The 169,703-nt window shown below is 32.1% G+C and carries 160 protein-coding genes, 1 tRNA gene, 2 pseudogenes and 1 riboswitch (1 of these 164 only partly in view); of the genes and pseudogenes, 36 read left to right on the forward strand and 127 right to left on the reverse strand.

All coding sequences use genetic code 11. The annotated features are described in order from the left end of the window. From sdaAB to MHZ36_RS05170, 3 genes are all read right to left on the reverse strand, one after another. Positions 1-637 carry the 5' portion of an L-serine ammonia-lyase, iron-sulfur-dependent subunit beta gene (gene sdaAB, locus MHZ36_RS05160; protein WP_239230049.1) on the reverse strand. The gene continues 29 nt to the left of window position 1, outside the view, so 637 of the gene's 666 nt are visible here — the first part of the coding sequence; its start codon is at positions 635-637; the stop codon falls past the left edge of the window. Between the two features lie 312 nt (positions 638-949). Beyond that, positions 950-2,614, reverse strand: a complete 1,665-nt coding sequence (gene fakA / locus MHZ36_RS05165) for a fatty acid kinase catalytic subunit FakA (protein ID WP_239230050.1) — start codon at positions 2,612-2,614, stop codon at positions 950-952. A gap of 14 nt (positions 2,615-2,628) precedes the next feature. Next, positions 2,629-3,000 carry an Asp23/Gls24 family envelope stress response protein gene (locus tag MHZ36_RS05170; RefSeq protein WP_239230051.1) on the reverse strand — a complete coding sequence of 124 codons (372 nt, stop codon included), beginning with the start codon at positions 2,998-3,000 and terminating at the stop codon, positions 2,629-2,631. 235 nt (positions 3,001-3,235) lie between these two features. On the opposite strand from MHZ36_RS05170, the gene rpmB reads away from it, so the two are divergent. After that, on the forward strand, positions 3,236-3,424 hold the full coding sequence (rpmB, locus tag MHZ36_RS05175; protein WP_002483503.1) for a 50S ribosomal protein L28: 189 nt from the start codon (positions 3,236-3,238) through the stop codon (positions 3,422-3,424). 61 nt (positions 3,425-3,485) lie between these two features. Here the strand turns inward: rpmB and MHZ36_RS05180 are convergent, their stop codons facing one another. The 16 genes from MHZ36_RS05180 to gmk all read right to left on the reverse strand — a co-directional run bounded on the left by MHZ36_RS05180 (position 3,486) and on the right by gmk (position 20,065). Then, positions 3,486-4,133, reverse strand: coding sequence for a thiamine diphosphokinase (locus MHZ36_RS05180; RefSeq protein WP_239230053.1), 648 nt, complete (start codon positions 4,131-4,133; stop codon positions 3,486-3,488). Positions 4,134-4,138: 5 nt separating this feature from the next. After that, the gene (rpe, locus tag MHZ36_RS05185) at positions 4,139-4,783 is read right to left on the reverse strand and encodes a ribulose-phosphate 3-epimerase (RefSeq protein ID WP_239230055.1); all 645 of its coding nucleotides are present in this window, start codon (positions 4,781-4,783) and stop codon (positions 4,139-4,141) included. Further along, positions 4,784-5,659, reverse strand: a complete 876-nt coding sequence (rsgA, locus tag MHZ36_RS05190; RefSeq protein ID WP_239230057.1) for a ribosome small subunit-dependent GTPase A — start codon at positions 5,657-5,659, stop codon at positions 4,784-4,786. It lies immediately after the preceding gene. 263 nt (positions 5,660-5,922) lie between these two features. Further along, complete coding sequence (gene pknB, locus MHZ36_RS05195; RefSeq protein WP_239230058.1) at positions 5,923-7,968, reverse strand: Stk1 family PASTA domain-containing Ser/Thr kinase; 2,046 nt, start codon at positions 7,966-7,968, stop codon at positions 5,923-5,925. Continuing rightward, entirely contained in the window at positions 7,965-8,708 is a 744-nt protein-coding gene (locus MHZ36_RS05200) for a Stp1/IreP family PP2C-type Ser/Thr phosphatase (RefSeq protein ID WP_239230059.1), read from the reverse strand. The genes pknB and MHZ36_RS05200 overlap by 4 nt, the downstream gene beginning before the upstream one ends. A 4-nt stretch (positions 8,709-8,712) precedes the next feature. Further along, positions 8,713-9,807, reverse strand: coding sequence for a dual-specificity RNA methyltransferase RlmN (rlmN, locus tag MHZ36_RS05205; protein WP_239230060.1), 1,095 nt, complete (start codon positions 9,805-9,807; stop codon positions 8,713-8,715). A gap of 3 nt (positions 9,808-9,810) precedes the next feature. Further along, a complete protein-coding gene (gene rsmB, locus MHZ36_RS05210; protein WP_239230061.1) occupies positions 9,811-11,124 on the reverse strand; it encodes a 16S rRNA (cytosine(967)-C(5))-methyltransferase RsmB in 1,314 nt (437 codons plus the stop codon). Continuing rightward, positions 11,121-12,053 (reverse strand): methionyl-tRNA formyltransferase, encoded by a 933-nt coding sequence (gene fmt / locus MHZ36_RS05215; protein ID WP_239230062.1) that lies wholly within the window; start codon positions 12,051-12,053, stop codon positions 11,121-11,123. Before fmt ends, rsmB begins: the two co-directional genes overlap by 4 nt. Continuing rightward, positions 12,046-12,534, reverse strand: a complete 489-nt coding sequence (locus MHZ36_RS05220; RefSeq protein ID WP_239230063.1) for a peptide deformylase — start codon at positions 12,532-12,534, stop codon at positions 12,046-12,048. Before MHZ36_RS05220 ends, fmt begins: the two co-directional genes overlap by 8 nt. A gap of 226 nt (positions 12,535-12,760) precedes the next feature. Then, positions 12,761-13,450 carry a GNAT family N-acetyltransferase gene (locus tag MHZ36_RS05225; RefSeq protein WP_239230064.1) on the reverse strand — a complete coding sequence of 230 codons (690 nt, stop codon included), beginning with the start codon at positions 13,448-13,450 and terminating at the stop codon, positions 12,761-12,763. A gap of 197 nt (positions 13,451-13,647) precedes the next feature. Then, positions 13,648-13,842, reverse strand: a complete 195-nt coding sequence (locus MHZ36_RS05230) for a helix-turn-helix domain-containing protein (RefSeq protein WP_239230065.1) — start codon at positions 13,840-13,842, stop codon at positions 13,648-13,650. Positions 13,843-14,379: 537 nt separating this feature from the next. Further along, positions 14,380-15,177, reverse strand: coding sequence for an HAD family hydrolase (locus MHZ36_RS05235; protein ID WP_239230066.1), 798 nt, complete (start codon positions 15,175-15,177; stop codon positions 14,380-14,382). Between the two features lie 199 nt (positions 15,178-15,376). Further along, entirely contained in the window at positions 15,377-17,791 is a 2,415-nt protein-coding gene (gene priA, locus MHZ36_RS05240; protein WP_239230068.1) for a primosomal protein N', read from the reverse strand. A gap of 1 nt (position 17,792) precedes the next feature. Beyond that, positions 17,793-18,995: a bifunctional phosphopantothenoylcysteine decarboxylase/phosphopantothenate--cysteine ligase CoaBC gene (coaBC, locus tag MHZ36_RS05245; RefSeq protein ID WP_239230070.1), complete on the reverse strand. Its 1,203-nt coding sequence runs from the start codon at positions 18,993-18,995 to the stop codon at positions 17,793-17,795. Positions 18,996-19,238: 243 nt separating this feature from the next. Further along, positions 19,239-19,442, reverse strand: coding sequence for a DNA-directed RNA polymerase subunit omega (gene rpoZ / locus MHZ36_RS05250; protein ID WP_239230071.1), 204 nt, complete (start codon positions 19,440-19,442; stop codon positions 19,239-19,241). Further along, positions 19,442-20,065: a guanylate kinase gene (gene gmk / locus MHZ36_RS05255; RefSeq protein WP_239230073.1), complete on the reverse strand. Its 624-nt coding sequence runs from the start codon at positions 20,063-20,065 to the stop codon at positions 19,442-19,444. The genes rpoZ and gmk overlap by 1 nt, the downstream gene beginning before the upstream one ends. Before the next feature lie 159 nt (positions 20,066-20,224). On the opposite strand from gmk, the gene MHZ36_RS05260 reads away from it, so the two are divergent. Then, positions 20,225-21,922, forward strand: a complete 1,698-nt coding sequence (locus tag MHZ36_RS05260; RefSeq protein ID WP_239230074.1) for an Rqc2 family fibronectin-binding protein — start codon at positions 20,225-20,227, stop codon at positions 21,920-21,922. A gap of 184 nt (positions 21,923-22,106) precedes the next feature. On the opposite strand, the gene MHZ36_RS05265 is transcribed toward MHZ36_RS05260, so the two are convergent. The 33 genes from MHZ36_RS05265 to bshC form a co-directional block, all read right to left on the reverse strand. Further along, positions 22,107-22,508: a VOC family protein gene (locus tag MHZ36_RS05265; protein ID WP_239230075.1), complete on the reverse strand. Its 402-nt coding sequence runs from the start codon at positions 22,506-22,508 to the stop codon at positions 22,107-22,109. Between the two features lie 90 nt (positions 22,509-22,598). Beyond that, entirely contained in the window at positions 22,599-23,453 is an 855-nt protein-coding gene (locus MHZ36_RS05270) for a YitT family protein (RefSeq protein WP_239230076.1), read from the reverse strand. Between the two features lie 805 nt (positions 23,454-24,258). Further along, the gene (locus MHZ36_RS05275) at positions 24,259-24,717 is read right to left on the reverse strand and encodes an ASCH domain-containing protein (RefSeq protein WP_239230077.1); all 459 of its coding nucleotides are present in this window, start codon (positions 24,715-24,717) and stop codon (positions 24,259-24,261) included. Positions 24,718-24,831: 114 nt separating this feature from the next. Next, positions 24,832-25,320 (reverse strand): DUF805 domain-containing protein, encoded by a 489-nt coding sequence (locus tag MHZ36_RS05280; RefSeq protein ID WP_239230078.1) that lies wholly within the window; start codon positions 25,318-25,320, stop codon positions 24,832-24,834. A 544-nt stretch (positions 25,321-25,864) separates the two neighbouring features. Beyond that, positions 25,865-26,047, reverse strand: a complete 183-nt coding sequence (locus MHZ36_RS05285; protein WP_239230079.1) for a hypothetical protein — start codon at positions 26,045-26,047, stop codon at positions 25,865-25,867. 26 nt (positions 26,048-26,073) lie between these two features. Further along, positions 26,074-26,685, reverse strand: coding sequence for an orotate phosphoribosyltransferase (gene pyrE, locus MHZ36_RS05290; RefSeq protein WP_239230080.1), 612 nt, complete (start codon positions 26,683-26,685; stop codon positions 26,074-26,076). A 2-nt stretch (positions 26,686-26,687) separates the two neighbouring features. Further along, the gene (gene pyrF / locus MHZ36_RS05295; RefSeq protein WP_239230082.1) at positions 26,688-27,380 is read right to left on the reverse strand and encodes an orotidine-5'-phosphate decarboxylase; all 693 of its coding nucleotides are present in this window, start codon (positions 27,378-27,380) and stop codon (positions 26,688-26,690) included. Between the two features lie 96 nt (positions 27,381-27,476). Then, a complete protein-coding gene (gene carB, locus MHZ36_RS05300; RefSeq protein WP_239230084.1) occupies positions 27,477-30,650 on the reverse strand; it encodes a carbamoyl-phosphate synthase large subunit in 3,174 nt (1,057 codons plus the stop codon). After that, positions 30,643-31,743, reverse strand: a complete 1,101-nt coding sequence (locus MHZ36_RS05305) for a carbamoyl phosphate synthase small subunit (protein WP_239230086.1) — start codon at positions 31,741-31,743, stop codon at positions 30,643-30,645. Before MHZ36_RS05305 ends, carB begins: the two co-directional genes overlap by 8 nt. Further along, a complete protein-coding gene (locus MHZ36_RS05310) occupies positions 31,743-33,017 on the reverse strand; it encodes a dihydroorotase (protein WP_239230088.1) in 1,275 nt (424 codons plus the stop codon). The genes MHZ36_RS05305 and MHZ36_RS05310 overlap by 1 nt, the downstream gene beginning before the upstream one ends. Further along, positions 33,001-33,915 carry an aspartate carbamoyltransferase catalytic subunit gene (locus MHZ36_RS05315; RefSeq protein WP_239230090.1) on the reverse strand — a complete coding sequence of 305 codons (915 nt, stop codon included), beginning with the start codon at positions 33,913-33,915 and terminating at the stop codon, positions 33,001-33,003. Before MHZ36_RS05315 ends, MHZ36_RS05310 begins: the two co-directional genes overlap by 17 nt. Before the next feature lie 30 nt (positions 33,916-33,945). Then, entirely contained in the window at positions 33,946-35,253 is a 1,308-nt protein-coding gene (locus MHZ36_RS05320; protein ID WP_239230265.1) for a uracil-xanthine permease family protein, read from the reverse strand. 251 nt (positions 35,254-35,504) lie between these two features. Next, positions 35,505-36,032 carry a bifunctional pyr operon transcriptional regulator/uracil phosphoribosyltransferase PyrR gene (gene pyrR, locus MHZ36_RS05325; protein ID WP_239230091.1) on the reverse strand — a complete coding sequence of 176 codons (528 nt, stop codon included), beginning with the start codon at positions 36,030-36,032 and terminating at the stop codon, positions 35,505-35,507. 553 nt (positions 36,033-36,585) lie between these two features. After that, a complete protein-coding gene (locus MHZ36_RS05330) occupies positions 36,586-37,503 on the reverse strand; it encodes an RluA family pseudouridine synthase (RefSeq protein ID WP_239230092.1) in 918 nt (305 codons plus the stop codon). 13 nt (positions 37,504-37,516) lie between these two features. Then, the gene (lspA, locus tag MHZ36_RS05335; RefSeq protein ID WP_239230093.1) at positions 37,517-37,993 is read right to left on the reverse strand and encodes a signal peptidase II; all 477 of its coding nucleotides are present in this window, start codon (positions 37,991-37,993) and stop codon (positions 37,517-37,519) included. A gap of 241 nt (positions 37,994-38,234) precedes the next feature. Beyond that, positions 38,235-38,708, reverse strand: a complete 474-nt coding sequence (locus MHZ36_RS05340; protein WP_239230094.1) for a CHAP domain-containing protein — start codon at positions 38,706-38,708, stop codon at positions 38,235-38,237. A gap of 286 nt (positions 38,709-38,994) precedes the next feature. Continuing rightward, positions 38,995-41,745 carry an isoleucine--tRNA ligase gene (gene ileS, locus MHZ36_RS05345; RefSeq protein ID WP_239230095.1) on the reverse strand — a complete coding sequence of 917 codons (2,751 nt, stop codon included), beginning with the start codon at positions 41,743-41,745 and terminating at the stop codon, positions 38,995-38,997. A gap of 240 nt (positions 41,746-41,985) precedes the next feature. Further along, on the reverse strand, positions 41,986-42,591 hold the full coding sequence (locus MHZ36_RS05350) for a DivIVA domain-containing protein (protein WP_239230096.1): 606 nt from the start codon (positions 42,589-42,591) through the stop codon (positions 41,986-41,988). 159 nt (positions 42,592-42,750) lie between these two features. Continuing rightward, positions 42,751-43,521, reverse strand: coding sequence for a YlmH family RNA-binding protein (locus tag MHZ36_RS05355; RefSeq protein ID WP_239230266.1), 771 nt, complete (start codon positions 43,519-43,521; stop codon positions 42,751-42,753). 116 nt (positions 43,522-43,637) lie between these two features. Further along, positions 43,638-43,928 carry a YggT family protein gene (locus MHZ36_RS05360; protein ID WP_239230097.1) on the reverse strand — a complete coding sequence of 97 codons (291 nt, stop codon included), beginning with the start codon at positions 43,926-43,928 and terminating at the stop codon, positions 43,638-43,640. Positions 43,929-43,940: 12 nt separating this feature from the next. After that, positions 43,941-44,537, reverse strand: coding sequence for a cell division protein SepF (locus MHZ36_RS05365; RefSeq protein ID WP_239230098.1), 597 nt, complete (start codon positions 44,535-44,537; stop codon positions 43,941-43,943). A 5-nt stretch (positions 44,538-44,542) separates the two neighbouring features. Beyond that, on the reverse strand, positions 44,543-45,217 hold the full coding sequence (locus tag MHZ36_RS05370; protein WP_239230099.1) for a YggS family pyridoxal phosphate-dependent enzyme: 675 nt from the start codon (positions 45,215-45,217) through the stop codon (positions 44,543-44,545). 13 nt (positions 45,218-45,230) lie between these two features. Further along, on the reverse strand, positions 45,231-46,022 hold the full coding sequence (gene pgeF / locus MHZ36_RS05375) for a peptidoglycan editing factor PgeF (RefSeq protein WP_239230101.1): 792 nt from the start codon (positions 46,020-46,022) through the stop codon (positions 45,231-45,233). Positions 46,023-46,243: 221 nt separating this feature from the next. Beyond that, on the reverse strand, positions 46,244-47,419 hold the full coding sequence (gene ftsZ / locus MHZ36_RS05380) for a cell division protein FtsZ (protein WP_239230103.1): 1,176 nt from the start codon (positions 47,417-47,419) through the stop codon (positions 46,244-46,246). A gap of 29 nt (positions 47,420-47,448) precedes the next feature. After that, positions 47,449-48,864, reverse strand: a complete 1,416-nt coding sequence (gene ftsA, locus MHZ36_RS05385) for a cell division protein FtsA (protein WP_239230105.1) — start codon at positions 48,862-48,864, stop codon at positions 47,449-47,451. Between the two features lie 105 nt (positions 48,865-48,969). Further along, a complete protein-coding gene (locus MHZ36_RS05390; protein ID WP_239230107.1) occupies positions 48,970-49,857 on the reverse strand; it encodes a cell division protein FtsQ/DivIB in 888 nt (295 codons plus the stop codon). A 15-nt stretch (positions 49,858-49,872) separates the two neighbouring features. Next, a complete protein-coding gene (gene murD, locus MHZ36_RS05395) occupies positions 49,873-51,222 on the reverse strand; it encodes a UDP-N-acetylmuramoyl-L-alanine--D-glutamate ligase (protein WP_239230108.1) in 1,350 nt (449 codons plus the stop codon). Between the two features lies 1 nt (position 51,223). After that, positions 51,224-52,189: a phospho-N-acetylmuramoyl-pentapeptide-transferase gene (gene mraY, locus MHZ36_RS05400; protein WP_239230109.1), complete on the reverse strand. Its 966-nt coding sequence runs from the start codon at positions 52,187-52,189 to the stop codon at positions 51,224-51,226. Between the two features lie 187 nt (positions 52,190-52,376). Further along, the gene (locus MHZ36_RS05405; RefSeq protein ID WP_239230110.1) at positions 52,377-54,674 is read right to left on the reverse strand and encodes a penicillin-binding protein; all 2,298 of its coding nucleotides are present in this window, start codon (positions 54,672-54,674) and stop codon (positions 52,377-52,379) included. Then, positions 54,655-55,047, reverse strand: coding sequence for a cell division protein FtsL (gene ftsL, locus MHZ36_RS05410; protein WP_239230111.1), 393 nt, complete (start codon positions 55,045-55,047; stop codon positions 54,655-54,657). The genes MHZ36_RS05405 and ftsL overlap by 20 nt, the downstream gene beginning before the upstream one ends. Positions 55,048-55,061: 14 nt before the next feature. Continuing rightward, complete coding sequence (gene rsmH / locus MHZ36_RS05415; RefSeq protein WP_343237200.1) at positions 55,062-55,997, reverse strand: 16S rRNA (cytosine(1402)-N(4))-methyltransferase RsmH; 936 nt, start codon at positions 55,995-55,997, stop codon at positions 55,062-55,064. 14 nt (positions 55,998-56,011) lie between these two features. Next, entirely contained in the window at positions 56,012-56,443 is a 432-nt protein-coding gene (gene mraZ, locus MHZ36_RS05420; protein ID WP_239230112.1) for a division/cell wall cluster transcriptional repressor MraZ, read from the reverse strand. Between the two features lie 149 nt (positions 56,444-56,592). Continuing rightward, complete coding sequence (gene bshC / locus MHZ36_RS05425; RefSeq protein ID WP_239230113.1) at positions 56,593-58,206, reverse strand: bacillithiol biosynthesis cysteine-adding enzyme BshC; 1,614 nt, start codon at positions 58,204-58,206, stop codon at positions 56,593-56,595. A gap of 276 nt (positions 58,207-58,482) precedes the next feature. On the opposite strand from bshC, the gene MHZ36_RS05430 reads away from it, so the two are divergent. Then, on the forward strand, positions 58,483-58,923 hold the full coding sequence (locus MHZ36_RS05430; RefSeq protein ID WP_239230114.1) for an N-acetyltransferase: 441 nt from the start codon (positions 58,483-58,485) through the stop codon (positions 58,921-58,923). A gap of 84 nt (positions 58,924-59,007) precedes the next feature. On the opposite strand, the gene MHZ36_RS05435 is transcribed toward MHZ36_RS05430, so the two are convergent. The 7 genes from MHZ36_RS05435 to MHZ36_RS05465 form a co-directional block, all read right to left on the reverse strand. After that, positions 59,008-59,691, reverse strand: coding sequence for a YjjG family noncanonical pyrimidine nucleotidase (locus MHZ36_RS05435; protein WP_239230115.1), 684 nt, complete (start codon positions 59,689-59,691; stop codon positions 59,008-59,010). Positions 59,692-59,823: 132 nt separating this feature from the next. Beyond that, complete coding sequence (locus MHZ36_RS05440) at positions 59,824-59,958, reverse strand: beta-class phenol-soluble modulin (protein WP_042738939.1); 135 nt, start codon at positions 59,956-59,958, stop codon at positions 59,824-59,826. A gap of 43 nt (positions 59,959-60,001) precedes the next feature. Further along, positions 60,002-60,136 carry a beta-class phenol-soluble modulin gene (locus MHZ36_RS05445; protein ID WP_239230117.1) on the reverse strand — a complete coding sequence of 45 codons (135 nt, stop codon included), beginning with the start codon at positions 60,134-60,136 and terminating at the stop codon, positions 60,002-60,004. A gap of 34 nt (positions 60,137-60,170) precedes the next feature. Beyond that, on the reverse strand, positions 60,171-60,305 hold the full coding sequence (locus MHZ36_RS05450; RefSeq protein ID WP_239230118.1) for a beta-class phenol-soluble modulin: 135 nt from the start codon (positions 60,303-60,305) through the stop codon (positions 60,171-60,173). A gap of 44 nt (positions 60,306-60,349) precedes the next feature. Next, positions 60,350-60,484, reverse strand: a complete 135-nt coding sequence (locus MHZ36_RS05455) for a beta-class phenol-soluble modulin (protein ID WP_239230119.1) — start codon at positions 60,482-60,484, stop codon at positions 60,350-60,352. A gap of 701 nt (positions 60,485-61,185) precedes the next feature. After that, positions 61,186-63,066, reverse strand: a complete 1,881-nt coding sequence (locus MHZ36_RS05460; protein ID WP_239230120.1) for a DUF5776 domain-containing protein — start codon at positions 63,064-63,066, stop codon at positions 61,186-61,188. 246 nt (positions 63,067-63,312) lie between these two features. After that, a complete protein-coding gene (locus MHZ36_RS05465; protein ID WP_239230121.1) occupies positions 63,313-63,483 on the reverse strand; it encodes a hypothetical protein in 171 nt (56 codons plus the stop codon). A 218-nt stretch (positions 63,484-63,701) separates the two neighbouring features. Here MHZ36_RS05465 and MHZ36_RS05470 point away from each other — a divergent pair, with 218 nt between their 5' ends. Next, positions 63,702-64,187 (forward strand): hypothetical protein, encoded by a 486-nt coding sequence (locus MHZ36_RS05470; RefSeq protein ID WP_239230122.1) that lies wholly within the window; start codon positions 63,702-63,704, stop codon positions 64,185-64,187. A 98-nt stretch (positions 64,188-64,285) separates the two neighbouring features. Here the strand turns inward: MHZ36_RS05470 and MHZ36_RS05475 are convergent, their stop codons facing one another. Further along, positions 64,286-64,786, reverse strand: a complete 501-nt coding sequence (locus tag MHZ36_RS05475) for an AAA family ATPase (RefSeq protein ID WP_239230123.1) — start codon at positions 64,784-64,786, stop codon at positions 64,286-64,288. 124 nt (positions 64,787-64,910) lie between these two features. On the opposite strand from MHZ36_RS05475, the gene MHZ36_RS05480 reads away from it, so the two are divergent. Then, positions 64,911-65,399 (forward strand): P-loop nucleotide/nucleoside kinase family protein, encoded by a 489-nt coding sequence (locus MHZ36_RS05480; protein WP_239230124.1) that lies wholly within the window; start codon positions 64,911-64,913, stop codon positions 65,397-65,399. 340 nt (positions 65,400-65,739) lie between these two features. Beyond that, positions 65,740-65,813, forward strand: a tRNA-Arg gene (locus tag MHZ36_RS05485). Between the two features lie 970 nt (positions 65,814-66,783). On the opposite strand, the gene MHZ36_RS05490 is transcribed toward MHZ36_RS05485, so the two are convergent. From MHZ36_RS05490 to zapA, 12 genes are all read right to left on the reverse strand, one after another. Continuing rightward, positions 66,784-67,293 (reverse strand): YfcE family phosphodiesterase, encoded by a 510-nt coding sequence (locus MHZ36_RS05490; protein ID WP_239230125.1) that lies wholly within the window; start codon positions 67,291-67,293, stop codon positions 66,784-66,786. A 2-nt stretch (positions 67,294-67,295) separates the two neighbouring features. After that, positions 67,296-67,874, reverse strand: a complete 579-nt coding sequence (locus MHZ36_RS05495; RefSeq protein WP_239230126.1) for an XTP/dITP diphosphatase — start codon at positions 67,872-67,874, stop codon at positions 67,296-67,298. Next, a complete protein-coding gene (gene racE, locus MHZ36_RS05500; protein ID WP_239230128.1) occupies positions 67,874-68,686 on the reverse strand; it encodes a glutamate racemase in 813 nt (270 codons plus the stop codon). The genes MHZ36_RS05495 and racE overlap by 1 nt, the downstream gene beginning before the upstream one ends. A 220-nt stretch (positions 68,687-68,906) precedes the next feature. Further along, positions 68,907-69,719 carry a succinate dehydrogenase iron-sulfur subunit gene (gene sdhB / locus MHZ36_RS05505; protein WP_239230130.1) on the reverse strand — a complete coding sequence of 271 codons (813 nt, stop codon included), beginning with the start codon at positions 69,717-69,719 and terminating at the stop codon, positions 68,907-68,909. Between the two features lie 2 nt (positions 69,720-69,721). After that, positions 69,722-71,485, reverse strand: a complete 1,764-nt coding sequence (gene sdhA, locus MHZ36_RS05510) for a succinate dehydrogenase flavoprotein subunit (RefSeq protein WP_239230132.1) — start codon at positions 71,483-71,485, stop codon at positions 69,722-69,724. A 40-nt stretch (positions 71,486-71,525) separates the two neighbouring features. Next, a complete protein-coding gene (locus tag MHZ36_RS05515; RefSeq protein ID WP_239230134.1) occupies positions 71,526-72,137 on the reverse strand; it encodes a succinate dehydrogenase cytochrome b558 subunit in 612 nt (203 codons plus the stop codon). A 340-nt stretch (positions 72,138-72,477) separates the two neighbouring features. After that, positions 72,478-74,265, reverse strand: a complete 1,788-nt coding sequence (gene uvrC, locus MHZ36_RS05520) for an excinuclease ABC subunit UvrC (RefSeq protein WP_239230136.1) — start codon at positions 74,263-74,265, stop codon at positions 72,478-72,480. 172 nt (positions 74,266-74,437) lie between these two features. Continuing rightward, the gene (trxA, locus tag MHZ36_RS05525; RefSeq protein ID WP_069824333.1) at positions 74,438-74,752 is read right to left on the reverse strand and encodes a thioredoxin; all 315 of its coding nucleotides are present in this window, start codon (positions 74,750-74,752) and stop codon (positions 74,438-74,440) included. Positions 74,753-74,833: 81 nt separating this feature from the next. Beyond that, entirely contained in the window at positions 74,834-77,182 is a 2,349-nt protein-coding gene (locus MHZ36_RS05530; RefSeq protein ID WP_239230138.1) for an endonuclease MutS2, read from the reverse strand. 9 nt (positions 77,183-77,191) lie between these two features. Then, entirely contained in the window at positions 77,192-78,904 is a 1,713-nt protein-coding gene (gene polX, locus MHZ36_RS05535; protein WP_239230140.1) for a DNA polymerase/3'-5' exonuclease PolX, read from the reverse strand. A 119-nt stretch (positions 78,905-79,023) separates the two neighbouring features. Continuing rightward, positions 79,024-79,545, reverse strand: a complete 522-nt coding sequence (locus MHZ36_RS05540; protein WP_239230142.1) for a CvpA family protein — start codon at positions 79,543-79,545, stop codon at positions 79,024-79,026. After that, entirely contained in the window at positions 79,545-79,811 is a 267-nt protein-coding gene (gene zapA, locus MHZ36_RS05545; RefSeq protein WP_239230144.1) for a cell division protein ZapA, read from the reverse strand. The genes MHZ36_RS05540 and zapA overlap by 1 nt, the downstream gene beginning before the upstream one ends. Positions 79,812-80,119: 308 nt before the next feature. On the opposite strand from zapA, the gene rnhC reads away from it, so the two are divergent. Continuing rightward, positions 80,120-81,049: a ribonuclease HIII gene (gene rnhC, locus MHZ36_RS05550; RefSeq protein ID WP_239230146.1), complete on the forward strand. Its 930-nt coding sequence runs from the start codon at positions 80,120-80,122 to the stop codon at positions 81,047-81,049. A gap of 317 nt (positions 81,050-81,366) precedes the next feature. Here rnhC and pheT read toward each other — a convergent pair whose 3' ends face one another. The 6 genes from pheT to MHZ36_RS05580 form a co-directional block, all read right to left on the reverse strand. After that, entirely contained in the window at positions 81,367-83,769 is a 2,403-nt protein-coding gene (gene pheT, locus MHZ36_RS05555) for a phenylalanine--tRNA ligase subunit beta (RefSeq protein WP_239230148.1), read from the reverse strand. Then, the gene (gene pheS, locus MHZ36_RS05560) at positions 83,769-84,827 is read right to left on the reverse strand and encodes a phenylalanine--tRNA ligase subunit alpha (protein ID WP_239230150.1); all 1,059 of its coding nucleotides are present in this window, start codon (positions 84,825-84,827) and stop codon (positions 83,769-83,771) included. The genes pheT and pheS overlap by 1 nt, the downstream gene beginning before the upstream one ends. A gap of 334 nt (positions 84,828-85,161) precedes the next feature. Beyond that, complete coding sequence (locus tag MHZ36_RS05565; RefSeq protein ID WP_239230152.1) at positions 85,162-85,902, reverse strand: TrmH family RNA methyltransferase; 741 nt, start codon at positions 85,900-85,902, stop codon at positions 85,162-85,164. A gap of 26 nt (positions 85,903-85,928) precedes the next feature. Then, positions 85,929-86,870, reverse strand: a complete 942-nt coding sequence (locus tag MHZ36_RS05570; RefSeq protein ID WP_239230154.1) for a M23 family metallopeptidase — start codon at positions 86,868-86,870, stop codon at positions 85,929-85,931. 128 nt (positions 86,871-86,998) lie between these two features. Continuing rightward, the gene (rpmF, locus tag MHZ36_RS05575; protein ID WP_001830121.1) at positions 86,999-87,172 is read right to left on the reverse strand and encodes a 50S ribosomal protein L32; all 174 of its coding nucleotides are present in this window, start codon (positions 87,170-87,172) and stop codon (positions 86,999-87,001) included. 82 nt (positions 87,173-87,254) lie between these two features. Beyond that, positions 87,255-87,800, reverse strand: coding sequence for a YceD family protein (locus tag MHZ36_RS05580; protein WP_239230156.1), 546 nt, complete (start codon positions 87,798-87,800; stop codon positions 87,255-87,257). Between the two features lie 126 nt (positions 87,801-87,926). Here MHZ36_RS05580 and MHZ36_RS05585 point away from each other — a divergent pair, with 126 nt between their 5' ends. Further along, positions 87,927-89,063 carry a nucleotidyltransferase gene (locus tag MHZ36_RS05585; RefSeq protein WP_239230158.1) on the forward strand — a complete coding sequence of 379 codons (1,137 nt, stop codon included), beginning with the start codon at positions 87,927-87,929 and terminating at the stop codon, positions 89,061-89,063. Positions 89,064-89,672: 609 nt separating this feature from the next. Here MHZ36_RS05585 and coaD read toward each other — a convergent pair. Then, positions 89,673-90,158, reverse strand: a complete 486-nt coding sequence (gene coaD, locus MHZ36_RS05590) for a pantetheine-phosphate adenylyltransferase (RefSeq protein ID WP_239230160.1) — start codon at positions 90,156-90,158, stop codon at positions 89,673-89,675. Then, the gene (rsmD, locus tag MHZ36_RS05595) at positions 90,151-90,702 is read right to left on the reverse strand and encodes a 16S rRNA (guanine(966)-N(2))-methyltransferase RsmD (RefSeq protein WP_239230162.1); all 552 of its coding nucleotides are present in this window, start codon (positions 90,700-90,702) and stop codon (positions 90,151-90,153) included. Before rsmD ends, coaD begins: the two co-directional genes overlap by 8 nt. A gap of 62 nt (positions 90,703-90,764) precedes the next feature. Here rsmD and MHZ36_RS05600 point away from each other — a divergent pair, with 62 nt between their 5' ends. Further along, on the forward strand, positions 90,765-91,154 hold the full coding sequence (locus tag MHZ36_RS05600; RefSeq protein ID WP_239230164.1) for a DUF7147 family protein: 390 nt from the start codon (positions 90,765-90,767) through the stop codon (positions 91,152-91,154). A gap of 69 nt (positions 91,155-91,223) precedes the next feature. Here the strand turns inward: MHZ36_RS05600 and MHZ36_RS05605 are convergent, their stop codons facing one another. Next, positions 91,224-91,475 carry a YlbG family protein gene (locus MHZ36_RS05605; protein WP_239230166.1) on the reverse strand — a complete coding sequence of 84 codons (252 nt, stop codon included), beginning with the start codon at positions 91,473-91,475 and terminating at the stop codon, positions 91,224-91,226. Positions 91,476-91,608: 133 nt separating this feature from the next. Here MHZ36_RS05605 and MHZ36_RS05610 point away from each other — a divergent pair, with 133 nt between their 5' ends. Then, a complete protein-coding gene (locus MHZ36_RS05610) occupies positions 91,609-92,526 on the forward strand; it encodes a glycerophosphodiester phosphodiesterase family protein (protein ID WP_239230168.1) in 918 nt (305 codons plus the stop codon). A 490-nt stretch (positions 92,527-93,016) separates the two neighbouring features. Here MHZ36_RS05610 and MHZ36_RS05615 read toward each other — a convergent pair whose 3' ends face one another. Continuing rightward, the gene (locus tag MHZ36_RS05615; RefSeq protein WP_239230170.1) at positions 93,017-93,451 is read right to left on the reverse strand and encodes a YlbF/YmcA family competence regulator; all 435 of its coding nucleotides are present in this window, start codon (positions 93,449-93,451) and stop codon (positions 93,017-93,019) included. Then, on the reverse strand, positions 93,448-94,518 hold the full coding sequence (locus tag MHZ36_RS05620; RefSeq protein ID WP_239230171.1) for a CAP domain-containing protein: 1,071 nt from the start codon (positions 94,516-94,518) through the stop codon (positions 93,448-93,450). Before MHZ36_RS05620 ends, MHZ36_RS05615 begins: the two co-directional genes overlap by 4 nt. A 145-nt stretch (positions 94,519-94,663) precedes the next feature. On the opposite strand from MHZ36_RS05620, the gene MHZ36_RS05625 reads away from it, so the two are divergent. Then, the gene (locus MHZ36_RS05625; RefSeq protein WP_239230173.1) at positions 94,664-96,922 is read left to right on the forward strand and encodes an ATP-binding cassette domain-containing protein; all 2,259 of its coding nucleotides are present in this window, start codon (positions 94,664-94,666) and stop codon (positions 96,920-96,922) included. A gap of 86 nt (positions 96,923-97,008) precedes the next feature. On the opposite strand, the gene MHZ36_RS05630 is transcribed toward MHZ36_RS05625, so the two are convergent. Then, positions 97,009-97,470 (reverse strand): DUF420 domain-containing protein, encoded by a 462-nt coding sequence (locus tag MHZ36_RS05630; RefSeq protein WP_239230175.1) that lies wholly within the window; start codon positions 97,468-97,470, stop codon positions 97,009-97,011. A 24-nt stretch (positions 97,471-97,494) separates the two neighbouring features. Next, the gene (gene cyoE / locus MHZ36_RS05635; protein ID WP_239230177.1) at positions 97,495-98,406 is read right to left on the reverse strand and encodes a heme o synthase; all 912 of its coding nucleotides are present in this window, start codon (positions 98,404-98,406) and stop codon (positions 97,495-97,497) included. Positions 98,407-98,694: 288 nt separating this feature from the next. On the opposite strand from cyoE, the gene MHZ36_RS05640 reads away from it, so the two are divergent. Continuing rightward, on the forward strand, positions 98,695-99,603 hold the full coding sequence (locus MHZ36_RS05640; RefSeq protein WP_239230178.1) for a COX15/CtaA family protein: 909 nt from the start codon (positions 98,695-98,697) through the stop codon (positions 99,601-99,603). Positions 99,604-99,871: 268 nt separating this feature from the next. On the opposite strand, the gene MHZ36_RS05645 is transcribed toward MHZ36_RS05640, so the two are convergent. From MHZ36_RS05645 to MHZ36_RS05655, 3 genes are all read right to left on the reverse strand, one after another. Then, on the reverse strand, positions 99,872-103,327 hold the full coding sequence (locus MHZ36_RS05645; RefSeq protein ID WP_239230180.1) for a pyruvate carboxylase: 3,456 nt from the start codon (positions 103,325-103,327) through the stop codon (positions 99,872-99,874). Between the two features lie 376 nt (positions 103,328-103,703). After that, complete coding sequence (ftsW, locus tag MHZ36_RS05650) at positions 103,704-104,942, reverse strand: cell division peptidoglycan polymerase FtsW (protein ID WP_239230182.1); 1,239 nt, start codon at positions 104,940-104,942, stop codon at positions 103,704-103,706. A gap of 379 nt (positions 104,943-105,321) precedes the next feature. After that, positions 105,322-105,597, reverse strand: coding sequence for an Fpa/YlaN family protein (locus MHZ36_RS05655; RefSeq protein ID WP_042738977.1), 276 nt, complete (start codon positions 105,595-105,597; stop codon positions 105,322-105,324). Positions 105,598-105,956: 359 nt separating this feature from the next. Here MHZ36_RS05655 and MHZ36_RS05660 point away from each other — a divergent pair, with 359 nt between their 5' ends. Then, on the forward strand, positions 105,957-106,439 hold the full coding sequence (locus tag MHZ36_RS05660; RefSeq protein ID WP_239230184.1) for a hypothetical protein: 483 nt from the start codon (positions 105,957-105,959) through the stop codon (positions 106,437-106,439). A 2-nt stretch (positions 106,440-106,441) separates the two neighbouring features. Further along, positions 106,442-106,624, forward strand: coding sequence for a DUF2197 domain-containing protein (locus tag MHZ36_RS05665; protein WP_239230186.1), 183 nt, complete (start codon positions 106,442-106,444; stop codon positions 106,622-106,624). 241 nt (positions 106,625-106,865) lie between these two features. Here the strand turns inward: MHZ36_RS05665 and typA are convergent, their stop codons facing one another. Further along, the gene (typA, locus tag MHZ36_RS05670; RefSeq protein ID WP_239230188.1) at positions 106,866-108,713 is read right to left on the reverse strand and encodes a translational GTPase TypA; all 1,848 of its coding nucleotides are present in this window, start codon (positions 108,711-108,713) and stop codon (positions 106,866-106,868) included. Positions 108,714-108,813: 100 nt separating this feature from the next. Here typA and MHZ36_RS05675 point away from each other — a divergent pair, with 100 nt between their 5' ends. Beyond that, positions 108,814-109,005, forward strand: a complete 192-nt coding sequence (locus MHZ36_RS05675; RefSeq protein WP_239230190.1) for a DUF5325 family protein — start codon at positions 108,814-108,816, stop codon at positions 109,003-109,005. 65 nt (positions 109,006-109,070) lie between these two features. Here the strand turns inward: MHZ36_RS05675 and MHZ36_RS05680 are convergent, their stop codons facing one another. Then, positions 109,071-109,892 carry an inositol monophosphatase family protein gene (locus tag MHZ36_RS05680; protein ID WP_239230192.1) on the reverse strand — a complete coding sequence of 274 codons (822 nt, stop codon included), beginning with the start codon at positions 109,890-109,892 and terminating at the stop codon, positions 109,071-109,073. 263 nt (positions 109,893-110,155) lie between these two features. Here MHZ36_RS05680 and MHZ36_RS05685 point away from each other — a divergent pair, with 263 nt between their 5' ends. Beyond that, the gene (locus MHZ36_RS05685; RefSeq protein ID WP_239230194.1) at positions 110,156-110,767 is read left to right on the forward strand and encodes a YktB family protein; all 612 of its coding nucleotides are present in this window, start codon (positions 110,156-110,158) and stop codon (positions 110,765-110,767) included. Between the two features lie 123 nt (positions 110,768-110,890). Here MHZ36_RS05685 and MHZ36_RS05690 read toward each other — a convergent pair whose 3' ends face one another. Then, on the reverse strand, positions 110,891-111,415 hold the full coding sequence (locus tag MHZ36_RS05690; protein WP_239230196.1) for a DUF4064 domain-containing protein: 525 nt from the start codon (positions 111,413-111,415) through the stop codon (positions 110,891-110,893). Positions 111,416-111,608: 193 nt separating this feature from the next. Here MHZ36_RS05690 and MHZ36_RS05695 point away from each other — a divergent pair, with 193 nt between their 5' ends. Further along, positions 111,609-112,949 (forward strand): Nramp family divalent metal transporter, encoded by a 1,341-nt coding sequence (locus MHZ36_RS05695; protein ID WP_239230198.1) that lies wholly within the window; start codon positions 111,609-111,611, stop codon positions 112,947-112,949. Positions 112,950-113,410: 461 nt separating this feature from the next. On the opposite strand, the gene auxB is transcribed toward MHZ36_RS05695, so the two are convergent. From auxB to MHZ36_RS05755, 12 genes are all read right to left on the reverse strand, one after another. Further along, positions 113,411-114,637 carry a lipoteichoic acid stability factor AuxB gene (gene auxB, locus MHZ36_RS05700; RefSeq protein WP_239230200.1) on the reverse strand — a complete coding sequence of 409 codons (1,227 nt, stop codon included), beginning with the start codon at positions 114,635-114,637 and terminating at the stop codon, positions 113,411-113,413. A gap of 73 nt (positions 114,638-114,710) precedes the next feature. Further along, on the reverse strand, positions 114,711-115,784 hold the full coding sequence (locus MHZ36_RS05705; protein WP_239230202.1) for an ABC transporter substrate-binding protein: 1,074 nt from the start codon (positions 115,782-115,784) through the stop codon (positions 114,711-114,713). Further along, entirely contained in the window at positions 115,781-116,593 is an 813-nt protein-coding gene (locus MHZ36_RS05710; RefSeq protein WP_239230204.1) for an ABC transporter permease, read from the reverse strand. The genes MHZ36_RS05705 and MHZ36_RS05710 overlap by 4 nt, the downstream gene beginning before the upstream one ends. Before the next feature lie 5 nt (positions 116,594-116,598). Further along, positions 116,599-117,402, reverse strand: coding sequence for an ABC transporter permease (locus tag MHZ36_RS05715; RefSeq protein WP_239230206.1), 804 nt, complete (start codon positions 117,400-117,402; stop codon positions 116,599-116,601). Then, positions 117,389-118,489, reverse strand: a complete 1,101-nt coding sequence (locus MHZ36_RS05720; protein ID WP_239230208.1) for an ABC transporter ATP-binding protein — start codon at positions 118,487-118,489, stop codon at positions 117,389-117,391. Before MHZ36_RS05720 ends, MHZ36_RS05715 begins: the two co-directional genes overlap by 14 nt. A gap of 14 nt (positions 118,490-118,503) precedes the next feature. After that, complete coding sequence (locus MHZ36_RS05725; RefSeq protein WP_239230210.1) at positions 118,504-119,043, reverse strand: helix-turn-helix domain-containing protein; 540 nt, start codon at positions 119,041-119,043, stop codon at positions 118,504-118,506. Between the two features lie 156 nt (positions 119,044-119,199). Next, positions 119,200-119,478, reverse strand: coding sequence for a UPF0223 family protein (locus tag MHZ36_RS05730; protein WP_239230211.1), 279 nt, complete (start codon positions 119,476-119,478; stop codon positions 119,200-119,202). A gap of 127 nt (positions 119,479-119,605) precedes the next feature. Then, positions 119,606-121,012 carry a dihydrolipoyl dehydrogenase gene (gene lpdA, locus MHZ36_RS05735; RefSeq protein WP_239230212.1) on the reverse strand — a complete coding sequence of 469 codons (1,407 nt, stop codon included), beginning with the start codon at positions 121,010-121,012 and terminating at the stop codon, positions 119,606-119,608. 3 nt (positions 121,013-121,015) lie between these two features. Then, positions 121,016-122,308, reverse strand: coding sequence for a dihydrolipoamide acetyltransferase family protein (locus tag MHZ36_RS05740; protein WP_239230213.1), 1,293 nt, complete (start codon positions 122,306-122,308; stop codon positions 121,016-121,018). 147 nt (positions 122,309-122,455) lie between these two features. Beyond that, positions 122,456-123,433 (reverse strand): alpha-ketoacid dehydrogenase subunit beta, encoded by a 978-nt coding sequence (locus MHZ36_RS05745; RefSeq protein ID WP_239230214.1) that lies wholly within the window; start codon positions 123,431-123,433, stop codon positions 122,456-122,458. Between the two features lie 3 nt (positions 123,434-123,436). After that, entirely contained in the window at positions 123,437-124,549 is a 1,113-nt protein-coding gene (gene pdhA / locus MHZ36_RS05750) for a pyruvate dehydrogenase (acetyl-transferring) E1 component subunit alpha (protein WP_239230215.1), read from the reverse strand. Between the two features lie 264 nt (positions 124,550-124,813). Then, entirely contained in the window at positions 124,814-125,440 is a 627-nt protein-coding gene (locus MHZ36_RS05755) for a YkyA family protein (protein ID WP_239230216.1), read from the reverse strand. Positions 125,441-125,563: 123 nt separating this feature from the next. Between MHZ36_RS05755 and def the strand changes: the two genes are divergently transcribed. After that, complete coding sequence (gene def, locus MHZ36_RS05760; RefSeq protein ID WP_239230217.1) at positions 125,564-126,115, forward strand: peptide deformylase; 552 nt, start codon at positions 125,564-125,566, stop codon at positions 126,113-126,115. A gap of 209 nt (positions 126,116-126,324) precedes the next feature. Here def and MHZ36_RS05765 read toward each other — a convergent pair whose 3' ends face one another. After that, complete coding sequence (locus tag MHZ36_RS05765) at positions 126,325-126,597, reverse strand: hypothetical protein (protein WP_239230218.1); 273 nt, start codon at positions 126,595-126,597, stop codon at positions 126,325-126,327. Between the two features lie 498 nt (positions 126,598-127,095). On the opposite strand from MHZ36_RS05765, the gene MHZ36_RS05770 reads away from it, so the two are divergent. After that, complete coding sequence (locus MHZ36_RS05770; RefSeq protein WP_239230219.1) at positions 127,096-127,311, forward strand: DNA-dependent RNA polymerase subunit epsilon; 216 nt, start codon at positions 127,096-127,098, stop codon at positions 127,309-127,311. Then, positions 127,311-129,197: a ribonuclease J1 gene (rnjA, locus tag MHZ36_RS05775; protein ID WP_239230221.1), complete on the forward strand. Its 1,887-nt coding sequence runs from the start codon at positions 127,311-127,313 to the stop codon at positions 129,195-129,197. The genes MHZ36_RS05770 and rnjA overlap by 1 nt, the downstream gene beginning before the upstream one ends. A gap of 377 nt (positions 129,198-129,574) precedes the next feature. Here the strand turns inward: rnjA and MHZ36_RS05780 are convergent, their stop codons facing one another. The 3 genes from MHZ36_RS05780 to MHZ36_RS05790 all read right to left on the reverse strand — a co-directional run bounded on the left by MHZ36_RS05780 (position 129,575) and on the right by MHZ36_RS05790 (position 132,682). Continuing rightward, positions 129,575-130,234: a potassium channel family protein gene (locus MHZ36_RS05780; protein WP_239230222.1), complete on the reverse strand. Its 660-nt coding sequence runs from the start codon at positions 130,232-130,234 to the stop codon at positions 129,575-129,577. A gap of 79 nt (positions 130,235-130,313) precedes the next feature. After that, positions 130,314-131,330, reverse strand: coding sequence for a cytochrome d ubiquinol oxidase subunit II (locus tag MHZ36_RS05785; protein WP_239230223.1), 1,017 nt, complete (start codon positions 131,328-131,330; stop codon positions 130,314-130,316). Beyond that, positions 131,330-132,682 carry a cytochrome ubiquinol oxidase subunit I gene (locus tag MHZ36_RS05790; protein WP_239230224.1) on the reverse strand — a complete coding sequence of 451 codons (1,353 nt, stop codon included), beginning with the start codon at positions 132,680-132,682 and terminating at the stop codon, positions 131,330-131,332. Before MHZ36_RS05790 ends, MHZ36_RS05785 begins: the two co-directional genes overlap by 1 nt. Before the next feature lie 198 nt (positions 132,683-132,880). On the opposite strand from MHZ36_RS05790, the gene MHZ36_RS05795 reads away from it, so the two are divergent. Further along, complete coding sequence (locus tag MHZ36_RS05795; protein ID WP_239230225.1) at positions 132,881-133,114, forward strand: glutaredoxin family protein; 234 nt, start codon at positions 132,881-132,883, stop codon at positions 133,112-133,114. Positions 133,115-133,405: 291 nt separating this feature from the next. Here the strand turns inward: MHZ36_RS05795 and ptsP are convergent, their stop codons facing one another. The 5 genes from ptsP to auxA all read right to left on the reverse strand — a co-directional run bounded on the left by ptsP (position 133,406) and on the right by auxA (position 138,833). Continuing rightward, positions 133,406-135,121 (reverse strand): phosphoenolpyruvate--protein phosphotransferase, encoded by a 1,716-nt coding sequence (gene ptsP, locus MHZ36_RS05800; RefSeq protein WP_239230226.1) that lies wholly within the window; start codon positions 135,119-135,121, stop codon positions 133,406-133,408. Position 135,122: 1 nt separating this feature from the next. Further along, positions 135,123-135,389, reverse strand: a complete 267-nt coding sequence (locus tag MHZ36_RS05805) for a phosphocarrier protein HPr (protein ID WP_239230227.1) — start codon at positions 135,387-135,389, stop codon at positions 135,123-135,125. Positions 135,390-135,553: 164 nt separating this feature from the next. Further along, positions 135,554-136,096: a DUF697 domain-containing protein gene (locus tag MHZ36_RS05810; RefSeq protein ID WP_239230228.1), complete on the reverse strand. Its 543-nt coding sequence runs from the start codon at positions 136,094-136,096 to the stop codon at positions 135,554-135,556. A gap of 58 nt (positions 136,097-136,154) precedes the next feature. Then, a complete protein-coding gene (locus MHZ36_RS05815; protein WP_239230229.1) occupies positions 136,155-137,324 on the reverse strand; it encodes a class I SAM-dependent rRNA methyltransferase in 1,170 nt (389 codons plus the stop codon). Positions 137,325-137,531: 207 nt separating this feature from the next. After that, positions 137,532-138,833: a lipoteichoic acid stability factor AuxA gene (gene auxA / locus MHZ36_RS05820; protein WP_239230230.1), complete on the reverse strand. Its 1,302-nt coding sequence runs from the start codon at positions 138,831-138,833 to the stop codon at positions 137,532-137,534. A gap of 268 nt (positions 138,834-139,101) precedes the next feature. Between auxA and graF the strand changes: the two genes are divergently transcribed. The 4 genes from graF to MHZ36_RS05840 all read left to right on the forward strand — a co-directional run bounded on the left by graF (position 139,102) and on the right by MHZ36_RS05840 (position 142,435). Then, a complete protein-coding gene (graF, locus tag MHZ36_RS05825; protein WP_239230231.1) occupies positions 139,102-139,236 on the forward strand; it encodes a glycopeptide resistance-associated protein GraF in 135 nt (44 codons plus the stop codon). Positions 139,237-139,444: 208 nt separating this feature from the next. After that, positions 139,445-139,546: riboswitch (TPP riboswitch) on the forward strand. A gap of 86 nt (positions 139,547-139,632) precedes the next feature. After that, complete coding sequence (locus MHZ36_RS05830) at positions 139,633-140,208, forward strand: ECF transporter S component (protein WP_239230233.1); 576 nt, start codon at positions 139,633-139,635, stop codon at positions 140,206-140,208. Positions 140,209-140,220: 12 nt separating this feature from the next. Next, positions 140,221-141,636: an ABC transporter ATP-binding protein gene (locus tag MHZ36_RS05835; protein ID WP_239230235.1), complete on the forward strand. Its 1,416-nt coding sequence runs from the start codon at positions 140,221-140,223 to the stop codon at positions 141,634-141,636. Beyond that, complete coding sequence (locus MHZ36_RS05840; RefSeq protein ID WP_239230237.1) at positions 141,629-142,435, forward strand: energy-coupling factor transporter transmembrane component T family protein; 807 nt, start codon at positions 141,629-141,631, stop codon at positions 142,433-142,435. Before MHZ36_RS05835 ends, MHZ36_RS05840 begins: the two co-directional genes overlap by 8 nt. 370 nt (positions 142,436-142,805) lie before the next feature. Here the strand turns inward: MHZ36_RS05840 and purD are convergent, their stop codons facing one another. From purD to purE, 11 genes are read right to left on the reverse strand one after another with little or no spacing between them, the layout of a single operon-like run. After that, positions 142,806-144,044 (reverse strand): phosphoribosylamine--glycine ligase, encoded by a 1,239-nt coding sequence (gene purD, locus MHZ36_RS05845; RefSeq protein ID WP_239230239.1) that lies wholly within the window; start codon positions 144,042-144,044, stop codon positions 142,806-142,808. Between the two features lie 21 nt (positions 144,045-144,065). Next, the gene (gene purH / locus MHZ36_RS05850; RefSeq protein ID WP_239230241.1) at positions 144,066-145,544 is read right to left on the reverse strand and encodes a bifunctional phosphoribosylaminoimidazolecarboxamide formyltransferase/IMP cyclohydrolase; all 1,479 of its coding nucleotides are present in this window, start codon (positions 145,542-145,544) and stop codon (positions 144,066-144,068) included. Positions 145,545-145,559: 15 nt separating this feature from the next. After that, complete coding sequence (gene purN / locus MHZ36_RS05855; protein ID WP_239230243.1) at positions 145,560-146,126, reverse strand: phosphoribosylglycinamide formyltransferase; 567 nt, start codon at positions 146,124-146,126, stop codon at positions 145,560-145,562. Position 146,127: 1 nt separating this feature from the next. Next, positions 146,128-147,156 (reverse strand): phosphoribosylformylglycinamidine cyclo-ligase, encoded by a 1,029-nt coding sequence (gene purM / locus MHZ36_RS05860; RefSeq protein ID WP_239230244.1) that lies wholly within the window; start codon positions 147,154-147,156, stop codon positions 146,128-146,130. Further along, complete coding sequence (gene purF, locus MHZ36_RS05865; RefSeq protein ID WP_239230245.1) at positions 147,149-148,636, reverse strand: amidophosphoribosyltransferase; 1,488 nt, start codon at positions 148,634-148,636, stop codon at positions 147,149-147,151. Before purF ends, purM begins: the two co-directional genes overlap by 8 nt. Then, positions 148,615-150,804, reverse strand: coding sequence for a phosphoribosylformylglycinamidine synthase subunit PurL (gene purL / locus MHZ36_RS05870; RefSeq protein WP_239230246.1), 2,190 nt, complete (start codon positions 150,802-150,804; stop codon positions 148,615-148,617). The genes purF and purL overlap by 22 nt, the downstream gene beginning before the upstream one ends. After that, positions 150,797-151,468 carry a phosphoribosylformylglycinamidine synthase I gene (gene purQ / locus MHZ36_RS05875; RefSeq protein ID WP_239230247.1) on the reverse strand — a complete coding sequence of 224 codons (672 nt, stop codon included), beginning with the start codon at positions 151,466-151,468 and terminating at the stop codon, positions 150,797-150,799. The genes purL and purQ overlap by 8 nt, the downstream gene beginning before the upstream one ends. Further along, a complete protein-coding gene (purS, locus tag MHZ36_RS05880) occupies positions 151,468-151,728 on the reverse strand; it encodes a phosphoribosylformylglycinamidine synthase subunit PurS (protein ID WP_042739874.1) in 261 nt (86 codons plus the stop codon). Before purS ends, purQ begins: the two co-directional genes overlap by 1 nt. A 2-nt stretch (positions 151,729-151,730) precedes the next feature. Beyond that, complete coding sequence (gene purC, locus MHZ36_RS05885; protein ID WP_239230248.1) at positions 151,731-152,432, reverse strand: phosphoribosylaminoimidazolesuccinocarboxamide synthase; 702 nt, start codon at positions 152,430-152,432, stop codon at positions 151,731-151,733. Then, entirely contained in the window at positions 152,432-153,559 is a 1,128-nt protein-coding gene (purK, locus tag MHZ36_RS05890) for a 5-(carboxyamino)imidazole ribonucleotide synthase (RefSeq protein WP_239230249.1), read from the reverse strand. Before purK ends, purC begins: the two co-directional genes overlap by 1 nt. Continuing rightward, a complete protein-coding gene (gene purE, locus MHZ36_RS05895) occupies positions 153,546-154,028 on the reverse strand; it encodes a 5-(carboxyamino)imidazole ribonucleotide mutase (protein ID WP_239230250.1) in 483 nt (160 codons plus the stop codon). The genes purK and purE overlap by 14 nt, the downstream gene beginning before the upstream one ends. A gap of 210 nt (positions 154,029-154,238) precedes the next feature. Between purE and folD the strand changes: the two genes are divergently transcribed. Further along, entirely contained in the window at positions 154,239-155,096 is an 858-nt protein-coding gene (gene folD / locus MHZ36_RS05900) for a bifunctional methylenetetrahydrofolate dehydrogenase/methenyltetrahydrofolate cyclohydrolase FolD (RefSeq protein WP_239230251.1), read from the forward strand. A gap of 86 nt (positions 155,097-155,182) precedes the next feature. Here folD and MHZ36_RS05905 read toward each other — a convergent pair. Both MHZ36_RS05905 and MHZ36_RS05910 read right to left on the reverse strand, forming a co-directional pair. Then, positions 155,183-155,473: pseudogene (locus tag MHZ36_RS05905) on the reverse strand (transposase); the annotation flags it as partial. A 517-nt stretch (positions 155,474-155,990) separates the two neighbouring features. Then, positions 155,991-157,136, reverse strand: a complete 1,146-nt coding sequence (locus MHZ36_RS05910) for a globin domain-containing protein (RefSeq protein WP_239230252.1) — start codon at positions 157,134-157,136, stop codon at positions 155,991-155,993. A gap of 241 nt (positions 157,137-157,377) precedes the next feature. Here MHZ36_RS05910 and MHZ36_RS05915 point away from each other — a divergent pair, with 241 nt between their 5' ends. The 6 genes from MHZ36_RS05915 to rihC all read left to right on the forward strand — a co-directional run bounded on the left by MHZ36_RS05915 (position 157,378) and on the right by rihC (position 162,995). Next, on the forward strand, positions 157,378-157,695 hold the full coding sequence (locus MHZ36_RS05915) for an immunoglobulin-like domain-containing protein (RefSeq protein WP_239230253.1): 318 nt from the start codon (positions 157,378-157,380) through the stop codon (positions 157,693-157,695). A 263-nt stretch (positions 157,696-157,958) separates the two neighbouring features. After that, complete coding sequence (qoxA, locus tag MHZ36_RS05920; RefSeq protein ID WP_239230255.1) at positions 157,959-159,080, forward strand: cytochrome aa3 quinol oxidase subunit II; 1,122 nt, start codon at positions 157,959-157,961, stop codon at positions 159,078-159,080. Continuing rightward, on the forward strand, positions 159,080-161,068 hold the full coding sequence (gene qoxB, locus MHZ36_RS05925) for a cytochrome aa3 quinol oxidase subunit I (RefSeq protein WP_239230257.1): 1,989 nt from the start codon (positions 159,080-159,082) through the stop codon (positions 161,066-161,068). The genes qoxA and qoxB overlap by 1 nt, the downstream gene beginning before the upstream one ends. Continuing rightward, positions 161,058-161,663 (forward strand): cytochrome aa3 quinol oxidase subunit III, encoded by a 606-nt coding sequence (gene qoxC / locus MHZ36_RS05930; protein WP_239230258.1) that lies wholly within the window; start codon positions 161,058-161,060, stop codon positions 161,661-161,663. Before qoxB ends, qoxC begins: the two co-directional genes overlap by 11 nt. Beyond that, complete coding sequence (gene qoxD / locus MHZ36_RS05935) at positions 161,660-161,950, forward strand: cytochrome aa3 quinol oxidase subunit IV (RefSeq protein ID WP_042739864.1); 291 nt, start codon at positions 161,660-161,662, stop codon at positions 161,948-161,950. Before qoxC ends, qoxD begins: the two co-directional genes overlap by 4 nt. A 133-nt stretch (positions 161,951-162,083) precedes the next feature. Continuing rightward, positions 162,084-162,995, forward strand: coding sequence for a ribonucleoside hydrolase RihC (gene rihC / locus MHZ36_RS05940; protein ID WP_239230259.1), 912 nt, complete (start codon positions 162,084-162,086; stop codon positions 162,993-162,995). Between the two features lie 143 nt (positions 162,996-163,138). On the opposite strand, the gene MHZ36_RS05945 is transcribed toward rihC, so the two are convergent. Then, positions 163,139-164,332: a serine hydrolase domain-containing protein gene (locus MHZ36_RS05945; RefSeq protein WP_239230260.1), complete on the reverse strand. Its 1,194-nt coding sequence runs from the start codon at positions 164,330-164,332 to the stop codon at positions 163,139-163,141. 20 nt (positions 164,333-164,352) lie between these two features. After that, complete coding sequence (locus tag MHZ36_RS05950; protein WP_239230261.1) at positions 164,353-166,011, reverse strand: phospho-sugar mutase; 1,659 nt, start codon at positions 166,009-166,011, stop codon at positions 164,353-164,355. 353 nt (positions 166,012-166,364) lie between these two features. On the opposite strand from MHZ36_RS05950, the gene MHZ36_RS05955 reads away from it, so the two are divergent. From MHZ36_RS05955 to MHZ36_RS05970, 4 genes and pseudogenes are all read left to right on the forward strand, one after another. Continuing rightward, a complete protein-coding gene (locus MHZ36_RS05955) occupies positions 166,365-167,687 on the forward strand; it encodes an LCP family protein (RefSeq protein WP_239230262.1) in 1,323 nt (440 codons plus the stop codon). Between the two features lie 22 nt (positions 167,688-167,709). Further along, positions 167,710-168,180 (forward strand): DUF2538 family protein, encoded by a 471-nt coding sequence (locus MHZ36_RS05960; RefSeq protein ID WP_239230263.1) that lies wholly within the window; start codon positions 167,710-167,712, stop codon positions 168,178-168,180. 65 nt (positions 168,181-168,245) lie between these two features. Then, the gene (locus MHZ36_RS05965; RefSeq protein ID WP_239230264.1) at positions 168,246-168,671 is read left to right on the forward strand and encodes a GNAT family N-acetyltransferase; all 426 of its coding nucleotides are present in this window, start codon (positions 168,246-168,248) and stop codon (positions 168,669-168,671) included. 228 nt (positions 168,672-168,899) lie between these two features. Continuing rightward, positions 168,900-169,703: pseudogene (locus MHZ36_RS05970) on the forward strand (GW dipeptide domain-containing protein); the annotation flags it as partial.

Here is a 169,703-nt window from a genome sequence, read left to right on the forward strand (position 1 = left end):
CTACACCATCGACGTTTTTGATTTTTTCTATAATTTCATCGTTGATTGCATCATCTAATTCACAAGTCATCAAGGCTTGATCCCCTTTTTCCTTCCTAGAAACTTGCATACTACCAACATTGATACTTGAATCCCCTAAAATATTCGCTACTCTACCTATTGTTCCGAATGTATCTTTATGAAATACTAGCAATGCTGGATAGTTTCCACTTATTGCAATGTTAAATCCATTAATAGCAACTACTTCAATCTTGCCTCCACCGATTGAAACGCCCTCAACAGAAATTTCTTTCACTGAATCACGCATATTAATAATTGCTGTATTAGGGTGAGATCTTTCTTCAGCCATTTCAATAAAATTAACCTTTACACCCATTTCCTCAGCCGTTTCCAAGCTTGTACGAATTCGATCATCATCTGTATCATAACCTAACAAGCCGCCAACAAGTGCAACATCTGTTCCGTGACCTCTATAAGTTTCCATAAACGAACCATACAAATAAATATCAACTTGCTTTGGCAAATAATTAAATAAATCACGTGCTACTAGTCCGATTCTGACTGCACCTGCTGTATGTGAAGAAGATGGGCCGACCATTGTAGGACCGATAATATCAAATACTGTTTTATACTTCATAAATTATACCCCACTCTTATTTTTAATATTTCTAATGTGTTACGCTTACATTTGTTAAATGTTGCTATTATTATAACAAGTTAGTATCAGTTTATAAACCTATACTGGTTACCTTCCGTATATTAAAAGAAATGTATATTATAGTGCTCAACAAAAGGATTGATTATTGCTTTTTATATTTTATACAACCAATTGTATTTCAATTTTTTTAAAGATTATAAATTAAATACACACAAAAATATACGTAATTAGATTTAACTATCTAATCACGCATATTATGACTGTACTCATTCTTAATAATTACTTATTGGCTTATTCAACAGAGAATAAATATGGATAAACTGGTTGGTCACCTTGATGTGTATCCAATTCAATATCCTCAAACGTACTTTCAATCCACGAAACTATGGCGTCTGTTTCAGATTCATTTGCTTCTGATCCAATAATCATTGTTACGATTTCACTTTCATCATTTATCATAGCGCTCAATAAACTTTGTACCGCATCGATTAACACTGAATTACTCGTGACAATTTTATCTTCAATTAAGCCCATAAACTCATCTTTCTTTATTTCAATACCGTCAATTTTAGTATCACGTACGGCATAAGTAATAGCTCCAGATGATACTACTCCAATCGTTTCATTCATTCTATCTTGATTATCTTTCAATGAATCTGATTCATCAAAATTAAACAATGCTGCTATTCCTTGTGGAATTGATTTACTTGGCACAACAATTGCTTCTGCATCTACAATATTTGTTGCTTGTTCACTGGCCATCATAATGTTCTTGTTATTTGGCAATATAATTGCGCGCTTACATTTTGACTCTTCAATCACTTTAACGATATCTTCAGTTGATGGATTCATAGTTTGACCGCCACTAATAACATGTGTTGCGCCCATTGATTTAAATAACTCAGAAATACCGTCACCCATTGATATTGTAATAACCGCTGTTTCAACTTCTGTTGGTAATGTTGGTTGAGTATTACTTGTTTCATTGTTATTTTGTTCTTTTTTCACAACTTCTCTATGTTGTTCTCGCATATTTTCGACTTTAAGCTTTATTAGTTCTCCATATTGTTGACCGTAATTAAATACATTGCCAGGTTTTTCTGTATGTACATGCACTTTTACGATTTCATCATCATTAATAACTAATAAAGAATCTCCAAATTCGCTCATATCATTTCTAAAAGTTTGTTCATCGAATTCTTTTTTTTCTTTACCAAATCGAACCATCATCTCTGTACAATAGCCGAATTCAATGTCTTCAGTATTGATTACGCCATGAAAATCATGCGCTTCATTCACAAGTGTATCCTTATCCAATTTAGGAACTTGTGAATCAATTGTTTCACCCTTTAATGCGCTTAAAAAGCCTTGATATACTAAAACTAGACCTTTACCACCACTATCGACTACACCAACTTCTTTAAGAACGGGTAATAAATTCGGTGTGTTTTCAAGTGATTTCTCAGCTTCTTCAACGATATATGTTAATAATTCAATACAATCCGTTGTTTCTTTCACTTTTTCTTGTGCCGCTGTTCCAGCGTCTCTTGCAACCGTTAAAATTGTCCCTTCAACGGGTTTCAAAATCGCTTTATATGCAGTATCAACTCCAGCTTGAAAACTTTCCGCTAATTGCTGTGCATTTATACGCTCTACTTCTTCTAGCTGTTGACTAAATCCCCTAAAAATTTGAGATAAAATTACACCTGAATTACCTCTAGCTCCCATTAATAATCCTTTAGAAAAAGTTTTACCTAATTCTCCAATATGTTGAGATAAATTATTCTCAATCGCTTCTCTACCTGATGTCATTGTTAAATTCATATTTGTTCCCGTATCGCCATCTGGCACGGGATAAACATTTAATGAATCAACTAAATCCGCATGATTTGATAAATTTTGCGCTCCTTGAATAATCATTTCAGCAAATAATTTACCATTAATTTCGCTAACCATTGTACGTTATCCTCCTAGTTTTTCACGCCGTTATTCACTCGTACACCTTGTACAAATATATTTATAGATTTTACTTTTACTTTTAATGTTTGTTCCACAGTATATTTTATTGTTGATTGTAAATTACTTGCAACCTCGGAAACTTTGGTACCGAAACTCACAATGATATACATATCGATATTAACTAAACCATTTTCTTCCTTCACGATAATTCCTTTTGCGTAATTATCGTAGCCTAAAATTTCTGCAATGCCATCTCTAACTTGTTGTCTAGAAGCCATGCCTACAATCCCATAACATTCTACTGCTTTACTGCCTACTACTGAAGCTATTACCTCATTTGAAATGTCAATACTACCATAATCATTCGTAATCTCTAATGTCATTTTTATAGGCCTCCTAGTATTTCGTTATTAAATTATAAATAAAGCGCTTCTTTTGAGAATTTCTTATATTTATCCACATTGTACAATTATAGCATAAATTGATTTTAACAAAAGCATAACCATTATAAAACAATAATTTTTTCCAATAAAAGATTGCTATATAAATTTATCTATGGTACATTATTTGAGTATGTAGTAGATACGTGTATTTATATTTATTAAAGGAGGTACTTTCATGGGCAAACAATGTTTCGTAACAGGTCGTAAAGCTTCAACTGGAAACAATCGTTCACACGCTTTAAATTCTTCTAAAAGAAGATGGAATGCTAACCTTCAAAAAGTTAGAATTCTTGTAGACGGAAAACCTAAAAAAGTTTGGGTTTCTGCACGTGCTTTAAAATCTGGTAAAGTAACTAGAGTTTAATAAATATAATGCACGAAAAGACCAATCCTTATGTGGAGGATTGGTCTTTTTTTATTTTTATTTAAATTGTACGTTTATCATTACTTCGTATCATTAATACATTGCCTTCGAATATATGGATAATGCCTTGTTCTAATACTAATTCATTAGAAATAGTTAAGGTAGTACCTTTTATTAAAACTTCATGTTCTAGCTCATATTTAAAATCCACAAGCGTTATTTCCGTGGGATATGTTACCGGTACAAATGATATATATTGCAAATCATTCCGTCGCCCAATATGATGTGTACCTTTTTCTAGATATTGAATTTCATTACACTCATCTATTAATTTTATCGAAACACCTTGTTTTAAATAATATGGTTTTTCTAATATTTGAATAGCACCCAAAAAGTGATCTAGTCTTCCACCAGTAGCACCATATATCTCTATATCTTTATAGCTATATGCAACAGCCTGTTCAATACCCAATGCTAAATCGGTGTCGTTTTTTTCGGGATTTAGCGGATTAATTGGTATCCGTTTTTCTATCAAAGCAAATTCTTCTTCATTAATAGAATCAAAATCCCCCACTGCAAATTCAGGCGTGATATTATGTTCAATTAGCACTAGCGTCCCACGATCTATACCTATCCACAATTCGTCTGCTTTACGCTTCAAAAGATCAATAGGTAAATTTCTATCTCCGCATAGTAAGTTGACTTTCATATTAATCAACCTTTCAACTGTTTTGTTACTTGTTTATAATCATCCTGTTTAAAGAAATATGAACCTGCAACCAACATCGTTGCACCATGTGCAATCACACTTTCCACCGTTTCATTATTTATGCCACCATCGACTTCAATTTCAAAATCCAAATTCATTTGTTGCTTGATTGATGATAATTGATCTAATTTTTCAATACTATCTTCAATAAAACTTTGACCACCAAAACCTGGATTAACAGTCATAACTAACACATAATCTACCATTTTAATTACTGGCTTGATGGCATCTATTGGTGTACCTGGATTTACAACAACACCAGCTTTGATATGTTGCGCTTTAATTTGTTCAATTACTCTATGGATATGTGGTGTAGCTTCTACATGTACTGATATCATATCTGCACCATGCATTGCAAAGTATTCAACATATTTCTCAGGTTCTTCAATCATTAAATGGACATCAATAGGTAAATTTGTTCCTTTTCTTACAGCATCTAAGATTGGTAAACCAATGGATATATTAGGAACAAATTGACCATCCATAACATCAAAGTGAACTCCGTCAACACCTGCGTCTTCCAAAGCATTTAATTCTTGTTGTAAATTTAAAAAATCTGTTGATAATAATGATGGATATAGTTTTACCACTTAATATCTTTCCTTTCTATTCGCTATCTCGTTATAAAGTTGGACATAATGATCATATCGAAATTGAGCTATATGTCCTTCCTCTATCGCCTTTTTCACTTGGCATTTTGGTTCCTTTAAATGGTTACAATTTCTAAATTTACACTGTTCACCTATTTCATTAATTTCTAGAAAATAGTGTTTTACTTCGTCTTTTTGAATATGATCAAAATCTAAAGCACTGAAGCCAGGTGTATCTGCAATGAAACCATTTGCTCTTTCAAATAATTCGACATGTCTTGTAGTATGTCTTCCACGATTAAGTGACTTAGAAATATGTTGCGTTTCTAAATCTAAATTTGGAAAATAACTATTTAGCAATGTTGATTTACCAACTCCTGATTGTCCACTCAATACTGCTAAACCAGGCCCCCATGCTCGAAACACATCTTGAATATCATCATCTACACCAATAAATTGTGTATTATAACCCATATCTTCATATATCGATAAATGATGCTTAATATTTTGAGAGATTGAATCTGTAGTTAAATCTTTTTTAGTCACTAAAATCCTCGGTCTTAAATGATATGAATGTGCAATTACTAAAAATCTATCTAAGAGTTGTGTTGAGAAATCTGGTTCAACCGCACTCATAACGATAATAAGATGATCAATATTACTTACTGGAGGTCGTTTTAATTCATTTTTTCTTTCGTGGACATGATGAATATAACCCTCAGTTATATTTTCCACTTCAAAATCGACAACATCACCTACTATAGGTGAAAATTTATTCTTTCTAAATAAGCCACGTGGTTTGGTATCGTAATATGAACCATCTACATCCACACGGTAAACACCACTGATTGATTTTATGATGCGACCTGTTTTCACTTAGGCACCCCTCTTTTAAATACTATTACTTTATATATTATATCAAAGCACTTTCATTTTAAATATGAATTAAGCATATTTATAGAAAATTTATAATTTGATTCAATACACATACTAAAATCTAAGTGTTACAAGATTTATATACATTCCGAAATATAAACAAACCACACTATAGCTTATACTTAACAAAAAAACACCTAGAAATGTTCAATATTATCATCAAACCTATCTAGGTGTTTTAAAAATTAATATTTACTTTTTACTTAAAAATCATATGGAATATCTTTATCTGCTACTATTTTATTATCGACACGAATTGTAAAACCTGCAGTTTTGTCTTTTTCAATAGTCATCGGTATCTTAACTGTTTTGTTATCTTTTATTTTAAAAGTTTGGGCTGCAGATGTCCCCGGATTATCCTTATCTCTTATATAAATTTTAACTTCCTGTTCCTTATCATCTTTACCTGTATATGGTATTTGATACGTTTCAGTGTAGTCTTTAGTGGCTTCATCATCTTTGTCTTCTGTCTTGTCTTTATCGTCTGACTTGTCTTTGTCATCTGACTTATCTTTATCATCTGTTTTTGGCGCCCCTGATGAAACTGTAAATGCAATTGTAGAACCTTCGTTTACTTCTTCATCTTTAGGCGATTGACTTATGACATTACCTTTTTTAATCTTTTCATTTTCTTGTTCTTCATTTAACACAACTTTAAACCCTTTATTTTCAAGCTCTGATTTTGCTGTCTTAAATGATTTTTTTTCGTAATTGTCGACATAGACTTGTTTTACACCTAATGATTCAGTTAATTTGATGCCACTGTCGTTTACTTTTACTTTTTCTCCAGGATTAACATTTTGATTTTCAATTAAGCCTTTTGCGATATTATTTTTAGTATAGCTTTTATCAATTTTAACATCATTTATCCCCAGTTTTTTCAGCTGGTTTAGCGCTTCATCTTTAGAAATACCATATAATCTTGGCATTTCAACTGTCTTAGGTCCTTTTGAAAGAACCAAATCTACTTTACTATTTTGTTCTAAACGCTCGCCTTTATCTGGGTTTGTTTTGACTATTTTGTTCTCAGGATATTGATCACTGTATGTACGTGAAATATTCCCTACTTCTAATTTATTATCTTTTAGAATTTTTTCTGCTTCTTTTTCAGTTTTACCTGATAAATCTGGTGCTTCTAAATATTTATTTCCAAACATGCCCATTGCCATAAAACCAAATAAACCGAATAACAATAACACTAATATTGCTGTATATATCACTTTTTTACGTTTAGAACGCTTTTTACCTGCTCCGGCATACATTGGTTCTTCGCTAGATTGAAATTCTTGTTGATTCACAATTGGTATTTGCATCGTTTGTTTAAAATTTTTATCTTGATCTTCTTTGGTACGATTCGCTAATTCAGATTTATCAATCGCTATTGTTTTGGTGTTGGTTTCATCAGATTGATATGTACTTTCTGATTGTCTCTCTGTAGATAAAGCCGTATCTAAATCTCTTTCCATTTCTTGAACAGATTGATAGCGATCAGCTTTATCTTTTTCTGTTGCTTTTAATACAACATTACTTAGCGCTTGTGGTATCTCTGAACGTTTTTCAGTAGCGTTAGGCATCGGTTCTTGGATATGCTTAATCGCAATACCTACTGCAGTTTCTCCAGAAAATGGCGGTTTGCCAACTAACATTTCGTAAAGTACAACACCGATGGAATAGATATCTGTACCATTGTCTGTCATTTCACCACGTGCTTGTTCAGGTGAAAGGTACTGAACAGTTCCTAATACATGATTTGTCTGAGTCATTGTTGTCTCACTCAATGCTTTCGCGATACCAAAATCCAAGATTTTTAATGTTAAATTTTCATCTACTAGAATATTTTGTGGTTTAATATCACGATGTACAATTTGTGTATCATGCGCATGTTTTATTCCATCAATAATCTGCTTAGTAAACGAAACAACTGTTTTTAAATCAAGTGGTTTATTTTGTTGAATGTATTCTGCCAATGTTGGACCTTTAATATATTCCATTACTAAGAAGAAATTATCATCATTTTCCGTCACATCAAATACATTAACAATATTGTTATGCGATAACTGACTTAAATTGTGTACCTCACGTTCAAAACGCTTGATTGTTGTTTCCTTTTCCCCAGGTGGAATTCTAATCGCTTTAATTGCAACATTACGGTCGAGTATTGAATCTGTAGCTAGATAGACAGTACTCATCCCTCCACCACCAAGCTTTTTAATCACTTTGTAGCGCTCATTTATTAAGTTGCCTATCATACTTTATCTCCTTCAATCTCAGCCAAAACAACACTAACATTATCATTAGAATCATTAGATAAAGCTAAGTTAATTAAATTCTGTCCATGTTGCTCTAAAGTACTATCTTTTAATAATTCTTCTTGAATTGCTTGATCAAATGTAAAATCTGTTAATCCATCTGAATTTAATAATAGATAATCATAGAATTTAGTTTTTTTAACAAAGACATCTGGTGTTACCAATTTATCAGTTCCCATAACTTTGGTAATAATATTGCGTTGTGGGTGATGAAATGCTTCTTCTTGCGTTATTTGTCCCATCAACACTAGATGGTTAACGAAAGAATGGTCATTTGTAATTTGCTCAATTTCTCGACTGTTTACTAAATAAGCCCTAGAGTCACCTACATTTGCCACAACAATATAGTGATCAAATACTAATGCGCAAACACATGTAGTTCCCATGCCTTTATAAGCAGGGTTTTCTACTGATTGTCGATACAAATCACGATTGATAGCTTTTAATGTCGTGCTCAACCATGATTCAGCTTGTTCCTCTTCTATTAGGTTTTCAGATTCAAAGCGGCGTTTTAATTCATCTCTAACAAATTGACTGGCAATTTCTCCGGCTAAATGTCCGCCCATGCCATCACACAATACTAATAATTGTTGGTCTGTCTGGTTATAAAAAACGCCACCTGCATCTTCATTTTTATCACGATATCTTCCCATGTCAGTAAAAAATTGTGCTTTTAGCATGTCACTACCTCGTTTCTACTTTTCGTTCCTTTGCTCTAAGTTGCCCACAAGCAGCATCAATGTCTGCACCTTGTTCACGGCGAATTGTTGCATTTATACCTAAACGTTTTAATTCTTTTTCGAATTTAAATATATCTTCCTTAGGTGTTTTAACGTAATTTCTTTCTGGAACATGGTTAACAGGAATTAAGTTTACATGACAATTTAATTTTTGAATTAAATGCGCCAATTCTCTAGCATGTTCTACCTGATCATTTACGCCTCCAAACAGACCATATTCAAATGTAATACGTCTATTTGTTTTTTCTTGATAATAGTTAATTGCTTCCATAAGTTTTTCAACATTATACGCTCTATTAATTGGCATAAGTTGCGAACGAATTTCATCCTTTGCACCATGCAAACTAACTGCAAAGTTAATTTGTATATCTTCATCAGCAAAATCATAAATACGAGGAATAATCCCTGATGTAGAGACAGTGATATGTCGTGCTCCAATATTCAAACCATTGTCGTTATTAACTATTTTAAGGAAATCCATCATTTCATCATAATTTTCAAATGGTTCACCGATACCCATAATTACAATTTGAGATACACGCTCTTCTGTTTCATCTAATGCTTTTTGAACTGTAAGTACTTGAGAAACAATTTCTCCAGCTTCTAGATTTCGTTTTAAGCCACCTAATGTAGAAGCACAAAATGTACAACCAATTCGACAACCAACTTGTGTAGTCACACAAACCGAATTTCCATATTCATGTCGCATCAATACAGTTTCAATTGTATAACCATCTTGCAATTCAAATAGAAATTTAATCGTACCATCTTTACTTTCTTGTTTTACAACAGTAGTTAAAGTCGTCATAGCAAAATTATCTTTTAAAATTTCTCTTAATTCTTTTGATAAGTTGGTCATTTCATCAATACTGTTCACGCGTTTTTCATATAACCATTCAAAAATTTGTTTCGCTCTAAACTTTTGTTGTCCGTGGTCTTGTAACCAATCTCCCATTTCATCATATCTTAATGAATAAATCGATTGCTTTTCAAAATTGGGAAGAAATTTATTCTTTTTCTTCTTTTCTGCAGTAATCATATATTAATTATCCTTTCTTTTAATCCTAGTTATGAAAAAGCCATCTGAGTTAAAGTCTTGCGGTAAAATTTGCATGGTTTTCACTTTTTCTCCAGTGATTGGGTGCTCAAATGCATCAAATTCAAAATCTTTATTTTCTTTTAAAAATGTATATATTACATTTTCATTTTCCAATTGTTCTATCGTACACGTTGAATATACGAGTGTGCCACCAGGTTTCAAGTTATTTTTTACATTATTGAGTATTTCTAATTGTATTTCTACTAATGATTTAATTGAATTTTGCGATTGTTCGTATTTAATTTCTGGCTTATGTCTTAACACACCTAAACCACTACATGGTGCATCTACTAAAATCTTATCATATACTTTATCATATTTTTCTGTAGCATCGTGTTGATATGCGGAAATGTTAGATAAACGTAATTTTCTTATATTAAAATCAATTAAATCGATTTTATGGTCATGAATATCTGTGGCTTCTACATGACCTGTTTGATTTAATGTTTCAGCAATATGACATGCTTTACCACCTGGTGCACTACATGCATCTAAAACCGTGTCACCCTCGTTTAAATCCATGATATCTGCTACAAACATTGAACTTTTATCCTGTATTGAAACAAGTCCGTCTTTAAACATACGTGATTCAATTATCGGTTTTCCACTTACATGTAAACAAGTATCAATTTCTCTATCTTGTTCTACGATGTAACCATCATCTACTAAACGTTTGATTGCATCATCAATTGTAATTCGAGTTAAGTTTACACGTACTGTTAACGTTACTTTTGTTAAAAAAGATGCAGCAATAGTTTCAGTTTTCTCTAAACCGAAATGTGTAGTCCAGTGGTCTACTAACCATTTTGGCAAACTGTATTGTAACGCAATACGTTTTTTATCATCAGTAATTTCGGTAAAGTCAGGCAATTCACTTCGCATGATATTTCTTAATATACCATTTACGACATTGCCATTATGTGGACCACCTTTATGTTTGGCAATCTCTACTGCTTCATTGATAATAGCATGTGCTGGCACTTTATCTAAATATACATATTGATAAATGCTTAACCACAATAATTGTCGAACCCATCCTTTAAGTTTTGTTTGTACAAATGGTTTTAATATATAATCTAACGTATATTTTCGCTTAATTGTGCCGTATACAAGTTCAGTTAATAATCCTTTATCTGCTCTAGATAATTCAAATTCAGATAGTACTTCGTTAATCACAATATTACTGTATGCTTTATCGTTTAAAATATCTTGCAGTGTTTCAAATGCTAAACTTCTTACATTTATTTCAGATGTCATGTTAATACCTTCCCGACTAATGATGTTTGAACACCACTTAAATAGTTAGCAGCTAGCATACGTTTTTTCCCTGATACTTGAATATCAGTTAAAGCAATCGCATCTTCTGACCCTGTAGCTACTATTATTGCTTTTTTAGTTGTTTCTATGATCATACCTGGTTCTCCTGTTTTACCTCGTTCAATGTTAGCTGCATAAATTTTTAAATTACCATCATCAAATTTAGTATAAGCAACAGGCCATGGTGATAACCCACGAATTTGATTAAATATTGTTCTGGCGGATGCCGTCCAATCTATTTTTTCATCTTCTCTACTAATATTTGAAGCAAATGTAGCTTTTTCATTATCTTGCGGGATACTTTCATTTGTACCATTTATGATTGAAGGCAAAGTATTTTTAAGTAACTCTGCACCTATGAAACTCAACTTATCATGCATTGTCCCCACATCGTCTTGCTCTTCAATTTCAATTTCACTTTGTGAAATAATATTACCCGCATCTAATTTTTTAACCATATACATAATCGTTATACCAGTAGTTGGCTCCCCATCTATAATTGCTTGGTGTATAGGTGCGCCTCCTCTATATTTAGGTAAAAGTGAAGCATGTACATTAATTGCGCCAAGTTTAGGTGATTCTAATAATGACTCTGGCAGTATTTGTCCAAATGCTGCTGTTACAATGAGATCAGCATTCAAATTAATCAAAGTCTGCAATTCTTCTGAGCCTGATAATTTTTCAGGTTGATACACTTGTATATCATGTTGTAACGCTACTTCCTTTACAGGTGGTGGCGTTAATTTACGCTTTCTACCAACCGGACGATCTGGTTGTGTCACGACTGCAATTACATTATGTTCAGCAATTAACATTTCTAAAACCTTTGTTGAAAATTCAGGTGTACCCATAAATATGATATTACTCATTATCGAAAAACGCCTCCATTTCATCTTCTGATAGTATCTTATTAGCTTTTTCAGTAAATAATTTACCTTCAAAATGATCAATCATATGAAGAATCATTCTTGCAATATCATCATATGCGGTCATTTCAACTTCATTACCATGCTTATCATTGCCTTTAATCACGATCATTTTACTTCTAGTCACTTCACCAAATATATTTGGCAAACTAACAGAGCCTTCTAATTCCGTCACCTTTTCGTTTGATTCACTAATCAATACAGGATTAATCAACTGTAGTAATCCATCCATCTCCATATCAATAATCGCTACTTGTTGCTCTATTCCAACTTGAGGTGCACAAATAGCAGAAGCTTCCAAATCATACATGGTATCCTCTAAATCTAATAACAACGTTTCTAAATGCGTATCAAATAAAGTGACTGGCGCTATCTTACTCTTTAAAATGGGGTGTTGATTACTAACAAGTTGTTTAACTGTCATCAAATCGGCTCCTTATAAAAATTCATCAAACCATTATAACTTATTTTAACTAAAAATGCATTACGCATATTCTAAACACTTTAAAATTTTACCTATCTAAATTTTAAAATTAAAACAAAAAAGAACATATATTGCTCGGTAATTCAAATGATAAACGCTCGACAGATTAATATCTGACGAGCGTTAAATCGAATTATTTATTTGTTCAATTTCAATTATGTTCTACTTAAACAGAAAGGCGTTTCAATTGATTTCCCTCTGAATCAAAATTAGTTTTAACTAACCAATCTTCAAAAATCATTTTTAAAGTTGGCCAATCTTCACTTAACATCGATAACCATACAGTATTTCGATTTCTATTTTTGTATATCACATGGTTTCTAAATGTCCCTTCATATTTAAAACCTAATCGTTGCGCCGCTTTAATCGATGGCTGATTTAACGAATCGCATTTCCATTCATATCTACGATAGCCTAAAGTTTCAAATACATACTCTGCTAATAAAAAATGCACTTCAGTTGCTATCCTGCTACGTTTTAACTTATTTGAAAAGTGAATGTGGCCTACTTCAATAGAAGCATTCTTCGGATTAATTCTTAATAATGATAAAATACCAATCGCTTCATTATTTTGCTTATCTACAACAGCAAAAAAGTATGGATCTTGTGACGCCATTTTTTGCTCTATGTAAGCTTGAAATTGTTTATAATTTTGTGGTTGTTCATCAGGTAGATATGTCCAATTTGGCAAGTCTTCTGGCATAGAAAAATGATTAAACAAATCATCGATATGCTTTGTTTCCAATTTTTCTAATTTACTATATTGGCCTGTCAAATTTTGTATGTTTGGAAACTCTGGCATATTAAAGTCACAAAGACTTTCACCAACAGGTTGATTAAACTCATTATATTTCATCGCATGCACCTTACCCTTTTATATTTAGGTTCAAGTCATATATTAGGATTAGCTGACAAATTATGGTTCATTTTTTTACAAATGAAAACTCAATAGTGAACTATAAGTATCCTTTACCTAAACACTAAAATGATTTTCCTACTTTCTTATATTTACAACTTTAAAGCGAATTAAAAAAATAGGCAATTATTTTTGTGTTATAACAAATCCTCGGTCGTAGTATTAAAGAACTCAGCTAAAACTTGTATTTCTTCATTACATAATTTATATTGCTTTGTTTCAATATCTTTAATCACTTCTGGACTTAGTTTCGTATTATATAGCGATGCTAAACGATTAGAAAGTTCCTCTATACTTAGACCAATCGCCTTTCTATTACTAAGTAAACTCATAAGCACAACCCCTAACACATATTATTTTATTGACAACCAGTTAACATATATATGTTGTTAATTTCATTTAATATCTAAAAATCACCTTAAAAAATATGAATGCATTTTATATTGTTCTCGTTAATATTTAATATAACTGTAAATTCCAATAAACGCAAACTAAAATTTGATATTTTTTTTATAAATTTTAAATAAATACGTAACAATCCTTATAAATTTACTCGGTTTTATATATTTTAAAACGCCATGCTATAAATAGCAAGGCTAAATCACATCCGAATGATTAATAAATCATATTATATGTATTTTTTGAAAAATTTATGATTCACACTTCCAATATTATACAAGCTTAATTATTTATAATATATATTACATAAAAAAATAAGACGCTACCATATAATCAAATTATTATTACATAATTTAAATACGAAGTGTCTTATATAAAAGATTGTTTGAATTAAAAACGTGCCTAACTCTCTAACTTACACAAAATTTTTAATTTGAACAGTATTTTTTATAACTGAATTTTTATAGTTCTTAGCTATTAAGTAATAACTGTAAAGTTCGAACAACACCATTCTCATTATTATTTTTGGCTATTAAATTTGCTTTTTGTTTTAATTCTGGGTATGCATTATCCATTGCTACTTTAAATTTTGCAGCACTAAATAAATCAATATCATTTAAACCATCACCAAATGCAATCGTTTCATCAACTGAGATACCAAGTTCTTTTTGTATATAATTAATTGTTGTACCTTTATTCACATTTTTCTTTGTTATATCAATCCAACTTTCTTCTGATGCAACAATATAAACGTTTTCATACATTTCAACTAATTGTTTTGCAGTCTCCTTACAGTTTTGATCAGGATCATGAACAGTAATTTTTAAAAAATCTTCACTAATTTCATCAAAAGAATCGATCAAAGTTACATGATGATATGATCCATATACAATTTTCAATTCATCTTCATCTAGATTCCTTAAAACATATGCACTTTTTTCCGTACATGCAATAATCGTTTGATTTAAATCTATTCGAGTGATATTTTTAATAATCTTTTGACCTAACGTATTTGATACAGTTGCTTTATAAAGTATTTCATTATTGTGTTTAATCTTAGTTGCACTATCACCTATGATATATAAATCTTTCGCCAAATCACCTACCAAAGCTTCAACTCTTTCACATTGTTTCCCAGTACAAAAAACGAATTCAATTCCCTTTGATAACATTTCATCTTTTAATAAGTTAAATGACGATTTATCAAATGTACCTCCATCATTTAAAAAAGTACCATCCATATCTGTTACAACAAGCTTAACATTCATAAAATCACCTCTTAAATTAAATATATACAATTTAATTATACCGGTATAATTAAAATATTAGCAATAAAAAAGGCAAATTTCCATCAAGAAACCAACTCGATTTACAAGATGAATTTTGCCCTTTTTCTGCCCTTTTTATATTTTCGTTAACTCCCAAATCCCTTACAACTACTGATAACAAAGCATTTATAACGCTAAATTACATCATCATATTAGGATTAATGTCAATCTTTAATGCCAGTTTCTCTTTTATATATTGATCATGATAGTAATCATCTAAATATTTTAATGCCTCATGTAATGCTGCTTCACTTTTATATTTTACTAAAATTTGAAATCGGTACTCATCGTTAATTCTTGATAATGCAGCTGGAGATGGCCCTAAGACAAATGCTTTATCGGATAGATGCTGTAATAAGATCTGATGAATATGCTTCGATGCTTCCATTACTTTTTTCATATCTTTATGTGAAATTGTAAAATTTATAAGGAAAAAGTACGGTGGATATTTTCCTAACTTCCTATAATTCATTTCCTTTTCAAAAAATGCATGATAATCATTGGCCTGTACATCTTTAATTGCATAATGATCTGGATTATATGTTTGAATGATAACCTGTCCTTCTTTTTCATGCCTACCAGCACGTCCTGAAACTTGTGTTAATAACTGATAAGTACGTTCACTTGCCCTAAAATCTGGCAAGTTTAACATTGTATCAGCATTCAAAACGCCTACTAATGTGATATTAGGATAATCTAATCCTTTAGCGATCATCTGCGTTCCTAACAAAATATCACCTTTACCAGACTCGAATTCTGTTAATAATTTCTCATGTGCCCCTTTTCGCGCAGTGGTGTCGACATCCATTCTAATAATACGTGCTTCATTAAAAGTATCTTGTAGTAATTCTTCAACACGTTGTGTTCCCGTACCTACTTGCCTGATATGTTCACTTTCACAACTTGGGCATATATTGGGCGCAGGTGCTTGATGACCACAATAATGACACTTTAATTGATCACTTGATTTGTGATATGTTAATGAAATATCGCAGTTCGGACATTGTGGTACGTGACCACAGTCTCTACACAACATAAAAGAAGCATAGCCTCTTCTATTTAAAAACAAGACAATCTGTTCCTTTCTATCAAGACGTAATTGAATTGCTTCCTTCAATTCATTTGAGAACATAGATCGATTACCTGCACTTAATTCTTCTCTCATATCAACGATATGTATATCTGGCATTGCTTGTTTGTTTACTCTATGTGGTAAAGAAAGCAATTGATACACACCTTTTTCTGCTCGAGCAAAGCTTTCTAAACTCGGTGTTGCACTTCCTAGAACAAGCGGACATTGATGGTACTGACTACGCCATTCTGCAATATCTCTTGCATGATATCTTGGATAATCTTCTTGTTTATATGAAGATTCATGCTCTTCATCAATAATAATCATTCCTAATGATTTAAAAGGCGCAAATACACTTGACCTAGCACCTACACTAACACTAGCCTTCCCGTCTCGAATCTTTTGCCATTCATCATAACGTTCACCTTTCGACAAGCCCGAATGTAAAACAGCAACTTCATCCCCAAATCTTCGTTTAAAACGTAACACCATCTGTGGCGTTAAGGCAATTTCAGGTACAAGCATCATTGCCTGTTTTCCTGAATTAAGCACCTTTTCTATGGTTTGTAAATAAACCTCTGTCTTCCCTGAACCAGTAACGCCATGTAACAAGAAGGTCCTCTGTTGTCTACTTTCTATTATTTCTGATATGGCATTATATGCACTTTGTTGATCATCTGTGAGTTGTTGTTTTTGATCTTGCTCAAATACATTTGTTTCAAATGGATCACGTTCTACAATCGCATCATATTTTTCGACATATCCTTTACGTACAAGTGTATCGATACTAGATTTTGAAAAAGCCATTGACTCTAAATCTTTTAATAGTATTGTATGTTGGCGTTCATCTGCTAAATAGGCATATAATTCATATTGCTTTTTTGATTTTTCTAATGTATTTAGCACCATATCTATATCTATGCCTTCTACAATACGCACTGCCCTTTGTTTTTTCTTTTTTAAACTTTGTGACAGTTCCGTATATTCATTGATGACACCCTTTTTTAAAAATGGTAATAATGCATCCAAATCTCCATTTGACTGTGCCGCTTTATATAAATACTGTCCCTCTTTATTAAATCGATGTGCTATTTCTTTTGGTAGCACATCCAATTTATCATTTTGAATGGTAAAGTACTTTGTATATTTTGCTTTTATAGCACTTGGTAACATCACTTCTAACATAGAGATACGTTTAGTCACAAAATAATTATTAAACCAATCCGTCAATTCAATTAATTCTTGTGTTAATTCGGGTTTAATATCTTGAATTTCTTTAATTTCTTTTAACTTTGATACATTGATTTCACTATCAGGTTGATCAGTAATTGCCATGATATAACCTTGAATTGTTCTAGGGCCAAATGGTACTACAACACGCATACCAATTTGAATCATTGATTGCATTCTAGAAGGCACTAAATAATCAAATGTGAAATCTACACTTTTAGAAGGAATATCAACGATTACTTTTGCTATCATGTTATTGCCACCTTGTCTCTAAACTTTCTAAAATATGCTCAGCAAGCACTACTTTTTTCTCTTTTCCTAAGCTCAAACTTTCACCGTCTTTAAAATACATTGTATAGTCATTATCATCTGAACTAAATCCAATTGTTCGGTCTCCAACATTATTTGCGATTATAACATCTGCATTTTTATGTTGTAATTTCTTTTGAGCATATGCTTCAATATTTTGTGTTTCAGCAGCAAACCCTACTAAGAATTGATGTGATTTATTATCTCCTAAATATTTTAAGATATCTGTCGTACGTTTAAAAGAAACAGATAATGTGCCATCTTGTTTTTTTAACTTATGTTCTAATGGCTCTGCAGGCGTATAATCTGATACGGCAGCAGCCTTAAAGACGATATCTTGCGTATCATAAATAGATTTAACCGCTTCAAACATTTCTTCAGCACTTTGTACTGATTTAAGTGTGACATTTTCCGGTGCCGTTAAATGTGTTGGACCAGATACTAATGTGACATTAGCTCCTCGCTTTGATAATGATTCTGCTAAAGCATAACCAATCTTTCCAGATGATCGATTTGATAAATATCTTACTGGATCTAATTCTTCAACTGTAGGACCGGCTGTAACCAATGCATGTTTGCCTTTGAAACTACTATCGATTTCTAGCGAATTATTATTATTAAAAAACATATTTAAGCGTTCGACAATTTGTAAAGGTTCTTCCATTCGACCTTTTGCAACATAACCACATGCCAAAAAACCTTCTCCGGGTTCTAAAAACTGATAACCATCTGAACGTAAAACAGACATATTATACTGTGTCCTGTTATTCTCATACATGTGTACATTCATAGCAGGAGCAACAAATTTCGGTGTTTCTGTAGCAAGTAACGTAGAAGTCACCATGTCATCTGCTATGCCGTGTGCTAATTTAGCAATTGTGTTAGCTGTTGCCGGGGCTATTACAATTGCATCTGCCCAATCACCAAGTGCAACATGTTGAATTTCTTTAGGATTTTGTTCTATAAATGTGCTTGTATAAACCGGATTTCTCCCTATTGCTTGAAAAGCTAGAGGTGTAACAAACTCTTGCGCATGATCAGTTAACATCACTCTTACATCATAATTTGCTTGAGTTAATTTACTCGTTAAGTCAATTGCTTTATATGCTGCTATGCCACCTGTAACAGCAAGTAATATTCGTTTCATTGCAATGTTCCTCCAAATTGTTTAAAAATTACTTATCCTTTATTCAAAATCAGTAATTGAATAAGCATTATATTTTTAGTTAGATTTCATTCTCATTTCATTACCACATATTATACACAATTTATAGCTTAAATAAAAAAAGCACACCTTGATGTCACTTGGTGTACTTTTCATTCTTATACATACACTAAATTTTAATTAGTTGTATAAATTATATTCAATTCATGAGTTACTTAGAAAGTATTATTTAAATGTACCATCTGGGAATATATCGCCTTTAGCGATTTCTTCCAATGCTTTACCAACTGGTTTCTCAGCACTATATTTATTTAATAATGCTGACTCTGGATGCTCATCAATTTCACGGGCACGTTTTGCAGCTGTAGTTGCAATTAAATATTTAGAATTAATTTTTGCAGTTAATTGGTTTAAAGGTGGGTGTAACATTATTTTTTTGCCTCCAATATCATTTTTCTATATTTTGCTTCAATGCGTTCTCGTTTTAGATGTTCAGCATCAACAATTGATTGAATGCGTTGCTTCGCCAATTCAACCTCATCATTAACAACAACATAATCGTATAAATTCATCATTTCTACTTCTTTACGTGCTTCTTTAACACGACTTTGAATTTTCTCATCTGATTCCGTGCCACGTCCTACTAATCGTTCACGTAAATGATCTAAACTCGGTGGAGCAAGAAAAATAAATAACGCATCTGGGAATTTTTTACGGACTTGCTTTGCGCCTTCTACTTCAATTTCTAAAAACACATCATGTCCCTCGTCCATTGTATCTTTAACGTATTGTACAGGCGTTCCATAATAATTACCTACATATTCAGCATATTCTATAAATTGATCTTCTTTAATCAAGGTTTCAAACTCCGACTTTGATTTGAAGAAGTAATCAACACCATCAACTTCTCCTTCACGCATATTTCGCGTTGTCATTGAAATAGAATATTTATAAGATGTGGATGGATCATCAAATATTTTCTTTCTAACTGTACCTTTACCTACACCAGAAGGTCCAGATAGTACTATCAATAAACCTTTCTCATTGTCCATGACTTACGACCTCTCTAAGCTATACTTCTATTATTAACACATAATACCACATAAACCAATCCGTTGTATAGCATACATTAATACAAACTTCGACCATGACCAAATCTTTGTGCCATGTTACAATATATTGAATGATTAAAATTAAGGTGGTTGATAGCAATGGCATATGATGGTTTATTTACAAGAAAAATGGTAGAATCTTTACAATTTCTTGTAGATGGTAGAATACACAAAATTAACCAACCAGAAAACGACACAATTATCATTGTCGTTCGCCAAAATAGAAAGAATCATCAACTTCTACTTTCTATACATCCAAGTTTTACACGTATGCACCTTACACATAAAAAATATGATAATCCTTTTGATCCACCTATGTTTGCACGCGTATTTCGTAAACATTTAGAAGGTGGTTTTATTAAAGCGGTTAGACAAATTGGTAATGATAGACGTGTGGAAATTGATGTCGAAAGTAAAGATGAAATCGGTGATACAATTAATAGAACTATTATTTTAGAAATTATGGGTAAACATAGTAATTTAATATTAGTTGATGAAACACATAAAATTATTGAAGGATTTAAACATTTAACTCCAAATACAAATCAATTTCGAACAGTTATGCCCGGGTTTAAATATGAAACACCTCCTACTCAAGACAAGATCAATCCTTACGAATTACAAGGTAAAGATGTTTTAAAATATATTGACTTTAATAGTGGTAAAATTGCTAGACAATTATTGAACCACTTTGAAGGATTTAGCCCTTTAATAACTAATGAAATTGTTGATCGTCGTCAATTTATGACTGCCGAAACTTTACCAGATGCATTTGATGAAGTAATTGCTGAGACTAAATTGCCTGCGACACCAGTTTTTCATAAAAATCATGAAACTGGAAAAGAAGATTTTTACTTTATGAAATTAAATCAATTTTATGATGATGTAAGTGAATATGAAACGATACATGATTTACTCGATCGTTATTATGATGCACGAGGCGAAAGAGAGCGCGTAAAACAACGTGCGAACGATTTGGTGAAATTTGTCCAGCAGCAATTGAATAAATATCATAATAAGCTTAATAAACTTTATGAGGAACAAGAAGGTACCAAAGAAAAAGAGCAACAACAGTTGTATGGTGAATTGATTACTGCTAACATCTATAGAATTAAACAAGGAGACGATACGGTTACTGCATTAAACTATTATACAGGTGAAGAGGTAACAATACCGTTAAACCCTACAAAGGCACCTGCAGTTAACGCTCAATATTACTATAAGCAGTATAATAAACTTAAAACTAGAGCACATGAACTTAAGCATCAAATTGAACTCACAAAAGAAAATATTTCCTATTTCGAAAGTATCGACCAACAATTAAGTCATATTACAGTAAATGAAATAGATGATATTCGTGATGAACTTGCTGAACAAGGATTTATGAAACAACGCAAGCAAAATAAAAAGAAAAAGAAACAAACAATTGAACTACAGACATATATCTCATCTGACGGAGATACAATTCTTGTTGGTAAAAATAATAAACAAAATGATTATTTAACAAATAAAAAAGCGACTAAAAATCATATATGGTTCCACACTAAAGACATTCCTGGTTCACATGTCGTTATTCTCAATGACAAACCTTCTGAAGAAACGATTAAAGAAGCGGCTATGTTATCTGGTTATTTCTCTAAAGCTGGTAATTCTGGACAGATTCCTGTAGATTATACAGAAATAAAGAACGTGCATAAACCATCTGGAAGTAAGCCTGGTTTCGTCACATATGATAATCAAAAAACATTATACGTTACGCCCGATTACGATCATATTCAAAGTATGAAAGTAAATTAAATTACTGATGATAGCTAAGTTGTGACAAAGACCAAAACATAAAAAGGTATGAGTGCCTTTTAAGTAATATATAAGCCCGTAAATGATACAAGAAAATCATTTACGGGCTTATTATTTTAGGTATCGAAAGCTTCATCATTTTTACGACATTTTTTAAGTTGCATAACAATTTAAATTCACAGTTTTATTCCGGTAGCGCCAATTGGAAATTCACTCCAAATTGATCTTGTACCCAGGCAAACTCTCTAAATGGTGGCATAGTTGTTTTAGGCATAAGTATTGCTCCACCACTTTTCAAACCATTAAACAAACGCTCCATTTCTATAGCACTATCAACAGTAACATAAAGTGACATTGCTGGATTCATATCTACATCCACACCATTAACATTATCTATTGCCATAAAAATCTGATCCTTTAATCTAAATATTGCATGTTGAACTTTACCTGTCGGTGCATTATCACTTTCCGTGTACTTAACAAGTGATAATATTTCAGCATCTTCAAATAAATTAATATATAAGTCAATTGCTTTTTCTGCTTGCCCATTGAACATTAGAAAAGTTGTTATTTTTGGTATTGCCATAATTTTAATGCCTCCTCATAGCTTTTAAAATAAAAGTAACTGTATATTTAGGTATAGATTGTAGTTTCACTGTGTTTTTGAATACTTGTTTTAAGATAAATTCATAAAACCATTACCTAATACATCTCTTACATCATGTATAACTAAAAATGCATTTTCATCTTCTTCATTAACAAGCTTTTTGACTCTTGTCACCTGAGATTGTGGTACTACAACATATAGCATACTTGTTTCATTTTTACCATAACCACCTTTACCATTCAATAATGTTGAACCTCTTCCAGTAAATTGATTAATTCTATCACTAATATTTTCATTTTTGGCCGATATCACAGTGACTGCCTTTTTAGGATTAAATCCTTCAATAATAAAGGAAGTCGCTCGTTCTGTTACAAATAACATAATAATCGTAAATAATACGTTTGTTAATGGTAATACAAATAAAAATGATAAAACTACCAATCCATCTAAAATAAATATACCTTGTGATGTTTTTATATCAAAATACTTATTTAACATTTTGGCAACTACTGAAGTACCGCCTATAACTCCTCCAGATGCAATAACTAATCCGATGCCTACACCAACAAGTACACCACCAAATGTAGCGTTAACCACAAAATTATGTACACCAGTATTCCAATTCTCTGTTAAATCCAGAAAAATTGATATTGCAGTATTTGATATTAATGTATATACTGCTGTTCTTAGACTTAAAAATTTCCACCCTACTAGGATTACGATAGTATTAATAATTAATGAAGAAACTGCCGGAGAAAAACCAAAGCTATATTTTAATGCTAACGAAATTCCCACCGTACCGCCATCCCCTAAATTAGACCCTAAAATAAAACAATTAACTGCTATCGCACTAATAAATGAACCAATTAGGCACACAATTATATTTTTAGTATGATCTCGTAATAATTGACTTAAAAATTTCATGTTAATCCCCCTTTAATAAAATACAATTACATAACACACTTGAATTCAACTCATCATACATTAGATTTTAAGGTAAAAATAAAGACACCCCTTGCATATGAGATGTCTTAGAATTGTAATTGTATAATTGTTGTTTATTTAGACTAAATGTATCACAAACGATATCACTATACTAGTTTATACTGATTTAACTTTTTAATTAATTTTTTGACTTTATATCAATTATAGTTAAAATAAACATAAATACAGTTGGAGGTAGGTTAAATGACATTTTATATTATTCCATTACTCATTGCAGCGTTGGTACTATTAATAGGTTACCTCATCATTAAAATTATGATCCGTTAAATATTTCTATTTTAAATTTCAAGTCCTTAGTTGTTCTATTTGAATACTTAATCGCTAAGATGCACTTATCTAATAATCCATTTTGAAGCACAGAATAACTCTATTGTTAAACTAAAGATAAAATGGTTAGATTTTTTACAAATATTAATTTCATTAATCATCGAAGTGAATGGATATAAATCATAATTCACAAAATAAGAGAGCAAATCCATATTAGATTTGCTCTCTTTTATATTAAAAATCTTACTATTTTAAACGTGCATTCTTACCTTGGGTATATGGTTTGAGCCTGTAGTAGCCCACTCACATTTCTCCCCCGAGCGCGTCATCGCGTACAAAATGACTACCAAAAGACAATATTATCCTCAATAAATATAACGTTTATTCTTTAGTCAGTGTTATTCGATGAACAATAATGATACATCGTTTCTTTCTGAAAATCTGTTTAAGCATAAAATCAACGTTTTATATCTACTACTTTAAATTCCTGACAAACTAAATCTATATCAAATGAAAAGTCTAAGTTAAATGAACTTAATTCCTTACGAAAGAATTGCTCATGTTCATCAAGCCAATATCTATAACTTAAGTCTCCTTCGCCTTCTAAAGCTGCAAATGCTTCAGTGACTTCATTCATGGGAATAATATTAATTGTTGTATACTGTATTATACATACGGGTTCACTTTGTCCATTGAGAACAATAGCATACTGCCCTTCAACAGGTAAATCTTCCTCTTCGATATCATGTATACATTTAGCCGAACAAGTTGCTCTCTTCACACCTTGGGCAACCAATTCTGCTAGTTCATTTCCCATTGTTTCTGACCCGTCTCCAAACATCCATGCTTCAGGTGGGTTACTTGATAAATTATGCTTATCACAATAACTTTCCCAATAATTTTTTATATGATCCATAATTAACCTCTTCTCATAAAAATCATTTCTTGTTTTGACCTTTCGTTTCTATGTTTTCTCCATCTTAATAATTGCATTTGATAATTCATTAGAAATTGAAATATTATTCTTCTACTAATAACTATTCTTACAACTACCGCCAGAACCATATCTATTAACTTTTACGTTACCAGGTTTTATTAATAAATATAATATGTATAATGAAACCAATCCTGCAATAACTACACCAAAAACACCTGCAATAAATGTTGATCCTAATAGTCCAAATTCTTCAAAACTAATAGTGGCAAATATAACGGCTAATACAAAAAGAATTGCTGCTGCCTTAGTAATAAACCCACCAATATAGTATAATATCGCAAAAAGCATCGAACGATTCGAATCATGTAGGCGCCTAGTCATGACTGTAAAATATGGTATAAGTGTGATAAGCGCAAATATACTACCTAAAGTACCTACAGAAAATATGCCTAAAAGAGAAGTAATTAAAAAATTAATCCAAAAAGGGTGCCAAAATTCAGAACGAGTTGACCTCCCATTAATATCTAAACCACGTTTCCAAAAATTAAAATAGCTGATAATAAGATTTGATGATTTATTCATATACCCTCCTAAAATATAAAGTATAATTTAAATAATAGATATATTTTTAGAATAAGTAAATAGAAAAATATATAATTTTACAATCTAAATTTTGTTATTATAATTAATATACTTAATACTATAGCTGTATTGATACTACCTATTTGTAATTTCTTGTCTATCCACGATATTTAAAGTTATAATTTTATCTACTTCCACTGAGATTAACGCTTAAAGCTAAAGCAATTTCTATAAATTATTACTCTCAAAAATATAACCATATACACTTCCATAATTCGAATGACAACAAAAAAGCTATAACCCTTGGTTGATAAAGGTTATAGCTTTTGTTTCAATATTTACTGTATACACATGGTTGATTGCATTTTAAAGTTCACTTTCTATAAAAATCTGGGACAACTTTCCCAAATTTTTCTCATATTTTATTATTATCTAACCATTTTACTGTTATCTTAACTTATTTATTGAATCAATTAACTTTGCTACAGAACTATTATCACTTAAAGTAAAAATAAATTAAAAGCTTATTTCTATATACAAGTTATTAAAGCATCCCCTTTTCTTTAATGCTCGTCTTACACTTTTTATAAATATTCTTATCTGTAGATTTAGAAAGCAAATCATTTTCTTCGTAATTGTTTTGCTGGTCTCTATAGTCTTCATCTTTTTTTAAAAATTTGTTTAAATGCGCAAATTGATTATAAGCTGCATTCGGGTTCTTTGTCATAACATCCCCTCTTTCTAACTTCTATATTATGACAAGTTATCTCTCCATTCAACTAATGTCTCTATCTCAGATTCAGAAATTTCACCTTTTTCATTTGCCACTTCGATTAGTTCATTATAATCACTTAGCGTATAAAATGGTATTTCAGCTGTTTTAAATTGCTCATCCGCTTTTTTCAAACCATAAGTAAAAATGGCAACAACTCCTATAACTTCAGCACCTGCTTCTTTTAATGCATCAACTGCAGTAATAGAAGAACCACCAGTAGAAATTAAGTCTTCAACGACAACTACTTTTTTACCATGACTTTGCGCACCTTCGATTTGATTTTGTTTACCATGACTTTTACTTTTAGAGCGGACATAATTCATTGGTAGGTTAAGTGTTTCAGATATATAAGCAGCATGTGGAATACCAGCTGTAGCTGTACCCGAAATAACTTCAACATCTCCAAATTGTGTTTGGATTAATTCAACTAAACCATCTCTAATTTCTCTACGTACAGATGGATAACCTAGTGTTACTCTGTTATCACAATATATTGGTGATTTAATACCTGAACTCCATGTAAAAGGATCATTTGGTGATAATGTAACTGCTTCGATTTCTAATAAAGATTGCGCTATACTTTTTGCCATAATTAACCTAACCAACTTTCTTTAATTTTATGATAACTTTCGACTGGATTTTCACTCTTTGTTATAGGACGCCCAACCACTATATGTGTAGAGCCTAATGCTTTTGCTTCTTGAGGTGTAGTGATTCTTTTCTGATCATCCGTATTTGCATTAATTGGTCTAATTCCTGGAGTTACTTTTAAGAATGATTCACCTAAATTTGTTGCTATCAATGAAGACTCTAATGGAGAACAAACAACACCATCTAAACCTGAATTTTTTGCTAATGTTGCATAATTCAGTACCGCATCTTCTATTGAACTTTGAATATTTTGTTCTTCTTGTAACATTGTTTCTGTAGTAGAAGTCAATTGTGTAACTGCAATAATCTTAATATCTTTATTGTACTTTCTAATACCTTCTACTGCACGTTTCATCATTTCTGACCCGCCTGCTGCATGAACATTCACTAAATCAACATCTAATTTACTCAAGCCTTCCATTGCCTTACCAACAGTATTAGGTATGTCATGTAATTTCAAATCCAAAAATATAGCATGACCGCGCGCTTTTATTGATTTAATTAATTGCGGTCCAGTTTGATAAAATAACTCCATACCTATTTTTACAAACAGTGGTTCATTAAATTGATCTAAAAATTGATTCACCATATCCTCAGACTCAAAATCCAAAGCAATTATCGGTAATTGATTCATAATTTGTTCTACACCTCATCTTATACTTTAACAGTTTGAATTAAGACAAAATAACGCATATATTTCGCTACTTTGCCTTAATTAAATAAATCATTTTTACATATTTTTCATTGTAAATGTCATACTTTCAATTACATTTGTCAGTGCAGCTGCTGTATCTAATGATGTGAGACATGGTACTCCATTTTCAACTGAAGTTCTTCTTATTTGGAAGCCATCACGTTCAAATGTTTTACCTTTTGTCATTGTATTAATTACGATTTGAACTTCACCGTTTTGAATACGTGTTAGTAAATCGTCTTCTCCACCAATTTTACCTACTATTTCAGCTGGAATATTATTTTCTGATAGTTTATGTGCCGTACCTTCAGTCGCCAATATTTTATAGCCAACTTCATTCAGACGATGTGCGATACTTAAAATTTCTTCTTTATCTTTATCACTCACTGTCATTAATACTGTGCCATGGTCTTTTACCTCAACACCACTTGCAGTTAATCCTTTGAATAGCGCTTTTTCCATCGTTAAATCTTTCCCCATCACTTCACCAGTGGATTTCATTTCAGGTCCTAGTGTAATATCAACGTTTTTTAGCTTGTTAAAGCTAAATACTGGCGCTTTCACGAATACACCTTCTGTATATGGTTGAATTCCAGCTTTATAACCATGATCTGTTAATTTTTCACCGATGATTGCTCGCATCGCAAGTTGTGCCATTTGTATATCAGTAATTTTACTTAAGAATGGTACTGTACGACTTGATCGTGGATTTACTTCTAATACATAAACGCCATCATGTGCAATAACAAATTGAATGTTTATCAATCCAATAATATTTAATCCTTTTGCTAATCGAATCGTATAATCTTCTAAAGTAGCAATTTCCTCTTGTGATAATGTTTGTGGCGGATATACTGCGATAGAGTCACCAGAATGGACACCTGCACGTTCAATATGTTCCATAATTCCTGGAATAATTACTGTTTCACCATCTGAAATAGCATCGACTTCTATTTCTTTACCTGTTAAATATCTATCGACAAGCACCGGATGATCAGGACTCGCTTTTACTGCTTGATTCATGTAATCTTCTAATTCTGCATCACTATTTACAATTTCCATCGCACGACCGCCTAATACATAAGAAGGACGCACTACGACCGGGTAACCAATATTTCGTGCATTTTCTAATGCACCTTCAGGTGATGTAGCTGTCTTACCTTTGGGTTGTGGTACATCGATTGTATGCAATAATGCTTCGAATTCTTTTCTATCTTCAGCTCTATTTAAATCTTCTAAGGTAGTTCCTAAAATTTCCACACCATTTTTGGATAATTTATCTGCCAAGTTAATTGCAGTTTGACCTCCAAATTGAACCACTACCCCTTTTGGTTGTTCCAGATTAATAATATTCATTACATCTTCTTCTGTTAAAGGTTCAAAGTATAATTTATCTGAAATTGAAAAGTCTGTAGATACAGTTTCAGGATTATTATTGACGATGATTGCTTCATAACCAACTTGTTGGATTGCCCATACAGCATGGACTGTTGCATAGTCAAACTCAACACCTTGTCCAATACGAATAGGTCCTGAACCTAAAACTAATATTTTTTCTTTTTCAGTAACAATAGATTCATTTTCTTGTTCATACGTACCATAATAGTACGGTGTAGTAGATTCAAACTCTGCCGCACATGTGTCTACCATTTTATAAACTGGAATGATGTTATTTTCTTTTCTTAATTGATACACTTCTTGTTCTGTCATATCAAAACGGTGTGCGATAACACGATCACTAAACCCATAATCTTTAGCGAATTTTAGATAATCAACATTGCCTTTGTTTTCCTTTAATTGTCTTTCAATATCAATAATATGTTGGAATTTATTTAAGAAGAAATAATCTATTTGAGTCATTTCATGAATTTCTTCAAGTGTTGTTCCACGACGAATCGCTTCGCCAATAAAGAATAGGCGTTCATCATCTTGGTCATTGATACGTTCTTTTATATAAGTTAAATCGTATGTCTCACCATTTGGCAGTCCTAAGTGATGTACACCATATTCTAATGAACGTATTGCTTTTAATAATGATTCTTCATAGGTTCTACCAATTGCCATTACTTCGCCGGTTGCTTTCATTTGTGTACCTAAGACACGTTCTCCTTTTTCAAATTTATCAAATGGGAAACGTGGAATCTTTGATATTACATAGTCTAATGCTGGTTCAAATGCTGCATATGATGTTCCAGTAACTGGGTTCAACATCTCATCTAATGTTAATCCCACCGCAATTTTAGCTGCAAGTTTAGCGATAGGATATCCTGTCGCTTTTGATGCTAAGGCAGATGAACGTGATACACGTGGATTAACTTCAATAATATAATAATCCATTGAATGTGGATCTAAGGCTAATTGAACATTACAACCGCCTTCGATGCCTAATGCTCTAATTACTTTTAATGATACGTCACGTAACATTTGATATTCAACATCTGATAAAGTTTGGCTCGGCGCAACTACAATTGAATCACCTGTATGTATACCAACAGGGTCAATATTTTCCATATTACAGACCACAATTGCATTGTCGTTATGATCTCGCATTACTTCATATTCTATTTCTTTAAATCCTGCAATAGATTTTTCAATTAAACATTGTGTTGCAGGACTATAGTGTAAACCATTTGATACAATTTCCTTTAATTCTGCATCATTATGGCAAATACCACCACCAGTACCACCCATAGTAAATGCTGGTCTTACTATTAAGGGATAGCCCACTTGTTCTTTAAATTCAAAAGCCTGTTCAACTGTATTTACAATATCACTTTCAGGTACTGCTACACCTAAGTCATTCATCAATGTTCTGAATAGTTCTCTATCCTCTGCTTGTTGAATAGATTCTAATTTCGTACCTAGTAACTGAACATTATTAGCTTTTAATACACCACTATCGTGTAGTTGAATAGCCATGTTTAATCCAGTTTGTCCACCAAGCGTAGGTAGTAAAGCATCCGGTTGTTCTTTACGAATGATGCGTGCAATAAAGTCATGTGTCAGTGGTTCAATATAGACTTTATCTGCAATTTCAGTATCAGTCATAATTGTAGCTGGGTTTGAATTTACTAAGATTACACGGTAACCTTCTTCTTTTAATGCTAAGCAAGCTTGTGTTCCCGCATAGTCAAATTCTGCTGCTTGACCTATAATAATTGGTCCTGAACCTATAACTAAAATTGTTTTTATATCATTACGTTTAGGCATTTGTAATTCGCTCCTTCGCTTTATATTCGTTCATCATTGCGATAAATTCATCAAATAAATAATTTGAATCAGATGGACCTGGACAAGCCTCAGGGTGATATTGTACTGAAAACGCAGGCAATGTTTTATGTCTCAAGCCTTCAACTGTACCATCATTTATTGCGATATGTGTAATTTCTAAGTCTGTATTTGCTAATGAGTCTTTATCGATTGCATAACCATGATTTTGACTTGTTAATGCTACTTTACCTGTCTTCAAGTCTTTTACAGGATGATTTGCACCCCTATGGCCAAATTTCATTTTGAATGAAGTAGCGCCTTGTGAGAGTGCAAACAATTGATGACCAAGACATATGCCAAAGAATGGAATATTACCTAATATACCTTTTATCATCTCTACTGCAACTTGCACTTCTTCTGGATCGCCAGGGCCATTAGATAACATCACACCATCAGGTGACATTCTTATGATTGTTTCTGCACTAGTGTCATATGGAACAACGGTTACATTACAACCTCGTTCATTTAATTCCCTAACGATGTTTTGTTTTTTACCAAAATCAACTAATACAACACTTAACTCATTTCCAGTTGAAACGTAAGGTGTTTTAGTTGAAACAGTCTGAACCTCACTTCGAGGTAATACTGTAGTTTGTAATTGATCAATAAGTGTTACTATTTCAGACTTATCATCTGTAAACGCTGCTTTTAACACGCCATGTTTTCTTATTTTTCTCGTTATACTTCTAGTGTCTACACCAGAAATTCCAGGTATTTCAAATTCAACCAATACCTCATGTAACGTTTTTTGTTTACGGAAGTTACTTGGATGCATACTTGCTTCCTTTACTACAACGCCATTTAATGTTGGTACAAGCGATTCGAAATCATCTCGGTTAATACCATAATTTCCAATTAGAGGATAAGTAAATGTAATAATTTGTCCCGTATAAGATGGGTCTGAAATTGTTTCTTGATAACCTGTCATTGCAGTATTAAAAACAATCTCTCCTACCGATAATTTATCTGACCCTAATTGATAACCTTCATAGTAAGAACCGTCTTCTAAAACAAGATAGCGTTTTTGCAACATTATTTTTCCTCCTTAAATTTAACTTCGCCTTCGACTATAGTTAATACAGGTGTTCCATATACTTTATAACCGATAAAAGGTGTATTATGCCCTTTCGAAGCAAATTCTTCCGACTTAATTTCATTTTCTTTTTCTAAATTAATAACTGTAATATCTGCAATTCCGCCTTCTTCAAGACGACCATATGGTAAATCAAATGTCTGTGCCGGTTTTATAGTTAAATAGTCAACTAATTGTTGTAATGACCAATCCCCATTTTTAACAAAATGCGTATATAATAATGGGAATGCTGTTTCACTACCGACTATGCCAAATGGCGCTTTTGTCATAGGTTGCGCTTTTTCTTCAGCAGCATGCGGTGCATGATCTGTAGCAATGCAGTCAATCGTACCATCCAATAACGCTTCGATTAGCGCATCTCTATCTTCTTTACTTCTCAATGGTGGATTCATTTTATAAATAGCATCATCACCTGGAACATCATCTTCTGTTAACAACAAATGATGTGGTGTAACCTCAGCAGTAACATGTATACCTGCTTTTTTAGCATCACGTATAGCACGTACGCTTTCTTTTGTTGATACATGGCATACATGGTAATGTGCACCAGCAGCTTCAGCTAATAAGACATCACGTGCAATTTGTACTGCTTCACAAATATTAGGTATACCTGGAATACCTAATGCTTCGCTACGTTTCCCTTCATGCATTGCACCACCATAGATTAAACTATTATCTTCACAGTGTGCTACAACTGCTTTATTTACCTTGGCAGCCTTTTGCATTGCTTCATACATCATATTAGCTTGTTGTACGCCGACACCATCATCGGTGAAAGCAAATGCACCTTTGTCCGCCAATGTTTTAAAATCTACATGATCTTTACCAGCTTGTCTAACAGTAATAGCAGCGTATGGTAGTACTCTAACTTGTGCATTTTCTTCAATTAACTGGTTTAAACGCTCTAAATTTTCCTCTGAATCAGGTACTGGTCGAGTATTTGGCATAGGACATACTGTAGTAAACCCACCTCTAGCTGCAGCTTTCGTACCAGTTTCAATCGTTTCTTTATGTTCGCCTCCTGGTTCACGCAAGTGTACATGTACATCAACTAATCCTGGAGCTACAAATTGACCTTTTACATCAATTACTTCTACACCTGAGTCTACTTCGATTTGTGGTGCTATTTGTTTAATGTATTGTCCCTCAATTAGAATTGAAGTTGATACCAGTTCATTGTTTTTTAAAATCTTTGCATTAGTTAGTAATTTCATCTTTTTCTACCCCTTTTGTTTGTAAGATATAGTCTATAACTGCCATGCGTAAGTACATGCCATTTTCCATTTGTTTGAAAATACGTGACTTTGGTGCCTCAACTAAACAATCATCAATTTCAACGCCTCTATTAACCGGTGCTGGATGCATAATAATTGCATCTTCATGAAGTTTGTTATATCTCTCCTGCGTAAGTCCAAATGTTTCATGATAGTTTTCTGATTCAAAGCTTGCTAATTCTCCTGTGTCGTGTCTCTCATGTTGCACTCTTAACAACATTACAATATCAACACGATCAATCACATGATCAATATCGACATATGGTGCATTAAGTGATTCATCCTTCCAAGCTTCAGGACTTGAAAACATTACATTTGCGCCAAGTGCCGTTAAGCTTTGATAATTACTTCTTGCTACACGTGAATTTTTAATATCTCCACATATTAAAATATTCAAACCCTTAAAATCATTGTATTCTTCAAATATAGTCATGATATCGAGTAAACTTTGAGTTGGGTGTTGGCCACTGCCATCCCCTCCGTTAATGATTGGTATATTCAAACTTTCTAATTCATCGTAATATGTGGTTTGTGAATGTCTTATTACCAGAACATCTGCACCAACCTGTTCAAGTGTTTTACACGTATCATAAAGTGTTTCACCTTTTTGAACAGATGAAGTTGTTGTTTCAAAATCAATTAATTTCAACCCCAACTTTTGTTCTGCTACTAAAAAACTACTTTTGGTTCTTGTTGAATTTTCAAAGAATAAATTTGCGACAAATTTATCTTCGTAATTTCGAGGCTTCAATTCACCTTTTTTGATATCACTTGCCCGCTTTATCAATTCATAAATTTCATTTGTAGTAAGATGTTCCATCGATAATAGATTATCCATCACTTTCAGCCTCCTCATATCACAATGATTTTAGTTCGTTTCTACCTTCTCTTTTGGTAAAATTAAATTTAATATAATGCCTGCTAATGCTGCTAAAGCCATTCCTTCAATTTCTAGCTTTATGCCTAATCCATGTAGTTTAAATACTAAGTTACCAATACCTATAACCAGAATTACAGATGCAATGACTAGATTTCTGTTACTTGAAAAATCAACTTCACTTTCTACTAACATCCTCAAACCACTAGCTGCAATAATACCGAATAATAATATCGATACACCGCCCATTACTGGTGTAGGTATTGAAGATACCAATGCAGTGAATTTTTCTACAAATCCTAGAACAATCGCAACGACGGCAGCACCGCCAATGACATAAATACTATAAATTTTTGTAATTGCTAACACACCTATATTCTCACCATACGTTGTACTTGGTGGGCCACCTATCAGACTTGCAAACATTGTCGATACACCATCTCCGATAATCGATTTATCTAACCCTGGGTCTTTGAAAAAGTTTTTACCCACGATTTTATTTATTACCATTTGGTGACCAATATGTTCACTCACTGTCACAAACACAATTGGGATTAATACTAATATCAGACCTATATGAATGGATGGCGTATAGTCTCTAAATGGGACATATACTTCTGGTAAGTGTAGCCATTTCGCTTCTGCAATTGGCTTGAAATTAACTAAGCCCATAAATATAGATACAATGTATCCTGTTATTATTCCAATCAATACAGGTATGAGTGATAAGAATCCTTTGAAAAATCCTTGAACAAGTATCGTAACTAATAATGTAATCATCGCAACTGCCAGGTAACTTAAGTTATAACCTTTCATGTCTGATGAATTCTCAAACATAGCCATGTTCACTGCTGTTGGTGCCAAACTTAATCCGATAACCATTATTACTGGTCCTACCACAACTGGAGGAAGTAATTTCATTAGCCACCCTGTACCACTTATTTTTATTGCTAATCCAATCAATACATACATCACACCGCTCATAAATAGTGCGGTTAACATATCTCCTAAGCTATGTGAATTTAAACCTGATATAATCGGCGTGATAAAAGCAAAACTTGAGCCCAAATATGCGGGGATTTTTGCTTGAGTAATTAATATATATAACAATGTTCCGATGCCTGATGCTAAAAGTGCTGATGATATCGGTAATCCAGTTAGAAAAGGGACAAGTACGGTTGAGCCAAACATTGCAAAAAGATGTTGTGTACTTAAAAACGCCCACTGTCCTAATTTAGGCTTGTCACGTACATCTAATACTGGTTTAACCGTCCTTTCAAACATTGTTTCATTTTCCATTGCAAATTCGCTTCCTTTCATAAAAAAAATCTCTTTACATCTTATTCATGTAAAGAGACTTCGAAGGGTCTATCACAGTAAGTAGCTTTCATTACTTACTTTTAAAATAGTATAATAAAAATTACTATTTTGTGATATATAGGTATAACAAGTCAATGCATCTTTTCTGAGTGTTATATTTGCACTTCAATTAATAAGCACTGCACTTGTACCAATCCTTTCTCAGTCTCTCGTACTGAATTAAAAGGTTATTATTCAATTACTACTGCATTTCTTGAGTCAATCTCATCTAAATAAACCGACACCGCTTCTTCACGAGCTGTTGGGATATTTTTTCCGACAAAGTCAGCTCGTATCGGTAATTCTCGATGACCACGATCCACTAGTGTAGCTAGCCCTATTTTTTTAGGTCTTGCGTACTGTAATACTGCATCTAAAGAAGCACGTACCGTTCTACCAGTATATAGTACATCATCTATTATAATTACTACTTGATTCGTTATATTAACATCAATTTCATAGGTTTCTTCATTAGTTTGTACTGTTCTATTTTCTAAATCATCTCGAAATTGTGTAATGTCTATTGTTCCAGTTGGCACTACCTTTTCTTCGATGTTTTCTATCTTTTGTTGTATACGACGTGCTAAAAATGCGCCTCTTGTTTTAATACCTAGTAAGATTAAATTATCAGTACCTTTGTTATATTCTAATATTTCATGTGCAATACGAGTGATAGTACGTTGTATCGCGGCTTCGTCCATAATAACGCGTTCTGACATTTTAGGCACCTACCTTAGTTCATTTTTAAGTTGCTATATCGACAAGATGATACAAAGAAAACCTCATATCTTCAATGAAGACATGAGGTTTCTAAATAATCGTATCACAAATGGACTAGAGATATTTCTAGATAAGAAGACGCTTTCTCTTTTATGAATATGGAAAATTCATGTTGGCTATGCACGAATAAACTCGTTACATATATTCATCTGTGTACAGTTATTAAATTCATGTCTTCGAAGCCTCTCTGGACTTTCATTTAAAGACGTGCGTTCGCTTTATTAAACTGTCATTATAATATCATGATTTGATGTATTGTGCAAGAACGTTTCCTAGGCTAACGTTAAATTAAAATGCATAAATACACTTTACTTATTATATGTAAAATATATTATCATAATGTATTTTCTGTTATTAACCTAACCGGTTAAAATCTACTCAAATTATAGAATTGCCATCCAAAAAGCCTCATCATCAAATTGACTGGTGTCAGTATTGATCATGAGGCTTAATATGACAATAAATAATATTACCGTTAAATCATGCTATCAATTATTGATCACTTTTTCTAATATCACTTAACAACTGTTCAAAATCACTTGGTAGTTCAGCTGTTCTTTCAATATATTCACCCGTAACAGGATGTTCAAAACCAATCACACCCGCATGAAGTGCTTGACCACCAATATCCAACGTTTTCTTCGGTCCATACTTAGGATCCCCAACTAATGGAAAACCAATATATTTCATGTGCACACGAATTTGATGCGTTCGACCAGTTTCTAATTGACACTCAACTAATGTATAATTTTTAAAATGTTCTAGAACATTAAAATGAGTTACAGCTTCTTTACCATCATCTACAACATCCATAGATTGACGATCATTTTTATTTCTACCAATTGGTGCATCGATTGTACCGTAATCATGTGGAATATTTCCATGTACTAAAGCCACATATTTACGATTAACAGATTTGTCGATCAATTGTTCAACTAACCCACGATGAGCAATATCATTTTTCGCCACCATCAACAAACCGGATGTATCTTTATCTATACGGTGTACGATACCTGGACGGATTTCTCCATTGATACCTGATAAATTTTTCATTTGATACATTAACCCATTTACCAAAGTGCCTGAATAATGACCAGCGGAAGGATGAACCACGATACCTTTAGGTTTATAAACAATTGCAACATCGTTATCTTCATAATATATATCTAAATTCATATTTTCTGGCTTAATATCTGTTTCAACAATTTCTTTTTCTGTAACTACAATTTGATCATTCATTTTTATCTTATAATTGGACTTTACTAACTTACCATTTGCTTTAACTAATGAAAGTTTTATCCAATCTTGAATTTGAGTTCTTGACCAATCTGAATTCAATTCCGGTAATACTTTATCTATACGTTGACCTACAAATTCTGCTTGATCTATTGTAAACTCATGATTACTCATATTTGTAATCCTCCTATGCTTCTTTTTTCATATCTGTTAATAATGCGACAATAATTAGCACTACACCTATTGTTAAACTGGCATCTGCAACATTAAATATTGGAAAGTTATAACCCAAAAGATATGTATCGATAAAGTCCACGACTTCTCCATGTAATACACGATCAATAAAATTACCTAATGCACCTGCAAATAATAAACTTATGGCAACTTGCATGAGTAAATTTTGCTTTGCTTCTTTAATATAAAATATTATAAGTACAACAAGAATTATAATTGTAATGATATAAAAGAAACTCATTTTCCCACTTAATATTCCCCAAGCTGCCCCATTATTTCTATGTGATGTAATATTTAAAAAATTTGGAATAACTTCGAATGAATCCCCAATTTTCATTGAACTAGCTATAATAAATTTAGTAATTTGATCTAAGATTAAAATAACAATCGTAATGAATAAAGAAATACCTAAATAGTACTGACGTTTCATGCCTGTACCTCCTATTCTACTATCTGACGCTTTTACAACAACTTTCATTATAGCTTAATCAAACTTATAAAAAAAGTTACAGTTTATATATATCAAATTTAATTTTGTAGATAGTAACAGTTTATCACTTTATGATACCTTCTATTCCTTTATATATTTTTTCCATATCAAAATGTGAGCAGAATGTTTCTTATATTCATCAATAACTTTCATAGCAAATACTTCTACACACATACTTCAATTATGCTTGATCATTCTTTTTAGGATGAATGATATGATACTTTTTTATCACATTCGGACTAATATCTCTTTTTGTAATTTCAAATGGTTTGTAAAAATTCATTTCAACAACTTCCACTGTACCGTCAGTAAATTTTCTTTCTATGTATGCAACATGTCCATATTTACCTTTGGTTGTTTGCAAAATACTTCCAACTTTTGGATTTTTATCAACACGATATCCTTCATTTTGAGCATGCATTTTCCAATATTTTGCATCACCCCAATTTATGCCAATTTTATGTCCATCATTTCTAACTTTTTCAAAAACATAGCTTGTGCATTGACCCTTCACATACGTGTTATGTTTCATAGAATTCATAGACCATAACTTATTTTCTGGTTCTGTCATATCTCGATTATCTATACCCTCATAAGCTGCCATTCCAGTAATAATTAAACTAAACGTTAGCAATATTGTAATCCTTTTTTTCATGACATACCCTACCTTCGTAATATCAATTAATACATGCTTACGGCTAACGACAAGTTCAATTAATAATCGCTTATTAAAAAATATATTATTATATTGATTCAGTTTATTTCCTATACCCGTTTGACTTAAATAAATTGATTAAAGATAAAATAATATTAACTTAATAAATGTAGAGGATCATATTCATATTGACATAAAAAGAAGCTACTTGCCTTTACGAACAACAGCAAGTAGCTTCAAAATTTAATAATTTATATTATTTTTTATGACAATCTTTTGAAATTAATTATACTAAAGTTTTTACAACTTCTTGACAACGTGGGCATAAGTGATCTAATTCGCCTACTGATCCTAACTCCTCGCTATAATTCCAACAACGCTCACATTTTTCACCATGGGCATGTTCAATTCTGATGTCTCCATATTGGTATGAAGTACCATTTTCAACTGAATCAACAATCTCAGCTTGAGATGTTATGAACAATTGTTGTAAATCATCAAATTGTTGTAAGAATGATTTAGCATCAAAGTTATCATTACTAGCAATAATAACTTTTGCTTCCAATGATTTACCAATTATTTTTTCACTACGGGCAACCTCTAACGCACGGTTTACATCATCACGTAATTTCATAAATGTATTCCATTTTTCTACAAATTCACTATCAGTTTCTACACACTCAGGCATACGTGTTAAGTGTACACTTTCTTCTTCAACGTGTGGAATATGAGACCATACTTCCTCAGATGTATGCGCTAGGATAGGTGCTAACAATTTAGTCATGTCAACAACGATTTGATATAACACAGTTTGCATACTGCGACGTTTTAGTGAATCTTGTTGTTCAATGTATAATATATCTTTACCATAATCTAAATAGAAATTACTCAATTCTACATTGATAAAGTTTTGTAGTTCTTGATAAATATCTAAATAATCATAATTATCATAATGATCTAATGTACTCGCAGTAAATTCACGTAATCTACTTAATACATATTTATCAACGTCTAGTAAATTCTCTTCTGCAACTGCATTCGTATTAGGATTGTAGTCGTTTAGATTTCCTAACATAAATCTCAATGTATTTCTGATTTTACGATATACATCTGAAGTTTGTTTTAAAATTTCATCAGAGATTCGAACATCTGCTAAGTAATCTACACTACTTACCCATAAACGTGCAATATCTGCACCTTTTTGTTTAACGATTTGGTCAGGTACGATTGTATTGCCTAATGATTTACTCATTTTTTTACCTTCACCATCCATTACAAAGCCATGTGATAATAGCATTTTATATGGTGATTGACCTCTTGTTGCTACAGATGTCGTAATTGAAGAGTTAAACCAACCACGATATTGGTCGCTACCTTCTAAGTACAAATCTGCTGGATATGATAATTCTGGTCTTTCTTCTAATACAGCTCTGTGTGAAGATCCTGAATCAAACCAAACATCCATAATGTCTGTTTCTTTTGTGAATTCACCGTTTGGACTTCCTGGATGCGTAAATCCTTCTGGTAATAAATCTTTTGCATCTTTTTCAAACCAGATATTAGAACCTGATTCTTGGAATAAATCTGCAACATGATTTACAGTTTCCTTCGTTAGGATAATGTCACCATTTTCGGCATAAAATACTGGTAGTGGTACACCCCATACACGTTGTCGAGAGATTACCCATTCGCCACGGTCACGAATCATGTTATAGATACGTGTTTTCCCCCAATCTACTTTAAATGTAGTGTCAGTAATCGCATCTAAAATATCTTGACGTACTTTATCAATTGAAGCAAACCATTGTGGTGTCGCTCTAAATATAACAGGTTTTTTCGTACGCCAGTCATGAGGATAGCTGTGTGTGATAAATTCCAATTTCAATAAAGCGCCTTTTTCTGATAATAAATCAGTAATTTCTTTATTCGCTTTATCGTAAAATAAGCCTTCAAATTGACCAGCTTCTTCTGTAAATACACCTTTATCATCCACAGGGCTGATAACAGGTAAATTGTATTTTTGTCCAACAATATAGTCATCTTCACCATGACCAGGTGCTGTGTGTACACAACCTGTACCTGCATCAGTTGTAACATGTAAGCCATTGATTACTAATGAAGTACGATCAACAAATGGGTGTTGTGCTTCAACATACTCTAATTCTTTACCTGTAAATGTTTTCTCTAATTTAACATCATTTTCATCCCAGCCAAGTGTTTCGGCAACACTGTTAGCCAAATCTTTACCAATAATATATTTCTCACCATTCACTTGATATTGACCATAAGCTAATTCAGGATGAACTGTAATTGCTACGTTCGATGGCAATGTCCATGGCGTTGTTGTCCAAATAACAAATTTAGCTTCTTCATCTACAATACCTTTACCATCTTTAACATCAAACGCTACAAAGATAGATGCTGAACGTTTATCATGATATTCAATTTCTGCTTCAGCTAATGATGATTCACTTGATGGTGACCAATAAACTGGCTTTTTACCTTTGTAAATTAAACCTTTATCTGCCATTTCACCAAATAAACGAATTTGTGCAGCTTCATATTCTGGTTTTAATGTGATATATGGGTTATCAAAATCACCTTTAATACCTAAACGTTTAAAGTCTGTTTTCTGTCCTTCAATTTGTTTCAAAGCAAATGCTTCACATTTTTCTCTGAATTCAGCAACAGATAATTCTTTACGCTTCACACCTTTTTTTGTTAATGCTTGTTCAATTGGTAAACCATGCGTATCCCAACCTGGTACATAAGGAGCATAAAAACCTTGCATAGATTTATAACGTGTAATGATATCTTTCAAGATTTTGTTTAGCGCATGCCCCATATGTAAATTACCATTTGCATATGGAGGACCATCGTGAAGTATATATGATGGATTTCCTTTGTTTTGATCTAATACTTTTTTGTAAATTTGCTTTGCTTCCCATTCTTCTTGAATCTTTGGTTCTTTGTTTGGTAATCCCCCACGCATTGGGAAGGCTGTTTTTGGCATTAATAACGTTTCTTTATAATCCATTGTTTACACTCCTTGTTACATTTTCTCTTTTGCATATAGTACTTCTATACAATAAAAAGAACTCTAAGTTCAATTAACAGGGACGATATTAACCGCGTTACCACCCTATTTAACTCAACTTAGAGTTCTCTCATTGCATCATATTTCACTTTAAACAACAGTGATATAAATAATACACATATAAAAGGCTTTCACTATCCCTTTTTCGCTTTGATATGTTACGTATTACTTACGTGTCTGTTATTTCTTTTCTTTATTATCAGTAATTGATTCAGATTGATTATTTGCTTCAGCTTTTGCTTTCACTGCTTTTTCTTCATCAGTCAATTCATTATCATGCAAATGATTGATGTTTTCTTCTGTTACTTGCTCTGAATCTAAATCATAATTTAGTAAATAGTCCCAGTCTTCATTCTTAAGCAAATCTAGTTGCGCTTCAACCAACATGCGGAATCTAGAACGGAATATTTTTGATTGACGTTTCATATCTTCCGTTTGGAATGATAAGCGACGTGCTTTTTCAACACCATCATTTACAATTTTATCTGCTTCAGCTTTTGCTTTAGCTATTGTTGCTTCAGCTTCCTTATTAGCAGCTTCTTTCGTTTCTTCTCCAGCTTTTTTCGCATGAATTAACGCATCACTAACAGATTGATGGACATCCTTATACGACTGGATATTTGTGTCTTTATCTTCAATTACTTTTTCTAATTGCTTTTTATCTTCTTTTAATCGTTCTATTTCATTACTTAATTGTTGTAAATAATCTTCAACTTCAGATGGTTCAAACCCATTTCTTGCTTGAGTAAAAGTTTTATTTTTAATTTCACTAGGTGTAAAAGGCATACATTATCCTCCCTTAATCATACACTATTTTATCTCTTACATAAATATGAGAAATTGTATTTTTAATAAGTTTATTTTATATACTATACTGTAATTGTTGCAACAAAATCAACAATTAATTCTCAATTCTAAATTGCATATCTCAATTAAAGTATAACATTATTTGAATAAAGTTTCGTATGAAATCCTCACTTTATCTTTTTTAGTGGTTCCACCTATTTCTGTAATTTGCGCACGGCCAAACCCTTGAATAGATAATAAATCTCCACTACCAACTTGAAAGTCCGCTGCATCAATAACTGTATGATTGACTTTGACACGTTTTTTATCTATTAATTGCTTTGCTATTGTTCTAGATTTACGTATCATTTCTTTTATAACTACATCAAGTCTTAATGCACTTACAGTTGTATGAAAAGACTTCCAATCCTCTTTAGATTGTATCATATCTTTTACCGGAATAGAATTAAGTTTAACTGTAGCACCATTAATTCGATTTAATTCTAAAATAATATAAGATTCTAATTGCTTTGTCAAAGTAAATTGCACTTGACCATTAAGCACTATATCCCCCAATTGATCCCTTTCAATACCTAACGACATAATGGTGCCGAGGATATGACGGTGTTGTAACGTTACGAATTTTTCAGGGTATTTTATTTCCATTAACACAATTTCAAAATCTTCTTCTTCTGGTTCAAAATAACTAGGCGCAATAATTGCACGTTTACGTTCAGCAAAAGTGCCCCCGTATAAATGGACGATTAAATCCTCAAAACTTCCGGCTAGCACTTCCAAGATATATTGTTCTCTTGGATCTAAAAAATGTGTTAATACGGGCGAAAATTGTTCATTTGCGCGATTACATTTATCCAATAAGTTATCGATTAAAGGTTGTTCTTCTTTTCTAAAATGTTGATAAATATCTATTTTATATCACTCCAAATACAATATAAAAGCACCTCTCGTCATCTATTCATAACGCAAGGTGCTTAATTATTAATTCAAATTAAACTTAAATTCAATTTTACGGTTCTGAAATATTTTTATACTAAATGCGTTAATATCATGTTAAAAATACTTACTAAACCTCTTTGGAATAGCACGAGAACAATAATTGCTACAATTGACGAAATATCAATCATACCAATCGGTGGAATAATCTTACGAAACGGTTCCAAAAATGGCTCATATATTTTTTGTAAAAATTGGCCAAATTTATTTTCTCGAGCATTTGGAATCCAAGACATGAAGAAATACACAATCATGCCATAATAATAAATTTGAACTAAGAATAAAATAAATTTAAATACGATTGCTAATAATCCTACATCCATTTATTCTTACCTCTATTCACCTTGATATTCCATATTATCTATCTGGTCAGTAATATTACCAGCTACTTCAACATTGTCCGGTGTACATAAAAAGATATCTGTACCGACACGTTGAATATCTCCACCTATAGCGTAAACTGTTCCGCTTAAGAAATCGATGATTCTTTTTGCAGAAACTTTGTCAATGCGTTGTAAATTAACTAAAGTAGCACGGCGATTTTTAAGTTCATCAGCAATATCTTGTGTATCTGAGAATACGCGTGGCTCAAATAAACACATTTTAGAACTCTCTTGTGTAAAACCGAATTGATCTTGTTCTTGATTATTCATATTCACAACGTTCCTAGTATTATTATTTGATGTATTACTAGCCATTTGATACTTCCTTTCCCCCGTAGATTGGTTTAACCTAGAAGACTGTTTCTTAGGTACGGATTGTATCGCTCTTTGACGTTCATTACTCTCATTATTTGATTGTTCGTTAAAACTATTTTGAGACTGTGCTTGTTGTTTTTGGTGTTGTCTATTTTCCTCTTCAGGTGGTGCTTCCAATTGGTCATCTTCTTCTTCAACCACGAAAAATCCACTAAATAAATCTTTTAAAGCCACGGGGCTCACTCCTCTTTTCCTACAAGTTTAGTCCCAATTCTCACAAATGAAGCACCTTCCTCGGCAGCCAGATGGTAATCATTACTCATCCCCATCGACAACTCTGTGCATGGTGCATAATTTAAATTGAGCGCTTTAATTTCATCTCTTTTTATTCTTAATGTTTGGAACAAGCCTTTAATATACGACTCATCATCTGTTAACGGAGCCATCGTCATTAGACCGACTACTTCTATATTATCAAATTGTGCTAATTCTTCAATAAAAGTGTCTAATTCATCTAATGTCACACCTTGTTTAGATGCTTCGCCTGAAACATTAACTTGAACAAAGCATTTAATTGTGTGTGTTGCTCTCTTGTTTATTTCTTTTGCCAATTTAAGACGATCTAATGCGTGAAAGTAATCCACATCATTTATAACTTCTTTAACTTTCCTAGTCTGTAAAGCACCAATAAAGTGCATTGTCACGTCTTTTGGTAAGGCTTGTTGCTTTTGATAAAAACCTTCTATACGGTTTTCACCAAAATGTCTAATTCCAGCATTATATGCATCATTAGCTCGGTCTATTGTAACATACTTTGTCACTGCAATCACGTTTGGCAATGTTGAAATATTGTGTCCATTTACTGTTTCACGTAATTGTAATTCTATACTTTTGAAATTTTCACTTACGTTCATTTTTACCCATCCTTTAGTTTTGGCCAATATATGCCAGCATTCTACCAGTTTGTCCTTTTTCAATTCTATATGAGAAAAACAAATCCAAATTTTCTGATGTGGCATAGCTTGTTATATAAATATTTTCTGAAGGGACACCTGCTTGTTCTAATAATAATGCATTTGCTTTTTTTAAATCAATGCCATGTCGATTTACATCTCTTGTTTCGATATATTTCACCATATCAATCGGTAATGTTGCAAATTTTGACTTTATATCATCATTAATCTCATAAGAGTTTGATGTAGCAGGGCCTATAACCACTTGTAAATCATTTAAATCAAATTCAATTTTATCAACCATTTCTAAAACAATCTGACTAACCGTTCCTCGCCAACCAGCATGTGCTAATCCAATAAACTGATGTTTTTCGCTATAAAAATAGATTGGTACACAATCTGCATAACACATCGTTAACAATAGATTTTTTTGATATGAATACATCCCATCAATACCATGAAGTTGTTCTGACAATTCATCGATGTTTACACCCTTATGCTCATCTGTAATTTCAATCACTTTGTTTTCATGGGTTTGAATAGGAAATACCCAATTTGCTCTGTCAAATTGAATTATATCAGCAACTAGTTGTTGATGTTTAGTAATATTGTTAGGATTGTCTGTAATATACCTCGCCATATTGAGGGCTCGTTCTGGATAGGCACTATAGCCACCATTACGTGTTGTGATTCCTAGTTTAACATGTTCCATTTCCTCATTCTTATATTCTAAAATATAACTATTTTCTACAAATTTTTCTGGCATTTTTAAACCCTCCAATAATTGTTCTACATGTTCTTCTATAACATTGTAGTTCCGCTCTTTTCTTGTTTGACTGTTACATTTATCAATTTGAATAGTCGTATGCCCATAACTTGAATGTAAATCTAAAAAAGTCACCAGATCTGGGACCTGATGACATAGATACTGTAATTATTTCTAACTTCAGCTTAAATATATATTTTTCAGAAGTAAAAGTCGCAATATTAACGTCTAGTTCTTCTTGAACGTCTTTCTTCTCTATTTCTGATGAAGCTAGGAATATCATCTTCATTTGTTGTATGACTTCTGCTTTCAGTATTGCTTTCAGTTGAGTGAGATGCTGATGCCGCACTTGAACTTATAGTTGATTCATTTGATGTCACACTACCACTTGTAGCGCTACTACCAAAACCAGTGTTTGAAGCTTTGCGACCTTGTGATGAAGGTTTGTCTTCAAAACCAGTAGCAATAACTGTAACCACAATTTCATCTTGTAATTCAGGGTTAATAACTGTACCGAAAATCATATTCACATCTTCATCAGCAGCATCTTGTACAATATCTGCAGCTTCTTGAGCTTCGAAAAGTGAAAGTGATTCTCCACCAGTAATATTCATTAGCACACCTTGTGCACCTACGATTGAAGTTTCAAGTAATGGTGAAGAAATAGCTTTTTTAGCTGCTTCTACTGCACGATTTTCACCAGAAGAAACACCGATACCCATTAATGCAGAACCTTGGTTAGACATGATTGTCTTAACGTCAGCAAAGTCTAAGTTTACTTCACCAGATACAGCGATTAAATCAGAAATACCTTGTACACCTTGACGTAGTACATTATCAGCTTCTTTAAATGCTTCCATCATAGGTGTTGATTTATCAACGATATCAAGTAATCTATCGTTAGGGATAACGATTAATGTATCTACAGCAGCTTTCATAGCTTCTACGCCTGCAGCAGCTTGTGTTTGACGCTTACGTCCTTCAAATCCGAATGGACGCGTAACTACACCTACTGTTAACGCTCCCATTTCTTTTGCAATTTTTGCAACAACTGGCGCAGCACCTGTACCAGTTCCGCCACCCATACCAGCAGTTACGAATACCATATCTGCACCTTGAATAGCGTCTTCTATTTGTTCACGTGACTCTTCAGCAGCTTTTTTTCCAATTTCAGGGTTAGCTCCTGCGCCTAATCCACGTGTTAATTTTTCTCCAATTTGGATTTTAGACTCAGCTTTAGATAAGTTTAAAGCTTGTCCGTCCGTATTGATTGAAATAAACTCAACATTGTTCATACCATGGTCAATCATTCGGTTTACAGCGTTGTTTCCGCCGCCCCCTACACCGATGACTTTTAACGTCGCTAAATGATTAAATCCTTGTTCAAATTCTAACATTTATATTTCCTCCTAGTTTTAATGGCCAATCAATCGAATAGAGATTTCATCAGTTTTTTAAATTTACTTTCGTCTTTTTGTTCATTGTGTTGAGACGTATGTTCAGCGTCTTCATTGACGTTTACTTCCTCATCATATGTCTCAGTCACTTGTGAATCTTCTGAAGGTGAGTCTGATGTTGGTGCTTCATCTTGCTTATTCGATTTTTTCTTAAACCAATCAAATCCGCTTGTTTTTGTATTGTTCGTCGTCTCATCAGATTCGATAACTTCTTCTTCGAATTCTTCACTGTCATGATTACTTATTGTAACATAATCTAGCAATTCGTCGAAAGTAATGCTACTAGAAATTGTTGAAATTGCCGATGAAAATTCAGGTTTTCTGATTCCCATTTGTGAAGGTGTGTGTATTCTTACTTTTTCACTCACCATGTCTTGTAATAATTCTTTGACACCTAATAGGTTAGCTGAACCTCCAGTAACTACAAAACCACCATTAACTTTTGTTAATTGTAATTCTTGTAATACATCAAACACTTCAAAGAATATGTCTTCAACGCGTGCTTCGATAATATCAGCTAAATCTTTTTGCGTAAATTGTGCATCTTCATCACTATCAATTTGATCAACTGTAAACACATCTTGATCTGAAGCAGAATCAAAGAAAGCGTGTCCATATTGATGCTTGATTTTTTCTGCCGTCTCATAAGAAGTATTTAACCCTTCGGCAATATCTTCAGTTATGTCGCGACCAGCCATTTCAATTGCGTCAGCATCAACAAGTTCTCCACGCTCATAGAACGCAAGTTGTGTTAAATCTTCACCAATATCAATGACACATGCACCAAGTTCTTTTTCAGTAGCTGTAAGAACTGAATTATAGTTATATGCATCAGAATAGACATCTAATACATCTACACCACATGATTCTACACATTTAATCATATTAATTAAAATTGATTTTTGTATCGCAATTACACCAGCATTAACTTTAAGACTATGTCTTGCGATTAATTCTTTTGGATCTGATACTTCATTGTCACCATCAACTAGAAATTTAATTGGAAACGCGTTAATGATTTCTGTTTCTGGCACATTATTTTTTTCTCTAATACCTTCCAGTACTTGTTCAATATGAGTACCGTTTAATTCAGTATCTTCATAAAATTCAATTTCATTGGATTCATCAAACACCTCAGTGCCGACAATCGGAAGTTTAAGAAATACTTCTTTAATGTCTACACCTGAAGCAATAGAAGCTTTTTTAATTGTATCTTTCACAGCTTGTTTCGCAATATCGAAATCATCTATTTGACCATTTTTAATTCCACTCGTATAGGTTTGTCCTGTACCTATCACATTTATTCCATTGTGAAATTTTTCGCCTACTATTGTTTTTACACTTGATGAACCGATATCTATACTTACATAATAATGCTCTTCCATAGATAGGCACCTCCTGACAGTTACATAATCAAGTTCACACTATTAACAGTTTACAATACAGTTTAACCGTTGTGAACTATAAACACATGTATTTGTCTAAATTTTTTAATTATTTTTGTCTTTCTTCTTATTTATCTTATTTAAAGCACTTTGTAACTGATCTTTGGCTTTATCTTCTTGGTTATTTCCTTCTTCTACATTCTTATCACTCTCTGATTTCTGATCAGTTCCATTACTATATGGTATGAAAGAAGCACCAACTGATAAATCAATATAACCAGCTTTTTTCAAGTTACCACTTTCATCTCGATCTAGCGACTGTGACATTTGTGGATAATATTTCATTTTGCTACCAATCGTATTTAAATTACCAACAATTTGTATATTATCAGTAGTAAATAACTTAACTTGATTTTGCATATTAGCTTGTGGATCGTATTGCACTTCAGATATTAAGCCTCTCACTTTAGAAGGCATTTCTGCAAGTTGACGTATAATCTTAGATTTTCTTTCTTTATCAAAACCATCTATGATTGGACCATCATCTAGCACACTGTCTTGGAAATTTTCTAGTTCAGTGCCATCTTCTGTAATCGGAACATATTTATCTTTCTTTTTAATTAATGCCACAATTTGATCTTCTGTTACTTTCACTGTCATTTTATTTGGAAAATGCTTAGTTACTTTTGCATCTTTAACCAATGTATTTTCTTTTAACTTATCTTCGGCTTTTGAAGTACTATAAGTATACATTCTTGAATCTTTTTTAACATCAATAGCTTTTGTAATATCACTTTTCGACACATTATTATTTCCTTTTATCTCTACACTACTTATTTTACTTAAAGGCGTAAACATGTAGATAAGTATTAACAAGATAAAAAACAACAATACACCGAACACTGAATATTGAATCTGCTTTTGCCTTTTACGTCGTAGTGCACGCTTTTCTTTTAAATATTCAGAGTCAAATTCGCGTACTTTATCGGCCATGTTTTTTCACATCCTTTAGAAAGATGGCAAGTGCGCTTTGAATCTATTAATGAATTTTTCTCCACGCTCTTCAAAAGTATTGTATTGATCCCAACTCGCACATGCAGGAGATAACAATACTACATCATTTGGTTCTATAATAGATTGTATCTTATCAACTGCATCTTCCACATCTATAGCTTTAACAACATATTTACCTTGGCTTTCACCTAAGTTCACAAATTTATTTTGCGTTTCTCCAAATGTAACCATCACACGCACATTATTCATATATGGAATAAGTTCATCAAAATCGTTACCTCTGTCTAATCCACCACACAACCATATAATTGGTTGCTCAAATGAATTAAGTGCAAATTGAGTTGCTAATGTGTTTGTCGCTTTCGAATCATTATAATATTTATTTGTTTTATTTGTGCCAATATATTGCAATCGGTGCTCAATTCCAGAGAATGTTGTCAAACTTTCAATAATTGCACGAACTGAAATGCCTGCCAATAGTGCTGCCAATACTGCAGCTAAAATGTTTTCTAAGTTATGTTCACCAGGTAACACTAAATCATCTTTATGTATGATTCTGAAACCTTTAAATACGATATAACCATCTTTAACATAAATACCATCAACCTCTTGTTGTGTTGAGAAATAATATGTTTTTGCTTTTAAAGTTTCTGATTCAATTAAGTGTCTTTGGTGATAATTACAAATCAGATAATCATCTTCTGTTTGATTTTCATAAATCTTTTTCTTTGCATTTTGATAGTTTTCTAAAGTTTCGTGATAATCAATGTGTGCAGAATAAATATTTGTGATTATTGCAATATGTGGTTTGTACTGTTCTATTCCTAGCAATTGGAAAGAAGATAGTTCAGTAACTAAATAGTCATTACCACTCACCTCTTGTGCTACTTTTGATGCTACATAACCAATATTTCCAGATATCTTTCCAGTTACACGACTTTTTTGAAACATATCGCCTATCAATGATGTAACTGTCGTTTTTCCATTTGTACCAGTCACGCCTATAATCGGTGCTTCAGAAATTAAATAACTTAGTTCTACTTCTGTTAATATTTTCAATCCTTTTTTTACAGCAGCATCAATTAATGGTACATGATAAGGAATACCCGGATTTTTAATAATCACTGGGTTATTATCTAACAACGATAGTGGATGTTCACCACCAATTACTGTAATACCCATATTTTCTAAATCTTTAGCATGTGAATCATTACTAAGATCTTTTCCATCATTTACGATAACTTTTGCGCCAAGTTTATTGAGCAATTTAGCAGCTTCGTAACCACTTTTTGCTAATCCAACAACTAATACATCTTTGTTTTCTAACCCTGAATAATTTAGCAATTTAATTCACTCCTATCCATAATCCAATAAGTCCAGAAATTAAACCTACTGTCCAGAAAACGGTAACGACCTTCTTCTCGTTCCATCCTACTAATTCAAAATGATGGTGTAACGGTGACATTTTGAAAATTCTTTTCCCCGTTAATTTAAATGAAGTTACTTGAATCATTACAGATAATGTTTCTGCAACAAATACGAAACCAATAAATATTAAAGATAACTCTTGATTTAACATGATTGAAATTGTTGCAAAAATACCACCTAAAGCTAAACTCCCTGTATCACCCATAAATACTTTGGCTGGGTTTAAATTAAACGGTAAGAAACCTAGCAATGCAAAAATCATAATAATACAGAATAAACCGATTGAAGTTGCGCCTTGGAAATATGCCATTATAGCGTACATAATAAATCCAATTATTGATAAACCTGTAGCTAATCCATCCAAACCATCTGTTAAATTTACAGCGTTTGAAAAACCAACTTGCCAAAATACAATAAATATCACATAAGCAATAGATAATGGTACCTCTATTCCAATAAATGGAATGTGAATCCCAGTTGAAAAATCAGTGAGGTTAAACACTTGGCTTAAAATAAAGAAAATTACTGCAATACCTATTTGAGCTAAGAATTTTTGTTTACTTGTTAATCCTTGATTATTCTTTTTCACTACAATGATGTAATCATCAATAAAACCAATTAAACCAAATCCAATTGTTACAAAAAGTAATAATACAATAGGATTTGAATGATCTGTGAATATAATTGCTATTATTGAAGATATAATAATACTAATAAGAAATGTCAGTCCACCCATTGTAGGTGTTCCTGTTTTTTTCATGTGACTTTGCGGACCTTCTTCTCTAATGCTTTGTCCAAATTTCATTCTTTTTAAAGTTGGAATTAAGACTGGGACTAATATAAATGTGATTAAAAGTGCAATGATTGCGAGTAGATAAACCATATTATGCTCCTTTATATATTTAATTGGAATATGTTTTGTGTCGTCATGCAGGGTTAAAACAATATGTAAAGTGAAACATGGCTTATCAGTATGCCCAAAGTTGATTTTCTAGCATACTGATAATACCAATATTCCCTTAAATAACTTGTACTATTTTTCGTATAAATCAATTTCAAAACAGCAATAATTATTCTGACTTATCGCTTGCTTTCTCATCTTTGGTTGATTTATCTTTCTTTGATTTTTCACTTGAAGTAGATTTATCTTCTTTTGTTGAAGCGTCTTTTTCAGAACTTGAACTTGCTTCTCCATTAATCTCTTCAGCAGATAATGTTACTTGAATCTTATCATTTTTGCTCACTTGCTGACCTTTAGTAACAGATTGGTTTGATACAAAACCACTACCTTTCATTGTGATTTTGGTATTCGTTAACCTTTCAAATGCAATAACTTCCTCTTTCGTCCAGCCGGTCATATCTGGCATTGTGACATCACCATCTGTAAGTAATAGCACTTTATTGTTTGGTAACACTTCTTTATTAGCAGTAACTGATTGACTTGTTACTTTTTCACCGTTACCGATAACAACAGCATCTAATGATTTACCATTGATTTTATCTTCTGCTTTTTGAGTAGTTAACCCTTCAACATCAGGTACCTTACTATATTTTACATCAGAGCTATCTTTCGTATTTTCTTCTCCAACGTTTAAATATTTTAATGTATTAGCCATGATTGGTTTAAAGGCTTTACTAACACCCATTTCATATGCTTCTTGATCATTTTTTTGTGCCAGACTCATGCCTGCATATACAATAACCTTCGGATCTTTCTTAGGTGCATCACCAATGAAGCTAACAAAGTATGGATTTTCACCTTGAACATAGCCTCCATTATCAGGATCTGCCACCTGTGCAGTACCAGTTTTACCTGCAATATCATAGCCATCTACACGGTAGTTCTTAGCATGACTATCTTCACTATTTACAACTTTATCAAGTTCCGTACGTACTTTTTTCGCTGTATCTTTAGTGATTGGTTTACCTGCATACTCTTTCTTACCTTTGTAATAGCTATTATTAGTAACTGGATTAGTTACACTATCCACATACCATGGTTTAAGCATGTTGCCATCATTAAAGAATGCAGATTGTGCTCTCAACATCTGAACCGGAGTTACAGTTGTCGATTGACCGAATGATGACGTTTTTTGTTGTGCTTCATTTTCCCATGCGATACCACCAGAAGATTCACTATCAAACATACCATCAGTACTCTTTCCAAAGCCAAATTTTTCATACCAATGTTTCATCTTATCTGAACCAACTAAGTCTTGTAAATGCATCATTAGCGTGTTTGATGAATAAGTGAAACCTAGCGTCATAGGTATATCTCCCCAACCTACTTTATTCCAGTCGGAAATTTTAGAGCCCATTACTGTTCTTGGTCTTGCTGTATACTTTTTATTTGGTTTAAATTCACCTTCTTGTATTGCGGCTGCTAAACCAAACGACTTAAATGTTGATCCTGGTTCATACGTATTTTGATATAAATCATTTGCCCATTTTTTACCGAAATCTTTACCTGTTTCCGGGTTAAAAGTAGGTCGCTGACTAAATGCTAATATTTCTCCAGTGTGTGCATCCATTACAACAGCAAATAAATCTTTTGGTTTATATCTGTCAACCATGCCATCTAATGCTTCTTCTACAAACACTTGAATATTGGAATCTATCGTCAAACGAACATCGTCTCCACGTTTTGGTGTTTTTTCCTTCTTAGTATTCGGTGCTATATAGCCCCAAATATCATGGATATAAGATAAAGTTCCTTTTTGACCTTTTAAATAACTATCAAATATTTTTTCAACACCCATTGCACCTTTGAGCTCTCCACTGTCTGGATCTTTTTGTGCAATTCCAATAAGATGTGATGCAAAGTTTCCATTAGGATAAAATCTTTCAGTTTCAGGATATAATGTAATACCAGGAAGATTCATTTTTTCAATCTTCTCTTTTTCTTGATACGTTAAATCTGTTCCTTTTCGACCAAATTCGACTTGGAAAGCTTTTTTATTATCTAATTTACTCTCTATTTCTTTTGCTGACATATCTAATACTGTCGCAAGCTTTTTAGCTGTTTTCTTTTTATCAGTAACATTTTTAGGCTTATCACTACCTTCGCTTGCCTTTTTACTGACAATTGCTACTAACTTATATCGTTCAACATCTTCAGCTAATATTTTACCATTTCTATCATAAATCTTACCTCGTTCTGGTTGCTCCTGACTATTGACCAAATATTTTTCATTTGCCTTTAAAATCAAATCCTCACCAGATGAGTGACCTGTCAACATAATATATGAATACCTTAAAACCAACGTAAAAAAGAGCAGTCCGAATCCAAGAATGAGTAGGACTGCCCCTATTTTATTTTTTTTAATTGGTAATTTTCTTTTCTTAAATTTAATTCTTCGCTTCGTCATTATTACGCACTACCTTTACATTGTCGTTCTTAAGGCTCATACCTTGTTTTTTAGCCTTGTCGTAAATGCGTTCATATGATGAGTTCTTTTTAATTTCAGATTCTATCGCGCTATTCTCACTAGATTGCTTTTCTATTTTAGTATCTAAATCTGCAATTTTCCCTCGAGTATCATACGCATCCATTTTCAAAGATAGCATATATATACTTATTAAAGCAATTATTGTTATAAGACCTATGTATAACATTTTCTCAAATTTGGTTAACTGTACTACAACTTTTCTTTTAACTGTTTTAGGTTGGGTCGAGGGTTTCGTTTCTGGAATTTGTTGTTCTACATTATCATAGGGTTGATATACTTTTTCAACTGCCACTCATAATCCACTCCTTATTTTAAGATTTCTGCCACACGTAATTTTGCACTACGTGCTCTATTGTTTATCTCTAAATCGTCTTCAGTCGCAATGATAGGTTTCCGGTTAACTCGCTTTAATTTGGGTGTATAGGCTTCAGGTATTACAGGTAAACCTCTTGGGACTTCAGGTCCCTTTTCATATTCTTGGAACATCTGCTTACACAAACGATCTTCGAGTGAATGAAAAGTGATTACGGATATCCTTCCATCAACCTTCACACATTCAATTGCTTGTTCCAATGAGTCCTCGAAAGCTGAAAGCTCATCATTAACTGCGATTCTAATCGCTTGGAATATTCTTTTAGCAGGGTGCCCACCCTTTCGTCGTGCTTTAGCAGGTATACCCTCTTTAATGATATCTACTAATTCTAGTGTCGTATTTATAGGCTGTTGTTCTCTGTTTTGTTCAATACGTCTTGCAATTTGCTTTGAAAATTTTTCTTCACCATATCTATGGAAAATTCGAACCAAACTTTCAAATGACCATTCATTAACAACTTCAAAAGCTGACAATGGTTGTGTTTGATCCATTCTCATATCTAATTTCGCATCGTGATGATAACTAAAACCTCTTTCAGGCACGTCTAATTGTGGACTAGATACGCCCAAGTCATAATAAATACCATCAACTTTTTCAATATTCAAATCATTTAAAATTTCAGATAATTTTCTAAAATTACTATGAACAAAAGTCACTTTATGTAAATGATCCTTTAATACTTCCTTCGCATTGGCAATTGCATTTGTATCTTGGTCGATTGCTATAAGCCTACCACTATCACTTAATTGCTCTAATAAATAAAGGGCATGTCCAGCTCCACCTAAAGTACAGTCGACATATGTACCATCTTCTTTTATATTCAAGTAATCAATGGTTTCTTTAAGCATTACGCTGACATGATGAAACACGTTAACTCCTCCATTTAAAAATCAAAATCAATTAAGTCTTCAGCAATATCTTCGAAGCTATCTTCAGATTCTTCATAGAAATCATTCCATGTTGCTCTATCCCATATTTCAATGCGATTCGATACACCGATGACTGTACATTCTTTGCTTAAATTAGCGTATTGTCTTAAATTCTGCGGAATATTTATACGCCCTTGTTTATCTAGTTCAACTTCCACTGCGCCAGAAAAGAACATTCTCATAAATTTACGAGCATCTTTTTTGGTCATAGGAAGGGTTTTCATTTTTTCTTCAATTACTTGCCATTCTTCTAAAGTGTAACCAAACAAACATTTATCAAGGCCTCGAGTGATTATAAAACGTTCATTTAAGTCATAACGAAATTTGGAAGGGACAATCATTCGCCCTTTTGCATCCAACTGATGTTCGTATTCACCCATGAACATTTATAATCACCTCACCTTCTTATATTTATAATTTACCACATCTCACCACTATCCTCCACTAATTATACAATTTTCACCCAAATTTGTTGTTTTACATAAAAAAATGCCCGGTTCATCAATGTGATGAACCGGGCTAAACCCTTGCTGTTCTAAGGTTTTAATATGATATGATCAAAAGTATAAGAAAGTGGTGGATAAGTGGAGGGACTGAACACATCAATCCCAAATTCATTCATTATTTGAATCGTATTCCATATTCTTTCTTGCAAACCGCCCATTGGGTGGAGGACTTCATTGATTTCATTAAAGTGTTTCATACTGATGTCATTTTCTCTTTCGATATTCAGTAAATATCTTTTAAGGAGATAATCATATTGCTGTTGATGTATTTCATTATTTTTTTCTAATAATAGTCGATTATCATTATTTTCAGAAACATCAACTTTCAGAGTCTCATACAATTTCTCTTGTTGTTCTTTCATATTTTCAACTTCTTCAATAAATGAACTTGATGCTTTAGCTCTAACAAAACGTTCCTTATCTTCGTTGATTCCTTGTGATAGAACTTTATTCAGTTCAAGGCCATATTGCTTTAATAATTTTTCAGTTCTTTCATTAATATAGCTTATCCTTAATCTTGGCATAACGATTGGCATTGAAACATCAACAACTTTGAATACATCACTCAGTTCTGCCCAGTACTTGATTTCACTTGGTCCCCCAATAAATGCAACTGTATTAAATAGCCATTCTTCCATAATAGGTCGTGTTACAACATTGTTCGAAAAACGCTCTGGCTCTTCCTCAACAATAGTTAACAATTCAGACTCTGAGTATGTTTTATCCGATTTACTTAACTTAAATTCTCCATCTTTAAATGTAATCAATTGCCTCATATCATCTTCATGGAGAAACAAATGAACATTAGTATCTGTCTTTATCATTTGAGTTAAACCATTTGCAATCGTTTGATCCTGTGTTGTTCTAAAGGCTGAATCAATTGCTTTATGTTGCTGAATTAATTGTTTTATAAGCGGTTGTTCAATTTTTCTAAGCTCACTGTAATTAGCATCAATGAGTAACACGCCATAGTCTTTAAAGACTTCATGTAATAATGCTTTAAACATTTCTGTCCAATTTTGGTGTTTATCAATAATATTTCTAAACAACTGGATAACAGACTGTGAATGCTTTGTTTCAGGTAAATTTTGGAAAAATTGATTTAATGTATCATTAAGTTCTTCTTTATCAGGAGAATATCTTGAAACATTACTTTCAGGTGGCGTCATAGTATGATATTTAATTTTATGTAGCTTTGCTTTTTTTGAATTATAAGCAAAGGTATGATTCACTTCATCAAAATCATGATCCTCGCCTGCAATCCAAAAAACGGGTACTACTGCTTTTCCGTATTTTTGTTTTAATTCTTCACTCATTGTAATTATCGAAAATATTTTATGCAAAGTGTAAAGTGGACCGCCAAACAAACCTGCTTGTTGCCCGCCAACAATCACTTTTGCACCATTTCTCAACGCATCAATATTTTCAATTTGTTTTGATGTAAGTGTCAAATCACTCATATAATTTTCAATAACATTAGCTACAGCAACTTCTCTCCCATTGTTTTTCATTTCTAATCTTTCTATATAACTATTAGGATTCATTGCATCTAAATGATAAAATTGCGCTAATGTATGGTCACTATTTTTTAATTTATTAATAAATTGATCATTTTCATTTAGTCTCTCAGTCATACAATACATTCGAAATTCTCCTTATGCTACTCTATTCCTACCTAGTATAAAGTTTATAAACAGCGATGACAATTTTACGGCTTGAATTCAGTCAAATTTTTCATTTTTTAATATAAAACATGCAGCGCAGCGTATATTTACAATATCTATTTGTTATCTCTTTTGCATTTCATTATAAATTAATTTATTACTAATAGATAATTCTATGTTTAAAACAGTCATTTTTGTGAAAAATCAATATAAATACTGTATAATAGATATAACAAAACAAAGGGGGAGCCGTCTATGAGTGAAGTAAAAAGTCTTGATATCAATTATAAAACAGATGAATTATTTGAAGATTTCAGAAATTTTGGCAACGAAGATTTATATTTAGTTGATGAACTTCGTGGTGAAATGATTGATGCTAGTTCAGATTCACCATTCTACGGCATTTATGTCGGTGATAGACTAGGTGCAAGGATGGCATTATATAGAAAAGGAGAAGTTGAAGAACAACATTTTCCAGACTTCGAAGATTATAATATTATTTGGAAATTAGAAGTATTACGAGATTTCCAAGATAGAGGTTATGGCAAAACGCTATTAGACTTTGCTAAAGAACAAGGATTACCTATTAAAGTTATAGCTAGAAATCAATCAAAAGACTTCTTTATTAAACAAGGATTTAAAGATTTAAATGAAACAAATAAAGATGGACATGATGTATTAGTATGGACACCATAATTATTTAAAATAGTGGTGAAGTATTCCTTTGAATACTTCACCACTACTATTTTATCTAACTGTTAAATTATACTTCGGTTCGCTTTATATAAATTCTGTAAGTTCACTCAAACTACTAATTGTAAAATCTGGCATTATTTGTGTATCATTAACTTTTTGTCGAGGATTAAACCAACAGGTATCAATATTTGCATTTTTCCCTCCCAATATATCCGAAGTCAAAGAATCTCCAATAATAATTGCATTTTCTCGTTTTTCTTCTCCAATTTCATTAAATACAAAATCAAAGAATTCCGGCATCGGTTTTTGATATCCTGTTTGTTCAGAAACAAACACGCCATCAAACCATTTTCCAAAAGGCGTTTTATCGATTCTGCGTTCCTGTGTTTCTAATACTCCATTAGTTACTATATATAAATTGTGATGTTCCTTCATCATTTCTAATGTCTCTAATGTTTTAGGGAAATATTTTATTGGCGCGTTTGCTAACTCATCCCTAAAAACATGATCCGCTTCTTCACCGTTTACTTTTAATGCTTGTAAATCAAAATATGCTTCAAATCTTTTTGATAAAACTTCGCTTTTAGTCAATAAATTATTCTGAAAAGCTTCCCAATGAGATTGATTGACCTTCATAAACAATTTCAAATCCTCAAATGTACTTTCAACTTTATAATATTTTGTCAATTTATAGAATGCGTATGCTTCTGCATCATGAAAATCAACTAACGTATCATCAAAATCTAAAAAAATATTTTTACTATCCATCAGTCATGCCTACTTTCTATTGCCCTACTTTTATGCAATTAAAATCGTAACATATTTCTTATTTAAAAGTATAAAAATTGAATAATAAAAAAATGGCCAAGGTTATCACCTTGACCATTGTATTTATCAATATTAGAATCCGAATAATTTAGAAAGAACACCTACACCATTTTCAACAATACTTACGATACCAGTACCTAATTTAACGTTATCTCCGTCAATACCTGCTTGAACTGTTTGTTTAATTGCTTCAAATAATTTTTCCATGTTAAATACCCCTCTATAATTTATTTTTTGTACAAATTATTAATTAAAATCCGAATAATTTACCTAATAAACCAACACCGCTTGATACGATATCAACAATACTTGTACCTAATTCTGCATCGTTTCCTGATTTTGCTGCTTCAACTGTTTTTGCAATTGCTTCTGCTAATTTTGTCATAATTAATTTTCTCCTTTATATATTTACTTAAAATTTAGAATCCGAATAATTTACCTAATAAACCAACACTACTTGATACGATATCAACAATACTTGTACCTAATTCTGCATCATTTCCTGATTTTGCTGCTTCTACCGTTTTCGCAATTGCTTCTGCTAATTTTGTCATGTAAAACCTCTCCCTTTAAAATTTATATATTTAAAATGGTTAAATTAAAATCCAAATAACTTAGAAAGAACGCCTACACCATTTTCAACAATACTTACAATACTTGTACCTAATTTTGCGTTGTCCCCGTTAATTCCAGCTTGAACTGTATCTTTGATTGCATTAAATAATCCTTCCATTAAAAACACTCCTCTATATTTTAGGTTCTTAAAGCTTTTACAAACTTACAAAACATTTAAAACGATGTTGCGCTTGGTTTAATTAAGCTATCGTTTTGTTGTCTATAATATATAATATAGCTCAATTCAATTGTACATTTTTTCTTAACTAACTCTTTTTTCGACATATCTGTCTGTTTTTGTATTGTGTATAACAGTTTTGAAATCCTAACTGTGTTTTGCATAATTCAATTTCACGAAATTCATATGAAAAGCTGAATTCCCACTTTAGCATTTCATCCACGTTAATGTATTATATTGCTTCAATATTTAATTTTTAGTTCAATTGATAATTGAATCAACAATAAATTATTTTCTTATTTCATACCTATATGCAAATAAAGAAAAATAAAAAAATCCAACCAATTGTGATGTTCGCAATTGGTTGGTCATAGGATCTCTAAATTCACTTCTTATTATTCAACGTTAACGCACAAGTAAATGTACGTTGCTTTTTCCGAAGCAACGTACATTAAGCAAATTAACCAATAATTCTAATTCTCTTATAGTTATTAATTAAATACCACTCACAAAAAAATTAAAACCTGTTTTCTTTTAAAAATTTTATCAATTAACCAAACAATATTTTTAAATCCCAACATCTAATAATCATTTGATAATAAATATTGCAATACCTTTTTTCTTTTTAGTGTCACTCACCTTTATAATGCCTCTACATACGCTCTGTTTGTTGTAATATATGTGCCGTTGCTCGTTTTAAATCTAGGCGTTCCTTTAGGTGAAATTACGATTTTTTCTATGCTAATCACATCATTTTTATTAAGCGTATTAATATTATTTTTAAATTTTCGCGTTTCATATTCGTTACATTTATTTAAAATTTTCACTTTATCTGGCTTTTCATAATAATATTTATCATTTTTTTCTGTTGAAACTGCTCCAACATAATTTCTATTTGCAGTTATAACCTCACCATTTTTTAAAACTAGTCTAGGGGTACCTTTTTTAGTATATTCTATTGCTCGAACTTCAATTACTTCACCTAACTCGACATCGACATCTAGTTTATTTTTAAACTCAATATCTTTATAGTGATTAAACTTTTTCAAAACATTAATATACTTTGGGTTGAAATGGAAATATCTTTTCACATTATCTTTTACTTTAACATCACGCTCTTTTTGCATAAATTCAGCTCTGAAATTTTGTCTTTTCAAACTAATACCTTCATTTACATTTGGTAAGTTCATATTTACTTTATATGGTTTATAACCATAATAAATGAGTGTTAAATTAAAATTGAAATCAGCTTTTTTAAATTCATTCGAGTTAATAAAAATCCGCCCATCTTTCTCCTGAAATTTAACAGCGATTGCATTAGGTTCATTATATATTTCTGTTAATAATATATTATCAATTTTGGTTTCAGAATTTTTATACACTCTAATACTTTCATAAAAGTTATCGCTAATGAAATGCGTTCCTTCATATACTGCAAACATCTCTTCTTTTACAGGTATTAAGTCTTTTAAACTTTCTGGCATTAAAAAGTGTACTTGATTCTTCATTAAATAGCGATCTGCTTTGCCACCTTTGATTAATAAATCTATATAGTTATTTAATGCGTCATAACGTTCCATTTTTATTAATTTATAATTATTTTTGTATTTATCTTCAATAATGTAATCTTCAATGTTTTTTCCATTAACGTTCAATAAACTAACAACTTCATTAAAATACCGATGAAATTCTGATTTGCGATTACTTTTTAAGTATCTTTTCTTATTATATAAACGACTGATAAAATCCACTTCTATAATTCTACTAATTGCTTGAAATTCAGCTTCATCTGGCAAATCTAATTTTAAAATTTCTTTTAGGACAGTTAAATTATCTTCTGTCTTTTCCAATATATTCGTTTCAGTAACTAATGATTGATTTTCATTAAACCTGTTCACATGATAAACATGTGCTGTATTCATAGAAGCAGATTTGCATCTTGAAATTGTTTCAATAAAAAATAGTTTATCCTCTCCAAATTTTAAATGTTTAAATTTAATATTTTCCTTTTTAATAATTTCGGTCTTTATTATCTTACCAGGGGGACCAACGGCTCTGAAAATTTTATCAATTTTATATGGTACAAGGTGATTTGCTATTTTATACGATATAAATCTACCTAATTTACTAATACCTTTATCATCATGTTTTATACTTTGGCCAAAAGCAATGTCAGAATGATGTGCTTCAGCTTGTTTTAATAAATTAGGAAAACCTTCGCGATCTAACCAATCATCAGCATCTAAAAATGTTATATATTTACCAGACGCTTTTTCAATTCCTACATTTCTTGGTTCTGCAGGACTGCCTGTATTTTCCTCTAATTGTATCAACTCTAAAAAGTTATATTTGTCTAGGTATGAATTAATAATGCTCAACGAATGATCTGTTGAACAATCATCAACAAAAATTGCTTCAACAAGATTATTATCAATATCTAGATTATTAATTGATTCAATACAATCATGTAAAAACAATTCTTTATTATAAACAGGAACGATAATAGTAATTAATTTATCCATATTAAAACTCCTTTTGACTGTTCAATATTTAATTACACTAAACTTTTTGAATTAGAATACTAATACCCAACCTAAAGGGGGTAATATGCAACTATTATTAACATTTGTTAGTTGAATGTTGGTATGCTAGATGGATTGCAGCTATTTTCACCAAAAAATATTGAAATTCAGCATAAATAAAATGAAAAACCCTTTAAATTGCGAAAGTATCGTGTACTTGCAATTAAAGGGTTTTTAGAATATATGTTAATTATTTTTATTTTTGCCTTTACCTAAAAAATTCATTATTTTACCTATATAATTTGAGTAATCTTTACCTTTTTTCTTTTTGACTTGCTCATTAACCTTATTTAAACCCTTTTCAAGTTGACCATTTTCTACATATTTATCTAATTGTTTTTTTACCTTTTCTTTCACAAAAATCCCCCACTCTTTTTATATTAACGATTTACTTCATACACTATGTTGACAACTATAATTATCAATATTTAATGTATAAATTGATATATATCATAATATAAATACATAAAACTTACTACTTTAAAGATCTTATCGTATGATTTGTAATATAACTTACGATTGAATATTCTATTACTAGTATCAAACTAATATTTTCATTCAGGTGGTAGTTAAAAATGGCAATTGTAATTTTCGATGGTTTCTTTTATGTAGAATCAATTATAAACAGCCTTATAAACGAATATAAAGATCACTTATATATATTTACTAATAAATTGGAAGTCTATCCTCTGAAATTGAAAGATTCACATCGTATTCATTTCATACAATATGATTACCTATCAAAATACAACATTGACCTTTTAATCAAAGATGTACAATTAACCTTAAATTTAGTTACTCAGTATAATATAATGCAGCACACATCTTTTATTAAACACAATATTATTCATACAAAAAAAGATGCGATATTTATTGATATTACAATTAATAGTGATAACTATGAAAAGTGTGTATCAAATGCCGTATCGAAGTATTCGTTAAATATAAAAACAAAAATTTTATCAAATACACCAAATATATTAAATAATGCAACTATTAACTCTAAAATAATTGATATACTTCTAAAAAAACAAAATATTACTATCCATCAGCCTAAATAACTCTATTATTATTCTTATTTGTCGTACTTTGACACTACTTAAGTATGATTAACTAAAAATGTGATCCCATGAAACAAACTATCAAAGTTTTAATCTATTTAATCCAAATTATTATAATCAATATCTTTAAGTATTATTTGCAACATTTGTTCCTTACTTATATCATCAGTTATTATCTTTTCACCATCAATGCCAATAAAATCATCTGCTACAAACCACGATTTCAATTCATTAATTCCAAAATCTGTATGATTTTTTGTTCTATGTCGTTCCACTGTTACATCAAATGACAAATTGTAATAATATATAAATACTTTATGCTGTGTATGTAGTGTCTTTTTCAACATATCTCCATATTTATTATTTGCTAATATCCCTTCTAAAATTATAAATTCACAATGTTTCATTCCAAAAAACAACATTTCTTTAATCAAATCAATAGCTAAATTATTTGGTTTATCTTTTACTTTAAGCATGTCACGTCTAACAACATCTTGAGAAATAAGAAAACTACCTTCACCTAATGTTTGTTGTAATTTTCTAGCTATTGTAGTTTTACCACTCCCAGAATTTCCTCTAATAACTATAATATTGCTCATATACATCACCTCATTCTTACTTTACTTTTTCCCTAATTAAATTGAATTCAACCAAAATCAAATTATTGTAAATTTCGTTAGAAAACGATATTATTTTTATAATATTAACTTAGGAGGTCTGCAAATGAACACATTTGGAACTTTATATTTTTTAACTGGAAAAATGGGTGCTGGTAAGTCAACTAAATCAAAGGAATTAGAACAACAACATAATGCTGTTCTTATATCTGAAGATCAATGGTTAGAATCATTGTTTCCAAGTCAAATCAATCACATTGATGATTATTTAAAATATTCACAACTTCTAAAACCAATTTTAAAAGTGCATATCCAACGTATTTTAGAAATAGGCTCCAATGTTGTCTTAGACTTTCCCGGCAATACTAAACAACAAAGAAGTTGGTTAGTAAGTATCGCTTCCGAAATCAATGCGAACCATAAATTAATTTTTTTAAATATTAGTGATGAACAATGTTTGAAGCATATTAACCAAAGAAAGTTAGAGGAACCCGACAGAGCACAATTTGATACTAAAGAAACATTTGATTATTTATCGAGTTTCTTTGAAGTACCTGAAATATCTGAAGGATTAAACATTGTCGAAATAAAATGATAGCTTACATTTATAAATTTTTTCAAAAATGAAATTGAACATGCAATATCAATTATATACACTATTTAATATGAATTAGCTATAAATGAGTTAGAATAATCTATTTATAGCTATTTTTAAGTACTTTTTGATATTATATGTAGTGAATTTCTGTATATAATTAAAAATAAAATATATTTTCAACCGATTTATAACTATAAAAGCATTGAATTTATAGAATTATATCTTTAAGATGATAAAAAGACTATTATAGTGAAAAATCATATTTATTTTTCATGAGTGGAGTATTGCTTTATTTTCCTAAGTTAGATATAATAATTATTGTGTTCAAAAGAGATATGTCCTGGTAGCTCAGCTGGATAGAGCAATGGCCTTCTAAGCCATCGGTCGGGGGTTCGAATCCCTCCCAGGACGCTAATAACCGAAAGTTAAACACTTTTCATAAAAAGAACCCTGTTATTACAGGGTTCTTTTTATTTTATCTATCAATAGCGCACTATATTAAACTAATTTTTAGGGACCCAAAGCTATTTTAAAAAAACACCTATTCATTTTAATATTCACATGTCGTTTAGACCATCCAATTGGTGGTCGCATAATTCAGGCTTATCTATTTTGTTTTAATCCTGAATATATTGCTCTAAACGCTCAGATTGTTCAGGTAATGTATTAAACGCTCCCCACTTAACTTTTCCTCTATCTTATCAACTACATGGATTAAGGTATTCACATAATATCTTGCATTAGTCGGTTTCATAACAATATGTTTTAGGAATGATTGACTAATCTTTTCAATATAAAATAATCTTACGAATTATTTAGAATATAAGTTCGTGTACGTGCATAACAACTAAATTGTTTTTTTATTTTTAAAAACTCTCACTATCATGGAAATAGTCGGTAAAATCATTATAAATAAAACAAAATAGTATATATTTACGACTGTATTTTCCCACTCATATGGTACAATAAATCCGCTTAAAATAATTATAAATAATATAACTATATTTATAAGCATATTCATTAGAAAATGGCTAAACTTGGAAGAGTTATTATAATTAAAAATATTTTTCCAATAATTTATATACATGTCTTTCTATTCTCCTTTTATTTTAATAGAAAATTAGGGCAGGAGCGAAACGGTCCCTACCCTATGTGTGGGATTTTTGACAATTGTGTTTTATGGTATATACATTCCCGCGTTAAAAATAAATTTAGAAATTTGGGTTTTCCAAAAATGCCCACACCACTATTTTATATTTAATTTAAATGATAAACAATTCTTTTTAACAAAAATGTATGCTTTTTAATTTTTGTCTAACTTTTCTCACACAATCATAAAACCATGTATATTCAAACGGATTGAATATACATGGTTTTATGTTTAAATTTTAAATTGGTTTTGTTCAATAACATTGTGTTCACGGTTTCTAAATTTAATGACTGCTTGACCATTATTTTCATCAATTTCGAGTTCTACATATGTTTCTTCTACATTACTTCTAGATTGTGAAATACTACCGGGATTAATTACATGTACATCCCCAATGACTTCATGTTTAGCCACATGTGTGTGTCCATAAAATGCAAATTGACATTGATTTGCTTTAGCTTGCTCAGCTAGATGCATACGTGAGCGGTTTACATTGTATAGATGACCATGTGTAAAAAATGCACGTATTCCATTTTTCTCAACAACTGCTTCATTTGGAAATTCAGGATAGAAATCAGTGTTCCCTTTCACTTTATGGAAATAGCTAAGTTCCGTATCGTCAAATGAGAATTCTGAATCACCTAAATGAATCGCAACATCGATATCATCATTTCTTTGTATCACATCATATAAAATTCCTTGCTCAGTATGGTTATCACTAATCAGAATCCATTTTGTCATAGTCATTCACCTTCTATATACGCTTTTAACTTATCGATTGCTTTACCACGATGGCTAATTTCACTTTTCTCTACAGCTGTTAATTGAGCCATTGTTTTATTTTTTTCTTTTATAAAGAAAATTGGATCATATCCAAATCCATTGTCACCTATTTTACTTAATGTAATTTCACCTTGTACAGTACCCTTAAATTGTTTGGTTGTTTCATCAGGTGCACTCATACTTATAACACAAACAAATTGAGCAGTGCGGTCTGTTTCGTCATCAAGATTCGTTAATACCTTTTCAATATTTGCATTATCATCTTTATCTGCACCTGCATAACGCGCCGAATAAACCCCAGGTTCACCATTTAATGCAAATACTTCTAACCCACTGTCATCTGCAATTACTCTTTTATTCAATGCTTTTGCTGCCGCTTCAGATTTCAAACGTGCATTAGCTTCAAAAGTATCTCCTGTTTCTTCGACATCAAAACCATCAATAATTTCAGAAATACCTATGACATTATATTCAGGAAATATGACTTTAAAGTCATTAATTTTTCCTTTGTTATTTGATGCAATTACGATATCTTCCATTATTTCGACTCCTCACATGTAACTTCTATTCGTTCAACTTTGACATTCATATTTAGCCACTCTTCAATAATTCTTTCAATATGTTCAGTATCACCAGTTGCAAAAAATTTATGTTTTGGTTTTCGCTTATATCCCGCATGTTCATTACTAAATGTTAGTAAAGCACTGACTTCACGAGCAGTTTCTAAACCTGATGAGATTACAACTTTTTCCCCACCAAAGTACTCATTAATCGGTTGATATAATAATGGATAATGTGTGCACCCTAGTATAATTGTATCCGCATCACTATTTCTCCATTGCTTGAGTGTCTGATGCATTACTATACTTGTAATCGTTGGATCTTTATAGCGCATCTTTTCTACTAATGGTACAAATCCTGGGCAAGCAATTCCTGAAACCTCAACATTAGGATTAATATTTTTTATATGATGTCGATATGCCTCTGATTTTATTGTACCTTCCGTACCTAGAATCAAAACATTCTGATTCTTAGTCGTCATAATGGCCGTTCTCGCACCGGGTTCTATAACACCGATAACTGGTATTGGCAAAAGATTTTGTAAATGATTTAAAGCAACTGCAGTCGCTGTATTACATGCAATCACTAACATTTTTATATCAAATGTCATAAGCTTTTCAGCTAGCTCGGTCGTGAATTTTCTAACTTCTGAACCTTCTCTTGGTCCGTAAGGGCAACGTTGAATATCCCCTAGATAATAAATGGTTTCATTAGGGAGTTGACGCATAATTTCTTTCGCAACTGTCAAACCGCCGACCCCTGAATCAATAACGCCTATTGGTTTATCCATATTTGACTTCATCCTCAACTAATTTACTTAATCTTTATTTTAGCACAGTCACAATTTCAAAATCATTCATCAAGATTGAAAGTAAGTATATTTTTTAAATTATATATAATATTTGCACCAATTTTTATCTTTTTAAAAATAGGATCCTTTGATTAATATAAAAAAGAGGCCTAACACTTGTTCAGCACAAATGTTAAGCCCTAGACTGCATATATTAAAATTAATTCACCTGATGGTCAGAACCAAAGAACGATTTAAACATATGGAAAGATGTTTCTCTGTTTAATGCTGCGATAGATGTTGTCAAAGGAATACCTTTTGGACACGCATTGACACAGTTTTGAGAATTACCACACTCTTGTAATCCTCCTCCACCCATTAACGCATCTAATCGCTCATCTTTAGTCATTGAACCTGTTGGATGTAAATTAAACAATCTAACTTGTGAGATGGCTTGCGCACCAACGAAGTCATTTTTACTCGTTACATTAGGACACACTTCTAAACATACACCACAAGTCATACATTTTGATAATTCATAAGCTGTTTGACGTTTCTTTTCAGGCATACGTGGCCCTGGTCCTAAATCGTAAGTACCATCAATCGGTACCCATGCTTTCATACGTTTTAAGTTATCAAACATTCTTGTACGATCAACTTGTAAATCACGAATAACTGGGAAAGTATTCATTGGTTCTAGTTTAATAGGCTGTTCTAATTGATCAACAATTGCAGAACATGATTGTCTTGCTGTACCATTAATCACCATAGAACATGCGCCACAAACTTCTTCCAAACAGTTCATATCCCAAACAACTGGTGTTGTCTTTTCACCTTTACTGTTTACTGGATTACGTCGAATTTCCATTAAACATGCAATCACATTTAAATTTTCTCTATATGGAATTTCAAATTCTTCTTCATATGGTTTTGAATCTGAATTATCTTGACGTTTTATAATTAATTTAATCGTTTTTTGTTTACTTTCATTATCTTTTACTGGAGTTTCATTTGCTTCTTTAATCTCTGCCATGATTATTTACCCCCTGTAGACTTAGTAGAATAATCGCGCTTACGTGGTGGAATTAAACTAATATCAACTGGTTCATAAGTGAATTCAGGCGCTTCTGATTTACCTTTATAACTAGCTAATGTTGTCTTCAACCATTCTTCATCGTTTCTGTCTGGAAATTCAGGTTTGTAATGTGCACCACGAGATTCATTTCGGTTATAGGCACCTATTGTAATTACACGTGCAAGCACTAACATATTCCATAATTGACGAGTAAAGAATACTGCTTGGTTACTCCAAGTTTGAGTATCTTCAATGTCGATATCTTGATAGCGTTCCATTAATTCTACAATTTTCTTATCAGTTTCAAGTAATTTTTTATTATCACGAACAACGGTAACATTTGCTGTCATGATTTCTCCAAGTTCTCTATGAATTTTATAGGCATTTTCTGTACCCTTCATAGAAAGCAATTGATCAAATTTTTCTTGTTCTGCTTGAACAGCACTTTCATACATTACATCATCTAAATCAGTATATGATTTTTCAATATTTGCTATATAATCTAAAGCATTTGGTCCAGCAACTGTCCCACCATAAATGGCAGATAATAATGAGTTTGCACCTAATCGATTACCACCATGCTGTGAATAATCACATTCACCTGCTGCAAATAAGCCTTTAATATTTGTCATTTGGTCATAATCAACATATAAACCACCCATTGAATAATGAACTGCTGGGAAAATTTTCATTGGTACCTTACGAGGATCATCACCCGTGAATTTTTCATAAATCTCAATAATACCACCTAATTTTACATCTAACTCATGTGGGTCTTTATGTGATAAATCAAGATACACCATGTTTTCCCCATTGATACCTAATTTTTGGTTCACACATACATCGAATATTTCACGTGTTGCAATATCACGAGGTACAAGATTACCATAGTCAGGATATTTTTCTTCTAAGAAATACCAAGGTTTACCGTCTTTATATGTCCAAATACGTCCGCCTTCACCACGAGCTGACTCACTCATCAATCGTAATTTATCGTCACCTGGAATTGCTGTTGGATGAATTTGTATAAATTCGCCGTTTGCATACATTGCACCTTGTTGATACACAATAGATGCAGCTGAACCAGTATTAATCATTGAGTTAGTTGTTTTACCAAAGATGATACCTGGGCCACCAGTCGCCATAATAACTGCATCTGAACCAAATGATTCGATTTCAGATGTAGTCATATTTTGAGCAACAATTCCTCTCGCCATATTATCATCATCTTTGACAATTCCTAGGAATTCCCAACCTTCATATTTATTAACTAAACCATCTACTTCAAAGCTTCGAACTTGTTCATCCAAAGCGTAAAGTAACTGTTGACCTGTCGTAGCACCAGCATATGCAGTACGGTGATGCAATGTACCACCAAAACGTCTAAAGTCTAATAACCCTTCATTCGTTCTATTGAACATAACACCCATGCGGTCTAATAGATGAATAATTTTTGGTGCTGCTTCAGTCATAGCTTGAACCGGTGGTTGGTTAGCCAAGAAGTCACCACCATACACTGTATCATCAAAGTGAACAGCTGGTGAGTCACCTTCACCTTTAGTATTAACCGCACCGTTAATACCACCTTGTGCACACACAGAGTGTGAACGTTTAACCGGAACTAATGAGAACAAGTCCACATGTGCACCTTTTTCTGCTGCTTTAATTGTTGCCATGAGACCGGCCAGTCCACCACCGACAACAATAACTTTCTTCTCTGCCATAAATTGTCACTCCCCTAAATATATAACTAAGACTTGTAAATTATAAAAATGCGAGAATAGCGCTTAAACCAATATAAGACACTATGATAAACACGATGAGTGATACCCATGTGAAAATTTGTTGCGATCTCTTAGACTGTAGTACACCCCAAGTTACTAAGAATGACCATAGACCATTTGCAAAATGGAATGTTACTGACAACATACAAATGATGTAGAAAATTAACCAAAACGGATTAGATACGATATCATGTACCATATCAAAATTAACTTCATGACCTAAAGCACGTTGAATACGTGTTTGCCATAAATGAATCGCTACGAATATGAATGTTAATATTCCAGTCAAACGTTGTAACAAGAACATCCAGTTTCTAAATCTTGAGTAATGTCCTACATTTTCCTTCGCTGTAAAAGCAATATGTACACCGTAAACTGCATGATAAAAAATTGGAATATAGATTACTACAAATTCTAAAACAATTAAAAAAGGTAATGATTCCATAAATCCAGCTGCTTTGTTAAATGCATCAGCACCTTTAGTAGCTTGATGGTTTACTAACAAATGGATAAGTAAGAATCCACCTATCGGAATTACGCCTAATAATGAATGTAAGCGTCTTAAATAGAATTGATTTTTCGAATATGCCAAAAGGAAGCCCCCCTGTGAAACAAATAAATTTATTTGGTATTCTTTTAAACTTCATATATAAAGCGTTTTCTTATAATAGTAAAGTTGATGCTAGACAACGAATTAGTTTAGTAGTGATAAATACCACACAACCTTGTCGTTAATCATCTTATTTAGCATTGAAGCATATTCCTGATTTAAAATTACATAATTGCTAAAATATGATGCATAATTGATAATATTTCTCAATTATAAAACGCTTACATATACAGTTAAAAAAAAGAATCCCTGTTAGTAGCTATTGTAACACTAAAATATAAGAATTTGGGCATGAGAATGATTCTCATGCCATTATTTTTTGTCACTTTTTATCATTTAAAGCTTGATGTAGGTTTTGTGCTACTTTAACTGGTAATCCAGAAGATTGTAACTCTGCAACTGTAGCCTCTTTCATTTTCTTTATAGAACCAAAAGTGCGTAACAACTTCGTTTTTCGTTTTGAACCAATACCTTCAACAGTATCTAGTACAGATTGCAAACCTGTTTTTTGTCTTGTTTGACGATGAAATGTTATAGCAAATCGGTGCACTTCATCTTGAATACGATGCAGTAAATAAAAAGCCTGGCTATTTTTCTTCAAAGGTATAATACTCGCTTGTTCACCATACAATAACTCTGAAGTTTGGTGTTTATCATTTTTCTGAAGACCTGCAACAGGAATATCTAGACCTAGTTCATTTTCTAATACATCCATCACACCATTCATATGTCCTTTACCCCCATCAACGATAATTAAATCAGGCAAGGGGGTGCCTTCATTCAATACTCGTGTATAACGACGACGTACGACCTCACGCATTGATTTATAATCATCCGGTCCGTCAACTGTTTTAATCTTATATTTACGGTAGCCCTTTTTATTTGGTTTCCCATCAATAAACGATACCATTGCAGAGACCGGATCCACCCCTTGGATATTTGAGTTATCGAATGCTTCAATGCGAATTGGCGTTTGTATTCCCATTCTATCCCCTAATTCTTCTATTGCTTTAACAGTACGAGACTCATCTTTAGAAATTAATTCAAATTTATTGTCTAAGGTTACTTCTGCATTATGTTTAGCAAGGTCAACCATTTCTTTTTTCTTACCTTTAAGCGGTTGTACAATCTTTGTATCTACTACAGATTGTATTACCTCTTTATTTAAATGATTTGGAATATGCACTTCTTTTGGTAAAAGATGTTGATTCAAATCATAAAATTGTCCAATAAACGTATAAAACTCTTCTTCTGGCGTTTGTTGAACAGGTATCATCGTTGCATCTCTTTTAATCATATTCCCTTGTCTTATAAAAAATACTTGGATACACATCCATCCTTTGGAAACACTATATCCAAAGACATCTCTAATTGTGTTATCTGAAGAAGTAATTTTTTGTTTTTTGGTTAAGTTATGAATATGTTGAATTAAATCTCTATATTCTTTAGCCTGTTCAAAGTCTAAATTTTCGCTTGCTTCTAACATTTTTTGCTCTAAATTATTAAGTATGGTCTTATCTTCACCATTTAAAAAATCTGAAATTTCCTTGGTCATTTCAGCATATTTTTCTAAATCCACTGGATAGACACATGGCCCCATACATTGTCCGATGTGATAATATAAGCATAATTTATCTGGCATTTTATCACATTTTCTAAATGGATAAATGCGATCTAATAATTTCTTCGTTTCTTGAGCAGAATATGCATTAGGATAGGGTCCAAAGTATTTACCACTATTCTTTTTCACTGTTCTTGTGACAATTAATCTTGGATGCTTTTCTTTAGTGATTTTTATAAATGGGTAACTTTTATCATCTTTTAACAAAATATTATAACGTGGTTGATATTGCTTGATTAAATTCAATTCTAATAGTAAGGATTCTGTTTCACTAGATGTTACGATAAATTCAAAATTACGTATCTCACCAACAAGCCTAGTCGTTTTTGCATCATGTGCACCCGTAAAATAAGATCTTAAGCGATTGCGTAATTTCTTAGCTTTTCCAACATAAATGACTTGATCATTTCGATCTTTCATTAAATAACAACCTGGTTCCGTTGGTACAACAGATAATTTCTGTTTAATTGCCATTTGATAGTCTTCCATTCGATATCCTCCTTTCAAATTATTTTTAATTTCGCCACTAAAACTTGCTCTGTATTATAAAATAACAAATTAATGCGATGCAATATATTAAATTGCTTGCTAACATAAAAATGCTTGCTAACATAAAAATGGGACATTAAATAAATAATGTCCCAACTTGCTAATATTTAGATTATAAGTGTTTATCTAGTACTTCTGCTAAGTTTTCTTTAGGTTGGAAACCTACTACTTTATCTACTGGTTCACCGTCTTTAAATACGATTAAAGTTGGAATACTCATAACTTCAAATTTAGCAGCAGTTGATGGGTTTTCATCAACGTCTAATTTTAAAATATTTGCTTTACCATCATAGTCGCCTGCTAATTCTTCTAAAACTGGCGCGATCATTTTACAAGGTCCACACCAAGTTGCCCAAAAATCTACTAAATTAACACCTGATTGAATGTTTTCATCAAAGTTTGAATCTGTTACTTTTACGATTGCCATAAATGCCAATCCTCCTTAAATTTCAAATGATGAGCAAATTATAACAGACTTTATATTATTCTGCATAGCACTTGCTCACGTTTATTTTAATTCTGCAACGGTTACGCCAAAGCCACCTTCACTCGGCATACCATTCCTATATGATGCCACACTTTTATGTTGTTTTAAATGACTTTGAACACCTTTTTGTAAGGCACCTGTACCTTTTCCGTGTATAATGTAAACTTGTTCGTAATTGCTCAACACAGCTTGGTCTAAATATTGATCTACTGCAACCATTGCCTCATCATATCTGTAACCTCTTAAATCAAGTTCCATTTTGACATCTTGTCTATTTTGGCGTCTTACCATTTTAGTTGGTTGCTCTTTTGTCTTTTTCGTTTTCTCTAAATCTTCTAATGGTAATTTCATTTTAATAATACCCATTTGGACAATTGCTTCACCACTATCAACAAGTTCTAAAACTTCACCTTTTTGACCATAAGTGAGTACTTTAACTTCATCGCCCGCTTTGATTTCATCCCACTTTTGTTTTTGAACATTTTGCTTAATAGATGTAGCTTCATATTGATCATCAAGTTGTTTCTTTTTATCAATTAATTCGTGCTCTTTCACATCAGCACCTTTTTTGTCTCTTAATTCACGCAACTCTTTTAATATTTCATCTGCTTCTTTCGTAGCAGATTTCACACGTTGATTAGCTTTTTCTTTTGCTTGTTCTAACAATTGTTTTTCTTGATCTTGATAATTTTCATATTGCTTTGTTAAAGAATCATGCGTTTCTTGAGCTTCTCTTAATACTTGTTCTAATTCAATGCGTTGTTCATCAACACGCTTAGAATTATATTCAAGTGACGCAATCATTTCATTTATTTCTTGTTCGTCTTGGCCAATCATAGATTTAGCCTTTTGAATAACTTGAATATTTAAGCCCAATTTTTTTGAAATATCAAAAGCATTTGAACGACCTGGAACACCCATTAGCAATTTATAAGTTGGACTTAAAGTATTCACGTCAAACTCTACACTTGCATTCATTACCCCTTGTCGATTATAGCTATATGCTTTTAATTCTGGATAATGTGTTGTTGCCATAACCAATGAACCAATTTCCTGAACATGGTCTAATATACTCATAGCTAAAGCAGCACCCTCGCTTGGATCCGTACCTGCGCCTAATTCATCAAATAATATTAAACTATTGTTAGTTGCATCTTTTAATATTTCTACGATGTTTTTCATATGAGAAGAAAATGTTGATAAAGACTGCTCAATTGATTGTTCATCACCAATATCACAATAAACATTCTCAAAAACACTTAATTTACTACCATCTAATGTAGGAATTAACAATCCAGATTGAGCCATCATAATGATTAATCCTAATGTTTTTAATGTAACTGTTTTACCACCAGTATTCGGTCCTGTAATAATGACAGTTTCAATATCATCAGCAAACTCAATTGTATTTGCTACCACAGTATCCTTATCGAGCAATGGATGAAATGCTTTTGGTAAATATACTGTGCGTTCCTCGGTAAATTCCGGTTTCGTACCTTTAATCGTTGTAGCATAACGTGCTTTTGCTGTTAAAAAGTCAATTTGACCAATGATTGTTTCTGAAACTAAACAAGCATCTGATTCTTCTGCAACCATGTTCGTCAATTCAGTTAATATTCTTTCACATTCAACTTTTTCATCATTACGCAAACGACTAATTTGATTATTCATCTCTACGATTGATGATGGCTCGATATATAATGTTTGGCCTGACGCGGATTGATCATGAACGATACCATTAAAGTCTTGTCGATATTCAGCTTTAACTGGAATTACATTACGTTCATTTCTTACAGTGACAATCGCATCTGACAATTTTTTTTGATTTGCTTGACTCTTAACAACCCTATCTAAATTTTGTTTGATACGTTGCGTAGTACTAGAAATCTTACTTCTAATACCTTGTAATTCATAACTTGCATTATCAAATAGGTCATAGGCATCACACTTTTGATGAATTTCTTGAAACAAATCATTTAATACAGGTAATTGTTCCATTCTATCATTTAAAATAGGATATTTTATTTCTTCATCTTCTTCTAAGATACCATTATAAAATGTTTTGTATTGATTTTGAATTTGTATTAATCGTTTAATCGCATTTAACTCTCGAACATTTAATACGCCACCAATGTTTGCTCTATGAAGCAATTGTGTAACTTGTGTTAATCCACTCAGACTTGGCATACGATGTTTATTATATATCTGCGCTATTTCATCCGTTTCATTCATTTGAAGCTGCACTGTTTTAAAATCAGTAGCCGGATTCATTGCTTCTACTTTAGCCTTACCTATATCACTCATCGTTTCTTTTTCAACGAGTGCTTTTATTTTATCGAATTCTAAGACATTTAATGACTTCTGTCTCATACAATCCCTCTATTTCTTCATTTTAATATTGTTTTCAATCATCGATTTAAATGCTTCTCTTGACATAGTATTAATTACTCTATCTTTAGTCACAAATCCCTTTTGAGCCGTTGCAACACCATATTGCATGAATTCTAAGTGATCGGTATGGTGTGCATCTGTATTGATAGTTAATTGGAGATTCGGATGTTTTTTTAACGTTTCAGCATTTAAATCTAAACGTTTAGGGTTAGCGTTAACCTCTAATATAGTATTAGTTTTTTCAGCTAATTCACAAAGTTGGTCAATATCAGGCTCATATCCCGGTCTTTTGCCAATGATTCGTCCGGTTGGATGTGCAATATGTCTTACATAAGGATTGTTGCATGCACTTTCTAATCGACGCATAATGTCTTCTTGTGGCTGATTAAAACTTTGGTGAATTGCAGCAATAACATAATCTAATTGTTTTAAAATATCATCTTCATAATCAAGACTACCATCTGGTAATATATCCATTTCGATACCAGAATAAATATCTATTTCATTGTATTTTTCATTTAACTTTTTAATTTCTTCATTTTGACGTAATAAACGCTCAACAGATAATCCATTTGCTACTTTTAAACTTTGTGAATGATCAGTAATAACCATGAATTCATAACCTTTAGCAATATTTGCCTTAATCATATCTTCAATACTGAATGCACCGTCACTATAAGTAGTATGCATATGCAAATCGCCTTTGATATCGTTAATTTGAATTATATTCATTAAATCTTTATCAAATTCACTACCATCTTCACGCATTGCGGGATTTATCCAATCAACATTAAAATGATGATAAATTTCATCTTCACTTTGATATTGAATTAGTTTTCCATCTGAAGATTCAATGCCATATTCACTGACCTTTTCGCCCTTTTCTTTTGCTAATTGGCGAATACGAATATTATGGTCTTTAGAGCCTGTAAAATGTTGTAATGTGTGATAAAAAGCTGCAGGCTCAATTAATCTAAAATCCACGCCAATTGTTTCATCATCATACTCAAGTTCTAAAGATACTTTTGTAGTGCCTACTGCCACATCTTTAACCTTATTTGGGAGTTTTAACAATGCTTCTTGTACTTGAATAGGCGAATCGGTACTGATAATATAGTCTAAATCTTTACTCATTTCCTTAAAACGTCTAAAACTGCCTGCAACCTCATATTTTTCAATTTCAGGAATAGTGGCCAAATAATCTTTAACCACATTATTTAAACCTCTCATTTGGTCTATAGGATATTTATCCTTTTTTGCGCCTAATGCTTTAACAGCATCCAGTATATTTTGCTCTGTTTTTTTGGCAAAGCCGCTTAAGGCACTGACTTCACCATTTTCACAAGCTTGTTGTAATGACTCTTTACTATCAATATTTAACTCTTTATATAGTTTGGCAATTTTTTTACTGCCTAACCCTTGAATTTTCATTAAGGGAATAAGACCTTCAGGCACTTCTTCCTTTAATGCGTCTAAAGTAGACGTAGTTCCTTGGTGTCTATATTCATTAATAACTTCCCCTACACCTTTACCAATACCTTTTAATTCAGTTACATCTTCAATTTCATCTAATGGGCGTTCATCAATCTCTAAACTTTGCGCCGCTTTTCTATACGCCGAAACTTTAAATGTATTTTCTCCTTTTAGTTCCATATAAATCGCGATTTTTTCTAATAATTGAATAATATCTTTTTTCGTCATTACCTTCACTCCATAAAAAAAGACCAAGACAAGTTACCATTGCTAATTCAACAGTAAATCGGTTGTGCCCTGACCTCCTATATTTTAATAATGCATTATATGTTTAATTGTTGGAAATTTTATATATTGATCACAAACGTGGATATAAACGGAATGTGTGAAATAAATACTTTCGCTACCAAGGATTGTGATAATTGTGTTTGAATGATTTCTAAAGGATACAATGCCATCGCATAAATTAAGGTTGTGCAAATTATCAAAGATGACAAGATACTTATAAGAACACCAACCAAACGACTCACTAAAAACAACTTTTTGTATTTAATTATATTATCAAAGCTACCTATTATAGCATAACAAAGTACCTTCGTAATGGTTGCTACAATTAGGAATGCGATAATATGATCAAATCGTAACTGTAGATTATCAAATTGAAAGGCGTAATGCATATCATAAGCTCGCGTTTTAGGAAATGGTATAAATAGTTCTAAGTACTGTGATAACTGTAAGTAGAGCTTTTGTGAAATAAATAAAGATAAGATTGTTGCACTAAAATGCAATACACTTAACCAAATACCTCTTCTAAAACCAATCATGCCTATGTATAAAAAAATGATAATGATTAGTATATCAATTAACATTACTCTTCACTATTTTTTAGTTGTTTGATTTCCTGTTGCAAGCGATAATTTTCTTCTTCTAATTGTACCTTTTCATGCATAATATTAACAGCTGTTAATATTGCTTTTCTTGTAGTATCTAATCCTGTACTTTTTCTACCAAGTGTTTTAAGTTGTTCATCCACCAAATGTGCAACATAGCGGATATGCTCCGGATTATCTTCCCCTACTATTGTATAATGTTGATCATTTATCGTTACGTTTATCCTATTTTTGAATTCGCCCATAGTATAACTCCTGACTTATAATAAATTTCCGAATAATATTTTGCTTAACATATAACTTTCCATATTTGTAATTTAGAATATTTATCACGAACCATTATACACGACTAAATATTATTTTGTAAGAGGTGTGATTTGTTATATTTGAAAAATTTTATAGTTCCTAGATTTTAAATAAATTTAGAACATTTAGCATGACACTTATAATTCAAAGCAGTACTTATTGTTGTTGGGTAGTGCTTAAGTTTATTACTATGGTATGATGAACTCTGTTAACTGTTAAAGTAATTCGAAAAAAGAGAGGCAAGCAAATGTCAAATGTTGTACATAAACTAACAAATCATGAAATCCAACAATTAATGTCAAAAATTAACTGTGATACTGGTAAATTGCCACAAGGAATGAAGGCTAAAGCAAAATATAAAAACACTTCAATTTCAATATATAATTCAAATAAAGTGATGTTCCAAGGAAAGGAAGCTGTAGCTGTAGCAGATCAATTACTTCCACAACACGCTAATAATCAATCAACACCTAAAAAATCAACTAAACAAACTTCGATAAACTATAATCAATATCAGTGTATAGGCAGTGATGAAGCTGGTAGTGGTGATTATTTCGGTCCATTAACCGTATGTGCCGCTTATGTTTCTAAGAAGAATGTACAAGTATTAAAAGAACTCGGTGTTGACGATTCAAAGAAACTAACAGATAAAAAAATTGTCGAACTTGCTGAGCAAATCGTTACATTTATACCCCATTCATTACTTACGATGCATAATGAAAAATACAATGACAGACAACTTGCCGGCTGGTCACAAGTTAAAATGAAAGCTGTATTACACAACGAAGCAATAAAAAATGTTGTTAATAAAATTGATACTACTGAACTAGACTATATTGTAATTGACCAATTTGCCGAACGCGGTGTGTATACGCGTTATGCATTAAGTGAACTACCATTAAGTGACAAAACTAAATTTGAAACAAAAGGCGAGTCTAAGTCCATTGCAATTGCAGCTGCAAGTATAATTTCACGTTATGCTTTCGTTAAACATATGGATCAAATTTCAATTGAAGCAAAACGTGAAATTCCTAAAGGTGCGAGCAATAAGGTAGATTTAGCTGCTGCAAAAATCATCGAAAAAAAAGGAATAGCGTTTCTGGACTCTATTTCTAAAAAGCACTTTGCCAATCGAAAAAAAGCACAAGCCCTCGTTGATAAAAAGCATCGATCTTAACATGTTTGTCGTAATACAATATTCAATTCATAGTAAACATTTTATACATTTCAGTATTTACCAAACAAAGTGAACTCAACCATTAATATAATTTTCAATGCTATTATGTCAAACGCGCTAAATAAATCAGTATGTTTCAATTGAGATATATTACTTTGTTTTTTATAATTCTCGTAATTTAAAAACAAAAAGAATTACTTTCCCTATTTAAAGCATATGGGAAAGTAATTCTTTTTTTATTGATTATTAAACTACATTTATAAGTTATATAGTTAATTATTATAACTATTTAATACACAACTGCTAAATCAATTTTATTATCTTATTGTTGCACCTTTTTGTTGTAATGCAGCTAAGATATCTTCATGTACCGCATTTACTTTATCATCAGTTAATGTTTGTTCAACATCTAAATATGACAATCTAATTGCAATTGATTTTTCATCCTCTGCAACATGTTCACCTTCATAAACATCGAATACTTCTGCATTTTGTAATATATTGCCACCATGTGCTTCAATTACTTTAACAAGTGTTGCTGATGGCACATCACGATTTATAACTAATGCAATATCTCTTGAAACACCAGGGAATCTTGGAATTGGACGATAATTAATATATCCTACTGAAATAGCCATCAATTTATCGTAGTTCAATTCAAATACATAAGTTCGTTTTAAATCATAGTCTTTCTCAACTTTTGGATGTAATTCTCCTACAAAGCCAATTGTTTCCTCGTTAAGCTTAACAATTGCAGTTCTACCAGGATGTAGACCTGTAACTTCTCCCGCTTCATATTCAAATTGTATATCTAATTTTTCTGCAATACGATCCACAATACCTTTTGCAATAAAGAAGTCTATTTCTTCTTTTTTACCTTGCCAAGTATTAACAGTATAATCTCCAGTTAAGATACCACTTAGATATTCAACTTCATCCGGTAATTCACCTTCTCCATTGCCATAAAAAACATTACCTAATTCATAGAGTCGTACGTCATTATTTTTACGTGCTACATTATAGGCTGCTGCATCAATTAAATGAGGAATTAGACTTTGTCTTAATGTAGAATGAGCCTCACTCATAGGCATTAACAAACTAATAGTAGAACGAGACTCAAGTGCAAAATCTTGCGCTCTTGCTTTATCGACTAATGAATAATTAATTGCCTGACTCAAACCTGAACCTTCTAACGTTTCTTTTACAATTCGAGATTTAGCTTGTCTATCACTCAATGCGCCATTTGTAACATGCTCAAAAACTGGTAATGTTGATGGAATTTCATCATAACCATAAATTCTAGCAATTTCTTCAATTAAATCTTCTTTAATTGTAATATCTTTACGTCTAGATGGTACCATAACAGTTAATTCATTGTTGTTGTTAGTCGTTTCAAATCCAAGTTGTACAAAAATAGATTCAATCTCTTCAGCAGACAACTCAAAGCCAATAGTATTATTCACTTTATCAACAGAGATACTAATCGGTGTTACAAATTCACCTAAGTCACCTTGAGCAACATTGCCAGATAAAACCTGTCCATTGGCATAAGTTTGTAATAAATAACAAGCTCGATCAACAGCCTCATCTACAAATTCTGTAGCTATACCTTTTTCAAAGCGACTAGATGCTTCACTTCTTAAATTTAATCTTCTCGATGTATGACGAATTGATACAGGATCGAAAATCGCACCTTCAATTACTACATTCTTAGTGGATTCCTTAACTTCTGAAAAATCGCCACCCATTACACCAGCAATCGCAATTGGAACTTCACCATTTGTAATCACGATATCAGATGCTAATAATGATCTTTCCTGATTATCTAAGGTTGTCATCTTTTCATTTTCATAAGCTTGACGCACTTCAATATTATCTGAACCAATTTGCTCTTGGTCAAACATGTGTAGTGGTTGACCATATTCTAATAATACGTAATTTGAAATATCTACTACATTATTAATCGGTCTGATACCTGCTTTAATTAATCTCATTTGCATCCATTCAGGTGACGGCGCAATTGTTACATCTTTAACAATGCGTGCACTATAATATGGAACTTTATCATTATCTTGAACTTTCACTGACAATTCATCTGCAGCTTTTTGTGACAATGTTTCTGTTTGTGTCGTTGGTTTATTCATTGCTACGTTGTATAATGCAGCAACTTCATATGCTGTACCTACCATACTTAATGCATCTGCTCTATTTGGTGTAAGGTCGAACTCCATTACTTGATCATCTAAATATAAAGCCTTAAGTGCGTCCGTGCCCGGTTCCACATCAGTAGAAAATACATAAATTCCATTTTCTGAATCTTTAGGCACTAAGTTAGTAGATAGACCTAACTCTTGTAAAGAACAAATCATACCTTCTGAACGTTCACCACGTAATTTCGCTCTTTTAATCTTTATACCACCTGGTAATCTACCGCCTACTGTTGCAACGATTACCGTTTGCCCAGCATCTACATTTGGCGCGCCACATACAATTTGTACCGCTTCAGCTTCACCAATGTCTACCTGACAAATATTGAGCTTATCTGCATCTGGATGTGGTGCAATTGCTTTAATTTTACCAACAACTAATTTTTTAATTTCCTTTGTATAATCAATGATGTCATCTACTTCGATACCCGTACGTGTAATTTTTTCTGCTAATTCGTTAACTGGTTGGTTAATTTCAACATATGTTTCTAACCATTCTTTAGAAATAAACATTATTTTTCACCTCTATCTTCTACTGCTTTAAATTGATTTAAGAATCTTACATCATTGGTATAGAAATGACGGATATCTTCAATGCCATATTTTAACATTGCAATTCTATCGGGACCCATACCAAACGCAAATCCCGAATACTTATTTGAATCGAAGCCAGCTTTTTCAAGGACGTTCGGGTGAACCATACCTGCACCTAAGATTTCAATCCATCCTGTTTGTTTACATACATTACAGCCTGAACCACCACACTTGAAACATGACACATCTACTTCAACAGATGGTTCTGTAAATGGGAAATAGCTTGGTCTCAGACGAATTTCACGATCTTCGCCAAATAATTGTTTAGCCAATAACTCTAATGTACCTTTTAAATCACTCATCTTAATATTCTCATCTACAACTAAGCCTTCAATTTGAGTAAATTGATGACTGTGTGTCGCATCATCTGAATCACGACGGTATACTTTACCAGGGCATAATATTTTAACCGGACCTTCACCTTCACGTTGTTCCATCGTTCTCGCTTGTACTGGAGATGTATGGGTACGCATAAGTATCTCATCTGTAATATAGAAGCTATCTTGCATATCTCTTGCAGGATGAGATTTCGGTAAATTTAAAGCTTCAAAGTTATAATAATCTTGTTCAACTTCAAAACCATCTACAATCTCATAACCTAAACCTAAAAAGAGATCTTCGATTTCCTCAACTGTACGCGTTAAAGGATGTTTTGCGCCGATAGACATTTTTCTACTTGGTAATGTCACATCAATTTTTTCAGCCTTTAATTGTCGCTCTAATTCTTCATTCGCTAAAAGTTCACGACGTGATTCTATTTCACCTTCGATTGCTTGTCTAACTTCATTGACTTGTTGTCCGTATGCAGGCTTTTCTTCATTAGGTAAATCTTTCATGTGTTTCATTAAACCAGTTACAGAACCTTTTTTGCCTAAGTACTTCACTTTTACATCTTGTAATTCTTTTTCATTTTTTACTTCATTTATATCTACTAATGCCTGCTGTTTAATTTCAGTCATCGCTTCAGTTTGTGCCATGATTTAACCTCCATTTGTTTATTGTCTTGTTAAGTAAATCCAATAAAAATATAAAAAAAGACTTTCATCCCGTTGAAACTGGGACGAAAGCCTTCCGTGGTACCACCCAAATTTATGCATAAGCATACACTTGTATTTATTGATAACGGAGTAATTTCCGACTTAAATCTCTTTAAGTAACCAAAAAGGTGAAAAAAACTAAATATAGCGATATATCTTTCAGTCTATGGATATATTCCCTTTTACTACTACATCTTTTAGTTTACGTCTTTTTATTGGTTCGTATTCTACTTTTTAACATTAATTTTATTATATACGATTTTCATTTAAAGGGTCAACCTTTCAAATGATAAATTAGAATACTTCCGGCAATGGCTACATTTAAACTCTCTGCTTTGCCATAGATTGGTATCGTTAGATTTTGAGTAGTTTGATCCAACAATTGTTGTGATACACCTTCACCTTCATTACCTAATAATAAAGCAAAATTTTCTTTAGGTTTCACTTCATGATACGAAACTGCATCTTCTAATGCTGTTCCGTATACCGTACCGTCAAATGTATCAATAAAATCACTTAAGGATTCAGTAACAATTGGTAAGTGGAATACACTTCCTTGACTAGCTCTTAATACTTTATCTTGATATGGATCTGCAGTTCCTTTTTCTAAGACAATTAAATCAATTCCTGCTGCATCAGCAGTACGAATTAAGGTACCAAGATTCCCTGGATCTTGTATACGATCAATCAACAACACCTGTTTTGCAGCAGTCGTTTCATAATTAGGTTTCTCAATTACAGCAAAAAAACCTTGTGGCGTAACAGTTCCTGATAATGCTTCTGCTACTTTTAAATTTATTTCAAAAGCTTCTTCGGCGTAATCAATAAGTTCATTACCAATTCTAGACGTATCTACGATAAACAATTGTTTAATCTTCAACTGACTTTGAAAAGCTTCTTCAATAAGATGATATCCTTCGATAAGTGCTTGGCCAGTTTTGTCTCTGTCTTTTTTCTTTTTTAGTTTATTTGCATTTTTAACTTTACTATTTTGTGCGGACGTAATCATTTCCATAGCATAGCCTCTTTATTTTCATATTTTTAACCTTTGAAAAGCTGTAAGATATTTGTACGAATATTTTTCATAAAAGATAATATAAAATTTTCATTTTTAACCCAAATATTATCTCCAGTATAGTTTACTATATCACCTTTTTCAGGAGAAATCGCTTGTTGTAATTTGATTTTTAAAGTTTGTGCTTTAGTGGTGTCAATTTGGTCCATTACTTGAAAATGTATATGTGGTTCCGTTGAATTACCTGAATTTCCCACTCTAGCAATACGTTGTCCCCGAAATACTTCGTCCCCAACTGTCACATTGAATGAATATGGTTTTAAGTGCGCTAACATACTATATTCATGCTTGGCATGTTTAATTACGATATAGTTGCCTTGTGGGTGTTTTACATTAAATTCACCTGGTACACTATCCGAAATACCATCTATAACAGATACAACGACTCCATTGGCAGGTGCTACTACAGTTAAATTATAACCATAGTAATTTGTATACAACATCGGATCTCCTTGATAACTACATCTATTTTTTATCTTCACAAGATCTATCGCATTTTTATAGTTTTTATAATGAAAATGATGATTCAATAATTCATTATTACCACCCGCCATTACAAACCATGAATCCTCGATTGGCATCGTATATTGAAGTTTAGTATGTTTCATCGTATCTGAATGATGTAAAGGTAACAGTACAAAACCAATGATTTCGCTATATTTGTTCAACGTCACACTTACACCTGTCGTCTGTTTATCATCAAACCAAATATATTCATCTTGTCTATTGATATGTATATGTTTATAAAATGAGTTCGAACTTCTTAATTCATTATATTCTTTAAGTAACTTATCCAATTCTGTTATTGCTGAAACTTCTTGAAAGTCTTCACTAAAATGATTATAAATCCAGTTGACGTCACCATTCTCAATTTTTTCAATAATTTCTTGCGCATTCATTGCTTCCATTGATTACACACAACCTATCGCTCGATATCAAATTACCATATATAAATAAAAAATCGCTCAAAAATTATTAAATGAATAATTAATGAACGATATTGAATGACTTAAATTAAGCCATTAAATTAATGAAATTATTTTGATACAACTTCTTCACCATTGTATGAACCACAGTTCTTACATACGCGGTGAGATAATTTGTATTCTCCACAATTTGGGCATTCTGTCATACCAGGTACTGAAATTTTGAAATGAGTACGACGTTTGTTTTTTCTTGTTTTAGACGTTCTTCTTTTTGGTACTGCCATGATTAATCCTCCTTATATTCAAACACTAAAATAGTTATTTTCAGATTCAATAATCTATTATACTATAGATTACAAAATTCTGCTATTGCTCTTCGTCATATAATTGTTGTAGTTTTTGAAGCCTTGGATCGATTTGCTTAGGTTCAGATTCTTCTTGTTCCTTTGCATTTTCAATCGCTTGCTCTTCGTCAATAACTTCCCAACCATTACCTTCACGTAACATCTGATCGCTATTATCTGCGAAAACGCGCATTGGCTTTTCTATAATAACTAATTCTTCAGTAATATCTTTAAGATTTATCATTCCATCTGTTGCATCATGATAATGCTCATCTTCTTCATCATCGCTATAGCGATCAAATCCTTCTAAATCAAATACTTCTTGAGAGTTAATATCTAAAGGGACTTTAACTGGAACGAGCGTACGCGCACAAGCCATTGTATAGGTACCTGTAACGTGTATATCTGCAATGACTTCATTTGATTTTACTGTCAATTCGCCATCGACATTTATATCAGATAAGTCTATCAAATCTAATGATTTTACTAAATGATCAAAATTAACCGTTTGACTAAATTCAAATGGTTTATCTTGGAATTTTCTTAATTGCGTTATTGACCATTTCATATGGCTTCACCTCTAACAAGCACAAAATTTATTTTAACTTTATAGATATAAGTTGTCAAGATTTTTTCTTAACACAATTATATCTGTTACAATATCTATAATGAATTTTGAAAGGAAGAATTGCAAATGAAAAGCGTTGCACTAGTCACTGAATATAATCCTTTCCACAATGGTCACTTATACCATGTACAGAAATCAAAGTCAATCACTGATTCTGATATTTCCATTGCAATTATGAGTGGAAACTTTGTAATGAGAGGCGAACCAGCAATTTATAATAAATTTATCAGAACCGAGATGGCTTTGCATGCCGTTGATCTAGTTGTTGAATTACCTGCATATGCTTCATTATCAGCTGGACCTTATTTTGGTGATACTGCCGTGCAAATTGCCAATTATTTAGACGCTGATTACTTATCGTTTGGGAGCGAATCTGGTGATATAGATTCATTTTTAGAACTTTCATCTGAAATGTCTCGAATAGAGAAAACACCTGCATTTGCACAAAAAGTAAAAGAAGGGAAAAGTTATCCGAGAATTATAAGTGAGCTATTAACAAATAATCTCTTGTTATCCTCACCAAATAATACACTGGGCATTTCATATATAAATGCCATTCGAAAACATGACTTTACAATAAAACCTATTACAATACAACGTAATCAAGCAAATCACCATGATAATAGTATTCAAAACTTGCAATTTGCAAGTGGTACTTCAATACGTAATGCTATATTACAAAAAAATAATCAATGGCACGATGTGGTTCCAAAATCAAACCATCCCCTATTCCATCCAAACATCACAACTACTGAGGATACATTTAACTATATAAAATATGCTTTAACAACTAAAAATGTATCTGAATTAAAGCAGATTTACACAATGTCTGAAGGACTGGAATATCGTTTAAAGGACTATATCTCTCAAGCCACTTCTTTCGAAACATATATGCAATTGATTAAGACTAAACGATACACTTACACACATTTACAACGTGTCCTTATGAATATATTACTCAACTTCACCTATGAGAATCTTCCTACAAAAATAAATGCAGTACGCATTTTAGGTATGAATAAACAAGGTCAAAATTATTTAAAATATTTAAAACTGAAATATCCTGAAAGACATTTTGTCACACAAATTAATAAACGAAATGCATCAGATTTTAAAAATGAAATATTAAGCACCAATGTTTATAATTTACTTTCAAATGATGTAACAACCGACTTCAACACTCATGTCATTCGAAAAAACTAGAGCACGGAGCTAAAATCTCCATTCTCAAAATAATGAGTCTGGACACGAATCCCTAAAAAGAAGCACTCAGATGATTGAATTCAATTTTTCTGAGCGCTTCTTTTTTATTCAACACTTCGTATCGTTAGTTCGCTTTCTTAGGTGATAGCTTCAACCAGTAGTCTTCAGCTTGTCCTATTTCCTCAAGAGGATCGCTAAAATACGTCATATTCATTTGTAACTTTTCAAGAAAATATTTTAAAAAGGCCCTTACCTATAATTTAATAAACACTACTAAACTAAATTAATGAGGTCCCAAATGTATATCGTTTACAAACCCACTCAAACCTCACTACTTTATGGAAACTTCAGTTTTAATTGCTAATAATGAGATAGTACAATTTGTAAATAAAATCATTGAAACAGTACTAGAGTATGTATTAGAAGAATTCACTAATCACCTTAGTACAACTTCACATCACCCTAAAATTTAAACGTTAATTTCTATCTAATATCAATAGAAATTAACGTTTATCCTTTAGTCTGCGACATTTATGCCCCGGACTCTTATTCATATCATAACCACATATCCTTATTAATTGAATACTTTAACCTTAACGTAGCAGATTTTTATTTCTTGAATTTTTCATTTAATGCTTTTTCTACATGTTCAGGAACAAAGTCAGATACATTAGCTTTATATGCTGCAACTTCCTTTACCACGCTTGAACTGATAAATGAGTAGTTTGTACTTGTCATCATGTACATTGTCTCGACATTATGATTCAATTTTTTATTCATTGATGTTAAACGAAGTTCGTATTCAAAGTCACTAACAGCTCTCAATCCTCTAATAATTGTTTGTGCACCAATTTCATCACAAAAATCTACAAGTAAGCCATCAAAATGATGTACTGTTACATTATCTAAATGTTTTACTGACGCCTCAATCAATGCGATTCGTTCTTCTACTGAAAAAGTGCCTGCCTTACTACTGTTTTTAAGCACACAAATATGTAACTCGTCAAAACGATCTGCACTTCTATCAATAATATCGATATGACCGTATGTGATTGGATCAAAACTTCCTGGAATAACCGCTTTCGTTCTAGACATTTTTATCTCCCTTTTCTAATAACAAAGTGTCTGTTAACCCATAATGATATCGTTTAATCTCTTGGAATGGCTCCGTCTTTATTTTTTCATGATGATTAAACTCACAAACGATAATACCATTTTCTTTTAATAAATCAAACTTTGAAATTTGTTCGAGTGCATCGTCGATTAAGCCCTTTTCATAAGGAGGATCCAAAAAGATTACATCAAATTGAATTTCACGCTTAGATAATGCCTTCAAAGCGCGTTCGGCATTGTTTTTGTATACTTCAGCTTGGTCCATGATTTGTAGATTTTCTAAATTACGTTTAATTACTTTTACTGCTTTAAAGTTTTGATCTACAAAAATCATTTTTTCCATGCCTCGAGATATTGCTTCAATCCCCAATGCACCACTCCCAGCAAATAAATCTAATCCAATACCTGACACATCATGCAAACTATTAAAGATACCTTCCTTCACTTTATCCATTGTTGGTCTCGTATTACGCCCCTCAATACTTTCTAGCGGCTTACTTTTATGAATCCCAGCTATCACTCTCATTTTGACACTTCCATTCTCAAATTATATTCTTTATAATTCATAAGCAAGGAGGAAAATAGCTTATGAAACAATCTTTTATTAAATTAGGTGAAGGTTTAACTGATTTATTCGAATTTAATACACTTATTGAGTATAATCATCAACGTATAGACCATATTGTCTATTTTCATACACCAAATTCAAAACAGCAATTTTCATCTGTTGCTATTATTATGGAACCAACGAGTGGTCAACATTTTCAAGCCATGTATATTATGCTTAATGCACTTAATTATCCTTACCCAAAATCAAATAAAAAATTTGAACTGATTAATCAACAAGCCGAAAAATTTGGCATTGGAATAAAAGGGGTAGATGTAAAACCACCTGAAACATTCCACGATATCGAACTATATTATAGTTATTTAATTAGTGTACTTAGATTACAACGTTGGATACCGCCGTTGCAATAGAACTTCTAACAATTTGATAAAGCTACGTTAAAATCAACGATGTGGCTTTGATGACATTACCATTACATATTATGAAAATTCATGTTGTTCTTTTTCATAAACTTTTTTCAAATATTTATAAGGTGATCCTTCAATTTCTTTTACATATTTTAATTTCATTAGTTTACTCACAATTTGATCAGCTTCATTTTCATTAATATACATCACAACATAGCGTTGCTTTTTATTCGAACTAACAATATGACCAAATTTTCTAATTTGTCTTTCATGCTTCATATGTTTTAAATATATAATTAAACTTGTTCTAGGCACTATATTCATTTTATTCTCACTCCAATTATTAGCCCTTTTATGATATCATTTCCTATTATTTTTATAAATAACAATTATTTTGCATATGAGTAATCTTTTGCTATATTACTAAGTATCTTTATGTACTGAGGAGGATTTGTACATGTCAAAATTCAACAAACTTTTTAAACGTTCATTTTTAGGGTTAGTTGGCGTAATTGGTAGTATGTTTTTTATATTAAAATACAAAGCAAAACCTGAAAATCAATCAACACATGATTTCCACGCACAAACATCACCATATATTTTTGCAAATCGTGGAGGTTCTGCTGTAAAACCAGAAAATACGAAACTTGCTTTTGACAATGCAGTAACACATAATATTGACGGATTTGCAGTAGGTGTCAATTTAACAAAAGATAATGAAGTTATTATCTATAATAATTCAGATTTAGATGCAACTACGAATGGATCAGGTAAAGTTATAGCGCACACTTTATCTGAAATAAAAAGACTAGATGCAGGCTATTATTTTGAAGATATAAATGGCCAAACACCATATCGTAAACATAAAGATGCTACGATTTTAACACTAGATGAATTATTATCGTATTACCCTAATGTAAAATTGTGCATTAGTTTGATAAGCCAACAAACACAACAGCAAAACGAAATCCTATGCCAAAAAGTAAATGACTTAATAGAAAAACACCAATCTCATTTTCGTATATTAATTCAAAGCGAAAATGCTGATTTAGTACATTATATTAAAAAAATTAACGAAAAAAGTGCATATGCAGCAAGTACTAATGAAATGCTTAAAGGCTTTATCAATTATTACTTAGGTATTGGCGATTTATTCACTACCCAAGCCAACACATTTTTACTGCCTATTGAATATAAAGGAATTAAATTTACAGCACCACGCTTTATACACTGGCTTAACACAAGAAATATTGTACCAGGATATTATGGTGTGAATAATTTAGATTTAATGAATGACCTAGTATATCATGGGGCACATACATTAATAACTGACCGTCCAGATCTTGCTGAGCGATTCAAACTCACTTATCATTAAAACATATTTATAAAATCCGAAACAAAAAAGGTTGAACACAAATTCAAAAACAAGCCAGTAAATACGTTTTTATACGTATTTACTGGCTTGTTAATTAATACTTCTCCGTATTGTTAAATCGCTTTTCTACGATACTGTCTTAGCCTTAATTTCGACTCGCAATGCTATCTCAAGCGTATCTAAAATACTTTGTAATTCATTGTAATTTTATACTACAATAATATATTATGAATTCTTTTTATTTTTTCTATATTAATAAACATTTCGCCACGTTTGGCAACGATCTAAAACCCGAGAAAAGAGTATGATTGAGGGACTACAGGCTTAAACCTTACCCAGAAACATGCAACATTCAAAATCAAAATATTTAAATATAAAAGCGAGCTAATCTTTTACAGATTAGCTCGCTTATTTTAAAAATGAATATTTATGTCGTTGTCTCTTTATAACGATATTCTACATGTCTAGACGCCAAATAATTACTTATAAATTATAATGAACAATTACATGAACCACCTGTTGAACAGCCACCTGCATCTTTTTGGAAGAAAGGATTTCCTGTTTCTATTTTCACATTTTCAGATACTGCATAAGCGATTTTTACAATCACTTCATCGATTAAATCTTGTAGTGCAACCTCTTTTTGTTTGTAATCCATAACAACTGGTAACATTTCGTATGCGCGCTTTCGTTTTCTAGTTTCTAACATTACTTTTTGATAATCCGGATGATATTTACCAAATCTCATTATTTCATCATAATTATCTTTAGATTTCAAGAAAGCCTGATATAACAAATGCGCTTCATCATTTTCTGCCAAAGCTTGTTGAGCCATTTCATATGCTTTATATATACGAGAAGTTACTATTTTATCCCCTAATGCTTCAACATCATCAAGTATAGTCAATGTTTCTTCTGTTATCATTCTTCAATATCCTCCTTCTTTTTCTCTCCAACAAAAATTAATGTGTAATATCCTTTCATGACTTCTCCACCCATTTGATTGTATTTAGCATTTAACATTCTAGATCGATGCGTATCTGAGTTTAACCAACTATGAATGAGCGTCGGAACATCATTAAAATCATACCCAACATTTTGACTACTATACGTAAATGGTATTTCTTGTGCATTAAGCTGATCCTTTAAGGCATCTTCAGTAAATTCGACACTATCTGTACCAGTGGCCTCATATAAGTTAAATGAGGCAATATGCGCCAATTTATTATTGATTTTAAGTGGTTTTGTATCTTTTATTTTTCGCATTTCATTCGTAATTTCGTATAAAGTCATCAATTGATTGGAACTCTGTGCATAAGGTACATTACCATGTTTACTTTTAACTTCTTTCTCTTCTTTAGATGAAACCATTTGATATGGTTTAAATTCCGCCAACGCGTCACTATCTAAAAATCGAACCGCTACAATATGATTTGATTGTTGATCTGTGTAAATTTGAGCATAGGTATTTTTAAATTTCACTAATGATTGTGTCTTCATATCTGTGTCAGATAATTCCAATTCATATTTCTTACCATTTGATGAAATCGTTGGTTCTGGATTCACACTAAATTTCTCAAATACATGTGCGGCGTTTTGAGTAATATGTAATGGTTCCACCTTTGCTTTTTTACCAGTGGCATAAACAGATTTAATTATGCCATTTTTTGTAGTCACTAAATAATATGCTTCTTTCTCTTTAAATACATAATTCTTAAAATTATCTTTATATGGATACACCCTATCAGCTTGTCCATACTTTTCGGTTAACTTACTTAATTTCTGTCCAACCCACGTCCCTACACCATCTTTGGGCATCGGATTTTCAGCAGTATTTTCACTTTTTTTAAAATCCTGAGTTTGTGTTGTTTTTGTTGTGTTTTTATTTGGATTCTCTAAAACATCAAACTTTAAACGTGGTGAGTAAAATAGATAAATCAGAAAACAAATTAATACTAACACACCAATAACTTTAATTATCAGTTTCTTCATCGCTCACCCACCTATTAGCTTGTTACGTTTATTGTACATGTAATTTCACATAACAAGCAAGACATGACTCTGTATTTGCAAAATCTTCACATTTAGTTATACACGTTTTAATTTCAGGGTATAAAATTCATAGAGGTGAAATAAAATGACGGATATAAGAATTCATGGAGCAAAGCAAAATAACTTGAAAAATATCTCTGTCGATATTCCAAAACACAAAATAACAGTATTTACAGGCCGTTCTGGTTCAGGTAAATCTTCATTGGTATTCAATACAATTGCAGCTGAATCAGAAAGATTATTAAACGAAACATATTCTACTTATATACAACATCAATTGACACAATACGCTAAGCCAAATGTTGATCTGATCGAAAATTTACCTGTGGCTATGGTGATTAATCAAAAAAGATTAGGTGGACATGCGCGTTCAACAGTAGGTACGATTTCTGATATTTATGCATCAGTAAGACTCCTTTGGTCTAGAATTGGTACACCTTTTGTAGGGTATTCTGATATATTTTCATTTAATAACCCAAAAGGTATGTGCCCGACATGTTCAGGTTTAGGTTATGTAGAAGATATAGATTTAAACGAATTAATTGATTTTGATAAATCATTAAATGAAGATGCAATACGATTCCCTTCATTTAGACCAGATAGTTGGAGAGGAAAGCGCTATTTGTATTCAGGCTTATTTAATAATGATAAAAAATTAAAAGATTATACCGAATCAGAACTTAATACATTCTTATATACTGAACCAACAAAATTAAAAAATCCTCCAGCAAATTGGCCCAAAACTGCAAAGTTCGAAGGATTAATTCACCGTTTCAGACGTTCATTTTTACTAAACGAGAATTTTGAAAAGAACAAATTCAAATCTGATATCGCTCGTGTAGTTTCTTCAAAAACATGCCCTACATGTAATGGGAAACGCTTAAATAAATCAGTATTACAATGTAAAATTAATGATTTAGATATATCAGATTTCACAGCATTATCCATAGATGACGCTATAGAGTTCATTTCAAAGTTAACATCAGATAAAGCTAAAACAATTATTGAACCTTTATTAAAGCAATTAGAATCTTTAAGTCATATTGGTTTGAATTACCTTACATTATCTAGGGAAACTAAAACATTGTCAGGTGGAGAGTCACAACGTATTAAATTGATTCGTCATTTAAACAGTCCTTTAACAGATTTAATTTATATTATTGATGAACCAAGCGTTGGATTACATCCTGAAGATATTAGGCGTATAAATGAGATCATACAATCTCTAAAAGATAAAGGAAACACAGTTTTAGTAGTAGAACATGATCCAGATGTTATTTGTATAGCTGATCACATTGTCGATTTGGGTCCTCTCGCTGGTAAGAATGGTGGTAGCATTACATTCGAAGGTAATTATGAGTCATTGCTTAAGTCAACTACATCTACAGGTGTTGCTTTACGTAAAAAACATAACTTAAAACCCGATCCCAGAAAATATGATGAATTTATTAATTTAAGTGATATATCACAAAATAACTTAAAAAACATCTCTGTCAAAATACCTAAATGTGCCATGACAGTTGTAACAGGTGTTGCCGGCTCAGGTAAAAGTACATTGATAACTTCCGGGTTAAAAAATAATGATAATAGTATTTTCATAGATCAAAAGCCTGCACACGCATCTAGCCGTTCCAACTTATTGACCTACTTAAATATTTTTGATGAGGTCAGAAAATATTTTAGTGATAAGACTGGATTAAAGCGGTCACTATTTAGTCATAATTCAGAAGGTGCTTGTCCTGAATGTCATGGAAAAGGAGTAATTAAAACCGAATTAGCTTTTATGCCAGATTTCACCCAAGTATGCGATGTTTGTAACGGGAAACGTTATAAACAAGAAGTATTAAATGCAACTATCGACGGTTATTCTATTGCAGATATCCTTAACTTAACGATAGATGAAGCTATTGCATATTTTTCAAAAAAACCTGAAATTGAAATGCCTTTACATGCTTTGAAATCAACTGGCCTCAATTATATGACTCTCGGTCAAACACTTGATACTTTGTCAGGTGGCGAAATTCAACGTGTTAAATTAAGCAAGTTCTTAACTCAAAAAGTACATGATCATATATTTATCTTTGATGAACCTACAACAGGGTTACATGAAGATGATATACCAATTTTATTAGATTGTTTTAATAACTTAATTGAAGATAATAATACACTAATCATTATTGAACATAACTTAACAATGATGACACATGCAGATTGGCTAATTGATATAGGACCTTATGCTGGAGATAAAGGTGGACAATGTCTTTATCAAGGCTATCCGGCAGGTATACTATCCGTAAAATCTTCCTTAACAAGTAGACATTTAAACCGTTATATTAAACAATAAATTAAAAGAGGCGTGCATTTAATATGCACACCTCTTTTGTCTTTATATTGCCCAATATAAGACTAACTTTCTTTTTAAAAATATTATTACAAACCTAAAGTTGCTTTTATCAGTGATGTTGTTTCTCCACCTGGATACAATACATAAAGTAATGTATATACTGCAACACCTGTGATGGCAGTAAAGAACCAAATAATCGATGCTATAGGACCGATCCGGCGATGAATTTTCAACTTATCTCTAAATGCAGTAATGATTTGAATTGCACCTAAGATACCACCGATTGTAGCTAAGTTGATATGGAAAATTAAAAAGATAGTATAGTAAAGTTTAACCGAATCCGGACCACCGAATGCAGTATTACCAATAAAAATGGTTCTTGAAGCATAAATGATAAAGAATGCGAGTGCAAAGAATGCAGCAAATAGCATTACTTTTTTATGACTTTCAATATCTTTTTTCCAAATTTTGCGCCAACCTATTGCAACAAGGATTGCACTAATAACAATAAAGCTCGTACTAATTGTAGGTAAAATTGGTAAACTCATAAATTTCATCCTTATTATTAATTATTAGAACATTTGTATTAATGAGACGACAACAGCAAGTACAAAAAATACTACTAAATAGTTTAATGAATAAATAAACATTTTTGTTGCCCATTTTGTCTGATCTGTATCTTTCTTGAAACTTGTTAATCCCATATACAACCATCCTAAATTCAACAATGAAGCTAACACAATAAATGTAGTACCTAAATCACTTAATAAAAATGGTAATGGTAATAACAATACAAGCCAAATAAACATGCTCACTCTAGTTCGTTTAAAACCTTTAACTGATGGTAACATTGGAATATTTGCTAATGAATATTCATCTTTACGCTTGATTGCTAATGCATAGAAATGAATTGGTTGCCAACAAAAAACAACTAAAAATAATGCAACTGCAACTACACTGATATTCCCCTCGATGGCAGTCCAACCAATTAATGGTGGTACTGCACCTGGAAAGCTACCGATAACTGTATTCCATACCGTATGACGTTTTGACCATATTGAATAAAATGAAACATATCCCACTATACCTAATAAGCCAATAACACCTGACGGTATGTTTAAGGCAAATAGTAACGCTTCCCCTATCAACATCATTCCAAAGCTAAGTATTAATAAATTTCTATCTGAAATTCGATCATTGACCGTAGGCCTTTGTTGCTTACTTGGCATGATTTTATCAATATCTTGATCATAATAATTGTTTACAGCACAAGCACCGCCCATAATAAGCGTTGAGCCAACAATCATCATTAAGATTTGTGGTATTGACGAGAGAAAGGAATGATTTGCCAACACAATTGCAAGCCAAGATCCGGCAAATGCAGGAACTAAATTCCCTTGCACAAGCCCCATTTTGATAATCTGCTGTAACTCTTTGAAGGTTACACGGCTTGTATTATGCGACAAAGTTTGTTCTTTGTTCATAATTCCCCTCCTATTTTTTTCATATAATACAATGATATATTAAATTAATGTGTTTTACTAGATTTATAATAATTTATTTGTGACACTTTAAAGACATTATGAAATCGTCATTTTTATGACACAACTATTTCACTTTTTCTTGTTATAATTAGTTTTGAGATTTATTTAACGTTAAACAAGTATGTCTTTTGGGAATAAAATTTATGAACTATTCAATTCGAATTTGTTATAGCTAAACTACTAGATTTATAATCCCAATAGTTTTATTAATAAGTGGGGTGTTAATTATTGTTTAACAAAAAAAACCTGAAATGGTTATCTATACTTGCTACAATAATTATGACATGGGTACAACTAGGTGGTGCACTGGTCACCAAAACTGGATCTGAAGATGGTTGTGGATCAGATTGGCCTCTATGTCATGGTGCTTTGTTACCACAGAACCTACCAATTCAAACAATCATTGAATTAAGTCATCGTGCCGTTTCAGGATTATCATTGATTGTTGTGTTATGGTTGGTCATCGTTGCTTGGAAGCATATCAGTTATATCAAAGAAGTCAAACCGCTTTGTATTATAAGTGTCGGTTTCTTACTTCTTCAAGCACTGATAGGTGCAGCAGCTGTAATTTGGCAACAAAATGCTTATGTTTTAGCATTACATTTTGGTATTTCACTCGTTTCGTTCTCATCCGTTTTTGTATTAACATTGATTATTTTTGAAATCGACCGTAAATATGAAGCAGATGAATTATTTATCAGAAAACCATTACGAATTTATACTTGGTTAATGATGCTCATCGTATACTTAACGATTTATACTGGTGCATTGGTAAGACATAAAAAAGCTAGTTTAGCTTATGGTCAATGGCCATTACCTTTTAATGATTTAATGCCACATACTGTACAGGATTGGGTGAATTTCACTCACAGAGGTATGGCATTTATCGCTTTTATTTGGATTATGCTAACATTTATTCATGCAGTCAATAATTATAGACACAATAGAACGATTAGATATGGTTACACTGCTGCATTTATACTTGTATTATTACAGGTAACTACAGGTGCACTTTCAATCATTACTCATGTTAATTTATTTATTGCACTTTTACATGCTTTATTTATTACATTATTATTCGGCTTAATTGCATACTTTATAATATTAATGCTACGTACTATTCGAAGTGGCGGCTAAAATATAGCGTATACATCCATTAATAGTAATTGGACAAAATCTATTTTTTATAAATTTTTTCTTACTACTATTTGAAAATAATAAAAAACAGGCTAAGACAACTCTTAAATTCTTAGCCTGTTTTTATTTATACAAGTCATTTTTACTAAATACATTAAATTTATTGGTCTGATATCATTCATAAAAAAGACGCCTTAATCATAGAATTAATATAATTTCTATGATTAATAAGCGTCTTTTTCTCATTTATAATATTTGCATATCACATTTAATCTACTGGTTCTTTTTCTATTTCAATTAGTAAATCCCCAGTCTCGATAGCTTCACCGCTTTGTACAGTAACTTTTTTAATAACGCCATCGAACGGCGCTTGTATAGTCGTTTCCATCTTCATTGCTTCAGTAATTAATAATGCTTGACCACTTGTTACATTTTCACCTTCAGAAATTTTCACTTCAGTAACAGATCCAGGCATTTGCGCTCCTATATGGTTAGGGTTTAATTTATCCGCTTTAGGTTTAACGTTGGCATTTGCTTTCACATTTTCATCTTGAATAAATATACGACGTGCCTGACCATTCATATCATAGAATATTGTACGCATTCCCTTTTCATCAGGTTCAGTAATCGTCTTCAATGTAATAATTAGTCGTTTACCAGTATCAATCTCAATTTCAACTGTTTCATTTGAACGCATTCCGAAGAAAAATGTAGGTGTATCAAGTAATGAGACATTTCCAAACTGTTGTTGTGTAGTAATAAACTGTTCATATACTTTTGGATACAATACATAGCTTATAATATCTTGTTCAGTAACCGCACCTTGTTGTTTTTCTTCTAGTTCTTTTCTTACTGCTTCAAAATCAACCGGCTCTAAATATTCTCCGGGACGTTCAGTTAATGCCGTCTGCCCTTTTAAAATTACTTGTTGTAAATCTTTATTAAAACCATTTACAGGTTGACCAATATCACCCTTGAAGAATGACACAACAGATTCTGGAAAATCTAACTTATAACCATCGTCGATTACAGCTTGCTCATCTAAATCATTTTGCACCATATATAAAGCCATGTCCCCAACAATTTTAGATGATGGCGTTACTTTTACTAAATCACCAAATAAGAAATTCACTCTACGATACATGTCTTTCACTTCGTTAAATCGATTACCAAGTCCTAAACTTTTTGCTTGTTGTCTAAGGTTGGAATATTGACCACCTGGCATTTCATGTTTATAAATTTCTGTGTTCGGTGATTTAATATCACTTTCAAAATCACTATAATACTGACGTACAGTTCCCCAATAATGTGAGAGTTCTTCCATTCCTTCAATATCCGCACGTAAGTTTCTTTCAAATCCATTCAATGCGTAATATAATGCGTTGCCGCTAGGTTGACTTGTCAAACCACTCATTGAAGCTACTGCTGTATCAATAACATCCACTCCGGCATCAATGGCCTCTTTATAAATCATCAAACCATTACCACTCGTATCATGGGTATGAAGATGTATTGGTAAATCGACTGCTGCTTTTAATTCACCAATTAATTCATGAGCTGCTTTAGGCTTTAATAAACCTGCCATATCTTTAATCGCTAAAATATGGAACCCTTCACGTTCTAATGTCTTAGCCATTTCGACATAATACTCTAAAGTATATATGTCTGAACGTTTAGGATTTAAAATATCACCTGTGTAACAAATTGTACCTTCTGAAATTTTTCCTGCTTCTTGTACAGCTTCATTAGCTACCTTCATTTGATCTACCCAGTTTAGTGAATCAAATATTCTAAATACATCTACACCCGCGTTGGCACTTTCAGCTACGAATTTTTTAATTACATTATCTGGATAGTTTTTATAACCTACTGCATTTGAGGCACGTAATAGCATTTGAAATAGAACATTCGGAATTGCTTTCCTTAATCTTTCTAAACGTTCCCATGGATTTTCTTTCAAGAAATTAAACGCTACATCAAATGTCGCACCACCCCATAGTTCTAGCGAGAAATTGTCCTGCATCACTTCTGCTGTCTTAGAAGCAATATTCATCATATCTTTAGTTCTAACACGTGTTGCTAATAATGACTGATGCGCATCTCTAAATGTGGTATCCGTAATTAATACATCTTCTTGTTGTTTTAACCACTCTGCAACTGCTTTTGGTCCCTTTTCATCCAACAGTTGCTTTGTTCCTTTTAACTGCTCAATTTCTCGCTTAGCAACTTTAGGAATGGGTGATGTTTCATAAATCGGTTTTGGTCGTTTTTCAACATTCGGAAAACCATTAATTGAGACATTACCAATGTATTCAAGCGTCTTCGTACCTCTATCTAAAGTAGGCTGAATATCAAACAATTCTGGTGTGCTTTCAATATATTTTGTTGTATAGTCACCTGTTTTAAATTGCGGATGTCTCATAACATTAATTAAGAATGGAATATTTGTCTTAACTCCACGAATTCTCATTTCTTGTAAAGATCTATCCATTTTTTCATCTGCTTGTTTAAATGACATAGCATGTGTAGATAATTTCACAAGTAACGAATCATAATACGGAGAAATTTCAGCACCTTGGAAACCGTCTCCAGCGTCTAACCTCACACCGAAACCACCACTTGAACGATATGCACTAATCCTACCAGTATCAGGCATGAAATCATTTGTTGGATCTTCAGTAGTGATACGACATTGAATCGCATAACCTAATGTGACAATATCTTCTTGTTTAGGCATATTAATTTCTTCATCAAATAATGATTCACCGTCAGCAACAAGAATCTGTGTCTTAACAATATCTACACCCGTAATCATTTCAGTTATAGTATGTTCTACTTGAACACGTGGATTTACTTCAATAAAGTAAAAATCCTCACCTGAAACTAAAAATTCTACAGTCCCTGCATTTACATATTCGATTTTCTCCATAAGTTGAATTGCCGTGTCACAGATGCGCTCCCTTAAGTCATCTGACAAGGCTACTGAAGGTGCTACTTCTACAACTTTTTGATGACGTCTTTGAACAGAACAATCACGTTCATATAAGTGGACAATATTACCATGCTCATCACCAATAACTTGTACTTCTATATGCTTTGGATTATCAATGTATTTTTCAATATATACTTCGCTATTACCAAATGATTTTTCTGCTTCAGATTTCGCGCGATAAAAGCCATCTTCTAACTCTTGGCTCGTACGTACAATACGCATTCCTTTACCGCCACCACCACTTGTAGCTTTGATCATTAATGGGAACCCCGCAGTTTCAGCAAAATCAACTGCATCTTCAAAACTATCGATTGGTCCATCAGTTCCTGGAATTACGCTTAAATCAGCTTTAATAGCCGTTTCTCTTGCTTTAATTTTGTCACCAAACATATCCAAATGGGTTACACGCGGTCCTATAAATTTAATGCCTTCTTCATCACATCTACGTGCAAAAGTTTCATTTTCACTTAAAAAACCATACCCCGGATGAATCGCATCAACTTCTGCTCGTTTTGCGACTTCAATGATTCTCTCTATATTTAAATATGAATCCGCAGGCCCTAAGTCCTCTCCTACTAAATACGATTCATCAGCTTTATATCTATGTAAAGACCCCTTATCTTCATTAGAATAAATAGCTACAGTTTTAACATCTAACTCTGTTGCTGCCCTAAATATTCTTATTGCAATTTCCCCACGATTGGCCACCATTAGTTTGTTTATTTTTTTCAAAACTTGGTCCCCCTTAAAAGTTTGAATTTTCTAAAAAATTTGATATTGAATACATTATAGCAAAATACGAACAATGTAAACAGTAAAAAAACATCTGATGTTTTGCAATTATTGCAAATTGAAATACATTTCAAATCAAATAGTGATTGAAGCATCGCTATAACCTTTAGCTACTAAACATTGATTTAATAGTATTTCTAGGCTATTGTATCACAAATTATACATAATAAAAAGTTATATATTACAATAAGTTTTAGTTATCATTTTCAATCAAAGTTCTAACTTTTTCAAAATTTCAAAACTGCAATAAAAAAATAAGCAAACGTTTTCAACGACTGTGCGTTGAAATGTTTGCTTATTAATATGAACTATAACTTTAATTAAATTTTCTATGTCCTTGGATATTTGATTGCTTTTTAATTGCTTGCTTTCTACGATATTCTTCAATTTTAATTTGTTTAGCAGTTATTAGTAATAATCCCATTGCAATACTTAAACTAATCATTGAAGAACCACCGAAACTGATGAATGGTAAAGGTACTCCGGTCAATGGAATTGTTCCTGAAATACCACCTAAGTTTACAAAAGTTTGACTTCCAATATAACTTGCAATTCCTACACAAACTAATTTATAAAAATATGATGGTGTTTTGTTTGCCAATTGAAATGCACGATAGACAATAAAGAATAATAAACAAATAACAAACAATCCGCCTATTAAACCAAGTTCCTCACATATAATCGAGAAAATAAAATCTGTATGTGGCTCGGGTAGATACCCTAACTTCATAATACTATTTCCTAATCCGCGGCCGAATAGACCTCCGTTTCCTATCGCAATCAATGAGTTTGAAATATGATAACCCGTACCTGATTCCTTACTAAAAGGATTCGCTAACGTACTGAAACGTGCAGTTAAATAATCAGGAACCAAACCTAATAAGAGAAATAGACCACCGATTATAGCTATACCACTAATAACAATCAAGCCATATTTAATTGATTTTTCAACCCCAATACCTGCATAAAAAAGAATTGAAAAGAAAATAACTAAAATAAGTAATGTTTGTCCAACATCTCGTTGTAAAAATACTAAACCGATACAAAATGATGCTAAAATAATCGGCGACATTAATATCTTAGGTTCTTTAAATACTTTCGGCCTTTTCTTTTCTATCATATATGGAATATAAAGTATTATGGCGATCTTTAATAATTCTGAAGCCTGTAAATTCATAAATCCTAAGTTTATCCAACTTTTAGATCCATTAATATTACTACCGATAACAAGTGTTGCACAAAGTAAAATGATAATACCTGCCATCATCCATTGTTGGAATTTTGTTTTTTCCAAAAATTTTACATTCATAAAGAAAGCCATAAAGAAAACGAGTATCAAGCTCATAATCACATACATTAATTGTCTAGTATAAAAGTATGTACCTGAAACGCCTACACCACCCGTTAAAGTACCTTTTGTCGCGGCAACCATACTAGCACTATATACCATAACCAATCCTATAAGACATAGTAATAAATATGTAATTACTAATGGATAATCAATGTATTTGGCATTTTTACCAATATATCGAAAAAATTGCTTTATGTTATTCATTTGACATATCATCCAATTCTAATTTTTAATATCATTTAATTTGTTAATTTAAATATTTGTATTGATTATATATGATTTGTACAGATTTATTCCACAGCCTTACTGTACAATTTATATTTTGATGTAGTAAGAAAGTGCGCTTTTTATATTATATCAAACATTGTCATAATTTCTCGAATAAATATATCATAAATTGTAATTTTTTAATGTATTTCATTTTTAATCTTATTAAAATAAGAAAAGCGACTGTGATACAACCCATTTAAGATTGATGTCCCAGTCACTTTTCAAGTACTTTATGTAGTTTTTAATACTACTAAAGGTCAATTATTTATTTTAATTTTGGATTTACGCCATACCAGTATTGAATATTACAAAATTAAACATTCGTAAATGCATCATGCAATTTAGAAAGTTCTTTTTCTAATCGAAGCATTAATCCTTTGCCCGCTTCACTGTCAACTAAACCAAGTTCAACAGCAAAATCTACTTCTTTTTGTAATCCAAACATCTGAGTATCGAGTACTTCTTCATACAATGGGCATTGTGGTAATGTAAGATTGTCCATTTGTACTTTTATAAGTTGGAGAATCCTATCAGCATCTTTATTCAACTGGTCATATGCCGCATTATTTAAATCTTGACTCTTTACCATGACATACTCCCCCTATCAATTGTAACTTTATAAATAAAAGTGTATCTTACTGAATAGTAAAAAGCAAGAGTATTCAGTAATATACTAAATACGCTTATGTATGATAAAATTATATTTAAAGGTCAAATTACATATACAGTATTTATAAATTTTTCTATGATTTGCTTTTCGCCTTAAAGTAAGCGCTTTTAACCTGTCGAAAATGATCATTTGCCAGATTGGTTTTATAAATCAAATAAATCTTTCTGTCACAAAAAAGTCATTTATTCTATTAAGTCAAAAGTTTAAACTTTTATTCATGATAGCAATTTATTATAACTTTTATAGATATTGTTAAGTTTTTCAATAGGAGTGGGATAATGATTCAAATTAAGGGTGCAGTAAATTTTCAAATTACATTAGATAGTACAACATGGATTTTTGATGATCGAAAAGTACAAATCGAAGATTTAGAAAATGGCGTATTTGATGGAACAAAACCTATCAATTTCGAAGATAATAGAGAATGGAATCGCGCTATTTTAGAAGGACAAACCAATCCTCCTACACTAAATTCCGAAATTAAATATAAAAAACGTGCAGTGCTTGAGGGATCTTTTGTTATTAATATGACGCCTTTCTTCAAAAACGCGGAAGTTCATGAAAGTGCGACAAAGATACGCCTTTCAAACAGTGAACATTCACTTGATATACCAATTGAATTATTGCCTTATCTCTTTTTCCAATTCTCTAAAGACGGAAAAAGATTATATGACGATAATGCAGTAGACAGTTTTGTATATGTCCCAGAACAAGGTTATGATTATCAATTCGAACATGTCACACACATTGAGGTGATTTAAATTTGAAACAAGTGCAATGTATTATTTGTGATACTAAAGTATTTATAGATGAAAATACTTTAGAAGCAAAAAGATTAAAAAATGATCCAATGCATACATTTATGTGTGATGAATGTAAAAGTAGATTAGATACGCCAAAACAGCGTAATCAAGTCTATACATTTAATCACTTAGAAAAAAATTAATTATTTAATACAAAATATACATTATATTATTACTTACATCTGATTATAAGTATTATATAATGTATATTTTTTTGTCTCACATCAATAAAAAATACAGGCTAAGACAATAATTATGTCTCAACCTGTATCTTCATTTGGGCAGTAGTTAACAAAACTTAACTCAAAGTCATATATAATTATTTTATCCCTATTGGACATCAACATCATTATATAAAACTTTCAATTCTTGCCCACTTACTATTTATTCATCTTCTTGCATCATTTGTTTAACACGTTTTGATTCTTTCTCACGTGCTGATTTTTCTAAAATTGTTTTTCTAATACGAATATTTTCTGGTGTAGTTTCGACCAATTCGTCATCATTTATAAATTGTAACGCTTCTTCTAAAGATAACACTCTAGGTCGTTTCATAGTTACAGTTTGGTCTTTATTTGCAGAACGTACGTTTGTTTGGTTCTTTTCTTTTGTTACGTTAACTGTTAAGTCATTTTCACGATTATGTTCACCAACAACCATACCTTCATATACTTCTGTACCAGGTTCCATGAAGTTCGTACCACGATCTTCTAATCCCATGATAGCATATGAACTTGCTTTACCTTGGTCTAATGATACTAAAGCACCATTTCTTCTGCCACCAATACGTCCTTTAACACGAGGTCTAAACTCTTCAAATGTATGGTTAATAATACCATAACCACGTGTTTGTGACATGAATTCAGTAGTATAACCGATTAAGCCACGTGCTGGTACCATAAAGATAATACGTGTTAGGCCATTATCAGTAGTTACCATATCAACCATTTCACCTTTACGTTGACCTAATGATTCAATAACCGCACCTGTATATTCTTGAGGCACTTCACATTGTACGCGTTCAAATGGTTCACATTTAACGCCATCAATTTCTCTTAAAATAACTTGAGGTTTAGAAACTTGTAGTTCAAATCCTTCACGTCTCATGTTTTCAATTAAGATTGATAAGTGTAATTCGCCACGACCTGCAACAATCCATTTATCTGGTGATTCAGTTTGTGTAACTTTTAATGACACATCTGTTTCTAATTGTTGATCTAAACGTTCTTGAATTTGACGAGAAGTTACATAATCACCTTCACGTCCAGCGAAAGGAGAATTGTTTACTCTGAATGTCATTTCTAATGTTGGTTCATCTATTCTTAATACTGGTAAAGCTTCTTGATTATCAGTAGGTGTTACTGTTTCACCAACGTTGATATCTTCCATTCCAGATACAGCAATTAAGTCACCAGCATACGCTTCATTTACTTCTTCACGTTTTAAACCAAAGAAACCAAAGATTTTTGTTACACGGAAGTTTTTAACTGTTCCGTCTAATTTAATCAATGATACACTGTCTCCTACACGCATTGTTCCTCTGAACACACGTCCTACACCAATACGTCCTAAATAATCACTATAATCTAGTAATGCGATTTGGAATTGTAATGGTTCATCTCTATTATCAACAGGAGCAGGAACATAATCAATAATTGTTTCATATAATGCCTGCATGTTTTCGTCTTGTTTTTCTGAGTCTAGGCTTGCTGTACCGTTAACAGCTGAAGCATAAACTACAGGGAAATCTAATTGTTCATCGTTTGCTTCTAATTCGATGAATAAGTCTAATACTTCGTCAACTACGCCTTCTGGTCTAGCTTCTGGTTTATCAATTTTATTAACTACAACTACTGGTTTTAAATTTTGCTCTAATGCTTTTTTCAATACAAAACGTGTTTGAGGCATTGTACCTTCATATGCATCTACTACTAAGACAACACCGTCAACCATTTTCATGATACGTTCTACTTCTCCGCCAAAATCAGCGTGTCCTGGTGTGTCTAAAATATTAATTCGATTATCTTTGTAGTTAACTGCTGTGTTTTTAGCAAGGATTGTGATACCACGTTCTCTCTCTATATCATTTGAATCCATTGCTCTTTCATCTACATGCTCGTTCTCACGGAAAATTCCTGATTGTTTTAATAATTCATCTACAAGTGTCGTTTTACCATGGTCAACGTGAGCGATGATTGCTATATTACGAACATCTTCTCTAATTTTAGTCATTTTATACAATTTCCTTTCTCGAGTAAATTCCCACTTTTCTTTGCAACTTTTTTATTATATCATATAATTGGTTAAAGAAAACTATAAAGGTGTGGTTGGGATGCAACAAAAAAAATCAAAAGCAATATTTTGGGTACTCGCTATAGTCGCCATTATATTCTTGCTTTTATTTAGCTTTAGTCTAGCGGCTACAAATGTTCCACTGATGATTTTAACACTTATATTATTCATTGCAACATTTGGGTGCGGTTTCACTTTAAAAAAGAAATATCGCGAAAACGATTGGTTATAAGATAAGACAAAAATAGGCCGAAACAGTTATAATTGTTTCGGTCTATTTTTACGTTTTCTTATCTATTATTTTCTGCTAATTAGTCTTTGTTGTATTAAATCGACGATATCTTCATTTTGCTTCAAGTGATGATAAACTAATTCTTCATGTAACTGAGGATTTGCCATTACAATTGAGTTAGCCCTAAAAATTGATAAAGCTTGACCTTCCAAATCCGTACCAATACCTTTTACCTCATTCAATATAATCAAACCACCAGCAAAATCCCACGGCTGTAAACGAGGGGTGATATATGCTCCTAACCTACCAGTTGCTACATGAATAATTTCTAATGCTGCAGATCCATAAGCTCTTGCACTTCTCGCCTCATCTACAATAGGTTTGAACAAATCTTCTAACTTTGGCTTAGTTAGCCAATTAGGATTAATACCAATAATACTTTTCTTTAATGTCGTATCGGCTATAGGTTCAAGTGGTGTTTCATTTTCAAAAGCACCTTCACCTATTTTAGCATGATATAAAACATCGTTCATAACATCAAAGACGAAACCAGCATAGGGCTTTCCATCAGAATATATACCGATAGATATTGCAAAATTTTCTTTTTGGTGAACGAAATTCAGCGTACCATCTATTGGATCTACTACCCAAATAATACCTGCCGCATCGTTTAAATCATGACCATGTCCCTCTTCACCAATAACTTGATGATCTGGATATGTTTTTTTTATCGTTTCATATATAAATTTTTCAGTTGCTTTATCTACATTTGTTACTAAATCGTTAGGGTTTGATTTTGTTTCAATTTCTATGTCTTGTTTCATAATTTTTTTAACATTATTGCCCGCTTCTAAAATTAGTCCTTTTGCAAATTCATAAACTGTCATAGTCTCAGCTCCTTAACCTTTTCTATTATACATTACTTACTACATAAAAAGGTAATGTACGTTTTATAATCTATTTTCTTCATTATATGTATTAATTTTAGTTGAATATTACATTCACCTTTTATAATATATCACTTTATACCCTTTTTCGAACTTGTTCACACGCACGTATAATTTTGTATTAGTCTAAAACAATCCAAATGTTACCTGTATTAGAATATGCTACAATACAATCAAATCAAGTTGTTGCACAGGAGGTTAATATGACAAAATATACTTTTAAACCAAAAGATTTTAAATCATTCCAGGTGGATGGTCTTGAAGCCAGAATGGAAGCACTCAATGAATATATAAGACCACAACTAAATAATTTAGGAGAACATTTCGCTCAATATCTAGAAACTATCACAGGCGAAACATTTTACCCACATGTTGCAAAACATGCACGCAGAAGTGTAAATCCCCCGAAAGATACTTGGGTTGCTTTTGCTACAAATAATCGTGGATATAAAATGCTCCCTCATTTCCAAATTGGTTTGTTTGAAGAACAATTATTTGTAATGTACGGTGTGATGCATGAAGCTAAAGATAAAGCACAACGTGTAGTGGTATTCGAAGATAAGTTTGATACGCTAACAAATTTACCAAATGATTATAGTATTAGTTTAGATCACATGAATCAAACCAAGACGCTTATCTCTGAAATGTCTGAAGATGATTTACATAAAGCCATTGATCGTGTTAAAAAAGTGAAGAAAGGTGAATTCTTTGTAGCAAGAACACTTTCACCGGGTGCTGATGAATTAAAATCTGATAAATCATTTATAAATTTTTTAGAAGAAACTTTTGAACAACTTTTAAAATTTTATAGATAATATTTTAAGAGTTGTTAAGCTAATTCATTTTCAAATTGAGATATAAATAAATAGGCTAAGACATAATTTTTTATGTCTTAGCCTGTTTGATTGATAGTTAGTTATTATCTGACTACTTTAAGCTTAATAAATGTATGGATCATCATCTTTTTTGCGCTTGAGTTTATTTTCTTCATCAAAGTTATGCTTTGTTTGTTTATGATCTGAAGTTTTATTTTCAGGTTGTTCACGCTGTTCATTTATCTTAGGAAAATTACTTTCATCTAATTGGTTCTTTTTTGAACGCTTTACAAACAACATAATACCTGCAATCAGCCACAAAATTAATGCAATTAAATTTGTAGAGAATATAGATGTAATTGCCGCAACAATTAATAAACAAGCAGCCAATACTCTATTTTTCTTAATCAAAAATGTACCAATTACTCCTAATATCAAAGCAATTAATAAATAGATAGTCAATAAAGTCAGCGATGACTTAAAGGTTCCGAGCGACATTTCCATACCTTGTTGTTGATTCATTTGATTAAAGACCTCTTTAAATTCAGGTATATTAATCATGAAAAGACAAAGCACTATAAACAACAAATAAATGATACTCAAGCTATTCGCTATCCAAGCTAATATTCTTTCTGCTTTTCTATTCATTTTGCTCCCCCTTATTACTTTTACTTATATCATAGCAAATAATTACGAATATAAAAATAATCCGCCCTCTTTTGATACATTTTTCAACAGCAGGAACTTTATATAAATCACACACCTTAAAAACTTTAGGTTGACCTAAAATATTTTTTGGTTTAATCTGATAAATATTAAGTTTTTAGTGGAGGTGAGATAAATGTCTCAACATGTAAATAATGAACAAAAAAGTATGGATGAAATTAATAACACGGTATCGGTAGTATCAGAAGGTAAATTTAGTCAAAAACTTTTTTCCTATTTAGGTCCTGGACTCCTTGTTGCAGTTGGTTATATGGATCCAGGTAATTGGATTACTTCTATGCAAGGCGGTGCACAATTTGGATACATTTTGCTATTCGTGATTTTACTATCAAGTCTATCTGCGATGTTATTACAAAGTATGACGGTAAGATTAGGAATAGCAACAGGTATGGATTTAGCACAAGCTACAAAATATTATCTCAATAAACCACTCGCAGTTATTTTTTGGATTATTGCTGAATTGGCTATTATAGCTACAGACATAGCTGAAGTCATCGGTAGTGCTATTGCACTCGATTTACTATTTGATATTCCATTGCTTGTTGGTGCTTTAATAACTGTGTTAGATGTATTTTTATTATTATTTATTATGCGCTTTGGATTTAGAAAAATTGAAGCTATTGTCGGTACGTTAATATTTACAGTATTAGTTATTTTTATTTTTGAAGTGTTTATTGCATCACCAAATGTAACTCAAGTACTAAATGGTTTTGTGCCTCATAGTACAATTATCACCAATAATAGCGCATTATTTATTGCACTTGGTATTATTGGCGCAACAATTATGCCACATAATCTTTATCTACATTCTTCAATCGTACAATCAAGAATGTATAATCGAAATGATGCTTCATCAAAAGCCCAAGCTATTAAATATGCTACTTTGGATTCCAATATTCAATTAACTATCGCATTTGTAATTAATTGTTTATTACTTATTTTAGGTTCAGCACTCTTTTTTGGTGTAAACACTGACAAATTAGGTGGCTTTTACGATTTATATACTGCGTTACATCATCAACCAATGCTTGGTGCATCGCTTGGAGCAATTATGAGTACGCTATTTGCAGTAGCTTTACTTGCCTCAGGGCAAAATTCAACAATAACGGGTACAATGGCTGGACAAATTGTTATGGAAGGTTTTATCAATTTAAGAATTCCAAATTGGTTGCGGAGATTAATTACCAGATTACTTGCAATACTTCCTATAATCTTTTGCTTAATTCTATTTAATAGTAATGAAGCAAAAATGGAACAATTGCTAGTTGTTTCGCAAGTATTTTTAAGTATTGCTTTACCGTTTTCTTTAATCCCATTACAACTTGCCACAAATAATAATCGATTAATGGGTCAGTTTAAAAACAAAATGTGGATTAATATCATTTCTTGGATTTTGATTATTATTTTAAGTATTTTAAATGTTTATCTTATAATCCAAACATTTCAAGAATTATAAAAAGCATTTGGATATAAGGTCTATAATAGTAACCAGTAAATGTGTTGTATGCATTTACTGGCTTTTTTATACAAAATTTCGTATTATTAGCTTGCTTTCCAAGAATGCCGTCTCTGCCTAGGACATCGACTTTCATTGCTTGCTCAAGAATCTTCCCAAAATACATCATAAGTCATTGTGAATTTATATATTTAATATAATGTATAGTTTAACATTATGTAAAAATCATAGTATGATGCGAAAAGAGCTTGTTTTATATATTAATACGTATTTTTATCGATTTTATAACGTTATGACGTATGGGAGAAATATTATTTTGAGTGAGAGACTACAAGCTCGAGCCATACACTAGGTTTACATGCATTGTTCAAAATTGTAACATCCCAAATATATAAGAGAGCTAATCTGTCACAGATTAGCTCTCTTATTTTAAGAATGGAAATGAGTATCCCAGTCTTTTTCTATTTATCTTTTTTTTGTGACTTCAATGATTCATTTTGTGAAGATTCTAATGACTCATCTGTTTCCTCATGAGAAGTCTTTTTTTTACGTTCTTCAAAATTCATTCTACGTTGATTAGCAGCACTTGGCATTTGTTTACGCTTTTCTTTTTCTCGTTGCTTACGTTCTTTCTTTTCTTGTTTAATACGTGCTTTTTCTTCTGCTCGTTCTTGTTTCTCTTTTTCTTTACGTTGCGCTTCTTCATACTTTAATCTTTGTTGTTCTTCATATTCAGCCTGTCTACGCTGTGCTTCTTCCTCAGCTTGTTGTTGTCTTTCTCTTTCCAACGCTTCGTTCTGTTCGCGTGTGCTTTGATCCTCTTGAGTTGAATCACCTTGATTACCAACTACATTACCTTGTTCATCATAAACACTGCTTACATTGCCGAAGTTGTCTTGTTCATCCACTTGTCCATTCGCATCATCTTGTTGTTTTTTGTTTTTATAATTATATTTAGCTTGTCTCGATAATACTGTTGGCTCATCTTCAGAATCATGTTTTGAAGGATTTACTTTTTCAGCTACATCTGAAGTGTATCCACCTCGACGAAGTTGATTTTCCTGAGTTTGTGCCACCGCTTGTTCTTCGCCTTCCGGATCCGCTTGGTGTTGCCCTCTAATTGTTTGATCTGCAGGTTGATTATAATGAGAATCATCATATCTTTTCTCATGTGACGGACGGTCATATGTTTCATATGGCTCATCTGTATAATAACCTGGTACAGTTTCTAACTTATCTTTTCTTGCAAACATCATAATTGCTGTTATAAAGAAAAGAATAGGAATAATTAACGGTACAAATAATAAAACTAAAGGCAATGTAATTACTGAGGCTACTAAAAACAAAATACCAGATAAAATTCTAATATTCATAGAAATTAAGGCTAAAAATGAAATTAATAAACAAATAATAAAATAAACAATTACTGCCCAAATACCATTTTGTAGCCAAATTACAAATTGAGTTGTATTTAGACTATTATTCGCGAGTATTTGTTGAATAAAATCATTGCCATTTAAAGATGTCTCTAACCTTTGAATTGATGTATCGCTACTAAACGAAACTAATGCGATAAACATCGTAATGATGGTTAATAAAAGTAAAAATATCCAACTTAACCATCCCAATACTTTTTCAGCTATACGACTCACTGGTCGTCTAACTTGAGTATATTGATCTCCTGACATGTAATCACAACTCCTTATAATGCTTGTCAAATAATTATATCTAATTCATCCCAAAATAACTACTATCTACAACTTATTTTAAGGACATTTTAAAATTTAAAAATCTTTCATTGTATTCACTTAATGCTTCTTTCCCTAAATCTTTATAAACTTCTAACTTAGATTGCGTTTCTTTTGTAGGATAAAAACGTTTATCATCACTTATTTCTGAAGGTAATGCTTTTCTAGCAGCTTTATTTGGCGTTGCATAACCAACCCATTCCGTATTTTGTTTATTATTGCGCTCATCTAATAAGAAATTCATAAACTTATACGCCCCTGCTTTATTTTGTGATGTTTTAGGGATAACCATGTTATCAAACCATAAATTCGAGCCTTCTTTTGGTACAACATAATCATAATCACTATTTTCTTGTACAATCGGTGCCGCAACGCCACTCCAAACAACAGCTATATTTGCTTCATGTTGTTCAAGCATCATTGTAACTTCATCACCTACCACACCTTTAATATTTGGACCTAGTTTTGTTAAATTCTGTTCTGCTTCTCTTAGGTGACCTTTTTTAGTGTCATTTAAACTATATCCTAATTTGTTAAGGGATAATCCTATAATTTCTCTTGCTCCATCTACAAGTAGAATATCATCTTTATATTGTTTATTATATAAACTTTGCCAAGATTCAAAAGAATCATTAGGATATGCATTTTTATTATATAAAATACCGACAGTACCAAAAAAGTAAGGTATTGAATATTTATTTCCTCTATCATATGGCATGTTCATATAATCTGGATCTAAATTCTTCATATTTGGAATCTTGCTATGATTCAATGGTAATAATAAATTTTCACTTTTCATTTTCTCTATTGTATAGTCACTTGGAAATGCGACATCATAGTGTGTGCCGCCATTTCGAATCTTAGCTTCCATTGCCTCATTTGAATCAAATGTTTCATATACGACTTCAATACCTGTTTCTTTTTGGAATTTTTTTATTAAACTTGGATCAATATATTCTCCCCAGTTATAAACATAAATCTTGTCACCACTTTTAGAATGTTCTTTCGCAGTAAATTTATGACTTATAAACAAACAAATTAAGCCGATGACAATAGAAACTAGAATGAGTTGTAAAAATCGTTTCATCGCTCTATCCCTCGCTTCACTTGTCCTCTATGTTTGAACATATTTCGAATTATATAATAGCCAAGTACGCCTAATATAATTACTACAAATAGAATTGTGGATATTGCATTAATTTCCATACTAATACCTTTCCTAGCCATAGCATAAACTTCTACCGATAATACACTGAAACCATTACCAGTTACAAAGAAACTAACTGTGAAATCATCCAATGAATAAGTTAAAGCCATAAAAAAGCCACCAATAATAGCTGGCATTAATTGAGGCAACATGACCTTATTCATAATTTGCAATTCACTTGCACCTAAATCTCTTGCAGCATCTAGTGTATGATGGTTCATTTCATATAATTTTGGTAACACGATAATCACAACGATTGGTATACAAAAGGCAATATGAGATATCAATACAGTTGTAAAACCTAATCCTAACCCTGTGACATGACCGATTGCTGTAAACATAATTAAAAATGATGCACCAATAACTACATCTGAAGAAACCATCAACACATTATTTAACGTTAATAGCGATACACGTATTTTTTTATTTTTTAAATGATAAAGTGCAATCGCACCCATTGTTCCAATGACCGTTGCTATGGATGCTGCTAATAAGGCAACTGCTATGGTATTAAAAATGACAGCCATTAAACGATCATCTTGAAATAAGTCTCGATAATTATCAAGTGTGAAACCTTCGAAATGGATCATATTACCTGCATCATTAAATGAATAAACCATTAAAAATAGTATCGGAAGATATAACAGTGCAGTTAATATTAAAATATATAATTTACCATACCATTTCATTTGATTCACCCTTTTCCATTAGTCGATTTAGTATTTGTAATGATAAGTACGATTGCCATAAATACAATAAGGCATAAAGCAATTGTTGATCCTAAACCATAATTTTGTATAACTAAAAATTGTTCTTCTATGGCCGTACCTATATTAATTACTTTATTACCAGCAATAAGTCGTGTAATCATAAATAGCGATAGTGCTGGAATAAACGTAACTTGTATCCCCGTGAGAACTCCCTGCTTTGTTAAGGGAATAATCACTTTTCTAAAAGTTGTAAATGCATTGGCACCTAAATCTGTAGATGCTTGTAAAATATTGTTAGGGATATCTTTCATACTATTGAAAATTGGTAAAATCATAAATGGAATGTAAATATAACTTGCAACAATTAAAAAGGCCGGCGTTGTAAACAATAAATCTGTTTTTGGTATATGTAGCATCGCCAACAATTGATTGATAATACCATCATGACTGAATATCCCAATAAATGCATAGGTCTTTAGAAGTAAATTAATCCAAGTTGGAATAATTAAAATAAGTAGCCATAGATTTTGAAATTTTGAAGCTCTGATAAAATATGCTGCTGGATAACTTATCAACAAAGTAATTACAGTAATCGCTGCAGCATAAAGGATTGAATCCCAAATCATTTTAAAATAAGTTGTTGAAAATATTTTTTTATAATTTTCAAAGCTAAAATGGCCATGTAAATCAAAAAACGAAAAATAAATTAATAGCATTACTGGAACGATAATAAAAAGTATCATCCATAATATATAAGGCACGAATAGAAATTTATTAATTTGTTTCATTTTCATGCTCCTCATAACTTTCAATACGTTTATCAAATTCAGCTTCAGTTTCCCCAGGAACCATAATATGAATTGCTTCCGGATCAAAATAAAGACCTACTTTACTTCCGATTTCAGCTTTTTTTGTAGAATGTATCATCCATTCATATCCTTTACGGTCAATACAATTAATTTCATAATGAACGCCTCTAAATAACATTGTATCTACTGTAACTTCAAATAATCCCTCTTCTGCCGCTATTAGCGAAATATCTTCGGGTCTAATTACAACTTCAACATTTTCGCCTTCCTTAATACCCATATCCACACAGTCAAAATCTTGTCCATAGATATTAACAACATAATCTCGGACCATTTTTCCTCTGACAATATTTGATTCACCAATAAAATCTGCTACGAAACGATTTACAGGTTCATCATAAATATCTGTAGGTGTCCCAAACTGTTGTATTTTACCCTCTTTCATAACAAAAATATAATCACTGAGTGCCAGTGCTTCCTCTTGATCATGAGTAACAAATATAAAAGTAATACCTAAACGTGATTGTAATTCTCTTAACTCATACTGCATTTCAGTTCTTAATTTCAAATCAAGTGCTGACAATGATTCATCTAATAATAGAATTTCAGGTTCATTCACAATAGCGCGTGCTATAGCGACACGTTGCTTCTGTCCACCACTCATTTCTTCAATATAACGATTTTCATAGCCTGATAACTTTACAAGTGCCAATGCTTCTTTAACTTTCTGTTTAATTGCTTGTTGATTCATCTTCTTCAACTTTAGACCAAAAGCAATATTATCATACACATTTAAGTGTGGAAATAATGCGTAGTCTTGAAAAACTGTATTCACTTTACGTTTATTTGCAGGTAAATTGTTAATTACAGTATCTTTATATACTATTTCACCTTGGTCAGTTTGTTCAAAACCTGCTACTAATTTCAATATTGTCGTTTTTCCACATCCCGAAGGACCTAACAATGTATAAAAATGTCCTGGTTCAATATCCAGATCAATTTCGTCTAAAACATTGATTCCATCATAAGATTTAGTTACAGATTTAAATGATAATATTGGTTTCATAATTTTTGTCCTCCTTATAAATAAGACGCAGTGGCTACGACCATTACACGCGCTTCTGACATCGTTGGGTTAAATAATTTATGTATTTGATTTGCTTTAAAATAAAGCGCATCACCTTTAGTTGCATGAAAAGTTTTATCTCCTAACATTAAAGAAATCTCACCTTTCAAACAATATATAAATGTATCAGATGGTGAGGGTTTAAAATTTTTATATGAACTACTTCCCTTAAGTGTGAGTATTAAGGGTTCCATTTCAAATTCATTAGAACGCGTAACTGGCCAAGTCAACAAGTAACCTTTGTCATACTCATCATATGTTTTTTGTTCAGCTTTTTTATATAATACTTTTTCATCATTATTATCTTGAAAAAATTGACCAGGCAGTGTACCTAAAACTTCCAATATATTTAAAAAAGATTCCATACTAGGTGAAGCATGACCACTTTCAATTTGTGAAATATATCCTTTAGATAAGTCAGTACGTTCAGCTAATTCTTCTTGAGTTAAATTTTTTATGCGCCTTAAATCTTTTAATTTTTTACCGATTTCCATTATGTCACCTAATTTAAATTTAATATAATCTGTAGTTTGCAATCTCAAGTTATTTAAAAACGTAGAAATTAAAAAATGCTATACTCTGTTTACTTTTATCAAACATTTTGTTTAATGCTTAATAAAAATATCAGAATATAGCAAGCATGACAATAGTTATTTGTCATTTGCACTAAAATATTTTTTATCAGATCCATTTTGTACTGTTTTTACTGCTTGATAGCTATTATAGCCACTATTTTTTTCGAATTCTTTGAATATTTGCTTCTCTTCAGCTTTTGCGGGCACAATACTTTTAAATGCCTTATATCTATTTAGAAGTAATTCACCATCCACTTTCGTTTCATAAAAGGCTTCAATAGCATTAAAAAAGGCTACTACTTCCATCATTTCCTCATTGGTCCAATCTAAATCTATAGGATATTGATATTCCATAAAAATATACCTCTCTTAAATTATTATATTTTTGTAGTTAACATAAATATATCTTAATTAAAAAAAGGCCACTAGTTTGCACCAGTGGCCATTATTAAAACAATTGTGTTAAATCACAATTCATATATTACATAGTGTGGATTGGGAATCCGATAGCTTTTTCAGCTGCTTCCATAGACATTTCACCTAAAGTTGGGTGAGCATGTACAGTTAATGCTAAATCTTCAGCATTCATACCAGCTTCAATTGCTAAACCTAACTCTGAAATAATATCAGAAGCGCCAGTACCAACTACTTGTGCACCTACTAATGTATTATCTTCTTTAAGTGTTAATAATTTAACAAAACCAGTAGTATCATCTAATGATAAAGCACGACCGTTAGCAGCATATGGGAATTTAGAAGCTTTAACTTCTAAACCTTCTTCTTTTGCTTGTGCTTCAGTGTAACCAACTTGTGCAAGTTCTGGTTCAGTGAAACAAACAGCAGGCATACCGATGTAGTCTACTTCTGAAGCTTCACCAGCAATTGCTTCTGCTGCTACTTTAGCTTCATAGCTTGCTTTATGTGCTAATGGTAAACCAGGTACAATATCGCCAATTGCAAAGATATTTTCAGCAGATGTACGGCTTTGTTTATCTACTTCTAATAATCCACGATCAGCAAATTTAAGACCAAGTTCTTCTAAACCTAACTCATCAGTATTTGGACGACGACCAACTGTCACTAATACATAGTCAGCATCGATTGATTGTTCTTCGCCTTTAACTTCATAAGTTACTTTAACGCCATTATCAGTTTCTTCAGCAGATTTAGCCATTGCTTCAGTTACGATTTCAACGCCTTTATCTTTCATACCTTTTTTAACAGGTTGAGTCATTTGTTTTTCGAATCCACCTAAGATATCTTTTGCACCTTCTAAAATTGTTACTTCTGAACCAAAGTTAGCAAAAGCAGTACCTAATTCAGAACCGATATAACCGCCACCGACAACAACTAATTTACCAGGAACTTCTTGTAAATTTAATGCGCCAGTTGAATCGATTACGCGGCTACCAAATTTGAAGTTAGGGATTTCAATTGGTCTAGAACCAGTTGCAATAATCGCATTTTTAAAGTTATAAGTTTGAGCACTTTTTTCGTCCATAACACGTAAGCTGTTATTGTCTACAAAATATGCTTCACCTTTAACGATTTCTACTTTATTACCTTTTAATAATCCTTCAACACCACCAGTTAATTTCTTAACTACTGATTGTTTGAATTCTTGGACTTTATCAAATTTTAATGAAACACTTTCAGCAATTACCCCTAAATTTTCTGAGTGTTTTGTTTCATCATAGCGATGAGATGCGTGTAATAAAGCTTTTGAAGGAATACATCCAACGTTAAGACATACGCCACCTAGTTCGCCTTTTTCTACGATTGTTACTTTTTGACCTAGTTGCGCTGCACGAATTGCTGCAACGTAACCTCCAGGTCCTGCTCCAACTACAATAGTATCTGTTTCAATTGGGAAATCTCCTACTACCATGTTTTACCCCTCCATTAATAATAATTCTGGATTATTTAATAAACGTTTGATGTGGTTCATAGCGTTTTGTCCAGTTGCACCATCAATTTGTCTATGGTCGAAACTTAATGATAATGACAATACTGGTGCTGCTACTATTTCACCATCTTTAACGATTGGTTTTTGAGCAATACGGCCAATACCTAAGATTGCAACTTCAGGATGGTTGATAACTGGTGTGAACCATTGGCCACCTGCTGAACCAATATTACTGATTGTACAAGTTGCGCCTTTCATTTCATCAGAAGTTAATTTACCATCACGTGCTTTAACAGCTAATTCATTAATTTCATCTGAAATTGAGAATATTGATTTACGGTCAGCATTTTTAACAACAGGAACTAATAGACCTCTATCAGTATCAGCTGCGATACCAATGTTCCAGTAATGTTTGTGTACGATTTCTCCAGCTTCTTCGTTAAATGAAGTATTAAGCGCTGGATATTTTTTAAGTGCTGAAACTAAAGCTTTTACAACATAAGGTAAGAACGTTAATTTAGTACCTTGTTCAGCTGCAACTTCTTTAAATTTCTTACGGTGATCCCATAATTCTTGAACATCAATTTCATCCATTAATGTTACGTGTGGCGCAGTATGTTTAGAGTTAACCATCGCCTTAGCAATCGCTTTACGCATTGCAGGGATTTTTTCTGTAGTTTCTGGGAACTCACCTTCAGTAGCAACTGGTGCTGATTCTGTAGCACTTGTAGTTTCTTCTGCTTGAGGTGTTGCTGCGCTTTCGTTAGAAGCTGCTGGTTGTCCACCATTTAAGTAAGCATCAATGTCTTCTTTAGTTGTGCGGCCATTTTTACCAGTAGCTGCTACAGCTTTAATGTTAACACCGTTATCACGTGCATATTTACGAACTGAAGGCATCGCTTTAACACGTTTACTTTCGTCTACATCTGCATCGTCAGTAGCAACTGGTGCTTCTTCTTTTGCACTTTCTTCAGCAGCAGGTGCTTCTTCACTTGAAGAATCATCACTTTCACTACCTTTAAATTGCATATCTTCTGCATCAGGTGCATCAATTTTAACAATTGTATCACCTACAACTGCAACTGTACCTTCGTCTACTAGTACTTCTTCGACTGTACCTGAAACAGGAGATGGAATTTCTACGACTGATTTGTCATTTTGGACTTCAGCTAATACATCGTCTTCTTCAATCTGATCTCCAGCTTTTACAAACCACTTTACAATTTCACCTTCGTGGATACCTTCACCAATATCTGGTAATTTAAATTCAAATGCCACGTTATTTCCTCCTAAAAATTCATATTAAGTCAAAATAAGAAAATGAGCGAAAGACATATATGTCAAAACCTCATGCTGTTTTTTATATAAACTTGAAATGAAGTAGGACATAGCATTCGCTAAAATCCCACTTCTCCAAGGTTATAATTAAAATTCTAATGTTTCTTTTGCTTTTTCAACGATATCATTTTTGTTTGGTAACCAAACATTTTCAGCTTGTGTAAATGGATATACAGTATCAGCTGCAGCAACACGTGCGATTGGTGCTTCTAATGAAAGAATAGCACGTTCAGCAAGTTCAGATGCTACAGTAGCACCAACACCAGCTTGACGTTGAGCTTCTTGAACGATTACAACGCGTCCAGTTTTTTCAACTGAAGCTACTAATGTTTCGATGTCGATTGGTTGTACAGTTCTTAAATCAATCACTTCAACTGAATAACCATCTTTTTCAAGTTCTTCAGCAGCTTTTAATGATTCTTGAACCATAGCGCCATATGAGATAAGTGTAATATCTGTACCTTCTTGTTTTACACTTGCTTTACCAATTTCAATTGTATACTCTTCTTCAGGAACTTCTTCACGGAAAGAACGGTATAATTTCATGTGCTCTAAATATACAACTGGGTCATTACTTCTAATTGCAGAAATTAATAAACCTTTAGCGTCATATGGGTTTGATGGAATTACAACATGTAAACCTGGAGATTGTGCTAAGATTCCTTCCAAGTTATCAGCATGTAATTCTGGTGTATGTACACCACCACCAAATGGAGCGCGGATTGTTACTGGTGCTTGTTTTGAGTTACCTGAACGGAAACGTGTACGTGCAATTTGACCTGCAACTGAGTCGAATACTTCAAATACGAATCCTAAGAATTGGATTTCCATTACTGGACGGTAACCTTCTGTAGTTAAACCTAAGGCTAAACCACCGATACCAGATTCTGCTAATGGTGTATCGAATACACGATCTTCACCGAATTCTTTTTGTAAGCCTTCAGTTACACGGAAAACACCACCATTAACACCCACGTCTTCACCGAAAAGTAAAACATTTTCATCGTTTTGTAATTCAGTTTTAAGCGCGTTGTTAATTGCTTGAACCATTGTCATTTGTGCCATTGGTTACTTCGACTCCTTCTCTTTATAGATTTCATATTGCTCTTGTAAATGTTGAGGCATTTCATCGTACATAATTTCCATCAAGTCAGTAACTGATTGTTTTTCAGTATTATCTGCTTCTTTAATAGCAGTTTTAATTTCTGCTTTTGCACGTTCGATGACTTCATTTTCTTTTTCTTCAGTCCATAAACCTTTATTTTCAAGGAATTTTCTGTAACGTACTAATGGATCTTTTTTCTCCCACTCAGAGTCTTCATCTGAAGTTCTGTATTTAGTAGGATCATCCCCAGCCATTGTATGTGGACCATAACGGTATGTCATAGTTTCAATTAATGTAGGACCTTCACCATTTACTGCACGATCACGTGCTTCTTTAGTTGCTTGATATACAGCTAATGCATCCATACCATCAACTTGTATACCTGGAATACCTACAGAAATTGCTTTTTGAGCCAATGTAGTAGCAGCTGTTTGCTTACTACGTGGTGTAGAAATTGCATAGTTATTATTTTGAATTACAAAAATAGCAGGTGCTTTGTAAGCAGAAGCAAAGTTAATACCTTCATAGAAATCACCTTGAGATGAACCACCGTCACCTGTGTAAGTAATTGCTACAGCTTGTTTTCCACGTTTTTTCATACCTAATGCAACACCAGCAGTTTGTACATATTGCGCACCGATAATGATTTGTGGACTTAACGCATTAACTCCTTCAGGCATTCTATTCCCTTTAAAGTGTCCTCTTGAGAATAAGAAAGCTTCAGTTAAAGGTAAACCGTGCCATATTAATTGAGGTACATCACGGTATCCCGGTAAAATAAAGTCTTCTTTCTCTAAAGCATATTGTGAAGCTAATTGTGAAGCTTCTTGTCCAGCAGTTGGTGCATAGAAACCTAATCTACCTTGTCTGTTTAATGAGATAGAACGTTGGTCAAGAATACGTGTCCATACCATTCTCTCCATTAGTTCAACGAGTTGTTCATCAGTTAAATCCGGTAATAAGTCGTTATTAACAACATTACCATCTTCATCCAAAATCTGGATCATTTCAAATTGAGACTCAGTATCTTTTAATACTTTCTCTGCATCGAATTGGGCTTGTAATTTCGGAGCCATTCAATTCACCATACCTTTCCCGTATAATAGAAATTCATTTTATCCTCTAGTATTGTATCACAAAACTGTTACACTGTTAAACATTTTAAAAAAGTTCTGTAGTACTTAAAATGAGTACAGTTTTAGAACTGTATCAATCTTAAACACAACTCTGTATTAGTCCTTATTTTCTATGAAATCAAGTGTGGCACGCTATAGATGTAAGCGCAACCATTAACCTTAGTATATCCTTTTATAGTGAAAATTCAAAACCATTCCTTTTAATTAACTTATACTATCAACTTGTTGTTTTTCATCTTTAACTTTCTGCATAGTTTCAGAATATTTTTTAAATGCTTTATTCATATCTTTGTATGCTTTAGAAACTTCTTTTGATTTCTTATCTATTTCTGACTGTTCTACATTGTCACCTGATGTATATTTAAACATTGCTTTTTCTTTATCTAATACATTGTCATAAGCTTCAGCATAATTTTTATGTGCTTTATATTTTTCAAGCTGTGCTTTATCATATTTTTTTACCATTTTTTGTTTTTGTTTATTTTCAATATTCTCTATATGTTTTTGCCCTTTTTTATATTGCTGTTCTGATTTGTCATAAGCATCTTCTTCTTTTTTAAATGTTTCTTTTCTCTCTTCAACATTATCAACAATTTTTTTAGAGGTTTTTTGAACTTCTTTTTGGTCTTTACCGCTGACACTTTTAACAAGTTTTTGTTTTTCTTGTTCTAGGCTGTTAATTTTTTTGCCTACCGAATTAACTACACTTTCTGTATCATTTGCCTTTTCAACTTGCTCATTATAATTTTTTATTTCTCCTCTATCCGTAGTACAACCTGCCATTAATATCGTTGAAGCAAGTAATACACTAACACCATGTTTTAATTTCATATTATGAAATCCTCCTTTATGTGTGTGTTATGTTATATAATATTATATAACAATTCAAATTTATCACTGTATTTTAACTATTAAACTTTGGTATATTTTATATTAAGGAAGGTGTATGAACAAATGTTAACAATGAAAGATATTATCAGAGATGGGCATCCCACTCTAAGAGAAAAAGCACAAGACGTTGAAATCCCTCTATCAGATGAAGATCGAGAAACGTTAAAATCTATGCGCGAATTTTTAATTAACAGTCAAGATGAAGAAATCGCAAATAAATATGGTTTACGTTCAGGAGTTGGTTTAGCAGCACCACAAATCAATATCTCAAAAAGAATGATTGCCGTTTACTTACCAGATGACGGTGAAGGCAGAAGTTATGATCTTATGTTAGTTAACCCTAAAATAGCAAGTCATAGCATACAAGAAGCATATTTACCAACTGGTGAGGGGTGCCTCAGTGTCGACGAAAATATCCCTGGATTAGTTCATCGTAAAAATAGAATAACAGTTAAAGCAAAAGACATCGATGGTAATGACGTGCAAATGCGTTTGAAAGGCTATCCAGCAATTATTTTACAACATGAAATTGATCATTTGAATGGCGTTATGTTTTATGACTATATTGATAGCGATAATCCATTAAAACCACATAATGAGGCTATAGAAGTTTAAACTTATTTCATTTATTTCATTATAAGCTAAACTATGAGACAGGCTAAAACATTAATAATGTTTTAGCCTGTCTCATATCATTTTATTATCATATTTATGCCAAAGTCATTAATCTCTTTATTTTCATCCAAATTGAAATTCAATAATTATTCAATCAAAGATTTCCTAATAAACTTGTATGCTTAAATTACTACTTGAAAAGTACGTAACTACATGAAATCATCTCTTCGTTCGTTGAAAGTAACTTCAATTTTTTGCAATCCTTCTTTCAACTGATTTAATTCTTGAATATCAATAAATTCTGGGTCGTGATTATGTTTTACATAATATTGATTACCATTAATATTATCGACAATCTCACTATAATTAAAAAACATCAATACTTGTTCAGCTCTTATTTCAAAAGTAATACCTTGAAATATCTTATCCGTTCTCTTTTTTTCATTTTTAACATCTTCAATAATTCTGGTTACTTGTTCCATTTCAATCACCTTCACCTAATTTTCAAACTCATAATTCAAATTTTACTTTCCTTATTATATGTATATATACATTATTATCATAAATAAAAATGATGACCTACTCAAGTTTTTAGTAAATTAATTTAAAATTTTCAGAAAACTTTTCACCTTATTCATACGTCTAAGCCTTCATTTCGATTAAAATAAGCATTAGTCCTTAATAATATTAGCAGAATACAAGACAAAACTGCTTTATTTATTCAACTACATCATGTAAAATGAGATATAACTGAAAATATAAATTTATTTGTATTTTTCAAAATGAACGATAATTAAAATAATCCATAATCTTTTAGCAAAAATTGCATTTGATTCAACTTATGTTTAGTAAAGAAGCTATTTTTTTCTTAATATATTATCAATTTAAATATATTAGTTTGCTATCGGTGACTAAATATGAGGGATTATTTACTATAAAACATTTAATTTAAGAAATAGAATCTTAGGAGGAACTATATAATGGCAGTATTTAAAGTATTTTTTCAACACGACAAAGATGAAGTAATTGTGCGTGAATCTACACAAACAATTTATGTTGAGGCAGAAACAGAAGAACAAGTTAGAAGATATTTAAAAGAACGTAATTTCAACATCGAATTTATCACAAAATTAGAGGGCGCACATTTAGAATATGAAAAACAATCAGATCATTTCAATGTGGAGAAAGCTGAATAATGAAGCAAATCCATAAAAATGAAGTTGCGGTATACGCGCTTGGTGGCCTAGGTGAAATTGGTAAAAACACTTATGCCGTGGAATATCAAGATGAAATTGTAATTATCGATGCTGGAATTAAATTCCCAGACGATAACCTTTTAGGTATCGATTATGTCATTCCTGATATTACTTATTTAGAACAGAATCAAGACAAGATTGTCGGTCTGTTTATTACACACGGTCATGAAGATCATATAGGTGGTGTGCCCTACCTACTTAAACAAATCAATGTACCTATTTATGGTGGCCCATTAGCCTTAGGCTTAATCAGAAATAAATTAGAAGAACATCATTTATTGAGAACTACTGAACTCATTGAAATTGATGAAAGCAGTGTGATTAAATCTAAGCATTTTGAAGTGTCATTCTATTTAACAACACACAGTATTCCTGAAGCCTATGGTGTAATCGTAAACACACCAGAAGGTAATATCGTTCATACTGGTGATTTTAAGTTTGACTTCACACCTGTAGGAGAACCAGCAAACATTGCTAAAATGGCGAAACTTGGTGAACAAGGTGTACTTTGTTTGTTATCAGACTCTACAAACTCTTTAGTTCCTGACTTTACATTAAGCGAAAGAGAAGTAGGACAAAATGTAGAAAAGATTTTCCGAAATTGTACTGGCCGAATTATCTTTGCAACTTTCGCCTCTAATATTTATCGCGTACAGCAAGCAGTTGAAGCTGCGATTAAATACAATAGAAAGATTGTTACTTTTGGTCGATCTATGGAAAATAATATAAAAATTGGTATGGAACTTGGATATATTAAAGCTCCGCCAGAGACATTTGTTGAACCAAATAAAATAAATAGCATCCCTAAACACGAACTATTAATTTTATGTACTGGTTCTCAAGGTGAGCCAATGGCAGCTCTTTCTAGAATTGCAAATGGTACACATAAGCAAATCAAAATCATTCCAGATGATACAGTAGTATTTAGTTCTTCGCCTATTCCAGGTAATACAAAGAGCATTAATCGTACAATTAATGCGCTATATAGAGCAGGCGCAGAAGTAATTCATAATAAAGTTTCAAATATCCATACATCTGGGCACGGTTCTCAAGGTGATCAACAATTAATGTTACGCTTGATTCGACCTAAATTTTTCTTACCTATTCATGGTGAATATCGTATGTTAAAAGCACATGGTCAAACAGGTATAGACTGTGGTGTTGACCCTGATAATGTATTTATATTTGAAATAGGTGATGTCTTAGCATTAACAAAAGATTCTGCACGTAAAGCTGGTAGAATTCCTTCAGGAAATGTACTTGTTGATGGTAGCGGTATTGGAGATATCGGTAATGTTGTAATCAGAGACCGTAAACTATTATCTGAAGAAGGATTAGTGATTGTTGTAGTCAGTATCGATTTCAATACAAATACTTTACATTCAGGTCCTGATATTATTTCACGTGGTTTTGTATATATGCGTGAATCTGGACAATTAATTTATGATGCACAGCGTCGAATTAAAACAGATGTAATTTCAAAATTAAATCAAAACCCTGAAATCCAATGGCATCAAATTAAATCTTCAATAATTGAAACATTACAACCCTATTTGTATGATAAAACAGCACGTAAACCGATGATTTTACCTGTTATTATGAAGGTTAATGAAGATGGACAAACACCACCACCTGCTAAACCAAAGACGAAAAGTAATAAACCTAACAAGAATAGCGCTTCAAAAGTTAATACTAAACCGTCTCAAGATAAGCAGGCAGCAAAATCACCTAAACAACCTAGACCAACCAAGAAACCAAGAAATACAAAAAAACCGAATAGCAATAAACAAGAAGTACAAGAAACATCTAAGAGTGAAGAAAAATAAAATTCAAAAGTTAAGTACATGAGTGTCTAAACATAAATAAAGAGAGCTAATTCAAAATTTGAATTAGCTCTCTTTATTTTAAACATCGATATAATATTCTTATATAGAAAATATAAAGTCTTTTTGCATTAAATTAATTGTGAAGTTTTTAGCGAGACGCCTAATTCTGAGAAAACAAATAGAGTAGATAATCATGGTTGAGACGACTGTCTAGACTATCTAATAAAGCAATCCAACAATACGAAGTATAGTAATAAAACAAACCCGTAAATGGATATAAAATCGCATTTACGGGTTTGTTTCTATGATTTATGTCCCTAACTTCGCTTTTGTTAGTTTAATCAACAACCACTTGACTATAGTAAGCAGTTATTATTTTATCGAACTACTTTCTTTTCAAATCTACTTAAGTCATTATCATGACCAATCATAATTAAAATATCCCCTATTTCAACACTCAAATTAGGATCTGGAGATACTAATATTTCTCTACCTCTTTTAATAGCAATAATACTAATTCCAAACTGCGCACGTATATCTAACTGTACGATTGTTTGACCTGCCATTTTTTCACTTGCTTTAATCTCTACAATTGAATGCTCATCAGCAAGTTCTAGATAATCAAGTACACTTGCACTCGCAACATTATGGGCAATACGTCTTCCCATATCACGCTCAGGATGTACAACTGTATCTGCACCAATTTTATTTAAAATTTTAGCATGATAATCATTTTGTGCTTTTGCAGTTACTTTTTTCACACCTAATTCTTTTAAAATAAGTGTCGTCAACGTACTAGATTGTATATTTTCACCAATAGCAACAATAACGTGATCAAAATTTCTAATGCCGAGACTTTTCATTACTGCTTCATCCGTTGTATCAGCGACAACAGCATGTGTAGCAATTTCACTATATTCATTCACACGTGCTTCATTCATATCAATCGCCATTACATCCATATCAAGTGCGTTAAGTTCTCTCACTATACTACCACCGAATCGGCCTAAGCCAATTACCACATATTCTTTATCCATATGCGTCCTCCAATTTAAAAATCGAGGCCATAGGTATAATCAATTATAATCATACCTACACCTCTTCAATTAAAAACTGTTATTTCTTTCCTTCAACATACTGTTTGTCAAAAACAAATAATTTCATTATCAATATTAACGATGGTATTAGTAAAAGTAAAGCAAAAATAAATGCAGTAATTAACGTAATTGCCATACTTGGATTCGTTACACCATGTTTAATATGAATATATGGCGTTAATATATACGGTAATTTGCTTGCACCATAACCAAAGAATGCAAAGCCCATTTGCAACATCACAAAGATAAATGCAACACCGTGTGCTTTTTTAATATAAGTGAGTATCATAGCCCCTATAAAGAATAATAAGCTCAATAAGAACATCCACCAATAATTAACGACTGCATTCATAAAGTGTGTTTCATTTTGTACTCTCAATGATAAGAATACAAAAATTGATATTGCAATCATTGGTGGTCCCCAGAATAAGAACCAATATCTTAATAATCGATAGGCTTCTGTGTCACGTGCTCTATCAGCATAGAATGTTAAAAATCCGGAAGAAATATACAATACCGATATAACTGCTAAAAATACTACAGCCCACGCATAAGGACTTAATATTAATTCAACCCAGTTTAAATCAATAATACCACCATGCTCTTTTATAAATCCACCTTCAGATATAGTTAACGTAGTAGCTAAAGCTGCAGGTATAAATAATCCTGCCAATCCATACATTGCTAACCATGGTAATTTAGTATCAGGACCATAGTTTTCAAATGCATAGAAGCTACCTCTAATTGAAAGTAATATTACTGCAATCGAAGCAGGTAACAACAATACCGATCCAAAATATTTAGCTGTATCAGGGAAAAAGCCTACCATACCAACAAAGAAAAATACGAAAAAGACATTCGTTACTTCCCATACTGGATTTAAATATCTCGCAATCAAGTGATTAATTTTTTTATCTTGCTTAGTTAGTTTTGCATGTAGTGTAAAGAAACCTGCCCCAAAATCAATAGAGGCAACAATAATATAGCAAAATAAGAAAAACCATAGAACCGTAATTCCTATATAAGCATATATCATTATACATCACCTCTCTCTTGCTTTAATCGCTCAACATCTTTATATGCCGGCTTATCTCTAAACATTCTTATCAATACATAAGCAGAAGTTACGATAAGAACAATATATAATAACGCAAATAGTACAGTCACTAATGTGAGGCCACCTGCTTGTGTTGCTGCATCAGCAACTTTTAAATATCCTCTAACCATCCATGGCTGACGCCCTTGTTCAGTTAGGAACCAACCAAATTCTATTGCCAATAATGCTGCTGGTCCAGTAAGTAAAGCGCCGTATAACATTGGTTTCGAATGCGTAAATCTTTTGAACTTTTTAAAGACTAATGTCATAACATAAGCACCCGAAACGACTAAACAAAACACACCCATAAACACCATTAAGTCAAAATAGTAATGCACTATCATTGGTGGTCTTAATTCCTTAGGAAAATCATCTAACCCTTTAACTTTAGTATTTATATTGTTATCTGCTAAGAAACTTAACACTCCTGGAATCTTAACCGCACCTGAAACTTCTTGAGTCTTTTCATCTAGCGAACCAAATAATACTAAATCAGCTTTAGACGACGTATCAAAATGCCATTCATAAGCTGCTAGTTTTTCAGGCTGTTCTTTATGAAGAAACTTCGCTGACATATCTCCAGCTAACATCGAACCTAATGTAAATATTATACCCAATATCATTGTTAGTTTTAATGCTTTTTTATGATATTCTGTATCTTTTGCAAACTTATTCTTCAATAATTTAAATGCTGCTATAGCTGCCAATACAAATGCCATTGTCATCAATGCCGTAGCAACAACATGGAATGAGCGTATTAAAAATGAGTCATTAAACATAGCTACCCATGGTTCTACATTAATCATTTTGCCATTTTTCATTTCAAATCCTGCAGGTGTATTCATAAATGAGTTAACTGCAGTTATAAAGAACGCTGAAAATGAACCACCTAAAATTACAGGTAAACTTATTAAAAAATGAGTCCATTTATTTTTAAATCTATCCCATGTATATAAATAAATACTTAAGAAAATCGCTTCAAAGAAGAAAGCAAAAGTTTCCATAAATAGTGGCAATGCTATAACGTGTCCGCCCATTTGCATAAATGTTGGCCATAATAACGATAGCTGTAAACCAATAATTGTACCCGTTACAACACCAACAGCTACTGTTATCGTATAACCTTTCGACCAACGTTTTGCTAATGTTATATATTTAGGATCATTGTTCCTAATACCTAAAAATTCAGCAACTGCAAACATAAGCGGCATTCCCACACCAATTGTTGCAAATATTATGTGTACTGCAAGTGTCATCGCAGTCAAAAATCTAGCTAATTCAACTGAATCCATATTATCACCTTTTTATTTTATTTGTGACAAAAATCACAACTTCCATCCATTATAAACCCGTTATATATTTTTTGAAATTATTTATTACTATAATTAAGTGACAAATTGATGACTATAAACATATAAATTACATACTTGATAATTATAATAAAGTCTCTTACTATTAATATAAGTGAATTCTAGAAAGGATGTCTTCAAATGAAAAGCGTCACAATTTATACACAAAATGACTGTCCTCCATGTACTTTTATCAAAAGCTATCTGACTGACAAAGGTGTAAATTTCGAAGAAAAAAATGTTGCGCATGCACAATATAGAAATGAAATGATGGAATACGATGCATTTGCGACACCTTTTATATTGTTAGATAATGAACCGATGTACCAAATAGATATGGAAAAAATAAATCGCACATTAAATATTGATGCGTAAACAAAAGGTAATTGATCATAATTAATTACTTAATTCATGTCTACCCATTTTAAGGAAAACTAATTTACTATTATGTGATTTTGGTTAATACACATTGGTGAGGATAGTATAGGACAGAATAAAAAATAAAAGATCCAAATGAAAATTCCGATAATTTTCATTTGGATCTTTTATTCCTATGACTAATTAAATACTTTAAAATAAAAAGGATAAGCTAAATTTAAGCTTATCCTTTCCCCTATTCAAAACTTTCTACAAACGATTATTAGAAGTAGTACACCTACCTAATAATTATTTTGCATATTGATTAACTAATGTTATTACTTCATCAGTTGTAGCACAATTAATCGCTCTATTAGCTAACTCTTCCATTTCATTTTGACTAAGTCCCTTAATTTGACGACGTGCTTTAAGTACTGATGTCGCACTCATAGAAAATTCGTCTAAACCTAAACCTAGTAATAATGGAATTGCTACTTCATCGCCTGCCATTTCGCCACACATACCAGTCCATTTACCTTCTTTATGAGAAGCTTCGATAACTTGTTTAACTAATCGTAAAATTGAAGGATTATATGGTTGATACAAGTATGAAACGCGCTCTGACATTCTATCAGCAGCCATTGTATATTGAATTAAATCGTTCGTACCAATACTAAAGAAGTCTACCTCTTTAGCAAACACATCGGCTAATGCTGCAGTTGAAGGAATTTCTACCATGATACCTAATTCAATATCATCTGAAACTTCAACACCTTCTTGTGTTAAATTGTCTTTTTCTTCAAGAAGTAAAGCTTTTGCATCACGGAATTCTTGAATTGTTGCAACCATTGGGAACATGATATTCAATTTTCCAAATGCTGAAGCACGTAGTAACGCACGTAATTGTGGTCTGAAAATATCAGGTTGATCTAAGCATAATCGAATAGCACGATAACCTAAAAATGGATTCATTTCTTCAGGTAAATTTAGATAAGGTAACTCTTTGTCGCCACCAATATCTAGTGTACGAACAACAACACGCTTATCTTTCATTGTTTCTAATACTTTCTTGTAAGCTTCAAATTGTTCGTCTTCTGAAGGCATTTCATCTCTTCCCATATATAGGAATTCTGTACGATACAAGCCAATACCTTCGGCACCATTTTCAATAACACCTGTTAAATCATCTGGTGTACCAATGTTGGCAGCTAACTCAGCATGCTTACCATCAATAGTAGTTGTTTCTTCGTCACGTAATTTTTGTAATTCTTTTTTATCGTCGAAGAAACGTTCACGTTTATTTTGATAAGCTATCACTTCGTCTTCAGTTGGATCTATTATTACTTCCCCAGTTAAACCATCAACGATAATCATATCACCTTGTTTAACTTCTTGAGTAATTGATTTTGTACCAACAATCGCTGGTATTTCTAAAGAACGACTCATTATAGCAGAATGAGAAGTTCTACCGCCAATATTAGTTACAAAACCTTGAACAAACTCTTTATTTAATTGTGCTGTGTCAGATGGTGTTAAATCATTCCCGATTATGACAACGCTTTCATCAATCATACTAGGATTTGGTAATTCAACTCCCAATATATGAGCTAGTACACGCTTTGAAACATCACGAATATCAGCAGCACGTTCTTTCATATATTCATTGTCCATTGATTCAAATATAGTAATAAATTGCCCTGTAACATCAGTTAGAGCAGTTGGTGCGTTAACTTGTTCATTTTTAATCTTATCTTCAATCGGTTGAATTAATTCAGGATCATCTAAAACTAAGAGATGTGCATCGAAAATAGCTGCTTTATCAGCACCTAAATTTTCTTCAGCGTTATTTCTAATCTTTGTTAATTCAACTTTAGATGTATCGATAGCATGTTTAAACTTTTCAATTTCAGAATCAACATCTGTTACCTTTTCATTATTAAATGAAAGGTCAGGTTCAACTAATAAATATGCCTTGGCAATTGCTACACCATCAGATGCAGCAATACCATTTATATGTTGTGACATATTAAGCAGTTAAACCTTCTTTAGATAAGATGTCTGTGATTGCTTCAATTGCATCAGTTTCATCACTACCATCGGCATAGATTGTAATTTCTGCATCTTTACCTACACCTAAACTCATAACACCCATGATTGATTTCAAGTTAACTTTTTTACCATTATATTCTAATTGAATATCTGAATCGAATTTTGAGGCAGTTTGAACAAGCATAGTCGCTGGACGAGCGTGAATACCTGTTTCGTCAATAATTACATATGATTTTTGTTCCATAATATGATTTCTCCTTCGTATAGTTAGAATCGTTAGTTTATTATAAAACCTAGCATAGTTTTATATAATAACATTACCAAATTATATATATAAATTCAATTCGTTATTACCCTGTTATGACAATAATCATCAATATTTGTAGATTTTATGAAAACGCTCACGATTTATAGTAATTCTTTAATGACTTTTTCACACTTTTCAATGTGTTCATCGCCAATTTTTTTCATAAAATAATAACTTACTGATGCAGATATTGCTTGGCCTAAAATTGGGAACCATTTAGTTTGTTTTGCAACTACACGTTTAGCAACATCTCTAATCACAACTTTTAATATTGCATCAGAAATTTTCTTACCAATAAATTGGCTACCTTGTATGGCAGCTAATGTATAGATTCGCTCTTTCACATTATCTCCCATATTACTAACTTGCTTATGATCCAGACCATAGATTTTATTTACATCTTCAATTATATCTTTCATTAATTTGATATCCACACCAAAATCAAGACCTGGAATTGGTATGACACTGACACTTGAAGACAATAATGATTTCTTCTTAACTAACGTTTGTGCGCGTTCTCGTCTTTCATCCAATTCAAATAAATTAACAGGTAATTGATGTTTTTCTTTAATATCTTCAATATTTAAGACTTTATTCCCTACTTCTTTTGTAAATTTATTAGTAAATTTATTTTTTAAGCCCATCTTATACTCTCCTTTATAAAAAATGACCATATAAAATTTATACCCAAATTTACGAAATTTATAGTATTTTTACAAAAATTGCTTTTAAATATTTTGATGGTTTGTAATGTGCATGCGTCTTAAAATCTTTAGGCAAGCCCATTACATCTTGTAATTCATATGGAACACCTTCATTTTCCAATGTTTCTTTTACAACTTTTTTAAAAGCTTTTAGTGTAAAGGTACTATTATTCGTACATAGTAACATTGTTCCATTAGGTCCCAGAATATCTAATGCACCAATAATCAATTTATCATAGTCTTTTAATACAGAAAAAGTTTTCTTCTTGTTTCTAGCAAAACTCGGAGGATCTATAACAATTGTATCGTAAAACAAATCATGTCTTTTAGCGTAATTATAAAAATCAAAAGTATCCATTACATAAATATATTGTGACTTAGGATCGATTCCATTTAGCCCAAAGTTTTCTTCGGTTAATGATCTTGAACGATTCGCTAAATCAACACTTGTTGTATCTTTAGCAACTTCAGCTGAAACAACTGAAAATGCACCTGTATAACTAAATACATTTAATAAGTTACGATTACTAGCATAATGCTCTTTTAATTTTTTTCTTACTTCTTTTTGATCTAAAAATATCCCTGTCATTGGACCATCATCTAGATGCACATTATAAAAAGTAAAGTTTTCTTCTATAACTATTGGAAATTCAGGTGCTTCACCATGTACAAAACCACCTGTAATTTCTGCATCTTTAAATCTCATTTTTTCAAAAATTGACGTAAATTCAAAAATATTTTTTATTGCTTCTAATATTTGGTATCTAAATTTATAGATGCCTTTTGAGTACCATTGGATTAATAGATGCCCATTATAATTATCAATAGTTAAGCCCCCAATGCCATCACCTTCACCATTAAATAATCTAAATGCATTAGTACCATCAATGTTATAAAAGTATGCTCTATCTTCATTGGCTGATTTAAATAATCGTTCGAAAAACACCGTGTTTACCGTTTCATTTTGGTCATAACTTAATACCCAACCAAGACCTTTATGTTGTCTACCTACATAAGCTGTAGCAATATAAACACCATTATCATTTACGATATAAAATAAATCTCCTTCTTTTAAATGATCTTGGTCATATATATCATCCGCTTCAACTAACGGATATTGATTTAAATACTTTGTTTCTTTACCTTTATTTAATGTGGCAGTTTTCATAATATTATGACAGCCTTTCTACTTTTAAGTAAGATTTTAATTTGCTTATCTATTTTATCATTTCATATGCTTAGTTACATTAAAAATTTAATTATAGTTCCTATTACCCTTATATTTTAATTATCAATAATCATCTGTAAAGTTAAAATAAAAAATCTACCTTCCTAGAAAACTAGAAAGGTAGATTACGCCTTCATAAACTATACATTAATCATTAGACGGTTGTCTCAATTTTATTGAAAATGCGACAATGACCGCTATTAGCATTATAAATAAAATTGGTGTAATAAATATAGATAGTAATAAACCATGGACCATAATATTTACAAACTCTGTTAACAATTTAAAGAATAATAAACTTACCATAAATAATTGAAGATAATAAAATCTTCCTTTTAAGAAATTCGTTAATGTTGTTAAAATATAGATGATAATAACAATCATGAGTAGGAATAAAGTTATCCATTCTATTACATATTGCGTCTGTGAAATTTCCCAGTCTCCAGATACAAATAATGAATTTCTATTATTGAATTCAATCAATGTAAAGAATAATAAAATAGCTCCACAAATCAACTCAACATATGCTCTTTTTAACCACTTAGGTTTCTTCATCCAATTTGGAACATCATCTTCTTGAATATCGATTTTATTTTTCCATTTTTCGATAAACTTATCTTTCTTTTCTCTAGCCTTTTGAATATCCACACTTCGTCTTGTCTTACGTGTGAATTCCGTTGTTTTGTCTTGTAAATTTTTCCAATGTTCCTTAGTTTGATTTGATACTGAATCTTTACTAGTTCGAGATAATTCAGGGGCTTCTTCACCTAGCTCTTCTTTAGTCAGCGGAAGTGATCTTCTTAAGAATAAGAAGTTCCAAATTGACATTTGGCCTAACAACCACATGATTAAAAAGAACGAGTTAACACTAAGAATATCAATTGGAACAATTTCATCACTATCAATTCTACCGTAAAGAACAATTTGAGTTAGTAAATAACTAATTCCATATGTGAAAATAATCCATAAATAATGGTATTTTCTATGGTGTTTATTTAATTCATCTTTATACACAATATAACCTATATGCACTGCAAAAGGTATGACAAAAATAATAGCAAAGAAACTATATACTTGCGTCATTAAAATTAGTGTAATTAAGAAAAATAATATTCCAATTACTAAAAAGAAAATCGAAATATCATAATCGTAACCCGTTGTTCTGTAAAGTGTCATACCTAATAATAGTACGAGCACACCAAATAAAATAATTATAATAGCACTGACTATAGGAAAGCTCCCTATATAGTTACTCATAACTCTAATTATTTCACTAAAAAATGCATTAATAAAATCCCACACATTATGGATATGTAACTCTGGTTTATCTTTCCCATTTAATTTATGGATTAAAGGTAAATTGACCAAAATGATGAGACCTGTGAAAAGCGAAACGATGCCTATGATATAACTATATAGTATCTCGGCGTGTTTCTTTATAAAAGACATACCATTCACCTCAAAGTTATTATATATGAACATTTAGTTCTTGTCTTTAATAATCTAATAAATAAGTCTTTAGTATGATAGATTAGTTGTATTGTCAAATTTCCACATTCCTTATCCTATTAAACAATTATTTATATAAATTAGATAAATTTATTTTAAAAATTAAACTCAAGCCTTCATTTTCCAACTAAATTATTAATATGTTTTAGTTACTAAATTATGTGGTATACCATATATATAATCAAACATCAATAAGGAGTGTCATAATATGAGTAAAGACGAATTAAATAAAAAAGCAGCTGAAAAAGCTAAAGAAGCCGAAGAAAAACTAAAAGACCAAAAAGAATCTTCATCAGATGATGTTGAAGAAACTAAAAAAAATATCCAAGATACTTTGGATTAATACAGATAAAGTATACTAATACTAATTTATATAGGTTAGTGCCTTTCACTTAAGTGCTAGGGACTAACCTATTTTTTAATTTCATACACTTATTTTAAAAAAAATCATCTGAAAGTGTTTCATTAGCTTTATAAATACCCTGTTTTTACAATTGTAACCTTGACATAGTACAGAAAAAGTCATACATTATAATTAAATTTAAATATAACATTCGCACTAGGGGTGTTTTGTGACTGAGATGAGGTATACCCTCAAACCCTTTGAACCTGATCTAGATTAAACTAGCGTAGGAAAGTGTATTGCGATACTTTTCATTTTTTGAGTATCTGTATGCAAATAACTATGCGCACACTTTTCTAGAAGGTTGTGCGTTTTTTTATTTGGGAGGAAAGTATCATGACAAAAGGTTTAAAGTTATCTGAAATACTCGTAACTGTTTTAATTGCTGTTGTATTTGCAGTGATATATAATATTTGGAATTTCGTGTATAAAGCCGTACAAATCACAGGTTTACATTTTGAAGAGTTAACTTATGGTGCATGGTTTATGGCAGCTGTTGTTGCTTACTTGATTATTCCAAAGGCAGGTGTTGCCTTACTAGCAGAATTTGCTGCTGGCGCAGGTGAAACAATTATCATGGGCCGCTTTGATATTGCAACAATGATTTATGCATTTGTACAAGGTTTAGCTTGTGAAATTATTTTTATGATTTTTAGATATAAATCACGTTCAGCAATGGTTGCAATATTAGCTGGTTTCCTAACTGCTATCGCAACATTACCTATTGATTTTGCATATGGCTATTTAGGTGAAATTGCAGGATGGAATTTAACTTTATATATTGGCTTTAGAATTATCAGTGGTATTCTCGTAGCCGGACTTTTATCATATTATATCGTTCGAGCTTTAGATCAAACTGGTGTTACAAAATTATTCAGACCAGCTACAAAACATGATTATGACAATTTATAAGGAGTCACAATATTGATATCCATTAAAAATTTACGCTTAAAGTATCCAAATGCAGAGAAAAAAATATTCGATAATTTAAATCTAACAATAAATAATAATGAAAAAGTGCTTTTATTAGGACCATCTGGTTCTGGTAAAAGTACTTTACTTAATGTATTAAGTGGCATCGTACCAAATTTGGTAGATCTTCCCATGAAATACGATGAGTTAACAATAAAAAGTGATTGTGGCGTTATATTCCAAGATCCTGACACGCAATTTTGCATGCCAAAAGTTTACGAAGAACTCGCCTTTGTATTAGAAAATCTACAAGTACCACGTAATGATATGGATTCACGCATCGAAAGTGCTCTAGCAGCTGTTGGTTTAGACGTGAATAAAGACCAATACATAAATCAACTTAGTGGTGGAATGAAACAAAAATTAGCTATTGCTGAAACCATTTTACAAGAAACTGACACTTTATTTTTAGATGAGCCTACTGCAATGTTAGATAGTGAATCAACCGAAGACTTGTGGAAGATGATAAAACAAGTTTGGGATAAAAAAACTGTAATTATAGTCGAACATAAAGTCAACCATGTATGGCAACATATCGATCGTGTCATACTGTTTAACTATGATGGCGAAATCATAGCAGATGAAACACCTCAAGTGATTCTAAGAGATTTTGAAAAACTACTATCTGAATATGGTGTATGGCATCCTAACGCATGGGAATATGCCCCAAGTGCATTAAATAATCCGACTCAATCTAACAATGACCTAGGAACTTTATATTTTAAAGATATAACGATTAAACGCGCTAAGAAAAATTTATTACAAATCCCTGAATTAGCAATTAGTTCAGGTGAGTGGATTACAATTACTGGTCAAAATGGTGCTGGAAAAACTACTCTACTCGAATCAATCATGCAACTGATTAAATACTCAGGAACATTTGCTATTAATAATGAAACCATCAGAAAAATCAAACAAGCAGCAAAGCATATGTTTCTAGTTTACCAAAACCCAGAATCACAATTCATTACAAACTCGGTTTATGAAGAGATTTTCATTCAATATAAAAATCAAAGTAAAGCTTCATTAAATGCTAAACAAGCAACAGATGCAATGTTAGAGATGTTACAGTTGCAAGCTGTACAAAACCAACACCCTTTTGAACTTTCAGTCGGTCAAAAAAGACGTTTGAGTGTCGCAATAGCGCTTAGTTCATCTTCTAAATTCCTTTTACTAGATGAACCTACATTCGGTTTAGATAGCCATAATACCTTTAATTTAATTAAATTATTTCAAGCGCGTATACAATCTGGCCAAACGATTATTATGGTGACGCATGATTCTGAATTAATATCACGCTATGCAACACGAAAATTTAATGTTGAAAATCAATTTTTAATAGAAGAAAAGAGTGATATTAATGTTTGATCAATGGAAAAAGAACCAATCATTTATAGATGACGTTAATATTATCACCAAACTTATATTAGGTGTGTTGTTATTTTTCTTTGTAATTTTAATCCATCAATTTGATTATATGTTTTACCTTATGATTTTAATATTGATGTTCCTTTTATTTTTTAACGGGATAAAATGGACGATTACATTACCCTTTGTACTCTTCACAATACTATTCAGTATTATTTCCGCACTGTTTATGATTTTTTATGGTGATGGTACTCATACCCTTTTTAAATTGGGATTTATTCACATTACAACAGAAAGCTTATTTAGAGGATTACATTTAGCAATGCGTACATCAACAGTTGCATTCTTTGGTATGCTTATCGCTTTTACTTCTCAAATCGTAATGATATTTTACAGTCTAATGCAACACTTAAAAATAAAACCTAAAGTTGCATATGCATTTATGGCTGCTATACGAATGGTTCCTCTAATGTTTAGTTCATTAATTCAATTGAGAAAATCAGTAAAGATGCGTTATCAAATGATTGATCGAAGTAATTATAGTGGTTTTAAACGAATTAAACATATCGTCATTCCACTACTCAGTCAAAATATTAGAAAAGCGCATCAACTTTCCGTTGCTATGGAGAAAAAAGGATTTAGGGATGGTCCAAGAACATATTACTATTTCGCACCATTCTCAGTTAAAGATTTATTTTTTATATTAGCAATGATACTTATAGCCGTAATTGCTTATTACCTATCAAGTTTTTTTCCAATAACAGGAATTCACGATATTCGTATAACAAATATTTATTAATTTCATAACTTAATATGACTTAACTGTACATCTTAAATAATTTTATAAATGCAAAAAAAGAAATACAAAGCAATTGTCTACGTATCAAACGTTGCACAATTGCTTTTTATATTATTTCAAACGAATATTATCCGCTCGATATATTCTAAATCCTAGTATACTTGGGAAATATATTACAAAATTTGCAAAAACCGAAAACTAAATAGGCTACGACTGGTATGATGTCATAGCCTATTTACTAATTTCGATAATATGTTGATCAAATTGAAGAATCCAACGCTTATATAATATCCACTCTAATTATTATTGCCTGAGTGATAAATTGAAATCTCTCTATTTAGCAATTTGGGTTTCTGTTATACAAAATTTGCTATTTAATCGCTTTATTACTTATATCATTACGATAAAACAATGCATCACTTTCAATTTTTTCAACTGCTTCATAAGCACTTGCTTTTGCAGATGTAATATCTTCACCTTCACCTAGCGCCAAAATCACGCGTCCACCAGTAGTGACAAATGTACTACCTTCTTTTTTCAAACCACTCACAAAATACGTACCATCTAAATTAAATCCTGAGACAGTTTGCCCCTTTGTATAAGCACCTGGATATCCTTTTGATGCCAACATAACACCGACTACGGACTCTTTTTTCCAATTAAAATGTATTGGCTGTCTATTATCCAACTCAATTATATGTTGCATCAAATCACTTTCCATACGTGTAAGTAGAACTTGTGCTTCTGGATCGCCAAAACGAGCATTAAATTCAATAACTTTCGGACCTTCATTGGTAATAATTGCACCAATATATAAAACACCAAAGAAATGATAACCTTCTGTTACAAGGGCATTAGCAATAGGTTGCGCAATGGTTTCATTTGTTTGTTTCAATATATCATCACCAATATGTGGAACTGGACAGTACGCTCCCATTCCACCAGTATTCGGGCCTTGATCATTATCAAAAGCTCTTTTATGGTCTTGTGCAATACAATCAAAAGGAACAGCATATTCACCATTTACAAAAGTCATTAATGAAAATTCTTCACCTTCAAGAAATTGTTCAAAAACGACAATGCCATCTTCTTCTGGATATAATTCATCAATACCATCTAATGCTTCTTTATGATTCATGGCAATAATTACACCTTTACCAGCTGCTAAACCATCTTTTTTTAATACAACAGGATATTCACAATGCTTAACGTATTCCAATGCGCTCTGCTTATTGTTAATTTCTTTATATTCAGCCGTCGGAACATTATATTTTTCCATAAGTTGCTTTGCAAATAACTTAGAACCTTCAATTTGAGCGGCAGCTTGATTCGGACCAAAAACTTTGATTCCTTCATCTTGCAATTTGTCTGACAAACCTTCTGTTAATGGTTGTTCAGGTCCTATAATTACCCAATTGATTTGCTGTGATTTCGCAAATTTTACAATCTCTTCATGATTTGTTTCTGCAATTTCTGTGTGTACTTCTGCTATATGAGCCATTGCATCATTTCCTGGAATTGAATAAATTTTATTTACGAGTGGTGACTGGCTAAGTTTATGCGCTAAGACATGTTCTCTTCCGCCTCCGCCTATAACAAGTACTTTCATAAAGTTACTGCCTCCATTAGATTAATGTTTAAAGTGTCTTACACCGGTAGTTACCATTGCAATACCATGCTTATTCGCCATGTCGATAGAATCTTGATCTTTAATTGAACCACCTGGTTGAATAATTGCCTTAATACCATGTTTTGCTGCTAGCTCTACCGTGTCATCCATTGGGAAGAAACCATCAGAAACCATTACAACCTCATCATTAATTTCAATCGCACGTTCAATAGCTATTTTTGCCGATCCTACACGATTCATTTGACCAGCACCAATACCAACAGTTTGTTTTGAATTACTCAAAATAATTGCATTACTTTTAACAGAAGCAACAACTTTCCATCCTAATAACATTGCTTCCCATTGTACTTTCGTTGGTTCAACTTCTGTAACAACAGTCATATCTTCACGATTAGAAACAACATTATCTTTATCTTGCACTAAATATCCACCTGAAACAGAAACAATTTCTTGTTCACTATTATCAATCGTCATATCAATTTCTAATAGACGAATATTTTTCTTTTTACTTAAGACATCAAAAGCTGCTTGAGTAAATTTAGGTGCAATAATCACTTCTAAGAATATGCCATGTAGTGATTCTGCTAATTCTGTATCTACAGTTCTATTAAGTGCAACAATACCACCAAAGATTGATTGATTATCAGCTTCAAAAGCAAATTGATATGCTTCTTCTATTGTATTTGCCACACCTACACCACATGGATTCATATGCTTAACCGCAACTGCGGCAGGTTGTTCAAATTGTTTAACTAATGCAAGTGCAGCATCAGCATCTTTGATATTATTGTAGCTTAATTGTTTACCATGCAATTGTTTCGCACCTGCTAAAGTATGGGTCGCATTAGATGTACGAACAAATGCTGCATTTTGTTGTGGATTTTCACCATAACGTAATGTTTCTTTGCTATTTTTGAAAAATTCAACAATTGCTGCATCATATTCATTTGTATGGTCAAAGACTTTAACCATTAGTGATTTACGGAAATCTTCATCTAAATTATCATTTTTAATTCTATCAATGACTTCATTATAATCTGCTGGATGAACAATTGTTGTTACGTGTTTAAAGTTTTTAGCTGCTGCGCGCAACATTGTTGGTCCACCAATATCGATATTTTCAATTGCATCACTTTCAGTTACATCTGGGTTAGCTACAGTTTCTTTAAATGGATATAAATTTACAACTACCATATCAATTAAATCTATTTGTTGTTCTTTTAATTGTTCTAAATGCTCAGGTTTATTGCGATCCGCTAAAATTCCACCATGCACTGCTGGATGTAAAGTCTTCACACGACCATCCATAATTTCATCAAATTGTGTTAAATCTGAAATAGATTTAACTGGGACATCAGCTTCTACTAATGCTTTTTTTGTACCGCCTGTTGAATATAATTCATAACCTAACTCTGTTAAAGATTGTGCAAATGGTACAATTCCGTTCTTATTTGAAACACTTAATATTGCTTTTTTCATTAGTATTGGCACCTCTTATTGAATAATTTTTGCAATAACTTCTGGATAAAGTTGATGTTCAATTTCTTTAATACGTTCTTCTAATAATTCTTTTGTATCATCTGGATAAATATTACAAGAACGTTGTTCTATAATTTCACCAGTATCCATGCCACTATCAACATAATGAACTGTAGAACCAGTTACAGTTTCTCCATTTTCAAAGGCTTGCCCTATTGCATCTTTACCTTTAAATTTAGGCAATAGTGATGGATGAATATTTAAAATACGTTTGTCATATGCATTTAAGATATTTTCTCCGATTAATTTCATATAACCCGCTAATACAATCCATTCTACTTTTTCTGCTGTTAACCACTCGATGATTTTTCGTTCATAATCTGCTTTTGAATCAAAATTTTTAAGTTCATTGATATGCACGTCTAAATTGAATTTTCTAGCACGTTCGATGCAATAAGCATTTACTTGATCAGTGTACAAAGCGGTAACTTCAATATGAGATAAATAACCCGACTCAATTTCATTCATAATACTTTCAAAATTACTACCTGAACCAGATGCGAAAATTGCTATTTTGGTCATTTTATACCCCCGTTAATTGAATTGGTTCATTTCCTTCAATGATTTCCCCAATTTTGTATGCTTTTACATTTTGTTCTTTTAAAATACCTAACGCTTTATCCGCATCCTGTGATTCAACGATAATTGTAAAACCTATTCCCATATTAAATACGTTATACATTTCATCTGTTGTAATTTCACCTTGTTCTTGCAACCAATCAAATATTGGTAATGTTGGGAAAGATGTCACATCAACCTTAGCCGTTACACCTTCTGGTAGTGCTCTAGGGATATTTTCATAAAAACCACCGCCTGTAATATGTGTCATAGCATTGATTTTAACAGCTTCTTTTACCGCTAATACTGGTTTCACATATAATCGTGTTGGTTCTAAAAATGTTTCTAAGTAAGTACGATTTTCATCAAACTTACCTTGTAAATCAACATTGGATTTTTTGATTAAATTCCTAACTAAGCTATAACCATTTGAATGAATACCACTTGATTCAAGTCCAATAATTACTTGACCTGGTTTAACCTTACTGCCATCAATGTACTCATCTTTTTCAACTGCACCGACAGCAAAACCGGCTAAATCATATTCACCTTCATGATACATTTCGCCCATTTCAGCCGTTTCACCGCCAATAAGCGCTGTATTTGTTTCTTCACAGCCATCACTAACGCCTTTGACAATTTGTTCAATTACTTCTGGAATTACTTTATTCGTGGCAATATAATCTAAAAAATAAAGCGGTTCAGCACCTGTAGTTAAAATATCATTTACACACATCGCTACAGCATCAACGCCAATAGTGTCATGTTTATCATGATCAATTGCTAATTTTAATTTAGTTCCAACACCGTCAGTTCCTGAGACAAGTAAAGGTGCTTTCATATTTAATTGTGAAAGGTCAAATGTTGCACCAAAGCCACCAAGCCCTCCAAGTACTTCTTTACGCATTGTTCGTTTGACGTGACTAGACATACGTTCTACCGCTTCGTAACCTGCGTTTATATCGACACCTGCTTGTTGGTATGCTTTAGACATGAATATTCCCCTCTTTATCAAAATATTGTTTATTATTTTTCAAATACGTTTTTTGGCGTTCGCTTAAATGTTTTATATAATCTGATTCATAATCATATAATCCGGCTGGATAATCACCCGTAAAACTTTCTACGCATAGACCACTATATGGTACATCTTGATTGAGTCCAATAGAATCAATTAATCCATCTACACTTAAATATGACAATGAATCTGCCCCGATATAATCTCTAATTTCTTCTGGAGATTTATTTGCAGAAATTAATTCGGCAGTTGTTGAAACATCAATACCGTAAAAACTTGGGAACATAAACTCAGGAGATGCAATTCTTACATGAACTTCATTTGCCCCTGCATCTTTTAACATTTGTACAATGCGTCTACTTGTTGTACCACGTACAATAGAATCATCTACAAGCACAATATTTTTACCTTGTACAATGTCTTTTACTGCCGACAATTTAACTCTTACGCCTTGTTCACGTAATTCTTGTGTCGGTTGAATAAATGTTCTTGCAACATATTGGTTTTTAACTAAGCCCATTTCATATGGTAAACCACTTTCTTCTGCATAACCTGATGCAGCTGATAATGATGAGTTTGGAACACCAATGACCATATCTGCAGTACTAGCTGGACTTTCATTAGCCAATTGTTTACCTGATTGCTTTCTAACAGCATGTACATTTTTACCTGCAATCGTTGAATCTGGTCTTGCAAAGTATATATATTCCATTGCAGAAATAGCTGTTGTTGTATGTCGTGTATATGATTCTACTCTTATACCATCGTCGTTAATAACCACATACTCTCCTGCATGTATATCACGTACAAACTCAGCACCTAATACATCAATTGCACATGTTTCACTAGCTAAAATATAAGCACCAGTCTTCATTTTACCAACAACCAAAGGTCTAATTGCATTTGGATCAACCGCACCATATAATGCATCTTTAGTTAATAACGCAAAGGTAAAGCCACCTTTGATTTTTCTTAAACTTTCTTGTAATGCATCCTCAAATGTTGGTGCCTTACTTCTACGAATTAAATGCATAATAACTTCTGTATCAGATGATGAATGAAAAATAGAACCTTGATGCTCTAATGATTTTCTTAATGTTTGAGCGTTTATAAGGTTACCATTATGGCATACAGCAACACTCATATCATAAAAGTGATATAAAAATGGTTGTATATTTTCAATACCTTTATTGCCTGATGTAGCATAGCGAACATGTCCAATTGCATGTTGATATGTCTTAAATGATTCAAGTTGAATATCTGAAATTGCTTCTGTTAACAGACCTAATCCTCGCTCTCCGACAAGTTCCTCCCCGTTAGAACAAACAATGCCAGCACCCTCTTGGCCACGATGTTGTAAACTATGCAACCCCATATATGTTAGTTGTGCCGCTTCGTGATGGTTCCAAATACCAAATACGCCACATTCTTCATTTAATCCACTGATGTCATACATTTAGGAATAGCTCCTTCCCACATTTCATTCAGATTTGAAACTTCACGAGATACGTGTACTGCTTCATTTTTAACAATAAATTGACCATTATCAGTAACTGTTCCAATTTCAACTGCATTATCAATATTTATAGATTGACCTTCTTTTACTGTAACGATATAGCGTCCTTGCGTTTCGCTAAATAATTGTTCATTAGATAATTTCACATCGATATCTAAACCTAATCCATAATGTGCGCTTAATCTAGCAAGTGTTAATAACAGTCCACCCTTACCGACAGTTTGCACATGAGATGCAACACCAGAACGAATTGCCGCTTTAATTGATTCACCCTTTTTAACTTCATCTGATAAATCAATAGCTTCAAACTCATGATTCACTTCACTATATAATAATTTCTCAATTTGGCTACCACCAAAGTCATCTTTCGTTTTGCCAACTAAATATACTTTGTCATTTGCTTTAGGTGTAAAATCATTTAAAAATTGAATATCATCGATTAACCCAACCATTCCTACGACAGGTGTTGGGAAAATTGAAGTACCACGCGTTTCGTTATAAAGTGAAACATTTCCTGATACTACTGGAGTACTTAGAACTTCACATGCTTCGGCCATACCTTTCGTAGAGTCAGCTAATTGTTGATAAATTTCTTTTTTCTCAGGAGAACCATAGTTTAAACAATCAGTCATAGCTAACGGTGTTGCACCTACAGAAATTAAATTACGATATGCTTCAGCAACGACCATTTTTCCACCTTCATATGGGTTGTTAAATACATATCTCGCTTCACCATCAATCGTAGAGGCTATTGCTTTATTCGTATTTTCAACACGTACAACAGAAGCTTGCAATCCTGGTTTTACTATTGTATTAGCACCAACTTGTTGATCGTATTGCTCATATAAATAACGTTTAGAAGCTATTGTAGGATGTTGCAATAATTGATCAAATACATGATTTACATCAACTTTGCTGTAATCATTCTTTTCATTGTTATATTCTGGTGCTTCTCCTTCTAATACATAAACTGGCGCTTCATCAGAAAGTGGTTGTACAGGAATATCAGCAAAAACTTCATCCTCATAAGTAAGTACAAAACGGTCCGTATCAGTCACTTCACCTATTACTGCACTATCTAATTCATGTTTATCAAATAATTCTAAAAATTTAGCTTCTGTGCCTTTTTCTACTACAAGTAACATACGTTCTTGTGTTTCTGAAAGCATCATTTCGTATGGAGAGATGCCTTTTTCACGTGTAGGAACTTTTTCAAGTTGTAAATGTAAACCACTACCGCCTTTTGCTGCCATTTCTGATGATGATGATGTTAAACCAGCGGCACCCATATCTTGAATACCAACAAGTTCGTCAAATGTTATAGCTTCTAATGTAGCTTCCATTAATTTTTTACCGACGAATGGATCACCAATTTGTACTGAAGGACGTTTACTCTCACTATCTTCACTCAATTCTTCAGAAGCGAAAGTAGCACCATGGATACCATCTCTACCTGTCTTTAAGCCAACATAGATAACTGAGTTACCGACACCTTTTGCCGTTCCTTTTTGTACCATATCGTGATCAATGATACCAACGCACATTGCATTGACTAAAGGATTGCCATCATAACGATCATCAAATTCAATTTCCCCCGCAGTTGTTGGGATACCGATACAGTTACCATAACCACCAATACCAGCTACAACACCTCGTAATAATCTACGGTTTTGTTTTTCCGTTAATTCACCAAAACGTAAACTATTTAATAAATTGATTGGTCTTGCACCAATTGAAACGATGTCTCTAATAATACCACCAACACCAGTTGCTGCACCTTGATATGGTTCAACTGCAGATGGATGATTATGTGATTCTACTTTAAATACAACAGCTTGTTCATCTCCAATATCAACAACACCAGCACCTTCACCTGGTCCCATTAATACATGACTACCTGAAGTTGGAAATTGTGTTAAGAAAGGTTTGGAATGTTTATAAGAACAATGCTCACTCCACATTACAGAAAAAATACCAATTTCTGTGAAATTTGGTTCTTTTCCAAGTATTTCACATACTTTTTCATATTCTTTATCACTTAGACCCATATCTTGATATAATTTTTCTAATTTGATTTCCTCTGCACTAGGTTCAATAAATTTAGACATTTTGTTCCCTCCAACTATTTACCATTGCTTCAAATAACTTAACGCCACTGTCTGTACCTAAAATGGATTCAATTGCACGTTCTGGGTGAGGCATCATACCACACACATTACCTTGTTCATTTACAATTCCAGCAATATCATTATATGAACCATTAGGATTTGCATTATATTTTAAAATGATTTGATTATTAGCTTCTAAATCTTTATACATTGCATCAGTACAATAATAATGACCTTCACCATGTGCTACCGGATAAATCACATCTTCATTTTCTTTATATAAGTTAGTAAAAGGTGTTTGATTATTAACAACTTTTAACGACTCATTTCTGCTCACAAACAAATGTGAATCATTGTGTAATAATGCGCCTGGTAATAATCCAATTTCTGTCAGGATTTGAAATCCATTACACACACCTAAAACTGGTTTTCCTTCATCAGCAAATCGCTTCACTTCATTAATAATTGGAGCTACACTTGCCATTGCGCCTGAACGTAAGTAGTCACCAAATGAGAAACCACCTGGAATTAATACGCCATCATACCCTGATAATGAAGTATTTCTATAATCAACATAATCAGCTTTCACGCCCGTTTTGATTGCGGCATTATACATATCTCTGTCGCAGTTAGAACCTGGAAATTTAAGCACTGCAAATTTCATTATGCTTTCTCTCCTTCTTCCAACACTTTATAGCTATATTCCTCAATAACTGTATTGGCAAATAATTTTTCACTTAAAGTTGTAATTACATTATGCACCGCTTCATCTGTAGCTTCATCTACTGTCATGTATAAGACTTTACCTACGCGAATATCATTAACTTGTTTATAACCTAAATCATGGACTGCACGATTTAACGCTTGGCCTTGTGTGTCTAATACCTGTGGTTGTAATGTGATGTGTAATTCGATAGTTTTCATTATTATAATGCCTCCAGTTTATTTAAAAATGTTTGATAAGTTTCGATAATTGAACCAGTGTCTTCACGATAAACGTCTTTGTCAAAGTTAGTATCACTATTTTTATCCCAAATTCGGCAAGTATCCGGCGAAATTTCATCTGCAAGAATAACGCGTCCATCTTTAGTTCGTCCGAACTCAATTTTAAAATCGACTAATCTCAAATTCATTTCATCCATTAGTTGTACTAATTTCGCATTAATTGCTTTAGCTGATTCTTTCAACGTCTGAACCTCTGATTCTGTTGCTAAATTTAACAATTCAATATGATCTTCAGTAATTAAAGGATCATTTAAATCATCATTTTTATAGAAAAATTCGACTAATGGTAGTTCGAAATCATGTCCTTTTTCAAAGCCCAAGCGTTTAGTAATTGAACCAGCAGCGATATTACGAACCACAACTTCTAATGGAATAATTTCTACAGATTCTACAAGTTGTTCTGTTTCAGAAATTTGCTCAATAAAATGACTGTCGATGTTTTCTTTTTTAATGTAATTAAAAATTCTTGAAGTGATTTGGTTATTGAGTCGACCTTTACCTTCGATATAATCTTTTTTTGCACCATTACCTGCTGTTACTTCATCTTTATATTCAACTCTTAAAACATTTTCTGTTTCAGTTGAATAGATTCGTTTCGCTTTTCCTTCATATAACAAGGACATTAGTGATGTCTCCCTTCAAATTTGTGTAGCAAGTCTTTTTCTAGTTGTTTAATATCATCCGTTAACACTGTTAGATGACCCATTTTTCTATCAGGTTTACGTTCGTTCTTACCATAAATATGCACATGCCATTCTGGATGTTCTGAAAACTGTTCTTCTAAAATGTCTAAATCTCTACCTAATAAATTCATCATAATTGCTGGTCTCAATAATTGTATTGTTTCAGGTAACTTTTGACCTGTAATTGCTAAAATATGTGTATCAAATTGAGAATAATCACAAGCTTCTATTGAATAATGTCCAGAATTATGTGGTCTAGGTGCGATTTCATTTACATATAGTTTATTATCCGTATCGATAAAAAATTCAACTGTAAATGTACCGACAAAATGAATATGATTTATAATTTTTTTCACTTCTTCTCGTGCTTCCTTTTCTTTATCAACACGAGCCGGAACTATAGTTTTAAATAATATTTGATTTTGATGTTCATTTTCTTGTAAAGGGAAATAAGTTATTTGGTTGTCATTTCCTATTGTTACTGTTAAAGATACCTCTTTAAATAGATCTAAGTACTTTTCTGCAACACATTCTTGATTGGTTATTAGCGTTTGCGCTTCAACTAAATCCGTTTCATCTCTAACTAAAATTTGTCCTTTGCCATCATAACCTCCAAATCGTGTTTTCACGATAAATGGATATCCAATTTCGGCAACAGCTTTTGTTATATCATTTTCATGTGTCAACTTCACAAAAGGCGCTATTTTAGTCTCCGCTTCTTGTAAAGTTTCTTTTTCAGATAATCTATCTTGTAACAATTGGATTGCTTCATAACCTTGAGGAACATTATATTTTCTTACTAATGTTTGTAGTTGATGAGCTGAAATATTTTCAAATTCGTAGGTAATAACGTCCGATGCTTCGCCTAGCATTTCCAAAGCATTTAAATCGTCATAGTTTGCATTTATAAATCTATGTGCAACATGTTGACAAGGACAATCAGCATCAGGATCTAAAACAATAACTTTAAAGCCCATTTTTTGAGCAGATTGCGCCATCATTTTTCCTAGTTGTCCTCCACCTATAATACCAATCGTTGAGCCGAATTTTAGCTTATTGAAGGTCATGTTGCATTTCACTCACTTTCTCGACTAGAGATTTTTCATAATTTTCCAAATTCTTTTGGATTGATTTATTACTTATACTTAACATTCTTGCTGCAAGTATTCCTGCATTTTTCGCACCCGCTTTACCAATTGCAGTGGTTGCTACTGGTATTCCACCAGGCATTTGAACAATTGATAATAAAGAATCCATACCTTTTAGACTTTTAGACTCTATCGGAACACCTATCACAGGTAATGTTGTCATAGACGCAACCATACCAGGTAAATGTGCAGCACCACCCGCACCAGCAATAATAATGTCGTATCCATTTGTTCTCGCTTCTTTTGAAAATTCAAACATTAATTGAGGCGTACGATGTGCAGATACGACTTTTTTATCATACGGTATTTCAAATTGATCTAACATTTGGCAACTCTCTTTCATTGTTTCCCAATCAGAAGAACTACCCATAATGACTACCACTTTCAAGTTGAACACCCTTTCAGATATTTGAAATAATACTGCTAATAGTTGTATATTACAGATATAGCATAACAACTAAACCATGCTTTTTCAATCAAAAATCGAACTTTAGTTCAAAAAAAATTATTAATCTACGTCTTTTGGTTGAAATTTATGCACCGTTTTATGTTAAAGTTAAGGAAGTTAAGTTCAAACATTTTAGGAGGACATATTTACATGGTCGCAAAAATATTAGATGGAAAACAAATTGCAAAAGATTATAGACAAGGATTAAAAGATCAAGTCGAAGCACTACAAGCTAAAGGGTTCACGCCTAAATTATCAGTAATCCTTGTTGGTAATGATGGTGCAAGCCAAAGCTATGTTAATTCTAAGAAGAAAGCAGCAGAAAAAATTGGTATGATTTCAGAAATCGTACATTTAGACGAAACAGCCACAGAAGATGAAGTGTTAGGCGAACTTAAACGCTTAAACGAAGATGAAAGTGTAAGTGGTATTTTAGTTCAAGTACCATTGCCTAAACAAGTTAGCGAACAAAAAGTATTGGAAGCAATCAATCCTGAAAAAGATGTCGATGGATTCCATCCACAAAATATAGGTAAACTTTATATCGATGAACAAACTTTTGTACCTTGTACACCACTTGGTATTATGGAAATATTAAACCACGCGGATATCGATATTGAAGGAAAAGAAGCAGTAATTATTGGCCGTAGTCATATTGTTGGACAACCGGTTTCAAAATTATTGCTACAAAAAAATGCGACTGTAACAATACTTCATTCAAGAACAAAAGACATGCATAAACATTTGAAAAATGCTGATATTATTGTCAGTGCAGTTGGTAGACCTGGACTTGTCACAAAAGACGATGTCAAAGAAGGCGCTGTAGTTATAGATGTTGGTAATACCCCTGATGAAAATGGTAAATTAAAAGGTGACGTAGAGTATGAAGAAGTAAAAGAGATTGCTGGTGCAATTACACCTGTACCTGGAGGCGTTGGCCCAATGACGATTACAATGGTACTAAATAATACTTTAATAGCTGAAAAATTACGTAGAGGCATCGAATAATTTCTAAATATTGATATCAGTACTAATTTTTCAATATCGCTGATCTTCTCATGTAAATTATAAAAAACGTCTGAGACATACAGTTCTTAGACAAATAAAAAAGCAATTTCTATTAAAATAATATAGAAATTGCTTTTTTTAATATTATTTTATTTAAGGTTAGCTTCTTGAGCTACTACTTTTCTTATATTAAGTGTCATTAATACAAAACCAAGCTCTATTTTGACTTTATTTATACCTTGAATCGATATTCTAATGAAACCCAAAATATCCTTCATAAATCCAAAACATGCTCTACATCAATTTTTTCGTTTATTGTAGATTTCTTTTATTTCTGATAGCTAAAGTTTTTGATTAATCTAAGCTTTGAAATATTCTCAGTTATAATTTCACTTTTTTTAAAACATTTTAAAGTAATACTATGTCTAAATACAACGTATTTTAGCGAGACGCTTGAGAGAACAAAACAAGCTGAAGACCACAGACTGAAGCTGGCTCCTAAGCAAGCGAGCTAACAATATTAAATATTGAATAGCATATTAAAATATTAGTACTTAAGACACTTTATTAATTTAGTTTAATAGTGTTTATTAAATTATACGAAATCGTCTTGTTTTTTAGTATTTTGATGTGCATTTACATATGAATACAACGTATTTTAGCGAGACGCTTGAGGGAACAGGACAAGCTGAAGACTACAGGCTGAAGCTGTCCCCTAAGCAAGCGAGCTAACAATATAAAATATTGATAATAAAGAAGCACCCAGATAAATTCGATTAATTTCATCTGAGTGCTATTTTTCTGGGATATATGCTCCAGACTTATTACTTTTACAATTTATATTCTAAGAATATATATCATTTTTAAAGAAAGTTACTGATTATTTCAAATATATTATATGCCAACGCTTAATTTTGGTATAAATGATTCAAAATGAACACGTTCTGTAGGAACATCTAATTCTTTCAATACACCTATAATTGATTTTAAGAATTCAGTTCCACCACATACATAAATTTCAGTTTCATTCGAAATGTATTGTTTTAAATAAGAATTGTCAATATAACCATTTTTATTTTTATCATGAATAATATAAGATACATTAGGTTGTGTAGCTGCAATTTCTGACAACATATTTTGGAAAGGAATTTGCTCTATATCATCCGTATTTTGTATGAATTGCGCATCACCTTGTGCTTCGACAATATGTTTAAACATTGGAACTAATGGCGTTACACCAATGCCAGAACCGATAAATAGTTGTGGTTTAGAAGCATTGTTCAATGTAAATTCGCCCACGGGTGCTGAAAGATCAATCTTATCTCCAACTTTAAACTCATCGTGCAGAATTGTTGATACTTCACCAATATTTTCCTCTGTAACATCACGTTTAACCGCAAAACTCAACTCACTCTTACCACCTTCTACTATTGAATAGTGACGCTTTGCACGATACGGTAATTTTTCACTTTCTACATCCACTGTAATATATTGCCCTGGTAAAAATTGGCTCAAGTCAATTTCAGTAGATGTTACAGTAAATAGCTTAATATTATCTGTAACTTGTTCAATTTTAGTAATTTCAAATGGTTTAAAACCACTCCATGCCATTTTTTCATATATTTCCTTTTCAACAGCTATAAAGACATTCGCAATTTCACCGTATGCCTTCGTCCATGTTTGAACTATAGGATTATCATTTTCTAAACTCAATACATGTTCTATCGCAGCAATTAAATTTTCACCAACAATGTCATATCCCGCAGGCGGTACCTGTAATGCACAATGCTTATATGCTATTTCTTTAACTACAGGTAATATTCTAGTCAAATCTTCAATGTTTAGTGCCGCAGCTAATACACTTTGTGCTAATGCTGTCGATTGCAAACCTCTCTTTTGATTTGTTTGGTTAAACATATTCTTAAGTTCTGGGTGCTCATTAAACATTCTTTTATAAAAGAATGACGTTATTTCAGTCCCTTTGTCTTGTAACACGGGTACTGTTTCTTTGATTATTGCTTTTTCTTTTTCTGTTAACATCATTGACACTCCCCAATCAAATTATCTCTCTTTCATAAATTAGTCTAGTATAATAAAATTGAATTTGAAAGGTTTATGTGATAAAATTCACAAAACGTTCAATTTACTAAATTTTAATTGAAAATTCCATTTAAATTCAAAGTCCTACTGTATATTAAGACTATAGTATGATGTTTTTAAAAAGTAATTACAGTATAGTTAAGTTAAATAAATCAATGGCTTTCATTCGGAGGTTAGCGTTATGAACAAATTATTACAGTCTTTATCAGCATTAGGTGTTTCTGCAACGCTTGTTACACCTAACTTAAGCGCAGAAGCTACTGACAATTCAATACCAGAACTAAAAGGAACTAAAGACACTATTATACATAAAGGTGAAACGTATCAACCACTTGAAGGTGTACGTGCATACGACAAAGAAGATGGCGACCTCACTCATAAAATTACGGTTGATGGCGATATTGACACTACTAAATCAGGCAAATATAAAGTTGTCTATAAAGTAGAAGATTCAGATGGTGGTATTGGAAAATCCACGCATTATATAGAAGTTAAATAGAAAACTAAATTAACTAATCGTTATTAAATTGCCAACAATTCACACTAATAAACATTAAAAATTACAACTTATTATAAAATATGGCACTTTTCACAAAATGTACACATAATTTTAACAAATCTTTAAATGCCCGTCAGACGTTGAGTCTGTTGGGCCTGTTTTAATTTTACAACAATTTTTTCTTCAGAAAGACTTGTAAATATTGCGTAATATCTTAAAATTGATGGTAAGCCCTACAATTGTAGTATTAGGAGGTCAAAAAAGTGTCAAAATTTAAGTCTTTGCTTCTACTCTTTGGCTCACTAATTTTACTTAGTGGCTGTTCCAATGTAGAAGTTTTAAACCCAAAAGGGCCGATGGCAAGTGACTCGAAGTTCTTGATTATCTATTCAATCATCTTCATGCTTGTTATTATTGCCGCTGTGCTTATCATGTTCTCTGTCTTCTTATTCAAATATAGAATGGGAAATACATCTGAATCTGGTAAAATGCACCACAACTCTTTACTTGAAACAATTTGGTTTATTGTTCCTGTAATTATCGTAATTGCTTTAGCCATTCCAACGGTTAAATCACTTTACGAATATGAAAAACCACCTGCTAAAGAAGATGACCCACTTGTTGTTTACGCTACGAGTGCTGGTTATAAATGGTTCTTTAGTTATCCTGAAGAAAAGATTGAAACGGTTAACCATTTAACTATTCCGAAAAATCGCCCTGTTATCTTCAAACTCCAATCAATGGATATGATGACAAGTTTCTGGATACCACAATTGGGTGGTCAGAAATATGCGATGACGGGTATGACAATGGACTGGACGTTAACTGCCGATAAGGAAGGTACATTCAGAGGTCGTAACTCAAACTTCAATGGTGAAGGTTTTTCTCGTCAAACATTTGACGTGCATTCAGTAAGTCAAAGCAAGTTCAAGGATTGGGTTAAAGATGCTAAAAGTCAAAAAGTATTAGATCAAGATACATTTGATAAGCAACTTTTACCTACTACTGAAAATAAAAATTTAACTTTCAGTGGTACACACATGGCGTTTGTTGATCCTGCTGCAGATCCTGAGTATATTTTCTATGCTTTCGATCGTTATAATTACGTTCAAAAAGATCCTAACTTCAACTCTGAAAAACAAATTACAGAAGATGTTTTAGATAAACCGGATCAACCTGCACGTAAACCGCAAATTACAAACGCTAACTACGAACGTCATGGTATGAAAGCCATGATATTAGGTAACAAAGATCCATACAACGGTGTATTCAAGAATGATGAATCACATAATATGGACGAAATGGAAAAAATCTCTAAAGGTGCTAAAGATAAAGAAGCATCTAAAATTGAGAACAAAGATCAAGAGCATGGAGGTGGACATTAATGAATTTTCCATGGGATCAATTGATCGTTCATGGTAACTGGATGATTACAATGGCACAAATTGGTGCGCCATTTGCAGTTATCGGAGTGATTGCAGTAATTACTTACTTCAAATTATGGAAATATCTTTACAGAGAATGGTTCACATCTGTCGACCATAAAAAGATTGGGGCTATGTACTTAATCTGTGCTGTATTAATGTTCGTACGTGGTGGTATTGACGCGTTACTTATTCGTGCTCAATTAACAATTCCAGATAACAAATTCTTAGAATCAAACCACTATAACGAAATTTTCAGTACACACGGTGTTATCATGATTATCTTCATGGCAATGCCTTTCATATTTGGTTTATGGAACGTAGTTGTACCATTACAAATTGGTGCACGCGATGTTGCATTCCCTGTACTTAACAGTATTAGTTTCTGGTTATTCTTCGCGGGTATGATTTTATTCAACCTATCATTTATCGTAGGTGGATCACCTGCTGCTGGTTGGACAAACTATGCACCGCTTGCCGGAGAATTTAGTCCAGGACCTGGAGTTAACTATTATTTAATAGCAATTCAGATTTCTGGTATCGGAACGCTGATGACAGGTATTAACTTCTTTGTTACTATACTTAGATGTAAATCACCTACAATGAAATTTATGGAAATGCCAATGTTCACTGTGACAACATTCATCACAGCATTGATCGTAATCTTGGCTTTCCCAGTATTAACTGTTGCGTTAGCATTATTCACGACTGATAGAATTTTTGGAACAGCATTCTTTACTGTCGCTGATGGTGGTATGCCAATGCTATGGGCTAACTTCTTCTGGGTATGGGGGCACCCCGAAGTATATATCGTTATCCTGCCAGCATTCGGGATTTATTCTGAAATTATTCCTACTTTCGCTCGTAAACGTTTATTCGGACATCAAAGTATGGTGTGGGCGACTGCAGGTATTGCATTCTTAAGTTTCTTAGTTTGGGTTCACCATTTCTTCACAATGGGTAATGGTGCTTTAATCAACTCATTCTTCTCAATTACAACAATGTTAATTGGTATACCTACTGGTGTTAAATTATTCAACTGGTTGTTCACGTTATACCAAGGTCGAATTACTTTTGAATCGCCAATGCTATTTTCACTAGCCTTTATTCCTAACTTCTTATTAGGTGGGGTTACTGGTGTAATGTTAGCGATGGCTGCAGCAGACTATCAATATCACAATACTTACTTCTTAGTGGCACATTTCCACTATACATTAGTAACTGGTGTTGTATTTGCTTGTCTTGGTGCTTTAATCTTCTGGTATCCTAAGATGACTGGTTATAAATTAAACGAAACTTTAAATAAATGGTGTTTCTGGTTATTCATAATCGGATTTAACGTTTGTTTCTTACCACAATTCGTACTTGGATTAGATGGTATGCCTCGTCGTTTATACACTTATATGCCAGAAGATGGTTGGTGGTTACTAAACGTGATCTCAACAATCGGTGCCCTATTAATGGCATTAGGCTTCATGTTCTTAGTAGCAAGTATTGTATATAGTTTCTTCAAATCACCACGTGAAGCTACTGGTGATAACTGGGATGGTCTAGGACGTACATTAGAGTGGTCAACTGCATCAGCAATGCCACCTAAATACAACTTTGCAATCACTCCAGATTGGAACGATTATGATACATTTGTTGATATGAAAGAACACGGTCGTCATTATTTAGATAACCATAACTACAAAGATATTCATATGCCTAACAACACAGCTGTTGGTTTATGGATGGGTATTTTCATGACGATTGGTGGTTTCTTCTTAATATTTGAAACAATCATTCCAGCAATTCTATGCTTAATTGGTATCTTCGGTACAATGATTTACCGCAGTTTCCAAGTTGATCATGGTTATCATATCCATGCAGAAGAAGTTGCTGAAACAGAAAAACGTTTACGTGAAGCACGTATAAAAGAAAGGGAGGCTGTAAGTCATGAGTCATGATGCAAACACAATTGATTCTCGTTCGCATGAAGGTAATATGAATAAACTTGGCTTCTGGATTTTCCTTACAGCAGAATTCTCATTATTTGGTACGTTATTTGCAGCTTTACTGACATTACAACATGGTGGCGATTATGCTGGTAAAATGACTACTGAGTTATTTGAATTACCACTTGTATTAATAATGACATTTGCATTATTAATCAGTTCTTATACTTGTGGTATTGCAATTTACTACATGAGATTAGAGAAACAAAAATTAATGATGATTTGGATGATTATCACTGTTTTACTTGGTGTAGTGTTCGTAGGCTTTGAAATTTATGAGTTTGCTCACTATGCACATGAAGGTGTTAATCCTACTATTGGTTCTTATTGGTCTAGCTTCTTTATTCTATTAGGAACACATGGTGCCCACGTATCATTAGGTATTGTTTGGATTACATGTTTATTAATCCAAATTGCTACACGAGGATTAAATAAAGATAATGCTCCTAAATTATTTATAGTAAGTTTATACTGGCACTTTTTAGATGTTGTATGGATTTTCATCTTCACTGCCGTATATATGATAGGGATGGTGTATAGCGGATGAATACAATAGTAAAACACACTGTAGGCTTTATCGCTTCTATCGTTCTAACTATCTTAGCAATATTCGTAACATTGTATACTTCAATGTCATTAAACGCTAAGATTACAATTATTTTCGGTTTTGCTTTCATACAAGCAGCAGTTCAATTATTAATGTTCATGCACTTAACTGAAGGTAAAGACGGTAACGTTCAAGGATTCAAAGTAGTGTTTGCAATTATCATTACTTTAATCACTGTTATTGGTACGTATTGGGTTATGCAAGGTGGACACTCAAGTCACTTATAATCCAATAATAGACTTCTCTCCGGAGAAGTCTTTTTTTATTTCTATAATTTAGTTTGTTCAACAACATTCAAAGTTGATTTCATAGTAAAATAATATTATATGAATTAAATTTAATTCTAGGAGGCTATTTATAATGAATAAACACCCCATAATTATTGATACAGACCCAGGTATTGACGATGCAGCAGCCATTAGTATCGCGCTCAATCACCCTGCGCTAGATGTGAAGATGATTAGTACTGTTAATGGTAATGTTAATATAGATAAAACAACTGCTAACGCATTAAAACTCAAACAGTTTTTCAATAGTGATGTTCCTATCTATAAGGGAGCTGCTCAACCACTCTTGACTGACATTGTTGATGCTAGTGTCGTTCATGGCGAATCTGGGATGAATGGCTTTAATTTTCCTACGGTTGATCAATCTGAATTAAGTAATATACATGCAGTAGAAGCTATGAAATCTATTTTATTAAAAAGTGAAGTACCCATTACAATTATACCTATCGGTCCCCTAACAAATATTGCATTATTACTCACCTTATATCCTGAAGCTAAACGTAACATTGATAAAATCATACTAATGGGTGGAAGCGCTGGTCGTGGAAATGTGACACCGTTAGCTGAATTTAATATATTTTGCGATCCTGAAGCTGCACAAATTGTGTTTAATTCAGATTTAACTATTACAATGGTTGGGTTAGATGTAGCAAGAAGTTCTACTTTAAGTCATGAAACTGTCGATGAACTAAACACATTAAATCAGACAGGAAAAATGTTACATCAATTATTTAAGCATTATCGTGGAGATGATTTTGAAAAAGGAACTAATGTTTATGATGCTTATACAATTTTATATCTACTCCATCCCGATTCATTTGTTGTAGCGTCTGCAAATGTTCAAATTGAAACCAGTGGATTACTAACTAAAGGCGCAACAGTAACAGATTTCAAATCCCCTCAACCAAATTGTGATGTTGTTTTATCAATTGATTCCGAAGTGTTTAAAAAACTATTTTTAGATTCACTAAAACATTGTATTTAAATCTGATTTTAGATACAAAAAAGCCCTTAAATGAATTTTATAGTTCATTTAAGGGCTAATAATATTTAAAAATAAGTTACCAGGCTACGTTATTAATTTTAAAACAAAACACAATTGCTATGAAATTTGAAGTTCATAAAAAATCAATTGTCACTTTTACTATAAGACACCCCTACCTCATTATAAGTTCCTATTTGATTTAATATATTTTTATAGATATATTCTAAACTATTTTCATTTTTAAAATCAAAAGGCTCATAGTTAGATCCTAAAATGATAATATAACGATTATTAAAATATACTGTAAATGTATGGCCAAAGAACTTACCATTCACTCTATTTTTATCTGCAAAAGTATAAAATCCATATCTATATGGTAAAGGATATTTTTTAGTATAACTTTCATGAATGAATGGTTCTGTTACTTTTTTTGAAAACAATTTATTATTTTGTAAACTATAAATTAATTTGCCCATATCTAAAGGAGTCATATATAGATTTCCAGCACCATAATAATGATATAAATATTTTGGTTGCTGCGCCGTTGGTTGTTCATTATCTTGTTGAAGTTTATATCCGGTTGCCATAAAACTGCTTAATTCTTTATTGTTATAAAAGGCAGTATGTTCAAGATTAAATGGTTCTATAATCCTTTGGTCAAAATTTTGCTCAAAAGACTTTCCGGTCACTTGCTCAATTATTTGCGCAAGAACTAAATAATTCGCATCATTATACCGATAAATGTCGTGAAAATTTTTATCAATTCCTTGTTTTTGTATACCTTGAACAGCTTCTTTTAAGTCTTTATATTTAGTACTAGGTTTGTATTTTACCAAACCACTCTTATGAAAGATAAGTTGCTCCACAGTTATTGGTAATTCCGTTTCAAACCAAGGAATATATTTAGTAATCGGTTTTGAGGTGTCAATTGCTTTTGCTTGTTCTAATTGTTTTATTATCAAGCCAGTGGTCAATTTTTGAACTGAACCAATGAGATACATTGTATCTGGTGTGTTCAGTTCTTTTTTTGAAAAATCTTTATAACCATAACCTTTATTTAACTTTAACTTACCATTATCTAATATTGTCGCAGTACCATTATAATTTGTTTCCTTTAAATAGTTATCAATTTCCTTAATTTCAGGATTATCATTCACTATTGTTGGCATTTTCATATGAGCTTTTTTGAAAGGCATTTCTTCCATTTTATTCAAGCGTTCTCTGGCTGAATTGTTTTGTTGTTGAAACACTTGTATTGTAGTATAGGTTGCTAGTATGCATATCGCTATAATCAAAGTTAATAACACTAGTATGCGTATCAATTCTTTTGATGTCATTCTTGTTGCCTCTGCTCATACTATTTCATTGAATCAATATATTCACTTACAAATTCATTAGAAAATGTAGTTATATCATTTACGTTCAATGAGAAATATACTTTCATTTTCGGTTCAGTACCTGATGGTCTTAGTGCAATAAAACCTTCATCAAAAATAAATCTTATTAGATTAGCGTTTGGTAATGATAGTTTGTCGGAAGTACCATCTTCAATATTTTGTACAATACCCGTTTCATAGTCTTCGATTTTCTTTACTTTTAAATTACATAATGTTGTAATTTCTTTATTTCTAAATTGTTCCATTATACGGTTTATTTTTGTGACGCCTTCTGATCCTTCAAATGAAGGTGCTAACGTTTTATCTTTGAACGCACCGATATTTTTATAAATATCCTCAAGTTCATCCTTTAATGTTAAACCATTATTTGCTAACAAATTTTTATATTTAATGAGTAACGGAACAATTTGTATTGCATCTTTATCGCGAGAAATGGTTTGTGCTAAATAACCATGACTTTCTTCAAACGCTAATAACAACTGTTGCTCATTTAATTGTTCCTTTTCTTCTAGTAAATTTGAAATGTACTTAAACCCAGTTAATACGTTATTAACTTCTACATCTAATGCTAATGCTAAACGTTCAGCTAACTCGCTCGTCACAATTGATTTAATAATATAAGATGGTTTATTTGAATCTACCAAATCTTGGAATCTCAACTTCATTAATAATAAACCAATTTCATTTCCGTTAAAATATCGATAGTTATGGTTGTCATATCGTTCAATAAAACCAAGTCTGTCTGCATCAGGATCAGTAGCAATGACTAGTTGTGCATCTGTTTCATTTGCCAGTATTAAACCGCGTTCAAATACCGCTTCTTCCTCTGGGTTTGCAATTGCAACTGTTGGAAAATTACCATCAGGTAATGATTGCTCTGATTCAACAACATAATTATTATAATTAAGTTCAGACAATATTTCTGATACAACCGGTAAACTTGTACCATGCAAACTAGTTAAAACAACTTTAGAGTCTTTAATGTCTATTGAACCTACAAGTTGTTTTACTTTGTTTTTATAAGCTTCTGTTAATGATTGGTTTATATATAGTATTTTCTCATTTTGAACTAAACTTTCAAAATCCCCTTTTTTAATATCAAGCGGTGAATTTATACTATTTATGTATGAACTTAATGTGTCCGAATCATCAGGTAATAATTGTCCTCCCTTTTCATCATAAATTTTGATGCCATTATAATTTTTAGGATTATGACTTGCGGTAATCATCACACCAGCATCTGCTTTTAAATGTCTTACTGCAAAAGATAATTCAGGTGTAGATTTATAACTATCTGATAATATTGGTGTTATTCCATTTTGTACTAATACACCGGCCATTTCTTGTGAAAATTCCTTCGATAATAATCTTGTATCAAAATGAATCACAACATTTGCTTTACTTTTTTTATTATTTAAATATTGTGCAAGTCCTAATGCAACCTTTCTAACTGTAAAAGCATTAAGTCTTGCGGGACCTAGACCAAATGTACTTCTAATACCGGCAGTCCCGAAAGTTAATTCACCTTCAAATGCGGCATCTTTCTCTTCTTGAGTTTGTTCATCGTAAAATGATTTAACCAAACTCTCATCTAACTTATCGAACCATTGTTGTTTCATTCTTTATGTTCCTCCTTATATATTTAACACAAGGTTTAGTAATTGTTTAAAATTAATATACTTTTCATTATATCGCATGTCTTTAAAGAAATCATTTTAAACATGTAGCAACAATCTATATTCTCTTTGTTTATATTGTACAAAACAAATATTCACCCTTCATTTATATCATTTATACAAATTTATAGAATTCACTACTATATCTTAGTTGATATTTTTTTATGTTAGTAATAAAATTATAAGTTATAGTACATTTTCTTCTTTACAAAAATTTTACAAAGTTAAAAAGAACTATAACTTTCATAAAAAATATAGTAATATGTACAAAATCATATGCATGGGGAGCTTCAAACATGAATAAAATTTTTAAATATTTTTTAATATTTCTATCTTTGATTCTTGTAGTTGTTCCTGTAATTTTTGCTGTTATTCTATTTAAATCATCTCAAGGTGCTTTTGAAAATTCATTTAATAATGGAGATGCTTCACGCCAATCAAATATTCGTGGCGAAAAAGTTAATCCTTCAAAAGATCCTGTTTCTATCTTATTTTTAGGTATTGATGAAAATAGTGGACGTGAAAAAAACGGGCAAACTACTGAACATTCAAGAACAGACGCAATGATTTTATCTACATTTAATGCAGATAAAAATCAAATTAGAATGCTTAGCATTCCTCGAGACACTATTAGTTATATTCCAAAAGTAGGATTCTACGATAAAATTACACATGCCCACGCGTACGGCGGTCCTACTGCTTCTATGGATTCTGTAGAAGCGACATTAAATGTTCCAGTTGATTATTATGTAAGAATTAATATGGAAGCATTTGTTGATGCGGTTAATGAACTTGGCGGCATTTATTACAAAGTTCCTTACGATATTAATGAGCCAAACACAGATGATACTGGAAAAATTAAAGTTAAGAAAGGTTACCAAAAATTGAATGGTGATCAGGCGCTTGCAGTAGCTAGAACAAGACACCAAGACTCCGATTTAAAACGTGGTCAAAGACAAATGGATTTACTTAAGGTACTATTTGCAAAAGCACAAAAATTAGATTCATTCGATAAATTAGATGATGTTATACAAATAGTAGGTAAAAATTCCAAACATAATTTTAATTCTAAAGAAGTAAAAGCACTCGCTACTAAATATCTCCAAAATGATATTGAAATAAAGAGCAAACAGCTAAAAGGCGAAGATGATTACTTAGATGGTATCTACTATTACAATCCAGATTTAAAAAGCATAATGAGTACTTCAAATCTATTGCGTAAAGATTTAAATTTATCAAAAATTAATGATAAAGATGACTTTTTAAATCAACGTGTCCAAGAATTTTATGGTACACTCGTACCACAGACAGAAATTGATAAAAGCCTATTAAGAAAAAATCAAAATGACAGTTCGGATGATAATAATGAAGAAGCTGAGGATAACCAATCTTCTTCATCAGGTAATCAAGATAACTCAACAGAATCATCAGATTCGTCACAAGATAATTCAAATCAACAATACGATTCAAATCAAGATCAAACAAATTCACAACAAAACAATGATCAACAACAAAATGATATAAATCAGCAGGAGAATGATATGAATCAACAACAAGCACCATCAACAGATGCAACACAACAACCTCCAAATGCTGACGCACCAACTAACCAATATTAATCTGTAGAAAGGAGCTCAAATTATGTCACGAAAAACATATGAAAAACTTGCCCATGTTCATGGCATGTTCAATGTATTAGAACAGCAACTGATTCATAGTAAAGATATGGCATTATTTAGAAATGAATTTTTCTATGTAAACCATGAGCATCGTGAAAACTACGAAGCATTGCGCATTTACTATAAAGATAGTGATGTAAATCCAGTAGTTGACGGCGCTTGTTACATTGTTGCTCTTCCAGAAATATTTGATAAAGTAGACGTATTTGAATCTGAATTACCCTTCACTTGGGTATATGACCAAAATGGTATTACTGAAACAATGAAACAAATCAGTATACCTATTCAATATTTAATCGCAGCTGCTTTAGAAGTTACTGATGTCCAATTGTTCAAGCCATCTGGTTTTACTATGGGTATGAATAACTGGAATATTGCTCAGATGAGAATCTTTTGGCAATACACTGCAATTATAAGAAAAGAAGCACAGTAAGTTTAACTACCCTATCGTTAGCGTTAGGGTAGTTTTTAATTACAAAAAATGTGAGGTAAATAATTATGTTTAAAATCGTTGAAAATGAGAAAATGATGAATGATGCATTAATGATTCGAAAAAAAGTTTTTGTCGAAGAACAAGGTGTCCCTCTCCAAAATGAAATAGATTCTTTTGAATCAATAGCTACCCATATAGTTGGATATGATCAACACGGTTTACCTTTTGCAACAGCACGCTTTCGTAACGTTGATAATGATGCAAAAATTGAACGCGTGGCTATATTAAAAAATCACCGTAACAAAGGGTATGGTAAAGCATTGATGAAAGCAATCGAAACCTTTGCTCAAAGTAAAGGTTTCAGCACTTTAAAGCTCAATGCACAGTGCCATGCACGACCATTTTACGAATCATTAAATTATATAGCAGTTGGTGATATATTTTTAGAAGAAAAAATAGAACATATCGCTATGAAAAAGTACATAAATTAAAGTTTATTATAGAAATGTATTTAAAGTTCATTTATCTTTTGTAATATTTAACGTGGTGTAATTTTATAACAATTATATTTTTAAGCGTTATAACGCTTAAACCAAGAATTTCTTAATTACTCGATATAGAATAAGATTAATTTTATATTACAAAATGATGAATTTAAACACCATACAACTTTGACGTATTATAATGGCACTAAATAATTTTGTTAAAGGGGCAGTTTAATGGCTAATAAAAAGTTTACTTATAAGGTACCTTCAATTGTAGCACTTACTTTTGCTGGTACTGCTTTAACTACTCATCATGCTCATGCAGCAGAGAATACACAAGATCAAACTAAAAATAAAAATGTTTTAAATGATGAGCAAACTCAACAACAAGGTCAGCAAATTCAATCAGAAATTAGTAAACCAACTACTAATATCTCTGGTACTCAAGCTTACCAAGACCCTACACAAGTAAAATCTAAAGATGAGGAAGTATCAAATTATGATGCCCATCTAGATGACTTGAATAACAATTCAACTGAAGAAGCAAATACATACACAAATAATGAAACTTCAAATTCTGATGAATCCGAAGATAACACTGATAGTGCTTCTAATACGGATGTTTCAAATAATGAAAACGTGAATTCAGATACTAGCAGTTCAAATCAAGATAATACTGATTCTGAAGATATGAAACAAGATGATTCAAATTCTGATGTGTCATCAAATCAACAAACATCTTCTTCTGATTCTGTTAAATCTGAAGATAACACTGATAGTGCTTCTAATACGGATGTTTCAAATAATGAAAACGTGAATTCAGATGCTAGCAGTTCAAATCAAGATAATACTGATTCTGAAGATGTGAAGCAAGATGATTCAAATTCTGATGTGTCATCAAATCAACAAACATCTTTTTCTGATTCTGTTAAATCTGAAGATAACACTGATAGTGCTTCTAATACGGATGTTTCAAATAATGAAAACGTGAATTCAGATGCTAGCAGTTCAAATCAAGATAATACTGATTCTGAAGAT

The organism is Staphylococcus sp. ACRSN (genome assembly GCF_022346615.1).
GTDB lineage: Bacteria > Bacillota > Bacilli > Staphylococcales > Staphylococcaceae > Staphylococcus.

Coding starts and splice junctions, on each gene's coding strand:
- fakA (WP_239230050.1), bottom strand. CDS start 2,614: ATGGTTAGCGAAATTAATGGTAAATTATTTGCTGAAATGATTATTCAA.
- MHZ36_RS05170 (WP_239230051.1), bottom strand. CDS start 3,000: ATGACATTAGAGATTACGAATGATTATGGTAGTATTGACATTTCAAAT.
- rpmB (WP_002483503.1), top strand. CDS start 3,236: ATGGGCAAACAATGTTTCGTAACAGGTCGTAAAGCTTCAACTGGAAAC.
- MHZ36_RS05180 (WP_239230053.1), bottom strand. CDS start 4,133: ATGAAAGTCAACTTACTATGCGGAGATAGAAATTTACCTATTGATCTT.
- pknB (WP_239230058.1), bottom strand. CDS start 7,968: ATGATAGGCAACTTAATAAATGAGCGCTACAAAGTGATTAAAAAGCTT.
- MHZ36_RS05200 (WP_239230059.1), bottom strand. CDS start 8,708: ATGCTAAAAGCACAATTTTTTACTGACATGGGAAGATATCGTGATAAA.
- rlmN (WP_239230060.1), bottom strand. CDS start 9,807: ATGATTACTGCAGAAAAGAAGAAAAAGAATAAATTTCTTCCCAATTTT.
- rsmB (WP_239230061.1), bottom strand. CDS start 11,124: ATGACATCTGAAATAAATGTAAGAAGTTTAGCATTTGAAACACTGCAA.
- fmt (WP_239230062.1), bottom strand. CDS start 12,053: ATGAGTAATATCATATTTATGGGTACACCTGAATTTTCAACAAAGGTT.
- MHZ36_RS05220 (WP_239230063.1), bottom strand. CDS start 12,534: ATGACAGTTAAACAACTTGTTAGTAATCAACACCCCATTTTAAAGAGT.
- MHZ36_RS05225 (WP_239230064.1), bottom strand. CDS start 13,450: ATGAAATATAATGAGTTTAATCAACCTGTTGGTGAAAGTCTTTGTGAC.
- MHZ36_RS05230 (WP_239230065.1), bottom strand. CDS start 13,842: ATGAGTTTACTTAGTAATAGAAAGGCGATTGGTCTAAGTATAGAGGAA.
- MHZ36_RS05235 (WP_239230066.1), bottom strand. CDS start 15,177: ATGAATGTTAAGCTTGTTGTAACAGATATGGATGGTACTTTTTTAAAT.
- priA (WP_239230068.1), bottom strand. CDS start 17,791: ATGATAGCAAAAGTAATCGTTGATATTCCTTCTAAAAGTGTAGATTTC.
- coaBC (WP_239230070.1), bottom strand. CDS start 18,995: ATGAAACGAATATTACTTGCTGTTACAGGTGGCATAGCAGCATATAAA.
- rpoZ (WP_239230071.1), bottom strand. CDS start 19,442: ATGTTACACCCACCTTTAAACCAATTAACTGCAAAAATTAATTCTAAA.
- gmk (WP_239230073.1), bottom strand. CDS start 20,065: ATGGACAATGAGAAAGGTTTATTGATAGTACTATCTGGACCTTCTGGT.
- MHZ36_RS05260 (WP_239230074.1), top strand. CDS start 20,225: ATGGCATATGATGGTTTATTTACAAGAAAAATGGTAGAATCTTTACAA.
- MHZ36_RS05265 (WP_239230075.1), bottom strand. CDS start 22,508: ATGGCAATACCAAAAATAACAACTTTTCTAATGTTCAATGGGCAAGCA.
- MHZ36_RS05270 (WP_239230076.1), bottom strand. CDS start 23,453: ATGAAATTTTTAAGTCAATTATTACGAGATCATACTAAAAATATAATT.
- MHZ36_RS05275 (WP_239230077.1), bottom strand. CDS start 24,717: ATGGATCATATAAAAAATTATTGGGAAAGTTATTGTGATAAGCATAAT.
- MHZ36_RS05280 (WP_239230078.1), bottom strand. CDS start 25,320: ATGAATAAATCATCAAATCTTATTATCAGCTATTTTAATTTTTGGAAA.
- MHZ36_RS05285 (WP_239230079.1), bottom strand. CDS start 26,047: ATGACAAAGAACCCGAATGCAGCTTATAATCAATTTGCGCATTTAAAC.
- pyrE (WP_239230080.1), bottom strand. CDS start 26,685: ATGGCAAAAAGTATAGCGCAATCTTTATTAGAAATCGAAGCAGTTACA.
- pyrF (WP_239230082.1), bottom strand. CDS start 27,380: ATGAATCAATTACCGATAATTGCTTTGGATTTTGAGTCTGAGGATATG.
- carB (WP_239230084.1), bottom strand. CDS start 30,650: ATGCCTAAACGTAATGATATAAAAACAATTTTAGTTATAGGTTCAGGA.
- MHZ36_RS05305 (WP_239230086.1), bottom strand. CDS start 31,743: ATGTTGCAAAAACGCTATCTTGTTTTAGAAGACGGTTCTTACTATGAA.
- MHZ36_RS05310 (WP_239230088.1), bottom strand. CDS start 33,017: ATGAAATTACTAACTAATGCAAAGATTTTAAAAAACAATGAACTGGTA.
- MHZ36_RS05315 (WP_239230090.1), bottom strand. CDS start 33,915: ATGGATAATCTATTATCGATGGAACATCTTACTACAAATGAAATTTAT.
- MHZ36_RS05320 (WP_239230265.1), bottom strand. CDS start 35,253: ATGGAAAATGAAACAATGTTTGAAAGGACGGTTAAACCAGTATTAGAT.
- pyrR (WP_239230091.1), bottom strand. CDS start 36,032: ATGTCAGAACGCGTTATTATGGACGAAGCCGCGATACAACGTACTATC.
- MHZ36_RS05330 (WP_239230092.1), bottom strand. CDS start 37,503: ATGAGTAATCATGAGTTTACAATAGATCAAGCAGAATTTGTAGGTCAA.
- lspA (WP_239230093.1), bottom strand. CDS start 37,993: ATGAAACGTCAGTACTATTTAGGTATTTCTTTATTCATTACGATTGTT.
- MHZ36_RS05340 (WP_239230094.1), bottom strand. CDS start 38,708: ATGAAAAAAAGGATTACAATATTGCTAACGTTTAGTTTAATTATTACT.
- ileS (WP_239230095.1), bottom strand. CDS start 41,745: ATGGATTATAAAGAAACGTTATTAATGCCAAAAACAGCCTTCCCAATG.
- MHZ36_RS05350 (WP_239230096.1), bottom strand. CDS start 42,591: ATGCCTTTTACACCTAGTGAAATTAAAAATAAAACTTTTACTCAAGCA.
- MHZ36_RS05360 (WP_239230097.1), bottom strand. CDS start 43,928: ATGGATGTAGGATTATTAGCAATCGTATTTAAATTTATTTTATTCTTA.
- MHZ36_RS05370 (WP_239230099.1), bottom strand. CDS start 45,217: ATGAACGTAAGTGAAAATTTCAAAAGTATAGAATTACAATTACGTGAA.
- pgeF (WP_239230101.1), bottom strand. CDS start 46,022: ATGCCAGAAAAATTTGTAGAAAATAGTTATATTTTAGAATATAAGAAT.
- ftsZ (WP_239230103.1), bottom strand. CDS start 47,419: ATGTTAGAATTTGAACAAGGATTTAATCATTTAGCGACGTTAAAAGTC.
- ftsA (WP_239230105.1), bottom strand. CDS start 48,864: ATGGAAGAGCATTATTATGTAAGTATAGATATCGGTTCATCAAGTGTA.
- MHZ36_RS05390 (WP_239230107.1), bottom strand. CDS start 49,857: ATGGCCGATAAAGTACGCGAATTTGACTCTGAATATTTAAAAGAAAAG.
- mraY (WP_239230109.1), bottom strand. CDS start 52,189: ATGGTTTATCTACTCGCAATCATTGCACTTTTAATCACATTTATATTA.
- MHZ36_RS05405 (WP_239230110.1), bottom strand. CDS start 54,674: ATGACGAAGCGAAGAATTAAATTTAAGAAAAGAAAATTACCAATTAAA.
- mraZ (WP_239230112.1), bottom strand. CDS start 56,443: ATGTTCATGGGTGAATACGAACATCAGTTGGATGCAAAAGGGCGAATG.
- bshC (WP_239230113.1), bottom strand. CDS start 58,206: ATGTATTGTATGACTGAGAGACTAAATGAAAATGATCAATTTATTAAT.
- MHZ36_RS05430 (WP_239230114.1), top strand. CDS start 58,483: ATGAGTGAAGTAAAAAGTCTTGATATCAATTATAAAACAGATGAATTA.
- MHZ36_RS05435 (WP_239230115.1), bottom strand. CDS start 59,691: ATGGATAGTAAAAATATTTTTTTAGATTTTGATGATACGTTAGTTGAT.
- MHZ36_RS05440 (WP_042738939.1), bottom strand. CDS start 59,958: ATGGAAAAATTATTTGAAGCAATTAAACAAACAGTTCAAGCAGGTATT.
- MHZ36_RS05445 (WP_239230117.1), bottom strand. CDS start 60,136: ATGACAAAATTAGCAGAAGCAATTGCAAAAACAGTTGAAGCAGCAAAA.
- MHZ36_RS05450 (WP_239230118.1), bottom strand. CDS start 60,305: ATGACAAAATTAGCAGAAGCAATTGCGAAAACGGTAGAAGCAGCAAAA.
- MHZ36_RS05455 (WP_239230119.1), bottom strand. CDS start 60,484: ATGGAAGGATTATTTAATGCAATCAAAGATACAGTTCAAGCTGGAATT.
- MHZ36_RS05460 (WP_239230120.1), bottom strand. CDS start 63,066: ATGGATAAATTAATTACTATTATCGTTCCTGTTTATAATAAAGAATTG.
- MHZ36_RS05470 (WP_239230122.1), top strand. CDS start 63,702: ATGGCAATTGTAATTTTCGATGGTTTCTTTTATGTAGAATCAATTATA.
- MHZ36_RS05475 (WP_239230123.1), bottom strand. CDS start 64,786: ATGAGCAATATTATAGTTATTAGAGGAAATTCTGGGAGTGGTAAAACT.
- MHZ36_RS05480 (WP_239230124.1), top strand. CDS start 64,911: ATGAACACATTTGGAACTTTATATTTTTTAACTGGAAAAATGGGTGCT.
- MHZ36_RS05490 (WP_239230125.1), bottom strand. CDS start 67,293: ATGACAAAATGGATTCTGATTAGTGATAACCATACTGAGCAAGGAATT.
- MHZ36_RS05495 (WP_239230126.1), bottom strand. CDS start 67,874: ATGGAAGATATCGTAATTGCATCAAATAACAAAGGAAAAATTAATGAC.
- racE (WP_239230128.1), bottom strand. CDS start 68,686: ATGGATAAACCAATAGGCGTTATTGATTCAGGGGTCGGCGGTTTGACA.
- sdhB (WP_239230130.1), bottom strand. CDS start 69,719: ATGGCAGAGATTAAAGAAGCAAATGAAACTCCAGTAAAAGATAATGAA.
- sdhA (WP_239230132.1), bottom strand. CDS start 71,485: ATGGCAGAGAAGAAAGTTATTGTTGTCGGTGGTGGACTGGCCGGTCTC.
- uvrC (WP_239230136.1), bottom strand. CDS start 74,265: ATGGAAGACTATCAAATGGCAATTAAACAGAAATTATCTGTTGTACCA.
- trxA (WP_069824333.1), bottom strand. CDS start 74,752: ATGGCAATCGTAAAAGTAACAGATTCAAACTTTGATGAAAACATTCAA.
- MHZ36_RS05530 (WP_239230138.1), bottom strand. CDS start 77,182: ATGAGACAGAAGTCATTAAATGTCTTAGAATTCGATAAAATAAAAGCA.
- polX (WP_239230140.1), bottom strand. CDS start 78,904: ATGACGAAAAAAGATATTATTCAATTATTAGAAAAAATCGCGATTTAT.
- MHZ36_RS05540 (WP_239230142.1), bottom strand. CDS start 79,545: ATGTTAATTGATATACTAATCATTATCATTTTTTTATACATAGGCATG.
- zapA (WP_239230144.1), bottom strand. CDS start 79,811: ATGGGCGAATTCAAAAATAGGATAAACGTAACGATAAATGATCAACAT.
- rnhC (WP_239230146.1), top strand. CDS start 80,120: ATGTCAAATGTTGTACATAAACTAACAAATCATGAAATCCAACAATTA.
- pheT (WP_239230148.1), bottom strand. CDS start 83,769: ATGTTTATTTCTAAAGAATGGTTAGAAACATATGTTGAAATTAACCAA.
- pheS (WP_239230150.1), bottom strand. CDS start 84,827: ATGGCACAAACTGAAGCGATGACTGAAATTAAACAGCAGGCATTAGTA.
- MHZ36_RS05565 (WP_239230152.1), bottom strand. CDS start 85,902: ATGGAAATGATTACGTCCGCACAAAATAGTAAAGTTAAAAATGCAAAT.
- MHZ36_RS05570 (WP_239230154.1), bottom strand. CDS start 86,870: ATGGAAGCAATGAATGCGCAAGAAATTATTGAAAAAATTGAGAATGGT.
- rpmF (WP_001830121.1), bottom strand. CDS start 87,172: ATGGCAGTACCAAAAAGAAGAACGTCTAAAACAAGAAAAAACAAACGT.
- MHZ36_RS05580 (WP_239230156.1), bottom strand. CDS start 87,800: ATGAAATGGTCAATAACGCAATTAAGAAAATTCCAAGATAAACCATTT.
- MHZ36_RS05585 (WP_239230158.1), top strand. CDS start 87,927: ATGAAAAGCGTTGCACTAGTCACTGAATATAATCCTTTCCACAATGGT.
- coaD (WP_239230160.1), bottom strand. CDS start 90,158: ATGTCTAGAACGAAAGCGGTTATTCCAGGAAGTTTTGATCCAATCACA.
- rsmD (WP_239230162.1), bottom strand. CDS start 90,702: ATGAGAGTGATAGCTGGGATTCATAAAAGTAAGCCGCTAGAAAGTATT.
- MHZ36_RS05600 (WP_239230164.1), top strand. CDS start 90,765: ATGAAACAATCTTTTATTAAATTAGGTGAAGGTTTAACTGATTTATTC.
- MHZ36_RS05605 (WP_239230166.1), bottom strand. CDS start 91,475: ATGAATATAGTGCCTAGAACAAGTTTAATTATATATTTAAAACATATG.
- MHZ36_RS05610 (WP_239230168.1), top strand. CDS start 91,609: ATGTCAAAATTCAACAAACTTTTTAAACGTTCATTTTTAGGGTTAGTT.
- MHZ36_RS05615 (WP_239230170.1), bottom strand. CDS start 93,451: ATGATAACAGAAGAAACATTGACTATACTTGATGATGTTGAAGCATTA.
- MHZ36_RS05620 (WP_239230171.1), bottom strand. CDS start 94,518: ATGAAGAAACTGATAATTAAAGTTATTGGTGTGTTAGTATTAATTTGT.
- MHZ36_RS05625 (WP_239230173.1), top strand. CDS start 94,664: ATGACGGATATAAGAATTCATGGAGCAAAGCAAAATAACTTGAAAAAT.
- MHZ36_RS05630 (WP_239230175.1), bottom strand. CDS start 97,470: ATGAGTTTACCAATTTTACCTACAATTAGTACGAGCTTTATTGTTATT.
- cyoE (WP_239230177.1), bottom strand. CDS start 98,406: ATGAACAAAGAACAAACTTTGTCGCATAATACAAGCCGTGTAACCTTC.
- ftsW (WP_239230182.1), bottom strand. CDS start 104,942: ATGAATAACATAAAGCAATTTTTTCGATATATTGGTAAAAATGCCAAA.
- MHZ36_RS05655 (WP_042738977.1), bottom strand. CDS start 105,597: ATGGTAAAGAGTCAAGATTTAAATAATGCGGCATATGACCAGTTGAAT.
- MHZ36_RS05660 (WP_239230184.1), top strand. CDS start 105,957: ATGATTCAAATTAAGGGTGCAGTAAATTTTCAAATTACATTAGATAGT.
- typA (WP_239230188.1), bottom strand. CDS start 108,713: ATGACTAAAATTAGAGAAGATGTTCGTAATATAGCAATCATCGCTCAC.
- MHZ36_RS05675 (WP_239230190.1), top strand. CDS start 108,814: ATGCAACAAAAAAAATCAAAAGCAATATTTTGGGTACTCGCTATAGTC.
- MHZ36_RS05680 (WP_239230192.1), bottom strand. CDS start 109,892: ATGACAGTTTATGAATTTGCAAAAGGACTAATTTTAGAAGCGGGCAAT.
- MHZ36_RS05685 (WP_239230194.1), top strand. CDS start 110,156: ATGACAAAATATACTTTTAAACCAAAAGATTTTAAATCATTCCAGGTG.
- MHZ36_RS05690 (WP_239230196.1), bottom strand. CDS start 111,415: ATGAATAGAAAAGCAGAAAGAATATTAGCTTGGATAGCGAATAGCTTG.
- MHZ36_RS05695 (WP_239230198.1), top strand. CDS start 111,609: ATGTCTCAACATGTAAATAATGAACAAAAAAGTATGGATGAAATTAAT.
- auxB (WP_239230200.1), bottom strand. CDS start 114,637: ATGTCAGGAGATCAATATACTCAAGTTAGACGACCAGTGAGTCGTATA.
- MHZ36_RS05705 (WP_239230202.1), bottom strand. CDS start 115,784: ATGAAACGATTTTTACAACTCATTCTAGTTTCTATTGTCATCGGCTTA.
- MHZ36_RS05710 (WP_239230204.1), bottom strand. CDS start 116,593: ATGAAATGGTATGGTAAATTATATATTTTAATATTAACTGCACTGTTA.
- MHZ36_RS05715 (WP_239230206.1), bottom strand. CDS start 117,402: ATGAAACAAATTAATAAATTTCTATTCGTGCCTTATATATTATGGATG.
- MHZ36_RS05720 (WP_239230208.1), bottom strand. CDS start 118,489: ATGAAACCAATATTATCATTTAAATCTGTAACTAAATCTTATGATGGA.
- MHZ36_RS05725 (WP_239230210.1), bottom strand. CDS start 119,043: ATGGAAATCGGTAAAAAATTAAAAGATTTAAGGCGCATAAAAAATTTA.
- MHZ36_RS05730 (WP_239230211.1), bottom strand. CDS start 119,478: ATGGAATATCAATATCCTATAGATTTAGATTGGACCAATGAGGAAATG.
- lpdA (WP_239230212.1), bottom strand. CDS start 121,012: ATGGTAGTAGGAGATTTCCCAATTGAAACAGATACTATTGTAGTTGGA.
- MHZ36_RS05745 (WP_239230214.1), bottom strand. CDS start 123,433: ATGGCACAAATGACAATGGTTCAAGCAATTAACAACGCGCTTAAAACT.
- pdhA (WP_239230215.1), bottom strand. CDS start 124,549: ATGGCTCCGAAATTACAAGCCCAATTCGATGCAGAGAAAGTATTAAAA.
- MHZ36_RS05755 (WP_239230216.1), bottom strand. CDS start 125,440: ATGAAATTAAAACATGGTGTTAGTGTATTACTTGCTTCAACGATATTA.
- def (WP_239230217.1), top strand. CDS start 125,564: ATGTTAACAATGAAAGATATTATCAGAGATGGGCATCCCACTCTAAGA.
- MHZ36_RS05765 (WP_239230218.1), bottom strand. CDS start 126,597: ATGGAACAAGTAACCAGAATTATTGAAGATGTTAAAAATGAAAAAAAG.
- MHZ36_RS05770 (WP_239230219.1), top strand. CDS start 127,096: ATGGCAGTATTTAAAGTATTTTTTCAACACGACAAAGATGAAGTAATT.
- rnjA (WP_239230221.1), top strand. CDS start 127,311: ATGAAGCAAATCCATAAAAATGAAGTTGCGGTATACGCGCTTGGTGGC.
- MHZ36_RS05780 (WP_239230222.1), bottom strand. CDS start 130,234: ATGGATAAAGAATATGTGGTAATTGGCTTAGGCCGATTCGGTGGTAGT.
- MHZ36_RS05785 (WP_239230223.1), bottom strand. CDS start 131,330: ATGATATATGCTTATATAGGAATTACGGTTCTATGGTTTTTCTTATTT.
- MHZ36_RS05790 (WP_239230224.1), bottom strand. CDS start 132,682: ATGGATTCAGTTGAATTAGCTAGATTTTTGACTGCGATGACACTTGCA.
- MHZ36_RS05795 (WP_239230225.1), top strand. CDS start 132,881: ATGAAAAGCGTCACAATTTATACACAAAATGACTGTCCTCCATGTACT.
- ptsP (WP_239230226.1), bottom strand. CDS start 135,121: ATGTCACAACATATAAATGGTATTGCTGCATCTGATGGTGTAGCAATT.
- MHZ36_RS05805 (WP_239230227.1), bottom strand. CDS start 135,389: ATGGAACAAAAATCATATGTAATTATTGACGAAACAGGTATTCACGCT.
- MHZ36_RS05810 (WP_239230228.1), bottom strand. CDS start 136,096: ATGGGCTTAAAAAATAAATTTACTAATAAATTTACAAAAGAAGTAGGG.
- MHZ36_RS05815 (WP_239230229.1), bottom strand. CDS start 137,324: ATGAAAACTGCCACATTAAATAAAGGTAAAGAAACAAAGTATTTAAAT.
- auxA (WP_239230230.1), bottom strand. CDS start 138,833: ATGTCTTTTATAAAGAAACACGCCGAGATACTATATAGTTATATCATA.
- graF (WP_239230231.1), top strand. CDS start 139,102: ATGAGTAAAGACGAATTAAATAAAAAAGCAGCTGAAAAAGCTAAAGAA.
- MHZ36_RS05830 (WP_239230233.1), top strand. CDS start 139,633: ATGACAAAAGGTTTAAAGTTATCTGAAATACTCGTAACTGTTTTAATT.
- MHZ36_RS05840 (WP_239230237.1), top strand. CDS start 141,629: ATGTTTGATCAATGGAAAAAGAACCAATCATTTATAGATGACGTTAAT.
- purD (WP_239230239.1), bottom strand. CDS start 144,044: ATGAAAGTACTTGTTATAGGCGGAGGCGGAAGAGAACATGTCTTAGCG.
- purH (WP_239230241.1), bottom strand. CDS start 145,544: ATGAAAAAAGCAATATTAAGTGTTTCAAATAAGAACGGAATTGTACCA.
- purN (WP_239230243.1), bottom strand. CDS start 146,126: ATGACCAAAATAGCAATTTTCGCATCTGGTTCAGGTAGTAATTTTGAA.
- purM (WP_239230244.1), bottom strand. CDS start 147,156: ATGTCTAAAGCATACCAACAAGCAGGTGTCGATATAAACGCAGGTTAC.
- purF (WP_239230245.1), bottom strand. CDS start 148,636: ATGTATGACATCAGTGGATTAAATGAAGAATGTGGCGTATTTGGTATT.
- purL (WP_239230246.1), bottom strand. CDS start 150,804: ATGTCTAAATTTATTGAACCTAGTGCAGAGGAAATCAAATTAGAAAAA.
- purQ (WP_239230247.1), bottom strand. CDS start 151,468: ATGAAATTTGCAGTGCTTAAATTTCCAGGTTCTAACTGCGACAGAGAT.
- purS (WP_042739874.1), bottom strand. CDS start 151,728: ATGAAAACTATCGAATTACACATCACATTACAACCACAGGTATTAGAC.
- purC (WP_239230248.1), bottom strand. CDS start 152,432: ATGTCCTTGTTATATGAAGGAAAAGCGAAACGAATCTATTCAACTGAA.
- purK (WP_239230249.1), bottom strand. CDS start 153,559: ATGACCTTCAATAAGCTAAAATTCGGCTCAACGATTGGTATTATAGGT.
- folD (WP_239230251.1), top strand. CDS start 154,239: ATGGTCGCAAAAATATTAGATGGAAAACAAATTGCAAAAGATTATAGA.
- MHZ36_RS05910 (WP_239230252.1), bottom strand. CDS start 157,136: ATGTTAACAGAAAAAGAAAAAGCAATAATCAAAGAAACAGTACCCGTG.
- MHZ36_RS05915 (WP_239230253.1), top strand. CDS start 157,378: ATGAACAAATTATTACAGTCTTTATCAGCATTAGGTGTTTCTGCAACG.
- qoxB (WP_239230257.1), top strand. CDS start 159,080: ATGAATTTTCCATGGGATCAATTGATCGTTCATGGTAACTGGATGATT.
- qoxC (WP_239230258.1), top strand. CDS start 161,058: ATGAGTCATGATGCAAACACAATTGATTCTCGTTCGCATGAAGGTAAT.
- qoxD (WP_042739864.1), top strand. CDS start 161,660: ATGAATACAATAGTAAAACACACTGTAGGCTTTATCGCTTCTATCGTT.
- rihC (WP_239230259.1), top strand. CDS start 162,084: ATGAATAAACACCCCATAATTATTGATACAGACCCAGGTATTGACGAT.
- MHZ36_RS05945 (WP_239230260.1), bottom strand. CDS start 164,332: ATGACATCAAAAGAATTGATACGCATACTAGTGTTATTAACTTTGATT.
- MHZ36_RS05950 (WP_239230261.1), bottom strand. CDS start 166,011: ATGAAACAACAATGGTTCGATAAGTTAGATGAGAGTTTGGTTAAATCA.
- MHZ36_RS05955 (WP_239230262.1), top strand. CDS start 166,365: ATGAATAAAATTTTTAAATATTTTTTAATATTTCTATCTTTGATTCTT.
- MHZ36_RS05960 (WP_239230263.1), top strand. CDS start 167,710: ATGTCACGAAAAACATATGAAAAACTTGCCCATGTTCATGGCATGTTC.
- MHZ36_RS05965 (WP_239230264.1), top strand. CDS start 168,246: ATGTTTAAAATCGTTGAAAATGAGAAAATGATGAATGATGCATTAATG.